173 protein-coding genes, 5 tRNA genes and 2 rRNA genes (2 of these 180 only partly in view) are annotated in these 189,531 nt (G+C 72.4%); 105 read left to right on the top strand and 75 right to left on the bottom strand.

Annotation, left to right across the window (positions count from 1 at the left end; genetic code table 11):
* Nucleotides 1-999 (top strand): 23S ribosomal RNA (locus tag ACVGV0_RS22565) (it extends 2,098 nt beyond the left edge of the window).
* A gap of 106 nt (nt 1,000-1,105) precedes the next feature.
* Nucleotides 1,106-1,222 (top strand): 5S ribosomal RNA (rrf, locus tag ACVGV0_RS22560).
* Between the two features lie 560 nt (nt 1,223-1,782).
* Here the strand turns inward: rrf and ACVGV0_RS22555 are convergent.
* The 3 genes from ACVGV0_RS22555 to ACVGV0_RS22545 all read right to left on the bottom strand — a co-directional run bounded on the left by ACVGV0_RS22555 (nt 1,783) and on the right by ACVGV0_RS22545 (nt 7,459).
* Nucleotides 1,783-3,822, bottom strand: coding sequence for a PhoX family protein (locus ACVGV0_RS22555; protein ID WP_459160107.1), 2,040 nt, complete (start codon nt 3,820-3,822; stop codon nt 1,783-1,785).
* 348 nt (nt 3,823-4,170) lie between these two features.
* Nucleotides 4,171-5,397, bottom strand: a complete 1,227-nt coding sequence (locus ACVGV0_RS22550; RefSeq protein ID WP_459157686.1) for an MFS transporter — start codon at nt 5,395-5,397, stop codon at nt 4,171-4,173.
* Nucleotides 5,398-5,614: 217 nt separating this feature from the next.
* Complete coding sequence (locus tag ACVGV0_RS22545) at nt 5,615-7,459, bottom strand: acyl-CoA dehydrogenase (protein ID WP_459157685.1); 1,845 nt, start codon at nt 7,457-7,459, stop codon at nt 5,615-5,617.
* A 650-nt stretch (nt 7,460-8,109) separates the two neighbouring features.
* Here ACVGV0_RS22545 and ACVGV0_RS22540 point away from each other — a divergent pair.
* Together ACVGV0_RS22540 and ACVGV0_RS22535 are read left to right on the top strand one after the other, a co-directional pair.
* Nucleotides 8,110-9,219: an esterase/lipase family protein gene (locus ACVGV0_RS22540; protein WP_459157684.1), complete on the top strand. Its 1,110-nt coding sequence runs from the start codon at nt 8,110-8,112 to the stop codon at nt 9,217-9,219.
* A 43-nt stretch (nt 9,220-9,262) separates the two neighbouring features.
* Nucleotides 9,263-10,102, top strand: coding sequence for an SAM-dependent methyltransferase (locus tag ACVGV0_RS22535; RefSeq protein WP_459157683.1), 840 nt, complete (start codon nt 9,263-9,265; stop codon nt 10,100-10,102).
* A 179-nt stretch (nt 10,103-10,281) separates the two neighbouring features.
* Here the strand turns inward: ACVGV0_RS22535 and ACVGV0_RS22530 are convergent, their stop codons facing one another.
* Nucleotides 10,282-10,770 carry a hypothetical protein gene (locus tag ACVGV0_RS22530; protein WP_459157682.1) on the bottom strand — a complete coding sequence of 163 codons (489 nt, stop codon included), beginning with the start codon at nt 10,768-10,770 and terminating at the stop codon, nt 10,282-10,284.
* 169 nt (nt 10,771-10,939) lie between these two features.
* Nucleotides 10,940-11,167 (bottom strand): hypothetical protein, encoded by a 228-nt coding sequence (locus ACVGV0_RS22525; protein WP_459157681.1) that lies wholly within the window; start codon nt 11,165-11,167, stop codon nt 10,940-10,942.
* Nucleotides 11,168-11,229: 62 nt separating this feature from the next.
* Here ACVGV0_RS22525 and ACVGV0_RS22520 point away from each other — a divergent pair, with 62 nt between their 5' ends.
* Complete coding sequence (locus tag ACVGV0_RS22520; protein ID WP_459157680.1) at nt 11,230-11,511, top strand: type II toxin-antitoxin system YoeB family toxin; 282 nt, start codon at nt 11,230-11,232, stop codon at nt 11,509-11,511.
* Between the two features lie 165 nt (nt 11,512-11,676).
* Here ACVGV0_RS22520 and ACVGV0_RS22515 read toward each other — a convergent pair.
* A tRNA-Gly gene (locus tag ACVGV0_RS22515) sits at nt 11,677-11,751 on the bottom strand.
* A gap of 76 nt (nt 11,752-11,827) precedes the next feature.
* On the opposite strand from ACVGV0_RS22515, the gene dcd reads away from it, so the two are divergent.
* The 3 genes from dcd to ACVGV0_RS22500 all read left to right on the top strand — a co-directional run bounded on the left by dcd (nt 11,828) and on the right by ACVGV0_RS22500 (nt 14,618).
* Complete coding sequence (dcd, locus tag ACVGV0_RS22510; RefSeq protein ID WP_459157679.1) at nt 11,828-12,409, top strand: dCTP deaminase; 582 nt, start codon at nt 11,828-11,830, stop codon at nt 12,407-12,409.
* A 251-nt stretch (nt 12,410-12,660) separates the two neighbouring features.
* Nucleotides 12,661-14,070, top strand: a complete 1,410-nt coding sequence (locus ACVGV0_RS22505) for a sugar porter family MFS transporter (protein ID WP_459157678.1) — start codon at nt 12,661-12,663, stop codon at nt 14,068-14,070.
* Between the two features lie 233 nt (nt 14,071-14,303).
* Nucleotides 14,304-14,618 carry a hypothetical protein gene (locus ACVGV0_RS22500; protein WP_459157677.1) on the top strand — a complete coding sequence of 105 codons (315 nt, stop codon included), beginning with the start codon at nt 14,304-14,306 and terminating at the stop codon, nt 14,616-14,618.
* A 243-nt stretch (nt 14,619-14,861) separates the two neighbouring features.
* On the opposite strand, the gene ACVGV0_RS22495 is transcribed toward ACVGV0_RS22500, so the two are convergent.
* On the bottom strand, nt 14,862-17,108 hold the full coding sequence (locus ACVGV0_RS22495; protein ID WP_459157676.1) for a (Fe-S)-binding protein: 2,247 nt from the start codon (nt 17,106-17,108) through the stop codon (nt 14,862-14,864).
* A 490-nt stretch (nt 17,109-17,598) separates the two neighbouring features.
* Here ACVGV0_RS22495 and ACVGV0_RS22490 point away from each other — a divergent pair, with 490 nt between their 5' ends.
* The 8 genes from ACVGV0_RS22490 (at nt 17,599) to ACVGV0_RS22455 (ending at nt 24,717) form a co-directional block, all read left to right on the top strand.
* Nucleotides 17,599-17,922 carry a DMT family transporter gene (locus ACVGV0_RS22490; RefSeq protein WP_459157675.1) on the top strand — a complete coding sequence of 108 codons (324 nt, stop codon included), beginning with the start codon at nt 17,599-17,601 and terminating at the stop codon, nt 17,920-17,922.
* Nucleotides 17,919-18,515 carry a TetR/AcrR family transcriptional regulator gene (locus ACVGV0_RS22485; RefSeq protein ID WP_459157674.1) on the top strand — a complete coding sequence of 199 codons (597 nt, stop codon included), beginning with the start codon at nt 17,919-17,921 and terminating at the stop codon, nt 18,513-18,515. The genes ACVGV0_RS22490 and ACVGV0_RS22485 overlap by 4 nt, the downstream gene beginning before the upstream one ends.
* Before the next feature lie 91 nt (nt 18,516-18,606).
* On the top strand, nt 18,607-19,122 hold the full coding sequence (locus tag ACVGV0_RS22480; RefSeq protein WP_459157673.1) for an O-acetyl-ADP-ribose deacetylase: 516 nt from the start codon (nt 18,607-18,609) through the stop codon (nt 19,120-19,122).
* A gap of 149 nt (nt 19,123-19,271) precedes the next feature.
* On the top strand, nt 19,272-20,177 hold the full coding sequence (locus ACVGV0_RS22475) for a DUF4097 family beta strand repeat-containing protein (RefSeq protein ID WP_459157672.1): 906 nt from the start codon (nt 19,272-19,274) through the stop codon (nt 20,175-20,177).
* Between the two features lie 216 nt (nt 20,178-20,393).
* Complete coding sequence (gene dnaK, locus ACVGV0_RS22470) at nt 20,394-22,268, top strand: molecular chaperone DnaK (protein ID WP_459157671.1); 1,875 nt, start codon at nt 20,394-20,396, stop codon at nt 22,266-22,268.
* Entirely contained in the window at nt 22,265-22,969 is a 705-nt protein-coding gene (grpE, locus tag ACVGV0_RS22465) for a nucleotide exchange factor GrpE (protein WP_459157670.1), read from the top strand. Before dnaK ends, grpE begins: the two co-directional genes overlap by 4 nt.
* A gap of 27 nt (nt 22,970-22,996) precedes the next feature.
* Nucleotides 22,997-24,199, top strand: coding sequence for a molecular chaperone DnaJ (gene dnaJ / locus ACVGV0_RS22460; protein ID WP_459157669.1), 1,203 nt, complete (start codon nt 22,997-22,999; stop codon nt 24,197-24,199).
* A 2-nt stretch (nt 24,200-24,201) separates the two neighbouring features.
* Nucleotides 24,202-24,717: a heat shock protein transcriptional repressor HspR gene (locus ACVGV0_RS22455; protein WP_459157668.1), complete on the top strand. Its 516-nt coding sequence runs from the start codon at nt 24,202-24,204 to the stop codon at nt 24,715-24,717.
* Between the two features lie 61 nt (nt 24,718-24,778).
* Here ACVGV0_RS22455 and ACVGV0_RS22450 read toward each other — a convergent pair whose 3' ends face one another.
* Nucleotides 24,779-25,882, bottom strand: a complete 1,104-nt coding sequence (locus ACVGV0_RS22450; RefSeq protein ID WP_459160106.1) for an FAD-binding oxidoreductase — start codon at nt 25,880-25,882, stop codon at nt 24,779-24,781.
* A 463-nt stretch (nt 25,883-26,345) separates the two neighbouring features.
* Here ACVGV0_RS22450 and ACVGV0_RS22445 point away from each other — a divergent pair, with 463 nt between their 5' ends.
* From ACVGV0_RS22445 to ACVGV0_RS22430, 4 genes are all read left to right on the top strand, one after another.
* Nucleotides 26,346-26,948, top strand: a complete 603-nt coding sequence (locus tag ACVGV0_RS22445) for a MarR family winged helix-turn-helix transcriptional regulator (RefSeq protein WP_459157667.1) — start codon at nt 26,346-26,348, stop codon at nt 26,946-26,948.
* 529 nt (nt 26,949-27,477) lie between these two features.
* Nucleotides 27,478-28,305: a MarR family winged helix-turn-helix transcriptional regulator gene (locus tag ACVGV0_RS22440; protein WP_459157666.1), complete on the top strand. Its 828-nt coding sequence runs from the start codon at nt 27,478-27,480 to the stop codon at nt 28,303-28,305.
* 50 nt (nt 28,306-28,355) lie between these two features.
* A complete protein-coding gene (locus ACVGV0_RS22435) occupies nt 28,356-31,019 on the top strand; it encodes an MFS transporter (protein ID WP_459157665.1) in 2,664 nt (887 codons plus the stop codon).
* A 354-nt stretch (nt 31,020-31,373) separates the two neighbouring features.
* A complete protein-coding gene (locus ACVGV0_RS22430; protein ID WP_459157664.1) occupies nt 31,374-32,231 on the top strand; it encodes a YceI family protein in 858 nt (285 codons plus the stop codon).
* 232 nt (nt 32,232-32,463) lie between these two features.
* Here the strand turns inward: ACVGV0_RS22430 and ACVGV0_RS22425 are convergent, their stop codons facing one another.
* Entirely contained in the window at nt 32,464-34,062 is a 1,599-nt protein-coding gene (locus ACVGV0_RS22425; protein WP_459157663.1) for an alanine/glycine:cation symporter family protein, read from the bottom strand.
* Between the two features lie 244 nt (nt 34,063-34,306).
* Between ACVGV0_RS22425 and clpB the strand changes: the two genes are divergently transcribed.
* From clpB to ACVGV0_RS22395, 6 genes are all read left to right on the top strand, one after another.
* Nucleotides 34,307-36,907 carry an ATP-dependent chaperone ClpB gene (gene clpB / locus ACVGV0_RS22420; protein ID WP_459157662.1) on the top strand — a complete coding sequence of 867 codons (2,601 nt, stop codon included), beginning with the start codon at nt 34,307-34,309 and terminating at the stop codon, nt 36,905-36,907.
* 347 nt (nt 36,908-37,254) lie between these two features.
* Nucleotides 37,255-37,944: a type III secretion system chaperone family protein gene (locus ACVGV0_RS22415; protein ID WP_459157661.1), complete on the top strand. Its 690-nt coding sequence runs from the start codon at nt 37,255-37,257 to the stop codon at nt 37,942-37,944.
* 92 nt (nt 37,945-38,036) lie between these two features.
* Nucleotides 38,037-38,810: an SDR family NAD(P)-dependent oxidoreductase gene (locus ACVGV0_RS22410; protein WP_459157660.1), complete on the top strand. Its 774-nt coding sequence runs from the start codon at nt 38,037-38,039 to the stop codon at nt 38,808-38,810.
* A gap of 54 nt (nt 38,811-38,864) precedes the next feature.
* Nucleotides 38,865-39,413, top strand: coding sequence for an orotate phosphoribosyltransferase (gene pyrE, locus ACVGV0_RS22405; protein ID WP_459157659.1), 549 nt, complete (start codon nt 38,865-38,867; stop codon nt 39,411-39,413).
* A complete protein-coding gene (locus tag ACVGV0_RS22400; RefSeq protein ID WP_459157658.1) occupies nt 39,410-40,072 on the top strand; it encodes a TrmH family RNA methyltransferase in 663 nt (220 codons plus the stop codon). Before pyrE ends, ACVGV0_RS22400 begins: the two co-directional genes overlap by 4 nt.
* Nucleotides 40,073-40,175: 103 nt before the next feature.
* Nucleotides 40,176-40,880: a TetR/AcrR family transcriptional regulator gene (locus tag ACVGV0_RS22395; protein WP_459157657.1), complete on the top strand. Its 705-nt coding sequence runs from the start codon at nt 40,176-40,178 to the stop codon at nt 40,878-40,880.
* A gap of 117 nt (nt 40,881-40,997) precedes the next feature.
* Here ACVGV0_RS22395 and ACVGV0_RS22390 read toward each other — a convergent pair whose 3' ends face one another.
* On the bottom strand, nt 40,998-41,909 hold the full coding sequence (locus tag ACVGV0_RS22390) for a class I SAM-dependent methyltransferase (RefSeq protein ID WP_459157656.1): 912 nt from the start codon (nt 41,907-41,909) through the stop codon (nt 40,998-41,000).
* A gap of 239 nt (nt 41,910-42,148) precedes the next feature.
* Here ACVGV0_RS22390 and ACVGV0_RS22385 point away from each other — a divergent pair, with 239 nt between their 5' ends.
* The gene (locus ACVGV0_RS22385; protein ID WP_459157655.1) at nt 42,149-42,316 is read left to right on the top strand and encodes a hypothetical protein; all 168 of its coding nucleotides are present in this window, start codon (nt 42,149-42,151) and stop codon (nt 42,314-42,316) included.
* A 217-nt stretch (nt 42,317-42,533) separates the two neighbouring features.
* On the top strand, nt 42,534-45,602 hold the full coding sequence (locus tag ACVGV0_RS22380; protein ID WP_459157654.1) for an MMPL family transporter: 3,069 nt from the start codon (nt 42,534-42,536) through the stop codon (nt 45,600-45,602).
* Between the two features lie 334 nt (nt 45,603-45,936).
* Here ACVGV0_RS22380 and ACVGV0_RS22375 read toward each other — a convergent pair whose 3' ends face one another.
* The 4 genes from ACVGV0_RS22375 to ACVGV0_RS22360 all read right to left on the bottom strand — a co-directional run bounded on the left by ACVGV0_RS22375 (nt 45,937) and on the right by ACVGV0_RS22360 (nt 49,304).
* Nucleotides 45,937-47,004, bottom strand: coding sequence for a DUF418 domain-containing protein (locus ACVGV0_RS22375; RefSeq protein ID WP_459157653.1), 1,068 nt, complete (start codon nt 47,002-47,004; stop codon nt 45,937-45,939).
* A 218-nt stretch (nt 47,005-47,222) separates the two neighbouring features.
* Nucleotides 47,223-47,459 (bottom strand): hypothetical protein, encoded by a 237-nt coding sequence (locus tag ACVGV0_RS22370; RefSeq protein WP_459157652.1) that lies wholly within the window; start codon nt 47,457-47,459, stop codon nt 47,223-47,225.
* Nucleotides 47,460-47,464: 5 nt separating this feature from the next.
* Nucleotides 47,465-48,607, bottom strand: a complete 1,143-nt coding sequence (nagA, locus tag ACVGV0_RS22365; RefSeq protein WP_459157651.1) for an N-acetylglucosamine-6-phosphate deacetylase — start codon at nt 48,605-48,607, stop codon at nt 47,465-47,467.
* Nucleotides 48,608-48,731: 124 nt separating this feature from the next.
* A complete protein-coding gene (locus ACVGV0_RS22360) occupies nt 48,732-49,304 on the bottom strand; it encodes a SigE family RNA polymerase sigma factor (RefSeq protein WP_459157650.1) in 573 nt (190 codons plus the stop codon).
* Between the two features lie 85 nt (nt 49,305-49,389).
* Between ACVGV0_RS22360 and ACVGV0_RS22355 the strand changes: the two genes are divergently transcribed.
* The 4 genes from ACVGV0_RS22355 (at nt 49,390) to ACVGV0_RS22340 (ending at nt 52,926) form a co-directional block, all read left to right on the top strand.
* Nucleotides 49,390-49,671, top strand: a complete 282-nt coding sequence (locus tag ACVGV0_RS22355; protein WP_459157649.1) for a YciI family protein — start codon at nt 49,390-49,392, stop codon at nt 49,669-49,671.
* A 270-nt stretch (nt 49,672-49,941) separates the two neighbouring features.
* A complete protein-coding gene (gene fbaA / locus ACVGV0_RS22350; RefSeq protein WP_459157648.1) occupies nt 49,942-50,976 on the top strand; it encodes a class II fructose-bisphosphate aldolase in 1,035 nt (344 codons plus the stop codon).
* 78 nt (nt 50,977-51,054) lie between these two features.
* Nucleotides 51,055-51,468, top strand: coding sequence for a DUF3151 domain-containing protein (locus tag ACVGV0_RS22345; RefSeq protein WP_459157647.1), 414 nt, complete (start codon nt 51,055-51,057; stop codon nt 51,466-51,468).
* A gap of 285 nt (nt 51,469-51,753) precedes the next feature.
* Nucleotides 51,754-52,926, top strand: coding sequence for an FUSC family protein (locus ACVGV0_RS22340; RefSeq protein ID WP_459157646.1), 1,173 nt, complete (start codon nt 51,754-51,756; stop codon nt 52,924-52,926).
* Between the two features lie 175 nt (nt 52,927-53,101).
* Here ACVGV0_RS22340 and ACVGV0_RS22335 read toward each other — a convergent pair whose 3' ends face one another.
* On the bottom strand, nt 53,102-53,734 hold the full coding sequence (locus ACVGV0_RS22335) for an HNH endonuclease family protein (protein ID WP_459157645.1): 633 nt from the start codon (nt 53,732-53,734) through the stop codon (nt 53,102-53,104).
* Between the two features lie 544 nt (nt 53,735-54,278).
* Nucleotides 54,279-54,980, bottom strand: coding sequence for a hypothetical protein (locus tag ACVGV0_RS22330; RefSeq protein WP_459157644.1), 702 nt, complete (start codon nt 54,978-54,980; stop codon nt 54,279-54,281).
* A 99-nt stretch (nt 54,981-55,079) separates the two neighbouring features.
* On the opposite strand from ACVGV0_RS22330, the gene ACVGV0_RS22325 reads away from it, so the two are divergent.
* Entirely contained in the window at nt 55,080-56,366 is a 1,287-nt protein-coding gene (locus ACVGV0_RS22325; RefSeq protein ID WP_459157643.1) for an adenylosuccinate synthase, read from the top strand.
* Nucleotides 56,367-56,394: 28 nt separating this feature from the next.
* On the opposite strand, the gene ACVGV0_RS22320 is transcribed toward ACVGV0_RS22325, so the two are convergent.
* Nucleotides 56,395-58,005, bottom strand: coding sequence for a Na+/H+ antiporter (locus ACVGV0_RS22320; protein ID WP_459157642.1), 1,611 nt, complete (start codon nt 58,003-58,005; stop codon nt 56,395-56,397).
* Between the two features lie 188 nt (nt 58,006-58,193).
* Between ACVGV0_RS22320 and purD the strand changes: the two genes are divergently transcribed.
* Together purD and ACVGV0_RS22310 are read left to right on the top strand one after the other, a co-directional pair.
* On the top strand, nt 58,194-59,459 hold the full coding sequence (gene purD, locus ACVGV0_RS22315) for a phosphoribosylamine--glycine ligase (RefSeq protein ID WP_459157641.1): 1,266 nt from the start codon (nt 58,194-58,196) through the stop codon (nt 59,457-59,459).
* Nucleotides 59,460-59,596: 137 nt separating this feature from the next.
* On the top strand, nt 59,597-59,764 hold the full coding sequence (locus ACVGV0_RS22310; protein WP_459157640.1) for a hypothetical protein: 168 nt from the start codon (nt 59,597-59,599) through the stop codon (nt 59,762-59,764).
* Nucleotides 59,765-60,199: 435 nt separating this feature from the next.
* Here ACVGV0_RS22310 and ACVGV0_RS22305 read toward each other — a convergent pair whose 3' ends face one another.
* On the bottom strand, nt 60,200-60,802 hold the full coding sequence (locus ACVGV0_RS22305) for an HAD family hydrolase (RefSeq protein ID WP_459157639.1): 603 nt from the start codon (nt 60,800-60,802) through the stop codon (nt 60,200-60,202).
* A gap of 21 nt (nt 60,803-60,823) precedes the next feature.
* Nucleotides 60,824-61,843, bottom strand: coding sequence for a threonine aldolase family protein (locus ACVGV0_RS22300; RefSeq protein WP_459157638.1), 1,020 nt, complete (start codon nt 61,841-61,843; stop codon nt 60,824-60,826).
* 186 nt (nt 61,844-62,029) lie between these two features.
* Here ACVGV0_RS22300 and ACVGV0_RS22295 point away from each other — a divergent pair, with 186 nt between their 5' ends.
* The 4 genes from ACVGV0_RS22295 to ACVGV0_RS22280 all read left to right on the top strand — a co-directional run bounded on the left by ACVGV0_RS22295 (nt 62,030) and on the right by ACVGV0_RS22280 (nt 64,298).
* Nucleotides 62,030-62,545 (top strand): SigE family RNA polymerase sigma factor, encoded by a 516-nt coding sequence (locus ACVGV0_RS22295; protein WP_459157637.1) that lies wholly within the window; start codon nt 62,030-62,032, stop codon nt 62,543-62,545.
* Between the two features lie 13 nt (nt 62,546-62,558).
* Entirely contained in the window at nt 62,559-63,230 is a 672-nt protein-coding gene (locus tag ACVGV0_RS22290) for a hypothetical protein (protein WP_459157636.1), read from the top strand.
* 156 nt (nt 63,231-63,386) lie between these two features.
* Nucleotides 63,387-63,710, top strand: coding sequence for a DMT family transporter (locus ACVGV0_RS22285; RefSeq protein WP_459157635.1), 324 nt, complete (start codon nt 63,387-63,389; stop codon nt 63,708-63,710).
* 9 nt (nt 63,711-63,719) lie between these two features.
* Nucleotides 63,720-64,298, top strand: a complete 579-nt coding sequence (locus tag ACVGV0_RS22280) for a TetR/AcrR family transcriptional regulator (protein ID WP_459157634.1) — start codon at nt 63,720-63,722, stop codon at nt 64,296-64,298.
* 122 nt (nt 64,299-64,420) lie between these two features.
* On the opposite strand, the gene ACVGV0_RS22275 is transcribed toward ACVGV0_RS22280, so the two are convergent.
* Complete coding sequence (locus ACVGV0_RS22275) at nt 64,421-64,684, bottom strand: hypothetical protein (protein ID WP_459157633.1); 264 nt, start codon at nt 64,682-64,684, stop codon at nt 64,421-64,423.
* A gap of 545 nt (nt 64,685-65,229) precedes the next feature.
* Here ACVGV0_RS22275 and purB point away from each other — a divergent pair.
* The gene (gene purB, locus ACVGV0_RS22270; RefSeq protein WP_459157632.1) at nt 65,230-66,663 is read left to right on the top strand and encodes an adenylosuccinate lyase; all 1,434 of its coding nucleotides are present in this window, start codon (nt 65,230-65,232) and stop codon (nt 66,661-66,663) included.
* 129 nt (nt 66,664-66,792) lie between these two features.
* Here the strand turns inward: purB and ACVGV0_RS22265 are convergent, their stop codons facing one another.
* Complete coding sequence (locus ACVGV0_RS22265) at nt 66,793-67,443, bottom strand: TenA family protein (RefSeq protein WP_459157631.1); 651 nt, start codon at nt 67,441-67,443, stop codon at nt 66,793-66,795.
* Nucleotides 67,444-67,580: 137 nt separating this feature from the next.
* Here ACVGV0_RS22265 and ACVGV0_RS22260 point away from each other — a divergent pair, with 137 nt between their 5' ends.
* Complete coding sequence (locus tag ACVGV0_RS22260) at nt 67,581-68,471, top strand: phosphoribosylaminoimidazolesuccinocarboxamide synthase (protein ID WP_459157630.1); 891 nt, start codon at nt 67,581-67,583, stop codon at nt 68,469-68,471.
* A 20-nt stretch (nt 68,472-68,491) separates the two neighbouring features.
* On the opposite strand, the gene ACVGV0_RS22255 is transcribed toward ACVGV0_RS22260, so the two are convergent.
* Nucleotides 68,492-69,145 (bottom strand): MBL fold metallo-hydrolase, encoded by a 654-nt coding sequence (locus ACVGV0_RS22255; protein WP_459157629.1) that lies wholly within the window; start codon nt 69,143-69,145, stop codon nt 68,492-68,494.
* A gap of 555 nt (nt 69,146-69,700) precedes the next feature.
* Here ACVGV0_RS22255 and purS point away from each other — a divergent pair.
* The 3 genes from purS to purL are packed head-to-tail and all read left to right on the top strand — an operon-like array spanning nt 69,701 to nt 72,899.
* Nucleotides 69,701-69,940 (top strand): phosphoribosylformylglycinamidine synthase subunit PurS, encoded by a 240-nt coding sequence (gene purS / locus ACVGV0_RS22250; protein ID WP_459157628.1) that lies wholly within the window; start codon nt 69,701-69,703, stop codon nt 69,938-69,940.
* A complete protein-coding gene (purQ, locus tag ACVGV0_RS22245) occupies nt 69,934-70,611 on the top strand; it encodes a phosphoribosylformylglycinamidine synthase subunit PurQ (protein ID WP_459160105.1) in 678 nt (225 codons plus the stop codon). The genes purS and purQ overlap by 7 nt, the downstream gene beginning before the upstream one ends.
* Entirely contained in the window at nt 70,608-72,899 is a 2,292-nt protein-coding gene (gene purL, locus ACVGV0_RS22240; RefSeq protein WP_459157627.1) for a phosphoribosylformylglycinamidine synthase subunit PurL, read from the top strand. Before purQ ends, purL begins: the two co-directional genes overlap by 4 nt.
* Before the next feature lie 271 nt (nt 72,900-73,170).
* Here purL and ACVGV0_RS22235 read toward each other — a convergent pair whose 3' ends face one another.
* Nucleotides 73,171-74,031, bottom strand: coding sequence for a lysozyme (locus ACVGV0_RS22235; protein ID WP_459157626.1), 861 nt, complete (start codon nt 74,029-74,031; stop codon nt 73,171-73,173).
* Between the two features lie 400 nt (nt 74,032-74,431).
* Between ACVGV0_RS22235 and ACVGV0_RS22230 the strand changes: the two genes are divergently transcribed.
* Nucleotides 74,432-76,720, top strand: a complete 2,289-nt coding sequence (locus ACVGV0_RS22230; protein WP_459157625.1) for a putative bifunctional diguanylate cyclase/phosphodiesterase — start codon at nt 74,432-74,434, stop codon at nt 76,718-76,720.
* On the opposite strand, the gene ACVGV0_RS22225 is transcribed toward ACVGV0_RS22230, so the two are convergent.
* A complete protein-coding gene (locus ACVGV0_RS22225; protein WP_459157624.1) occupies nt 76,717-78,624 on the bottom strand; it encodes a glycoside hydrolase family 15 protein in 1,908 nt (635 codons plus the stop codon). The genes ACVGV0_RS22230 and ACVGV0_RS22225 overlap by 4 nt on opposite strands.
* Before the next feature lie 62 nt (nt 78,625-78,686).
* Nucleotides 78,687-79,250, bottom strand: a complete 564-nt coding sequence (locus ACVGV0_RS22220; RefSeq protein WP_459157623.1) for a type VII secretion system-associated protein — start codon at nt 79,248-79,250, stop codon at nt 78,687-78,689.
* Between the two features lie 205 nt (nt 79,251-79,455).
* Here ACVGV0_RS22220 and ACVGV0_RS22215 point away from each other — a divergent pair, with 205 nt between their 5' ends.
* The 6 genes from ACVGV0_RS22215 (at nt 79,456) to purM (ending at nt 86,080) form a co-directional block, all read left to right on the top strand.
* Nucleotides 79,456-79,893, top strand: a complete 438-nt coding sequence (locus tag ACVGV0_RS22215; protein ID WP_459157622.1) for a PRC-barrel domain-containing protein — start codon at nt 79,456-79,458, stop codon at nt 79,891-79,893.
* Nucleotides 79,894-80,291: 398 nt separating this feature from the next.
* Entirely contained in the window at nt 80,292-81,464 is a 1,173-nt protein-coding gene (locus ACVGV0_RS22210) for a S8 family peptidase (RefSeq protein ID WP_459157621.1), read from the top strand.
* Between the two features lie 270 nt (nt 81,465-81,734).
* On the top strand, nt 81,735-82,589 hold the full coding sequence (locus ACVGV0_RS22205) for a DNA-binding response regulator (protein WP_459157620.1): 855 nt from the start codon (nt 81,735-81,737) through the stop codon (nt 82,587-82,589).
* Between the two features lie 101 nt (nt 82,590-82,690).
* Nucleotides 82,691-83,098, top strand: coding sequence for a sterol carrier family protein (locus ACVGV0_RS22200; protein ID WP_459157619.1), 408 nt, complete (start codon nt 82,691-82,693; stop codon nt 83,096-83,098).
* 176 nt (nt 83,099-83,274) lie between these two features.
* A complete protein-coding gene (purF, locus tag ACVGV0_RS22195) occupies nt 83,275-84,861 on the top strand; it encodes an amidophosphoribosyltransferase (RefSeq protein ID WP_459157618.1) in 1,587 nt (528 codons plus the stop codon).
* 106 nt (nt 84,862-84,967) lie between these two features.
* On the top strand, nt 84,968-86,080 hold the full coding sequence (gene purM, locus ACVGV0_RS22190) for a phosphoribosylformylglycinamidine cyclo-ligase (RefSeq protein WP_459157617.1): 1,113 nt from the start codon (nt 84,968-84,970) through the stop codon (nt 86,078-86,080).
* Between the two features lie 125 nt (nt 86,081-86,205).
* On the opposite strand, the gene ACVGV0_RS22185 is transcribed toward purM, so the two are convergent.
* From ACVGV0_RS22185 to ACVGV0_RS22175, 3 genes are all read right to left on the bottom strand, one after another.
* Entirely contained in the window at nt 86,206-86,838 is a 633-nt protein-coding gene (locus tag ACVGV0_RS22185) for a DUF305 domain-containing protein (protein ID WP_459157616.1), read from the bottom strand.
* Nucleotides 86,839-86,895: 57 nt separating this feature from the next.
* Nucleotides 86,896-87,498: a hypothetical protein gene (locus tag ACVGV0_RS22180; RefSeq protein WP_459157615.1), complete on the bottom strand. Its 603-nt coding sequence runs from the start codon at nt 87,496-87,498 to the stop codon at nt 86,896-86,898.
* Nucleotides 87,499-87,833: 335 nt separating this feature from the next.
* Nucleotides 87,834-88,016, bottom strand: coding sequence for a DUF3073 domain-containing protein (locus tag ACVGV0_RS22175; RefSeq protein WP_459157614.1), 183 nt, complete (start codon nt 88,014-88,016; stop codon nt 87,834-87,836).
* 460 nt (nt 88,017-88,476) lie between these two features.
* Here ACVGV0_RS22175 and ACVGV0_RS22170 point away from each other — a divergent pair, with 460 nt between their 5' ends.
* Nucleotides 88,477-89,346 (top strand): hypothetical protein, encoded by an 870-nt coding sequence (locus tag ACVGV0_RS22170; protein WP_459157613.1) that lies wholly within the window; start codon nt 88,477-88,479, stop codon nt 89,344-89,346.
* A gap of 278 nt (nt 89,347-89,624) precedes the next feature.
* On the opposite strand, the gene ACVGV0_RS22165 is transcribed toward ACVGV0_RS22170, so the two are convergent.
* The 5 genes from ACVGV0_RS22165 to ACVGV0_RS22145 form a co-directional block, all read right to left on the bottom strand.
* Nucleotides 89,625-90,179: an RsiG family protein gene (locus ACVGV0_RS22165; protein WP_459157612.1), complete on the bottom strand. Its 555-nt coding sequence runs from the start codon at nt 90,177-90,179 to the stop codon at nt 89,625-89,627.
* 137 nt (nt 90,180-90,316) lie between these two features.
* The gene (gene ygfZ / locus ACVGV0_RS22160) at nt 90,317-91,459 is read right to left on the bottom strand and encodes a CAF17-like 4Fe-4S cluster assembly/insertion protein YgfZ (protein WP_459157611.1); all 1,143 of its coding nucleotides are present in this window, start codon (nt 91,457-91,459) and stop codon (nt 90,317-90,319) included.
* Nucleotides 91,456-91,872, bottom strand: coding sequence for a Fur family transcriptional regulator (locus ACVGV0_RS22155; protein WP_459160104.1), 417 nt, complete (start codon nt 91,870-91,872; stop codon nt 91,456-91,458). Before ACVGV0_RS22155 ends, ygfZ begins: the two co-directional genes overlap by 4 nt.
* Before the next feature lie 298 nt (nt 91,873-92,170).
* The gene (locus ACVGV0_RS22150) at nt 92,171-92,572 is read right to left on the bottom strand and encodes a hypothetical protein (protein ID WP_459157610.1); all 402 of its coding nucleotides are present in this window, start codon (nt 92,570-92,572) and stop codon (nt 92,171-92,173) included.
* Entirely contained in the window at nt 92,569-92,901 is a 333-nt protein-coding gene (locus ACVGV0_RS22145; protein ID WP_459157609.1) for a zinc finger protein, read from the bottom strand. Before ACVGV0_RS22145 ends, ACVGV0_RS22150 begins: the two co-directional genes overlap by 4 nt.
* A gap of 259 nt (nt 92,902-93,160) precedes the next feature.
* Between ACVGV0_RS22145 and ACVGV0_RS22140 the strand changes: the two genes are divergently transcribed.
* Together ACVGV0_RS22140 and ACVGV0_RS22135 are read left to right on the top strand one after the other, a co-directional pair.
* Nucleotides 93,161-94,024 (top strand): helix-turn-helix domain-containing protein, encoded by an 864-nt coding sequence (locus tag ACVGV0_RS22140; protein WP_459157608.1) that lies wholly within the window; start codon nt 93,161-93,163, stop codon nt 94,022-94,024.
* A 50-nt stretch (nt 94,025-94,074) separates the two neighbouring features.
* Nucleotides 94,075-94,266: a DUF397 domain-containing protein gene (locus ACVGV0_RS22135; RefSeq protein WP_459157607.1), complete on the top strand. Its 192-nt coding sequence runs from the start codon at nt 94,075-94,077 to the stop codon at nt 94,264-94,266.
* Between the two features lie 98 nt (nt 94,267-94,364).
* Here ACVGV0_RS22135 and ACVGV0_RS22130 read toward each other — a convergent pair whose 3' ends face one another.
* Nucleotides 94,365-94,895 carry a DUF3558 family protein gene (locus ACVGV0_RS22130; protein WP_459157606.1) on the bottom strand — a complete coding sequence of 177 codons (531 nt, stop codon included), beginning with the start codon at nt 94,893-94,895 and terminating at the stop codon, nt 94,365-94,367.
* On the bottom strand, nt 94,892-95,302 hold the full coding sequence (locus ACVGV0_RS22125) for a hypothetical protein (protein WP_459157605.1): 411 nt from the start codon (nt 95,300-95,302) through the stop codon (nt 94,892-94,894). Before ACVGV0_RS22125 ends, ACVGV0_RS22130 begins: the two co-directional genes overlap by 4 nt.
* A gap of 162 nt (nt 95,303-95,464) precedes the next feature.
* On the opposite strand from ACVGV0_RS22125, the gene ACVGV0_RS22120 reads away from it, so the two are divergent.
* Both ACVGV0_RS22120 and ACVGV0_RS22115 read left to right on the top strand, forming a co-directional pair.
* Nucleotides 95,465-96,316 (top strand): aminodeoxychorismate lyase, encoded by an 852-nt coding sequence (locus tag ACVGV0_RS22120; protein ID WP_459157604.1) that lies wholly within the window; start codon nt 95,465-95,467, stop codon nt 96,314-96,316.
* A 71-nt stretch (nt 96,317-96,387) separates the two neighbouring features.
* Nucleotides 96,388-97,164 (top strand): hypothetical protein, encoded by a 777-nt coding sequence (locus ACVGV0_RS22115; RefSeq protein WP_459157603.1) that lies wholly within the window; start codon nt 96,388-96,390, stop codon nt 97,162-97,164.
* Between the two features lie 16 nt (nt 97,165-97,180).
* Here ACVGV0_RS22115 and ACVGV0_RS22110 read toward each other — a convergent pair whose 3' ends face one another.
* From ACVGV0_RS22110 to ACVGV0_RS22085, 6 genes are all read right to left on the bottom strand, one after another.
* Nucleotides 97,181-97,822 (bottom strand): heme-binding beta-barrel domain-containing protein, encoded by a 642-nt coding sequence (locus tag ACVGV0_RS22110; RefSeq protein ID WP_459157602.1) that lies wholly within the window; start codon nt 97,820-97,822, stop codon nt 97,181-97,183.
* 420 nt (nt 97,823-98,242) lie between these two features.
* Entirely contained in the window at nt 98,243-98,539 is a 297-nt protein-coding gene (locus ACVGV0_RS22105) for a DUF1416 domain-containing protein (protein WP_459157601.1), read from the bottom strand.
* Between the two features lie 2 nt (nt 98,540-98,541).
* Nucleotides 98,542-99,387 carry a sulfurtransferase gene (locus ACVGV0_RS22100; RefSeq protein WP_459157600.1) on the bottom strand — a complete coding sequence of 282 codons (846 nt, stop codon included), beginning with the start codon at nt 99,385-99,387 and terminating at the stop codon, nt 98,542-98,544.
* Nucleotides 99,388-99,441: 54 nt separating this feature from the next.
* Entirely contained in the window at nt 99,442-99,888 is a 447-nt protein-coding gene (locus ACVGV0_RS22095; protein WP_459157599.1) for a DUF4395 domain-containing protein, read from the bottom strand.
* A gap of 432 nt (nt 99,889-100,320) precedes the next feature.
* Nucleotides 100,321-100,782 carry a TlpA family protein disulfide reductase gene (locus ACVGV0_RS22090; RefSeq protein ID WP_459157598.1) on the bottom strand — a complete coding sequence of 154 codons (462 nt, stop codon included), beginning with the start codon at nt 100,780-100,782 and terminating at the stop codon, nt 100,321-100,323.
* A 4-nt stretch (nt 100,783-100,786) separates the two neighbouring features.
* Entirely contained in the window at nt 100,787-101,593 is an 807-nt protein-coding gene (locus ACVGV0_RS22085; protein ID WP_459157597.1) for an LmeA family phospholipid-binding protein, read from the bottom strand.
* A gap of 424 nt (nt 101,594-102,017) precedes the next feature.
* On the opposite strand from ACVGV0_RS22085, the gene ACVGV0_RS22080 reads away from it, so the two are divergent.
* The 6 genes from ACVGV0_RS22080 (at nt 102,018) to pstB (ending at nt 108,209) form a co-directional block, all read left to right on the top strand.
* A complete protein-coding gene (locus ACVGV0_RS22080; protein WP_459157596.1) occupies nt 102,018-102,872 on the top strand; it encodes a winged helix-turn-helix transcriptional regulator in 855 nt (284 codons plus the stop codon).
* 159 nt (nt 102,873-103,031) lie between these two features.
* Entirely contained in the window at nt 103,032-103,991 is a 960-nt protein-coding gene (gene mshD, locus ACVGV0_RS22075; RefSeq protein WP_459157595.1) for a mycothiol synthase, read from the top strand.
* A 277-nt stretch (nt 103,992-104,268) separates the two neighbouring features.
* Nucleotides 104,269-105,381, top strand: a complete 1,113-nt coding sequence (gene pstS / locus ACVGV0_RS22070; RefSeq protein WP_459157594.1) for a phosphate ABC transporter substrate-binding protein PstS — start codon at nt 104,269-104,271, stop codon at nt 105,379-105,381.
* A gap of 162 nt (nt 105,382-105,543) precedes the next feature.
* Nucleotides 105,544-106,506: a phosphate ABC transporter permease subunit PstC gene (gene pstC, locus ACVGV0_RS22065; protein ID WP_459160103.1), complete on the top strand. Its 963-nt coding sequence runs from the start codon at nt 105,544-105,546 to the stop codon at nt 106,504-106,506.
* Nucleotides 106,503-107,417, top strand: coding sequence for a phosphate ABC transporter permease PstA (gene pstA, locus ACVGV0_RS22060; protein ID WP_459157593.1), 915 nt, complete (start codon nt 106,503-106,505; stop codon nt 107,415-107,417). The genes pstC and pstA overlap by 4 nt, the downstream gene beginning before the upstream one ends.
* Before the next feature lie 15 nt (nt 107,418-107,432).
* On the top strand, nt 107,433-108,209 hold the full coding sequence (gene pstB / locus ACVGV0_RS22055) for a phosphate ABC transporter ATP-binding protein PstB (RefSeq protein WP_459157592.1): 777 nt from the start codon (nt 107,433-107,435) through the stop codon (nt 108,207-108,209).
* Between the two features lie 75 nt (nt 108,210-108,284).
* On the opposite strand, the gene ACVGV0_RS22050 is transcribed toward pstB, so the two are convergent.
* The 7 genes from ACVGV0_RS22050 to ACVGV0_RS22020 all read right to left on the bottom strand — a co-directional run bounded on the left by ACVGV0_RS22050 (nt 108,285) and on the right by ACVGV0_RS22020 (nt 116,029).
* Complete coding sequence (locus ACVGV0_RS22050; protein ID WP_459157591.1) at nt 108,285-109,130, bottom strand: helix-turn-helix domain-containing protein; 846 nt, start codon at nt 109,128-109,130, stop codon at nt 108,285-108,287.
* 274 nt (nt 109,131-109,404) lie between these two features.
* The gene (phoU, locus tag ACVGV0_RS22045; protein WP_459157590.1) at nt 109,405-110,052 is read right to left on the bottom strand and encodes a phosphate signaling complex protein PhoU; all 648 of its coding nucleotides are present in this window, start codon (nt 110,050-110,052) and stop codon (nt 109,405-109,407) included.
* 213 nt (nt 110,053-110,265) lie between these two features.
* A complete protein-coding gene (locus ACVGV0_RS22040; protein WP_459157589.1) occupies nt 110,266-112,071 on the bottom strand; it encodes a hypothetical protein in 1,806 nt (601 codons plus the stop codon).
* A gap of 271 nt (nt 112,072-112,342) precedes the next feature.
* On the bottom strand, nt 112,343-113,215 hold the full coding sequence (locus tag ACVGV0_RS22035; protein WP_459157588.1) for a GGDEF domain-containing protein: 873 nt from the start codon (nt 113,213-113,215) through the stop codon (nt 112,343-112,345).
* Nucleotides 113,216-113,674: 459 nt separating this feature from the next.
* Nucleotides 113,675-114,049 (bottom strand): hypothetical protein, encoded by a 375-nt coding sequence (locus ACVGV0_RS22030; RefSeq protein ID WP_459160102.1) that lies wholly within the window; start codon nt 114,047-114,049, stop codon nt 113,675-113,677.
* 80 nt (nt 114,050-114,129) lie between these two features.
* Nucleotides 114,130-115,296: a tRNA dihydrouridine synthase DusB gene (gene dusB, locus ACVGV0_RS22025; RefSeq protein ID WP_459157587.1), complete on the bottom strand. Its 1,167-nt coding sequence runs from the start codon at nt 115,294-115,296 to the stop codon at nt 114,130-114,132.
* A gap of 109 nt (nt 115,297-115,405) precedes the next feature.
* The gene (locus ACVGV0_RS22020; RefSeq protein WP_459157586.1) at nt 115,406-116,029 is read right to left on the bottom strand and encodes a phosphatase PAP2 family protein; all 624 of its coding nucleotides are present in this window, start codon (nt 116,027-116,029) and stop codon (nt 115,406-115,408) included.
* A gap of 230 nt (nt 116,030-116,259) precedes the next feature.
* On the opposite strand from ACVGV0_RS22020, the gene ACVGV0_RS22015 reads away from it, so the two are divergent.
* Complete coding sequence (locus ACVGV0_RS22015) at nt 116,260-117,411, top strand: M20/M25/M40 family metallo-hydrolase (protein WP_459160101.1); 1,152 nt, start codon at nt 116,260-116,262, stop codon at nt 117,409-117,411.
* Nucleotides 117,412-117,494: 83 nt separating this feature from the next.
* Here the strand turns inward: ACVGV0_RS22015 and ACVGV0_RS22010 are convergent, their stop codons facing one another.
* Entirely contained in the window at nt 117,495-118,823 is a 1,329-nt protein-coding gene (locus tag ACVGV0_RS22010) for a heparan-alpha-glucosaminide N-acetyltransferase domain-containing protein (protein ID WP_459157585.1), read from the bottom strand.
* Nucleotides 118,824-119,491: 668 nt separating this feature from the next.
* Complete coding sequence (locus tag ACVGV0_RS22005) at nt 119,492-119,692, bottom strand: cold-shock protein (protein WP_459157584.1); 201 nt, start codon at nt 119,690-119,692, stop codon at nt 119,492-119,494.
* Between the two features lie 405 nt (nt 119,693-120,097).
* Between ACVGV0_RS22005 and ykgO the strand changes: the two genes are divergently transcribed.
* The 3 genes from ykgO to ACVGV0_RS21990 all read left to right on the top strand — a co-directional run bounded on the left by ykgO (nt 120,098) and on the right by ACVGV0_RS21990 (nt 122,057).
* Entirely contained in the window at nt 120,098-120,220 is a 123-nt protein-coding gene (gene ykgO / locus ACVGV0_RS22000) for a type B 50S ribosomal protein L36 (protein WP_459157583.1), read from the top strand.
* Between the two features lie 686 nt (nt 120,221-120,906).
* Complete coding sequence (locus tag ACVGV0_RS21995) at nt 120,907-121,482, top strand: DUF4232 domain-containing protein (protein ID WP_459157582.1); 576 nt, start codon at nt 120,907-120,909, stop codon at nt 121,480-121,482.
* 56 nt (nt 121,483-121,538) lie between these two features.
* Entirely contained in the window at nt 121,539-122,057 is a 519-nt protein-coding gene (locus ACVGV0_RS21990) for a hypothetical protein (RefSeq protein ID WP_459157581.1), read from the top strand.
* Here ACVGV0_RS21990 and ACVGV0_RS21985 read toward each other — a convergent pair.
* Nucleotides 122,046-123,176 (bottom strand): ROK family transcriptional regulator, encoded by a 1,131-nt coding sequence (locus ACVGV0_RS21985; RefSeq protein ID WP_459157580.1) that lies wholly within the window; start codon nt 123,174-123,176, stop codon nt 122,046-122,048. The two genes, ACVGV0_RS21990 and ACVGV0_RS21985, sit on opposite strands and share 12 nt — an antisense overlap.
* Nucleotides 123,177-123,264: 88 nt before the next feature.
* On the opposite strand from ACVGV0_RS21985, the gene ACVGV0_RS21980 reads away from it, so the two are divergent.
* Nucleotides 123,265-124,560, top strand: a complete 1,296-nt coding sequence (locus ACVGV0_RS21980) for a DUF1479 domain-containing protein (protein WP_459157579.1) — start codon at nt 123,265-123,267, stop codon at nt 124,558-124,560.
* A 302-nt stretch (nt 124,561-124,862) separates the two neighbouring features.
* On the opposite strand, the gene ACVGV0_RS21975 is transcribed toward ACVGV0_RS21980, so the two are convergent.
* Together ACVGV0_RS21975 and ACVGV0_RS21970 are read right to left on the bottom strand one after the other, a co-directional pair.
* Nucleotides 124,863-125,252, bottom strand: coding sequence for a VOC family protein (locus ACVGV0_RS21975; RefSeq protein WP_459157578.1), 390 nt, complete (start codon nt 125,250-125,252; stop codon nt 124,863-124,865).
* Nucleotides 125,253-125,631: 379 nt separating this feature from the next.
* The gene (locus ACVGV0_RS21970) at nt 125,632-125,910 is read right to left on the bottom strand and encodes a hypothetical protein (protein WP_459157577.1); all 279 of its coding nucleotides are present in this window, start codon (nt 125,908-125,910) and stop codon (nt 125,632-125,634) included.
* Between ACVGV0_RS21970 and ACVGV0_RS21965 the strand changes: the two genes are divergently transcribed.
* Nucleotides 125,909-126,604 carry a site-specific integrase gene (locus ACVGV0_RS21965; RefSeq protein WP_459157576.1) on the top strand — a complete coding sequence of 232 codons (696 nt, stop codon included), beginning with the start codon at nt 125,909-125,911 and terminating at the stop codon, nt 126,602-126,604. The two genes, ACVGV0_RS21970 and ACVGV0_RS21965, sit on opposite strands and share 2 nt — an antisense overlap.
* Nucleotides 126,605-126,671: 67 nt before the next feature.
* Here ACVGV0_RS21965 and ACVGV0_RS21960 read toward each other — a convergent pair.
* Both ACVGV0_RS21960 and ACVGV0_RS21955 read right to left on the bottom strand, forming a co-directional pair.
* Nucleotides 126,672-126,747, bottom strand: a tRNA-Lys gene (locus ACVGV0_RS21960).
* 127 nt (nt 126,748-126,874) lie between these two features.
* Nucleotides 126,875-127,810: a DMT family transporter gene (locus ACVGV0_RS21955; RefSeq protein WP_459157575.1), complete on the bottom strand. Its 936-nt coding sequence runs from the start codon at nt 127,808-127,810 to the stop codon at nt 126,875-126,877.
* Nucleotides 127,811-128,062: 252 nt separating this feature from the next.
* On the opposite strand from ACVGV0_RS21955, the gene ACVGV0_RS21950 reads away from it, so the two are divergent.
* Nucleotides 128,063-128,518, top strand: a complete 456-nt coding sequence (locus ACVGV0_RS21950) for a superoxide dismutase family protein (protein ID WP_459157574.1) — start codon at nt 128,063-128,065, stop codon at nt 128,516-128,518.
* Between the two features lie 60 nt (nt 128,519-128,578).
* Here the strand turns inward: ACVGV0_RS21950 and ACVGV0_RS21945 are convergent, their stop codons facing one another.
* Both ACVGV0_RS21945 and ACVGV0_RS21940 read right to left on the bottom strand, forming a co-directional pair.
* Entirely contained in the window at nt 128,579-129,193 is a 615-nt protein-coding gene (locus tag ACVGV0_RS21945) for a YigZ family protein (RefSeq protein ID WP_459157573.1), read from the bottom strand.
* 474 nt (nt 129,194-129,667) lie between these two features.
* Nucleotides 129,668-130,789 (bottom strand): 5-methyltetrahydropteroyltriglutamate--homocysteine S-methyltransferase, encoded by a 1,122-nt coding sequence (locus ACVGV0_RS21940; RefSeq protein ID WP_459157572.1) that lies wholly within the window; start codon nt 130,787-130,789, stop codon nt 129,668-129,670.
* Between the two features lie 161 nt (nt 130,790-130,950).
* Between ACVGV0_RS21940 and ACVGV0_RS21935 the strand changes: the two genes are divergently transcribed.
* Nucleotides 130,951-132,105, top strand: a complete 1,155-nt coding sequence (locus tag ACVGV0_RS21935; protein ID WP_459157571.1) for an FAD-dependent monooxygenase — start codon at nt 130,951-130,953, stop codon at nt 132,103-132,105.
* Between the two features lie 77 nt (nt 132,106-132,182).
* Here ACVGV0_RS21935 and ACVGV0_RS21930 read toward each other — a convergent pair whose 3' ends face one another.
* From ACVGV0_RS21930 to ACVGV0_RS21915, 4 genes are all read right to left on the bottom strand, one after another.
* Nucleotides 132,183-133,013: an aldo/keto reductase gene (locus tag ACVGV0_RS21930; protein ID WP_459157570.1), complete on the bottom strand. Its 831-nt coding sequence runs from the start codon at nt 133,011-133,013 to the stop codon at nt 132,183-132,185.
* A 180-nt stretch (nt 133,014-133,193) separates the two neighbouring features.
* Nucleotides 133,194-134,432 carry an MFS transporter gene (locus ACVGV0_RS21925; protein ID WP_459157569.1) on the bottom strand — a complete coding sequence of 413 codons (1,239 nt, stop codon included), beginning with the start codon at nt 134,430-134,432 and terminating at the stop codon, nt 133,194-133,196.
* A 440-nt stretch (nt 134,433-134,872) separates the two neighbouring features.
* On the bottom strand, nt 134,873-136,576 hold the full coding sequence (gene ctaD / locus ACVGV0_RS21920; RefSeq protein ID WP_459160100.1) for an aa3-type cytochrome oxidase subunit I: 1,704 nt from the start codon (nt 136,574-136,576) through the stop codon (nt 134,873-134,875).
* Nucleotides 136,577-137,377: 801 nt separating this feature from the next.
* Complete coding sequence (locus ACVGV0_RS21915; protein ID WP_459157568.1) at nt 137,378-137,974, bottom strand: SACE_7040 family transcriptional regulator; 597 nt, start codon at nt 137,972-137,974, stop codon at nt 137,378-137,380.
* Nucleotides 137,975-138,057: 83 nt separating this feature from the next.
* Between ACVGV0_RS21915 and ACVGV0_RS21910 the strand changes: the two genes are divergently transcribed.
* The 3 genes from ACVGV0_RS21910 to ACVGV0_RS21900 all read left to right on the top strand — a co-directional run bounded on the left by ACVGV0_RS21910 (nt 138,058) and on the right by ACVGV0_RS21900 (nt 142,971).
* Complete coding sequence (locus tag ACVGV0_RS21910) at nt 138,058-139,671, top strand: carboxyl transferase domain-containing protein (protein ID WP_459157567.1); 1,614 nt, start codon at nt 138,058-138,060, stop codon at nt 139,669-139,671.
* A gap of 87 nt (nt 139,672-139,758) precedes the next feature.
* A complete protein-coding gene (locus ACVGV0_RS21905; protein WP_459160099.1) occupies nt 139,759-141,813 on the top strand; it encodes an acetyl/propionyl/methylcrotonyl-CoA carboxylase subunit alpha in 2,055 nt (684 codons plus the stop codon).
* The gene (locus ACVGV0_RS21900; RefSeq protein WP_459157566.1) at nt 141,814-142,971 is read left to right on the top strand and encodes an acyl-CoA dehydrogenase family protein; all 1,158 of its coding nucleotides are present in this window, start codon (nt 141,814-141,816) and stop codon (nt 142,969-142,971) included.
* Nucleotides 142,972-143,125: 154 nt separating this feature from the next.
* Here the strand turns inward: ACVGV0_RS21900 and ACVGV0_RS21895 are convergent, their stop codons facing one another.
* Nucleotides 143,126-143,689 carry a ribbon-helix-helix domain-containing protein gene (locus ACVGV0_RS21895; protein WP_459157565.1) on the bottom strand — a complete coding sequence of 188 codons (564 nt, stop codon included), beginning with the start codon at nt 143,687-143,689 and terminating at the stop codon, nt 143,126-143,128.
* Nucleotides 143,690-144,169: 480 nt separating this feature from the next.
* On the opposite strand from ACVGV0_RS21895, the gene ACVGV0_RS21890 reads away from it, so the two are divergent.
* The 6 genes from ACVGV0_RS21890 to ACVGV0_RS21865 all read left to right on the top strand — a co-directional run bounded on the left by ACVGV0_RS21890 (nt 144,170) and on the right by ACVGV0_RS21865 (nt 147,184).
* Nucleotides 144,170-144,406: a hypothetical protein gene (locus ACVGV0_RS21890; protein WP_459157564.1), complete on the top strand. Its 237-nt coding sequence runs from the start codon at nt 144,170-144,172 to the stop codon at nt 144,404-144,406.
* Between the two features lie 229 nt (nt 144,407-144,635).
* A complete protein-coding gene (locus tag ACVGV0_RS21885; RefSeq protein ID WP_459157563.1) occupies nt 144,636-145,241 on the top strand; it encodes a TetR family transcriptional regulator in 606 nt (201 codons plus the stop codon).
* 352 nt (nt 145,242-145,593) lie between these two features.
* A tRNA-Glu gene (locus ACVGV0_RS21880) sits at nt 145,594-145,666 on the top strand.
* Nucleotides 145,667-145,694: 28 nt separating this feature from the next.
* Nucleotides 145,695-145,771: transfer RNA gene (locus tag ACVGV0_RS21875), tRNA-Asp, on the top strand.
* Nucleotides 145,772-145,798: 27 nt separating this feature from the next.
* Nucleotides 145,799-145,872: transfer RNA gene (locus tag ACVGV0_RS21870), tRNA-Phe, on the top strand.
* Nucleotides 145,873-146,269: 397 nt separating this feature from the next.
* Complete coding sequence (locus ACVGV0_RS21865; protein WP_459157562.1) at nt 146,270-147,184, top strand: NAD-dependent epimerase/dehydratase family protein; 915 nt, start codon at nt 146,270-146,272, stop codon at nt 147,182-147,184.
* 106 nt (nt 147,185-147,290) lie between these two features.
* On the opposite strand, the gene ACVGV0_RS21860 is transcribed toward ACVGV0_RS21865, so the two are convergent.
* The 4 genes from ACVGV0_RS21860 to ACVGV0_RS21845 are packed head-to-tail and all read right to left on the bottom strand — an operon-like array spanning nt 147,291 to nt 152,960.
* Nucleotides 147,291-149,237 carry a PIG-L family deacetylase gene (locus ACVGV0_RS21860; protein WP_459157561.1) on the bottom strand — a complete coding sequence of 649 codons (1,947 nt, stop codon included), beginning with the start codon at nt 149,235-149,237 and terminating at the stop codon, nt 147,291-147,293.
* Nucleotides 149,234-151,495, bottom strand: a complete 2,262-nt coding sequence (locus tag ACVGV0_RS21855) for a hypothetical protein (RefSeq protein ID WP_459157560.1) — start codon at nt 151,493-151,495, stop codon at nt 149,234-149,236. Before ACVGV0_RS21855 ends, ACVGV0_RS21860 begins: the two co-directional genes overlap by 4 nt.
* The gene (locus ACVGV0_RS21850; RefSeq protein ID WP_459157559.1) at nt 151,489-151,911 is read right to left on the bottom strand and encodes a GtrA family protein; all 423 of its coding nucleotides are present in this window, start codon (nt 151,909-151,911) and stop codon (nt 151,489-151,491) included. The genes ACVGV0_RS21855 and ACVGV0_RS21850 overlap by 7 nt, the downstream gene beginning before the upstream one ends.
* Nucleotides 151,908-152,960, bottom strand: a complete 1,053-nt coding sequence (locus ACVGV0_RS21845) for a glycosyltransferase family 2 protein (protein WP_459157558.1) — start codon at nt 152,958-152,960, stop codon at nt 151,908-151,910. The genes ACVGV0_RS21850 and ACVGV0_RS21845 overlap by 4 nt, the downstream gene beginning before the upstream one ends.
* A gap of 1,630 nt (nt 152,961-154,590) precedes the next feature.
* Here ACVGV0_RS21845 and ACVGV0_RS21840 point away from each other — a divergent pair.
* Genes ACVGV0_RS21840 through ACVGV0_RS21830 form a run of 3 tightly spaced genes read left to right on the top strand, consistent with a single transcriptional unit; the run spans nt 154,591 to nt 158,284 of the window.
* Complete coding sequence (locus ACVGV0_RS21840) at nt 154,591-155,121, top strand: RNA polymerase sigma factor (RefSeq protein ID WP_459160098.1); 531 nt, start codon at nt 154,591-154,593, stop codon at nt 155,119-155,121.
* A complete protein-coding gene (locus tag ACVGV0_RS21835; protein WP_459157557.1) occupies nt 155,118-155,639 on the top strand; it encodes a hypothetical protein in 522 nt (173 codons plus the stop codon). Before ACVGV0_RS21840 ends, ACVGV0_RS21835 begins: the two co-directional genes overlap by 4 nt.
* A gap of 17 nt (nt 155,640-155,656) precedes the next feature.
* On the top strand, nt 155,657-158,284 hold the full coding sequence (locus ACVGV0_RS21830; protein ID WP_459157556.1) for a CHAT domain-containing protein: 2,628 nt from the start codon (nt 155,657-155,659) through the stop codon (nt 158,282-158,284).
* 76 nt (nt 158,285-158,360) lie between these two features.
* Here ACVGV0_RS21830 and ACVGV0_RS21825 read toward each other — a convergent pair whose 3' ends face one another.
* Nucleotides 158,361-159,530, bottom strand: a complete 1,170-nt coding sequence (locus ACVGV0_RS21825; protein WP_459157555.1) for a pyridoxal phosphate-dependent aminotransferase — start codon at nt 159,528-159,530, stop codon at nt 158,361-158,363.
* 194 nt (nt 159,531-159,724) lie between these two features.
* Between ACVGV0_RS21825 and ACVGV0_RS21820 the strand changes: the two genes are divergently transcribed.
* Nucleotides 159,725-160,936 (top strand): DUF445 domain-containing protein, encoded by a 1,212-nt coding sequence (locus ACVGV0_RS21820; protein WP_459160097.1) that lies wholly within the window; start codon nt 159,725-159,727, stop codon nt 160,934-160,936.
* A gap of 314 nt (nt 160,937-161,250) precedes the next feature.
* Here the strand turns inward: ACVGV0_RS21820 and ACVGV0_RS21815 are convergent, their stop codons facing one another.
* The gene (locus ACVGV0_RS21815) at nt 161,251-161,811 is read right to left on the bottom strand and encodes a CGNR zinc finger domain-containing protein (RefSeq protein ID WP_459157554.1); all 561 of its coding nucleotides are present in this window, start codon (nt 161,809-161,811) and stop codon (nt 161,251-161,253) included.
* A gap of 249 nt (nt 161,812-162,060) precedes the next feature.
* On the opposite strand from ACVGV0_RS21815, the gene ACVGV0_RS21810 reads away from it, so the two are divergent.
* The 6 genes from ACVGV0_RS21810 (at nt 162,061) to ACVGV0_RS21785 (ending at nt 165,467) form a co-directional block, all read left to right on the top strand.
* Nucleotides 162,061-162,495: a VOC family protein gene (locus tag ACVGV0_RS21810; RefSeq protein WP_459157553.1), complete on the top strand. Its 435-nt coding sequence runs from the start codon at nt 162,061-162,063 to the stop codon at nt 162,493-162,495.
* 98 nt (nt 162,496-162,593) lie between these two features.
* Nucleotides 162,594-162,995, top strand: a complete 402-nt coding sequence (locus ACVGV0_RS21805; protein ID WP_459157552.1) for a helix-turn-helix domain-containing protein — start codon at nt 162,594-162,596, stop codon at nt 162,993-162,995.
* 4 nt (nt 162,996-162,999) lie between these two features.
* A complete protein-coding gene (locus tag ACVGV0_RS21800; protein WP_459157551.1) occupies nt 163,000-163,647 on the top strand; it encodes a hypothetical protein in 648 nt (215 codons plus the stop codon).
* A 96-nt stretch (nt 163,648-163,743) separates the two neighbouring features.
* Nucleotides 163,744-164,037, top strand: coding sequence for a DUF2516 family protein (locus tag ACVGV0_RS21795; RefSeq protein ID WP_459157550.1), 294 nt, complete (start codon nt 163,744-163,746; stop codon nt 164,035-164,037).
* Nucleotides 164,034-164,780 (top strand): alpha/beta fold hydrolase, encoded by a 747-nt coding sequence (locus ACVGV0_RS21790; protein WP_459157549.1) that lies wholly within the window; start codon nt 164,034-164,036, stop codon nt 164,778-164,780. The genes ACVGV0_RS21795 and ACVGV0_RS21790 overlap by 4 nt, the downstream gene beginning before the upstream one ends.
* Before the next feature lie 132 nt (nt 164,781-164,912).
* Nucleotides 164,913-165,467, top strand: a complete 555-nt coding sequence (locus ACVGV0_RS21785) for a YbaK/EbsC family protein (RefSeq protein WP_459160096.1) — start codon at nt 164,913-164,915, stop codon at nt 165,465-165,467.
* A 15-nt stretch (nt 165,468-165,482) separates the two neighbouring features.
* On the opposite strand, the gene ACVGV0_RS21780 is transcribed toward ACVGV0_RS21785, so the two are convergent.
* The gene (locus tag ACVGV0_RS21780) at nt 165,483-166,346 is read right to left on the bottom strand and encodes a class I SAM-dependent methyltransferase (protein WP_459157548.1); all 864 of its coding nucleotides are present in this window, start codon (nt 166,344-166,346) and stop codon (nt 165,483-165,485) included.
* Between the two features lie 23 nt (nt 166,347-166,369).
* Complete coding sequence (locus tag ACVGV0_RS21775; protein ID WP_459157547.1) at nt 166,370-166,891, bottom strand: DUF2505 domain-containing protein; 522 nt, start codon at nt 166,889-166,891, stop codon at nt 166,370-166,372.
* Between ACVGV0_RS21775 and ACVGV0_RS21770 the strand changes: the two genes are divergently transcribed.
* Both ACVGV0_RS21770 and ACVGV0_RS21765 read left to right on the top strand, forming a co-directional pair.
* Entirely contained in the window at nt 166,878-168,050 is a 1,173-nt protein-coding gene (locus ACVGV0_RS21770) for a UDP-N-acetylmuramate dehydrogenase (protein ID WP_459157546.1), read from the top strand. The genes ACVGV0_RS21775 and ACVGV0_RS21770 overlap by 14 nt on opposite strands.
* A 157-nt stretch (nt 168,051-168,207) precedes the next feature.
* Entirely contained in the window at nt 168,208-169,236 is a 1,029-nt protein-coding gene (locus tag ACVGV0_RS21765) for a chymotrypsin family serine protease (protein WP_459157545.1), read from the top strand.
* A gap of 9 nt (nt 169,237-169,245) precedes the next feature.
* On the opposite strand, the gene ACVGV0_RS21760 is transcribed toward ACVGV0_RS21765, so the two are convergent.
* A complete protein-coding gene (locus ACVGV0_RS21760) occupies nt 169,246-169,977 on the bottom strand; it encodes an SDR family NAD(P)-dependent oxidoreductase (protein WP_459160095.1) in 732 nt (243 codons plus the stop codon).
* Between the two features lie 269 nt (nt 169,978-170,246).
* Between ACVGV0_RS21760 and ACVGV0_RS21755 the strand changes: the two genes are divergently transcribed.
* Nucleotides 170,247-171,368: a L,D-transpeptidase gene (locus ACVGV0_RS21755; protein WP_459157544.1), complete on the top strand. Its 1,122-nt coding sequence runs from the start codon at nt 170,247-170,249 to the stop codon at nt 171,366-171,368.
* 150 nt (nt 171,369-171,518) lie between these two features.
* On the opposite strand, the gene ACVGV0_RS21750 is transcribed toward ACVGV0_RS21755, so the two are convergent.
* Nucleotides 171,519-171,833 (bottom strand): ArsR/SmtB family transcription factor, encoded by a 315-nt coding sequence (locus tag ACVGV0_RS21750; RefSeq protein WP_459157543.1) that lies wholly within the window; start codon nt 171,831-171,833, stop codon nt 171,519-171,521.
* Between the two features lie 364 nt (nt 171,834-172,197).
* Here ACVGV0_RS21750 and mshA point away from each other — a divergent pair, with 364 nt between their 5' ends.
* The 9 genes from mshA (at nt 172,198) to ACVGV0_RS21705 (ending at nt 182,175) form a co-directional block, all read left to right on the top strand.
* Entirely contained in the window at nt 172,198-173,490 is a 1,293-nt protein-coding gene (mshA, locus tag ACVGV0_RS21745; protein WP_459157542.1) for a D-inositol-3-phosphate glycosyltransferase, read from the top strand.
* A gap of 71 nt (nt 173,491-173,561) precedes the next feature.
* Nucleotides 173,562-174,056 carry a type III secretion system chaperone family protein gene (locus tag ACVGV0_RS21740; RefSeq protein WP_459160094.1) on the top strand — a complete coding sequence of 165 codons (495 nt, stop codon included), beginning with the start codon at nt 173,562-173,564 and terminating at the stop codon, nt 174,054-174,056.
* Nucleotides 174,057-174,680: 624 nt separating this feature from the next.
* Entirely contained in the window at nt 174,681-175,115 is a 435-nt protein-coding gene (locus tag ACVGV0_RS21735; RefSeq protein WP_459157541.1) for an OsmC family peroxiredoxin, read from the top strand.
* A 226-nt stretch (nt 175,116-175,341) separates the two neighbouring features.
* Nucleotides 175,342-176,085, top strand: a complete 744-nt coding sequence (locus ACVGV0_RS21730; RefSeq protein WP_459157540.1) for a phosphoglyceromutase — start codon at nt 175,342-175,344, stop codon at nt 176,083-176,085.
* Nucleotides 176,086-176,336: 251 nt separating this feature from the next.
* Nucleotides 176,337-177,608 carry a sensor histidine kinase gene (locus ACVGV0_RS21725; RefSeq protein ID WP_459157539.1) on the top strand — a complete coding sequence of 424 codons (1,272 nt, stop codon included), beginning with the start codon at nt 176,337-176,339 and terminating at the stop codon, nt 177,606-177,608.
* The gene (locus tag ACVGV0_RS21720; RefSeq protein WP_459157538.1) at nt 177,605-178,285 is read left to right on the top strand and encodes a winged helix-turn-helix domain-containing protein; all 681 of its coding nucleotides are present in this window, start codon (nt 177,605-177,607) and stop codon (nt 178,283-178,285) included. Before ACVGV0_RS21725 ends, ACVGV0_RS21720 begins: the two co-directional genes overlap by 4 nt.
* Nucleotides 178,286-178,662: 377 nt before the next feature.
* Complete coding sequence (locus ACVGV0_RS21715; RefSeq protein WP_459157537.1) at nt 178,663-180,210, top strand: DNA polymerase III subunit gamma/tau domain-containing protein; 1,548 nt, start codon at nt 178,663-178,665, stop codon at nt 180,208-180,210.
* Nucleotides 180,211-180,295: 85 nt separating this feature from the next.
* The gene (locus ACVGV0_RS21710) at nt 180,296-181,153 is read left to right on the top strand and encodes a sugar phosphate isomerase/epimerase family protein (protein ID WP_459157536.1); all 858 of its coding nucleotides are present in this window, start codon (nt 180,296-180,298) and stop codon (nt 181,151-181,153) included.
* 209 nt (nt 181,154-181,362) lie between these two features.
* Complete coding sequence (locus tag ACVGV0_RS21705) at nt 181,363-182,175, top strand: thioesterase family protein (protein ID WP_459157535.1); 813 nt, start codon at nt 181,363-181,365, stop codon at nt 182,173-182,175.
* 22 nt (nt 182,176-182,197) lie between these two features.
* Here the strand turns inward: ACVGV0_RS21705 and ACVGV0_RS21700 are convergent, their stop codons facing one another.
* Nucleotides 182,198-183,826 carry a fatty acid--CoA ligase gene (locus ACVGV0_RS21700; protein WP_459157534.1) on the bottom strand — a complete coding sequence of 543 codons (1,629 nt, stop codon included), beginning with the start codon at nt 183,824-183,826 and terminating at the stop codon, nt 182,198-182,200.
* Nucleotides 183,827-184,098: 272 nt separating this feature from the next.
* On the opposite strand from ACVGV0_RS21700, the gene proC reads away from it, so the two are divergent.
* From proC to ACVGV0_RS21680, 4 genes are all read left to right on the top strand, one after another.
* Nucleotides 184,099-184,920, top strand: coding sequence for a pyrroline-5-carboxylate reductase (gene proC / locus ACVGV0_RS21695; RefSeq protein ID WP_459157533.1), 822 nt, complete (start codon nt 184,099-184,101; stop codon nt 184,918-184,920).
* Nucleotides 184,921-185,041: 121 nt separating this feature from the next.
* A complete protein-coding gene (locus ACVGV0_RS21690; RefSeq protein ID WP_459157532.1) occupies nt 185,042-185,257 on the top strand; it encodes a helix-turn-helix domain-containing protein in 216 nt (71 codons plus the stop codon).
* A 165-nt stretch (nt 185,258-185,422) separates the two neighbouring features.
* Nucleotides 185,423-186,529 (top strand): NAD-dependent epimerase/dehydratase family protein, encoded by a 1,107-nt coding sequence (locus tag ACVGV0_RS21685; RefSeq protein ID WP_459157531.1) that lies wholly within the window; start codon nt 185,423-185,425, stop codon nt 186,527-186,529.
* A 5-nt stretch (nt 186,530-186,534) separates the two neighbouring features.
* On the top strand, nt 186,535-187,518 hold the full coding sequence (locus ACVGV0_RS21680; protein ID WP_459157530.1) for a lysophospholipid acyltransferase family protein: 984 nt from the start codon (nt 186,535-186,537) through the stop codon (nt 187,516-187,518).
* On the opposite strand, the gene ACVGV0_RS21675 is transcribed toward ACVGV0_RS21680, so the two are convergent.
* On the bottom strand, nt 187,515-188,372 hold the full coding sequence (locus ACVGV0_RS21675) for an HAD family hydrolase (RefSeq protein WP_459160093.1): 858 nt from the start codon (nt 188,370-188,372) through the stop codon (nt 187,515-187,517). The genes ACVGV0_RS21680 and ACVGV0_RS21675 overlap by 4 nt on opposite strands.
* A gap of 577 nt (nt 188,373-188,949) precedes the next feature.
* Nucleotides 188,950-189,531, bottom strand: partial view of a sigma-70 family RNA polymerase sigma factor gene (locus ACVGV0_RS21670; protein ID WP_459157529.1) — the 3' portion only. 129 nt of this gene lie beyond the right edge of the window; 582 of the gene's 711 nt are visible here — the last part of the coding sequence; the start codon falls outside the window, past its right edge; the stop codon is at nt 188,950-188,952.

Raw genomic sequence — 189,531 nt, 5'->3', positions numbered from 1 at the left:
GGCGGTGGTAACTATAACCATCCTAAGGTAGCGAAATTCCTTGTCGGGTAAGTTCCGACCTGCACGAATGGCGTAACGACTTCTCCGCTGTCTCGACCACAGGCCCGGTGAAATTGCATGACGAGTTAAGATGCTCGTTTCGCGCGGCAGGACGGAAAGACCCCGGGACCTTTACTACAGCTTGGTATTGGTGTTTGGTGCGGCTTGTGTAGGATAGGTGGGAGACTGTGATGCGGGCACGCCAGTGTTCGTGGAGTTGTTGGTGAAATACCACTCTGGTCGTTCTGGGCATCTAACCTTGGTCCGTGATCCGGATTGGGGACAGTGCTTGGTGGGTAGTTTAACTGGGGCGGTTGCCTCCTAAAGGGTAACGGAGGCGTCCAAAGGTCCCCTCAGCTTGGTTGGGAATCAGGCGGTGCGTGTAAGTGCAGAAGGGGGCTTGACTGTGAGACTGACGGGTCGAGCAGGTGCGAAAGCAGGGACTAGTGATCCGGCACTTCTGTGTGGGTGGGGTGTCGCTCAACGGATAAAAGGTACCCCGGGGATAACAGGCTGATCTTGCCCGAGAGTCCGTATCGACGGCAGGGTTTGGCACCTCGATGTCGGCTCGTCGCGTCCTGGGGCTGGAGTTGGTCCCAAGGGTTGGGCTGTTCGCCCATTAAAGCGGCACGCGAGCTGGGTTTAGAACGTCGTGAGACAGTTCGGTCCCTATCCGCCGCGCGCGGAGGAGACTTGCGGAAGGCTGTCCCTAGTACGAGAGGACCGGGACGGACGGACCTCTGGTGTGCCAGTTGTCCCGCCAGGGGCAGGGCTGGTTGGCTATGTTCGGAAGGGATAACCGCTGAAAGCATCTAAGCGGGAAGCCTGTTTCAAGATGAGGTCTCCCTCCCCATGTGGGTTAAGGCTCCCAGGAGATGACTGGGTGGATAGGCTTGGCATGGAAGCGCAGTAATGTGTTTGTGAGTGGACGAGTACTAATCAGCCGAGTGACTTACCAACTCCCCTGTTTGTGGGCTGTTGGGTGGGGTGATGCGTGGGGTGTTCACACCTGCTGATCGGCTTCTCAAGCATCGTCCCCACCACGGTGGTGGTGGGGTGTGGGGTTGTCGGTGGCTATGGCGGGAGGGGTAGGCCCGGTCCCATTCCGAACCCGGTAGCGAAGTCTCCCTGCGCTGATGGTACTGCACTCGGTGGGGTGTGGGAGAGTAAGGCGCCGCCGACACAACACGAAAAGAAAAAGAGGGGTGGGGTTGTTGAGCCCGTCCACGCTGGGAGGACCAGGGGGTTTTCCCGGGCGGGGGTGGGGGTTCCGACTCCACCCCTTTTTTTCGTTGTGTGTGGGCCTGTGTTGGGCCGTGTGGGGTGTGGGTGTGACTCCTGGGTGGGGGTCTCGCCCGCGCCCCTTTCTTTGTGTGTTTTCCCCCTTTTTTTGCCTTTGTTTCCGCGTCGTGTGGCCCCCGGGGGGTGGGGGTCTGGTGGGTGTTTCGGTCGTTGGTTGTCCTGTCCGGGCCCGGTTTCATGTGTCCGGACTTGGCGTGTGTCGGGGGTGCCCTGCGAGGCGTCGGGTGCTCTGCGGGGCGGGGGTGCTCTGCCGGTCCTGTCCGCCCCTCGACCGACATGCCGGTGCGAGCCGGGGGTGGCCCCGTCGGTTCGGTGAGTAGCTGGCTGCGGCGGGCCCGGGCCGGTGCCGCAGCACTCGCTGCGGCACCGGCCAACGGTGAACACCGATCGACGGTGGGCCTCGCCAGGTCAGGACCAGGTCAGGACCAGGTCAGCACCGGGTCAGGCGCCGATCCTGCCGCCGTCGGCGCGCGTGACGGTCACGACCGCGGGCCGCGCTCGGGAGGTACCACCATCGGGCCAGTGCGACGAGGGCTCGTCCTCGTCGTTCTCACCGGGGTGCTGCACGCAGACGAGGACGAACTCCTCCCGCACCACCGGTCCGCAGGTCTCCGCCCCGACGGGCACCGTGAGGAACTGCTTGGTCAGCCCGCGATAAGGACCCTCCAGGGCGACGCCGAACAGCCCGTCGTTCGAGCCGAGCTCGTTGCCGTCGGTGGAGACCCACAGGTTGCCGTACGGGTCGAAGGCCACGTTGTCCGGGCATGAGATCGGGCTGACGCGGGACTTGTCGAACCCGCCGAAGTACGTGTTCGGGTCCTCGGGGTCGCCGCAGACGAGCAGCAGCCGCCACGCGAACCGCGTCCCGGTCGGGTCCCCGTCGATCTCCAGGACGTGCCCGTGCTTGTTGCCGGTGCGCGGGTTCGGCTCGTCCGGTCCGGCGTGCCCCTCGGCCCCGCGGTTGCCGTTGTTCGTCAGCGCGCAGTAGACGCGCCCGTTGTGCGGGTTCGGTTCGATGTCCTCGGGGCGGTCCATCTTCGTCGCACCCACCGCGTCCGCGGCCATGCGGGTGAAGACGTAGACCTCCTCGGCGGTGAACCCGGGCACGTGCGACTCGTCGCCGGTGGCCAGCGGGATCCAGGTGCCGCTGCCGTCGAACTCCCCGTCGGAGGGCAATTTTCCGGAACCGTCGATCTCGGAGTCGGGGCTGTCGCCGGTGAACGTGCCGACGTAGAGCGTGCCCTCGTCGAGCAGCCCCATGTTGTGCCGCCGGGCGTGCCGGCTGGTGCCGGGCTTCACGCGTCCACTGGAGACGAACTTGTAGATGTACTCGAACCGCTCGTCGTCGCCGGAGTACGCGACGACGCGCCGGTCCTGGCTGATCCGGATGGTGGCGCTCTCGTGCTTGAAGCGGCCGAGCGCGGTGTGCTTGACCGGGGTGGAGTGCGGGTCGTGCGGGTCGATTTCGACGATCCAGCCGAAGCGGTTGGGCTCGTTCGGTTCCGCGCGCACGTCCCAGCGCTGGTCGAAGCGCTCCCACTTGCGGTCGCTCTCGCCGGTGCCGATGCCGTAGCGCTCGAGGCGCTCCCGCCGCTCGGGGTCGTTGACCGCGTCCGCGTGGCCGAAGTATTGGTGGAAGTTCTCCTCACCGGAGAGGACCGTGCCCCACGGGGTCTTGCCGCCGGCGCAGTTGTTCTGCGTGCCGCGGACCTTCGTGCCGGTGGGGTCGGCGTTGGTGCGCAGGAGTTCGCTGCCGGCGGCGGGGCCGCGCACCTCGAACTCGGTGTTGAGCGTGATCCGGCGGTTGCGGCTGCTTTCCACCGGCCGCAGCCCGCCGCTGCCGTCGTCCTCGACGGCGACGACGGACAGCCCGTGCGCGGCCCAGGAGATCCGCACCTGCTGCTCGGTGGGGTTCTCCTCGTCGTAGGACGGGAACATGTGCGGTTCGGTGGTGTACTCGTGGTTGACCACGAGCAGCTGCTGGCCGTCGACCTCGACGATTTCGGCGAAGTCGTTGTTGTAGCCGAACTGCTTCTCCTGGGCTTCGGGGCTCTGGTCGTGGAAGTCGAACTCGGGCGCGCCGGGCAGGACCGGGTCGCCCCAGCGGATCACGACGTTCTGCCGGTGCTCGTCGGGGATGGTGACCGCGTCGCGCTGGTTGCCGGCGACCGGTTCGAAGCGCAGCCCCATCGGTTCGGGGCCGGTGGTCGGGGCTGCGGCTGCGGGGGCGGCCTGCGCGGTGCTGCCGAGCACGGCCATCCCGCCGGCGCCGAGGGCGACCACGCCGGCGCCCCTCAGCGCGCCGCGGCGGCTGACGATGCCGTCGACGACGTCACCGAAGTAGCTGTTCTCAGAGGTGTTGGGGGGTTCGTGGGCGCACTGGTCGCCGCAGCGGTACCGGCACGTCGTGGCGGAACGCTTGGCGGAGAAGTGCGTCAGCAGGGGGAGGGGAATGCCGCGGCCCGTGGTGGCGGGGTGCATTTCGGGAGACAACGGACCTCCACGCGTTTCGTCGGGAACCGGCGGGAAGGGTAGGAGCGCGGGCCGAGTTGCGGAGGACGCCGAGGTGAACGGCGCGCGAACGCGGTCGGCCGATTCGGTGCCGGGGGTGTGTATCGGCGCACATGCTCGCACGCGCTCGGGGGTGAATCGATGCTTTCGTCGGATTCGCCCGCGCGTTGCGGCCGGTCGGTGCAGCCCGCTGGTCCGGTCGCCGTCCGCCGGGTCCCACCGGCTGGCGGGGTTCCGCCGCGCGTCGAACGACGAGGGCCGGGACCGCACCGGTCCCGGCCCTCGTCCGTGCTGGGGTTCTCGTCGTTGGGGTTCTCGTCAGAACTCCTCGCCGACGAGCGCGGCCTCGGCGGGCACCTGCCGCTTGTTGGCCTGCTGGCTGCGCAGCTCGAAGGCGAGCAGCACCGCGGAGATGACGCACAGGGCGGCACCGACGGTGTAGGGCGCCCGCTGCGAGCCGAACCAGGTGGCGATGTGGCCGACGAGGGTGGCGGCCGCGGCGCCGCCGAGCCAGCGGCAGAAGTTGTACCCGGCGCTGGCCACGGGCCGGGGTGCGTCGCTGATGCTCATGGCCGATCCGGTGAACAGGGTGTTCAGCAGTCCGGAGGCGATGCCGCTGAGGATGATGGCGAGCACGACCACGGGGCGCGGTCCGAGGGCCATGATGCCGAGCAGCACGGCGTAGAGGACCACGGCGAACAGCGTGGCGCCGACTTCCCCGAGGCGGGCGGCCAGGCGCGGTGCCAGGGCGACACCGGCGACGGCGACGCACAGGCCCCAGCCGAAGAAGACGAGTCCGACGGCGATCGCGCCGTACTGCAGGACGAACGGGGACCAGGCGAGCACGATGAAGAACGAGGCGGTGTAGAACACCGAGCCGAGCGAGGTGCGCAGCAGCCCGGGGTGCTTCAGGGCGCGCAGCGGGTCGAGCACGCCCACGGGGGTGCGCTGGCTGCGCGGGCCGTCCTTCGGCAGGAATGCGGCGGAGAGGATCAGCGCGGCTGCCATGAGCACGCACGTTCCGGCGAAGGGGCCGCGCCAGGAGAGGTGGCCGAGCAGCGCGCCGAGCAGCGGACCGGCGGACATGCCGATGCCGAGCGCTGCTTCGTAGAGCAGGACGGCCGCCTGCTGCCCACCGCTGGCCGCGCCGACGATCACGGACAGCGCGGTGGCGATGAAGAAGGCGTTGCCCAGGCCCCAGACGGCGCGCAGGGCGATGAGCTGGCCGATCGTGCCGGCGAGCGCGCACAGCAGGGTGGCGGCGACGATGAGGGTGAGTCCGGTGACGACGGTGCGCTTCGGCCCGTACCTGGCGCTGAACGCGCCGGTGACGAGCATCGCCACGACCTGCACGCCCAGGTAGGAGGCGAACAGCAGGGGGACCTGCTCCTGGCCCGCGTCCAGCGCGTCGGCGATGGACAGCATGATCGGGTCGACGAGCCCGATCCCCGCGAACGCGATCACGGCTGCGAACGCGGTGACCCAGACGGCCTTGGGCTGGCCTGTGAACATGTCGAGCAATCGCGTGCTGTGCCCGCCGCTCATGGACGTCGCTCCTCGTGCTGTGCGGAGGTCGAAACGAACACCTATTTCGCTAGGCTAACTTTTGACGAGAGCAAGGACAAACCGGAGTGACTCGGCTCTCAACGCGTTCTTCCGGCATCGATGCAGGCCAGGGCCTCGAGGGACGCGAAAAGGGTGCCGCCCCGGGGCAGGGGGCGGCACCCTTCGGCGCGCGGTGCGAGCGGAGCGGGCGGACCGATCAGAACGCCGCTTCGTCCAGCTCCATCAGCGAGTTGTCGGCGGCCTCCACGACCTTGCGGCGCGCGGTGAGCTCGGGCAGCACGTTCTTGGCGAAGAACCGCGCCGAGGCGATCTTGCCCTCGTAGAACGGGGCGTCCTTCGCCGCGGCGCCGGCCTGCAGCGCGCGCTGGGCCACCTCGGCGTGGCGCAGCAGCAGCCAGCCGAGCACCACGTCGCCCATGGACATGAGCAGGGTGACCGCGTGCTGGCCCACCTTGTAGACCTCGCCGGTGTCCTCCTGCGCGGAGGTCAGGTAGCCGATCATCGCGCCGAGCATGCCCTGGGCGTCCTCGAGCGCGGTGCCGAGCAGGCGCCGCTCCGCGGCGAACGGGTCGTCCTCGCCGCCGGGCTGCAGCGACTGCTGGATCTGCTCGGCGACCTTGCCGACCGCCGCGCCGTTGTCCTTGACGATCTTGCGGAAGAAGAAGTCCTGCGCCTGGATCGCCGTGGTGCCCTCGTAGAGGCTGTCGATCTTCGCGTCGCGGATGTACTGCTCGATCGGGTAGTCCTGCAGGTACCCGGAACCGCCGAGGGTCTGCAGCGACAGCGTGAGCATCTCGTAGGCGCGCTCGGAGCCGACGCCCTTGACGATCGGCAGCAGCAGGTCGTTGACCGCGTCCGCCTCACCGGGGTCCGCGCCGGCGTGCTTGGCCTGGGCGACCTCGTCCTGGTACGTGGCGGTGTACAGGTACAGCGCCCGCAGCGCCTCCGCGTAGGACTTCTGCAGCATGAGGATGCGCCGCACGTCGGGGTGCTGCGTCGTGGTCACGCGCGGGGCGGTCTTGTCGGCGGCGCGGGTCAGGTCCGGGCCCTGCACGCGCTCCTTGGCGTACTCGAGGGCGTTGAGGTAGCCGGTGGACAGCGTGCCGATGGCCTTGGTGCCGACCATCATCCGCGCGTACTCGATGACCTGGAACATCTGCGCGATGCCCTGGTGCACCTCGCCGAGCAGCCAACCCTTGGCGGGCACGTCGTGCTGGCCGAAGGTGAGCTCGCACGTCGCGGAGACGTTCAGCCCCATCTTGTGCTCGACGTTGGTGACGTAGGCGCCGTTGCGCGCGCCGGGCTCGCCGGTGTCCGAGTCGAACAGGTGCTTCGGCACGAGGAACAGGCTCAGGCCCTTCGTGCCCGGCTTCGACTCGACGCCGGGGCCTTCGGGGCGGGCCAGCACCAGGTGCATGATGTTCTCGGTCATGTCCTGGTCGGCGGAGGTGATGAACCGCTTGACGCCCTCGAGGTGCCAGCTGCCGTCCTCCTGCTGGACCGCCTTGGTGCGGCCGGCGCCGACGTCCGAGCCGGCGTCCGGCTCGGTGAGCACCATGGTCGCGCCCCAGCCGCGGTCGATCATGAGCTGGGCCCAGTGCCGCTGCTCCTCGGTGCCGTTGCGGTGGAGGATCGTCGCGAAGCTCGGACCGGCCATGTACATGAAGATGGCCGGGTTGGACCCGAGGAGGAGCTCGGCCGCGGCCCACTGCACCGACGGCGGGATGCCGTAGCCGCCGAGTTCGTCCGGCAGGCTCAGCCGCCACCACTCGCCCTCGTTGATCTGCTGGTAGCTCTTCTTGAACGCCTCCGGCAGCGTCACCGAGCCGGTGCTCGGGTCGAACGCGGCGCCCGTCCGGTCGCCCTCCTCGAAGGACTCGGCGAGCGGTCCGGTGGCGAGCGTGTTCAGCTCCTCCAGCACGCCCCGCACCGTGTCCTCGTCGGACTGCTCGAAGGCGCCCTCGCCGAGCCGTTCGTGCACCTGGAGTACCTCGAACAGATTGAACTCGAGGTCGCGGATGTTGCTCTTGTAGTGCCCCATGGAAGGCTCCCTCTCGCACGTGCGTGGGCGGGCCAGCTCGCCCCAGCTTCTTACTCGTGGGTAACAAGAAGGGTATTACTTGGCAGTAACCGTTGCCAAGGTGGTGGCGGCGAACTTCGGTGCACGCGCGTGCCCAGCGGGGACGGCCGTTCCACGGCCGTCCGCCTCGGCGGCGGTTGTCCTCCTCCGGCGCCCGTTCGCGTCCGCCCGACGCCCGTTCGCCCCCGGCGACGGCTGCCCTCCTCGGCGGCGGCCGTCCGCGCCGCAGAGCCCGCCCGGTGCCCGCGTCGCGGCGGCCGAGCGGCCTCCCCGCCTGAACACCCACCCCGCCTGTCGAGCACCACACCCCATGAACCCGCCCGAGAAACGGGATCACCCCTGGTGAGCCCGTTGCCGGTCGCGGACGCGTTCGGTCCGCAGGGGCGGCGGAGGACGCGGGTGCCGGGAAAGCGGGGCGTGGTGAGGGGGAGCGCGGGAATGGCGCGGTGCTTCGCGCGCTGATCGTCCAGTCGCCACGCCGGTGAATCCGTCACCCGGTCGAAGTGCATCCGAGGCTTCGCGCCGCGCGCGCCGCTGTGAGCTGTGCTGTCGTTTTGCTCGTGCCCACCGCGCGCAGCTGCTGCGGGAGAAGCGAGGGAAAGGCGGGACCGATGGCCGGACCCGGTCGACCGGGACGGGGCGTGCTGCTGGCGATCACTGCGGTTCTGATCGTGACGGCCGGCGTCGTGGTGCAGCACACCGCGGAGGACCGCCCCGAGCGGATCTCCAGCGCCGAACCGGGTGGGCAGGATGCCGGGCTGCCGGGCGCCGAACCGGAGGGCGCCGAACCGGAGCGGGGGAACACCGGGAACCCCGTCTACTTCGTCCACGGCTACGCACCGGACGGCGCCGTGGACTGCGAGGCCTACTGGGGCCGGGCGCAGCGGGAGTTCCGCGAGCGCGGGTGGCGCGGACCGCTGCGCACCGTCGGCTTCTACGCCGGTGACACGGACTGCGACGTCACCGTCGGCGAAGACATGCAGGTCTCCACGGACACCAGCATCACGCGCATCGCGGCCACGTTCGCGCAGTTCCTCCACCGCACGCACACCCGTGCGGGCGAGCCGGTCGACCTCGTGGCCCACTCGATGGGCGGGATCATCACGCGCGCGGCCCTGCTCGGCTCGGCCCGGGGGTGGGCCGGGTATCCGAACGGCAAGCTGCGGGTGGGCGCGGTGACCACCCTCGGTACGCCCCACGGCGGGCTGTCCTGCGACCTGCGCCCGGAGTTCTGCGTGCACGACCAGCTCCGCCAGCAGGCCCCCGGCTCCGAACTCGTCGACGTGCTGCACTCCAGCCCCAACCGCCTCGACCGCGCGTGGGCGGGGGACACGGAGTGGCACGTCATCGGTTCCGAAGAGGACGCGCTCATCGACACCGGCTCCGCGGTGCACGAGGGGTTCCCCGTCGACGCCAGGTACCGGTACCTGCGCGGCGGGGACGTCGCTCTCACGCACACCGCGGTGCACGCGGCCCGCGCGGGCGCGTACCGCGTGCTCGTCGAACGCCCCGGGCGCGGTGCGCAGCTGCACGAGGCCGCGCCCCCGCCGTTGGCGATGGCCTTCCGCGCGGCCGCGAGCACGCGGGCGCCGCCGGACGCGTGGTCGGCGCACGTGGCGCTGCGCGATCCGCTGGGCGCGCGCGAGGGCGCCGCGACCCCGGATCCGGTCTCGGCCGCACCACCCGGTGCGCCCCGCGGGAGAATGCGCACACCCCCGTAGGTCGTTCCTGGTGAGCCCTGTACGCGGAGGTGCGGCGGAGGGCATGATCAGCCGCATGGTGGAACTCGCCGACGACCCGCGGTCGGAGGACGCGCGGCTGCACCTGCCGAGCCTGGCGCGCATGAACGACTACATGCTCGGCGGGTCGGCGAACTTCGCGATCGACCGGGAGGCCGTCGACGGGTTGAGCGAGGTCGTTCCGGACGGGCCGTTCTTCATCCAGGCGACCCGTTCGTTCCTCACCCGGGCGGTGCAGCACCTGGTGCGCGAGGAGGGCGTCGACCAGTTCCTCGACCTCGGCTCCGGCATCCCCACCGTGGGCAACGTGCACGAGACCGCGCAGCGGCACGCCCCGCACGCGCGCGTCGCCTACGTCGACGTCGAACCGCTCGCCGTGCACCACGCCCGGCGCCTGCTCGGGGGCAGCGCGGAACGGGTGAGCGTCACCTGCGCGGACCTGTGCGACCCGGACGCGGTGCTCGGCGCGCCCGGCGTGCGCGAGCTGATCGACTTCACCCGGCCGGTGGCAGTGCTCGCGGTCGAGGCGCTCTCGTTCGTGGCCGAGGACGAGCGGGTGCGCGAGGTGCTCGCCGCCTACCACCGGGCGACGGTCCCCGGCAGCTTCCTGGCGATCAGCCACGCCTCCCGCATCGGCTGGAGCGAGGAGCAGCTCGCCGCGATGGTCGCGGCCTCCGAGCGGGCCGCCACGCCGGGACGGGCGCGCACGCCCGCCGAAATCCGCGCGCTGCTGCCGGGGTGCTCCTTGGTGGAACCGGGGCTCGTGCCGGCACCGCGCTGGCGACCCGAGCGCGAGCCGAGCGAGGCGGAGGTCCGCAGCAGCAACTGCTACGTCGCCCTCGGTCGCCGCGAGGCGGCTGGATGAGGTCCGCGGGGCGGTGCGAGGCAGCGGCGGGCAGGGATGTCGCGGGTCCTCCGGTGCAGCGCGCCCGATCCGCGTGGCGGGCTCCTGCGCGTGGTGGCGCTCGCCAACCGCCGCCATCGGGCCGGGACTCCGCGTCGCGGGCCGTCCGGTTCCGCGCCCGCCCGTCCGCGGGGGGCAGGTCAGTCGGTGGCGCGTTCCCTCCTGCGCACCCACTCACGCGTGCCCGGCGAGAGGACGAGCCCGAGCGTGAGGATCGGGCCGGGCAGCGCGAAGCACAGGAACGCCACCCCCATGCGCTGGAATGCCTTGGTGTCGGCGTCCTCGCCGTGCGCGATCTGAATCAGCAGGTGCACGATCTCGCCGAGGACCATCGCGATCGCCCCCGCCGCACCCGCGGCCACCAGCCGGCGCCCGACCCTCCTGCGCAGCAGCAGCGCGACGGATCCCCAGCCCAGCGCCACCACGACCAGGAGGTTGCCCGTGCCCCCGAGCACGTCCATCAGATCCGTCCTGCGCAGCCACTCCCCGAAGGACCCGCTGTAGTGCAACGACTCGACGCTGGCGCCGACCCAGGCCCCGTGCGGCACGAGCCCCAGGATCGCGAGCAGGGCCGCGGCAACGGCCTGGGAGGTGTTGTCGTGCCTGCTGGGGTCCGGTTCTTGCGCCATGGATGCGCGTTCTCCTCGGAGTCGGCTTTCGGTGACGGCGCGGGTGCGTGGCACGTGCGCGCGGCGCGCAGCGGTGCCCGAGTGCACATCACGGTCGGGATGCGCAGCAATCAGATGCACGAATTGTGCTGCGCGTCATGTTCCGCGCTGATTCTCGCCCGGCAGGTGTTCACCGCTGCGCGGTCGGCTGCTCCCGACGCAGGCGGCGATCGGAGGCGACGACGAGGGCGACGTGCGCGGCACCGCCGGCGAGGAGCACGGCGAGCTCCCCGGCGAGCGGGCCGTCCCAGATCAGGCTCGTGAAGGTCAGCGCCGCGAAGAACGCCAGGAATCCGGCGATGCGCCACCGCCACCACCAGCGGGGGCGGTGCACGAAGGGCCAGACCGTGCGCTGCATCGCCGCCAGGCTATGTCGAAGCGGGTGGTGGGCAGCGGCGGGGCACGTCGCGCGCAGCTGGGTTGGTCCGGGGTGAGAACGCCTGGGAAGACTACGTGCGGTGGCAAACCCGGGGCCGCGGGGTGCTCGAGCGGATCAACGCGCTCATCGAGCGCAACGGCAACGAGGGCTTCGGCGAACCTGAGCCGCTGGAGCACGGTTTCCAGGGGTATTGGTACCGCCGGAGCGACGAGGCAGGCCCGAGCCGCGGGCCGGGGGTGGCGGACCGGGGTGGCGACGTGGTCACCGGCTACGGCGAAGGGCGCTCGATCTGCGCGGGGACCGGTCAACGGGGGGAGCGGTGAAGGGGGCGCGGCGATGATGCCGGCCCCGCCGGGGGCCTCGACCTCCGTCGGTCGGCAGCGCGTGCGTCGGCTCGTTGCACCCTCGTTGCACGCGGGGCCCGCTGGACAGCGAAAAGGCCTCCCCGCCGGAGCGGGAAGGCCCTCGCTGCGCTGCGGTAGCGCTGTTGGAGCGGATGACGGGAATCGAACCCGCATTCTCAGCTTGGGAAGCTGATGTTCTGACCATTGAACTACATCCGCACCGCCTCCGCGGCACATACACGTTAGCACGGCGGGCGCCGAAGATCCACTGGGGGGATCCGGATACGCTGCTCGTGTGTTGTTGAGCGACCGAGACCTGCGTGAAGAGATCGATGCGCAACGCCTGGAGCTGGACCCGTTCGAGGCCGCGCTGATCCAGCCGTCCAGCATCGACGTCCGCCTGGACCGGTTCTTCCGCGTCTTCGACAACACGAAGTACACGCACATCGACCCGTCGCGCCAGCAGGACGAGCTCACCTCGCTGGTGGAGAACACCGACGAGGACCCGTTCGTGCTGCACCCGGGCGAGTTCGTGCTCGGCTCCACGTTCGAGACGGTGCGGCTGCCCACGGACCTCGCCGGGCGCCTGGAGGGCAAGTCCTCGCTCGGCCGGCTGGGGCTGCTGACGCACTCCACCGCGGGCTTCATCGATCCCGGTTTCAGCGGGCACATCACGCTGGAGCTGTCGAACGTGGCGAACCTGCCCATCTCGCTGTGGCCGGGGATGAAGATCGGCCAGCTGTGCCTGTTCCGCCTGTCCAGCCCCGCGGCGGCGCCGTACGGCTCGCGCGAGGCCGGTTCGCGCTACCAGGGGCAGCGCGGGCCGACGCCGTCGCGGGCGTACCTGAACTTCCAGCAGGTCGACACGCGCCGCTGAGCGTTCGCGCGTCGCACGCACGCAGCGTTGCCACGATGCTTCGCCCTCCTCGACTGTCACGATTCGGTATCGACGCAGCGTGACGAGAGGGCGTGTCGATCTCCGCTCGCCTGCTCCAAAGGAGTGAGTGATGAGTCTCACTGACTACAGGGGAAGTTCAGATGTGCTTCAGACATTAAATTGTGCGGGCCCGCCGCACTGAAACGATCCCGCAACGGGGCGGATCGGCGAACGGGTTGGAGGAGGGCTCGATGTCCATCACGAAATCGGGTGCCTCAGGCGCCGGGACCGAGCACCTGGGGCACGTGTTCACGATCGCCGGGGTGGCGGCCCTCGGCGGTTTCCTGTTCGGTTACGACACGTCGGTCATCAACGGCGGCGTCGACGCGATCCAGGCCCACTTCGGGGTCAGCGCCGCCGTCACCGGTTTCACCGTCGCCGCGGCCCTCATCGGGTCGGCCGTCGGTGCCGGCATCGCCGGAGGGCTGGCCGATCGCATCGGCCGCATCCGGGTGATGCAGCTGGCCGCCGCACTGTTCATGATCAGCGGCATCGGCTCCGCCCTGCCGTTCACCGTGTGGGATCTCGCCACCTGGCGGGTGGTCGGCGGCATCGCCGTCGGCATCGCCTCCGTGATCGGTCCCGCCTACATCTCCGAGGTGGCCCCGCCGAGCTACCGGGGGCGTCTCACTTCGCTGCAGCAGCTGGCGATCGTGCTCGGCATCGCCATCTCGCAGCTGGTGAACTACGGGATCGCCTCGCTGGCCGGCGGCAGCGCCTCCGGTGCGCTCGGTCCGCTCGACGCCTGGCAGTGGATGCTCGGCATCGAGGTCGTGCCCGCGCTGATCTACCTGGTACTGGGGTCGATGATCCCCGAATCGCCGCGCTACCTCGTGCGCGCCGGCAAGCGGGAGAAGGCCCGCGAGGTGCTGAGCACGGTCGAGGGCGGCGATCCGGACGCCAAGATCGACGAGATCGCCGGCGCGCTCGGCAGCGAGCGCAAGCCGCGGCTGAGCGACCTGCGCGGTCGGGCCGGGCTGCTGCCGATCGTGTGGATCGGCATGGCGATCGCCGCGCTGCAGCAGTTCGTCGGCATCAACGTCATCTTCTACTACTCCTCGTCGCTGTGGCAGTCCGTCGGCATCGACGAGAGCAACTCGCTGCTGCTGGCCCTGATGCAGTCGATCGTGAACATCATCGGCACGCTCGTGGCGATCGCCTTCATCGACCGGATCGGCCGCAAGCCGCTGCTGGTGATCGGCTCGCTCGGCATGACCGTGGCGCTCGCGATCACCGGGTTCGCGTTCACCCACGCCCAGGTCGCCGGTGAGGACGCGACCATGCCCGCCGCGTGGGGCGCGACGGCGCTCGTCGCGAGCAGCGCGTTCGTGTTCTTCTTCGCCAGCTCGTGGGGCGTGGTGATGTGGGTGCTGCTCGGCGAGATGTTCCCCGTGCGCATCCGCGCGGCCGCGCTGGCGCTCGCGACGGCGACGAACTGGATCGCGAACTGGCTGGTCACCGTGTCCTTCCCGAGCATGCGGGACTGGAACCTGCCGATGACGTACTACCTGTACGCGGTCTTCGCGCTCGTGTCGACCTTCCTGGTCGTGCGCTACCTGAAGGAGACCAAGGGGCGCACCCTGGAGGAGATGAGCGGTTGAGCGGGTCCGCGGATCGGCCCGAGCGACGTGCGGGGCGCCCGGTTCCGGGCGCCCCGCACGCGTGCGCACCCCCACCGGCACCCGCCTCCGGCGGACCGCCGGACGAGGGCCTCCGGTAACCGGGCGGGGTGAGCGTGGGCCGCTGCGCATGCGGCCCGACCGCGGCGGTTCTAGGACTGGGGGCGGCGGAACGCCCGCCACCGCAGCAACCGACCGTGGTCGAAGGGAAATCGATGAACCGTTCGCACATCGGCAGGACCGCCGCCGTGGCCGCGCTCGCGCTGGGTCTCGGGGCCGTTGCCGGACCGGCCGCCTTCGCCGAGCCGCAGCCGAGCAGTGATCCGACCTCCGGGCAGACGACGACCGTCGAACTCACCCCGGAGCAGACGGCCGCGCTGTTCGAGCAGATGGAGCAGGTGGCGCCGTTGAGCGCCGTTCCCGCTGCGCAGCAGGTCCCCGCCGGGCAGCAGGAGCCCGCTCAGCAGCAGGAGCCGGCCCAGCAGCAGGCGGAGGCCGACACCCAGCAGCTCGCTCCGCTGCCGCAGTGATGCCGTGAGGCCGACCGCGCCCGGCCGCCCTGCCCGGGGTCGGCTCCGGCTTCCGGACCGCTGGGCAGCGGGGCCGCGAGGCAGCAGGGGTGCGCAGACGCAGGGCTGTGCGGGGACAGCGCCCGGGAGCACGCGGGGTCCGGGCGCACGCGGGGCCCGAAGGACAGCGGGGACCGCGAAGAAGACGCGGGGTGCCCGGCCCGGCCGGGCACCCCGCGTCGTTTGCTGCGCGGGCGCGAGTCCTCAGCTCTCCGTGCTGTTGCCGGCGACCGCCCCGTCGGCCGGAGCGGCGTCCCCGCCCTGTTCGTCGCCGCGGCGGACGGCTTGCAGCAGCAGTTGGGCCACGTCGGTGACCTGCGTGTCCTCGGAGGCGACCTGCTCGTTCTGCCGGGTGGTCACCCCGTCGCTGAGCATCACCTTGCAGAACGGGCAGCCGGTGGCGATCTTCGTCGAGCCGGTGCCCAGGGCCTCGTCCACGCGCTCCTCGTTGATGCGCTTGCCGACGCGCTCCTCCATCCACATCCGCGCGCCGCCGGCGCCGCAGCACATGGCCCGGTCGGCGTGCCGCGGCATCTCCTGGAAGTTGGCGCCGGTGGCGGTGACCAGCTCCCGCGGCGGGGTGTAGACCTTGTTGTGCCGGCCGATGTAGCAGGGGTCGTGGTAGGTGACGTCCTCGGCGACCGGCGCCACCGGGGTCAGCCGCTTCTCCCGCACGAGCCGGTTGAGCAATTGCGTGTGGTGCACGACCTCGTAGTCACCACCGAGCTGGCCGTACTCGTTGGCGAGGCTGTTGAAGCAGTGCGCGCAGGTCACCACGATCTTGCGCTTGCTCGGCTCGCGGCCGTCGAACACCGAGTTGAGCACCTCGACGTTCTGCTGGGCCAGCATCTGGAAGACGAACTCGTTGCCGGAGCGCCGCGCCGGATCGCCGGTGCAGTTCTCCTCCGACCCGAGCACGGCGTAGCCCACCCCGGCGCGGTGCAGCAGCTCGGCCACCGCCTGGGTCGTCTTCTTCGCGCGGTCCTCGAACGCGCCGGCGCAGCCCACCCAGAACAGGTACTCAGCCTCGGCGGGCAGCTCGCCGTCGACCACCGGCACCTCGAAGTCCAACTCCTGCGCCCAGCCCATCCGGTCGGAGTTGTTCTGACCCCACGGGTTGCCCTTGTTCTCCAGGTTCTTGAACATCCCGCCGAGCTCGGAGGGGAAGTTCGACTCGATCATCACCTGGTAGCGGCGCATGTCGACGATGTGGTCGACGTGCTCGATGTCGACCGGGCACTGCTCCACGCAGGCACCGCAGCCGGTGCAGGCCCACAACACCTCGGGATCGATCACGCCCATCTCCTCGGCACCGCCGACCAGCGGGCGCTCGGCCTCGGCCAGCGCCAACGCGTCGATGGAACCCATCTTCTGCTCGGCGCCCTCGCCGGTGATGCCGACCTCGTCGCCGGCCATGTCCTTCTTGCCACCGGCCTGCAGGTACGGCGCCTTGGCGTAGGCGTGCTCGCGCAGCGACGTGATCAGCAGCTTCGGCGACAGCGGCTTGCCCGTGTTCCACGCCGGGCACTGGTCCTGGCACCGGCCGCACTCGGTGCAGGTGGTGAAGTCCAGCCAGCCCTTCCAGGAGAAGTCCTCGACCTGGCCGGCGCCGAACACGTCCTCGTCCGGATCGGCCTCTTCGAAGTCCAGCTCCTTGCCACCGGACATCATCGGCTTCAGCGCACCCAGGGCCACGTCCCCGTCGTCCTCGCGCTTGAAGTAGATGTTGAAGAACGCGGTCAACCGGTGCCAGGCCACGCCCATGGTGATGTTGGCCGCGATGACGATGACCCAGATCATCGCCGAGAGGACCTTGAACGCGGCGAAGACCGTGATCGCCGCCGTGCTCGCCGGCAGCACCGCCCCCAGCAGCGTGGTCACCGGCGCCGACCACACCGGCGCGTGCAGCAGCTCCGAGGAGTCCTTGAACGCGCGCAGCCCCATGATGCCCACGCCCTCGAGCACCACCACGGCCTCGACGAAGTAGGCCTGCCAGAAGTTCGACCCGGCGAACCGGGAGACCCGCCCCGCCCGACGCGGGTGGTTGAGCTGGCGCACCCCGATCAGCCACAGCCCGCCGAGCACCGTGGTCACACCGAGGATCTCCACCACCAGGTTCCACGGCCCGAACGAGCCCAACCACGGGAACTCGAAGGTCGGGTCGAACACCTCGAAGTAGGCCTCGAGCACGGTCAGGCTCAAGCCCAGGAAGCCGAGCATGACGAACCAGTGCGCCACCCCGACGTGCCCGCGCTTGAGCATGCGGGTGTGACCCAGGAACTCGGTGATAAGGGTCCTGAGCCGTGCGCCGACCGGGCCCTTGCGCGTCGGATCCGGCTGGCCCAGCCGGATGGAGGCGACCATCCGCATCACCGTCCTGACGATCATGACCGCCGCGACCGCGGTCACGGCAAGACAGACCAGGCCCAGGACGAGCTGAAGCACACCCATGCTCGCGGCCTCCTGTTCAACGGTTGTTGTCGCTTCGGGATCAGTCGCGGAGTCGGGAACTCGCGTGTTCGAGGAGCGTACGTGTTGTTACTAGGTGGTAACCAGAGGGGCGCGCGGGTGAGCGCGCACCGGACGGGAATTGTGCGCGACGGCGGTTCCCGTGGCCAGGCGCCGCGGCGGGTGTGCCGACCACCCGGTCGATCCCGGACCGGCAGCGACACCCCGCGGGAACCCGGACGCCTGCCGGGTCGGCCCTGCGGTGAGCGGCTCTCGTGCGCACCTCCGTCCGGGAGCGGACGCCCGGAACGTCCTCTCGTGCGATATTCGCCACTCTCAGTGTGGATCCCGCTGTGACGGGGCGAACACGCGGGGTCGGCAACGCGGGCGCGACCACCGCCGCCGGGAGGATTCCACCGCCGCGGGCGGTCCCGTAGGCTGAAAAAGTAGTGCAGTCGTTCAACTTGTTGCTCGTGGGAGCCCGGGAGGCGTCGTGGCGTATCTGCTGCTCGTCGGAGCGATCCTGTCCGAAGTCCTCGGCACGGTCTCGCTGAAGCTCTCCGAGGGCTTCAGCAGGCTCGTCCCCTCGGTGCTGGTGATCGTCGGTTACCTGGCCGCGTTCACGATCCTCGGCCAGGTCCTCAAGCTCGGGCTCCCCGTGGGTGTCGTCTACGCGATCTGGGCCGGTGCGGGCGTGGCGCTGGTCGCCGTCATCGGCGCGGTCTTCCTCGGGGAGAACTTCACGGGCGTGCAGCTGCTCGGCGTGCTGCTGGTCATCAGCGGTGTCATCGCGCTCGAGCTCGGGGGATCGCGATGAGCACCGGCCCCGCCGAGCGGTCCGACCAGGCAGGTGCGGCCACCGACGGGCGCCTGGCCAAGGGGCAGCGCCGCCGCCGCGGGATCATCGACGCCACCCGCCGGCTCCTCGCGCGCGAGGGCGTCGCCGCGGTGAGCCACCGCAACGCCGCGCGCGAAGCGGGCGTGCCGCCCGCGTCGGTGGCCTACTACTTCAACGGCATCGACGAGCTGCTCGTGGCCGCGCTGCTGGACTGCGTCGACGACCTGCTCGCCGAGATCGAGCGGCTCTCCCGCGCCCGGTCCCGCGAGGACTGGCCGCGCGTGGTCGCCGAACTGCTCGTCGCGATGGTGCGCGACAACCGGGAGCAGACCATCGCCGAGTACGAGCTGTACCTGCTCGCCGCGCGCCGCCCCGCGCTGCGCCCGGCCGCGCGGCGGTGGATCGAGGCGACCGCCGGGTACCTCGCCGGGGACGTCGACGAGGCCGGTGAGCGGGCGCTGCTGTGGGCCGTCGACGGCCTGCTCATCCAGGCCCTGCTCGCCGACGAGCCGCCGGCGGTGGCCGAGGTCGAGCCCGCGCTGCGCCGGCTGATGCGGCCGGGTGCGAGCTGAGCTGAGCACCGCGCGCCCCGGTGGAGCACCGCGCTGCCGCGACGCGCCGGGCGCCCGCGCGGCGGTGCTCCGGCGGCGGCACACTGTGCGCATGCGCATCACGATCCTCCAGGGCGACATCACCGAACAGCAGGTGGACGCGGTCGTCAACGCCGCCAACAGCTCCCTGCTCGGCGGCGGGGGCGTCGACGGGGCGATCCACCGCCGCGGTGGTCCGGAGATCCTGCGCGAGTGCGAGCAGCTGCGGGCCGAGCGCCTGCCGGACGGCCTGCCGGTCGGGCAGGCCGTGGGGACCACCGCGGGGAACCTGCCCGCCCGCTGGGTGATCCACACCGTCGGCCCCACCTACGCGGCCTCGGTGGACCGCTCCGAGCTGCTGGCCTCGTGCTTCCGCGAATCGCTGCGCGTGGCCGACGAGCTCGGCGCGCGCAGCATCGCCTTCCCGGCCGTCTCCACCGGCATCTACCGCTACCCGCTCGGCGAAGCCGCCGGGATCGCGCTGCGCACCGTGCGGGAAACCCCGAGCGAGGTGGAGCAGGTCCGCTTCGTGCTCTTCGACGAGCAGGCGCTCGCCGCCTTCCGGGACGCCGCGGAACCGCTCGGGTAGCACTCCTCGGCCTGCCGGGGATCCGGCCACGGGCCCGGCCCCGACCCCGGGGACCGGCTCTCCGGGAACACCCCGGGATGTCCCGGAGGTTCGCGGGGTGCCCGCGGCCCTAGGCTCGCCGGTGACGGCGCAGGACGGAGGAGTGCGAGATGCGAACGGGACTCGCGATCGCCGGTGTGGTGCTCGTGCTGCTGGGCCTGGGGGTGCTGGGCTACGACCTGCTGTCCCGGGGCGAGCGCACGCAGCGGTACCCGCTGCGGGGCATCGAGGCCGTGCGCCTCGCCGGTGGCAGCGGCTCGGTCGCGATCACGCGCTCGGCGCAGGCCGAGGCCTCCGTCGAGCAGTCCGAGCGCGGTTGGTACTGGCCGTTCGCGGACCCGTCCGGGCACCCGCGGTTCCGCGTCGAGGGCAGCACGCTCGTGCTCGACGCGGACTGCGGCACGTGGTGCGGGGTCGACTACCGGGTCGTCCTGCCGGAGCGCGCTGCCGTGCGCGGCGAACTCGGCTCCGGCGACCTCCACCTGCGCGGCGTGCGCGACGTCGACGCCCGCGTGGGCTCCGGTTCGATCGACGCCTCCGACGTCGCCGGCGGCGTCACCGCCAGCAGCGGTTCCGGGGAGGTCCGGCTGACCGACGTGGCCGGACCGGTGGAGGCCGAGACCAGCAGCGGCGGCATCGACGCCAACGACCTGCGCGGCGAGCGGGTCACCGCGCGCAGCGGCTCCGGGGACGTCCGCCTCGCCGACGCGCGCGGCCGGGTGCACCTGGAGACGAGCAGCGGCGACGTCGAAGGGCGGCGGCTGGCCGGTGCGGAGGTCACCGCGCGCAGCGGCTCCGGCGCGGCCCGGCTCGACCTGCTCGACCCGCGGCGCGTGCGGGTGGACGTGAGCAGCGGCGCCATCGACCTCGCGGTGCCGCACCGGGGCTACGACGTGCGGGCCGAGACCGGCAGCGGCCGAACCTCCGTGACCGTGCCGCAGGACCCGCGCTCCTCCCGGCTGCTGGAGCTGAGCACCGGGTCCGGGGCGATCACCGTCCGCCCCTCCGCGCAGTAGCGGCATCCCGGCCCCGCCGGAGCACCGCGCCTTTCCCCTGCTTGCCCGCGGGAACAACCCTCCCTGGTCAGACGTTGCTCGATCAGGAAGATTGAGCCCCGGTCGCTCAAAGTCGATTTGACGGCGGACGCGGTGCGCCGGTACGACTTGAGTAGGCAAGGCTCAAGGGTTTGTGGGCCCCTGGGCGCACAGGTATGAAGCAGGAGGAACGCAGACATGGGGCGAGCGGTCGGTATCGACCTCGGAACGACCAACTCCGTCGTTTCCGTCCTGGAGGGCGGCGAGTCGACGGTCATCGCCAACTCCGAGGGCTCGCGGACCACGCCTTCGATCGTGGCGTTCGCGAAGAACGGTGAGCTCCTCACCGGCCAGCCGGCGAAGAACCAGGCGGTCACCAACGTCGACCGCACCATCCGCTCGGTGAAGCGCCACATGGGCACCGACTGGTCCGTGGACATCGACGACAAGGCGTACACCCCGCAGGAGATCAGCGCGCGCGTGCTGCAGAAGCTCAAGCGCGACGCCGAGTCCTACCTGGGCGAGGACGTCACCGAAGCGGTCATCACCGTTCCGGCCTACTTCTCCGACTCCCAGCGGCAGGCCACCAAGGAGGCCGGGCAGATCGCCGGCCTCGAGGTGCTGCGCATCGTCAACGAGCCGACCTCGGCCGCGCTGGCCTACGGGCTGGACAAGAACGAGAAGGAGGAGACCATCCTGGTCTTCGACCTCGGCGGCGGCACGTTCGACGTGTCCCTGCTCGAGGTCGGCGAGGGCGTCGTCGAGGTCCGCGCCACCAGCGGTGACAACCGCCTGGGCGGTGACGACTGGGACGAGCGCATCGTCGAGTGGCTGGTGGACAAGTTCAAGAAGTCCAACGGCATCGACCTGACCAACGACCGGATGGCGATGCAGCGCATCCGGGAGGCCGCGGAGAAGGCCAAGATCGAGCTGACCAGCTCCGCGCAGGCCAGCATCAACCTGCCCTACATCACCGTGGACGCGGACAAGAACCCGCTGTTCATGGACGAGACCCTCTCCCGGGCCGAGTTCCAGCGGATCAGCGAGGACCTGCTGGACCGGTGCCGCAAGCCGTTCGAGGCCGTCATCCGCGACGCCGGCATCAACGTCAGCGAGATCGACCACGTCGTGCTCGTCGGCGGCTCCACCCGGATGCCCGCCGTGGCCGACCTGGTCAAGGACATGGCCGGCGGCAAGGACCCGCACAAGGGCGTCAACCCGGACGAGGTCGTCTCCGTGGGCGCGGCCCTGCAGGCCGGCGTGCTGCGCGGTGACGTCAAGGACGTGCTGCTGCTGGACGTGACGCCGCTGTCCCTGGGCATCGAGACCAAGGGCGGCATCATGACCAAGCTGATCGAGCGGAACACCACGATCCCGACGAAGCGCTCGGAGACCTTCACCACCGCCGACGACAACCAGCCGTCGGTGCAGATCCAGGTCTTCCAGGGCGAGCGCGAGATGACCGCGCACAACAAGAAGCTCGGCACCTTCGAGCTGACCGGCCTGCCGCCGGCGCCGCGCGGTGTGCCGCAGATCGAGGTCACCTTCGACATCGACGCCAACGGCATCGTCCACGTCTCGGCGAAGGACCAGGGCACCGGCAAGGAGCAGTCGATGACCATCAGCGGCGGCTCGGCGCTGCCGAAGGACGACATCGACCAGATGGTCAAGGACGCCGAGGCCCACGCCGAGGAGGACCGCAAGCGCCGCGAGGAGGCCGAGACCCGCAACCAGGCGGAGTCGCTGGTCCACCAGACCGAGAAGGTCATCTCCGACAACGACGAGAAGCTGCCGGAGGAGTCCAAGGAGAAGGTCCGCACCGCGATCAACGAGGTGAACGAGGCCCTCAAGGGCGAGGACGTCTCCGAGATCAAGTCCGCCGTCGAGAAGCTGGCCACCGAGTCCCAGTCGCTGGGCCAGGCGCTGTACGCCGACGCGGGCAGCGGCGAGACCGGTGACGGCTCTGGTGCGACGGGTGCTTCGACTGGTAGTACCGGTTCCGAGCAGACCGGCTCCTCGGACGAGGAAGTGGTGGACGCCGAGGTCGTCGACGACGAGGACCAGAAGAAGTGACGGACAAGCCGGAGATGGCGCGCAACGACGAAGAGCAGGAACCGGTGGTCGTCCGGGACAAGCGGCGTTTCGACCCGGACACGGGCGAGCGCCGCGCCCCGGACGGCGCCGGAGAGGAGCCGCAGGTGGCGGAGAGCATTTCCGGAACGCTGGAGGGCGACCTCCCGGCGGAACCGGCCTCGGACGCGTCCGAGGCCGCGGACGGGGAGCAGGGCGACCTGCGCAAGCAGGTCGACGACCTGACCGCCGACATCCAGCGGGTCACGGCCGAGTACGCGAACTACCGCAAGCGGGTGGAACGCGATCGCGAGGCGGTGATCCAGTCGGCCAAGGCCGCGGTGGCCGAGGACCTGCTCACGGTTCTGGACGACATCGAACGCGCCGATGCCCACGGTGACCTCACCGGGGCGTTCAAGGCAGTCGCGGACAAGCTGGTCGATTCGCTGCGGTCGGCGGGCCTGGAGGACTTCGGCACGGAGGGCGAGGAGTTCGACCCGAACATGCACGAGGCGGTGCAGCACGCCACCTCCTCCGAGGTCTCCGGTCCGACCGTGAGCACCGTCCTGCGGCGCGGCTACCGGTTCGGCGAGCGCGTGCTGCGGCCCGCGATGGTCGCGGTGACCGACTACGAGCCGGGTTCGGACGAGCAGGCGGAGCCGGCCGAGGAGACCGCCGGCGGTGAGTCGGCCCAGCAGGACTGATGACGTCGCGGAAGGGAGGGGCGCCCGGTGAGCGCTAGGGAGTGGCTCGACAAGGACTTCTACGCCGAGCTGGGCGTCTCCTCGGACGCCTCCACCGACGAGATCAAGAAGTCCTACCGGAAGCTCGCCCGGGAGAACCACCCGGACGCCAACCCGAACGACCCGAAGGCGGAGGCGAAGTTCAAGGCCGTCTCCGAGGCCTACGGGGTGCTGTCGGACCCGGAGAAGCGCAAGCAGTACGACGAGGCGCGCCGGCTGTTCGCCGGGGGCGGCGGCGGGTTCGGCGCTCCCGGCGGGTTCGGCGGGTCCGGTGCTCCCGGTGGTTTCGGCGGGCCGTCCGGCGCGGGCGGCGCCGGGTTCGACATCGGCGACCTGTTCGGCGGTGGTTCCGGCGGTTCCGGCGGACTCGGTGACCTGTTCGGCGGGTTGTTCGGCAACCGCCGCGAGGGCGGTGCGACCACGGCGAACCAGCCGCGGCGCGGCACCGACGTGGAGACCGAGGTGCGCATCGACTTCGCCGAGTCGGTGCGGGGCGCCGAGGTGCCGCTGCGGCTGTCCAGCCCCGCTACCTGCAGCACGTGCCGCGGCCGCGGTGCCAAACCCGGCACCCGGATCCGCACCTGCACCACGTGCCAGGGGGCCGGCCTGGTCACGCGCAGCCAGGGCGCGTTCGCGTTCAGCGAGCCGTGCCCCGACTGCCGCGGTCGCGGGCAGCACATCGACGACCCGTGCACCGAGTGCCGGGGCGAGGGCGTCAGCACCCGCAGCCGCACGCTGACGGTGCGGATCCCGACCGGGGTGACCGACGGGCAGCGCATCCGGCTGTCCGGCCAGGGCGAACCGGGCAGGAACGGTGCCGCCGCCGGTGACCTGTTCGTCGTGGTGCACGTGAACCCGGACAAGGTCTTCGGGCGCTCCGGGGACGACCTGACGCTGACCGCACCGGTCACCTTCCCGGAGCTGGTGATGGGCGCGAAGCTGACGGTGCCGACGCTGGACGGGAAGGTCTCGGTGAAGGTTCCGGCGGGCACGAACAGCGGCCGCGTGCTGCGGGTGCGCGGCAAAGGGGTGCAACGCAAGAACGGCAGCACCGGTGATCTGCTGGTGACCGTGCAGGTGGCCGTTCCGTCCAAGTTGGACAAGAAGGCGACCGAGGCGCTGGAGGCGTACGCGGAGGCGACGTCCGACCACGAACCGCGTCGGGAGCTGGACGAGCTGCTCGGGAGGTAGCCATGGTCGGGGGAAGCGAACCAGGCATGCCGGCGGGCTTTCCCGCGGGAGCCACCGAGGACACGCCGATGTTCGTGATCTCGGTGGCAGCCGAGCTGTGCGGGATGCACGCGCAGACCCTGCGCAGCTACGACCGGCTCGGCCTGGTTTCCCCCGGCCGGACCCCCGCCGGCGGGCGCCGGTACTCGCCGCGCGACATCGCGCTGCTGCGCGAGGTGCAGCGCCTCTCCCAGGAGGAGGGCGTCAACCTCGCGGGCATCAAGCGCATCATCGAGCTGGAGAACGAGGCCGATGCGCTGCGCGAGCAGGTCCGCGAGCTGACCGAGGAGGTCGCCGCCGCCTACGCCGCCGCCGAGCAGGCGGCGGCGGCGGTGCACGCCTCCTACCGCCGGGACCTCGTGCCGGTGCGGCAGGAGACCGCGCTGGTGGTGTGGAAGCCCCAGCGCGAGCGCGCGCAGGGCGACGGCGGGGACCGGCCGAAGCGCGACCGCCGCAAGGGCGACCGCACCGGCGGCTGACCCGGGCTCCGCCTGCCGCCGAGCCTCCGCTGGTCGGCCGCGAAAGGCGAGCGCGGGGCCCTCAGTCCATGGTGAACGGGTCGTAGTGGATGTTCTCCAGCGGCGTGCCCGCGACGAGCAGGCGCGAGATGGTCGCGCGGATCATCGCCGGTGAACCGCTGGTGAGGACTTTCCAACCGCCCCAGTCGCCGTGCTGGCCGACCACGTCGGCGAGCGTGCCGTGCTCGGCGCCGGGCAGCGCCGAACCGTCCTCCACGACCGGGGTGATCGTCAGCCACGGGTTGCTCGCCGCGATCTTCCAGAGGTTGTCCAGGTCGTAGAGGTCCTCGCGGGTGCGCCCGCCGTAGAACAGGTGCACGCGCGGGTTCGTGCCGTACTGGGCCAGCTCGTCGATGATCGCGCGCATCGGCGCCAGGCCGGTGCCGCCGGCGATCATCAGGACCTTCTCGTCGGTCTCGCGGTCGACGGACAGCTGCCCCATCGGCGAACCGATGCGCCACCGGTCGCCCGGGTTCGCGTGCCACACCAGCGCGCGCGAGGTCCAGCCGCCGTCCACGGCGCGCACGTGGAACTCCATCGAGCCGTCGTCCTGCGGCGCGTTCGCGGGCGTGAGGTAGCGCCACAGCCGCGGCCGCTGCGGGGCTTCGACGCTGACGTACTGCCCCGGCAGGTAGGGCACGGGGTAGTCGGGGCGCACGCGCAGGATCGCCAGGTCGTGCGTGAGGCGTTCGTGGTGGATGACCTCGCCGTCGTACCAGGCGGGGCCGGTGTCGGCCGCCGCGGCTTCGGACATCGCCGTGGCCATGACCGTGTACGCCTCGGCCCAGGCCCGCTCGACCTGGTCGTCCCAGGCGTCGCCGGCGTAGCGCTTGACCGCGGCGAGCAGGGCGGTGCCGAGCGCCTCGTAGTGGGAGGTGACCACGCCGAACTTGCGGTGGTCGCGGCCGAGCTGGTGCAGGAACGGCAGCAGCTCGTCCGGCTTGTCGACCATCTGGATGACGTGCACCAGGGCGCGCAGCAGTCGGCTGCGCTGGACCTCCATGTTGACGGGGAACAGCTCCCGCGTGCCGGGGGAGAGGCTGAACAGCATGCCGTAGAAGAACCGGGCGACTTCGTCGGACCGCGGTTCGACGGCGGCCCAGCTCTCCCGGATGAGGCGGACCATGCGCTCCGCGCCCGAGGACGGTTCGGGGTCCGGCGAGGGATCGGGGTTCAGTACGGCGTTCGCTGACATGGTTGAGGCGCGATCGTCTCCAGGTTGGCGGTCTGCACGCGTGAACTGGGCACACCGCTGCGGGCAACGTGATCCCCGACAGCGGGGGACTTTAGCCGGTGAACCCGGACCTGTGTGCCATGGTGCCACCTTCGGGTGAGCTGTCGGCCGGGTTCACCGGGGATGGCGGGCAGCAGTGACCGTCCCCACGTGCGCTGCTCACGCAGCGCGTTGACCATCGGGCGTGCCGTGGTCGCGCGGATCGGCCGGGGAACGGGTGCCGCCGTTCGGGTGAGCCTGGGCGGCGATTACGTTGGTGTTCGCGGAGGGCGCCGCACCGCCGCTCAGGTGCGAGCGGTGCGCGGCCCGTGAGGAGTCGCCGGTCGACTGCCGGCGCGCGGCAGGTGAGGTGAGCGTGATCGAGCAGGACGAGACCGGACCGGTCGCCGCGGCGTCGGAGCACCACGGCTCCTCGGGCCCGGGTGCGGCCCCGGGGCCGGACGCGGGTTCGGGCTCGGATGTGGGGTCGGAGCCGGACGCGGGCTCGGACTCAGGAGCGGGCTCGGGCTCGGACGTGGAGCCGGCGGAGGAGCGCACCGAGGCCGCCGAGGCGGTGGAGCGCGAGCTCGCGCTGCTGTTCCGCCGCGCGCGGTCGATGGCGGCGAGCGTGGCCGCGCAGGTGCACCCGCGGCTGGATGCCGAGTCCTACGTGCTGCTGCTGATGGTCGCCGACGCGGGGCGTCTGCGCGGCATGGACGTGGCCGGGCGCGCCGGGCTGGACAAGTCGACGGTGAGCCGGCAGATCGCCGCGCTGGTGGATCTCGACCTGCTGGAGCGCGTTCCCGATCCCGACGACGGCCGCGCCCGGTTGATCCAGCTCTCCGCGCAGGGGCGGCAGCGTCTGACCCGGGTGCAGGAGCAGGGCAGCGAGCGGCTGCGCGCGGTGTTCGCCAGCTGGTCCACGCACGACCTGCAGGAGTTCGCACGGCTGCTCGGGTGGCTCAACAGCGCCACCTGAGCCCCCTCACCGACCGCGCCCCTCACCGACCGCGCCCCTCACCGACCGCGCCCCTCACCGGCCGCGCCCCTCACCGACCGCGCCCCTCACCGGCCGCGCCCCTCACCGGCCGCACCCCACCCGCCGCGCAGCCTCACCGGCCGCGGCCAGTCCCTCTCCGGCCGTCCCCTCCCGCCGCGCAGCCTCACCGGCCACGCCCCTCACCGGCCGCGGCCAGTCCCGCTCCGGCCGTCCCCTCCCGCCGCGCAGGCCGCCCCTCTCACCCCATCGTGACCCCGCCGACACGCCGGGGCCCTGGGGACAACCCGCGCCCCTGTGGACAACTTGTGCTCCACCCGTGTGGGGATGGGTTCCAATTTTCATGAAAATTGCGCTCTCTGGAACGAGTCCAGAGTGCGCGGTGCTCGTGCGGCGACCCGGTGGGCGGGGCTGCCGAGCGGGGGCGGGTGTTGCGCGTCACGCTCAAGTCAGTTGCTTGATGCAACCAGTTTTCCTTATAGTTGACTACAGCAACTAAAGGAATGATGGCATGGGACCGAAGATCGAAACCTGCGGCGAGCTGCTGGACTCCCTGCGGATGCTGCTGGCGACGAAGCAGTTCGCCATGCAGAACCAGTTCACCGACCGCATTCCCTATGCCGCGAGCGGCCTGCTCACCGAACTCGTGGCCCGGGGCGAGTGCCGCGCCTCCGATCTCGCGCACCACCGCATCGTCGATGCCTCCGTCATCAGCAGGCAGGTCGCGCAACTCGAGCAGGCCGGGCTGCTGACCCGGCGTCCGGACCCGGACGACCGGCGCGTCTCGCTGCTGCGCGCCACCGCCGAGGGGGAGGGCGTGGTGCGCGATCTGGAGCGCAGCAAGGCGCAGTGGATCAGGGACGCCCTCGTGCACTGGGACGACGAGTCCGTGGAGGAGCTCGCCGGACTGATGGACGCGGCGATGCGCGATCTGCGCCGCCACTCCTTCCCCGAGGCCGAGGAGCTGCCCGAGCGCCGCTCCGCCCTCTACCGGGCGGGAACCGCCGATGCGGCGGACGCGGACACCGCTGCCGGCGCGGAGGCTGCCGAGGCTGCGGCCCCCGAGGCGGACGGCACGGACACCGCGACGGAACTCGGTGCGGAGGCCGACGCGGACGCCACGGCGGAACCCGGCTCGGAGATCGACGCGGCCACCGCGGCGGAACCCGGCTCGGAGGCCGACGCGGCCACCGCGGCGGAACCCGGTGCGGAGATCGACGCGGCCACCGCGGCGGAACCCGGCTCGGAGATCGACGCGGCCACCGCGGCGGAACCCGGCTCGACCACCGCAGCGGACACCCGGAGCAGCGGTTCGGCGCGCACCGCGAACGCGCGGTAGACGGCCGCCACCGATCGGACCACGCGGCGCTCCGGGGCAGCGCCGCGCACATGACCAAGGGAAGGGACGCGATGACGAGCACGACGCTCCGGGAGGAGAGCCCGCCGGGCGCGGCCGCGGAGGCGGACGTCGGGGGCGCGACCGGTGCCGGCGGCGGCGAGGCCGACCGGCCGATGACGCACCGGCAGGTCATGCAAGGGCTCGTCGGCCTGCTGCTGGCCCTGCTGGTGGCGATGCTGAGCAGCACGATCGTGTCGAACGCGCTGCCGCGGATCACCGCCGACCTCGACGGCAGCCAGGGGCAGTACGCCTGGGTGGTCAGCGCGATGCTGCTGACCTCCACCGCCACCACGCCGCTGTGGGGCAAGCTCTCCGACCTGGTGAGCAAGAAGCTGCTGTACCAGCTGGCCATCGTGATCTTCACGCTCGGCTCGGTGCTCGGCGGCTTCTCGCAGAGCATGGGCATGCTCATCGGCTTCCGCGCGGTGCAGGGCATCGGCATGGGCGGCCTGCAGGCGCTCGCCCAGGTCGTGCTCGCGGCGATGGTCCCGCCGTCCGAACGCGGCCGCTACACCGGCTACATCGGCGCCACCTTCGCCCTGGCGACCGTGACGGGGCCGTTGCTCGGCGGCGTCATCGTGGACTCGCCGCTCGGCTGGCGCTGGTGCTTCTGGGTCACCGTCCCCATCGCGGTGATCGCGTTCGTCGTGCTGGGCAAGGTGCTCAAGCTGCCGGTGATCAAGCGCGACGTGAAGGTCGACTGGTTCGGCGCCCTGTTCCTGGTCGGCGGTGTGAGCGCGCTGCTGATCTGGGTGTCGCTGGCGGGGGACCAGTTCGCGTGGTGGTCGCCGGAGACGGCCTGGCTCGTCGCGGGCGGTCTCGTCGCGATCGCGATCGCCCTGGTCATCGAGACCCAGGTGCGCGAGCCGATCGTGCCGCTGGGGATGTTCCGCAACCGCACCGTCTCCGCGGCCACCGTCGGCATGGTCGCCGTCGGCACGGCCATGTTCGGCGGCACCGTCTTCCTGAGCCAGTACTTCCAGCTCTCCCGCGGGTTCAGCCCGACCGGCGCCGGGTTGATGACCCTGCCGATGGTGTTCGGGATGTTCTTGTCCACCACGGCGTCCGGGCAGATCATCGCCCGCGTCACCGGCAAGATCAAACCGTTCCTCGTCAGCGGGGCCGCGGTGATGATCGTCGCCATGTACCTGCTCAGCACCATGGACCACGAGACGGACCTGGTGCTGGTGGGCTGCTACCTCGCGCTGATGGGCATCGGCGTCGGCATGCTCATGCAGAACCTGGTGCTGGCGGTGCAGAACGCCACGTCCAGCCGCGACATGGGCTCGGTGACCTCCGTGGTCACGTTCTTCCGCACGCTGGGCGGTTCGGCCGGTGTCTCCGTGCTCGGCGCGGTGCTGGCCAGCCGGCTCGCCGGCTACATCCAGGACCGGATGGCCGCGCTGGGCGTTCCGGCGGGAGCGGCCTCCGGCGGAGGCGGCGGCAGCAGCACGCTGGACGTGGGCTCGCTGCCCGAGCCCGTCAGGACGGTCGTGCAGGCGTCCTACGGCGACGCGATCGGTGATCTGTTCTTCATCTCCGCGTGCATCGCGCTGGTCACGTTCATCGCGGTGCTGTTCATCAAGGAAGTACCGCTGCGCACGACGATCCACACCGAGGACGAGATCCACACCGAGGACGAAGGGGAGGCGACGCCCGTGGCGGCGCAGGAAACAGCAGGAGCGCACGCGGACGCGACCGCCCGCGGGGCGGGGCACGCCGCGTCCGCACCGGCCGCTGAGCGGCCCACCGCGGTGATGTCCGCGGTGGAGGGGACCACCGGATCCGACGGGCTCGGCCCCCGCCGCTACGTCGACCCGGTGCACACCGCGGCGGGCACCAACGGGTCCGGGGCGGGCCTCGCCGCCGCGGGCGGTGCGCACGAGGACGCCGGCGGGCTCTTCGTGCACGGCACCGTGCGCGACGCGGCCGGCGGTGCGGTGGCCGGAGTGGTGCTCACGCTCACCGACGCCAACGGGCGGCAGGCCGAGCGGGGCCGCAGCGACGACCACGGGCAGTTCCGGCTGCAGGTCACCCACGGCGGGACCTACGTGCTCATCGCCTCCGGTGGCAACTACCAGCCCAGCGCCTCGATGGTCGTGGTCAGCGACCGGCCGGTGCGACACGACGTGCAGCTCAGCGGGGCCGCCGAGCTCGCCGGAACCGTCCACAACGGATACCGCGGTGTCGCCGGCGCGATGGTGGTGCTCACCGACGTGCGCGGCGAGGTCGTGGCCAGCGGCGCCACCGGACAGGACGGGCGCTACGCGATCGGCGAACTCGTCGGCGGCACCTACGCGCTGACCGCGACCGCGCCCGGGTGCCGGCCGGTGGCGGCGCAGGTGGAGCTCACCGACGGGGAGCGCGCCGAGCGCGACGTGGCGCTGCAGTCGGGCTCGCAGATGTCCGGCGTGGTGCGGTCGGCCGCGCTGGGGGTGGCCGTCCCCGACGCGCGGGTGACGCTGCTCGACGGCACCGGCGCCGTCGTCGCCGCGGCGACCACGGACGCGGAGGGCCGCTACAGCTTCACCGACCTGTCGGAAGGCGAGTACACGGTGATCACCACCGGGTTCCCGCCCGCGGCCAGCTCGCTGCAACTGCACGGGGAGCAGGTGGATCACGACGTGGACCTCGGCTACCCCGAGGGTCAGTAAGGGAGTCCGCGGATCGGCTGTTGAGGGCGGGGGACGGGGGTAGCTGGGAGGAACCTCCGGCGAGACCTCGCTGCGGGATCCCCGACATCGGGTAGCCACCTGCTCCCAGCGCCCCCGACCTCCCAGCTGCCCCCGACCTCCCAGCTGCCCCCGACCACCCGCCCCGGACAGGAGCGGCATCTTCGGGGCCGTCCTCGCGAGGCGACGCCGGAGAACCCCCGTCGGGTCGGTCTGCGCGCGTGGGGAGGAAGCGGCTGCGCCGCTTGCCTGACGGGCCGGTGCGGTCGAGCGCACGATCACCGATCCGCGCGACCACCCAAGTCCCACACCCGGTTTCGAGAAAGGGAGTTCGTCATGGACAACGGCCAACACCGGGCCGCGGAACCCGGTGCGCACCGCACCGACGCGGGCGGAGCGGTGAGCGCGACCGTGTGCGCGGCGGATGGTTGGCCGGTACCCGAAGCGGTACTGACCGTGATCGACGGCGGCGGCGCGCAGACGGCGCGGGTCCAGGGCGACGCGGAGGGTTCCGTGGTCGCCCCCGGGCTGCGCCCCGGCGCCTACACGGCGATCGTGACCGCCGTGGGCTACGAGCCCGTCGCCCGCACCACGCTCGTGCAGGAGGGCAGTTCCGCGGCGCTGGGGCAGATCGAGCTGCGCCGCGCGGGCGGGCTGGAGCTGCCCACCGCCGGGCTGTGGCGGATCGATCCGGTGCACTCCTCGGTGCAGGCCACCGCGCGGCACCTGGGGATCAGCAGCGTGCACGGCCGGTTCACCGACTTCAGCGGCCAGGTCCGGATCGCCGAGCAGATCGAGCAGTCCGAGGTGGAGGCCGTCATCGACGCCTCCAGCGTGGACACGGCCAACCGGATGCGGGACGACCACCTGCGCGCGCCCGACTTCCTGGACGTCGAGCGCTACCCGCGGATCACGTTCCGCTCGGTCGGCCTGCACCCGCGCGGCGAGGGCCGCTGGGACCTGGAGGGGGACCTGACGCTGTGCGGCCAGACCAGGCGGGTGTCCCTGGACACCCGGTTCGGCGGCGTGGGGCCGGACCCGTGGGGCGGTACGCGCGCCTCGGCCACGGCCACGACCACGTTGCGCCGCGACGAGTTCGACCTGAACTACAACCAGGCGCTGCGCACCGGCATCGCCGCGATCGGGACGACGCTGAAGGTGGAGATCGACATCCAGGCGGTCCTCGCCGAGTGAGCAGCGCCGGCGCTCGCAGGGGGTTCCGCGCGACCGGGGGCTGATCCGGCCGCCGGGAACCGTCGCGGCGGCCGCCCGCGGGCCGCGCGACGTGGTCGAGTGCACCGGGTCGGGGGGTGCGCTCGGCCATCGGGGGATGGAGGAAACGAGCGGGGCGGCGGTTCGCGCGAACCACCGCCCCGCTCGTGCTCGTCCGGGCGCGGAGGAGCCGTCGCCCGGCGCGAGCGCCCGCTCAGCTCTTGGTGTCGACGCGGCTGACCTCTCCGCTGCGCACCTTCTCGCGGTACTTGTTCAGCTCCTCCTTGACCACCGGGATCATGATGTACAGGCCGAGGATGTTGAACAGCGCCAGCGCGAACAGCACGGCGTCGGCGAAGTCCAGCACGGCGGTCAGCGTCATCGCCGAGCCGATCACCACGAACACGCAGTAGATGGCGTTGAACACCTGCTTGCTGGCCGCGCCGCGGCCGAACAGGTACATCCACGCCCGCTGCCCGTAGTAGCCCCACGTGATCATCGTGGAGATGGCGAACAGCGCCACGGCGACGGCGAGCACGACGGGGAACCAGGGCAGCACCGTGGCGAACGAGTGCGAGGTCACGATGACGCCGTCCGGGTCCTCGCCGGTGGCGATGGCGGTGGCCTGCGCGTCCTTCCAGAACTGGGTCTGCGCGATGACGATGGTCAGCGCGGTCATGGTGCACACGACGACCGTGTCGATGAACGGCTCGAGCAGCGCCACCAGGCCCTCGGTGGCGGGGTACTTCGTGCGCACCGCCGAGTGCGCGATCGGTGCCGAGCCCAGTCCCGCCTCGTTGGAGAAGGCGCTGCGCTGGAACCCGACGATGAGCACGCCGATCGCCCCGCCGAAGCCGGCCTGCGGGTTGAACGCGCCGGTGACGATTTCCGCGACGGCCCCGGGAACGAGGTTGAAGTTGATGACGATGACGGTCAGGCAGGCGAGGATGTAGATCAGCGCCATCGCGGGCACGAGCCGGCTGGTCACCGCGCCGACGGACTTGATGCCGCCGATGATGACGACGCCGATGATGATGGCCAGGACGATGCCGAAGCCGACGGCGGCGCCCTCCGAGCCGAGGACGCCGTCCTCGCCGCCGGTGACGTTCTGGATCTGCGCGAAGGTCTGGTTGGCCTGGAACATGTTGCCGCCGGCCAGCGCGAAGAACAGGATCATGATCGCGGAGAGCACGGACAGCACGCGGCCGAGGCCCCTGCCGAAGCTGTTCGGGATGCGCTCGGCGATCCCGAGCTTCAGGTAGTGCATCGGCCCGCCGGAGATGCTTCCGTCGGGGGCGGTTTCGCGGTACCGCACACCGACGGTGCACTCGACGAACTTGGTGGCCATGGCGAGCAGGCCGGCCAGGATCATCCAGAAGGTGGCCCCGGCCCCGCCGATGGTGACCGCCACACCGACACCGGCGATGTTGCCCAGGCCCACGGTCCCGGACAGGGCGGAGGCCAGCGCCTGGAAGTGGTGGATCTCGCCGGGCTCTTCCTTGCTGGTGTACTTGCCGCGCACGAGGTCGATGGCGAACTTGAACGCGCGGAACTGGATGAACCCGAAGCTGATCGTGAACACGGTCGCACCGAGGATCAACCACGCCACGATCCACGGGAAGGTGATCCCGAAGACCGTGACCTCGCCCATCACGAAGTTGTAGAAGGCATCGGAGATGGGGTTGAACGCGTTGTTGATGAGGTTCTCGATGTGGCCGAGAACCCCGGTCGGTTCTGCCGCGAGCGCGAGGTCGCGCGCGGCGCTGCTCTGCGGGGTTTCCGCGAGGGTCTGCGCGGCGGACACTTCCGTCATGTTGAGGAAGTGCACCATTCGGGTGTGACGACGGCAACCGGCGAAACCGCATCGAGAGCAAATGAGCGCTGTTCGTTTCCCGCTGTTATCCGCACTTCCACGGTGCGTGACCGGAACGCTGCGCGCGGTGCTAATCTGGGTTGAGCGGAACGGGCTCAACCCTCCTCGCGCCGCCGGGGTGGCGGCCCCGCGCGCAGCGCCGCTCCGCGCGGGGGCCGGCGCGAGGACGTGATGAGGTGGTGGAATGGACGCGTTCAACCCGACCACGAAGACCCAGCAGGCGATCTCCTCGGCGGGGCAGGCGGCCACGATGGCCGGCAACCCGGACGTGGATCCCGCGCACCTCCTGGGTGCGCTGCTGGCGCAGACCGACGGGCTGACCGCGCCGCTGCTCTCCGCCGTCGGCGCCGACCCGGCCACCGTCCGGCAGGAACTCGACCAGATCACCGGATCGCTGCCCGCGGCGAGCGGGTCCACCGTCTCCGCACCGCAGCTGTCCCGCGACGCGGTCAGGTCGCTCACGCACGCCCAGCGGCTGGCCACCGAGCTCGGTGACGAGTACGTCTCCACCGAGCACCTGCTCGTCGGGCTCGCCGCCGACGGCGGACGCATCGCCGACCTGCTGAAGCGGCACGGAGCCACCCCGGAGGCGCTGCGCGACGCCTTCGGCGAGGTCCGCGGCTCCGCCCGCGTCACCAGCCCCGACCCGGAGGGCACCTACCAGGCCCTCGGCAAGTACGGCCAGGACGTGACCGAACGCGCGCGCAACGGCGAGCTCGACCCGGTCATCGGCCGCGACTCCGAAATCCGCCGCGTGGTCCAGGTGCTGTCCCGGCGCACCAAGAACAACCCGGTGCTCATCGGCGAACCCGGGGTGGGCAAGACCGCCATCGTCGACGGGCTGGCGCAGCGCATCGTCGCCGGCGACGTGCCCGAATCGCTGCGCGGCAAGCGGGTCGTCGCGCTGGACGTGGCCGCGATGGTCGCCGGGGCCAAGTACCGCGGGGAGTTCGAGGAACGCCTCAAGGCCGTGCTCAAGGAGATCGCCGAATCGGCCGGCGAGGTCATCACCTTCATCGACGAGCTGCACACCATCGTCGGCGCCGGCGCGGGCGGCGAGGGCGCGATGGACGCCGGCAACATGATCAAACCGATGCTGGCGCGCGGCGAGCTGCGGATGGTCGGCGCGACCACGCTCGACGAGTACCGCGAGCGCGTCGAGACCGACCCGGCGCTGGAACGCCGCTTCCAGCAGGTGCTCGTCGGCGAACCCGGGCCCGAGGACGCCGTGGCCATCCTGCGCGGCCTCAAGGAGCGCTACGAGGTGCACCACGGCGTGCGGATCACCGACAGCGCCCTGGTCTCCGCCGCCGAGCTGTCCGACCGCTACATCACCGCGCGGTTCCTGCCGGACAAGGCCATCGACCTCGTCGACGAAGCGGCCTCCCGGCTGCGCATGGAGATCGACTCGCGCCCGGTGGAGATCGACGAGGTGGAGCGCTCCGTGCGCCGCCTCGAGATCGAGGAGATGGCGCTGGCCGAGGAGGAGGACGCGGCTTCGCGGGAGCGCCTCGACGCGCTGCGCGCCGAGCTGGCCGACAAGCGGGAGGAGCTCTCCGCGCTGACCGCGCGGTGGCAGGGCGAGAAGGAGTCCATCGACACCGTGCGCGACCTGAAGACGCGGCTGGAGCAGCTGCGCGGCGAGTCCGAGCGCGCCGAGCGCGACGGCGACCTGGCCAAGGCCGCGGAGTTGCGCTACGGGCGCATCCCCGGCCTGGAGAAGGAACTGGAAACGGCCACGGCGCAGCAGAACGAGCGCCGCGCGATGCTGCAGGAGGAGGTCACGCCGGACGACGTCGCCGATGTGGTCGCCTCGTGGACCGGCATCCCCGCGGGCCGCCTGCTCGAGGGGGAGACGGCGAAGCTGCTGCGCATGGAGGACGCGCTCGGCGCACGCGTCGTCGGGCAGGCCGAGGCCGTGCGCGCCGTCTCCGACGCGGTGCGGCGCTCCCGCGCCGGAGTGTCCGATCCGGACCGCCCCACGGGGTCGTTCCTGTTCCTCGGCCCGACCGGCGTCGGCAAGACCGAGCTGGCCAAGGCGCTGGCGCAGTTCCTGTTCGACGACGAGCGCGCCATGGTGCGCATCGACATGAGCGAGTACTCCGAGAAGCACTCGGTCGCGCGGCTCGTCGGCGCACCTCCGGGATACGTCGGTCACGAGCAGGGCGGCCAGCTCACCGAGACGGTGCGGCGGCGGCCCTACTCGGTGGTGCTGCTCGACGAGGTGGAGAAGGCGCACGCCGACGTGTTCGACACGCTGCTGCAGGTGCTCGACGACGGCCGGCTCACCGACGGGCAGGGGCGCACGGTGGACTTCCGCAACACGATCCTCGTGCTCACGTCGAACCTCGGCTCGCAGTCCATCGCCGATCCGAACCTGAGCGAGCAGGAGCGGGACTCGGCGGTGCGGTCGATCGTGTCCCAGCACTTCAAGCCCGAGTTCCTCAACCGGCTCGACGAGGTCGTCGTGTTCCACTCGCTGTCCACCGAGGAGCTCACCTCCATCGTGGACGTCCAGGTGCGCATGCTCGGCGACCGGCTGGCGAAGCGGCGGCTGACCCTGGACGTGCAGCCGGTGGCGCGCGACTGGTTGGCGCTCAACGGCTTCGACCCGGTCTACGGCGCGCGGCCGCTGCGGCGCCTGGTGCAGTCGGCGATCGGGGACTCCCTGGCGAAGAAGCTGCTCTCCGGCGAGATCCGCGAAGGCGACACCGTCCGGGTGGACACCGATGACGAGGGCGTCGGTCTGACCGTCCAGCGCGCGTCCGAGCAGCAGGCGGCCTGAGCCCTTCCCGCCGCTGGTGCCCCGGTCCCGGCCAGGTCACCCGCGACACCATCACCGGTGGTGCCCCGCGCGCTGGTGCCCCGCGCGGCAGCGGTCCTCGTCCTGCGGTGCCCGCTCGCCCGGTGCCGCATCCGCCCGGGCGCGTCGGACGGGGTGGCTGTTCCCGCGACACGCCCACCCCGGGTGCGGCGCCCCGGGCTCCGGCCCGGCGGGTGCCTGTCCGCCGGAGGAGGGACAGCGGGCGGGCCGGCCGCGCCCGACACGCCCCGGGCGCGCAGCCCGGGGGCGATCGCGCGCAACGCCCAGGTGATCGACAGCTCCGGTGCGGCCCCGGCTACCCTGCGCGTGTGGGCATACCAGCTTGGCTGTGGTTCGTCATCGCCGCCGTCGCCGTCGCGGCAGGCGGCACGTTGCTGCTCGTCGACCGCAAGCGGCGCGGCGCGAACAACAGGGAACGCCGCCGGTGGGCGACGTTGCGCGGCTGGCAGTTCGCGGAAGCGGACCAGGTGCTGCCGACCCGCTGGGAGCGCGGCATGCTCGCGCAGCACTCCTCGCCGTACGCCACCGACATCGTCGCCGGCACCACGTTCACCTCGGACGGCCGGCGCCAGGTCTACGTCCTCGACCTGGAGGAGGGCGGCCGCGGTGTCGCCACCCTCGTCGCGCTGCGGTGCCGGCGCCCCGTCTCGGCCGTGCTGGAGCTGTGGCTACCGGACGTCCCGGTGCCGCAGGAGTCCGGACTGGACCTGCTGGGGCCGGTGGGGCAGCGCTACGCGTTCGTCACCGACGTGGCCACCGCGCGCCCGCTGCTCACCTCCGAGCTGACCGGCGCCGTGGACGGCGCCGGCGAGGACGTCACCGTGGTGTGGCTGGAGAACGACTGGGTCGTGGCGGCGCTGGACATCGACGAGGCCGTGCCGGAGCGGCTGGAGCAGCTGCTGCAGTCCCTCGGTGACGTCGCGGACCTGGTGGACCCGTTCGACACCGACGGCGAGGAGCCGGTCGAGTCCGTCCCGGGCGAGGGGGCCGGCAACTGAGGGGCTCCGCGGGTCGGCGGCGCGTCCGCACCACCGCCCCGGCGTTCGCACGAGGCGTCGGTGCGGCGGCCGGCGTTCGGTAGGTTGTGGGCATGCCGACCGCACTCGTCACCGGAGCCACCGCTGGCATCGGCCGGGCCTACGCCCGCCGGCTGGCCGCCGAAGGCCACGACGTGGTCCTCGTCGCCCGCGACGCCGAACGGCTGGAGCAGTTCGCCGCCTCGCTGCGGGAGCGGCACCGCGTCGCCGTCGAGGTGCTGCCCGCCGACCTCGCCGAGGAGGAGCACCTCGCCGCGGTGGAGGAGCGGCTGGACGACCGGGCGCGCCCCGTGGACGTGCTGGTGAACAACGCCGGATTCGGAACCTCCGGGGCCTTCTGGGACCTCGATCCGACCGAGCTGAGCACGCAGGTCGACGTCAACGTCACCGCCGTGCTGCGCCTGACCCGCGCCGCCGTGCCCGGGATGCGGGAGCGCGGCCGCGGCGACGTGCTCAACGTGTCCAGCGTCGCCGCGTTCTTCGCCGCCTCCGGCTCCACCTACGCGGCCACGAAGGCGTACGTGCTGATGTTCTCCAAGGGGCTGGCCATGTCCCTGGCCCGTTCGGGCGTGCGGGTCGCGGCCGTGTGCCCCGGGTTCACGCGCACCGAGTTCCACCAGCGCGCCGGGCTGGACATGAAGGGCCTGCCGAGGCCGATGTGGCTGTCGGCCGACCGGGTGGTGCACGAGTCCCTGGCGGACCTGCGCCGCGGCAGGGCCGTCTCCGTGCCCGGTTGGCAGTACAAGGCGCTCGTGGGAGCGGGCAGGCTCGTGCCGTTCCCGCTGCAGCGGCGGATCGTGGAGCGGGCGGCGCCGGACCGCACGTGAGCGTCCGGGGAGCGGGCACGAGGGCGCTGCTGCCCGGCGTTACCCTGGAAACTCGTGGTCGCAGTCGATGAGCAGCAGCGAGCCGAGCTCGCGCGCCTGGTAACCGAACTGGCCGTCGTGCACGGCCGGGTCACCCTGTCCTCCGGCAAGGAGGCGGACTACTACGTGGACCTGCGGCGGGCGACGCTGCACCACCGCGCCTCCCACCTGATCGGCGGTCTGCTGCGGCAGCTCACCGCCGACTGGTCGTTCACCCGGGTCGGCGGGCTCACGCTCGGGGCGGACCCGGTGGCCTCGGCGATGATGCACGCCGACGGGGAGCCGCTGGACGCGTTCGTGGTCCGCAAGGACGCCAAGACCCACGGCCTGCAGCGGCGCATCGAGGGGCCGGACGTCACCGGGGCGCACGTGCTCGCCGTCGAGGACACCTCCACCACCGGCGGGAGCGTGCTCACCGCGGTGGGAGCGCTGCGCGAGGCCGGTGCGCACATCGCCGGTGTGGCCACCGTGGTGGACCGCGACACGGGCGCGCGCGAGGTCATCGAGGACGCCGGGTTGCCCTACCGCTCCCTGCTCGGGCTCGCCGATCTCGGGCTGGCATGAGCGAGGACGCGCTGGGCGCCGGTGAGGTCGGTCCCACCGAGTGGGGCACGGCGGTCGGCGTGGGGCCGTGGCAGGGGCGGTGGCCGGAGGACGAGCGTTACGACCCGGAGCTGCTGGAGCACGGCGACCGCCGCAACGTGGTCGACGCGTACCGGTACTGGCGGCGGGAAGCGATCGTCGCCGACCTCGACCGGCGGCGGCACCCGTTCCACGTGGCCATCGAGAACTTCCAGCACGACCACAACATCGGCACGGTGGTGCGCACGGCGAACGCGTTCCTGGCCGAGGCGGTGCACATCGTCGGGCGCCGCCGGTGGAACCGGCGCGGGGCGATGGTCACCGACAGGTACCAGCACGTGCACCACCACCCGGACGTGGCCGAGCTGCGGCGGTTCGCCGAGGAGCGCGGTTTGGCCGTCGTGGCCGTGGACAACTCGGCCGGGGCGCAGCCGATCGAGCGCACCGCGCTGCCGCGGGAGTGCGTGCTGCTGTTCGGCCAGGAAGGCCCGGGGCTGCGTTCGGACGCGCGGGAGGCGGCCGACCTGGTCGTGTCGATCGCGCAGTTCGGCTCGACGCGGTCGATCAACGCGGGCGTGGCCGCGGGAGTCGTCATGCACACCTGGGTGGCCCAGCACGCCGACCCGGGCGCGGCGTGGTGAGCGCCCGGCGCTGCCGTCCGCGGGCGCCGGTGGACGGGGACCCCCTCCTTCTGGTATAACAAAGTTTTAGCGCAAGGCGGCGAGTCGCGTGGTGGGCAGGGTGATGACGGAGTCGAAGGCCGACAGGGTGCGCCGCAGTCTGGTCGAGGCGGCCGTCGGCCTGCTCGCCGCGGAGGGGCCGTCGGCGGTGCAGGCTCGGCGCTTGGCGCGCGAGATCGGCGCGTCCACGATGGCCGTGTACCACTACTTCGGCGGCATGCCGCAGCTGCTGCGCGCCGTGGCCGACGAGGGTTTTCGCGAGCTGTCCGCCCGGCTGGCTGACGTCGCGGTCACCGACGACCCGATCGCGGACATCACCAGCCTCGCGTTCGCCTACCGGGGCTTCGCGCACGCCAACCCGCACCTGTACGACCTGATGTTCGGCCTCGCCGCCCCCGGCGGCTACCGGCCCGCGCCGAGCCCACCCGGTGAGGGGCCGAGTGCTCCCGGCGAGGGCGGTCCTGCCGAGGAGGGCGGCTCCACCGCGGAACGGCAGGACGTGCCGCGGGCCTACCTCCACCTCGTCGGGGCGGCCGAGCGCGCCGTGGACGCGGGGCGGATCCGCCCCGCGGACCCGGATCGCGTCGCCGCGCAGTTGTGGAGCATCCTGCACGGCTACGTGACGCTCGAACTGTCCGGGCACTTCCACCAGTTCGGCGATGCGGCGAACCAGGTGCTGCTGGCGATGGGGGAGAACCTGCTCCGCGGGCTGGGGGACGACCCGGAGCGGATCGCCGCCTCGGCCGCTGCGCATCGCCCGCGCGCCTGATCCCGCCCTTTCCGGTGTCGTCCACGGCCCGTGGCCCCGCCGTCGGCGGGCTGCAGCCGGTCGCGGACGTGCCGGAGACCTCCGCCGCGGAAGCGGACGGCGGTGACCACGAGGGGATCATCCCGCGCCGCCGGTGCGCCGAAGCGTGAGCACACCCATGAAATCCGCCGTCGTGAGCCAGAAATCGTTGGTATCGCCGTAGATCTCCAGCAATCCGGGAACGCTGTGGTGCTGGTCCACAGCGAAGCCTCCGGTGGTGAAGAAGGGATCGACGTCGGCTCGGTCGAGGCCGAAGGTGAACGGTTCGCCGCCGCTGGCGACGAGTTCCTTGCCCCGCTGCGCACCGTCGTGCGCGTGTGATCCGTCGACGACGGAGCGGTCGATGTAGTCGAGCACGAGGGTGCTCCCGGGAGCGGAGACGCGGCCCAGCTTGGCCAGTGTGGACAGAACTCCCTCGCGGGAGAGGTAGTAGGTGACGCCCATCCACAGCACCACGCACGGACCGTCCGGGTCGAATCCCGAACTGAGCAGGCGTTCGGCGAGGTCGTCGCCCGCGTCGAAGTCGCAGCTGACGTAGCGCACCGACTGCTTCGGCCGCAGGCCGTTCCGGCGCAGGATCCCGATCTTCTCCGCCTGCGTGTCCGGCTTGTCGACCTCGTGGACCACCGTGCCGCAGGCGAAGTCGTTGCGCAGCGCCGTCGTGTCGTAGCCGGCTCCGAGGACGACGACCTGGCGGCACCCGCCGGCGAGCTCGGCGGCGATGACCTCGTCGCAGTGCCGGTGCCGCAGCACGATCTCGGCCAGCAGCCCGGTGTAGCGCTTGTCGGCGCGACTGACGCCGAAGCCGAGCGCGCCGAACGCGTGCGCGAACCGGAAGCGCCAGTTGTGCAGGAAGTATCGGGCGTGCGGATCGTTGAGCAGTCTGCTGCCGCGCGGACGCCGGGTCTCTGCCGCGCGGACCACGGCGCACAGTTCCGCCGTGGGACTGGTCCTCCCCTTGAAGGCCCTGATCCTGCCGGCGATGGTCACGGCGACCTCCTCGTTGCTGGGTCGGACGCGCTGATGCGGGCGAGAGCTGCGAGACGCAATGAATATAACGACGTTTTACACGCTTGGCAAGGGAGGCCAGCGCGCCTCCGGTGGAGTCGAGGCGTCCGCGCGGAAATGTGCGACCGGATGTGCCCGCGCGCCGTCGGAGCGCCCTGTGCGGGCGATGACGCATCGCACCGATCGAGGCGGGAGGGGGCGATTCGGGCGCGCGAGTGGCTGTGAGCGGAGGTGGCATCGCGGGGCTTCCGGCGGCGTGCGCGCTGTCCCGCGACGTCGGAACGGCCTCGCGGCTGCTGCTCGACCGCGCGGAGGGGCTGCGGCGGCTTCCGGCGAAGTGCGGACGCGTCGTCGTCGAGCGGGCGGTGGCGTTGTGCTCCGCGGGCTGATCGCTGTTCGCCGTGCCGCCGCCGCTGGCGAATCCGCCGAGCGGGAATGCGGCTGGCGCGTTGGTGGGTCCGCTTGACAGCTCCTTATAACTGCGTTGTATAACAGTGTTCTGATTGTGCGGTGGTGGACGCGGCACGGCCGCCGAGCCGCTCCGGCGGCGAAGCCGGCCGCTCGACCGCGACGAGGAACGGGGATCACGACGGTGGTATCGGCGCGATGACGACGAACGGCGGGCGAGGGTTCTTCGGTCTGATCGGCCGGGCGACGGTCCGCAGGCGCGGGATCGTGGTGCTGCTGTGGCTGCTCGCGGCCGGCGCGCTCAACGCGGCCGTGCCGCAGATCGAGCAGGTCACGGCGCGGGACTCGAGCCCGATGATTCCGGCGGACTCGCCGTCGGTGCGCGCGCTGCCGCAGATGGACGAGCAGTTCGGCGGCGGTGGCGCGAACACCACCGTGTTCCTCGCGCTCGTCGACGAAGGTGGCATCACCCGCGCCGACCGGCAGTACTGCGCCGACCTCGTGCAGGACCTGCGCCGCGACCCCGCTGTGGTCTCCGTGCAGGACCAGGCCTCCCAGCCCCGGTTGTCCTCGGCGCTGTCCAGCGAGGACGGCAAGGCCGCGTACGTGCCGGTGGGGTTGCGGGGAGCCAACGGGTCGCCGCGGGCCACCGAGCAGATCGAGCGCATCCGCCAGCGCGCCGAGCAGGGACGCCCGGACGACCTGCGCGTCCACGTGACCGGCCCCGCCGCCTCCGCGGCCGACATGCAGGCCGAGATGAACAGCAGCATGGTCGCGATCACCGGTGTGGCCGTCGTGCTGATCACGACCATCCTGCTGCTGATCTACCGCTCAGCGGTCGTCACCGGCATCGCGCTGTCCATGGTGGGCATCTCGTTGGCCACCGCGCGGGCGGTGACCGCGCTGTGCGGGCTGCACCTGTTCCCCGTGTCCACGTTCACCACGGCCTTCCTGACCGCGGTGGTGCTCGGGGCGGGCACCGACTACAACGTGTTCGTGATCAACCGGTACCTCGAACTGAAACGGGACGGAGCGGGTCCCGTCGAGGCCGTCACCGGGGCGGTGAGTCGCATCGGGCACGTGATCACCGCCTCGGCCTTCACCGTGATCGTCGCCTGTTCCGGGATGGCGCTGGCCGACGTCAGCTTCTTCCGCACCACCGGCCCCGCCCTGGCCGTCTCGCTCGCGGTCACGCTGATCGCTGCGCTGACCCTGACGCCGGCGCTGCTCGGCTTCGTCGCCGCGCGCGGCTTCGAACGCGCCCGCGACCGCACCGACAGCCGGTGGTGGCGCGGGACGGCGCGCCACGTGATGCGGCGCCCCGCCGTCGTCCTGCTCGCCGGGCTGCTCCTGCTCGGGGCGCTCGCACCGTTCTACGCCGACCTGCGCGAAGGATTCGACACCCGCGCCGTGCAGCCGGCCTCGACCGACAGCAACCGGGCATTCGACGCCCTGTCCGGCCACTTCCCGGACGAGGAGTTCTTCCCGGAGTACGTGCTGATCCACTCCGACCACGACCTGCGCAACGCGCAGGACCTGGCAGCGCTGGAAACCGCCGCGGCCAACGTGGCCAAGACGGGCGGTGTCGCCTCGGTCCGCGGTGTCACCCGCCCCTCCGGCGCACCGATCGCCGCGGCCTCCACCGGCGAGCAGACCGGACGCATCGGCGACCGGCTCGAACGGGCCGGGGCGAACGTCGACCGGCTGACCAGCGGAGTCGACGGCCTCGCCGGCAGCGCTGACAACCTCGCCGGTGGTGCCGCCGAGCTCGCCGACGGCATCGACCGGGCCCGGCAGCAGTCCGACGAGCTGCTGACGGGGCTCGAGGACGTCTCCGGCGGCATCGACGACGGTACGAGCGGGGCGCAGCGCAACGCCGACGGCGCTGCCCAGCTGGCCCGGGGTGCACGGCTGCTGGCCACCACCCTGGACATGACGCACGACCAGGTGAAGGTCGCCGTCGGCGGGCTCGAGCAGTCGGTCGCCGCGCTCGAGCAGGACCCGCTCTGCGACGTCGACCCCGCCTGCTCCGAGGCCCGGGACGGTGTTCGGGAGGTGCTCACCGCGCAGCGCGACGAACTCCTGCCCGGGCTCGCCCGCGCCCGCGACGCGGCGCAGCGCCTCGCCGGCGGAGGGGAGAACCTGCAGCAGGGGGCACGGCAACTGCACGCGGGACTCCTCGCCGCCAGCGAGGGGATGCACCGGCTCGCCGCGGGCCAGCAGCAGTTCCAGCAGCAGCTCGGCCAGGCCGGGACCGGAGCCGACGAGCTCGCCCGGGGCGCGGACCGGCTGGCGGGCGGCGCCGCCGCCGTCATCGGCTCGGAGCAGTCGCCGGGGGCCCCGCAACCGGGGAACACCGGGCAGTCCGGGGAAACCGGGCGGTCGGGCAACGCCCCGCGTCCCGCCGGCTCCATCGAGGAGCTCGCGCGGGGACTGGGCGACGCGGCCGAGCACCTGAAGAAGATGGGCGCGCACCCCGCGGATCCGGCGTTGAACGGCTTCTACCTGCCGGAGCGGACCGCGCGCGGCTCCGAGATGGCCACGGCCGGCGAGATGTTCCTGTCCGAGGACGGCAGGACCGCGCGCCTGATGGTGCTCTACGACGAGAACCCGATGGGCCGGGCGGCGATGCGCACCAGCGGCGAGATCAACGACAGCGCCGAGCGGGCCCTGCGCGGGACCTCCCTGGACGGTGCGCGGATCTCGCAAACGGGCATCGGCTCCAACAACCGGGACCTGCACCGCGCCGTTGACCACGACTTCGCCCTGTTCGCCGCCTTCGCGCTGGTCACCGTGCTGGTGATCCTCGTGCTGCTGCTGCGCAGCGTTCTCGCCCCGATCTACCTGATGTTGTCGATCGTGCTCACCTACGCCGCGGCCACGGGGATTTCCGTGCTGGTGTGGCAGCACTGGATCGGCACCGACCTGAGCTGGAGCGTCGCCCCGGTGACGTTCGTGATCCTGGTGGCGGTCGGTGCCGACTACAACCTGCTGCTCATCTCCCGCATCCGCGAGGAGAACGCGCACGACCCGGAGAACGGGACGGCGCGCGCCGTGGTCGCCACCGGAAGCGTGATCACCACTGCCGGAGTGATCTTCGCCGCGAGCATGTTCGCGATGATCTTCGGCAGCGTGGACATCCTCGCGCAGATCGGATTCACCATCGGAACCGGACTGCTGCTGGACACCTTCGTGGTGCGCACGCTGTTGATCCCGGCCATGGTGCGGCTGCTCGGGAAGGGGAACTGGTGGCCCTCCCGAGCCTGACGCCCCCGGCCGAACGCGCTGACGCGCACCGGACACCGCGCGCGGCGCGGCACCGCGCAGGCCCGGAACCGCCGAGGGGCCAGACGCGGCCGGCAGCTGACCGGTACGACCGGATGAAACGGAGGCGGCAAGCCTGCCCAGGACCGTGCCGTGGCGGACCGCGGGTGGTGGACCCGCGTCGTGCTGAAATCGGCAGTCACTGGCCACCATCGCGGTGTTCGTCTCCCTCTCCTGGCACGTGTGGCCGGTGCGGATCTTCGCCCTGGTCGACGAGCTCCCCGCCGTGCGGCGTGCGGATCCGCACCGGTCGGGGAGGTCCTCTCGCAGGCCGAGATCACGTCCCGGCTGTCGCCCGTTCGCGACCTCCCGGGGCAGTCGTCGAGGACACCTCCGCGCACCTGCCGGTCCGCAGCGGAATGACCTGCCACCAGGTGAGGCACCGCCACACCCACTCCAGCGGGCCGTAGCGGAAGTGGCGCAGCCACAGGTGGCTCCACCCGAACTGGACGCAGAGGATCCCCGCGGCCAGCGCCGCCATGAGCCCCCACCGCTCAGCGCCGTGCAGCCCCAACAGGTGGCCGAGCGGGACGAACAGCAGCGTCGCCGTGACGTAGTTGGTCAACGCCATCCGCCCCGCGGGCGCGCACGCGCGAGTGACAGCTCCCCCTGCGGGTGTGCGCAGCACCAGCAGCGTCCCGGTGACGTAGACCGCCGCCGTGCACAGGCCCGCCACCCCCGAGGAGGTGGTGAAACCGGCCGACAGCGGGGCCTGCTCCTGCCAGAGGTTCGTGCCGACCGCCAGCGCGACCGCTGCCGCGGCCACCGCGCCCAGAGCCCGGACATCGCAGCGCAGCACCCGCGCGATGTCTCCGCCGCCGAGCGCGGCACCGATGAGGAACAGTCCCGGGATCAGCGCGATCCCGCCGCCGAAGACGACCGCGAGGCCGAGCAGCACCGCCCCGCCCAGCAGGTTCACCCACCGCGGCGCGAAGCTCAGCGGAAGCAGCACCACCAGGCCGACGATCGCGTACGGCAGCAGCGCCTCACCCGGCTGCAGGAGCTGGTGCAGGGCGCCGAGGACGCCGAGGACGAGCAGGCGCCGCAGCAGCAGCACCCGCGGACGCGCCGCCCGCGCCGCGGAGCGGCTCAGGAAGATGCCGAAGCCCACCCCGAACAGCAGCGAGAAGATCGGGAAGAACCGCTGCTGCACGAGCAGGTCCAGCACGTGCCGCGCCGGCAGCACTTCGCTGGCCACCACCCCGGTCATCCGCATGACCGGGGGGATGTTGACGAACAGGATCCCGGCGAGGGCGACCGCGCGCAGGACGTCCAGCTCGGTCAGCCGCTCCGCGGCCGCGGCGGAGCGGTCACCGGTCCCGGCGCTCGTGAGCGGCTGCGTCACCCCGCCGGAACAGCGGTGGGGTGACGCGGCGGAAGACCAGCGGGGATCGGGGTGCTGCGAGGACTCGGTACGCCGGTGTGGCTGCGGAACGGGCATGATCCCCATCATCCGCGTGGGCGGAGCGCGGAACCCCGGCCGTGCGGGCGGTATTGCCTCGGCTGAAAGGCCGGTATCGCGGAGGTTCTCCTCGGCTCTTCGGCCGAAGTGGACGCGACCGACTACAGCAGCGTCACCGCCGCGCAGCAGGCCCCGGCGGCCAGCCCCAGCAGCAGCGCGTACAGCAGCAGCCCCGCGGCCGGGGGCCGCGACCGCCCGCGGCCGGGCGCGGGCGCCGCCCCGGCGGACTCCGCCGCCCCGCCGGGTCCCGCGGACCCCCCGGCGTAGCCGCGCAGCGCGGCGGCGATGTGATCGTCCGACAGCCCGTTGCGCTCCGAACTCCTCGGTCCCGGCTCCATCGGTCTCAGTCTAGCCACGTCCCCGCCCGCATCACGTGCCGCAGCAGCAGCTCCTCGGTGAGCACGACGAGGTCGGCCCGCTTGCCCGGGGCGATCGACCCGACCCGCGCGTCGAGACCGAGCACCTCCGCCGGCTTCGACGCGGTGGCCGCCGCGGCATCGGCCGCGCTCAGCCCGCAGTGCTGCACGAGGTTGCGGAACGCGCGGTCCATGGTGAGCGTGCTGCCTGCCAGGGAGCCGTCGTCCAGTCGGGGTTGCCCGCCGTCGACCGTGACCGCCAGCCCGCCCAGGTCGAACGTGCCGTCGCCGGCCTCGGCGGCGCTGATCGCGTCGGTGACGGCCAGGGTGCGCGCCGGGCCCGCGGCGCGCGCCGCCAACCGGGCGACCGCCGGGTGCAGGTGCACGAGATCGCAGATCAGCTCGACGGCGACCCGCTCGTCGGCCAGCAGCTCGCCGACCGGGCCCGGCTCGCGGTGGTGCAGCGGCGGCATCGCGTTGAACAAGTGCGTCGCGATGCGGGCACCGGCCTCCACCGCGGGCAGGACGTGCTCACCGCGCGCGTCGGTGTGGCCGACCGCGGCGCGCACCCCGCGGTCGGTGATGCGGCGGATCGCCTCGACGGCCCCGGGCAGCTCGGGCGCGAGGGTGATCGTGCGCAGGGCGTCGCCGCCGGCCGCCAGGAGCTCCTCGACGGATTCCGGTGCCGGTTCGGTCAGCACCGCCGGTGCGTGGGCGCCGCACCGGGCCGCGGCGAGGAACGGGCCCTCCAGGTGCGCCCCGGCGAGCTCGCCGTCGGAGACGAACTCGCGCAGGGCGGCGAGCTGCTCGCGCAGCCGCGGCATCGGGGCGGAGACGAGGCTGGCCAGCATCGTGGTCGTCCCGCGGCGCCGGTGCGCGTCGATGGCGGTGCGGATCTGCCCGGCGTCGGCGGTGGTGAACGATCCCCCTCCGCCGCCGTGGCAGTGCGCGTCGACGAAACCGGGTACGAGCCATCCGCCGGAGAGCTCCACCCGCGCGGCCGGGGCGGGCGGCGCTCCGGTGCCGACGTCGCGGATCTCCTCACCCGCCACGCGCACCCACGCGTTCGGGCGCACGCCGTCCGGGGTGACGACGCGGGCGCCGGTGAGGACCAGGTCGCGCGAGTGCACCGTGCTGTGCCTCCTCCGGGGTGGGGCGCGTGGAACCGCAGCGAGGAACCCTCGCGAGTACTGGTCTACACCACGCGGCCGGCACGCCGCACCCCCGGTGCGCCCGCCGGGTACCAGCGACCGGTCAGCTCTCCATCGCCTTCTGCAGCGCGGTCAGCGCGCGGCTCGCCGTCGACTTCACCGCACCGCGGGACAGGCCGGTGGCCTCCGCGATCTCCGCTTCGGAGAGGTTGTCGTAGTAGCGCAGGACGAGCACTTCGCGCTGCCGCCGCGCCAGTTTGCCCAGCGCGGTCACCACGGACTGGTGCTCGGTGGTGAGCATGGCCAGCGACTCGGCCGAACGCGCGTGCGCCTGGTGCGGCGGCTGGTACTCGCGCGCGGTCTTGCGCTTGCGCAGCACCGAGCGGCTCGCGTTGATCACGGCGGTGCGCAGGTACCCCACGGCCGCCTTGGAATCGCGGAGACCGGACCAGTTGCGGTACAGGCCGGTGAACGCCTCCTGCACCACGTCCTCGGCCGTGGTGGGTTCGTCGACCAGCAGGATGGCCAGCCGCACCATGCGCATGCGCTGCTGGTGGTACAGGTCCTCGAGGGTCAGCGGCCGGTCCGTCTCCGGTTCGGCGGGCGCGTCCAGCGCGCGCAGCTTGCTCAGCGTCCGCTCCACGGTTCGTTCGGCCGCGTGCTCGTCGTCCCGCACACGGCCACGTTACCCGGTGATCGCGGGGGGATCACTCCGCCGGGTAGCGTGCACCCGACGGCACAGGCGGAACCGGGAGGCGGAGATGGCCACGTACGTCGTCGAGCTGGAGTACGGCGCGGACCGCGAGGAGCGGCTGCGCGTGCGTCCCGAGCACCGGGAGTACTGCCGGGACCTGGCCGAGCGCGGCGTGGTGCTCGCCGGCGGGCCGTTCGCCGACGAAACCGGGGCGATGCTCATCTACGAGGTCGCGGACGAGGCGGAACTGCGCGCCGTCCTCGAGGCCGACCCCTACGCCGCGGCGGGGGTTCTCGCGAGCACGACGATCCGGGAGTGGAACGTCGTCACGGGCTCCTGGGCGCGGTGACGCGCTCGGAGCGCGAGCTCCGGCCCCGCCAGCGGGGCGTGTGAACATGTCCACAGGACTTGCGCGGCTCTGAATCGCATCACCGGCTTTCCACCTCTCCCCCGGTTGGGGCAGTGTTAACCGCGCCTCGGCCGGACCGGTGCGCCGGGTCTGCGGCGGGGTGCGTCAGCCGAAAGCGCTGTGCCGAGTTCCGACCGCTCCGGGCGAACGGCCCGCGCAGGATGCGGTGCGGCTCGCGCCGCTCGATCATCTCAGCGAGGAGGACCACCGATGCCCATCGCGACCCCCGAGGTCTACGCGGAGATGCTGGACCGGGCGAAGTCGGGCGAGTTCGCCTACCCGGCCATCAACGTGACCTCCTCGGAGACGCTCAACGCGGCGCTGCGCGGGTTCGCCGAAGCGGAGAGCGACGGCATCATCCAGTTCTCCACCGGCGGTGCCGAGTTCGCGTCCGGCAGCAAGGTCAAGGACATGGTCACCGGTGCCACCGCGCTGGCGGAGTACGCGCACGTCGTGGCCGACGAGTACCCGGTGAACATCGCGCTGCACACCGACCACTGCCCGAAGGACAAGCTGGACGACTACGTCCGGCCGCTGCTGCGGACCAGCCAGCAGCGGGTCCAGCGTGGACAGAACCCGCTGTTCCAGTCCCACATGTGGGACGGCTCCGCGGTCGAGCTGCACGAGAACCTGAGCATCGCCGAGGAACTGCTCGCCGAGTCCGCCAAGGCCAGGATCATCCTGGAGATCGAGGTCGGCGTCGTCGGCGGCGAGGAGGACGGCGTCAGCCACGACATCAACGAGAAGCTCTACACCGCGCCCGGCGACTTCGAGCACACCGTCGACGCGCTCGGCGCGGGCGAGAAGGGCCGCTACCTGCTGGCGGCGACGTTCGGCAACGTGCACGGCGTGTACAAGCCGGGCAACGTCAAGCTCCGCCCGGAGATCCTCAAGGAGGGGCAGGAAGTGGCCGCCCGCAAGCTCGGCCGGTCCGGCGACGACAAGCCCTTCGACCTCGTCTTCCACGGCGGCTCCGGTTCCGAGCTGGAGGAGATCCACGCGGCGCTGTCCTACGGCGTGGTGAAGATGAACGTGGACACCGACACCCAGTACGCCTTCACCCGGCCGATCGCGGACCACATGTTCACCAACTACGAGGGCGTGCTCAAGGTGGACGGCGAGGTCGGCGACAAGAAGAAGTACGACCCGCGCAGCTACCTCAAGGCCGCCGAGCGGTCCATGGCCTCCCGCGTGGCCGACGCGTGCGGGATGCTCAAGTCCACCGGGCGGAGGATCACCGGCTGACACCGGTGCGCGCGAGGCTCCCCCGGGACGCGGCCCCGCGGGCCACGCCCCGGGGGGACCGGCTGGCAGGATGGGCGCATGACACAGGGCAGGAACTTGCTGGAACCGCCGGAGACCCTGCTGGAGGAGAACACGGACGCGCGCGCCGAGCTGGACGCCGGCACGGACCCGGCGATCGTCGCGGCGCACCACCCGACCTTCAGCGCGGCCTGGGCCGCCCTGGCCGAGGCGGCGTTGGCGAACGGCGAGCACATCCAGGCGTACGCGTACGCGCGGACCGGCTACCACCGCGGGCTCGACTCGCTGCGCAAGGCCGGCTGGAAGGGTTTCGGCCCGGTGCCGTGGCGGCACGAGCCGAACCAGGGCGTGCTGCGCGCGATCGCGGCGTTGGCCCGCGCGGCCCGGGCGATCGGTGAGGACGACGAGTTCGAGCGGTGCTACCAGCTGCTCTCCGACAGCGACCCCGAAGCGGTGAGCGCGACGGGCGTCTGAGGACGTCGGCCCGCGGTGCCGCGCTGCTTCCCCGCGGGGGCCGCCACGGCGGGTGACCGCGGCATCCGCCGGGCGTCCGGCGCTGCTGCGGTGGAGCAGCGCGCAGTCCTCGTGCGGTGGCCGAACTCGCGGGGGACGGCGCTGCCGCTCCCCCCGCGGGGGCCGCCACGGCGGTCCGGGGAGCAGCGCGGCGTCCGGTGCCCTCCGCCACCGCGGGAGCGGTGGGGATCACTGCGGGCCGGTGGTCCCGCCGCGGAGCTGACCACGTCATCGAGAATGGGGTCCGTGACCGGAAACTTCCAGGCCGGCCACGACCGGCTCCGCGAGGATTTCGGCCGGCGCGTGCGCCGCCTGCTGCGCACCGGCCTGCCCATCGTGCAGGCCGGCATCGCCGCCGGTCTGGCGTGGTTCATCGCGAAGCAGCTCGTCGGCCACCCGCAACCGTTCTTCGCGCCCATCGCGGCGGTGATCTCCCTCGGCGTCTCCCTCGGCCAGCGCATGCGTCGCTCCGTGGAGCTCGTCGTCGGGGTGAGCATCGGCGTCGGCGTCGGGGACCTGCTCATCTCGCTGATCGGCACGGGACCGTGGCAGATCGCGCTCGTGGTGATGCTGGCGATGAGCGCGGCCGTCCTGCTGGACAGCGGCAGCGTGATCGTGCTGCAGGCGGCCTCGTCCTCGGTGCTCGTGGCCACGCTGCTCCCGCCGGCGACCGCCGGCGGGTGGACCCGGATGGTCGATGCCGCGGTGGGCGGTGTCGTCGGCCTCGTCGTCGCGTTGCTGCTGCCGGCGAACCCGCTGAACGTGGCGCACCGCAACGGGCGTGTCGTGCTCGGTGCGCTGGCGGACGCGCTGCGCGGGGTCGGCGGGGCGGTCGCGCGGCAGGACGTGGCGATGGCTTCCGACGTGCTGGCCCAGGCGCGCAGGAGCCAGCAGGACGTCGACGCGATGCGCTCGGCGTTGCAGGCGGGCGGTGAGATCGCCCGGTACGCGCCGATCCGCTGGCGCCGCCGCGGCGAGCTGGAGCGCTACGACGTGGCAGCGACACCGATCGACCGGGCGCTGCGGAACACGCGCGTGCTGGCGCGGCGGGCGCTGGCGGCGCTGCGCGACGAGGAACCGGTGCCGCGTCCGCTGCCCGCCATGCTGGAGGAGCTCGCGGGGGCGGTCGCGCTGCTGCGCGACGAGCTGGCCAGCGGGAGCGATCCGCTGCAGGCGCGGGAAGCGGCCCGTTCGGTGGCTCGGAAGTCCACTGTGGAGCTCTTGGGGGAGGGCGACTACTCGATGCAGGTGGTCGTTCTCCAGGTCCGCTCGATCGTGGTGGATCTGCTCCAGGCCACCGGTCTCGGCCGGGCCGAGGCCCTGGCCGCGCTGCCTCCGCTGCACCCGGACGAAGACACCGCGGAACCCCAGGGCACGGACCCGGAGGACGTGGACCCCGAGGACGTCGAGCCCCGCTGACTATCTGGACTCGTTCCAGAGAACGCAATTTTCATGAAAATTGGAAGCTGTCCCCACTCGGGTGGGCGACGAATGATCACCACGCCTCCGGGGGAATGATGTCGGCCCTCGCCGGGTGGAGGGCCCTCGGCGAGTGGAGGGGACTCGATGAGGAGGACCCAGCAGGTGGCGGTCCTCAGCAGGTGGTGAGGGCGTCCTCCAGCGCGCTCTTCTCGCCGTCGGTGACGGTGAGCTGCCACTTGTGCTTCGAGGCGATCCACATCGAGGCGTAGGTGCAGTGGTAGCCGTTCTCCGGCGGCATCCACTCGTCCGGCGTGTCGTCGCCCTTCTCCTGGTTGACCGAGTCGGTCACCGCCACCAACTGCGGGCTGTCCAGGTCGTTGGCGAACTCGGAGCGCCGCTCGTTGGTCCACTCGGCAGCACCCGAGCGCCAGGCCGCGGCCAGCGGCACCACGTGGTCGATGTCGACGTCGGAGGGCTCGCTCCAGGTCCGGCCGTCGTACGGGCTCGTCCACGTGCCGGACGTGGGATAGCAGTCGTCCCCGGTCTCCACGCCGTCTCCGTCCCGGCGCAGCACCTGCTCGCGGGTGTCGCAGTTGTCCGGACCGGAGCTCCAGTGCGGGAACTTGTCCCGGTCGTAGCCGTCCATGGGGCCTTCCGGGGCGACCCGCAGCTCGGAGAGCATGCCCCGGGCCTCGTCCGGTGCGGGAATGCCGGGGGGTTCGGACACGGCCGGCTGCGTCGTGCTCAGGCCCAGTGCTGCGGCGATGGGGAGGGCTGTCGCTGCGGCCACGGCGCGCTTCCTCATGGCTGCCTCCGTCGGATCGGTCGGTGGGCGCATCGACCATGACCGATCCGGTTGATCAGGGCAATGCCGAAGTGTGATCGGGCGGTGACATGACGTGAAAACGCCAGTGGCGGCCACCGCTGCGCCGGAGTGCCGACCTCGTCGCGGTGTCCCCGCCCGGAGGGGCGGGGACAGGAGCGGTTCCGGATTCCCCGCCTCGCCCGATCAGGTTGTTCGCGCATTTCTCGCGAGATGCGCGAAACGCAGCGCACGGCATCCACTGGAGCCGCGCCGGTCGAAGTTGATCACCGGGGAGCGGGTCCTCCTGCCACGTGGTTTCGCGAACGGCCGGGGAAGTGCGCCTCCGGGCGGGGCCACCGGGGCCGACAAGCCGGGGGCGGGCGGAAGCGAGGTCGCGCACCGCCCCTCGGCCGCGCGTCTTCGCCGCGGCGTTCGGGAGGGGTGGTGCGGCCCGGCCGGTGGTCGCGCGGGGCCTCCGCGGCGGCGTTCGGGAGGGGTCGTCCGGTCGGCCGGTCTTGCCGGGCCTCCGCCGCGGGCGGGCCGCTCACCGCGCCAGCAGCAGGTCCTCGGTGTGCCGGTGCCACACCCACTTGCTGATCGGACGCGGGTGGTCCACACCGTCGTGCCGGACGGTGGTCTCCTCGAACGCCAGCTGCACGGCGCGTCCGCGCGCGGAGGAGGTGCGGCGGCGCAGCAGACCGCGCCGCGCCGCGAACACCCGCACCCCGTCCATGATGGGGGCGATGTTCTCGCCGATCGGGTCCTCGGTCGGTTCGGGCAGCGCCGCGGCCTCCGGATCCGGGGTGACGACCAACCGCAGCGCGGTGCCGTGCAGCACCCGCGCGTCGTCGCAGTAGACCTGCCCGGTGATCGGTGCGACGACGCCCTCGCCGACGAGCACGCCTCCGGTGTCGTCCTTCAGCAGCGGGGTGGGCGCGCCGGGTGCGTGCAGCGCCCGGTCGAGGTCCTCGACGCGCAGGCCCCACAGCCGCGCGGCGGGCGAGTCGGCCACGGGCACGTAGCCGACCGCGAGCTCCCGGAGCAGGCCCTTGCGCAGCATCCGCACCACCACCGCGGCGAGGTCCGCATCGGTGCCGCGGACGACGATGCGATCGCCCGCCCGCGCGAGCAGCGGGTCGACCTCCGCGCGCCCCGGGGTGGCGGGCAGGTCGTGCCACTGCACGGCGTCACTGCTCGGGCGCATAGTGGAGTTGAAGTTTCCGCAGGACAGTGCGGTGGTGGTCACGATTCGCTCCTGGTTTACCCTGACCGGTCGGCATCACCCGTGGTGGACGCGGGCGCGCGGTCACGTTGGCGGCCACCGGAATCCAGGTTGGAGTGTCACATGCCGGCGATCGTGCTGATCGGAGCCCAGTGGGGCGACGAAGGCAAGGGTAAGGCGACGGACCTGCTCGGTGAGAAGGCCCGCTGGGTCGTCCGCTACCAGGGCGGCAACAACGCGGGGCACACCGTCGTGCTGCCGGACGGGCAGGACTTCGCCCTGCACCTCATCCCCTCCGGGATCCTCACGCCCGGAGTGACCAATGTGATCGGCAACGGTGTCGTGGTCGACCCGGGGGTGCTGCTGGAGGAGCTGTCCGGGCTGGAGCAGCGCGGGGTGGACACCTCGAACCTGCTGGTCTCCGCCGACGCGCACCTGATCATGCCGTACCACGTGGCGATCGACCGGGTCACCGAGCGCTACCTCGGCAAGAAGCAGATCGGTACCACCGGCCGCGGCATCGGCCCCTGCTACCAGGACAAGGTCGCCCGCGTCGGGGTGCGCGTGCAGGACCTGCTCGACGAGAAGATCCTGCGCCAGAAGGTCGAGGCCGCGCTCGAGTTCAAGAACCAGGTGCTGGTCAAGGTCTACAACCGGCGCGCGCTCGACCCGGAGGAGGTCGTCGACACCGTGCTCGGCCAGGCCGAGAAGTTCGCGGGCCGCATCGCCGACACGAAACTCCTGGTCAACCAGGCCCTCGAGCGGGACGAGACGGTGCTGCTGGAGGGCTCGCAGGGCACCCTGCTGGACGTCGACCACGGCACCTACCCGTTCGTGACCTCGTCGAACCCGACGGCCGGCGGCGCGTGCGCGGGCGCGGGCATCGGCCCCACCCGCATCGACTCCGTGATCGGCATCCTCAAGGCCTACACCACGCGCGTCGGCGCCGGGCCGTTCCCGACGGAGCTGTCCGACGAGTCGGGCGAGACCCTGCGGCGGCAGGGCGGCGAGTTCGGCGTCACCACCGGGCGCTCGCGGCGGACCGGCTGGTTCGACGCGGTGCTGGCCCGCTACGCGACCCGGATGAACGGGATCACCGACTACTTCCTCACCAAGCTCGACGTGCTCACCGGCCTGGACACGATCCCGATGTGCGTGGCCTACGACATCGACGGCGAGCGGGTCGAGGAGATGCCGATGACCCAGACCGGCGTGCACCACGCGGTGCCGGTGTACGAGGAGATGCCGGGCTGGCACGAGGACATCAGCGCCGCGCGCACGTTCGAGGACCTGCCGGCGAACGCGCAGGCCTACGTGCGGCGCATCGAGGAGCTGTCCCGCTGCCGCGTGTCCGCGATCGGCGTCGGCGCCGGCCGCGCGGAGACCATCGTCCGGCACGAGCTCGGCTGATCGTCCCGGCTTCGCCCCAGCGAGCCGGTCATCTCGTGCGCCACGAGGCGTCGAGGGCGGCTTCCTCCATGTCCAGCTCGTGCAGCACGCGGCGCAGCACCTCGTCGTCGAGCTGCCCGGCGTCGCGCTCGTCGGCGAGCGCGGAGCGCTCCACCTCGATGAGCGCGCGGCGCAGCGTGGCCATCGTGCGCTGGTGCGATGCGTCCCGTTCCTGCGCGGTGCGGCCGATCTGCTCGCTCGCGGCCAGGTCCCGGTACTCGACGAGCGCCTTGACCCGGTCGACGATCCCGCGGTGCTCCTCCGGCGAGACCCCGAGGTGCTCCGGCGTGTACGTCTCGAGGCGGTGCAGCGCGGCGTCGGCGGCGTGGCGCCGGGCCCGGATCTCCGCCTCGTCGTCGCGCTGCTCCTCGTCCGGGTCGCTGACCCGCAGCCGCCGGATCAGCCACGGCAGCGTCGTGCCCTGCGCGAGGATCGTGCCGACGGTGACGACGAACGCGATCAGCTGGATCAGCTCCCGGTCGGGGAACGGTTCGCCGGCCGCGGTCTCGTACGGGATCGCCCCCGCGGCGGCGAGCGTGACCACGCCGCGCATGCCGGTCCAGGACAGCACGGCCGTGCGCCGCCACGTCCCGGAGCTACCGGGAGCGCGGGTGAGCCGGGACAGCCCGGGCAGGTAGCTGGACGTGAACATCCACACGACGCGGACGGCGACGGCGGCGGCGAGCAGCGCGAACGCGACGGCGAGCACGCGGCCCGGGTCGCGCCCGGAGGTGAGCACCTCGGTGATGACCGAGTCGAGCTGCAACCCGATGTAGGCGAACACGAAGCTCTCCAGCAGCAGGTTGATCGAGGACCACACCGCGCTCTCCTGCAGCCGCCCGGCGGCGCGCGCCCGCGGGCGGTAGTGCCCCACGTACAGCCCGGCGGAGACGACGGCGAGCACGCCGGAACCGCCGAGCTCCTCGGCCAGCAGGTAGGCCACGAACGGCACGAGCACCCCGAGCAGGGTGGCCACGTGCACGTCGGGCACGCGGGTGCGGGCGAGGTGGGTCAGCGCACCGAGCAGCAGGCCCACGCCGACGCCGACGCCGGCGGCGAGCGCGAACGCGCCCAGCCCCTGCGCCAGCGTGGGCGTGTTGCCGGCGACCGCGGCGATGGCCATCCGGTAGGTCGTCAGCGCCGCGGCGTCGTTGATGAGGCTCTCGCCGCCGAGCACGGTGAGGACCGGGCGGGGCAGCTTGAGCCGCCGTCCGATGGCCGCGGCGGTGACCGCGTCCGGCGGGGCGAGCACCGCGCCGAGCACCACCGCCGAGCTCAGCGGCAGCTCGGGGACGAGCAGGTAGGCGGCGTAGCCGAGGACGAACGCCGTGGCCACGACCTGCAGCAGGCCGTGGTGCACGATCGGTGCGATGCGGCTGCGGAAGTCGAGGTAGGAGCTCTCCAGCGCGGCGCTGTACAGCAGCGGCGGCAGGACGACGGTGAGCAGCAGCTCGGGGTCCACGTGGAAGTCCCCGCCACCGGGGAGGTAGGACACCGCCAGTCCCACGAGCACCAGCAGCAGCGGCGCGGCGATGTCCCTGCTCCGCGCGAAAGCCGTGACGAGCAGCGCGCCGACGAGGACGAACAGCAGTTGGGCCACCGGCTCACCTCCGTCGGCCCGACAGGTTAGCCCCGGGCCGCGGTGGTCGCCGGACAAGCGGGGATCACCGGACGACCCGTGCCGCCGGCCGGGCGTCCGGCTCGCCCGCGCCCGCGCGAGGTGGGGTTCTCCCCGCATCGCCGGGGGTGCTCGGTTCCCGCGCACGGGGACCGCTTACGCTGCGATTCGTGCGAATTCTTGTGCTCGGTGCCGGTGGCCGGGAACACGCGATCGCCGCGGCCCTGTCGCGCGACCCCGCGGTGACCGCGCTCGCCTGCGCCCCCGGCAACGTCGGAACCGCCACGCTCGCCGAGAACCACGACGTCGACGTGCAGGACCCGCGCGGGGTCGCTGCGCTCGCCGCCGACTGGGGAGCCGATCTCGTCGTGATCGGCCCGGAGGCGCCGCTGGTCGTCGGTGCGGCGGACGCGGTGCGCGCGGCCGGCATCCCGTGCTTCGGGCCGTCGAAGGACGCGGCGCGGATCGAGGGGTCGAAGGCCTTCGCGAAGGAGCTCATGCAGGCCGCCGACGTGCCCACCGCGCGGTCGGAGCTGGTGGACAACCCGGCACACCTGGACGCCGCGCTCGCCCGGTTCGGCCCCACGTGGGTGGTCAAGGACGACGGGCTCGCCGGCGGCAAGGGCGTGCTGGTCACGCCCGACTTCGACGCGGCGCGCGCGCACGCGATGACGCTGCTCGACGACGGCCACCCGGTGGTGCTCGAGAGCTTCCTGGACGGTCCGGAGGCCTCGCTGTTCTGCTTCGTCGACGGCTCCACCGTGGTGCCGCTGCGGTTCGCGCAGGACTTCAAGCGCGCCGGTGACGGGGACGCGGGGCCGAACACGGGCGGCATGGGTGCGTACTCGCCGCTGCCGTGGGCCGCGGAGGACCTGGCGGGCACGGTGGTCTCCCGGATCGTGCAGCCGACGGTGGACGAGCTGGCGCGGCGCGGCACCCCGTTCTCCGGGCTGCTGTACACGGGGCTGGCGCTGACCTCCGAGGGCCCGAAGGTGGTCGAGTTCAACTGCCGGTTCGGCGACCCGGAGACGCAGTCGGTGCTGTCGCTGCTGCGCACGCCGCTGGCTTCGCTGATGCACGCGGCGGCCTCGGGGACGCTGGCCGAGCACCCGCCGCTGGAGTGGCACGAGGGCTTCGCGGTGACCGTGGTGCTCGCCGCCGAGGGCTACCCGGGACGGCCCCGGCTCGACGACGTCATCCACGGCAGCACGGCCCCGGGCGTGCTGCACTCCGGCACGCGGCGGGGTGAGGACGGTTCGGTGCTCTCCGCCGGGGGGCGCGTGCTGTCGGTCGTGGGCACGGGCACCGACCTGGCCGCGGCGCGCGACGACGCCTACCGGCGCGTGGACGCCGTGCACCTGCCCGGGGCGCACTACCGCACCGACATCGCCCTGCGCGCCGCGCAGGGCGAGGTGGCCGTGCCCGGCCGCTCCTGACTTCCCGGGGAGTCCGCGGGCCGGCGCCCCGAGTTCCGGGGGACCCGGATTTCTCCCGGATTTTCCGCGCGGAGCGGGATCTTCCGGGCGCGACCTCTGGCAGGCTGGGGGTGACGCCGAGGGATCGGAGGGAACCCGTGCTGTGGAAGGTCATCGGAGGCCTGCTGCTGCTCTGGCTGGTCGTGTCGGTCGCCGGGGTGCTGCTCAAGGGCCTGTTCTGGTTGGCCGTGATCGGCGGGATCGCGTTCGTCGTCACCGCCGCGGTCGGCTGGGCCAAGGACGGCAAGAAGAAGATCAGGTCTTAGGGAGTCCGCGGATTGGCTGTTGAGGGCGGGTGGATGGGGTAGCTGGGAGGAACCTCCTGCGCCCCCTCGCTCCGGGATCCCCGACATCGGGTAGCCACCTGCTCCCAGCTGCCCCCGACCTCCCAGCTGCCCCCGACCACCCTCCCCGGACGGGAGCAGCATCGCCGGGGCTGTCCTCGCGAGGCGGCACCGGAGAACCCGCGGCGGGGCGCTCTGCGTACGTGGTGATGAAGCGGCGGCGCCGGAGAACCCGCGGTAGGGGCTGTTGCGATGTGGGGATGCCGGGTGCAGTCGGGAGCTGACGTGCCACAGGCGGGAGAGCTCGCAGCCACCCTGGGAACGAGGGCCGACAGCAAGTTGACAAGGCCCTTTGCGTGAGCCGGCAGCTTCGCCGCTCGGCCACCGGTGCGAGCGGGCGGACATCCACCGACCCGCTCAGCGCAGCAGGCCGCGCTCGCGCAGCGCGGCGCGGCCGGTGGCCGCGCCGCGCCACACCTCTGCCTGGATGCCGAGTTCCCGCGCGGCGTCGACGTTGTCCTGCCGGTCGTCGAGGAACAGGCACCGCTCCGGCGCGGTGCCCAGGTGCGCGAGCAGCTCGCGGTAGATCCGCGGGTCCGGTTTGGCCAGGGCGAGGTCACCGGAGAACAGCAGGTGCTCGAACCGCGCGGCCCAGGGGCGCGCGGCCAGCAGGCGTCCCATCCGCGAGGGCGCGTTGGACAGCACCGCCAGCCGCCGCCCCGCCGCGTGCAGCTCGTCGACCAGGTGCAGCGCGGCGGGGTCGGTGTGCGACCAGCCGTCGACGTCGATGCGGGTGAGTCGTTCGGACAGGTCCGCGTCGACCGGTACGCCCAGCCGTTCGCCCACCGCCTGCCAGTACGCCAGGGCGTCGTCGGTGCGGTCCCAGACTGGTCGCTCGGCCATGTAGGGGGCTTTCAGCGCCTCCTCGGTCACCCCGAGGTGCTCCGCCAGCGCGGGCAACGCGCGGGTGGGGGTGCTGAGCACCTTCCCGTAGTCGAACACGATCCAGCTCGGCGGCACGTGCGTCTCCTCCCCGGGTGGTCAACCCTGCTCGCGCTTGATGCGCAGCAGCGCCTCGTCGATGTCGGCGGTGCTGACGTCGCGGTGGGTGATGAAGCAGAGGTCGCGCCCCGCCGGCGCCGCGAGCACCCCGGCCCGGGTGAGGCGCTGCAGCGTGCGCGGCGGATCGGGCACGGCGGCGAGCACGATGTTCGTCTGCGGCGGGGTCACCTCCCACCCGAGTTCGCGCAGGCCGGCGGCGAGGCGGTCGGCGTTGTCGTGGTCGGTGGCCAGATCGCCGCGGCGCTCGAGCGCGACCAGCCCGGCCGCGGCGAGCACCCCGCTCTGCCGCAGGCCGCCGCCGAGCATCGTGCGCATCCTGCGGGCCTCGGCGGTGAACTCCGCGCTGCCCGCGAGGACCGCTCCGGCCGGGGCGCCGAGCCCCTTGTTCAGCCCCACCTGCACCGTGTCCACCCCGACGGCGAGCGCGGCCGGCGGCAGGCCGAGCGCCACGGCGGCGTGCCACAGGCGCGACCCGTCCAGGTGCACCCGCAGACCGCTGTTCCGCGCGGTGGCGGTGAGGCGCGCGTGCTCGTGCGGGGGCACGAGCGCACCGCCCGCCCCGGCGTGCGTGTCCTCCAGGCACAGCAGCCGGGTGCGCAGCGTGTCGTCCGCGGTTGCGGTGAGGTGGGAGCGCACCGCCTGCGCGCTCGGGCGGCCGGGTCCCGCGTCCCAGTCGAGGGGTTCGGGCATGCCGCCGGCGAGCCAGGCGGCGGTGCCGCGCTCGTGGCTGAGCACGTGCGCCGCGCGCGGCGCGAGGAACCGGTCGCCGCGGCTGAGCTGCAGCGACAGCGCGATCAGGTTGCCCATGGTGCCGCTGGGCACCCACAGCGCCGCGGCGGTGCCGAGCAGCTGCGCGACGCGTTCTTCGAGCACGCGCATCGTCGGGTCGTGATCAAGCACGTCGTCGCCGACCTCGGCGCGCGCCATCGCCGCGGACAACCGTTCGTCGGGGCGCGTGACCGCGTCGGAGCGCAGGTCGATCGGTATCGGCTTGGTCACGAAGTGATCACATCACATCACGGGTGGGGCGGGGCAACGGGAGGGGCGGAGTTTCCCCCCGGGTTCACGCGGATGTCGCCGCGGCCGCCGCGAGTCGGGTTGGATCGGCTCGCGGAGTCCGTGCAACCGTGGAGCCCGCACGTTCCGTCCGGTGGACGGCAGGTACTCACGAGCGGAGAGGCCCGCGTGAACCAGCGCGATGAGCAGGAGTTCGCGGAGTACTTCGCGGCTCGGCTGGAGGCGGTGCGTCGGATGGCGTACATGATGTGCGGTGACTGGCACCGCGCGGACGATCTCGCCCAGACGGCGTTCATCGCGTTGCACCGGCACTGGCGCAAGGTCCGGGACAGGGGCGCGCTGGACGCGTACGTGCGGCGCACGCTCACCCGCGCGCTCATCGACGAGAAGCGCCGCCCGTGGCGGCGGGAGCGGTCCGCGGAGTCGCTGCCGGACCGGGAGAGCGGCGCGTCGAACGTGGCCGAGTCGGTGGCGGACCGGCAGCTGCTGCTGCGCGGGTTGCAGGAGGTGCCGCCGCGTCAGCGGGCCGTGCTGGTGCTGCGCTTCCTGGAGGGCCTGGACGTCGCCGAGGTCGCGGCGGCGCTCGGGTGCAGCGAGGGCACGGTGAAGAGCCAGTGCGCCCGCGGGTTGCGCACGCTCCGCGACGTGCTCGGGGATCAACTACCGGACCTGCGGTCGGTGTGAGGAGTGCGTCCCAGTGGATGAGCGCAGACTCGAGGAGCTGTTCCGGAGCGCGGTGCCGCCCGCCCCGGAGGCGTCGTTCGACCGGGACGACGTGCTGCGCGGTTCCCGCCGCATCACCGCGCGTCGCCGCGTCGCCGCCGGCGGGGCCGCGGTGGCGGTGGCGGTGGCGGTGCTCGGCGGTGCCGGCGCGGCCTGGTTCGCCCCGCAGCCGTCCGGGCCGACGATCGCCGGGGACTCCCGACCACCGGCCGAGCGGGACGCTCCGCCTCCGCCGCAGGAGCCGTCCGAACCGGGGGTGCTGGCCGAACCGCGGACCGGTGGCGCGGAGTGCGGTGCTCCGGACGCGGGTCTGGCCGCCGCTGTGCGGGCGCGGCTGCCGCAGGCGGGCGAGGCGCGTCCGGTGCCCCGGCAGTCCTGCCCGGACGGGGCGGTGACGGCGGCTCTGCCGGTGCACCGGGGCGAGCAGGCGGGCACGGTCGCGGTCGTCGTGGCCGCAGCGGACGCGCTGCCGGGGGAGCAGTCGGAACCCGGGGACTCCCGTCTTCCCGGAGGGGGGGTCCAGTCCGTGCGGCAGGCCGGCGAGGGGCGCGTCGTGGTCGTGACGAGCACCGCGGACAGCGGTGGGCCCGCGCCGTACGCGGCGCGGGTGCCCGGGATCGCCGGGGAGCTGGCCGGGGAGTACTGAGAGCCCGTTTCGACCTCGCGGAGGTCCTCCCTCCCGTCGTCGGTGGTGGAACGCGTCACCAAGAATGGTACGTCCGTACCAGAATGCGCTAGCGTCCACGGTGTGGACGCGGTGCACCGCCGGTGCGCTGCGCGGGAACGACCGAGGGAGGACGGAATGCTCGCGTGGATCGTGTTGATGGTCTCCGGGGTCTTCGAAGCCGGCTGGGCGGTGTCGCTGAAGCTGTCCCACGGGTTCAGCCGCCTGCTGCCCACCGCCTCGTTCCTCGTGCTCGCCGCGATCAGCTTCGCCGGGCTCGCCTACGCCATGCGGTACCTCCCCGCCGGACCGGCCTACGCGGTGTGGACGGGGATCGGTGCCGCGCTCACGGCCCTGATCGGCATGCTGTTCCTGGGCGACGGTTTCTCCGTGCTGAAGACCGTGTCGATCGCGCTGATCGTCGCCGGGGTGATCGGGCTGAACCTGACGGGAGCGCACTGAGGAGTACCGATGTCGAACACGTCGAAGGGCCAGCGGCGGCGGCAGCAGCTCGTCACCGCGGCCGCGGAACTGCTCGCCGAGGGCGGGTTCGAGGCCGTGCGGCACCGCGCGGTCGCGGAGCGCTCCGGACTGCCGCTGGCCTCCACCACCTACTACTTCTCCTCGCTGGACGACCTCGTCGCGGCGGCCGTGGAGCACGAGATGCGGGGGGAGCTCGACGCCGGGCGCGCGCGGCTCGACGAACTCGCCCGCGGGCGGCTCGGCACCGACGAGGTGGTCGAGCTGGTCCTCGACCTGCTGCTCGGGGCCCGCTCGCGCGAGGGCGGTGCGCAGCCCGTGCTGCTGCGCTACGAGCGGTTCGTCGGAACACCGCGGCGCCCGCACCTCGCACCGCTGATGCGCAGGCTCAACGCCGAAACGCACGAGCTGCTCGGCGAGGTCCTCGCGCGCAGCGGCTGCGCCGTGCCCGCCGCGGAGCGCTCGGAGCTCATCGCCCTCGTCGACGGCACGGTCGTCAACGCGTTCATCGACAGCGATCCCGACCCGCGGGCGGCCGCGGCCCGCGTGCTGCGCGCCCGCCTCGGGTAGGGACTGCTTTCACAGCGGTGTGCCGAGGTGGCCGCTCGGCGGGACCTCCTGCACGCCCAGCTGCCCCGACCGCCCGCCGGACAGCGGACATCGAGCAGCCACGCGGGGGCGCAGCCGCAGCTTCAGAAGTCCCAGGTGACGTGGCGGTGCGCCGCGCCGTCGGCCCGCTCGGTGCAGTCGGTGCACCACTCGGTGACGTGCGCGCTGCGCGGCACGCGCCCGCTCGGCGTCGGCTGGGGGATCTTCACCGCCGTTCCGCACATCGCGGTGACCGTCTGACCCGCGTACACGGCTCCCGGGCGCGTCGTCACGGCGTGGCGGCGGTCCGCCCCCACCCCGACGATCCAGAAGACGTCCTCCTGCTCGGCGAACACGTCGGTGATCATCCGCCCCTCGGTTTCCAGCAGCGCCGCTCGACGCGGCGACGTCGTTGTCCGGACCTGCGAAAACACTATTTCCCGTGATCCCGTTCGTCCATGCTCGGGACGAAAACGGCGGGGGAATTGATCCCTTTCAGCGATCTTCGGCGCCGGATGTGCGGATGCACGCAGCAGGTGCACGTGCCGGATGCACGTGCGCTGGGCAGGGGCCCCTCGCGGTGGCCTCCGCGCCCGGCGGGGTGCTCGGGTCCGAGCGGGCCCGCTGCCGCGCTGGGTCCCGGGGGAGCGCTGCCGTGCCGGGTCCCGGGGGAGCGCTGCCGCGCCGGGTCCCGGGGGAGCGCTGCCGCCTCGGGGAGAGGCGTCGCGGGCGCCCGCGGCGTGCGCGAGCCCCGCGGCGAGGCCCGTCGGGTGCGCCCGACCGGGCCGCGGTCCCGCCGGGCGCGGGTACCGTGCGCGGGCGCGCCCCGGCACCCGCGCCTGCCGGGGCGCGCCCGCGCACGGCGGCCGGGGCGCGCCCGCGCACGGCGGCCGGGGCAGTATCCTGCCGGAACGTGACGGTCAAGCCGAACATCCCGAACGTCCTCGCCCACCGGTACGCCTCGCCGGAGCAGGCGGAGCTGTGGTCCCCGCGCACCAAGATCGTGCTGGAGCGCAAGCTGTGGCTCGCCGTGCTCCGCGCCCAGGCCGACCTCGGCGTGGACGTGCCGGAGGACGCCCTGGCCGACTACGAGCGGGTGATCGACGACGTCGACGAGGAGTCGATCGCCGAGCGCGAGCGGCGCACGCGCCACGACGTCAAGGCCCGCATCGAGGAGTTCAACGCGCTCGCCGGGCACGAGCAGATCCACAAGGGCATGACCTCGCGGGATCTCACCGAGAACGTCGAGCAGCTGCAGGTGCGCCGCGGCCTCGAGATCATCCGCGACCGGGTGGTGGCCGTGCTCGCCCGCCTCGGCCGCCTGGCCGCCGAGCACGGCGAGCTCGTCATGGCCGGCCGCTCGCACAACGTCGCCGCGCAGGCCACCACCCTGGGCAAGCGCTTCGCCACCGCCGCCGACGAGCTGCTGGTGTCGTTCCGGCGGTTGGAGGACCTGCTCGCGCACTACCCGCTGCGGGGCATCAAGGGGCCGGTCGGCACGGGCCAGGACGAGCTGGACCTGCTGGGCGGCGACACCGGCAGCCTCACCGAGCTGGAACGGCGCGTGGCCGGGCACCTCGGGTTCGGGCGCACGCTGACCAGCGTCGGCCAGGTCTACCCGCGCTCGCTGGACTTCGAGGTGCTCAGCGCGCTGGTGCAGCTGGCCGCCGCCCCGTCGAACGTGGCCACCACGATCCGGCTGATGGCGGGCAACGAGCTGGTCACCGAGGGCTTCCAGCCCGGTCAGGTCGGCTCCAGCGCCATGCCGCACAAGATGAACACGCGCTCCTGCGAACGCGTCAACGGCCTGGCCGTGGTGCTGCGCGGGTACCTGTCCATGTCCGGCGAGCTGGCCGGCGACCAGTGGAACGAGGGCGACGTGTCCTGTTCGGTGGTCCGCCGCGTCGCCCTGCCGGACGCGTTCTTCGCGCTCGACGGGCTGCTGGAGACGTTCCTGACGGTGCTCGACGAGTTCGGCGTGTTCCCGGCCGTGGTCAACCGCGAGCTCGACCGCTACCTGCCGTTCCTGGCGACGACGAAGGTGCTCATGGCCGCCGTGCGGGCCGGCGTGGGCCGCGAGACCGCGCACGAGGCGATCAAGGAGAACGCGGTCCAGGTGGCGCTGGACATGCGGGAGCAGGGCATCGAGCGCAACGACCTGCTCGACCGGTTCGCCGCCGACGAGCGGCTCCCGCTGGGCAAGGAGCAGCTCGACGAGCTGCTGTCGAACCCGCTCGAGTTCACCGGGGCGGCGGTGGAGCAGGTGCGCACCGTCGTCGGCGAGATCGAGCAGGTCACCGCGCGGTACCCCGAGGCGGCCGCCTACAACCCCGCAGAGATCCTGTGAACGGAGTTGCTGGTCGGTGGATTGCGCGGCCGCAGAGGGCGGGGGCAGCACCTTCGGGGACCGTCCTCGCCCGGAAAGCGCTGAGAACCCGCGGCCGGACCACCAGCTCATCCGGGGTCGCACCACGGTTCATTCCCAGTGGGCGTCGAAGAAGTCCTTCTCGCACCGGGTCGCCCGCTGGAACAACCGCAGGCAGTGGGCCCGGTCCCGTTCGTCCAGCTCCGCTGCGACCCGGTCGAGCTCGGCGCGCAGCCACTCGACCCACTGGCGGAACTCCGGGTTGTTGTGCAGCGCGATCCACTCGGCGGAGACGAAGTCCTCCGGCAGCTCCTCCGGGGCGCGCCGGGCCCACTCCAGGTAGCTCCACTCGGCCACGGTGAGCACGGTCAGCACCTCGGCGTAGCTGCCGCGCTCGTTCGTGTCGGCCATGAGCTCGCGGAACGCGGTGGTCGCCGCGTCGAGCTCCGGGCGGGTGCGGTCGCCGGCGGGGACGTCGAGCGCGTCGAAGGCCCGTTCGAAGTAGGTGTTCTCCGTGCTGGTCACGGTGGCGATGGCGCGGGCGATCACCAGCCGCGAGGAGTAGCCGTCGGCCCTGGCCAGCGCCGCGCCGAGCAGGGCGACGAAGTCGTCGACGAACTGGTAGTCCTGCACGAGGTAGCTCCGCATCGCCGCGGGCGGGACCTCCCCGGCGAAGAGGGCCTCGGTGAACGGGTGGTGGGTCACCGCGCTCCAGTCGGGTTCGCTGCGCTCGGCCATCCAGGTGCTGAGGGACTCCGTCACGCGTGCCTCCCTGCTCTCGTGCGCCGCCTGCTCTCGTGTGCCGCCCGGGTGCTCCCCGCCGGGGTCTTCCCACACTGCCACGGCAGCGGCGCCGCCCACCGCACTCGCCCGTTCGGAGGTGGGGGAAAATCCGCGGTGTGGTTGCACTCGCCGATTATCCCCAGATCGCGGCCGGCAAGGTCCGCCAGCTGCACGCCGTGGACGACGACCACCTGCTGCTGGTGGCCTCCGACCGGATTTCCGCCTACGACCACGTGCTGGACACGCCGATCCCGGACAAGGGGCGCGTGCTCACGGCGATGAGCGTGTTCTGGTTCAACCTGCTCGCGGACCTGGTGCCGACGCACTTCGCCGCGGCCGACGACGAACGGATCCCGGACGAGGTGCGCGGGCGGGCGCTGCTGGTGCGGCGGTTGGACATGCTGCCGGTGGAGTGCATCGCGCGCGGCTACATCACCGGTTCCGGCATGGCCGAGTACCGCAGCAGCGGGCAGGTGTGCGGGATCGTCCTGCCGGACGGGCTGCGGGAGTCGGAGGAGCTGCCGGAGCCGATCTTCACGCCCACGACGAAGGCCGAGCTGGGCGGGCACGACGAGCACATGGGCATGGAGCAGGTCGCGGCCCGCCTCGGCGAGGACGTGGCCGAGCGGTTGCGCGCCACCACGCTGGACGTGTACCGGCGGGCTGCGGAGCACGCGGCCAGCCGGGGCGTGCTGCTGGCCGACACGAAGCTGGAGTTCGGTCTGGACGCGGCGGGACGGCTCGTGCTCGGCGACGAGGTGTGCACCCCGGACTCCTCGCGGTACTGGCCCGCCGCGGACTACGAACCGGGCCGCACGCAGCCGTCGTTCGACAAGCAGTACGTGCGCGACTGGCTGACCTCGCCGGCCTCCGGGTGGGACCGCCACTCGGGCGCGGCCCCGCCGCCGCTGCCGGAGGACGTGGTGGCGGCGACGCGGCAGCGCTACGTCGAGGCCTACGAGCGGATCACCGGGCGGAGCTTCGCCGACTGGCTCGAGCCGGCGTGAGCCGGACCTCGCCGGCGTGATCAGAACTCGCTGGGCACCCCGCTCTCCAGCGGTGCGACGCGGGTGTCCTCGGGGGCGAGGCGCTCGAACATGGAGTAGTGCATCCGCGGCACGGACAGCACGGCCTCGTGGATGGGCACGGCGGTGCGCGGGTGCACCGCGCGGAGGAAGTCGACCGCTTCGGACAGCTTCAGCCACGGGGCGCCGGTGGGCAGGCCGAGCACGTCGACGGGCTGGTCGGGCACGTGGAACGCGTCGCCCGGGTGGTAGAAGGCGCCGTCGTCGAAGAGGTAGCCGATGTTGGCGATCCGCGGGATGTCCGGGTGGATCACCGCGTGGTCGCCGCCCACGACGCGCACCGCCGCGCCCGCGATGTCGAGGGAGGCGCCGGGGCCGGTGGGCTCCGGTTCCGGACCGCCTTCGGGCAGGGCTCCTTCGGCGGCGAGCTGTTCGGCCGTCTGCACGTCGGTGACGAAGCGGGCGCCGCGGTTGGCCTCGAGCAGCGCGGGCAGGCGGTCGCGGTCCACGTGGTCGGGGTGCTGGTGCGTGATCAGCACCGCGTCGAGCTCGTCCAGCCGCTCGAACCCGCGGGAGAACGTGCCCGGGTCGACCAGGACGCGCGCGGCGTCGGTCTCCACCAGCACGCACGAGTGACCGAAGTGGGTGATGCGCACTGCGCCTCCTCTGCGCTCGGGAATCGGGTGCGGGCGGCGGCCGCGGGGCGACCGTCGCCGCGGGTGGAGCCGCCGGGCGCGGCTCCTCGTCCGCCTTCGCCGCGGCCGGCGGTGCTTCCCGCGCCAGCTTCGCACGGCCACCCGCGGCGGGACAGCACTCGCCGCGGGCACGCACCACCCCGCTGCGCACCGCCCCTCCCGCCCAGCCGCAGGCGGAGCGGGAGGTCGCGGGCATCCGGGAGGGACCTCAGGGGCGCTGTCCAGCACCCCCGTCCAACGCCTCCCCGTCCAGCACCACCCCGGAAAGGAGCAATGGAGCACGAACCCCTGGTGGGCGCGGTGCTCGGCCGAACCGCGCCAGCACGGAGCGTGACAGCGCGGGCGGAGCGCGGACGGCGCGTGCGGTGGGCGCACCGGTTAGACCTGTTCAAAAGGGGTGATGCAGACCGCACTCGCGCCCCCGCGGGTCCTGCCGACCCCTCCGCTCGGTTACTCTTTGCGGGTAATGCTGACCATCCGCTGACGGCGGATCGCACAGATACCGGAGCTGCGCCCGTGGCCCGAGTCGTTGTCGACGTCATGCCGAAGCAGGAGATCCTCGACCCGCAGGGCCAGGCGGTGGCCAACGCGCTGCCGCGGCTGGGGTACGAGGGCGTGTCCGAAGTCCGGCAGGGCAAGCGTTTCGAGTTGGAGGTCGACGATTCCGTCGACGACGCCGCTCTCGAGAAGATCGCGGAGACCCTGCTGGCGAACCCGGTGATCGAGGACTGGGCCGTGCGCCGGGTGGAATCATGAGCAGCATCGGCGTCATCACCTTCCCCGGCACCCTCGACGACGGGGACGCCCGGCGCGCCGTGCGCCGGGCGGGCGCCGACCCGGTGCCGCTGTGGCACGCCGACGCCGATCTGCGCGGCGTGGACGCCGTGGTCGTTCCCGGCGGTTTCTCCTACGGCGACTACCTGCGCTGCGGCGCGATCGCCAAGTTCGCCCCGGTGATGGGCGAGGTCGCCGAGGCCGCGCGCAAGGGGATGCCGGTGCTCGGCGTCTGCAACGGCTTCCAGGTGCTCTGCGAGGCGGGGCTGCTGCCCGGCGTGCTCACCCGCAACGAGGGGTTGCACTACGTCTGCCGGGACCAGTGGCTGCGCGTGGACAACAACACCAGCACCTTCACGACCCGCTTCGAGGCGGGGGCCGAGCTGCTCGTGCCGATCAAGCACGGCGAGGGCAACTACGTGGCCGACGACGCCACCCTCGACGAGCTCGAGGGCGATGGTCGGGTGCTGTTCCGCTACGTCGGGGACAACCCGAACGGATCGCGCCGGGACATCGCGGGCATCTGCGACGCGCGGGGCCGCGTCGCCGGGATGATGCCGCACCCGGAGCACGCGATCGACCCGCTGACCGGGCCGACCGATGACGGCCTCGGTCTGTTCCTGTCCGTTCTCGACGCACTGGTGGCAGCGTGAGCAACAGCGTGACGACCGTGGACAGCGTGCGGCACGCGGAGTCCACTCCGGACGTGTCCCAGCCGTACCGCGAGCTGGGGCTCCAGGACGACGAGTACCAGCGGATCCGGGAGATCCTGGGGCGCCGGCCCACCGAGGCCGAACTGGCCATGTACTCGGTGATGTGGAGCGAGCACTGCTCCTACAAGTCCTCGAAGGTGCACCTGAAGTACTTCGGCGAGACCACGACCGAGCAGATGCGCAGCCGCATGCTGGCGGGCATCGGCGAGAACGCCGGCGTGCTCGACATCGGCGACGGCTGGGCGGTCACGTTCAAGCTGGAGAGCCACAACCACCCGTCCTACGTGGAGCCGTACCAGGGCGCGGCGACCGGTGTCGGCGGCATCGTCCGCGACATCATGGCGATGGGCGCGCGTCCCGTGGCCGTGGCCGACCCGCTGCGGTTCGGCCCGGCCGAGGCCGAGGACACCAAGCGGGTGCTGCCCGGGGTGGTGGAAGGCGTCGGCGGCTACGGCAACTGCCTCGGGTTGCCGAACATCGGCGGCGAGGTCGTCTTCGACGAGTCCTACGCGCGCAACCCGCTGGTCAACGCCATGTGCATCGGCGTGATGCAGGCCGAGGACCTGCACCTGGCGCAGGCCACGGGGGCGGGCAACAAGGTCGTCCTGTTCGGCGCGCGCACCGGCCTGGACGGCATCGGCGGCGTGTCGGTGCTGGCCTCGGAGTCCTTCGAGGGCGACGAGACCTCCGGGGGGCGCAAGAAGCTGCCGAGCGTGCAGGTCGGCGACCCGTTCACCGAGAAGGTGCTCATCGAGTGCTGCCGCGAGCTGTACCACTCGGGGCTCGTCGTGGGCATCCAGGACCTCGGCGGTGGTGGCCTGGCCTGCGCGACCTCCGAGCTCGCCTCGGCCGGGGACGGCGGGATGCGCGTCGACCTCGACGCGGTTCCGCTGCGCGCCGCGGGCATGAACGCCGCCGAGATCCTCTCCAGCGAGTCGCAGGAGCGCATGTGCGCGATCGTGGAGCCCTCCCGGGTGGAGGAGCTCCTCGAGGTCTGCCGCAAGTGGGACGTGCCGGCGACGATCATCGGCGAGGTCACCGAGGGGGAGAACCTCGAGATCCACTCCGAGGGCGAGTGCGTCGTCGACGTGCTGCCGAGCACGGTGGCCCACCAGGGCCCGGTGTACGAGCGGCCGCTGAGCCGCCCGGCTGAGCAGGACCTGATCACCGCGGACAACCCGAACACGCTGCCGCGCCCGTCCACGGGCGAGGAGCTGCGGGAGACGATCCTGCGGATGGCCGCTTCGGAGAACCTGTGCTCGCGGGAGTGGGTCACCTCGCAGTACGACCGCTACGTGCGCGGCAACACGGTGCTGGCCCAGCCCGCGGACGGCGGGATGCTGCGCGTGGACGAGGAGACCGCCCGCGGCATCACCGCGGCCACCGACTGCAACGCCCGCTACACGCGGCTCGACCCGTACGAGGGAGCCCGGCTGGCGCTGGCGGAGGCGCACCGCAACGTGGCCGTCACGGGGGCCACGCCGGTGGCGGTGACGAACTGCCTGAACTTCGGCTCCGCGGAGGACCCGGCGGTGATGTGGCAGTTCCAGCAGGCCGTGCGCGGTCTGGCGGACGGCTGCCAGGAGCTGGGCATCCCGGTGACGGGCGGCAACGTCAGCTTCTACAACCAGACCGGGTCGACGCCGATCCTGCCGACCCCGGTGGTCGGCGTGCTCGGCACGATCGACGACGTCACGCGGCGCATCCCCACCGGCATCGGTGGCGAGGGCGGCGAGACGCTGATCCTGCTCGGCGAGACCGCGGAGGAGTTCGGCGGTTCCGAGTGGGCCCGCGTGGTGCACGGCCACCTCGGCGGCACGCCGCCCGCGGTGGACCTGGCGCGGGAGCGGGAGCTGGCGGAGGTGCTCGCGGCCGGCTCGCGCGACGGCATGATCGCCGCCGCGCACGACCTGTCCGAGGGCGGCCTGGCGCAGGCGCTGGTGGAGACGGCGCTCATCGGCGAGTGCGGAGCTCGGGTGCTGCTCCCGGAGGACGCCGATCCGTTCGTGTGGCTGTTCTCCGAGTCGGCCGGTCGGGTGCTGGTGTCCGTGCCGCGCAGCGAGGAGCCCCGGTTCACCGACATGTGCACCGCGCGCGGGATGCCGTGGCAGCGGATCGGCGTCGCCGATGCCGGCTCGTCCAGCCTGGCCATCCAGGACGTGGCCGAGATTCCGCTGGAGGAGCTGCGCACCGCGTGGGAGGGCACGCTGCCGGCGCTGTTCGGCTGAGCACCGCGCCCACCAGGGGTTCGTGCTCCATTGCTCCTTCCCGGGGAGGTGCTGGGCAGGGAGGCGTTGGGCGGGGAGGTGCTGGACAGCGCGTCCCTGGCGCCCCTCCCGGATGCCCGCGACCTCCCGCTCCCGCTGCGGTGGGCGGTCGCTGAGCCCGGGGATTTCCCGCGCGGTCCCCGGCCGACCGCCCGCCGGCCGGGGCCCCGCACGCGTCTGCGCGGGCGGGGCTCCCCGGTGCTGGGTTCTCCCGGTGCCGCGCGGGCGGGGGTCACCCTCCGCCGGCCAGCCGGACCAGTTGGTCGTGGGTCCCGTTGAACTTGTTCTGGTCCAGCGGGCTGGAGGTGTACTGCCAGAACGTCCAGTACGACCACGTCCCCGGCAGTTCCCCCGGCTGGTCGTTGTAGCGCGCCACCCACAGCGGGTTGGTGTCCGAGAAGTCGCCGGACACGCAGCGGTTCCACCAGCTGGTGCTGGTGTAGATGACCGGGTGCCTGCCGGTGCGCGCGTGGTAGACGCGGTTGAAGTCGGCCACCCAGGCGCCGAGCTGCTCCGGTGTCATGCCGTAGCAGGTCTCGCCGTAGGGGTTGTACTCCAGGTCGATCACGCCGGGCAGCGTGCGCCCGTCGGCGGACCAGCCTCCCCCGTTGTCCACGAAGAACTCCGCCTGCCGGGCGCCGGTGGACACGTTCGGCAGGGCGAAGTGGTAGGCGCCGCGGATCATGCCGACGTCGGCCGCGCCGGTGTACTGCTGGGCGAAGTGGTCGCTGCGGAATCCGGTTCCTTCGGTGGCCTTGACGTAGGCGAACCGCTTCCCCTTGTCCCACCAGGACTGCCAGGACACGGATTCCTGGTGCCCGCTGACGTCCATTCCCTCCACTGTGGTCCGCGCCAGGCGCGGGGTGCTGCCTCCGGACGGGGGACCGCCCTCGTGCCGGCGGATCTGCGAACCGAGGGCGTGGCCGCGCCCCTCCGGTTCCGGTTGCCGCGGTGCGCCGGCGGCGGGGTCCGCCCCGGAGGAGGAGTTCCCCTGGGGCGAGGCCGAGGCGGCGGGGGCGAGGGTCAGGGCGAGCGCGCTGAGGACGGTGCCGAGAGTGGACACGGTGGAACGCGGGCGGCGAATGGTGTGCATGCGGTCCTCGAAGTCAGTGAACGATCGTGAATCTGCCTCAAAAGTGTGGGCAAAGAAGCGGGCATCGGGCAGTGCGCGTGCTAACTTTTGACCACATTGGTCTAATCGGAGCGGCGTTCCGGAGGATTGGCCGTCCGCGGAGCGCGCGGGGCGGGGGGTGCGCCGGAGATCGTCCCCGTGCAGCGCAACGCGCGGCGAGCGCGCGGCGCGGGCGGTGTTCCCCGGTCGGGCGAGTTGACGCGCAGCGTGATGAACAACTGCGATGGCCGGGCGACAGCTGTGTTGTCCGGGGTTGCGTCGATTACAGCGAGTGCTGTCCGTGCTCGACGCTTGGGCTGAACGGTCGTATGCTCCACACGAAGACGGCCCTGGTGACGACGAGTGGAGGGGCGCGCCACGCATGACCCGGAGAACGGCGCCCGCGGTCCACGCTTGGGAGGTGGCGACGCACGTGAGCCGGGCCGAGCGCGAGCGGTTCGCCACGAAGTGGGCTCAGGAGGTGCTCAGCACCAGCTACGTGCCCATGACCGGGTCCGAGGTCACCGAGCGGCTGCAGGCCTTCACCGACCGCCTCGTGGACGCGGTGCTCGCCGACCCGGTCGACACGCGCGCCGCCCAGGAGGTGGGTTCCGACCTCGTCGGCGCGCACTTCACCAACTCCCACTCGCTGGTCTGCACCGTGCAGCTGCTGGCCACCGAGTTCCCCGCGCTGATCGGCGCCGCGGCGGGTGGGAGCGGGGCGGACGACGCGGCCGCCGGGCCGCGGCGGGCGGTGGCCGAGCGCATCGCCGAACTGCAGGGCGCCGTCTGCTCGGGATTCCTGCAGGCCTCCCGCAAACGCACCCTCGACGAGCAGGAAGCCATCCGGCAGGCCGTGCTCGACGCGCGCGATGCCGTGGAGCAGGCGCTGCGCACCAGCGAGGCCCGCTTCCGGGCCATCTTCAGCGAGGCCGCGCTCGGCATCGGCATCGCCGACATGCGCGGCCAGCTGCTCGAGGTCAACGCTTCGCTGCGACGCATCCTCGACCGCTCCGACGACCAGCTGCGCGCGATGTCCGTGTCCGACCTGGTCCACCCGGCGGACACGCCGGACCTGTGGCACTGGTACGAGGAGCTCGTCCGGGGCGAGCGCGACCAGTACCGGGTGGAGAAGCAGTTCAACCGGCCCGACGGCGGGACCGTGTGGACCGAGATGATCGTCTCGCTCGTGCGCAGCGAGCAGGGCTACCCGCTGTACCAGGTGGTCATGATCGAGGACATCACCGAGCAGCGGGAACTGCAGGAGCGCCTGCGGCACCAGGCGATGCACGACCCGCTGACCGCGCTGCCGAACCGGGCGCTGTTCCTCGACCGGATCAACGCGGTGCTCACCGATCACGACCCCGGTGAGCGGATCGCGCTGTGCTACATGGACCTCGACGGGTTCAAGGTCATCAACGACAGCCTCGGCCACCACGTCGGCGACGAGCTGCTCATCACCGTCGGCGAACGCATCCGCGCGGCGGTGCACGGCAACAGCCCGGGGGAGGCCGACCGGGAGGGGGCCGGCGTCGAGGGGAGCGCTCCCGGGGAGGGCGGTGCTGCGGACGGCTGCTTGGTGGCGCGGATGGGCGGCGACGAGTTCGTGCTGCTCGTGCAGCGCTCCGCCGGCACCGAGCAGGCCGTCGAGTACGCCGACGCGGTGCTGGAGGCCCTGGAGGACCCCATCCGCATCGGCGGGCACGAGCTGTCGATCTCCGCGAGCATCGGCATCGTGGAGCGCCCGCTCGGCGGCCAGTCGGCCTCCGAGCTCATGCGGGACGCCGACGTGACGCTGTACTGGGCGAAGAACGACGGCAAGCGCCGCTGGGCCCTGTTCGACCCGGAGCGCAACGCCACCGAGGTGGCGCAGTTCCACCTGTCCGCGACGATGCCCGCGGCCCTGGAGAACGGCGAGTTCCGGGTGGAGTACCAACCGCTGATGGGCCTGCGGGAGACCGACGTGGTCGGGGCCGAGGCGCTCGTGCGCTGGCAGCACCCCGAACTGGGCCGGCTCGGGCCGGGCGAGTTCATCGGGCTGGCCGAGGAGACCGGGCTGATCGTCTCCCTCGGGCGCTGGGTGCTGCGGCAGGCGTGCCTGGAAGCGCAGCAGTGGTACCGCGCCTTCGGCGCCTCCGCGCCGTTCGTGAGCGTCAACCTCGCCGTGCGGCAGACGCGCGACCCCGGGCTGCTCGACGACGTGATCAGCATCCTCGAGGAGACCGGGCTCGCCCCCGCCCGGCTGCAGCTGGAGGTGACCGAGAGCGCGGTCATGAGCACCGCGGACAAGCCGCTGGAGGCGCTGCGGGCCCTGTCCGAGATGGGGGTGCGCATCGCGATCGACGACTTCGGCACCGGCTACTCGAACCTGGCCTACCTGCGGCACCTGCCGGTGCACGAGCTCAAGATCGCCGGCTCGTTCATGGAGGGCCTGCGCGATGCGGAGCGCGCCGACCCGGTGGACGCGCGGCTGGTGGGCACCCTCGTGGACCTCGCGCACACGCTCGGGCTGACCGTCACCGCCGAGGGGGTGGAGACGCACGCGCAGGCGCGCCGCGTGACCAGCATCGGCTGCGAGACGGGGCAGGGCTACTTCTTCGCCCGCCCGTGCGGTGCGCAGGACCTGCGCGAGTTCATCGCCGAGCACCGCAAGCCCGGCACCCGGCACTAGGTCCGGCCGGCGGACTCCGCTGCGCGCGTGCGGCGGTCGGACTGGCCGCGGGCGATGCCCCCGTAGAGCACCGCCGCCGAGTTCACCAGCGCCAGGTGCGTGAACGCCTGCGGGTAGTTGCCGGTGAACCGGCCGGCCTGCTCGTCGTACTCCTCGGCGTACAGGCCGAGGTCGTTGGACAGGCCGACGAGCCGGTCGAACAGCTCGGTCGCCTCCGCGCGCTCACCGATGGCGGCCAGGGCGTCGACGAGCCAGAACGAGCAGGCGAGGAACGACCCCTCCTCGGCGGCGAGCCCGTCGACCTCGTGCGAGCGGGGACCGCTCGTGTCGTAGCGGTCGACGAGCCCGTTGGACCGCTGCAGCCGCCGCTGCACGGCGCGGACGGTGCTGCGCACCCGCTCGTCCTCGCCGGGCAGGAATCCCACCGCGGGCAGGAGCAGGGTCGCCGCGTCGAGCTCGGTTCCGCCGTAGTACTGGGTGAACGCGCCGACGTCCGGGTTCCAGCCGTGTTCGAGCACCTCGGCGTGCAGCTGGTCGCGCAGCTCGCGCCAGCGCTGCACCGGACCGCTCAGCCCGTCCTCCTCGACGGCGCGCACGGCCCGGTCGAAGGCGACCCACAGCAGCACCCGCGAGTGCGTGAAGTGGCGGGCGGGGCCGCGCACCTCCCACAGGCCGCGGTCGGGCTCGCGCCAGACCTGCTCGACGTGCCGCAGGATGCCGCGCTGCAGCGCCCAGGCGGGTTCGCTCTCCTCGAGGCCGCGCTCCCGCGCGAAGTGCAGCGCGTCGAGGATCTCGCCGTAGACGTCGAGCTGGCGCTGCCGGTAGGCGTCGTTGCCGACGCGCACCGGCCCGCGCCCCTGGTAGCCGCGCAGCCAGTCGACCTGCCACTCGAGCAGGTGCCGCTCGCCGCCCACCCCGTAGGCGACCTGCAGGTCGGCGGGGTCGCCGGCGACGCTGCGCAGCAGCCACTGCCGCCACTGCCGCGCCTCCTGCTGGCAGCCGAAGTTCTCCAGCGCGAGCAGCACGAACGTGGCGTCGCGCAGCCAGCAGTAGCGGTAGTCCCAGTTGCGGTCGCCCTCGAAGGACTCGGGCAGCGAGGTGGTGGGGGCGGCGACGATGCCGCCGGTGGGGGCGTAGGTGAGCGCCTTGAGGGTGAGCAGGGAGCGGCGGACGGCCTGCCGGTGCGGACCGGTGTAGACGATGCGCTCGCTCCAGTCGCGCCAGAAGCGCACGGTGTCGCCGACGGCGGCGCGCGGCGCGGGCGGGGCGGGCAGCTGGTCCGGGTCGTCGGACCACTGCATGGTCCACGTGTACTGCTCGCCCTCGCGCACGGTGAGCGCGAGCTCGTGCGCGCGCTGCCCGGGGCGGGCGCGGGGCAGCACGTCGCCGCGGAGCACGACCGAGTGCGGACCGGCGACGGCGAGGACGTACTCGTCCGGCACGGGCTCGGTCGCGTGCACGCGGCGCACCCACGGCGTCGCGTCGGCGTAGGCGAACCGCAGCACCCACTCCATGCCGATCCCGACGGTGCCGCGCAGCCCGGTGACCGTGCGGATCACGCAGGGCGGCCCGTCCTCGCGCCCCTGCCGCGGCGGCATGCAGTCGGTGATCCTGATCGTGCCGCCGGCGGTGCGCATGTCGGTGTCGAGCACGAGCGTGTCCGCCCGGTAGGCGCGCTCGACGGCGGTGACCTCGGCGGTCGGGGCGATCCGCCAGTGCCCGTCGTCCGGGGTGCCGAGCAGGCGGCTGAAGCACGACGGGGAGTCGAACCGCGGCAGGCACAGCCAGTCGATCGACCCGTCGCGGCTGACCAGCGCCGCTGTCCGCAGGTCGCCGAGCAGGGCGTAGTGCTCGATGGGGGCCGGATCGATCGGGGCCGGGTCGCTGGGCTGATCGGATGCCATCCCCACGAGAGTAGGCGCACCCGGCAACCCGCGGCCCGCCCGTCGCCCGCGCGGCACCCGCGTCACCTGCCGGGCCCGGCCGCCTCGCGCAGCAGGCGGTGCGGGATCACCGCTTGGATCGGGTCGTCGAGGTTGAGCCCGAGGTCGCGGCCGTCGAGCAGGTCCGGCAGGGCGCGCCCGGGCACGGTGCGGGAGGCGGGCCAGGACGCCGGCACGCGGGCGGGTGAGGTGCACGCGGGCACCAGGTGCGTGCCGTCGGACATCTCCGCGGTGTAGACGGTGGTGTCGGCGGGCGAGGCCGCGTACAGCAGCACCCGGTCGCGCAGCACGGCGGCGGGCAGCGCGTCCTCGGCGGCCTGGCCGTCGGAGATGCTCAGCAGGACGCGCTCCAGTTCGGTGCTCGGCTCCAGCCGCGCCGAGGCCAGCTCCGAGGGGCGGTAGGCGTCGTTGGCGTGGAACCGCTCGTCGAGCGCGCCGTCGGGGCGGATGCGGTAGGCGCCGATCACGGCGTGCGCCGGCGGGTCGGGATCGTCCTGGTGGGCCGGGTCGACCAGGTACAGCCAGCTGTCGGGGTGCTCGCGCGCGTAGGTGCGCATGGCGTCGGTGATCGGTGGGATGTGCGGCATGCTCGCTCCGGTGGGTAACGGTTCGTGAGTCGCCCGAGCGGTGACTCGGTCGTTCGAGTGTGCCCGCGTGCCGGTCCGGTTCACCAACTGTGGTGAGTGGACGGTGCGGGGGCACCGCGCGACGAGCGGAACACACCATCTGCGGCATGCCGCGGTGCGGTGCGGCGGGCAGACTGGGGGCAGCGCGGGGCGAGGGGGAGGCAGCATGATCGGGCAGAGCGAGGCGCTGCGGCTGTACGGCTGCGAGGTGTTCGACCCCGCGGGTCACCGGATCGGCATCGTCGGTCAGCTGTTCCTGGACGACAGGACCGAGCAGCCGACCTGGATCACTGTCCAAACAGGCCTGTTCGGGACGAACGAGAGCTTCGTCCCGCTGGACGGGGCGGCCTTCGACGGGGACACGCTCACCGTCGCGGTGAGCAAGGCGGCGGTGCGGCGCGCGCCGCGGATGGACCTGTCCGCGGGTGATCTCACCCTCGCCCAGGAACGGGCGCTGTACTTGTACTACGGCCGGGCGCACGGGCTGGTGCCGCGGCAGCGCGACACCGAGCCGACGCTGGACGCGCACGTCGACAGCGATTCCGCGCGGGAGCACGTCGCGCAGGTGCGGGCGCGGTTACGCCGGCTGTCCGATGTGACCTGATCACCGCTGCGCACCGGTGATCGCGCGCCCGGGAGGGCCGGCTCGGCCCGCGCCGCCGGGTGAGGCCGTCCGTCCGCGGACCCGCCGGTGCCCCGACCCCCGGTGCCGCGGACCAGCCCGGTGCCGCGGAACGCCGGCGGGCGCGGGAATGCGCGGTGGGAACCGACGAACGGCGGAGGGGAAATCCGGCGCGGTGCGCGCATTCGGCGGTTTCATCCGATTTGGCTGCTTTTTTCCGAACGGGGATGCCTCCACTCGCCGGAAAGGGTGCTGACGATCACCGGAACGAGTGGCACAAACACGCCAATCCCGCCCGTGACCGCGATTCCCCTGGTTACGTTCCGCCTGCCAACGCAGTCGAGAACCGCCTCGCCAGGGGTGGTGCTCAAGGAGGGGACATGAGAAGGCTGCTCACGGGAGCCGGGGCCGGCGTGGCCACCGCTGCGCTCGCGCTCGCCGGCGCTCCGGCCAACGCAGCTCCTGACGGGGATCCCGCCCCGCTCAAGTTGCACCCGCAGGCGCAGAGCCAGTCCGGCGCCTCCAACGTGTTCATCGTCAACCTCAACGACGGCGTCTCCCCGCAGGGCGTGGCCGAGGAGCTCGGGGTCGACGCGCGGCACACCTACGACGAGGCGGTCAACGGCTTCTCCGCGCAGCTGAGCTCCGCGGAGCTCAACCGGGTGCGCCACAGCGACAAGGTGCAGGACGTCTCGCAGAGCTACCAGATCGAGGTGGAAGCGCCCACGGGCCAGCAGGTCGGCTCCTGGGGGCTGGACCGGATCGACCAGCCGGAGCTGCCGCTGGACGGCACCTACGCCCCCAACGGTGACGGGCAGGGCGTGACCTCCTACATCATCGACACCGGCATCGACCCCGAGCACCCCGACTTCGGCGGGCGCGCGCAGATCGGCTACGACGCGACCGGCGGCGACGGCGTGGACCGCCAGGGCCACGGCACGCACGTGGCCGGCACGATCGGCAGCGACACCTACGGCGTGGCCCAGGGCACCGAGCTCGTCGGCGTGAAGGTGCTCAACGACCAGGGCCAGGGCACCACCGAGGACATCGTCGAGGGCATGGACTGGGTGGCGCAGAACGCCAGCGGCCCGTCCGTGGCGAACATGTCGCTCGGCGGTCCCGCGGACCCGGCCCTCGACGAGGCGGCGACCTCGCTGGTGGACTCCGGCGTGTTCCTGTCCGTCGCGGCCGGCAACGAGAGCCAGGACGCCAACAACGTCTCCCCGGCCCGCGCCGAGGGCGTGTACACCACGGCGGCCTCCGACGACCAGGACAACCACGCCCAGTTCAGCAACTTCGGCTCCCCGGTGAACGGGTACGCCCCGGGTGTGGACATCGTCTCCACCGTCCCCGGCGGCGGCACCGACACGCTGAGCGGCACGTCCATGGCCAGCCCGCACGTCGCCGGCGTGGGCGCGCTGTACCTGCAGGCGAACCCGGGCGCCGCGCCCGCGGACGTGATCTCCGGCCTGGAGGGCCAGGCGGCCAGCGGCGTCATCCAGGGCGCGCCGCAGGGCACGGTCGCCGACCTGCTGCAGATCGGCGATCTGTGAGAGCACCGGAATAGAATGCGGACCCCTTTTCCGGAAGGGGTCCGCATTTTCTTGCCCGTATTCCGCCATCGCTCGTTCAGCCGAAGCGATTGATCCGTCGGGTGGCTTTCACCGAACAGCCGGGTTTCTTCCGGAGGAACCCGGTTCCGGTGGGCGGACGTGCGGATTACGTTGTTCCCGCGGTGTCCGCCGCTGGGGGGTGGCGTGGCCGCGGGGTGATCGTGCAACCGCGCTCGACGCGGTCACCGCGTCGACGAGGGGGTATGCGGGATGTCCGGAACTGAAGGACTCTCTCCCGCCGAGGGGCCGCCCCGACCCGGCGGCGCGGCGCCTCCGGCCCGGGCGGAGGCACCGGCGGTCACCGCCGGCGGGCGCGCCGGGGCTGCGGCGCTGCGGGCCGAGCCCGGTCCCGGTGCGGGGCTCGCCGAGGAGAGCGGCGACCCGCCCGCCTCGCGGGAGCCGGTGCGCAAGGCGCCCGGCAACGGTGTGATCCAGGTGGTGCAGGGGGCGAAGCGCATCGGGTGCGTGGCCTACGAGCTGCAGCTGCACGCCGCCCACCGGGTGCGGGGCGTGGCCAAACCGCCGTACTCGGCGACGGGCACGCTCGACACCCTCGAATCGCGCAAGCTCGCCGAGGGAGTGCGGTACCAGGTCCTCTACGACCGCGCGGCGCTGGCCCGGCCGCCGCAGCTGGACATCACCACGAAGCTCGTCTCCCAGGGCGAGGAGGCGCGGGTGCTGCACATGGCGCCGACGAAGCTCCTCGTCATCGACGACGAGGTCGCGCTGATGCCGCTGATGCTCAGCGAATCCACCGTGGAGAGCTCCATCGTCGTCCGCGGCTCGGCGATGCTCGCCGCGCTCGGCCGGATCTTCGACGACCTGTGGCGGTTCGCCGCGCCGTTCACCGGTGAGCAGGACCTGGGCGGTGAGATGGATCCCACCGACGAGGAGCGGTGGATCCTGTCACTGCTGGCCTCGGGGGCCACGGACGAGACGATCGGCAGGCTCATGGGTTACAGCCCGCGCACGGCGCACCGGCGGGTGCGGGACCTGATCGCCCGGCTCGGCGTGGAGACCCGGTTCCAGGCGGGCGTGCAGGCGGTCAAGCTCGGCTGGCTGTGAGGGCAGCGGGGCATGTCCACGTCTCGAGACGTGCACACACCCCCGGTGCAGGAGGGCAGGGCTCGGACGCGCCCGCGGCGCCACCTCGGTACGCTCGGGCCGTGCCCGCACGTCGCGTCGACCCCGAGGAACTCCGCGCCGCCGCCGAGTCGGTCGCGCCGTGGCTGGTGGACCCGGAGGCCGAGGTGCCGCGCTCGACCGCGGCATCGGCCGTGCGCCTGAGCCTGCGCGCGCTCGCGCAGATCGCCCCCGGCAACACCGTCGAGGTACGCGTACCCCCGTACTCCGCCGTACAGTGCATGGCAGGACCCCGGCACACGCGCGGGACCCCGCCGAACGTCGTGGAGACCGACCCCCGCACCTGGCTGCGGCTCGCCACAGGCCTGTTGAGCTGGGACGAAGCCCGCAGCCAGGGGGTGCTCACCGCGTCCGGGACGCGAGCCGACGTGTCCGGGTTCCTCCCGCTGGTGCGGGTGGAGGCCGACCGGGCGCACCCGCGCGAACGCTGAACCGAGGCGCCCGGCGAACCGGGGCGCACAACGGCACAACCGAGCACGTCCGAACCCGCACCGGTGCCGCCGGCACGAGATGAGACACCCACCACGTCTCGCCGGGGCGCACGGGCCCTGCAGGGGCTGATTACACTTCGGATGTAACTCGGGCTCCGTCCGCAAGGAGTTTTTCGGTGGTCACCGACCAGTCTGCTACGTCAGCATCGCCCGAGCCGAACCCCCAGAGCCGACACGAGCAGCCCGACGTTCCCCGCGAGGAGTGCGGCGTGTTCGGCGTGTGGGCACCCGGCGAAGAAGTAGCGAAGCTCTCTTTCTACGGTCTCTACGCCCTGCAGCACCGCGGCCAGGAAGCTGCGGGCATCGCCGTGGGCGACGACTCCCAGGTGCTCGTGTACAAGGACCTCGGCCTGGTCAGCCAGGTGTTCAACGAGCAGACGCTGTCCTCGCTCAACGGGCACGTCGGCGTGGGTCACGCGCGCTACTCCACCACCGGGGGCGCCAGCTGGGAGAACGCCCAGCCCACCTTCCGCACCACCGCAGCGGGCACCGGCCTGGCGCTGGGGCACAACGGCAACCTGGTCAACACGAGCGAGCTGCTCGACCGCGTGCGCGGCACCGACACCGAAGTCGGCAACGCCTCGGCGCCGCAGACCAGCGGCAACCGCGCCACCAGCGACACCGACCTCGTGTGCGCGCTGCTCGCGCGCAACGCCGCGGACCGGGGCCTGGAACAGGCCGCCGTGGAGCTGTTCCCCACCCTGCGCGGCGCCTTCTCCATGGTGTTCTGCGACGAGTCCACCCTCTACGCCGCGCGGGACGCGCACGGGGTGCGCCCGCTGGTGCTCGGCCGGCTGGAGCGCGGCTGGGTCGTCGCCAGCGAAACCGCCGCTCTGGACATCGTCGGCGCGTCCTTCGTCCGCGAGGTCGAGCCGGGCGAGCTGCTGGCCATCGACTCGGCCGGACTGCGCTCGCAGCGCTTCGCCAACCCCCGGCCCAAGGGCTGCGTGTTCGAGTACGTCTACCTCGCCCGCCCGGACACGAGCATCGCCGGCCGCTCGGTGCACGCGACCCGCGAGGAGATCGGGCGCCGCCTCGCCGAGGAGCACCCGGCCGAGGCCGACCTGGTCATCCCCGTGCCCGAGTCGGGGACCCCGGCCGCCGTCGGCTACGCCCGCGGATCCGGCCTGCCGTTCGGCAACGGGCTGGTGAAGAACTCCTACGTCGGCCGGACGTTCATCGAGCCCTCGCAGACGATCCGCCAGCTGGGCATCCGCCTGAAGCTCAACCCGCTGCGGGACGTGATCCGCGGCAAGCGCCTCGTCGTCGTCGACGACTCGATCGTGCGGGGCAACACCCAGCGCTCGCTGGTGCGCATGCTGCGCGAAGCCGGGGCGCTGGAAGTGCACGTGCGGATCGCCTCACCGCCGGTGAAGTGGCCCTGCTTCTACGGGATCGACTTCGCCTCCCGCGCGGAGCTCATCGCCAACGGGACGGACATGGAAGGGGTGCGCCGCTCGCTCGGGGCGGACAGCCTCGGCCACATCTCCACCGACGGGCTGGTCGCCGCCACCGAGCAGCCGGCGAACCGGCTGTGCATGGCCTGCTTCGACGGGCAGTACCCGATCCCGCTGCCGGAGGAGGCGCAGCTCGGCAAGCACCTGCTGGAGTCGATGGACGGCGCCGAGCGCGGCGTCTCCGGCGAGGCCGAGCCGACGCGGTCGAGCGGGTACGGAGCGCACGAGGCCGTTCGCCGGCCCTGACCCCGACCGGGCGGCCGTGCGCGGCGCAGCGCGGGTGTTCCCGCGGCGCCACCCGTGCTACCCGTCCGGTGAACTGCACAACACGCACCAGGATGTGGAGCTAGTCGTGTCCGAAGACCTGCTCGCTGGGTCTGCCCGATCCGAAGACTCGAACGCCACGTACGCGGCGGCCGGGGTGAACATCGAGGCCGGTGATGAAGCCGTCTCCCAGATGCGCCCCTGGGCCGAACGCGCCACGCGCCCGGAGGTGCGCGGCTCGCTCGGCGGGTTCGCCGGGCTCTTCCAGCTCAAACTCGACCGGTGGACCGAGCCCGTCCTCGCCTCGTCCACCGACGGCGTGGGAACGAAGCTCGCCGTGGCCCAGGCCATGGACGTGCACGACACGGTGGGCATCGACCTGGTCGCCATGGTGGTCGACGACCTCGTCGTCTGCGGGGCCGAGCCGCTGTTCCTGCAGGACTACATCGCCACCGGGCAGGTCGACCCGCAGCGCGTCGCGGACCTGGTCAAGGGCATCTCGGAGGGCTGCGTGCAGTCCGGATGCGCCCTGCTCGGCGGGGAGACCGCCGAGCACCCGGGGATGATGGGGCAGGGCGAGTACGACCTCTCCGCCACCGGCGTGGGCGTGGTCGAGGCCGAGGAGCTGCTCGGCCCCGAGCGGGTGCGCCCCGGCGACGTGGTCATCGGCATGGGGGCCTCCGGGCTGCACTCCAACGGCTACTCGCTGGCCCGCCACGTGCTGCTGGACACCGCGCGGATGCCGCTGGAGGGGCACGTCGAGGAGTTCGGCCGCACCCTCGGCGAGGAGCTGCTCGAACCCACCCGCATCTACACCAAGGACTGCCTCGCGCTGGCCGCGGAGGCCAACGTGCGGACCTTCGCGCACGTCACCGGCGGCGGGCTCGCCGCGAACCTCGGGCGGGTCGTGCCGGCCGGCCTCACCGCCGTCCTCGACCGCGGTGCCTGGACGCCCGAGCCGGTGTTCGGGCTCATCTCCCAGCGCGGCCGGATCGAACGCGCCGAGATGGAGGCGACGTTCAACATGGGCATCGGCATGGTCGCGGTCGTCACCGCCGAGGACGTGGACCGCGCGCTGGCGGTGCTCACCGCGCGGCACACCCCGGCCTACGTGCTCGGCGAGGTGACCAAGGAGTCGTCCGCCGAGGAGGCCGGTGCGGAGGACCGCGTGGTCCTGCGGGGTGACCACCCGCGGTTCTAGCCGGACCGCGTTCAGGGGCCCGCGGCACCCCGACCAGTCGTGCCCTCCGGCGCCGGGCCGGGTGCGGGGCGCACGTCCCCGCACCCGGCCCGCTGCGCGTGCCCGCGCGGCGGAGCCGGTGCGCCTCAGCCGGCGTCGAGCATGCCCCGCATCTCGTCGATCTCGGCGCGCTGGCCGTCGATGATGCTCCGCGCCATCTTCCTGGCGCCCGGGTGGGTGCCACCGGCCAGCTCGGCCTCGGCCATGTCCACCGCACCGCGGTGGTGCTCGATCATCATCTCCAGCCACATCCGGTCGAACGCGGTGCCGGAGGCGCGTTCCAGCTCGGCCATGTCGGCCTCGCTCATCATGCCCGCGCCGTGCCCCTCGTCGTGGGCTCCGGCGCTGCCGTCCGAGCCGCGCTCACCGCGCGGGTGCTCCTGCCCGGAGGGGTCCGCGGTGCTCTCCGACTCGCCCCACGCGGCCAGCCAGCTCTCGAGCTGGTCGATCTCCGGCTGCTGGGCCTGCCGGATCCGTTCGGCCAGGTCGGTCATGGCCGGGTCGTCCGAGCGGGCCGGGACGAGATCGGCCATCTCCACGGCCTGCTCGTGGTGCGGCACCATGCCCCGCGCGAAGGTCACGTCGGCGGGGGAGGCCGCGGACTGCTGCGCCGAGCTGCGCTCGGGGGCGGGCGGGGCCTCCGCGTTCGTGCAGGAGGCTCCGAGCAGGGCTGCCGCGGCGAGCGCGGCGATGAGCGGCAATCGGGTCCTGGAATGCATCGTGCTCCTCGATCGTGAAGTTCTCGCTGTTCAGAAGGGGGGTGATCAGCGAAGGCATCACAGTCGGAGCACGCACAGCACGTACGGGTGCGGTGGCGGTCGCGGTCTGCGCGGCACGCGCGGGGACCGCGCCGCGGGCGGTCCGCGGGGCGGCACCACGCGCACGCCGAACCTGCGCAGCGCGAACGCTCCGAGCACCGCGGTGAGCACCGCCAGGCACAGGTGCAGCAACCATCCGCACCCCGCCTGCCGGTGCGCGGTGGTCCCGGCCGGATCGGTGGCCCGGTGCTCGGCTGCCGGGGGCGCGGTGGTCCGGTCCGCTGCCGCTGGATGACCGGTCTTCTGGCCCGCGGTGTCCCGGTGCCCCGTGTCCCGGTGCCCCGTGTCCCGGTGCGCACCCGCCGGGGGTTCGGTACCCGGGTGCGCACCCGCTGGGTGCGCTGCTGGGAGCGCACCCGTCCGGTGGTGCGCACTCCCCCCGACCGCTTCGGCGCGTGGTCCTCCGGCGGGGTGTGGAACCGCGGAGGTGGCGGCACCGGCGTGCTGCGACGCCGCGACCGCGGGGGATCCGAGCAGCGCCGGAAGCGGCACCTGGTGCATGAGCACCACGCCGAGCGGGAGGAGCAGCACCATCACCGCGCGCAGTGCGACCCGCCGCATCCCCGCACCTCCGAGCGTTTCCAGCGCCGGGGACGATGGTACCCCCGAGGGGTAGCGGTTGAGGATGCGGATGGCGGTGCGCGCGTCACAGCGCGGTGGTACGCGCGCTTCCCCGCAGGCATGGCGAACGGCCGCTGCGCGGCGACCGCGTGACGCACAGATGTGAGTGACGTCGCCGCGGGGACGGCAACGTCACTCACACCGAACGTGCTGGAGACCCACGAGCTGTGCCGGCCCGCCGAGTTCACGCCGGGCCGGGTGCACGCCCGGTTGACACACGCCCCACCCGTCGCACGACGCACCGGCGCCGCGCGTTCGGCGTGGTCGGGGGTGCGTCAGCGCCGGTCGTAGTCGTCGTACCCGTCGTCGTACGGGTCGTCGCGGTCCTCGTCGGACCACTCGCCAGACCGTTGTGCGGACAGCTCCCGCTGCAGCGCATCCATGTCGACGGCGGGGGAGTTGTACTTAAGCTCGCGGGCCACTTTCGTCTGCTTGGCCTTAGCCCGGCCGCGCCCCATGGCTCGACCCCCTCGCGCAGGGTGTGCGGGGCGGACAGGGGAACGTCGGCCCCGCTTGATCTCGACAACTTTTCCTGTAACTACCGTACCGTGCCGAGCCGGTTCTACGCGACGTGGTGTCCGCCAGCGAGCGGCCGTGTCGTGAGTGACACCTCACTCCGACCGGTCGCGCAACCGTGAACTCGGCCGATGTTCCACAACGACCATAAGAGCTCGGCGTGTCGGCGGGCCACCACCGGCGCGTCGCCTCACACGCGCCCCCGCGCGGGGCGCGAACCGGCCTCGCGGGCGGAGCCGCACGCGCGCTCGCGCGAGCCCCGCGCGTCGGCTGCTGGCGAGGCTGACCGAGCAACCGCGCACGCGCACCCGCGCGGGGCGTGAACCGCCTCGCGGGCGGGGCGTGAACCGCCTCGCACGGGCGCGGAGGCCGGTCGGCGCGGCCGCGGCGGATCGTGACACCATGCTCGCTGTGCCAGAGCCGTTCGTCGCCTACCTGAGGGTGTACGAACCCGTGTCCGCTCTCGACGAGTCACAGCGGGAACGGGCGGTGACCGCCCTCGAGCGAGGCGCTGTGGATCCCGCCGACGCGGGCACGGTCGAGCAGCGCCTGTGGCTGCGCACTCAGCTGACGATGCCGCCGCAGCTGCTGCCCGGCGCCGGCGCCCGTGAACCCGTGCTCGCGCTGGACGCGGCGGAGGTGCCCAGCGGGCCGAGCGCCACCGTGGGGCCGGGACCGCTGGTGTGCCCGCTCGACCTGCGCGGCCGCGCGGCCGCTGCGCTGGTGGGTTTCCTCGGTTCGGCGGAGCAGCCGCTGCGCGCGGCGGCGCTGCCCGTCTCGCCGGAGCAGGCCAAGGCGCGCGCGAGCGCCGTGGTCAACGAGCTGTCCGACTCGGTGGTGCACATCCTGTCGTCCACGTGGAGCATCCCGCTGCCCTGGTTCGCGCTCGTCGACCCGGACGAGCGGCGCGTCGCTCCCCGCGAGGGGCGCAGGCGGGTCTACTGGCACACGGCCATGGCCGACGCGCGGCGGCGTGTCGCGCGGGCGCACTCGGTGTGCGAGCAGTCCCTCGGCGAGGAGGGGCCCACCCGGGTGCTCAAGGAGACGGGCAAGTGGCTGGAGCACTTCCACCCGCACTCGGCGGTGGAGCTGGACTACGGCGGTCTGGTGCGGATGATGCCCGACGAAGTCGTCGAGGCGGACTCCTCGGCCGAGGACGTGCACGCCATCCTCGACGCGATGGAGGCCGGCGACAGCGACGAGGTCAGCGAGCGCTACGAGCAGCTGCGGGACTTCTGGGCCGAGTACGCCGCGCGCGAGCGCCGCAACTGATCACCAGCTGATCACTCCGCGGCCGCCGCTCCGGAACCTCCGATCAACCACGCCTCACTCGATGGCGTGGTGATCATTTGTGCTCCGTTCGTGTGGGGACAGTTTCCAATTTTCATGAAAATTGCGCTCACTGGAAGAGTTCCAGAAAACGGGGCGCAGAGCACGCTTGCGCGCCCGAGTCCGGGTCGACCGGGACAGGACCAGCCAGGGGAGGACCAGCCGGGACGGCCGCCCGGGAGAGGGGACCGGTCGGGAGAGGAGGACCCCGGGAGGCGGGGTCAGTTCTCGTGCTCGGAGAGCAGCGCGTCCACCGACGCGGCGCCCTCCCGGTAGCGCCGGGCGATCTCCTCGTTGATCCGGTCCACCACGTCCTGCACCTCGCGGCGGCGCTGCGAGACCGAGTTCTCCTCGGACCGGTACGCGCGCAGGGCGTCGCCCAGCGTCGCGTCCGGTAACGAGGTCACGTCGGACAGGTCCACATCGGACAGCAGTGCTTCGACGTGCCGCCGGTGCGCCTCGACGCGCGAGGGCTCGACCGACTGGTAGCGCCCGGATCCGGAGGCGGGCCCCACGGCGTTGTCGGACAGGATCGCGGTGAGCTGCTCGACCACCGAGGTGCTGCCGCCTTCGGCGCGCCGCCGCTGCTCGGCGAGCACGATGTCGATGCGCGCGTGCAGCATGCGCCGCAGGTAGGACAGGTCCGTCTCCTCCTGCGCCGCCTCGTCGCGGAGTTCGCGCACGGCGGCGAGGTCGCGCTGCTCCACCCCGTCGGTGTAGTCCGGGGAGAGAACCCGGTCGATGCGGCGTCGTCCACCCGGCCGGACTTCGATCACCTGGTCATCCTCCGGTGGCTCGTGGCGGTTGGAGTGCTGCTGAGCATGGTGGCACAACGACGCGATCCCGAGTGCGGTTCGCCCGCGCGGACGTTGTCACCCGAGCAGTGGACGGAAACCCCGCGAGCCCCGCGCGCTCACCGCCCTTTGACGCTCTGCGCGGCGATCCGGCCCGGCGGCTCACCCGTGTCCGGCGGCACCGAGTCCGGGTCGACGGCGGCGGCCACGGCCCGCTCCTCCTCGGCGTCGCCCGCGGTGAGCTCCGCGTCGGCGGTGACGCTGCGCTTGATCAGCGCCAGGGCGATCGGGCCGAGCTCGTGGTGCTGCACCACGCTGCCGACGCGGCCCACGCGACGGTCCCCCTGGTGGACGGGGTCGCCGGTGGCCGGTCGGATCTCCACCGAACCGTCGAGGTGCAGCAGCACCGTCTGGCGCGGCGGCTTGCCGACGTTGTGCACCTTGGCCACGGTCTCCTGTCCGCGGTAGCAGCCCTTGGCGACGTGCGCGGCGACGTGGATCCAGTTGAGCTCGTGCGGGATGGACCGCTCGTCGGTGTCGAAGCCGACCCGCGGGCGCAGCGCTTCGACCCGCAGGGCCTCGTACGCCATCGTCCCGGACGGCCGCACCCCGGCGTCGGTGAGCGCGGTGAACCAGGACTCGTGCTGGTCGCGCGGAACGAGGAGGTCCACCACGCACAGCCCGCGGAAGGGCACGCGCCGGGCGAAGCCGCCGCCGGGCAGGCCGGCGACCTCGTAGTTGCCGGCGGGCACGGTGGCGAACGCGCCGAGCCGCTCGGGCACGTCCGGCCCCATGAGCGTGAGCACGGCGAACTCGTCGGTGGCGTCGCGCGGCTCGACCTGCGACCAGAACCGCATCGCTTCCAGGTAGTCCAGCAGCGGCTGGGTGGTCGCGCCGTCGACGGAGGGCAGCGCGCTGGTGGCGCGGGCGTCGCGCTCGGTGTCCAGGTACACGGCGCCGTCGTGGTGGGCGACCATCGCGTGGCAGTCGATCCGTCCCTGCGTGTCGAGGACGAGCGCCTCGGTGCCCTGGCCCTCCGGCAGGTCGGTGAGGTGCTGGGACAGCACGAGGTGCAGCCAGCTGAGCCGTTCCTCCCCGGGCACGGCCAGCACCTCGCGGTGGGAGCGGTCGATGACGACGGCGCCGCGCGTGGCGGTGCGCTGCTCGGCGAACGGGTCGCCGAAGTGCCAGGGCACCCCCGCGTCCGAGGAGTCGTCGGGTGCCGGGATCGCACCCGGTTGCTGCAGCAGCGGAGAGTTCATGCGTGCTCCTCGCCGGGGTCGTTTCCGTTCTCGGGTCGGCCGTGCGCGCGGCAGTGCCGGCAGGTCCCGGACAGCGCCACGTGCGTGGCGTCCAAGGCGAATCCGCGGTCGTCGTCCAGCGTCCTGGCCAGGGCGTCCATGATCTCGGACGGCACCTCGTCGACCTCACCGCAGCGGTGGCAGACCAGGTGGACGTGCTCGTGGTCCTCGGCGGAGTAGGTCGGGGCGCCGTGGCCGAGGTGCGTGTGCCGCACCAGGCCGATCTCCTCGAGCAGGTCCAGGGCGCGGTAGACCGTGGTGATGTTGATCGTGGCGGCCTTGCCCTGCACGCGCCGGCAGACCTGCTCCGGGGTGGCGTGGCCGAGGTCCCGCACCGCGTCCAGCACGAGCTGCCGCTGCGGGGTCATGCGCATGCCGCGTTCGTGCAGCGTGTTCCGGAGCGCGCCCTGATCGCCCGCCGGGTGCTCCGCGGCCGGTTGTGAATCCCGCACTGCCTGCTCCTGCTGCTCCTGCGCTCGCCGGCTTCACCTGCCTCGATCCTACCTGGGGCGGGGGAGGCGCGAGCGCGACGCGGGTGGGGGTGGCAGGCGTTCTCGGTGGTCGCGGGCGTGCCGGTGGTGGTGACCCGACGCGCCCGGGCGCGTCGGTCCCGGGCGCGGGGGACCTGCGCCCGGGACGGGGCAGGACGGGACGGGGCGGGCGGCGACCGCCTCACCGCAGCGCGGGAGGCCGGTGCGCGGAGTCCCCGTGGACGAATCCCCGGTGCGCGAAGCGCACGTCGACGGGCGGCCGGTGCGGCGTGATGTCCACCGGTGCCGGGCGCTCGTCCTCGGCGAGGCGGTGCTTGCCGACGTACGGACGGGGTTCGGCGGCGAGGATGCGGTCGCGCCGCTGGGCGAGGTAGCGCGCGCAGACGGTTTGCCGGTGGGCCTGCTCCGCGCGGAGCCGTCGTTCCATCTCGGCCGGGTCGAACACCGGCGGGCGCGGTCGCACCGGGCGCTCGGCGACGTCGGGTTCGCAGCGCATCGGCACGAGCACGACGACGAGGAAGAACACCGCGCTCACGCCCGCCGTGAGCAGCAGCAGCGCGAGATCCGGGCAGAGGGGGCTCATCGCGCGCCTCCCCGCTGCCCGGAGGCCCCCGCGCGGGCGGAGCGCTGCGCCCCGCCACCGGCTGCACGGGCCCCGCCACCGGCTGCACGGGCCCCGCCACCGGCTGCACGGGCGTCCCGGCGTTGTCGGGCGCGGTCCCAGCAGGCGGGGCAGGTCGGGGCGAGCCATTCGGTGGCACCGGCGTCGCGCACCTCCACCGGGGCGCCGCACAGGCCGGTGCGCTGCTGGCCGGGTTGCGGCGGTTCGGACGGGTCGAGGGCGTGCCGCAGGCCCTGCCAGGGACGCCAGTAGACGACCGGGCCCTGCCGGTCCAGTCGCGGGACGCGCATCGGCTCACCTCCAGCGCGGCGGCACCCACCCACCGCGGATCGTGGTTCTGACCGGGGATGACGGCGAGGCCGCGGTGCGGAATCGGGGAGCGGGGCCGCCCTCGCCGTCATCAAGATCAAAGATTAATGGAGAGATATAGCTTTATCGATAGCTCAATTGGGTGGTGGAGAAGGGATGCCTCCCCATCGGTGCGCATCTCGAGCTGCGCGCGCTGTGCTAAACAGGCAGACCGCGTGCGTTCGTCAGAAGGGAGGCGCGGTGCCCGGGACATCGCCGACGCTCGCCGCGTGGGAACTCGGCATCCGCCTGCGCCAGGCGCGCGAGGCCACGGGCATGACCGGGACCGAAGTCGCGGAGAACATCGGCATCAGCCAGAACCACGTGAGCAACACCGAGAACGGGCGCCGCCTGCTCGCCGAGGACAAGCTGCACCGCATCGCGGAGATCTACGGCATCGGCGAGGAGGAACGCGCCCACCTGGACGAGCTGCGCCGGGCCTCCGAAGTCCAGGGTTGGTGGCAGCAGTACCGGCGCATCCTCGCTCCCGATTTCCTGCGCTTCCTCGGATACGAGCACGGTGCTGCCGAGGTGCGGACCTACGAGAGCGCCCTCGTCTCGGGACTGCTGCAGAGCGAGGACTACGCACGCGCCGTGCACCAGGGCGACACCGCCAACCTCAGGCAGTCCGAAGTGGACCGTCGGGTCGAGGTCCGTCGCCGCAGAAAGCAGCGACTCCTCGACGGAGATCCGCTCTACGCGCAGGTCGTGATGGCGGAAGCCACTCTGCACCAGCAGGTCGGCGGAGCGGAGGTGCTCGCTGGGCAGCTGCGGCACCTGCTCGAACTCGTCGAGTCGTGCGCGGAGAACCTGGACCTGCGGATCCTGCCGTTCACGGCTCCGTGCTGCGCCGCCATGGGCGGGGCCACGTTCCACCTGCTCGCTTTCCCCAGCACCGAGCTGCCGCTCGTGGCATGGGACGAAACCTCCGTGTCGATGGGGCTCATCCACGATCAGGCGCGTGTGCAGCAGTACAGGACCGTGTTCGTCGAAGCGCAGGCACGGGCTCTCGACCGGGACAGCTCCGCCGAACTGATCAGGGGACGCCTCGCGGCGCTCGGCTGACGTCCGTCCGCGCTGCGGACTTCCGTGCTGCTCCTCCCTAGGATGAGCCTGTGCCGACGAACAGCTATGGGTTAACGGGGTGCTGGCGCACCTCGAGCTACAGCACCAATTCGCAGGCCTGCGTCGAGGTGGCGATGCGCCCGGATGCGGTGGGGGTGCGCGACAGCAAGGACCCGCGCGGCGGAACGCTGGTGCTCAACAGGTCCCAGTGGCGCGCGTTCCTGGAGTTCCTCACGCGGTGATGTCGCGCCAGCCCGCAGGGGATGGGGGTTGGCGCGGGCGAACTGGTGCGAATGGCCCGGTACGTCACGGGGGCAGCGCGCACCGGACCAGGTCCCGGTCACTGCGGCAGGCGGCCGGCGGTGGCTTCGGCGATGGGTTTCAGCTCCGAGCACGCGTCGTCGACGTCCGAGGTGATCTGGTAGATCACGACGCCGCCGCCGGCGTCGACGAGGACGTTGCAGCCACCCCCGCCGGAAGCGCCGCTCGTGACAGCGACCGCGCCGGAGCGGCCGCCGATGGGCTGCTTCTCGTACGTGGCCCAGTTTTCGTTCTGCGCGTACGAGTCGACCGTCTCCTCGACGTTCTTGCTCAAGCCCACAACGCTTTCATCGCCGGACCATGCGCACGTCGGTTCCCACGAAACCTGCGTTCTGTCTTCTCCCTCGGTGGGAGGCAGACCCCACGACTTCAGCTCTTGGGGCTGAAAGAAGGTGCACGGGTCGAACTGCTCCAGTGCCTTGCTCTGCTGGGGTTGCGAGGTCTCGGGCTGGTCCGAGTCGCCGCCACCGGCGGGCGTGGCACACGCCGATGCGCCCATCAGAAGGGCGCCCGCGGATACGGTCAGCACGGAACGGGCAAACTTCGTCACTGTCGCAACCCTCGCTCAAAGTCCTCGGCGGCCTGCTCGTCGGTCGTACGGTAGTCCTTCGCCGCGCCCTCGAAGGCCTGCGCCATCTTTTCCAGCTCTTCACGCATCTGCTTGATGAGGGCGAAGGCCCCCGCCTCCGGGTCGTTGGCCTTCTGCCGGAACCTCTCTGCCAGGGCTTTGCCGTCGGGGTAGTTGCCGAGGCCCTCCACACGCTCGATTGCTTGAGCGTCGAAGGTCATCTCCCGCAGCGCGTCCGCCTCGTCCCGGCACCGCTTGGCTGCCTTCTCGGCAGCCTCCGGATCCAACCGCAGCTTGCCCGCGCCGACCTGCTCGTTGATCCACGTGGTTTGCTTGCTGACCTCCCCGAGGGCTTGCTTCGAACCCTCGAAGCCGCCGCCTCCGGTCATGCCGACCCCCTTTCCCGGTTCCGCGGAGATCGACTCTAACGGGTGATCCCGGCGGCAGGGGACGTTTCCGCCGATTCCCTCCGACACGTGGCGGCCCCCGACACGCGGAAGCACCTGCGGGGAGTACCGCTGCTGCGCCAGCAGCGGTACTAGGCTGCACGCATGCGCCTCGTTGCCCTGCTGGACGGCAGCCTCGTCGACCCGGAGACCCCGTTGCTGCGCGCGGACGACCTCGCCGCGACCCGCGGCGACGGCGTCTTCGAGACGGTCCTCGTGGTCGACGGCGCGGCCCGCGAGCTCCAGCCGCACCTGGAGCGCATGGAACGCTCCGCGCGGATGCTCGACATGCCCTCGCCCGACCGCGCGGCGTGGCAGCGGGCCGTCGACGCGGTCGTGGACGCGTGGCCGTGGCAGCAGCACCCGGAGGTGGCGCTGAAGCTCATCTGCGGCCGCGGCGTCGACGGCGGCGACGGCACCCCCACCGCCTACGCGATGGCGAGCGAGGTGACCGCCGACACCGAGCGCAAGCGCCGCGAGGGCGTGTCCGCGGTGACCCTGGAGCGCGGGCACTCGCCGGACCTCATGCAGCGCGCCCCGTGGCTGCTGCTGTCGGCGAAGACGCTGTCGTACGCGGTGAACATGGCCGCGCTGCGCGAGGCCGAGGCCCGCGGTGCCGACGAGGTCATCTTCACCGCCACCGACGGTTCCGTGCTGGAGGGCCCCACGTCGAACGTGGTGCTCGCGCACGGCGGCGCCCTGCGCACACCACCGCCCAGCACGGGCATCCTGCGCGGCACGACGCAGGGCGCGCTGTTCCGCGCGGCCGAGAGCGCGGGCTGGACCACGCGCGTGGAGCAGTTCGGCGTCGAGGACCTGGGCACCGCGGACGGCGTGTGGCTGGCCTCCAGCGTCCGCCGGATCACCCAGGTGCACACGGTCGACGGCACGCGGGTGAAGGCCGACCCCGACCTGCACGCCGCGATCACGCGGCTGTACGAATCCAACTACGGGTGACGCGACCACGCGCCCCGGGAGCTCGGGTGGCGCTGATGCGGCCGCGGGCCGCGCGGACACGGGAGGTGGGGATGGTGACGCGGCGGCGTCCGCAGCGGCAGTGGATCACCGGCGGGTTCGCGCTCGTCGCGCTCGGCTGGCTCACCGCGATCTGGCTCTACCAGGTCGGCCGGGTGTGGACCGGCTGCGACGCGGCCTTCGGCAACCCCGACCTGCACGGGAACTACGCCTCCGGCAGGTGCGTGATCACCGGCGACACCGCCGCGCTGAGCGTGCCGTGGGACCGCGCGCTGAACGTCGGCGGGCTGTGCGCGCTGGCGCTGGTCGGCGTGCTCGCCGCGCTGCTCGTGCCGCGGCGCTCCCAGTGGTCCCCGCTGCTGGCCACGGGCGGCGTGGTGGCGCTGCTGTGGGCGGCTCCGCTCGGCGTGCAGCGCGTGCTCGGTACGCGCGGCGGCGACGTGCTCCACCACCTGCGGGGCAGGGCCGCGGAGCTCGCGACCGTGGAGCAGGCCCCCGGCGGCTGGTGGGTCGTCACGGCAGGACCGGAGGCGTTCGGGTTCCCCGATTTTCCCGGCAACGAGCCGCTCGTCGCGGGTGCGATCGCCATCGTCCTCGCGGTGCTGCTGGCCGTGCTGCTGTGGAGCGATCAGCTCCGCGGCCCCGCCGCCGACCGCGGACCGGGGCCGGACGGCGACGCGCCCGGCGGGCAGGAGGGCACCGCCGGCGGACCGGACGGGACGTCCGAACCGGCCGAGCGGGCGGAACCGACGGAGCAGGCGGAGCAGTCCGCGGACGAATCCGCCCGGGGAACCGGCCCCGGCGAGCGGAGCCGGCGCACCGGGGCGTGAGTCCGGCGCCGGTCGCTCAGCCGACGACGCGGTCCAGCTTCGCCGACAGGCGCGGTTGCAGCTCGTGCTGCGAGGTCGAGCGCTCCTCGACGTAGGCCAGCGCGCCCTCGACGATGCCGTACAAGCGGCTCGACGCGTTCGCGTCCTCACCGGTGGGGCTGCGCAGCACCGCGTCCGTGCCGAACTCCCACGAGGTCTGGCTGCGCGGCTTGCCGAAGAACAGCTCGGACACGCCGGTGGACTGCATCAGCATGAACTCGATCGTCTCGTCCTGCTGCGGGCGGAGGAAGCCGAACTCGCGCAGGTCCGGCTCGCCGACCTCGCCGCCCGGGCGGTCCAACCGCCAGGCGACCGACTCGTAGGTGAGGAACGGACGACCGTCGTGGGCGATCGTGATCTGCTGGTAGAAGCGGTAGGACGACTCCAGCGAAGGGTGGTTCGCCTCACCTTCGCCGCGCCACACGCCCACCAGCGGCAGCAGCGACAGGCACGCGTCGTTCAGCGACGGGCCCATCCGCAGATTGGCCGTCTCCCCGACGCCGGGGAGGTCGTCGAACTGCGGCAGGTTGCGCTGCCGCGTCTGCTCGGCGCGTTCGGCTGCGGCGCGGACGGCCTCGTTCCCGTCGACGCGTTCCGGCTGGTCAGGCGTCTCACTCATCGGCACGAGAGTACCGGGCGGCGCGCGCCCCGGGCAGCGGGGCCGCCCCGGCGAGGCGGGTCCGCTGCGCGCGGTTCGCTCAGTCCTGGTGCAGCCGGTACAGCACGTAGTACGCGAACCACAGCGTCGCCACCGCGGCGATGCCGACGAGCGTCACGAGTCCGTAGTGGAGGAAGTCCAAGAGGGTCACGGGCAGAGGATAACCACCGGAGCGCCGCCGTGGGGTGTGGCGTCAGACATGATCCCCCGCGGCAGACACCTCGGACATGCGGCCACCCCGGACATGCGGCGGGGCCGCCGAGTTCGGTGAACCCGGCGGCCCCGCCGACTGCGATCAGGCCGGTGGATCAGGCCGGTGGGTCAGATCACGCCCGGCCGCGGTCGGGCCGCGTGCACCGAGCGGGCGCTGATCGGACTGCCTCAGGCGACCGCGATGTCCACCTGGTGCTCCCCGGCGGCCTCGGCCGAGAGCTCGGCCTCACCGCTGCCGCTGCGGTGCAGCGCGCGCACCGTCCACCGCCCCGGCGCGGCGTAGAAGCGGAAGTCGCCCTCCTCGGAGGAGACGACCTCGGCGGTGAACTCGCCGGAGGAGTCGAGCAGCCGGACGAACGCGCCGCTGACGACCTCCTCGCCGGAACGGACCTTCCCGGCCAGCACGACCTGGTCGGTGTCGACGACCTGCGCGCCGCCCTGCTGCGGTGCTCCGCATCCACTCATGTTCAGGCTCCCTGCTCGCTGGGGTTCTCGACCGGCACGCCGACGAGCGAGCCGTACTCGGTCCACGAACCGTCGTAGTTCTTCACGTTGCTCAGGCCCAGCAGCTCGTGCAGCACGAACCACGTGTGCGAGGACCGCTCGCCGATGCGGCAGTAGGCGATCGTGTCCTTCGAGGTGTCCAGGCCGGCCTCGGTGTAGAGCTTCTGCAGCTCCTCGTCGGACTTGAAGGTGCCGTCCTCGTTGGCCGCCTTGCTCCACGGCACGTTGATGGCCGAGGGGATGTGGCCGGCGCGCTGGGCCGACTCCTGCGGCAGGTGGGCCGGCGCGACGAGCTTGCCGGCGAACTCGTCGGGCGAGCGCACGTCCACCAGGTTCTTGTCGCCGATCGCGTCGACGACCTCGTCGCGGAACGCGCGGATGGAGGTGTCCGGATCCTCGGCCTGGTAGTTCGTGGCCGCGCGGTCCGGCTCCTCCTTGGTCAGCTGGCGGCCGTCCAGCTCCCACTTCTTGCGGCCGCCGTCGAGCAGCTTGACGTCGTCGTGGCCGTAGAGCTTGAAGTACCAGTACGCGTAGGCGGCGAACCAGTTGTTGTTGCCGCCGTAGAGGACGACCGTGTCGTCGTTGCCGATGCCCTTGGCCGACAGCAGCTTGCTGAAGTCCTCGCGGTTGACGAAGTCGCGCCGCACGTGGTCCTGGAGCTCGTTCTTCCAGTCCAGCTTGACGGCGCCCGGGATGTGGCCGCCGTCGTAGGCGGTGGTGTCCTCGTCGACCTCGGCGAACACGACACCGGGCGTGTTCAGGTTCTGTTCGGCCCAGTCCGCGGAGACCAGGACCTCTGCACGGCTCATCGGGTGACTCCTCTTTCGTTCGGATCGGTGAGTGTTGTCAGGGAACGTTTCTGCTCAGGGAACGTTTCTGATCGGCAGGAACCTGCGCGACAGCAGGTACGCGTGGCAGCCGAGGCAGTAGCCGAAGACCGCGTTGAGCAGTGCGGCGATGAGCGCGAACACGTTCGCGACCACGCCGAAGGCGACCCACCCCGCCGCGTACCCGGCCGCGGCCGCCAGGGCGAACGCGAACCCGACCCCCTGGGCGAACCGGACCGGCCCCGGCGCCTCCCGCTCGTCGCCGTCCAGGTCCCCCAGGCGCGGCCGCACCGCTGAGCGGTAGACCTGCCCCCACGGGTTCGCCCGCAGCCCGATGACCGCGCACATCGCGAACAGCACCGTCTGCGCGGCGAGGACGCGCCAGCTCGTGGTCACCAGCCCGAACGCCAGGATCGCGCTCGTGACCCCTGCGCTGAACCGCACACCTCGGGGATCGAGCATCTCCTGGGACGAAGCGGGCATGGGGCCTCCTGGGCGGCAACCGGAGTTCGGCCTGTCAGAACAGAGCTGCGCCGGGCGATCGGGCTGCGCCGGGTGATCGGGCTGCACCGGGCAACCGGGGGCCGCGCCGGAGAACCGGGCACCCGGTCGGGCCGCGCATCGGCTGCACCGGGTTCAGCCTCCGCCACCGCGAGGAACGACCGCGGGCGCCGCGGCGCGGAGCGAACGCGGACGGCGCGCCCCGGACGGGCGTTCCGCCGAGCCGCGACACAGACTGCTGGCCGTGCGGCAGTGGTCCACCGCGCGTCGGCGGGTCAGCAGTACTCGCATGGTTCGCAGGCTACCGACCGAGTCGATCGCTCGGAAGGTTGTTCACCTGGTGGGACGGCGCGCCCGCCGGTGGGCGCGCCCTCGGGGAGCGAACCGCGGCGGAGCAGCGCACGGCGGCGCCGCTCACGGCAGGTGCGGGCGCAGCGCCTCGGCCAGATCGGCGCGCCGGGGAACTCCCGGAACGCGGAACAGCTCCGCCCCGGCGCCGTCGAGCACGAGCGTCATCGGCGTGGTGTGCACCCGCAGCGGTGTCGCCCAGTCCGGGTGGTGGGTCAGGTCGACCTCCACGTGCCGCACGCCCGGGGTGCTGCCGGCGAACCGCTCCAGCAGCACGCGCGCGTGCCGGCACGGCGCGCAGAACGCGGTGGACAGCTGCAGCAGCGTCACCGGGGCGTCGGCGTCGGAGCGTTCGGTCAGCACGCGCCGCAGATCGGCGGGCAGCGCCTCCAGCAAGGTCTCCTCCCCGTTCGAGCGGGTGCGGGCGGGCCGCACGCGACCGCTGCGCAGCCGCCACGTCAACCCGCAGGCACCCGTGATCACAAGTGCGGCCAGCAGCGCGCCGACCGCGAGGACCCACGTGGCCACCCGCTCACCCCGCGGCACTGCCCTGCATGTCGACGGTCACGTCCCGGGCCTTGCCCTCCATCACCAGGGCGCCGTGCTCGACCCGCAGCCCGGTCGGGGTGACGTCGAACGGCATCTGGCGTCCCGGGTCGATGGTGGTGGTGAACTGCTGCCGCAGCAGGTTCTTGAACACGCCCGGCAGCTGCAGGTCCGGCACGACGTCGTTCTTCAGGCCCAGGTCACGGGGTTCGACGCGGATCTTGCCGTTCTCCAGCGAGAGCGCGGCGATCACGTGCACCTGCGTCTTCTGGCCCGCGATGTCGATCGTGCCGTCCAGGCGGACACCTGTCACGTCCTGGTCGGATCCGCCCTGGGCGGACTCGCCCCGGTCGCCGTTCTCCCCGCTGGCTTCGGCGAGCTTGTCGTCGGAGACCGGGTTGATCGCCAGGTCCGGGACGTCGATCAGCCGGCCGACGTCGCCGGCCAGCAGGCGCACCCGCCCGTCCACGTCGTCGACGGTCAGCTGCTCGGCGTTGCCGTTGACCAGCTTCCGCGTGTCCACCCGCGCGTGGTGCAGGTTGGCGGAGATGCCCAGCTGCTGCAGCGGCTCGGCCCGCACGCCCTCCGCGGAGACCTCGACGTTGCGGTAGTCCCCGGCGACGACCTGCGCGAGGAACGGGAACCCGTGGATGCGCACCTCCGGGTTGTGCTGCAGCTCCAACTGGCCGCGCAGCTGCTGCGAGACCTTGCGCTCGGCGAAGGCCGCGGCGCCGAAGTCGGCGGCCACGAGCACCGCGAGCAGTACCACGAGGGAGATCGCGAGCTTCTTCACGCGTATCGGTCCGTTCCGTCGGGTCGGGCTGTGCGAACGCGGTCGGCGGTGCAGCCGCACCCGCTCCGAGCCGAAGGAGAGGAATGTCCCCTCCCTGGTCAGGGCGGCCGCGCTGGGGTCGTCCCACTGTAGGACCTGCCGCGGTGGCACCGGGCCCAACCGGTCCCCAGCGGGGCGGTGACGCTCTTCACCCGGGGAGAATCCGCTGGTCGCGGCCCCCGCACCGGGGCGTGCTCCACATCGCAGCGGGTGCGCTCGCGCAATCCCGGTGTTCACCGCGAGCCCGCGACTGTGACTCCTGCTGCGAGACGTGGGTCCGCCCGGGCCGCGTCCGCTATTCTTCGAGCAACCCGCCGGCAACGGGGCCGGGACCGAGGCCGCTGGTCCAGGTGGCGGCCGTCCAGCCCGCGGCAGGGAGGTTCCCATGAGCCCGGAATTGTTGTGTCTCACCCGCGAAGCGAGCGCGGCCGACGTGCTGCCCGGCCTGGGCCTGCTCCCGCACCGGTCGCGGGTGTCCCCGCCGGACCCGCAGGCCGTGCTCTCGCCGGGAGCGCACGACGTGGTCGTCGTCGACGCGCGCAAGGACATGGCCGGGGCACGCGAGCTGTGCCGCCTGCTGTCGGCCGGCAGCGCCCCGGTGCTCGCCGTCGTCTCCGAGGGCGGTCTCGTCGCCGTGAACGGCGAGTGGGGCGTCGACGACATCCTGCTGCCGGCGGCCGGCCCGGCGGAGGTCGACGCCCGGCTGCGGCTGCTCGCCGCGCGCCGCGAGACGGCCGCCCGCGAGGACGACGCGCTCGCGGTCGGCGACCTCGTCATCGAGGAGGCCACCTACACCGCCCGGCTGAAGGGCCGTGCGCTGGAGCTCACCTACAAGGAGTTCGAGCTGCTGAAGTTCTTCGCGCAGCACCCCGGGCGGGTGTTCAGCCGGGCGCAGCTGCTGCAGGAGGTGTGGGGCTACGACTTCTTCGGCGGCACCCGCACGGTCGACGTGCACGTGCGGCGCCTGCGCGCGAAGCTCGGCCCCGAGCACGACAGCATGATCGGCACGGTTCGCAGCGTCGGCTACAAGTTCGTCACCCCGCAGCGCGGCAGGGGAACTGAGCGCGGCAGGGGAGCTGAGCGCGGCAGGCGCGCGGACGGGGTCATCGGCGCCGAGGAGGCCGGTGCGGCCGCGTCGCCGGAGCGCGCCCCCGCCGCGGAGCTGCCGGACCGGCAGGCGGTCGCGCCCGCCGGGGTGCTCGACGAGGGCACCGGGTCGCGGGCGGCCGGCACCCGGTAGCGGCGCTGGGTCCGGCGAAACGGGAATCCCGGTGAAACAGGAATAACGGTGAAACAGGAACCCCGGCCGAAACGGGAATCCCGGCCGCACCACCCGACACGCGCACGGGCCGCCGCGGGTCCGCGCCGCGGTCGGACGGCTCTGGGTACTGTCAGAGGCGTGCAGCTGACGTGGCGGAATGGACTGGACAGCAACGAGGCGACCGCGGTCATGCGGTTGCTCGAGGAGACCGAGGAGCACGACGGCGTCGCCCCCGCCGGGGAGCACGTCCTGCTGCGGCTGAAGGCGCACCGGGACGTGACCAGCCAGGTGGAACCGGTGCAGGGCGACGTGCGGTCGGAGCACTTCCTGGTGCACCAGGACGGGGTGCTCGCGGGGTACGCCCACCTGGACACCGAGCACGAGTCCGACGCGGGCGAGCTGGTCGCGGAGCTCGCGACGCATCCCCGGCACCGGCGTGCCGGGGTGGGGACGCGCCTGGTCGAGGCGCTGCTGAGCCGGGCGGAGCTGCTCGTCGAGCCGGACGAGTCGGAGGGCGACTCCGGTCGGCTGCGGGTGTGGTCGCACGGCCAGCTCCCGGGTGCGCTGCGACTCGCCGAGCACTACGGCTTCAGCCGCGTGCGCGAGCTGTGGCGGATGGGCCGGGACCTCGACGACGGCGCGCTGCCCGAGGCGCCGCTGCCGGCGGGGGTGACCGTGCGCGGGTTCCGCATCGGTTCGGACGAGTCCGAGCTGCTGCGGGTGAACCACCGCGCGTTCCGCTGGCACCCTGAGCAGGGTGGGATGGACGCCGAGGAGCTGCGCGCCAAGCAGCAGGAGTCCTGGTTCGACCCGGCCGGCCTCCTGCTCGCCGAGGACTCCGCGGGCACGCTGCTCGGATTCCACTGGACGAAGGTGCACCCGGACGGCACCGGTGAGGTCTACGTGCTCGGCGTCGACCCGCAGGGGCAGGGCAGCGGTCTGGGCAAGGCGCTGACCATCGCCGGGTTGCGCCACCTGCGCGACACCGGGTGCCGGCAGGTCATGCTGTACGTCGAGGGGGACAACGCCGCTGCCGTGCGGGTGTACGAGCGGCTCGGCTTCGAGCGCTGGGACACGGACGTGCAGTTCGGGCGCTGACGGGCGGTGACCGCGTCGGGTGGGCTCCGGTGCCGATCGGGCACCTACGGTACGTACGCACACGGGCCCGTTTTGGGTAGGAAAATCGGAACTGGGTGGTTCGGATGGCCCGGTGGTGGTGTGGCACTGCTTACTGAGCGTGCCTGTTCACTCATCGTTCACCTGGATGGCGGGAAGGCGCTACTCCGGCTGCCTATTCTTCCGGTGACCGCACCCGGAAGATGCGTCGAAGTCGTGCACGCGGCGCGCTGCCGAAGTGTCCGAGTGGAGGAAATACGTGAAGACCAAGCGGTTCGTCCCGGCGTTCGCATTCGCCGCCGCCGGCGCCCTGGCCCTCTCATCCTGCGGCACCGACCAGAACACCTCGCAGGGGGGAACGAACCCGGCCCTGCAGAACATCCAGGTCGAGTGCGGTGAGCAGACCGTTTCGGCGGAGGGCTCCTCGGCGCAGAAGAACGCCATGGACATCGTCGCCCGCGACTACAGCGCCAAGTGCGAGGGCGAGCAGCTCAACTACACCAGTTCCGGGTCCGGCAAGGGGATCTCCGCCTTCATCGGCGGGCAGGTCGACTTCGGCGGCTCCGACTCGCCGCTGACCCCCGAGGAGTCCCAGCAGGCCGCCCAGCGCTGCAACGGCAACCAGCCGCTGAACATCCCGATGGTCTTCGGGCCGGTCGCGGTCACCTACAACGTTCCCGGCGTGCAGGACCTGACCCTCAACGCCGACGTCATCGCCAAGATCTACCAGGGCGAGATCACCAACTGGAACGACCCGGCGATCAAGCAGCTCAACCCGAACGCGCAGCTTCCGGACCTGGAGATCAAGCCCTTCTTCCGCTCGGACGAGTCGGGCACCTCGCAGAACTTCCAGAAGTACCTCAAGACGGCGACCGGCGGCGCGTGGCAGGCTACCGACAAGCAGTTCCGCCCCGGACCGGGCGTGGGCCAGGGCCGCGACGGCAGCGACCAGGTCACCCAGGCCGTGAAGAGCACGAAGGGCGCGCTGACCTACTCCGAGTGGTCCTACCCGAAGAACCTCGGCCTGGACATCGCCAAGATCGACAGCGGCGCCGGGCCGGTCGAGCTCACCCCGGAGACGGTCGGCAAGGCCATCGACGAGGCCGAGCTGGAGGGCCAGGGCAAGGACCTGCGGGTCAACCTCGAGTCCCTCTACGGCAACTCCGATCCGGGCGTGTACCCGCTGACGCTGACCACCTACGAGATCGTCTGCTCGAAGGGCTACGACCCGCAGACGGCCAAGGCGGTCAAGGCCGCGCTGACGGTGGGGGCGAACTCCGACCCGCAGCAGCTCAGGGACGCCGGCTACGTCGCGCTGCCGGAGCAGTTCAAGAAGAAGGTCATGGACTCGATCAACTCGATCAACGCCTGACGCCGCGGACGCACCGAGTCCAGGGTGGACACAGCGTCGAACGCACGAGATGAGAGGCTCGCGACAGCAGTGACCGACTCGACGACAGCCGAGAGGCGCCCCCAGCCGCCGGATTCCGGCGCCGGGGGCGCCTCGGCGCGCAGTTCCGGACCGGAGGATCCCATTCCCTCTCCTGGCGCATCCGCGGACAGAGCGGTCGTCAAGCCCGGCGACCGCATCTTCTCCGCGCTGGCACGCACTTCCGGTGCGTTCGTGGTGGCCCTCATCGCCGCGATCGCGCTCTTCCTGCTCATCCGGGCGATCCCGTCGCTGCAGGCGAACGAGGTCAACTTTCTGTTCAGCCGGGAGTGGGACACCTCGGACCCGAGCAACCTGCGCTTCGGCATCATCGACCTGCTGTGGGTCACCGTGGCGAGCTCGCTGCTCGCCCTGGTGATCGCGATGCCGCTGGCCTTCTGCATCGCCCTGTTCCTGACGATGTACGCCCCGCGCAGCCTGGCGCGCCCGTTCGCGTACATCGTGGACCTGCTGGCCGCCGTGCCCTCGGTGATCTACGGGCTGTGGGGCGTCATGGTGCTCGCACCGGTGATCAGCCCCGCGGCCGCGTGGTTGAACAACAACCTCGGCTGGATCCCGATCTTCGCCGACGGCAACATCCCCGCGGGCAGCGGCAAGAACGTGTTCACCGCCGGGATCGTGCTCGCGGTGATGATCCTGCCGATCATCACCGGCGTGACCCGCGAGGTGTTCCAGCGCACCCCCTCGCAGCAGATCGAGGGGGCGCTGGCGCTGGGCGCCACCAAGTGGGAAGTCGTGCGCACCACGGTGTGGCCGTTCGGCAAGAACGGCTTCATCGGCGGTTCGATGCTCGGCCTCGGCCGCGCGCTCGGTGAAACCGTCGCCCTGACCATCATCCTCAGCTTCACGTTCGAACCGCCGGGCTACAGCGTCTTCGACGGCGGTGCCACCTTCGCCTCGAAGATCGCGCTCGGATCGGCCGAGTTCCTCAACGACCTCCAGGTCGGCGCCTACATCTCGGCAGGACTGGTGCTGTTCGTGATCACGTTCGTGGTCAACGCGCTCGCCCGCTGGATCGAGGGCGGCAACTCAGGGGGGAACGAATGAGGACCGACACCGCGGACGTCGAACAGCCCGCCGCGCCGCCGGCGTTCCAGCGGATCAGCGTGGCGCGGAAGCTGAAGAACCACACGGCCACGGCGGTGTTCGTCGCGGCCTTCGCCGTCGCCGTCGTCCCGCTGCTGTGGGTGCTGTACACCCTGCTGGAGCGCGGGCTGCAGCCGATGCTCAGCCCCACCTGGTGGAACCACTCCTTCAACGGGCTGCTGCCCACCGACTTCGGCGGCGGCATCTACCACGCCCTGATGGGCACGCTCCTGCAGGGCGCGGTGACCGCGGTCGTCACCATCCCGCTGGGGATCATGGTGGCGGTCTACCTCGTCGAGTACGGGGGCAACGCGCGGCTGGCCCGGGCCACCACGTTCATGGTGGACGTGCTCAGCGGGCTGCCGTCCATCGTGGCCGGCCTGTTCATCTACGCGCTGTGGATCACGACGCTGGGCTTCGAGCGCAGCGGCATCGCCGTGGCGATGTCGCTGATGCTGCTGATGCTCCCCCTCGTCGTGCGCACCACCGAGAGCATGCTGCGCATCGTCCCCGACGAGCTGCGCGAGGCCGCCTACGCGCTCGGCGTGCCCAAGTGGAAGACGATCCTGCGGATCGTGCTGCCGACCGCGATGTCCGGGATCCTCACCGGCGTGATGCTCGGCCTGGCGCGCGTGCTGGGCGAGACCGCGCCGCTGCTCATCCTCGTCGGCTACTCCAGGGCGATCAACTTCAACCTGTTCAGCGGGGAGATGGCCTCGCTGCCGCTGACCATCTACATGGAACGCACCACCGCCACCGCCGCCGGTGACTCCCGGATGTGGGGTGCTGCGCTGACCCTGGTGCTGGTCATCATGCTGATCAACCTCGTCGCGACGCTGCTGTCGAAGCTGCTCGCGGTGCGCACCAAATAGGACGGTTCTACAGCCATGGCCAAACGTATCGACATCAAAGACCTGAACCTGCACTACGGGAAGTTCCACGCGGTGCAGGACGTGACCCTCCAGGTCCCGGCGCACAGCGTCACCGCCTTCATCGGGCCCTCGGGGTGCGGCAAGTCGACCGTGCTGCGTGCGCTCAACCGGATGCACGAAGTGGTGCCCGCCGGGCGCGTCGAGGGCAAGGTGGAGCTCGACGGCGAGGACATCTACGGCCCGAGCATCGACCCGGTGCAGGTGCGCCGCACGATCGGCATGGTGTTCCAGCGGGCGAACCCGTTCCCCACCATGTCCATCCGGGACAACGTGGTCGCCGGGCTGAAGCTCGTCGGCGACAAGAACAAGCGCAAGCTCGACGAGATCGCCGAGCGCGCGCTGCGCGGCGCGAACCTGTGGGAGGAGGTCAAGGATCGGCTGAACAAGCCGGGCGGGAGCCTCTCCGGCGGGCAGCAGCAGCGGCTGTGCATCGCGCGGGCGATCGCCGTGCAGCCCGACGTGCTGCTCATGGACGAGCCGTGCTCCGCGCTCGACCCGATCTCCACGCTGGCGATCGAGGACCTGATCGCGCGGCTGAAGCAGGACTACACGATCGTCATCGTCACGCACAACATGCAGCAGGCGGCGCGCGTCAGCGACCAGACCGCGTTCTTCAACCTGCCCGCCGTGGGTGAGCCGGGCCAGCTCGTGGAGATGGACGAGACCGGCACGATCTTCTCGAACCCCTCGCAGAAGGCCACCGAGGACTACATCTCCGGCCGCTTCGGCTGACCGCACCCGCAGGGCGCCGGCAGCACCGCCGGGCGGACCGGGCCGCCCCACCGGCCCGGTCCGCCGGCCCGGTGCCTACATCCGGTCGGCGAGTGCGGAGATGTGGGAGCTGGAGTCCTTCGGCGACAGCGCCGCCGCGCACACCCGCTCGAACGCGCGCAGGTACTCCCCGGTTCCCTGGTCCAGGAACCGTGCGTTGACCGAGTCGCCGAGGTGCACCACCTGCGCGTCGTCCGGGTCGGGGAAGGAGAACACCGAGATCCGGTCGGCCAGCAGCGGGTGCGCTCCCGCGCGGAACGGCAGCACCTGGATCGTCACGTTCCGGCGGTAGCCGAGCAGCACGAGGTGCTCCAGCTGCTGGCGCATCACCGAGCCGCCGCCAATGGTGCGGTGCAGCGCCGACTCGTCGAGCACCGCCCACAGCTCGAGGGGGTTCTCGCCGACGAGCCGCTGCTGCCGCTTCGCCGCGACCTCCAGGCGTTCGGCGACGGCCTGCTCGTCGAGCCGTTCCCGGTCGGCGGCCAGCAGCGCGCGGCTGTACTCGGTGGTGCGCAGCAGCTCCGGCAGCGGGGCGCTGCCGAAGCAGCTCACCGCGCTGGCCGCCGTCTCGAGGCCGAGGTAGGTCTGCATCCCCGGCCGCAGCGCGGTGCTGGGGTAGTCCTGCCACCAGCCGCGCTCCTTCGAGCCCTGGGCGAGCTCGGTGAGCGCGTCCAGCTGCTCGCCCGCCACGCCGTAGAACTCGGCCATGAGGCGCACGTCGGAGGTGCGCACGGGCACGCGGCCGAGCTCGATCTGGCTGATCTTGCCCTGCGAGCAGTCCAGCTGGCCGGCGACTTCCCGGTGGGTGCGGCCCGCCGCTTCCCGGAGGCGTCGCAGCTCGTTGCCGAGGCGGCGGCGCTGGACGGTCGGACTGCTACCCACGTGACGATCCTCCGCACCGGGTGGCTGCTTGGCGGGTGTTCACGGGACGGCAGGATCGCACAGTTCGAACCCGGGTGCGAGCGATGTGACTGAGTATTATCGCCGAGCCCGCGGCTCGACCGGCCTCGCGGAGCGGCCGTGCAGGCGGTCACCGGTCCGCGCGGTCGCTCAACGCGAACCTCCCCGGTGGGCACCGCCGGGCTCGCCGGTCGGGAGGCCGCGCCGCGGCCGAGGAGCCCGGCGAGCTCTGACCGGCGAGCCCGGCCGGAGGTGATCAGCCCGTGGGCATCTTCCCGGTGACGATGAACACGACGCGCCGCGCCACGGACACGGCGTGGTCGGCGAAGCGCTCGTAGAACCGCCCCAGCAGCGTCACGTCCACCGCGGCGGCGACGCCGTGCGACCACTCGGAGCCCATCATCATGGTGAACAGGTGCCGGTGGAGATCGTCCATCTCGTCGTCATCGGTTTCCATGCCCTGGGCGGCGTCCACGTCCCGGGTCTGCAGCACGCTGTTCACGCGTTCGGCGAGCTTCACCGCGATGCGCCCCATGTCGGAGAAGTACGGGCGCACGTCCTCCGGAAGCACCTCGTTCGGGTGGCGGCGGCGCGCGGCCTTGGCCACGTGGAGCGCGAGATCCCCCATGCGTTCCAGGTCCTCCGCGACGTGGATCGTGGAGATCACGGTGCGCAGGTCGCTGGCCACCGGTGCCTGGAGGGCGAGCAGCCCGAAGGCGTGCTCCTCGGCGCGGGCCCGGGCCTCGTCGACCTTCGCGTCGTCCTCGATGACCTGCTCGGCCAGGCTGAGATCCGTCTCCAGGAGCGCTCTCGTGGCGCGTTCCATCGCGGTGCCGACCATGCCCGACATGGTGGCGAGTTCGTCGGCGAGCTTGTCGAGTTGTTCCTGGTAGGCCTCACGCATATGTCCAGCTTACTGTGCCGTGGAATCGGACGGGTGCACCGCAGTGAACCGCGAGTGAACGGTCCCTGCTCGTGAAGTGTCCCAAACCGGTCGTCCCGGATCCACATGATTCGAACGGCGGTTACCCGACCGGGTGTGGTTGATCACCGTCCGTCGCGAGGTGCTGCGGGGTCCCCCGAGGGCGGCGCGACCGGTTCCCCCGTTCATCCACGTCTAGGCGCTCAACGCCATGCCCACCGTGAGGAACACGATGATCGAGGCGGCCACGGCGACCGCCGCGAAGAGCACGTGGGTGCGGCGCTTGCGGCGCTGCTTCTTGCGCTCCACGCGGGAGGTGCCGTCCTGGTCCTGGACGAAGTCGAACGGCATGTCCTTGCCGAGCTCGGGTTCGGAACCCTTGCGGCGCAGCCACTTGAACTTGTTGCGCCGGGCCTCCTCCTCCCGGGCGATCTCGTCGTGCACCGCGGAGAAGCGGGCCAGCGTCGCGTCGATCTCCTCGACCTCGCGCTCGTCGTCCTCCTCTGCGGAGTCGTCCTCCTCGTCGTCGAAAGCGTCGAAGTCCGGGACGTACTCGACCGAGTCCTCCAGCAGGGACTCGTCCTGCTCGGGCTCGTCGTAGGGGTCGACGGCACCGGTGAGCGCCGTCTCCGCGCCGCCCAGCGCACCGTGCTGCGCCGTCGCCTCGGGGTCGGCCGCGGCCGGCCGCGGTGCCGCGGGGGCCGACGGGCGGGGAGGCGCGGCCGGTGCGGACCGGGCGTCCTCCGCCGCGGAGACCGGGGCGTGCTGCGTCGTCGGCGCGTCCGCGCCCGGAGCAGAGACCGCGCCCGCACCGCTGCTCAGCGCCTGCGTGATCCGCGTGGCCGGTTCGGACCCGGCGGCGGGACCGGCCGGGGGGCGGTTGCCGTTCTGCGGGGAACCTCCCGCCGGGGCGGCCGGCGGTGCGGCCGTCGTGCTCGGCCCCGCCTGCGGAGCGGAGCCCGCGGGGGTTTGGGGGGCGGACTGCGGCGGGTGCCACCCGCGGTTGCCACCGGGACGACCGGGCGGCTGCCCTTGGGGCTGTCCCGGGGGCTGCCCCTGGGACGGCCCCTGCGGCGGCCGCGGAGGTGCTGCGGGCGCGCCCTGCGGCGGTTGCCCGGCGGCGGGGCCGGCCGGCGGTTGCGGATGCCCGTTGCTCTGGGGGGAGGACGCGGGCGGAGCCGGTGGTCGCTGCGGGAAGGCGCCCTCCGGCGCGGCGCCGTTGGACGCCGGGCCCTGCCCGGTGCTCCGGGGCGGCTGCGGGGCGTTCGGCGCGGCGCCCCCCTGCCCACCACTCGTCTGCGGGGCGCCGTTCTGCGCGGTGCCGGCACCCGTTTGCGGGGCGCCGTTCTGCGCGGCGCCGGGGGTGCTGGTGCCGGCCTGCGGGGCGCTGCCGCTCCGGGGCCCGCCGTTCGGCTGGGGGTTGTTGGGGGAGGGCGTGCCGCCGGCAGGTGGCGCCCCGTTCGCGCCCGGGGGCCTGCCGTTGGGTTCCGGGCGGGGGTGCGCCGGCGCTGCGGACCCGTTCGGCCCGGATCCGTTCGGCGTCGAGCCGTTCGGGCCCGAGCCCTTCGGCGTCGAGCCGTTCGGGCCGGACCCGTTGCGCCCGGCCTCGGGTCGTGCCGGCCAGGCAGCGGAGGGATCGGCGGGAGCGGCGCCGTTCGGTCGGGCCGGGGGGTTCGCGCGCGACGGGGGCGGCGGCTCGCCGGGCGCGGCCTGCGGCGGTCGTGCGGGCTCCCGGCCGGCGGCCTCGGACCCGTTCGGGGCGGGCTGCTCCGGTTCGGCGCGGCGCCGGTGCGCGCTCGTCTCCTGCGGGGCCTTGCCGTGCTTGGACAGCAGGTCGATGACGTGGGTTCCGCTGGTTCCCTCCTCGCCCGCGGCGCGGCGGCGCCTGCGGCCGCCGTTCGCGTCGGCCTCGGAGCCGTTCTGGGCCTGAGGAGGGCCGTCATCACCGGTCGGGCGGGAGTCCCGGTGCCCGAGCTCGCCATGCCGGGGGTCGTGCGGCACCAGATGTCCCTCCCAATGCGTACGTCTCGACTGCCATGTGACGTGCGTGCAACCGCAACGTTATCCGAACGCGGCCGCTATCCCCCGACAGATATCGACCGGCGCCATCGAAATAGTACGGCGGGTCGCCCAAACTGACGATACCGACGACAACTTATTCACAGCCAGTGCACGAGATGGCTGCCTCGCTCGTCCAATTTGGTGTATCGCTTTCGGTTGAAAGCGGGTGAACAGCCGCCCGCCGTGGCGCGCTGCGATGTGTTGATCGCGCTCAGTAGTCGGCGGTGGGGCGCGGTGGAGCCGAGCGGCGTCCCGCGGCCATGCCCGCCAATCGCACCTCCTTGCCGCAGCGGTACGCCACCGCGTTCCGTCCGGCCTGCTTCGCCGCGTACAGCAAGGCATCGGCACTGATCAGCTGTTGCTCCGCGGACGGCGGCGCGGACTGGCCCGCGGTGCGCTCATGGGCCAATCCAACGCTGATCGTGACACGCAACCCCGCGGCCAACCGCGTCCAGGGGTGCTTCTCCACTCGCGCGCGGGCCTGCTCGCAGACCGACACGGCCGTCGTCGGTTCGATCTCCGGCAGGACCAGGACGAACTCCTCGCCGCCGTAGCGCGCGCAGAACCCCTCGGTGGGCAGGGCCTGGTGGAGCAGCTCGACGAGGTCCTGCAGCACGCGGTCGCCGAGCAGGTGCCCGTGCGTGTCGTTGACCTGCTTGAACCAGTCCAGGTCGACCAGGGCCAGGGCGAGCCCGGATCCGGACCCGCCGGTGTGCGCCGAGAGCATGTCGGCGAGCCGCTCGTGGAGGTAGCGGCGGTTGTAGCTCGCGGTGAGGCTGTCGCGCCTGCTCAGCTCGCGGGCTTCGGCGCGCTCCCTGCGCAGCCGGTTCACCTCGTGCCGGAGCTGCTCCGGCACCTGCACCGTCTCCGTCGTGGACATGAGGTCGAGCGCGGAGCGCAGGTGGTGGTAGGCCTGCCGCCACTGGCCCCGCGCCGCGAGTAACCGCGCTATCGACTCGTGCAGCTCGGCCATGCCGGTGCTCCCCGCGCCCTCGCGGCCGGAGCGGCTTCCGGGAGGTGGCGTCGCGGACGCGCCCTCGCGGACCGGTTCCGAACCGGCGAACCCGTTGCGCAGTCCGGCCATCGCGCTCACCTCCCGTCCGTGATGTCGTCGCCTGGGACGGATCGCTTGAGCCAGCAGATCCGAGTACGGCTCGAATTCGCTCGTCCGGCTGAGCGAGTGTGCGCGCACGAGTGCGCATCCGTCCAACTTCCCGGATGTGTACCGGCGTCGTGGCGTGCGCAAAACCGCTGTGCGCAAGCCCCACCCGCACGGGGGAGCGGTTCCGCTGTGTTGTTCGTCACTCGTCCCGGTTTCCGCGGTCGGACGCCGCGGGAGCCCGCGACGTGCGGCCGGCGTCCGGGGCGCCCCGCCGAAAGGGCTGGCACACCCGGTGATCCGTTGCCCCAGCAAGGAAACCGGTGCCTCGTCGGCCCGGGCGGTCGGTACCCGGCTCGTGCCCGCGGGGGTGGGTAGCGCTCGCCGGAGGGGCCCGCCGCCGAGCGGCGCGCCCGCGAGCTCCCCCGCCGCGAGCCCGGCTCCTCACCGGGCGCACGGCGCGAACCCGTACAGCGAGCCGTTCAGCATCACCAGGTGCTGCGAACCGATCTGCCGGGACTGGACGACGCCGTCGCGGCGCGTGGTGACCTCGACCCCCACCACCCACACCGCGCCGCGCGGCTCGATCCCGTCCGAGGTGAACTGCGGGTCGCGGCGCAGCGTCGACCACGCCGGGTCGAACTCCACGGTGGAGCCGCCGAGATCGCACCCCTGAGCGGGGAAGTCCGGGTGCTGGGTGCGGCGGAAGAAATCGCGCTGCGCGTCGGGGCCCTCGCGCGCCGCCGTGTTGTTCGCGGCGAAGTACCGCTGGGACAGCCGCAGCGGTTCGGCCTCGCGATCCGCCGCACACCCCGCCATCACGAGCACGAGCGGAACCAGACCACAGAGGACACCGCGGAATCCGCGGTGTCGCAGGCCGGTTCCGTCGAGCACCGCGATCAACCGCCGTTGTGGTCCATCTCGGCGCCCGCCGGAACGCTGGGGTCCTCGGGATCGTCCAGCCAGCCCTCCGGCAGCACGACGGTGCTCGCCGAGCCCTGGCGCCCCCGCGGACCCTCCGCCTCCGGCGGGAAGGGGGTGCTCGGGTCCAACCGGGCCAGCAGGCCGTCGAGCTCCGGCAGCCGCGACACCAGGCCGAACTGCCGGCGCAGCTCCGAACCCACCGGGAACCCGCGCAGGTACTGCGACACGTGCTTGCGGAGGTCGCGCAGACCGGCGTCCTCGCCCATCTCCGCTGCCAGCAGCTCCGCGTGCCTGCGGATGACCCGGGTGATCTCCCCGAGCGCGGGCGGTTCCGGGACCGGCTCGCCGGCGAACGCCGCCTGCAGGTCGCGGAACAGCCAGGGGCGCCCCATGCAGCCGCGTCCGACGACCACCCCGGCGCAGCCCGTTTCCGACATCATCCGCAGCGCGTCGGAGGCGCGGAAGATGTCGCCGTTGCCCAGCACCGGGATGTCCGGCACGTGCTCGACCAGGCGGGCGATCGCCCGCCAGTCCGCGGTCCCCGAGTACCGCTGCGCCGCGGTCCGCCCGTGCAGGGTGACCGCAGCGGCACCGCTGTCAGCGGCGATCCGGCCCGCGTCGAGGTGCGTGACGTGCTCGTCGTCGATGCCGACCCGGAACTTCACCGTCACCGGGATGCCCGCGGGCTCGGCCGCGCGCACCGCCGCGCCCACGATGTCGCCGAACAGCCGGCGCTTGTACGGCAGCGCCGAGCCGCCGCCCCGGCGGGTGACCTTCGGCACCGGGCAGCCGAAGTTCATGTCCACGTGGTCGGCCAGGTCCTCCTCGGCCACCATCCGCACCGCCTCGTGCATCGTGGCGGGGTCGACGCCGTAGAGCTGCAGCGACCGCGGGTGCTCCCGCTCGTCGAACCGGATCATCCGCATCGTCTTGGGGTGGCGCTCGACCAGCGCCCGCGAGGTGATCATCTCGCAGACGTACAGCCCTGCCCCGTACTCCCGGCACAACTGGCGGAACGGCGCGTTCGTGATCCCGGCCATCGGTGCGAGCACGACCGGCGTTTCGACGGTGTGCGCGCCGATGCGCAGCGGCGGGGCGACTCCCGGGGTCGCCGCTCGAAGGGTCGGATCGAGCACGGTCATCACCGGTCATTGTCCCCGACGCGGCCGCCGATCTCTCCCAGGCCCGCCTTCCCGGGCTCTCCTTTCCGGGGACGCCCCCCGGGAGGCGTCTTCCCCGGGGCCGGCAGCACTACCCGGCGGGCGTCCGGACCGGGCTGGCGGACCGGTCCGCCGCGAGCTTCGCCACCAGCAGCGCGCCCAGCGCGGCGACCACCCCGCCGAGCAGGAACCCGGCGAGCACGTCGTGGGGGTAGTGCACCCCGAGGGAGACGCGCGTGAAGCCCTCGAGCACGGCGAGCAGGAGGGCGGGAACGGCTGCGGACCGCCAGGCGATGGCCAGCGCGACCGCGGCAGCGGCGGCGATCGTGGAGTGGTTGCTGGGAAGCGACCAGTCGCCGACGGCGGGGCAGTCGACGAGGCTCGGTAACGCGTTCGGCACGGCGCGGCACGGGCGCCCCTGCTCGAGGACGCTCTTCAGCGCCTCGCTGATCCCGTAGGCCAGCGCGGTCACCGCGGGTGCGGCCACGCCCAGGGCGAGGGCCCGGCGGCCGCTGCCCCGCACGCGCCACAGGTTCACCACCATCAGCAGTCCGAGCAGGAGGACCACCGCCGAGGTCGCCACCTCGAGCGAGGCCTGCAGCCAGCCCGGCGCGCTGTGCGCGAACCCGGTGATCGCGCGGTAACCGTCGACGCTGATGTCCGGAACGCCGTCCACCTCGCCCGCGGCCTCGGCGCTGCCCGCCCCGTGATCCATCCATTCCTCCTGCTGATGTTCACCGCCCTGTTGTTGACACTACGCATTGTCTGTGCAGTGCGGGGATGTCGATCATGCGGGTGGGTGGGCGCGCCCGGCGAGGGTGTTCGCGTGTGCGCGCACCGTGCTGGGCGGTAGTGTCGCCGCCGGTCCCACCGACTGCCCCAGCTCCACCCGACGGACACGCCGAACGAGCCGACGGATTCCTCCGAGGAGGCCCAGTGCACGGGATGCGGGACGTGGCCCGAGCCGCCGAGGACGCCCTGCCGGAGGTCCTCGCCGACGTGCGGCGCCTGGTCGAGCGGGAAACCCCCAGTCACGACCGGGACGCGTTGGAGCGGGGGCTGGCCGAGCACGAAGCCCTGCTGGTCGAGCGCCTCGGGCGGCCGGAGGCCCGCACCCTGTACGACGGGGGCCGGCGCGGCGACGTCCTCGACGTGACCTTCCCCGGAACCGCGCCGGGCCGGGTGCTGCTGCTGTGCCACTACGACACGGTGTGGCCGGTCGGCACGCTCGCGGAGTGGCCGTTCCGGGTGGACGGCGACCGGGCCACCGGCCCCGGCTGCCTGGACATGAAGATCGGCACCGTCCACGGGGTCCGCGCGCTGGTGCTGCTGCGCGAGCTGGGCATCCCGCACCCGTCCGTGCGGTTCCTGCTCACCGGGGACGAGGAGATCGGCAGCGACGCCTCGCGGGAGCACATCGAACGCGCCTGCGCGGCCGCGGACGGCACGCTCGTGCTCGAACCGGGGCGCGCCGGCACGGTGAAGACCCACCGCAAGGGGCTCGGCATGTTCGAGGTGACCACCCGCGGCGTCGAGGCGCACGCCGGACTGGACCCCACGGCCGGGGCCAGCGCGGTGCACGCCCTGGCCGAACTCGTCCCGCGGATCGCCGCCCTGGCCGCACCGGAGGCGGGCACGACCGTCAACATCGGCCGCATCGAGGGCGGAACCGGCCGCAACGTCGTGGCCGGGCGGGCGACCTGCGAGATCGACGTCCGCATCCAGGACCCGGACGAGCGGGCGCGCATCGACGCCGGACTGGCGGCCCTGCACGCGGCCGACCCGCGGGTGGAGGTGCGGGTCACCGGAGGCTGGAACCGTCCGCCGATGAACCCCAACCCGCCCTCGCAGGAGCTGTTCGCCACGGCCGGGGAGGTGGCCGCGGAACTCGGCCAGCCGCTGGAGGGCGTGGCGGTCGGCGGCGTCAGCGACGCCAACTTCGTCTCCGCGCTCGGCCGCCCCGTGCTGGACGGCCTCGGCGGTGCCGGGGCAGGGCCGCACTCGCGCGACGAGCACTTCGACCCCGGGCGGTCCCCGGGGCGGATCGCCCTGCTGGCCGGGATCCTCGCGCGGCTCGGCGCGACGAGCGGGCGCTGAGCCCCGGGCGCCGCGTCCCCGGCCCGCGCAGAAGAACCGGCGCCGGTGCGGGACCGGCGCCGGTTCTCGTGCAGCGGGGTGGTTCAGGGCACCGAGCGGGTGGCCCTGGAGGAGATCTTCGCGACGAACTTCTCCAGCGGGCCCTGCCCGTACCAGCGCTGCCAGAGCACCGCGAACAGCACGCTGCCTGCGAGGAACAGCAGGGCGTTCGTCGAGGTCGAGTTCGGCTCACCGCCCCAGAGCAGCTGCATCACGACGAGGTGGCCGACGTAGCACGTCAGCGAGATCGCCCCGACCGCGGCGAACGGTTTCATGAAGCGGGCCGTGTAGGGCTGCAGCCACATGCACCCCCCGATCACGAGCAGCGAGAGCCCGACGCCGGCGGCACCGTTGAACGGGGTGCCCACGTGCGCGTAGGGCAGCAGCAGCCAGGCCGGCGTGTCGGTCGGTGGGGTGCCCTGGATCCGGAACAGGTTCAGGTGCAGGAAATCGTTGACCGCGACCCCGTCGGCATCGGCGTAGGACTGGATCGTCGCGTAGATGCGGTTGATCCCGCCGAACGCGTACAGCGTCAACCAGGAGGAGGCGTAGGCGACGGCGGCGAGGGCGGCACCGCCGAAGGTGAGCCGGCGCGCGACCGCGAGCGACGTGAGGTCGAGCCGGCCCAGGGCCATGCCGGCGAGGACGTAGCCGATCCAGATGAAGGTGGGGAACACGCCCGTCAGCATCAGCGTCACGGCGAACTCCCCGATCCCGCTCAGGGACGTGAGCATGGCGAAGTCGAGGTCGTTGAGCGGCGTGTCCATCAGCGTCTTCGGGAAGTAGGCGCTGCGGATCCACCACGAGACGACGGGCGCGAACGCGATCATGAACGCCGCCAGCAGCCCCAGGCTCCCCGCGCGCATGCGCAGGAACGGCAGCGAGAGCAGGAAGAACCCGCCGTAGTAGGCGAGGATGATCCACACCGGCACGATGAAGACCTGGTTCATGACCAGGCCGAGCGCGAGCATCAGCACGGCGCGGGTGCCGATGCGGACGAGCGCCTTGCGCCAGCTGCGGCCGACCGCCGGTTCCCTGCTGCCGGACATGATGGCGATCGAGATCCCCGCGAGCACGGCGAAGAGGATCGCCGCCCGCCCGTGGAACGGCAGGAACGCCCACGAGTGCGGGTGGTCGTAGTCGGTGGGACCGACGTGCGAGGCGAACATGCCGAGGATGGCGATCGCGCGCGCGAAGTCGATGCCGACCAGTCGGGCGGCCGATCCCGCCGCCGACTTGGCCTTCCCGCCGGTTCCGGACGATTCGCCCGAGCCGCTGCCGTTCGCCGGCGGCGGGTCCTGCGGCGGGGTGCGGGACCCGTCCGAGGCCGGGGACGAGCCGTCCCGCGCCGCGGCTTCCTGCGGAGCGCTCACTGGTTCAGTCGAACTCATATTCCCGTCTCATCCTGGCTGTGCGTTGCTGCTCGGCACATTCTCACCGATCGGCCTACATGCCCGTTGTCACGGTGGCTGTGCTGTCGACTCGGTGCTACTAAGGGTCGTCGAAGACACAGCTCATCTAATCCGGACGAGTGAGACGTCTGCGGGTTGTGCTGCGTTCCCGACACGCTGAGCGAATCAGATGCAGGAGACGTTCCGCTGTGCGGGGCGGTCGCGCGTGCGGTCCGCCGATGCCCTCCCCCGCCGCCGACCGGCCCGGCCGCTGGTCGGTGCGGCCGCCGGTCGGCCCGGGACGGCGCACGACCGCACCGCCGATGGTGCGGCGGTGCGGTCGTGCGTGCCACTCATCTCACCGTGATCAAGAGTACGCAGTGCGCGGCTCCGGCGCACTCCTCCGGACGGCAGGATCGGCTCGGCGCGTGCGGATGAGCGCGCGGGCGGCCACCGCGCCACCCCTGCGGCCGGCGCCGCCGTGCGGTTGGCCCTGCTGTGCAGCCGGTCCCGCACGCGGCCGGCGACGTGAAACGACCCCGGCCGTCCGGCCGGGGTCGTAGCCGCGTGGTCCGCGGCGAGTCACATCACGCGGGCGCACGGGTGGTGCCGGGCACCGGCCCGTGCAGGCGCCGCGTTCCGCGAATCGTTCAGAGGGCGACGACGTTGACCGCCTGGGGCCCCTTCGGGGTCTGGCTGATCTCGAACTCGACCTGCTGGTTCTCCTCCAGGGTGCGGAAGCCCGTGCCCTGGATCTCCGAGTAGTGGACGAACACGTCCGGCTCGCCCTCGCGGGCGATGAAGCCGAAGCCCTTCTCCGAGCTGAACCACTTCACGGTGCCGGTAGTCATGATGCTTCCTCGATCTTTCGACAGCGGCTTGCTGTCCCGGCCGCACTGCACGACCGGGGGTTGGTCCATGCGACGACGAGGTCTCCGGCTTGCCCAGCAAGAAGAAACGCAACGGCGCCCGCAACGACGTTCTTTGCGAGCGTGGTGATACACGAACACAAAAACTTCAGACCTGGGGTCACTGTACGCCACGGAGCTCCACGAGGCGACCACCTCTGCCCCGATCGTGGTGATCAGCCGGTCCCGGCGCGTCGCGAGCGCGCCCCCGGGCCGCGCGGGGGGCCGGTGGCCTGCTGGTTCGGCGCGTTCGGGCGGTCCTCCGCTGCTGCGCGCGGGATCTGTAGGCTGGCTCCCGAAAACGATTTTCATTGCAGATTAGCTGCCGGATCCCCCGGAGGTGTGCCGATGAAGGTGCGCAGCTCGCTGCGCTCGTTGAAGAGCAAGCCCGGAGCCCAGGTCGTGCGCCGGCACGGCAAGGTCTTCGTGATCAACAAGAGCGACCCGCGGTACAAGGCCCGGCAGGGCTGAGGGCTCGTTCCGCCCCGGAGGTCGCTCACCGCGCGGCGCGCAGCAGGTCGCTGCACGAGCGCGCCGCGAGCTGGGCGGTTCGACGCCCGGCGACCGCGTGCGCCCTCGCGCTGCTGCTGCGGGCGCCCGCGGTCGCCGTCGTGCTCGATCGCTCCGACCCCGACGAAGGTGCCGAGGCCGTCGACTTCGTCCAGTCGTCGGCCGATTTCGTCCGGATCGGCGCAGCGCGCCTCGATCTCGACGTCGAGGTGCTCCGCGTCCGCGTGATCGCAGCTTCGCTCGGCGCGGTACGTCCCGTTTCCTGCGGAAAGCGCGGACGGGGAGGAATACCTGTTTGGTCCGATTCCCGCGCGAAAGCGCGCTCCATGCCCCAACCTACCGAATTGCGGTGGATCGCTGCGCAGGAACGGGCGAATCGGCGCCGCTCGGTGAGCGACTTCTCGTGCCGGGCTTGCTCCGGACGGGTGAAAATCGTGGGGATCGAAGGAATCAGTGGACACGGTCGGGTGGTCCTGCGATCTTCGTGCGCGCTGTGTTGGCAGAACGCGATCGGAAACGTGGGGGAAACGCGTGCTTCTTTCTGGGGGCGATCGTTGGGTCGCTTGCTCGGAGCGGTGCTGATGACCGCGGCCGTGGCCTCGGGGTGCGGATGGCAGCAGCCCGGATCCGGGTCATCGCCCGAGACCGTGACCGTGACCGAGCCCGCTCCGCGGAGCGGGGGGACCACATCGGACGAACCGGAGAGCGGGGAGGGCTCCGCTGCGGAGACGGCGACCGGATCCGAGTCGGGCGAGACCGCGGCGGAGTCCACACAGGACGAAACGGGGTCGGCGGCTGACGCGGGTGGCGCGCCGCCGTGCCGGACCGAGCAGCTGCGGGCGCGGTTCTACCCGAGCAAGGGGGCGCACGTCTCGACGGGACCGGACGGGAAGACGCACACCGCGCTTCGGCTCGCCAACGTCGGTGCGGAGCCCTGCGTGGTGCAGGGGCGTGCGCGCGTGGTGTTCACCGATGGTCAGGGCGTCGAGCTGGGCGGGGACACGCTCGGCACCCCGGCCGGCCCCGGTCCTGAGCTGACGCTGCCCACGCGCGGCGGCGCCCTGCAGGACATGTCGTGGGACATCCACAACGGGGGCTGCACGGATGCGCTGGGGGCGCTCATCTATCCGCCGGGGCAGGACGAACCGATCAGGCTGCCGTGGAACCTCGGAGCGATCTGCGACGACATGCGCGTCGAGCACAGCCAGCTGTACGCGGGCTGACCCCGGCCGCCGCAGAACTGTTGGGCGGAGAGCGCACGGAAGAACGGGGGTTGAGCATGAACTGGCGACTGGCGCGAAGTCTCGAGGTGCTCAAGGAGCAGATCGACCGGGCCTTCCCGAACCGCAACGAGGCCAGCGACGGAACCATCGGCGACCGGAGCCACCAGAACAGCCGGAGCGATCACAACCCGCACTACGGGCCGGGAATCGTGACCGCGATGGACATCACGCACGATCCGCGGAACGGGGTCGACATCGACCGGCTCACCGATGAGCTCGCCGCCAGCAAGGACCCGCGGATCAAGTACCTCATCGCGAACGGCCTCATCCTGGACGCGCGGCCGCAGTTCAACCCGTGGCAGTGGGTGCGGTACGACGGCAGCAACCCGCACACCAAGCACTTCCACATCTCCGCGGTGGCCTCTCCGGAGTGCGACGACCCGCGGCCGTGGAACCTGCCGAGCCTCGGCGGGCAGGGGAACCAGCACCCGCCGAAGCCGCCGCCGAACCAGCCCCTGCCCAACCGGCCGCCGCAGCGGCCGGAGCCGCACGGGACGACGGGTTCAGCGGGGTGACGAGGAGATGATGAGCTCCCGCAGCCGTTCCACGGCGCGGGCGCGGGCACCCGCCATTTCCGGCTCGGCCACCTGAGCCGGGGTGACCGGCACGGGACGCGGGGATCCGGCGCACTCCTCGGTGATCGCCCGGACCACCGCCGGCTCGGTTCCCCACGACCCCCCGAGGACGACGAGCTGGGGATCGGCGAAGGCCACGGCCGCCGACAACACCCCGCACATGGCGCGTGCGAGCGCCGTGCACGAGCGCTCCGCCGCCGCGTCGCCCGCGCGGATCGCGCGCCGCAGCGCCTCGACGTCGATGGCGGTCGCCCCCTCGTGGCGGAGTCCGAGAGCACCGAACACCTCGGTCAGCGGCAGCGCCGCGCCGTCCGGCCCCCCGGTGCAGACGTGGGCGATCTCGCCGACCAGGCCGCGGTGCCCGCGGCGCACTTCTCCGTCGTTGACCACTGCGCAGCCGAGGCCCTCGCCGAGGTGCACGTACACGAAGTCGTCGACGCCTTCCGCGCACCCGCCGCTGCGCTCGGCGGAGGCCGCCCAGTTCACGTCGTTGTCGACCAGCACCGCCCCGTCGACGCGCGGGGCCAGGGCGGCGACCGGGTCCAGATCACCGACGAGGAACGGCACGTCCGGCAACTGCTCCAGGCGCCCGGTCGCGCGGTCGACCGGGTCCGCCGCGCTCACCACGGCGCAGCGCAGACCGCCGGGTGCCTCGCCGCGCAGCTCGCCTGCCACCTCCGCGAGCGCCTCGGCGGCCAGCTCCGGGCCGGCCGCTCTGCCCAGTTCCGCCCGGCTGCGGGCGACGACCCGGCCGAAGGCGTCCACCGCTTCGGCGGTCACGCCGGACGGGGCGATACCGGCGACCAGCGCGGTCCCGCAGTCCGCGGTCAACGAGTAGTAGGAACCGGCCCGCCCGCGGCCGGTCGTCCGCTCGCCCGTGTCCACCAGCACGCCCGCCTCGCTCAGCCGCCGCACGCTCTCGGAGATCGTCGGCTTGGAGATCCCCGTGGACGTCGCGATCTCCGCGCGGGTCGACCGCCCCCGCTCCATGACCACCCGCAGCACGTGCTCGTCGGTCAGCGAGCGCAGCAGCCCCAGCGATGGCTTGGCGGAAGACATGACACCAGTTTAGTCAGGAGTCTTGCCCAAAGTGCGCGGGAGAGTTAGCTTGCCCACAAGTTAGGAGACCTGACCAAAGGAGTTCGACATGAGCACCACCTCCGGTCCCGCGCGAGTCCTGCCGCCGCTGCCCCACTGGGAGACCGAACCCGAGGACCTGTCCGCAGCGATCCGGGAGATCAAGCCCGCGCTGCGGGCGCGCATCGAGGCCTCCGGGCGCACCGCCGAGGAGGTCTTCGCCGTCGTGGAGCGGCGCATCGCCGCCCGGGTGGCCGAGATCGAGGCGGAGAAGGAACGCGGGGAGGACGTCTGGCCGATCATCGACTACGACGACATCGCCGGCGGCACCGCGACCGCGGAGCAGCGCGACAAGGTCGCCCGGCGCGGCTGCCTCGTCGTGCGCGGGCACTTCGACCGCGACCAGGCCCAGGCGTGGGACGACGACATCGTCGACTACGTCGAGCGGAACAACTTCTTCGAGAACTACCGCGGGCCCGGCGACGACTTCTTCGGCAGCGTCGGCTCCACCCCCGAGATCTACCCGATCTACTGGTCGCCGGCCCAGATGCAGGCCCGCCAGAGCGACCGGATGGCGCGCGTGCAGGCCTTCCTCAACTCCTTCTGGAAGCACGAGTCCGGAGGAGTGCAGTGGTTCGACCCGAACCGCGACGCGATGTACCCCGACCGCATCCGCCGCCGCCCGGAAGGGGCCGACTCGGCGGGTCTGGGCACCCACTCCGACCCCGGCACCCTCGACCTGTGGATGACGCAGGCCTACCAGCGGGCCTTCCGCCACCTCTTCGACGGCACCGTCGAGCAGTACGACCCCTGGGACGCCGCGCACCGCACCGCCGGTCCCCAGTACCCCGGAACCACCATGTGCTCGGCGTTCCGCACCTTCCAGGGCTGGACGGCGCTGTCGGACATGGCGCACGACCAGGGCGTGCTGCACGCCGTGCCCATCCCGGAGGCCATGGCCTACCTCATGCTGCGCCCGCTGCTGCCGGACGTGCCCGAGGACGACATGTGCGGGGTGACCACCAACCAGGTCTTCCCCGCCAGCAACAAGTGGCACACCGACGTGCTGGAAGCACTCACCGGCATCCCCGATATCCGGGCCGGCGACTCCGTCTGGTGGCACTGCGACGTGATCCACAGCGTCGCGCCGGTCACCGACCAGAAGGGGTGGGGCAACGTCATGTACATCCCCGCCGCCCCGTGGTGCCCCCGCAACGAGGAGTACGCGGCCAGCGTCCGCGAAGCCTTCCGCACCGGTTCCAGCCCCGACGACTTCCCGGCGGAGCACTACGAGCGCGACTGGACCGGCCGCTTCACCTACGACCAGCTCAACGAGATCGGGCGGCGCGGCCTCGGATTCGAGTGACCGGATCCGGCTGACCGGCAGCGCTCGGGCAGTTCCTCGCGCGCGGGCGCTCCGACGTCGGCGGCGCTGGCCGAAGAGGTCATCGCGATGGGGGCGCCGCGCTGCCGGCACTCGCGCTACCGCGATGTGCTCCGAACTCGCACCAGCGGTCCGGTCGCTCGAAGCCCCGGTCGTGCTGCAGAAGTGGATCGAGGCCTGGGACGACCTTGATGTGGCACGCGGGGATGTGACGGATGCGCAGTGGGCGAGGCTGGAGCCGTTGCTGCCGGTGGGAAGAGTGCCGCACCGGGGACGCAGAGCCGTCAGAGTGGGTTGAGGCGGGCCTTGAGCAGGCAGAACGCGTTGCCTTCGGGGTCGGCGAGGACGTTCCACTGCTCCTCGCCGGTCTGGCCGATGTCGGCCGGGCGCGCCCCGAGCTTCAGGAGGCGTTCGAGTTCGGCGTCCTGATCGCGGTCGGTGGGGTTGACGTCGATGTGCAGCCGGGACTTCCCCTGCTCCGGCTCGTCCCCGCTTCTGAGGATGATCGTCGGCTGTGGCCCGCCGAACCCTTCGCGCGGCCCGATCTCGATGGCGTAACCCCCTTGGCCCTCTTCGCGCCCGAGCTCCACGAAGTCCAGGACCTCGCACCAGAACCGTGCCAGCACCTCGGGATCGCGGCAATCAAGCACGAGCTCACCGATACGACATGCCATCAACGAAACCTGCTTTCATCCTGGGAACGGCCAGGGCGGCCGCGCGCGGAGCCCTCGGGCTCTCCGAAGTGCGAACGGCTCGAAACCGTACCGGGCGCGGCGAGCAGGCGCGACGGATTTTCGGGTCCTCGCCCGGCCGGACCGCCCACGTGGTCGTAGCGCTCGAGAAGCTCCTGCTGTCTGGGGTGAGCTCCCACCTCATCGTGGGTTGGTGGTCCCGGGGCCGCTCCTGCTCGCGGTCGGCGGCTTCGCCATGGTCTTCCTCCTCCCCTGCTGAGACTGCTTGAGCAGTCATGGGGTTCCGGCGCGTGGGAGGCGATCGTGCCGTGCACGTGCGGGTTGACGACCATCTCGTCGTCCAGTCGGTAGGCAGCCCGTTTCAGCTGAGCTGCAGCGTGGCGATCGCCTTGTCGTCGTGGCGTTTCGATCGGGGGAGCTGCTTCCCGTCGGGGTCGTTGTGGGCTTCCCAGTCATCCGCGATCGGCGAGCTCTTCGGGCCGCACACGACGATCACATCGCCTGCCGGGAGCTCGGCCGTGTCCGGCGAGGTGTGGGACCGGTCGACGGTGAAGGCCAGGGAACCGAGGGGACGTTCCAGCCCGTCCCCGGTCTCGGAGTCTTCGGACGCGATGAGGGGTCGGCTGCGCTTGGGGGTCATGGGCTGCGCGGCTCGGCACGGGGCGGTGGAGCAGAACCCCGTGCGGGAGACCTCGCGGCTCGACGGTTCTGGAAGCAAGCAGCCCCGCGCGTTGACCCAGGAGGAGCGGGTGCGGTGGCTGGATCAGCTCGAAGCGGATGAGAAGGCCGTGCGCTGGGATCTTCCGGATCTCTCCCGGTTCATGCTGGCGACCGGCGTGCGGATCGGTGAGGCCCTGGCGGTGTACTGGTCGGAGGTCGACCTGTCAGCTGGCGTTGTGGCGGTGGATCACAACGTGGTGCGGGTCAAGGGCCAGGGCCTGATTCGCAAGTCGACCAAGACCGAGCACGGCGAGCGGACCTTGCCGCTGCCGAGGTGGGCGGTCGCGATGCTCGAGCGGCGCTGGGAGGAAGCCGCGACGGCTGATGAACCGGTCTTCCCGGACAGCGTGGGTGGGCTGCGCGACCCCTCGAACACGCGTCGCGTGTTGCGCGAGACGCGGGGCAGCGAGGGTTTCGCCTGGGTAACCTCGCACGTGTTCCGCAAGACGACGGCCACGATCTTGGACGAGGCGGGGTTGACGCCGCGGAAGATCGCGGACCAGTTGGGGCATTCGCGGCCGTCGATGACGCAGGACGTGTACATGGGTCGCCGGGCGTTCGAGCGGGACATGGCCGAAGCTCTGGAAGACGTCTTCGACGAGGGGGCTGAGTAGTTTTGTGTGGGTAAAGTGTGGGCGCGATCGTGCTCGCACGAAACCCCAGGCCTGTGACCTGGGGATTTGGTGGGCCGCCGGGGGATCGAACCCCGAACCCGCGGATTAAAAGTCCGCTGCTCTGCCAGTTGAGCTAACGGCCCGCACCGGTAGTGGACAACTTTAACCGCTCACTCAGCACAATCCGCACAGGGTCCCGGACGGGGCGGCGCGTCGGGAAGCCCCGCGCCACCGCGTTCCGCGCCGGCCCGCCGAGCGGAGGTGCGGTCCTCAGCGCGGCTGCACCTCCGGTTCGGTCCGGATGCTCGTGCGCTCGCTGGCCCGCTCGTGCCAGCCGAGCCCGGTGACCATGGCGACGACGAGTGCGAACCCGAGCCACTGGCTGGCCGTCATCGGTTCGCCGAGCAGGACGACTCCGATGAGCGCCGCCGTGGCGGGGAAGGCCAGCTCGGCCAGGGTGGCGCGCGCCGCCGGCGTCGTGCTCATGCCGAAGTAGTACAGCAGCAGCGCGATCAGACCGGGGATGAGCGCGAGCAGCAGCAGTCCCCAGGCGTTGCCCCAGCCCACGGCCACCGGCGAACCGGTGGCGAGCGCGATGACCGCAGCTGCGGGCAGTCCGGTGGAGAAGCGCAGCGCGGTCACGTCGCGGTAGGACAGCTTCGCCGACACGGCACGTCCCAGCACCGTTCCCGAAGCCCACAGCGCCGCGGCGCCCAGGGCCAGCAGGGCGGGCAGCAGCTGGTCCACGCGCACGTGCCACGGGTCGGGGAACGCCAGCAGCCACGCGCCGAGCAGCGCGGGCGCGGCGAAGAGGAAGTACCGCGGCTGCGGTCGTTCGCGCAGCACGAGGAACGCCGCGACCGCGGCGAAGATGGGCTGCATCTTCTGCAGGACCAGCGGGGTCACCGGATCACCCGCCTGGAAGGCCATCGTGAACAGCGAGGTGGCCAGGGCCGAGGCGCCGACCCCGAGCGCGAGCACGGCGATGCGGTCGCGCCACGCGCACGCCGCCCAGGCGCGCCACGCGCGGGGGAGGAACGGCGACAGCAGGGCGACGATGATGACGTGCTCGGCCAGCACGACCGAGGGGGACGGCAGGCTCGTGGCCAGCGGCATCCGCCAGAGCGCGTCGGTTCCCCACATCGCCGTCGCCAGGGCGACCACCCACGTGCGATCAGGCCCTGCACTCACCCGTTCGGAGGTCATCCGGGCACTTTAGAACGGGATCCGGCGGTGTTCTCGCGCGGGACGTTCCGGTCGAGCCCGGCGCGACGCGCCGGGGCCCTCCGTTGGCGTGATTCCTTGGACGAGTCGATCACGGTGCGGGAGGCTTCGGGCATGACACGCGCAATCACGACAATCGCGGCGGCGTCCGCCCTGTGCGCCCTGGGCGCGGCAGCCCCCGCCGCCGCTGCTCACACCCATCCCGGAGATCTGACCCCCCGGTTTTCCCACGGCGTGTACCAGCCGTACGCGGAGGGGGCGAACGCCATCACCTACGACGACCGCGTTCCGGAAGGCGCCACGAGCCACCTCGGTTCGCAGCCCCTGCCCGACGGTTCGACCAAGATCGTCGTGACGCTCACCGGGCTCGAACCCAACCGCGAGTACGGCGCGCACGTGCACACGAAACCCTGCGGCCCGTCCGGCTCGGACGCGGGCCCGCACTTCCAGGACGTCCCCGACCCGGAGCAACCCTCGACGAACCCCGAGTACGCCAACCCGGACAACGAGGTGTGGCTCGACTTCACCACGGACGCCGCGGGCAACGCGACGGTCGTCGAGCACGGCGACTGGCAGCTCCGCGGCCGGATGGCCAACTCGTTCGTGATCCACGAGCACCACACGCTCACCGCCCCCGGCGAAGCAGGTGAAGCCGGTGACCGGTTGGCCTGCATGAACGCCGACTTCTGAGGCGGCGCCGCGCCTGCCCGCCCCGCCGTCCGGGCGCGCCCGGCGGCGGGCGCTCGCGGCTCACACCTCCGCGAACAGCACCTCGCCGAGCTCGACCTCGGCCGCGCCCGCCGTCACCTCGCCGAGCCACGAGCGCAGCTCGTCCACCGATTCCTCCGGCACGTGGACGTGGAACCGCGCCCGGTCGCCGTACTCGACCCCGGCGACGTGGTGGCCCGCGGAGTGCAGCTCGTTGTCCAGCTTGCCCGCGGTGGCGTAGTCGGCGGTGACGAACACCACCCGGACCGGGCGGCGCTGCACCGTCCCCACGACCTCCAGGGCCTCCGAGACCGCCCCGCCGTAGGCGCGGATGAGCCCGCCGGCGCCGAGCAGGACGCCGCCGAAGTACCGGGTGACCACGGCGACCGCGTTGGTGATCTCGTTGCGCCGCAGCACCTCCAGCATCGGCACGCCGGCCGTGCCGGCCGGTTCCCCGTCGTCGCTGGACTTCTGGACCTCGCCGCGGTCGCCCAGCACGAACGCCGAGCAGTTGTGCCGCGCCTCGTGGTGCGCGCGCTTGCGCTGCGCGATCACCTCGCGGGCCTCCTGCTCGGTGGTGACCGGGGTGAGGGAGCAGAGGAACCGGGACTTCTTGATCTCGGTCTCGTGCTCTCCGGTCTGCCTGAGCGTGCGCATGCGGCTCCCTGTCGGCGGCGACGTCGACCGCGATCCTCTCACCGGCGGTTTCGCGGCAGGGCAGCGCGTTCGCAGGTCACCGTGGTGCAGTCAACATCTCGTGGACGCGGCTACCACCCCTCCCGCGGAGGCACGTACGGTCGATTCCCATGGAGCAGGCAGCGAGTCCGTTCGAGCCCGGTGCGCGGGTACGTGCCACGTTCGGTCGCTTTCGGGACCAGGTGGGCACGGTGACGGAAGCGGCCACGGGGCTTCCGGAGGTCTTCGACGACCCCGTTCTGTGGGTGCGGTTCGACGGGGACTCCGAGCCGGGTCTGGTGGCCAGCCAGTTCCTGGAAACGGCGGCCTGAGCGGCGGTGGCCGCGCCCGCCGGCGCTCGCGCCGGGCGGCCCTGCCGGTGACGAACGCCCGCCCGGTCCGCGCGGCCCCGCTCGTGCCCGGTCCGCACCCGTGCTCGACCCCCAGGCCCCGCGTTCAGCCCCACACCTCGGCGGCCGTTTCGACGACGAGCCGGAGCTTGGCGGCCTGCTGCTCGCGGGTCAGCTCGTTGCCTTCGGAGGTGGAGGAGAAGCCGCACTGCGGCGACAGGCACAGCTGGTCCAGGTCGATGTAGCGGGCGGCCTCCTCGATCCGGCGCTTGAGCCGGTCCTTCGACTCCAGCTCACCGGTCTTGGTGGTGACCAGGCCGAGCACGACGACCTTGTCCCGCGGGACGAAGCGCAGCGGTGCGAACCCGCCGGAGCGCTCGTCGTCGAACTCGAGGAAGAACCCGTCGACGTCCAGCTCGTTGAACAGCTGCTCGGCGACGAAGTCGTAGCCGCCCGCGGCGGCCCACGAGGAGCGGTAGTTGCCGCGGCACATGTGGGTCGTCACCGCCATCGTCCGCGGCCTCTCGCGCAGCGCCTCGTTGATGAGCTCGATCGTGCGCTCGTGCTCGTGCTCGGCCTCGCCGCCGCGGGCGACGAGCTGTTCGCGCTGCCGCGGGTCGTTGAGGTAGGCCAGGCTCGTGTCGTCGAGCTGGAGGTAGTGGCAGCCCAGGTCCGCCAGCGCGCGGACCTGGCGCCGGTAGGCCGCGGCGAGGTCCGCGCGGAACTGCGCGGGGTCGGGGTAGACGTCCTCGTCCAGGGCGGTCTTGCCGGCGCGGAAGGTCAACATCCCGGGTGAGGGGATCGTCAGCTTCGGCGTCGCCGTCGTCGCCTGCTCGCGCAGGTAGGTGAAGGCCTCCCCGAAGATCGTGCGCTCCAGTCCGACCTCGCCGTCCACCCGCAGGTCCGGCGTGCTGAACTCGACGTCCCCCTCGGCGTTGTGGAAGCGGACCTGCAGCTCCGAGTCCGCCGCCTTCGACACACCGGAGAGCTGGTAGAGGAAGTCCATGTGCCACGAGGTGCGGCGGAACTCGCCGTCGGTGGCGCTGAACAGCCCCACGTCCTCCTGCGCGGCGACGGCTTCGGCGATCGCCTCGTCCTCGATCTCGGCCAGGCGCGCGTCGGACAGCCGGCCTGCCGCGTGCTCGGAGCGCGCGTCGAGCAGGCGCTGCGGCCGGAGCAGGCTGCCGACGTGATCGGCCCGGAACGGAGGTGTGATGCGTGGACTCATGTCCGGCAACCTAATGGCCGCGTGCGCACCTGACCAGGGTGCTGATCAACGGAGCGGAAAGGTGACTTGCAGCACGCTTCGTGGTGGAGCAGCCGGGGAGGAACCTCGAAAGGTGGATAACATGACAGCAACGACGTGCTACTGACCCACGGATGGAGACGATGCGTGTTCTCGTAATCGGGGGCGGAATCGGAGGACTCGCCATCGCGAACGGGCTGCTCGCCCGGGGGCACGAGGTCGAGGTCTTCGAACACGCCGAGAGCTACCGCACCGGCGGGGCCGGCATCACGATGTGGAGCAACGGTACCGCTGCGCTGCGGGAGCTGGGCGTCGACATCGAACGGGCCGGTCGCCGCCTGCACAGCCTCCGTTCGCTCACCGACTCCGGCCGCCTGCTGTGGGAGGCCGACCTCGACGCCGTCACCGAGCAGCTCGGCGCTCCCACCGTGCAGATCCCGCGCCGGGTGCTGATGCGCAAGCTCGGCGAGCAGCTGCCCGCGGGCGCGGTGCACTTCGGGCGCCGCTGCGTGGGCATCGCGGAGCACCCCGACCGGGTGGTCGCGACGTTCGCCAACGGCAGCCAGGCCACCGGCGACGTGCTCATCGGTGCGGACGGCCAGCGCTCCGCGGTGCGCCGCTCGGTCGTCGGCGGCCGCCTCGCCCGCCCCACCGGCTGGGCCAGCTGGCAGGGGCTCACCGCCACCGACCTGCCCGTCACCCGCGGGAACCGCACCCTGAACATCGCGGGGCGCGCCGCGCACGCCGGGCTCATCCCCAGCGGCTCCGGCCTGCTGCACTGGTGGTTCGACATGCCCTGGAAGGACGGCGACCCGGTCGCCTCGGTCACCGACCTGCGGCGCGTGTTCCGCGGCTGGCCGGAACCCGTCGAGGAGTTGCTCGCCAGCGTCACCGACGAGGACCTGAGCTTCTTCCCGCACATCCGCCACGACGTGCCCCGGGTGTGGGGCGGTGAGCGCACCACGCTGCTCGGCGATGCCGTGCACGCCATGCCGCCGGCCGTGGCGCAGGCCGCCAACCAGACCATCGAGGACGCGTGGGTGCTCGCCGAGTGCCTCACCCGCGGCGAGGGCGAGCCCGCGCCGCTGCTGCGGGCCTACGAGCAGCAGCGCCTGCCGCTGGTGCGCAAGGTCTCCCGCACGGCGGCGCTCACCGCGGCGCAGCGCAACACGCCGCTGCAGCGCCTCGGCAAGCTCCCCCGCTGGATCGCCACCCGCAGCCAGGTCGTGTCGCTGCGCGCGGGCAGCAGCGTGCTGCGCGGTCTCACGCCGCCGCGCCCCCGGTTCCACCCGGCCTGAACGCGCAGCGCACCACGCGGAAGGAGCGGGGGCACCAGGTGCGTCCCCCGCTCCTCGCGTGCGCCGGTGCGCTCCGGTCAGCCGTTGAGCTCCTCCGGGTTCGGGCCGACGCGCTCACCGGTCTCCAGGCCGGTGATGGCCTGCATGTCGTCCTCGGCCAGTTCGAAGTCGAACACGTCGATGTTGGCCTCGATGCGCGCGGGCGTCACCGACTTCGGGATGGTGACGTTGCCCAGCTGGATGTGCCACCGCAGGACGATCTGCCCCGGGGTCTTGTCGTACTTCTCGGCCAGCGCGGTGACCGTCGAGCTGTCCAGCAGGCCGTTGTTCCGGCCGAGCGGGCTCCACGCCTCGGTGGCGATGCCGTGCTCGGCGTGGAACGCGCGCAGCTCCGGCTGCGGCAGGTTCGGGTGCAGCTCGATCTGGTTCAACGCCGGCACGACGTCGGTTTCCTCGAACAGCCGGCGCAGGTGCGGCACGTGGAAGTTGGACACGCCGATGGCCTTCGCGCGGCCCTCGTCGTGCAGCCGCTCGAACGCCTTCCAGGTGTCGACGAACCGGTCCTTGGCGGGCAGCGGCCAGTGGATCAGGTACAGGTCGACGTAGTCGAGCCCGAGCTTGTTGAGGCTCTCGTCGAACGCCTGCAGCGTGCTGTCGTAGCCCTGCCGGTCGTTCCACAGCTTGGTGGTGACGAACAGGTCCTCCCGCGACAGGCCCGAGTCGGCGATCGCCTTGCCGACGCCCTCCTCGTTGCCGTACACGGCGGCGGTGTCGATCTTGCGGTACCCCGCGCGCAGCGCGGTCAGGATGGGCTCGACGACCTCGTCGTCCGGAACCTGGAACACGCCGTACCCCAGCTGCGGCATGGACGCACCCGTGTTCAGCGTGATGTTCGGAACCTGAGCCATGTGTTGTCTCTCCTCAGCCAAAGTTGCGTCGTGCGGCCCGAGATGGTCGCGATGCGGCATGCACGTCTCACCGTACCGGTGGACGGCGGGGGAGCGTTCCGTCCTCGGCCGCCCGCGCCGCGCGGCAGCGGCCCGCCCAGGTGCCGCGCGGCGGGGGCGCGGTACCCGAGCGCCGGCGGGTCAGCCGCGCGCGTCGGCGAGCTCCGCCGCGTCCGCGGCAGCCTGCTCGCCACCGCCCTCCGTGCGGTGCGAGGCCACGACCTCCGGGGCGTGCTGCGGACGGCGGTCGGACCAGACGGAGACGACGGCGAACCCGAGCCCGGCCAGCGCGAGCACCGCACCGATCCAACTCGGCGACAGCAGGCCGAACCCGGCGCCGAGCACGACACCGCCGGCGGAGGCGCCCAGCGAGTTGGCGATGTTGAAGGTGGACTGGATGCTGGCCGAGCCCAGGGCGGGGGCGTCCTTGGCGAGGTCCAGGATGCGCCCCTGGATGCTCGGCATGGCGGTGAACGCGGTGGCGCCGATGAGGAACACGTTGACGGTGGCCAGCACCGCGTTGTGCGCGGTGACGGTGAACAGCGCCAGGCTCGCGGCCAGTCCGCCCAGCCCCGCGCACAGCGTCCACATCGGAGCGATGTCGCCGAGCCGGCCGCCGAGCGCGGTGCCGGCGGTCATGCCCACGCCGAACACCGCCAGCAGCACGGTCACCGCGGTCGGGGTGAAGCCGGTGATGCCGGTGAGGACCGGCTTGATGTAGCTGTAGAAGGAGAACGTCGCGGCGAAGCCGAAGACGACCACGCCGAACGCGAGCCACATCCGGCCGCGCAGGAACGTGCGCAGTTCCCCGCTGAGGCTGACGTTCTGCGGTTTGGGCTGCTGCGGGACGAGGGCGGCCACCGCGATCAGCGCGGCCAGGCCGATGGCCGCGACGAGCCCGAAGGTCCAGCGCCAGCCGAGCTGCTGGCCGAGCAGCGTGCCGACCGGGACGCCGACGATGTTGGCCACGGTCAGGCCGATGAACATCATCGAGATCGCCTGCGTGCGCTTGTGGCTCGCCACCAGGCTGGCCGCGACCACCGCGCCGATGCCGAAGAACGTGCCGTGCGGCAGCCCGGAGACGAAGCGGGTGACCAGCAGCATGCCGTGGTTGGTCGCGAACGCCGAGCCGAGGTTGCCGATGGTGAACAGCACCAGCATGTTCAGCAGCATGGTCTTGCGGTGGGCGCGCATGCCGGCGATCGTCAACAGCGGTGCGCCGATCACCACGCCGAGCGCGTACAACGAGATGTAGCTGCCGGCGACCGGTTCGGACACGTGCATGGCCGAGGCCACTTCCGGCAGCAGCCCCATCATGACGAACTCGGTCGTGCCGATTCCGAATGCGGCGATGGCCAGTGCTAGCAGTGCAACGGGCACAGAAGTCTCCCCTGAACGAGTGCCGTACTGGTGCGTTCAGCTCCGCCCGGTGCGGTTCTCGCTGCGGCGGAGGCGGTGAAGAATCAGGAAGACGACGAACGGTGGCGCTCCCCGGACGTCCTCAACGATAGATCGTCCACGCCGTGTTCCCCCAGCGAATATGAACCGCGCCACGTCGCTGACCTGCGCGAAAACGGGAAAGATCCGCGCCCGGCGTGATCAGTGCCCATTGTGGACGAAATGTGGGACGGGCCTCGCGGCACCGTGCACAAACGCGTTCGGGGAGCATTGTGCGCATCGCCAAAACGGCGCGTCCGCGCTCTCGTTCCTGCGGAAGAACGGCTGAATTTTTGCCCGTTGCTCATTCCGGGCGAGTGCACCGCATCCGGGGCGCGGGTCCGGGGCGTTCGGGGCGTTCGGGACCCGCGCGATCGGTGGGGCTACTCGCGCTCGGGGTTACGCCCGGAATCGGGCTTTTCGCCCGATTCCTCCGCCGCTCCCCGCTCCCGCGGGCCGAGCCCGGCGTGCGCCTCGCTCTCGAGGCGCTCGACCATGTGCGGGTAGTGCAGCTCGAACGCGGGTCGGATCGAGCGCACGCGCGGCAGCTCGGTGAAGTTGTGCCGCGGTGGCGGGCAGGAGGTGGCCCACTCCAGCGAGTTGCCGTGCCCCCACGGGTCGTCGACGTTCGCGATGGTGCCGTAGCGGTAGCTCTTGAACACGTTGTACAGGAACGGGAGCATCGAGGCGCCCAGGATGAACGCGCCGACCGTCGAGATCGCGTTCAGCGTGGTGAACCCGTCCGAGGGCAGGTAGTCGGCGTAGCGGCGCGGCATGCCCTCGTTGCCCAGCCAGTGCTGGATCAGGAACGTGGTGTGGAAGCCGATGAAGGTCAGCCAGAAGTGCAGCTTGGCCAGCCGCTCGTCCACCATCCGGCCGGTCATCTTCGGGAACCAGAAGTACATGCCCGCGAACACGGCGAACACGATCGTGCCGAACAGCACGTAGTGGAAGTGCGCCACGACGAAGTACGTGTCCGTGACGTGGAAGTCCAGCGGGGGCGAGGCCAGCAGGATGCCGGTCAGCCCCCCGAGCAGGAACGTGATGAGGAAGCCGACGGAGAACAGCATCGGCGACTCGAACGTCAGCTGCCCGCGCCACATCGTGCCGATCCAGTTGAAGAACTTGATGCCGGTCGGCACGGCGATGAGGAACGTGGTGAACGCGAAGAACGGCAGCAGCACCGCGCCGGTGGCGAACATGTGGTGCGCCCACACCACGGCCGAGAGCACGCCGATGAGCAGGGTCGCGAAGACGAGGCCGGTGTAGCCGAACAGCGGCTTGCGGCTGAACACCGGCAGGATCTCGGTGACGATGCCGAAGAACGGCAGCGCGACGATGTAGACCTCGGGGTGGCCGAAGAACCAGAACAGGTGCTGCCACAGGATCGCCCCGCCGTTGGCCGGGTCGAACACGTGCGCACCCAGGTGCCGGTCCGCGAGCAGCCCCATCAGCGCCGCGGTGAGGATGGGGAAGGCGAGCAGGATCAGGAAGCTCGTCACCAGGATGTTCCAGCAGAAGATCGGCAGCCGCCACATGGTCACCCCGGGGGCGCGCAGGCACACCAGCGTGGTGATCATGTTGACCGCGCCGAGGATGGTTCCGAGGCCGGAGACGAGCAGCCCCGCGATCCACACGTTGCCGCCCATCCCGGGACTCGCCTCCGGGCGGGACAGCGGTGCGTAGGCGGTCCAGCCGAAGTCGGCTGCGCCCCCGGGCATGAGCAGGCCGGACAGCACGATGAGACCGCCGAGCAGGAACAGCCAGTAGGAGAAGGCGTTCAGCCGCGGGAACGCCACGTCCGGCGAGCCGATCTGCAGCGGCAGGATCACGTTCGCGAAGCCGAACACGATGGGGGTCGCGAACAGCAGCAGCATGATCGTGCCGTGCATGGTGAACAGCTGGTTGTACTGCTCCTGCGACAGGAACTGCAGGCGCGGGTAGGCCAGTTCGCCGCGCATCAGCAGCGCCATGAAGCCGCCGATGAGGAAGAACCCGAACGAGGTCGCCAGGTAGAGCATCCCGATGCGCTTCGGGTCCGTCGTGTAGATCCACGACAGGAACGCGCCCTTGTTCCCGCGCGGCATCGCGTGCGGCCGGGTCGGGGCCGGTGTCGTCGTAGGAGTGGTGGTCAACACGCACCTCCGGGACCTGGGACGCGGGGCCGACGCCGGACGGGGATCGGCGGAACCGATCCGGGTGCGGTCGACACCGCGCGTGCTCGCCCGGTAGCGGTCGGCGTCCACCCAGTCTCCTCGGGCAGCGATCGCACGCAACCGAGCGCGCCGGGCTGATGCAAGTCGAACTGGAGTTCGCACGATGGTGGGCAACGCGGTCGACGTGCTGGCGAACTGCTGTTCGCTCCGCACATCCTGGGGCCATGACGAGCGGAGGAGCGCACGTGATCACAGGTGCTGCGGTGGTCGCAGGTGCAGCAGGTGCTGTGGAGGTCGCTGCGGCCGGAGGGGTTGCTGCGGGCGGGGCAGCGGGGCGCGCGCCGGCGGCGGTGCGCCCGGTGGCGGTGCTGCGCAGGTCCGGCACCGCGGCCCGGGCGCCACCAGGCGCGTGCTGCGCCGCCCGTTCGTCGGGCGGAGTGGCTGGCCGCACCGCCCGGTGGTCGCCCGGTGCTGTGATCACCCGGCGCTGTGCTCGGCCGTCCGGTGCGGTGGCCGCCGTGCGGTGACGTGCTCTCGCACGGGTGTTGTGAAACGTGTTCGGCGGACCTTGACAACTCCACAGTGGAGGCGCAGCTCGCGGGCCCGTGGCGGGCCGGGCGTCCCGCTCGTCCGGGGAAGGCCTGCTCGTGCTGCGCAGCGACGTCCCGTCCCGGTGCGGCGGATGGCGGGCGGTCTCGCGGGGCGCGGTGCTCGGGCGGCCGGGGCGCCTCCTCAGGCGCTCTCCGCGGCGGGAGGCGCCTGGCCGGCCCGCTCGAGGGCGGCCCACGCCATGCCGTGCAGCAGTCCCGTCATGGCCTCGGTGCCGAGCTGGGCGCTGTGCGGCGTGGAGTTGATCAGCCCGAACACCGCGTGCGCCGTCGCGCGCGCGGTGTCGGCCGGCATCCCGGGGTAGCGCGCGCGCATCGCGTCGGCCCACACCTCGACGTACTCGCGCTGGAGCTCGCGGACCTGCCGCCGGCTCGGTTCCGCGAGGCTGTCGAGGTCGCGGAACTGCACGGTGATCAGCGCCCGGTCGGTGAGGGCGAACTCCACGTGCCAGCGCAGCAGCCGGTCCAGCGCCTCGCCGCTGTCCGCGGCGAGGCCGACGCGTTCGCGCGCCCCGTGCAGCAGCCGTTCGCTGATGCCGGTGAGCATTTCGGCCAGCACCGCTTCCTTGCTGCGGAAGTGGCGGTACAGCGCGGGCCCGCTGATGCCGACGGCGGCTCCGATGTCGTCGATGCCGACGCCGTGGAAACCGTACTGCGCGAAGCGCTCCGCGGCCGCGGCGAGGATCTGCGTGCGGCGGGATTCCTGCGCGGATGGGTCCATGGCTGCGATGCTAGACGAGTGAGTTAGTGCACGTTAACATAGCCGCGTTAACGCTTACTAACGCGCTTTGCGGAGGTAGCCGTATGGAGGCGCCCGTCCTGGGCACCGCGGTGGACGTCCACGCGGAGGACTTCCAGCGCAACGCCGAGCACCACGCGCGGCTCGCCGCGGATCTGCGCGCGCGGCTCGACGCCGTGCGCGCGGGAGGTTCGCAGAAGGCGCGGGCGCGCCACGTCGAGCGCGGCAAACTGCTGCCGCGCGACCGGGTGGACGGGCTGCTCGACCGCGGAGCTCCCTTCCTGGAGCTCTCGCCGATGGCCGCGCACGGCATGTACGACGACGAAGCGCCCGGCGCCGGCATCATCACCGGCATCGGGCGGGTCGCCGGACGGGAGTGCGTCATCGTCGCCAACGACCCCACCGTCAAGGGCGGCACGTACTACCCCGTGACGGTCAAGAAGCACCTCCGCGCGCAGGAGGTCGCGCTGCAGAACGCCCTGCCCTGCCTGTACCTGGTGGACTCCGGCGGGGCGTTCCTGCCGCGGCAGGACGAGGTGTTCCCGGACGCGGAGCACTTCGGCCGCATCTTCTACAACCAGGCGACGATGTCGGCCCGCGGGATTCCGCAGCTCGCGGCGGTCCTCGGGTCGTGCACCGCGGGTGGGGCCTACGTGCCGGCGATGAGCGACCAGGCCGTCATCGTGCGCGACCAGGGCACGATCTTCCTCGGCGGGCCGCCGCTGGTGAAGGCGGCCACGGGCGAGGAGGTCAGCGCGGAGGAGCTCGGCGGCGGACGGCTGCACACGCACACCTCCGGCGTGGCCGACCAGCTCGCCGCCGACGACGCCGACGCCCTGCGCCAGCTGCGCACGATCGTGAGCACCCTCGGGCCGCCCGCCGAGGCGCCGTGGCAGGTGCACGCGGCCGAGGAGCCCGCGGTCGACCCCGGGGACCTGTACGGCGTGGTGCCACCGGACACGCGCACTCCCTACGAGGTCCGCGAGATCATCGCGCGGCTGGTGGACGGCAGCCGCTTCGCCGAGTTCAAACCGGACTACGGCACGACGTTGGTGACCGGTTTCGCGCGCCTGCACGGGCACCCCGTGGGCGTCATCGCGAACAACGGGATCCTGTTCGGGGAGTCCGCGCAGAAGGGGGCGCACTTCATCGAGCTGTGCGACCAGCGCAGGACTCCGCTGGTGTTCCTGCAGAACATCTCCGGGTTCATGGTCGGCAAGGAGTACGAGGCCGGCGGTATCGCCAAGCACGGCGCGAAGATGGTCACCGCGGTGTCGTGCGCCCGCGTCCCCAAGTTCACGGTCGTGATCGGCGGGTCGTTCGGCGCGGGCAACTACTCGATGTGCGGGCGGGCCTACGAGCCGCGGATGCTCTGGATGTGGCCGAACGCGCGCATCTCGGTGATGGGCGGTGAGCAGGCGGCTTCGGTGCTGGCCACGGTGCGGCGCGAGCAGATGGAGCAGCGCGGCGAGGACTGGCCGGCCGCGGACGAGGAGGAGTTCAAGCAGCCCATCCGGGAGCAGTACGAGCACCAGGGGCACCCGTACTACTCGACCGCCCGCCTCTGGGACGACGGGGTGATCGACCCCCGCCAGACCCGGGACGTGCTCGGGCTGTCCCTGTCGGTGGCGGCGAACGCGCCGCTGGACCCCGCCTCGTACGGGGTCTTCCGGATGTGACGCCCTCGCACGTGATGCGAGCGCAGGTGTGACGTGAGGGCATCGGCAGTACCGGAACGCAGTGCCGGGAGGAGTGGACCAGTGGGCTTGTTCGACACCGTCCTCGTCGCCAACCGCGGGGAGATCGCCGTGCGCGTGATGCGCACGCTGCGCCGGCTCGGCATCCGCTCGGTGGGCGTGTACAGCGATGCCGATCGCGACGCGGCCCACGTGCGGGAGGCCGATGTCGCCGTGCACCTCGGGCCGAGCGTTGCCGAGAAGAGCTACTTGGACATCGCACGGCTCGTGGACGCGGCGCAGCGCACCGGTGCGGCGGCGGTGCACCCGGGGTACGGGTTCCTCTCGGAGAACGCGGAGTTCGCACGTGCGTGCGAGGCGGCGGGCCTGGTGTTCATCGGGCCGCCGGCCGAGGCGATCGACGCGATGGGGAACAAGATCCGGGCGAGGGAGACCGTTTCCGCGGCGGGTGTGCCCGTGGTGCCCGGGTACTCCGGCGCGGCTCAGGACGATGACCGCCTCCTCGCCGCCGCCCGCGACATCGGTTTCCCCGTGCTGTTGAAACCCGCGGCGGGCGGTGGTGGCAAGGGCATGCGCGTGGTCACCGGGGAGGGCGAGTGGCCCGAGCTCATCGCCGCTGCACGCCGCGAGTCCGAAGCCGCGTTCGGGGACGCGACGATGCTGCTCGAGCGCTACGTCGCCCGGCCGCGGCACATCGAGGTCCAGGTGCTCGCCGATGCGCACGGCACGGTGCTGCACCTGGGCGAGCGCGAGTGCAGCCTGCAGCGGCGCCACCAGAAGATCGTCGAGGAGAGCCCCTCGGTGCTGCTGGGGCCGGAGGAGCGTGAGCGCATCGGGCGATCAGCCGCGGAGGTGGCCCGTGCGGTCGACTACGTCGGTGCGGGCACGGTCGAGTTCGTCGTCTCCGCGCAGCGGCCGGAGGAGTTCTTCTTCCTGGAGATGAACACTCGCCTGCAGGTCGAGCACCCGGTAACGGAGATGGTGGCCCGCTTCGGCGGGGACGGGGGCATTGACCTCGTGGAGCAGCAGGTCCGCATCGCCGCGGGTGAGCAGCTGCCCTGGTGGCAGGAGCAGCTGCACCTGGACGGGCACGCCGTGGAGGCCCGGGTGTACGCCGAAGTCCCCGAACAGGACTTCGTGCCCGCGAGCGGGCGGGTGCACGCGCTGCACGAGCCGCACGGCCCGGGGGTCCGCGTGGACTCGGGGATCCGGGAGGGCAGCGTCGTCGGCACCGACTACGACCCGATGGTGGCCAAGATCGCCGGGTGGGGCGCGGACCGCGGTGAAGCCCTGCTGCGGCTCGACTCCGCGTTGGCCGAGACCGCCCTCCTGGGGGTGCGCACCAACATCGCGTTCCTGCGGACGCTGCTCGCCGACGCGGACGTGCGCTCCGGCGACATCGACACCGGCCTGGTCGAACGGGTGCGGGAGCGGTCCTCGCCTCCGGAGGCGCCCGAAGCGGTCTACGTCGCCGCTGCACTGGAACGGCGCCACGCGGCGGAACCGGCGGGGAGCGTGACCGACCCCTGGTCCGTCCCGAGCGGATGGCGTCTCGGCGAGCCCGCGTGGAGCCTGTGGCGCCTCTCCGCAGGTGAGGGCGAGCGCCGCGTGTACGTGCGCGGACGGGCGCACGACGCGCAGGTCGCCGTGGAGACGGCCGAGTACCGCGAGGCGGGGGCGGATGCGTCCGCGAACGCGCCCGCGACGGGCAGCGAGGTCGTTCCCGCCAGCCTCGCGGTGCGTGGTTCCGAGCTCCTGCTGTCGCTGCGCGGCCGCACCTGGCGGTACCGCTGGGCCCGGACCGAGGACGCGACGTGGCTCGCCGCCGACGGCCGGCAGTGGGAGATCGCCGAGCGGGACCTGCTCACCGATGCGAGCGCGGAGGTGGGCGCGTCCGAGGGCTCGGTGGTCAGCCCCATGCCGGGAACCGTGCTGACCGTGGACGTGTCCCCGGGGGAGCAGGTGCGCGCCGGCCAGCGGCTGTGCGTCGTCGAGGCGATGAAGATGGAGCACACGATCTCCGCGCCGTTCGACGGACTCGTCGCCGACGTCAGCGTCCGCGCCGGGGACTCGGTGCGGCTCGAGCAGGTTCTGGGGACCGTGAAACCCGTCGAGGAGGCTTGAATGGTGGATCACCGGCTCGATGCGGAGCACCGGCAGCTGTGCGAAACCGTGCGGGAGTTCGCGCGCAGCGAGGTCGCGCCCGTGATCGGGGACTACTACGAGCGCTGCGCGTTCCCCTACCCTCTGGTGCGTTCGATGGGGGAGATGGGGCTGTTCGGCCTGCCGCTGCCCGAGGAGTACGGCGGCATGGGCGGCGACTACTTCGCGCTGTGCCTGGCGCTCGAGGAGATCGCGCGTGTGGACTCCTCACTGGCGGTGACGCTGGAGGCGGGGGTGTCGCTCGGGGCGATGCCGGTGTACCGCTTCGGCGATGAGGAGCAGAAGGCCACCTGGCTGCCCCGGTTGAGCACGGGCGCCATCCTCGGCGCGTTCGGGCTGACCGAGCCGGACGGGGGGTCCGACGCGGGGGCAACGCGGACGACCGCGAAACTCGACGGCGCTGAGTGGGTGCTCAACGGGTCCAAGGAGTTCATCACGAACTCGGGAACCGAGATCACCGGGCTGATCACGGTGACGGCGGTGACCGGGCAGAAGGAGGACGGAGGCAAGGAGATCTCCACGATCATCGTGCCTGCGGGAACACCGGGGCTGACGGTGGCGGAGAAGTACTCCAAGGTCGGGTGGAACGCTTCCGACACGCACGCGCTGTCGTTCTCGGACTGCCGCGTTCCGTCGGAGAACCTCCTGGGAACGCGTGGGAAGGGGTACGCCCAGTTCCTGTCGATCCTGGAGGAGGGGCGTGTTGCGATCGCGGCGCTGGGGGTTGGTCTGGCGCAGGGCTGCGTCGACGAGTGCCGCCGCTACGCCGGCGAGCGCACTGCTTTCGGACGACCGATCGGGAAGAACCAGGCGATCCAGTTCAAGATCGCGGACATGGAGGCGCGGGCGCACACGGCTCGCCTGGCCTACTACGACGCCGCCTCCCGCATGGTCGGCGGTGACCCCTTCGGGCGGCAGGCGGCGATCGCCAAGCTCACCTCGTCGAACGCGGCGATGGACAACGCGCGGGACGCGACCCAGATCTTCGGCGGGTACGGGTTCATGAACGAAAGCCCGGTGGGGCGGTTCTACAGGGACGCGAAGATCCTCGAAATCGGTGAGGGCACCAGCGAGGTGCAGCGGATGCTCATCGCGCGGGATCTCGGCGTCGAGGGGTGACCGGGCCGCCGCGGCCGCTCCACCACCGCGGGAGGTCCGCCGGGTGCGGGTGGAGGGCGGTGTCGCGCGGCAGGTTGCCGCCGCTCGGGTGAGCTGCAGCAGGTGCGCGTCCTGCGCCGATGCAGCCACCGCAGCAGCCGGGCGGACCGGTGCCTCAGCGGCCGAGCTGGCCGTGCGGGATCGTGATTTCCTCGGTCTGCTCGGGATCGGGCAGGCGGTTCCCGCTCCACGTCCTGGTGTGGGCGCCGTCGGGATTCACCGGCGGTTGGGCGGGTCTCGTTTCCACGCCGAAGTCCTGCTCCGGCCAGGCGTGCTCTTCGGGCATCCCCCCGGGGGCGTCGGTGGTGCGCACCGTGGCAGTCGTCGTGGGTTGCCCCGAATGCGCCGAGCGGGGCGGCGCTGCTTCGTTCGTGGGTTCCTGGAGTGAGCCGTCGGGTTCGGCGAGGTGCTGCAGCACCCAGTCCCGCGCGAGCGCGGCTGGGGAAGTGCCCTGCTTGGCGGCGAGCTCCTTGAGGCGCTCGTTCGCGAGCAGCGGCAGGCGCAGCTGGTAGACCTGGGAGTTTCCGAACCTGCGCCCGGAGCCGGTGCTCTCCACGTCTTCTTCGGGAGTCAGCGCCGCGAGGTACGAGTCCAGCTCATGGTCGGCTTCAGCCACCTGTTCGTCCTGCCAGTCCGTGTCCTTCTGGCGGCGGTTGCTCTTCGCGCGTCCGAGTGCCACGCGCACACGATAACGGTTCGATTGCGGGACACGAGTCCGTGTGCGGCGAGTCACCCCGTCGTGGTGCAGGAAGACCCCCGCGCCGGGGGGAGGAGCGCGGGGGTGTGGAGGACATCTTCACTGAGGCTGACCGCGTCAGCAGGATGGAGTCTCCCACGCGTGGGCGCGTTCGCACGGGGTGCGCGGGTGCGGCCCGACGTCCGCGCCGGGCGGAGAGCTTCCGACGTGTCGTGCATCACCGGGACTCACGCGGCGAGCTCGGCGCTGCTCTGCTTCGATGGGGCGTATCGCGGTGCTGGCAGCGGGGCTGCCGAGGAGGTCCAGTGTGGACTCCCCGCCCGGGAAGGTCCAGCAAGATCCATTCCGGGTGCGTGGAACCGTTTGATTACTTTCCGTTTATAGTAAATCACTCTCTGGGGGGCTGCGGGGCTTCGTAACCTGTGGATAGCCTGCGGCCGACACCCGAGCCGGGGAGGCATCATGTACGGGTCGCTCGACGTGCGGAAATTCTTGTTGCAGCAGGGCGAGAGCCTCTCGCGGTCGTCCGCGGTGCCCGGTCCGCGCGAGGGGGATTCCCCGCGGATTTCGCAGGAGAAGATCCACCGCGCGCGCATTGCCGTGGCGCGGGGCGCGCACGACGCCGAAGACTGCCGGATGCTGTTGGACATGCTCGGCCTCACCCCGGACGAGGACGGCACTCCGCCGGCTGCGCGCTGAGTCGGTGGAGCTGCGATTTCCCGGGTGGTGCGCGGCGCCAGCGTGATCAGTGCTGCACACGGACGCCACGCGCCCGCGTGCGCGTGGCGTCCGTGTGCACCGGTTGTGCGGGCACGATGCTGACGCGGTAACTTCACGTGACGTAGTTGATCACTCTTTCGTGGGTTATGTCGTCCACGAACGGGAACTCGCACGGGAGCCGCGCATGCCCCAGCAGCACCGTGCTCGGGTGACGCGAGGTGCCATCCTCCTGGCTGCTGCCGAGGAGTTCGAGCGGATCGGCTACCCGGGGGCCACGCTCGGGGCGATCCTGCGGCGCAGCGGGGTGACCAAAGGTGCCTTCTACTTCCACTTCGATTCGAAGGAAGCCGTGGCCGGTGCGCTGGTCGGTGAGTACGAGGAAGTCTGCGCGCGGCTGTGGCGGTACTGGGCCGCGCGGCGTGTCGACCCCCTGTCGACGGCCGTGGGGCTGACCCGGGACGCCGCGGAAGCGCTCGAACGTGATGTGCGGGTCTGCGCAGGGCTGTACCTGGCCTGCGTGTGCGATGTCCCCCCTGCCGAGTCCGCTGCCCCCGAAGGGGTGGTCCGGCTGCCCCTCGTGTCGGCTGCGGAGAGCAGCGTGGTCTCCCGATTGCTGCGTCGGTCCGCGGAGCGGGGGCAGTTGCGCGCGGAGGTGGATCCGCTCGTGGTGGCGCGCCTCGTCCACGATGTGCTGCTCGGTCTCTGGTTCGACGGAGCGCCGCGAGAGGGGGGCGTCGCGCGCGTGACGGAGACGTGGCGTGCTCTCCTGCGCGGAGTGGCCGCCCCCGGTGTGCGCGCCGAGCTCTGCGGCTAGACGTGCTTGTTCGCGAGGGGGCGGCCCGCAGTGCTCCGCGGTGGGCACTCCGCGGCGCGGGGTGGTCGCCGAGCAGCGGGCATGCCGCAGCGACGACCGGGATGAGTTGCGGATCACAGTGTCGCCAACGAGCCCGACACGTCGCGACGAAGGGCCCGCGAGGCGGCTCGGTGATCCCCAGCGGGTTCCGCGCGAGCGGAAAAGTGCAGGTCATCATGCTTTCTCGGGGTATCTCGCGGGAAAGGGGGACCCCCTGTGCGAGTCCGCCTTCGCGGTGTCGTAAGCTTTTACTGCTCCCAACGGAAGGCAGCCCGAGCGGGAAGCCGGTTGGAGGCAAGGTCGAGACGGCCAAGCCCCCATCGTCTAGTGGCCTAGGACGCCGCCCTTTCAAGGCGGTAACGCGGGTTCGAATCCCGTTGGGGGTACGATATAACTGAAGAGTTCGATGAACATGGCCCAGTGGCGCAGTCGGTTAGCGCGCCGCCCTGTCACGGCGGAGGTCGCGGGTTCGAGTCCCGTCTGGGTCGCCATAGCGGGCGGTGCGTCCGCCCCCGCACGGCCAGGTAGCTCAGTTGGTACGAGCGTCCGCCTGAAAAGCGGAAGGTCGGCGGTTCGACCCCGCCCCTGGCCACCGCGATGAGCTGCGAAAACGGCCTCCACGGAACCCCGTGGGGGCCGTTTCTCGCTCGTTGGTCTCAGTTCGAGGGCCAGAACTCCTGGTTCACAACCGCTACGGCCCGGTCGGCCTTCCAGGAGCGTGCGCGCAGCGCAGTCATGCGCGCGGAGCGCTGCTCCGCGGTCCCCGAGTGGCCGGTGATCTCCCGCGCGTCCCGTTCAGGACCTGCGGGAATCACCAGGGCGGGGTCGTCGGGGCGACGTGGCGGTGAGACCGCGCACCCTCCGCCGCAGGTGCGCTCTTCCCCGCTCGGTTCGGTGCTGCAACGGCCTCCGGTTCGTTTCCCGTCACAAGCCGCAGCGCTGTCTCGTCTCGGTGTCGAGGGCCGTACCGGGGAGAGGAGCGTGGCACGATGCGGGTGTTCGTGGCAGGCGGTGCCGGGGTCATCGGGCGGAGCCTGGTGCCGCAGCTGGTGGCCCGAGGGCACCAGGTGACGGCGACGACGACGAGCGCGGGCAAACTGGGGCAGCTGGAGCAACTGGGCGCCGAGGGCGTCGTGATGGACGGGCTGGACGGCGGTGCTGTCGGTGAGGCCGTGGCCGCGGCCCGGCCGGACGTGATCGTGAACCAGATGACGGGACTGTCCACCGAGCACGCCGGCAAGCCGAACCTCAGCAGGCCCGAGCGCTTCTTCGCCGCCACCAACCGGCTGCGCGCGGAGGGGACCGATCACCTGCTGGCAGCTGCCGATGCGGCCGGCGTCTCCCACGTCGTCGCGCAGGGGCACGCGAGCATGAACGGTCTCCGCCAGGGCGGGCGGATCAAGACCGAGGAGGAGCCCCTGGAGGTGATCGAGGGGACGAAGGCGATCCGCCACCTCGAGGACGCGGTCGTCGGGGCCGGCGGCGCGGTGCTGCGTTACGGCGGGTTCTACGGCGCGGGTGCCAACGACGACCAGGTCAAGTTCGTGCGCAAGCGGATGTTCCCCCTGGTCGGGGCAGGAACGGGTTACTTCTCGTGGGTGCACGTCGACGACGCCGCCAGCGCGACCGTCCTGGCCGTGGAGCAGAAGGCGGCAGGTCTGTTCAACATCGTCGATGACGAGCCGGCGCCGGTCAGCGAGTGGCTCCCCCACCTGGCGCGGTGCGCCGGCGCCAAGTCGCCGCGGCGGCTCCCGGTGTGGCTGGCCCGCCTGCTGGTCGGCGAGATGGTGGTGGGCATGATGACCGAGGGACGCGGTTTCTCCAACGCCAAGGCCAGGCGGGAGCTCGGCTGGGAGCCGAAGTACCCGTCGTGGCGGCGGGGTTTCGAGGCAGAACTGGCATGACCCGGGCGAGGAGTTCGCGCAGTTGCGACCGCTCCCGCCTGGAGGGCCTCCGGCCGCGTCCCCCGGCCACCGGTCGGAGCGGCGGGCCTCCGGGGCTCGCGTCCGCTCAGTCGGCCTGCTCCGCGGAGCGGGGAGGCGCGGTCACCGCGGGGTGCCACCCCGTGAAGGTGAGATCGGCGGGTCCCCACTCGCCGGTGTTGGACACGAGTCTGCCGTTGGCGCCGAGCCCGATGAGCGTGATGTCGCCGTTGGGCTCGGTGACCGCTGCGGGGTGATCGGTGACCACGCCACCCAGGTCGGTCCAGTTTCCCCGCGGTCCGGGCCGCTCGGCCACGTGCACCGCGCCCGCGGCGTCCCGGGCGACCCGGATCAGGTCCGAGCGCCCCGGTCCCGCCTCGGCCAGTACCGGTTCGCCGATCCCGCCGGGACTGGGCAGCGCGCCCTGCTCGTCCCACCGGCCCTGCGGGGTGAGTGCGCGCTCGACCAGCTCACCACCGCGGTTCGTGCGCACCAGCAGCCGGATCCGACCGTCGCGGCCCCGCTCGGCCGCCGGTGCTCCCGCGGGGCTGACGGGGCCGATCGGCACCGCCTCGCTGCGTGCGGCCCCGTCCCGCGGAACCTCCCAGTGCAGCACCTGTTCCCGGGTAGCGGCGAACACGTGCACCGCACCTCCCCGGCCGGGGACCACCGAGAGGCCGTCCTGGACGTCGGCTCCGCCGAGGTCGGTCCACGGCTGCCACCGCAGGCTCCCGGGGGCGGTCTCCCGGCGGATGCTGACCCCGCCCGCGGCGTTCTTCAGCGCCAGCACGACCCGGCCTTCCGAGTCCACGGTGCCGGCGGGCTGTCCGTTCTGGGAGGGATCGGTCCCGCCGGGGGTGTCCAGGACCTGCCAGCGCCGGGGCCAGGTTCCCTTCCGGTCCTGCCGCTTGACCAGGAGGCGCGCCCCGTCCTCGCGCTGCGCGACCAGCGTCAGCCGTCCCCGCCCCTCGCCCAGCACCGAGATCTGCGGGCGGAGGGGCCCGGGCAGCGGCCGCAGCTGCGGACCTCGCCAGGTGCCTCCCGCGGTGCGCGTCCAGTGCGCGAGGCCGCGCGCCTGCACGGAGAACGCCTGCACCCTGCCGTGCACGCCCCGCCCCGCCCACGTGCCGCGGCGCGGCCACCGGTAGGCGCTGCGGTCGCTCCACGTCTCGTAGATGCCTCCTTCGGTGAGCACGTCGTGCGCGGAGTACGCGGCGAACGCCTCCCGCGTCGTGCGCTTGTCCTGCTCGGACAGACCGCCCGGTGCGTCGGCGACGTTGTAGTCGCGGTAGGTCAGCACCGTCGGCGGGAAGGAGTCGGACCGATGCGCGGCGAGGGCCTCTTCGGCCAGCACCGCCCCCGCGACGTGGTCCGGGTGGTTGTGGAACCCGTCCCAGCTGGGCTGGTAGCGCTCGTCCGGCTGGTCGTCCTGCAGGCGCACCACGGTGGGCCGGAACGTGTCGAACAGGGTGGTGAGCGCGGTGACCACCGCCCTCCGGTCGTACGCCTGGGGGCGCTGCGCTGCGGCACCGGCCGGAACCGTCGTGTTGACGGTGACCGAGCCCTCCCGGTCGTGCATCAGCCGGGTCAGCGCGTGCTCACCGCGCTGCGTGTTCGCGTCCTCGGGCAGGTTCAGGAACACCAGCTTGACGTCGGGGGCTGCGCGCAGCGTGTTGAGCTCGGCGACACGTCCCTGCCCCACCGGGATCGTGCTGCGCTTCCAGTCGTTCGGCTTCCGGGCCATTTGCGCGTAGCTGGCCCGGGTGCCCTCCTGGCGCTCGGCGCTGTAGCGGGCCGGTTCGGCCACGTCGCTCTCGCCGGCGGTGAGGTAGATCCCGGTGGTGGGACGTCCGGCGCGCAGCCCTTCGGCCAGGTCGGGGTTCATGAACAGGACGTCGTCGTCGGGATGGGCCACGACCTGCACGTAGCGGGCCTGCGGGGGCGGGTGCGGTGTGGTGTCGCGCTGCGGGGGCGCCTGGCACGAGGCCAGGAGCGCGAGCACGGCCGCGATGGCGAGTCCGGCGGTCCTGCTCATCGGGCCACCCCGGCAGCCGCGGCACCGTCCCGGCGACGCGCATGGATCTGGTGGAGGCCGGCGCCGGCGGCCAGCAACGCCCCACCCGCGGCCGCCGTCAGCCCCAGGCGCATGTTCGGCGGGGTCCAGGTCAGCTCGAGGTGTCCCGGCCCGTGCTGCCCGGCGGGCAGCACGACTTCCAGCAAACCGGCCGGCCCGGCGCGCGCGGGGACCTCGACCCCGTTCCAGGTCGCGGTGTAGCCGGGCCAGGCGATCTTGGCGAAGACCAGCCGTCCGGTCCCGTCCCCGGTGCGGTCGACATCGGCGACTTCGCGGGTCGCGGTCTCGGAGACGTCCGAGCCCACGCGCAGGTTCGGTGAGCTCCAGCTGAGGTAACCCGTGCCGGCGGAGGCGACTTCGTCGCGCCGCAGCACGCTGACCCGTTCGTTGCGCTCGGCGAGGTGCCATCCCTCCGGCACGGCGGGCTGCGGGATGAGCTTGTGCTGGACGACGACCGTGTCGAGCAGCAGCAGGTCCGCGAGCTGGGCGTGCGCTCCCTCCGGTGGGCGCCACAGCGCGTCGTAGGCTTCCGGGCACGACGAGCCCTCGTAGCGCATGCACAGGAGGTCGGCGAACTCCTTGAAACCGATCCCGGTGTACGAGCCGAGGTTGTTCACCCCGGACGGGAGGTAGGAGTTGCCGACGGCCATGTCGCGCCACATCTCCCGCGGCCCGTCCGGTGGTTCCTCCTCGTTCAGCGCGGTGTCGGCGATCTGCAGCACGCGGCCCTCGTAGCGGCCCGCGTAGTTCTCCCGCATCTGCTGCGGGGAGCTCGGGAAGAAGTGGTGCAGGTCGGTGCTGCCACCGACGAACCAGAAGACCTGCGCGGAAAAGGTGAGCACCGTGCCGATCTGCAGCACCGCGCCCAGCCGCCGGGTCCCGCGCGTCCGGGAGGCCAGCACCGCAGCGGCGACCAGGATGCCGATCAGGAGCGCGAGGAAGACGGCGCGGCGCAGTGCTACGGGGTCGGGACTGCGCGCGGTGGTGAAGTACGTGGTCAGCAGCAGCACGATCGCCGTGCCGGCGGCACGGTAGCGCCAGCGGTCCAGCCGCAGCCCGGCGGTGAGCACCACGGCCAGCAGGACGGCCGCGGCGAGGTATCCGTAGTGCACCACCCGCAGCGGCCAGCGGAACATCCACACCTCGGAGGGCCCGAGGATCGCCAGCAGGTACCCGGCCGCGATCACGAACACCCCGGACAGCTCGCGCCAGCGCCTGCGCAGCACGGTCCAGTCGCACCAGAACGCCAGCGGGACGGCGAACCAGCAGAAGTACACCGCGGGTACGCCCACGTCGGGGACGTCCGGGACGTAGGTCGGCATGCTGAGGTTGAGCAGGTCGCCGAGGTGCGGCGCCAGCTCGCCCGTGTTGCTCACCCCCGCGGAGGTACGCCAGGTCATGTGGCTGGTGCGCACCAGCGGCAGGTAGACGAGGGGCACGACCGCCCCGATCGCCGCGGACACCAGCAACAGCCGCCGGACCCCGGCCCAGCTCCGCTGCAGCCCGGCCTCGAGCAGCGCAGCGCCGAGCACCGCGCAGACGCCGAGCAGGCCGTAGGGGTTGCCGGCGGTCACGGCGAGCGCACCGAGCAGGAACACCCAGAAGGCGTTGGTGCGGCCGCGCATCGTGCGGCGAGCGGCCAGCCAGACGAACGGCACCCACACGAACGCCAGCAGCGCCGCGGGCCACTTCGCCACGTCGTAGTAGAGCAGGGAACCGGCGAACGGCAGCGCTGTGGCGAGCGCGCTCGCCGGCCAGCGGGCCGCCCCGTACTCGCGGCACACCAGGTAGCAGCCCAGTCCCAGCGCTGCGAGAGCGATGGTCCGCACGACGATGCCGGCGACCCCCAGGTCCGAGGCGAACGAAACCCCCACCCACACCAGGGCGTGGACCGGGTTCCAGATGCCGAACAGCGTTTCGGCGGCGAGGTTTCCGCCCATCAGCAGGTCCGGTTCCAGCAGCGGCGGCCAGACACCGTCCCGGACCTGGTGGCCCAGGTGGTACCACATGGGCAGGATCTGGTTGGCCGCGTCGTCGGCGAAGTAGAACCAGCCCGGGCGCAGGACGGGCAGCTGCGCGAGGGCGGCGATGAGCAGGCAGGTGATCACCGGTGCTGCCAGGCGCCCGCGGTCGCGGGGGCGACCGCGGCTGCGGTCAACGGCGGGCGGCCGGGTGGTGGCCTTCTCAGCGGGGTCGACTGCGACGCTGCGCGTCACCATGATTTCCCAATCGTCAGCGAATCTTCGGGGGCTGCGCTGGGCGCGCGGTTCGGGGAGGTCAGGATCAACCGGCTCACCAGGTAGGTGGCCGGGGTGGCGAGCAGTCCGCCCAGCACGGTCGAGAGCAGGGGGTGGATGCCGGCCACTTCGACCAGCAGCCACATCGCGGTGGCGCTGACGGCGAGGTTGGTGGCGTTCGACGCCGGGTACAGCAGGAAGGTGCGCAGTCGTGGCCGGACGTGGAAGGTGAAGCGGCAGTTGAGCAGGTAGGACGCCGACATCGCCACGGTCGTGGCGAGCACGTGCGCGAGCAGGTACGGGACCAGCAGCCAGGCCGCCAGGTAGACCAGGTAGTGCACGGCCGTGTTCACGGCTCCCACCACGACGAAGCGTCCGAACTTGCCGGTTTCGCTCACTCCGCGCACGAGCGTCCCCCGGTTCCCGTGGCGGGATCGGCGACCAGCGGGTCCTCCTCGGTGGGTCGGCGCGGCGCGATCAGGCGGGGGAAGGAGCTGACGCCCTTCGGCAAGGCCGGTTGCTGGCTCATCGAGCCGCCGGACTCCTCGACGAAGTAGTGCGGCCGGTTCTTCGTCTCGAAGTAGATGCGCCCCACGTACTCGCCGATCACGCCCAGGAACAGCAGCTGCATCCCGCCGAACCCGGCGATGCCGACCATCAGGGTGGCGTATCCCGGGACTCCCGGCTCGCCGGTCAGCCCGGAGATGACCACGTACACGGCGTAGACGAAGGCCAGCAGCGTGACCGCGCTGCCGAGGTATATCGCGGCGCGGAGCGGTTTGTTGTTGAACGAGATCACGCCGTCGATCCCGTAGTTGACGAGCTTGCCGAAGCTGAAACCGGATTCGTCGTACTTCCGGGTAACGTTGCGGTAGGGCAGGGTTGTGGTGCGAAAGCCCGCCCACGCGAACAGGCCCTTGGAGAACCGGTTGCTCTCGGGCATGGACAGCACGGCATCGGCGGCCCGGCGGGAGAGCACGCGGAAGTCGCCCGCACCGTCCTCGAGCGGGACGTCGGCGAGCTTGTTGACCCCGAGGTAGTACATCTTGGACAGCAGTGATCTGATCCGCGGTTCCCCGTGCCGGTCTCGGCGCGCGACGACCTGGTCGTAACCGGACTCCAGCAGCACGAGCATGTCGTTGATCAGCCGCGGCGGGTGCTGCAGGTCCGCGTCCATGAGCAGCACCCGGTCGCCGGTGGCTTCGCGGATTCCGGCGAGCAGCGCGGCCTCCTTGCCGAAGTTGCGGCTCAGCGACAGGTACCTGTAGTGCCGGTCCAGAGAGCTCAGCCGCCGGACTTCCTCGAGCGTGCCGTCGGAACTGCCGTCGTCGACGAGCACGACCTCGTACTGCCCCACGAGCTCAGGCAGCACGGTGTTGAGCTCGTCGCGGAGCTCCTTCAGGCCGCGTTCTTCGTTGAAGCACGGAACCACAACAGAAAGATCCATGATCGCTCTCGCGCAAGATCGGTAAATCCGGAAATCAACTCTGCTGAAATCGATCACTCGGCAGGCCCTGCTAAACCCCCGACGGGCGGTTCGGCGGAGCCGGGTCGAGTTGCGCGCGAAAGTGATCTGCCGCAGCTTTCTCGGTGCGCGCGCCCCGTTTTCCGGAAATTGATCTCCACGTCCGCTCCGGTGTGCGTGTTTTCCGCGGGCCCGTTGCTGCGGTGGTGTTTCCGCGTGTCGAGGCGTAGCATTCGCCACCTCCGAGATCGTCGCGGCCGGACCGGGTGATGGCAGGGCGGAACGGTTCGTGCATCTGCCGGGCGCGCCGGTCACCGAATTCCCGTTCGCCTATCGATCAGGTCCCGATTGACGGTAATCGAGGCGCATTCCGGCCGCACACCGACATCATTCCGGCCACTCCATAGCGTGATCTGTGCACGCGGGACGAGCCGGACGCGTTCGGGGGCTCGGCGGGTGTTGCCGCCGACGACTCGGCGCGCTGTGCCGCAGGCGGGCCCTTTTCGCCCGCGCCAGCACGTTTCGCGCCCGCTGCGAGGGGCGCGGAGGCGGGGTTCGCGAGGAGGGGCTCGCGAAGAAGGCGCCCCCGCGCTCAACCGGCCTGGGGGGCACCGGGAGTGCGGGGGCGCCGAAGGTCCACCTCTGGGGGTCAGGTGGACTGATCACAACCCTACGCGGAAGTAGGGTGCCTGTCGTCTTCCGCGCGACTTTTTGAAGGTTGGACATCTCACGCTGCAGAGGGTTGCGGCTCCCGAGTGGCGCGGTTCACTCCAGCGCACGCTGTGATCAGCAGTTCCGCCACCGGCGAGGGCGACGCGCGGTGAGCGGTCCCAGCGGTGGTTTGGGGCGGTCCTGCCCGCCGGCGCGGCCCCTCGTCGCGTCGGCAGGCGCCCCTCGTGCCCGGTGGCGCGGGGCGAGCGGCACCGGGTCGGATGCCGGACCGGGAGCACCCGGTCCCGGGTGGGCCGGCGCGGTGGCCCGTCCGGGACTCGTCGGGGCGCTTCGATGGTGCCGCGATTCGCAGCAGATCACCGGATGGGACCTCCGCCCGCGCGGCCGGAGGGCACTCCTCCGCCGCGCGGGCGGCACCGGGTGGCGGGAGAGCTCCGGTCGGGTCGCGGAGAGCGGTGCGCGGGACGGGTCGGGCGCGGGACCGGTTGCGCACGGGGTGGTTGCGCGCCTTCCCGGGCCCGGAGCCGTCCGCTCGTGCGGTTTCGGTGCAGCGCGTGCGGCGTCCGAGGCGTCGGGGTGGTGGTGAGCACGCCGACGCGCCGCGCAGCAACAGGATCCGAGCGATATGACCCGTTCGGAGGGAAATGCTTCATGATCGAATCCAATCGCCTCCTCCGTCCCTCTAAGAAGAAGACGAACGTTGACTGGGGAGTGGAGGTGTCCCATGGCCGAGACGGCTCGGTCGACGAGGAGCACGTGCACGGGGAGCTACACGAGCACTGGGGTTCAGACGAGCACTGGGGTCGAGGAGCGTGCTGGGGCAGGCGCGGAGACCGGAGGAGGTAGCGGTGCCGCCGGTGGGGAGTGCGCCGGATCCGCGGGGCCGAAGCGGCTCGACGGGGAGAGCGTTGAGGACAGCGGTGCTCTCGTCCGGCGCGCCGTGCGCGGCGATGAGGAGGCGTGGCGTCGGCTGGTGAATCGGCACGGCCCCGCCGTGTGGAACCTGGTCAGGACGCGGACCGACAGCCGCGCCGATGCCGAGGACGTGTACCAGGCGACGTGGTTGCTGCTCGCGGAGAACCTGGAGCGTCTGCGGGACCCGGATGCCGTGCTGGCGTGGCTGGTCACCACGGCCCGCAGGGAGTCCGGGCGAGCGCGGCGCAGCCGGCGGCACGAATCGCCGGTCGGTCATTTCGGGGTGGACTTCGACCGGGCGCAGTCCGAGGACCCGCAGCAGGCGCTGCTGAGCAAGATCGCGAATTCGCGGTTGGGCGCGGCCTTCGCGCGCCTGCAGCCGGGGTGCCAACGCCTGCTCCGCGTGCTCGCGGTGACGCCGGAGGCGAGCTACGCGCAGATCAGCGATTCCCTCGGGATTCCACACGGGACGATCGGCCCGAAGAAGTCGCGGTGCCTGACCTACTTGCGGCAGCAGCTCGCGCTCGTGGAGGAGCAGACCGAGGAGGCGGCATGAGGGACACGACTTTCCACCGCGCCACCGACCGCAGGGGCGAGACCGCGCCACCCGGGCAGGTGCGCAAACCGCCGGAACTGCGCGAACTGGGGGAGCTGCTCGACTCCTGCGATCCGGTCCCACCGGAAGTGCTGCACACCGCCTACGCCGCGGTCCGGCGGCGGTGGAGCGGCCGGACCCGCGCGCTCTCGCTCGTCGGTGACGCCGTGCGGACCTCATCGGTGCGCTCGGGCGGCAGCGCTCGTGTGCTGACGTTCCGGATGGAGGCGCACGTGCTCGAGATGGACGTGTGCGAGACGTGCCCGGGCTGGTGCGCCGTCCGCGGCAGCGTCCTGCCCGCGGACGGTGCGGATGCCCCGGGTGGTGATGTGGTGCTGCGGCACGCCGCGGGCGACAGCGCTGCCGAGTTGGACGAGTTCGGGGGATTCCACCTCTCGTGGGTGGCGCGAGGGCCGTTGAGCGTGGTGTTCCGGGCGGGCGGGGAGTTGCCCGCGGTCGCGGATTGGTTGGTCTGTTGAGCGCGCCGGCGGTGGTGGTGAGCGGAGAGCCCCCGCAGCGCGGCGTCCGGGGCCGGGGGGAGCACGTCATCGCCCTTCCTCGCCGCGCCGTCGAGCAGGTGCGCCCGGCGCCGGCGGGTCCCGCCGCTGACGCCGTCTCGCTGCTGCGCGCGCACCACGCCGCGGCGCTGTCCTGCGCGGAGCTCGGGGATCACCGTGCGGCCCGGTGGCACGTGCGGACCGGGTTGAGCCTGGCCAGCCAGGCCTGCTCGCCCGCGGGCGAGGCGCGGTTGCGGTTGGTGCTGGCCTGGATCGACACCGAAGCGGGGTGTCCGGAGCGGGCGCGGGCGGAACTGAGGCGGGCGGAGCCCGCGCTCGAGGGCGGCGATGCCGGGAGGGCTGCGTGCGTGCGCGGGCTGCTGTGGTCGCGCGAAGGGCGGCACCGCAGGGCTGCGGAGGCGTTCTCGGCGGCGCTGGCTCTGCTGGGGCAGGAGGATCGGCGCTGGGTGGCGCGGGCGTTGTCGCAACGCGGGGTGGAACTGCTCCACATCGGACGTTCCCGGGAGGCCGAGGCGGATTTCTCCGCGGCGGAGCGGTTGTTCGCGGCCGACGGGCAGCCCGGGAACGCGGCGGTCTGCCGGCACCGGCGGGGTTGTGCGGCCTACCGCGCGGGCGAGCTGCCGCGGGCGCTGCGCTTGTTCGACGAAGCCGTGGACGCGGGGCTCGACGCGGAATCCGCACCGGAATTCCACGTGGACCGGGCGCGGGCGCAGGCGGCCGCGGGCTTGCGCGCGGACGCGCACCGTTCGGTGGCCGAGGTGGTGGACCGGCTGGCTCGCTCGGCGTGCGGGACGCGCCTGGCGCGGACGCGGCTGAAGCTGGCCGAACTCGCCTTCCTCGACGGTGATGCGGCGTGCGCGGAACGGGAGGCGCTGCGTGCCCGGCGGCTCTTCCGGTCCGAGCGGCAGCACGCGTGGGCGCGGTTGGCCGCGGCGGTGGCGTGGGACGCGCGCCTGCGCACGGGCCGTTGTTCGTGGGGAGCGATCGTGCTCGCGCAGCGGGCTGCGCGCGCTTGTGCCCGTGCGGGCTGGGAGCGCGCGGCCGCCCGCGTCCGGCTCAGCGCCGGCCGCGCGGCACTGCGCTCCGGCTGGTGCGGGCGGGCGCGCGTTCTGCTGGGGCAGGCGGGGGTGCTGCGTGCGCTTCGGGAGGTGCCGGCCCGGGAGCGGGCGCAGGGGTGGTTGGCCCTGGCGCTGGTGGCGGAGTTGGACGGGGACGTGCGCGCGGTGCTGCGCGCCTGTCGCGCAGGTCTGCGGGAGGTGGAGCGGCACCTCGCCGGGATCGCCGCGCTCGAGATGCGCGTGCACGAGTGGTCGGCGGGGGCCGAACTCGCCGATGTCGCGATGCGCGCGGCGCTGTCCACCGGTGACCCGTGTGCGATGCTGCGCTGGACCGAGCGGCTGCGAGTCGGCGCCCTGCCCCGGCAGTGCGCCTCCGCTGCGCTGGACCGCGGCCTGGGCGAGGCGTTGGAGCGGCTGCGCGCGGCTTCCTCGGCGGTGGAACGCGCCGGTGGGCGGCGTGCGGTGGTGGCGGGGCGGCCGACGCCGGCGATCGCGGAGCTGGAGCAGCGCGTGCAGCACCGGGCGGTGCGCACCTCCGGTCGCACGCGGCCCTGGCCGGAGGTGCCGGGGCTCGCCGACGTGGGTTCCCACCTCGGTCGAACCGTGCTGCTGGCCCTGTTCGAGCACGGCGACACCCTGTTCGCCGTGTCCGGTGTGGACGGGAGGTTCTCCGCGCACGTGCTGGGGCCCCGAGCCGAGGTGGAAAAGCTCGTCGGCCGGTTGCGGCACGCGTTGGCGCGGCGCGCCTACGGGGCGAGCGCGGCGGTGGACGCCGCGCACGCCGCGCAGGCGCGGCACTGCGCGCAGCGGTTGCACGAGCTCCTGCTCGGGCCGGTGGAGGCCGAGCTGGGCGGCGAGCGTCCGCTGCTGGTGATGCCGTCGGGGAGCTTGCACGTGTTGCCGTGGGCCGCGCTGCCCGGCTGCCGGGGGCGTCGCGTCACCGTCACACCTTCGTTGCGGTGCTGGTTGCGGGGAGCGGACCGGGAGGCGCCCGCCGCCCGGACCGGAGGTTCCGGGCAGCCCGAACAGGTGTGGATCGCGGGTCCCGGGTTGGAGCACGCCGAGGACGAGGTGCGGGCGCTGCACGCCGCCGGCGGCGGGCGGTTGCTCACCGGGGAGCGAGCGACGGCGGAGGCGGCGCTGCGCGAGCTCGACGGTGCCGGGGTGGCGCACATCGCCGCGCACGGGACGTTCCGCGAGGACCGGCCGATGCTGTCCCAGTTGCGGCTGGCGGACGGCCCGCTGTACGCCTACGACTTGGAGCGGCTCTCCCGCGGGCCGCGCACCGCGGTGCTCGCGGCGTGCGAGGTGGGCGGCGCCGCGGTCGGTCCTGGCGAGCAGGTCAGCGGCGTCACCGCGACGCTGCTCGGCAAGGGCACGCGCACCGTGGTGGCCAGCGTGCTGCCGGTGCCCGACGGGCGGGCCGCGCGGGTGATGGCCTCGTTGCACGAGGGGATGCGGCGCGGGCTCGCCGCGGAGTCGGCCCTGGCCGAAGCGCAGCAGCGGTGGCGGGAGCCGGGCTTCGTCTGCTTCGGACACGGCGGGTGACGTGGTGAGGGGCCGGTTCCGCTCCCACGGCGGCGCCGGTCCCTCGCGGCACGGCGGAGCGGGGCCGGCCGCCGCCTCACGCCAGTTTGCGCAGGCGGCGGAGGCCTTCGTCGAGCACGTCGTCCTGCTTGCAGAAGGCGAACCGGACCAGGTGCCGGGTGGCATCGGGGTCGTCGCAGAAGACCTGCACCGGGATCGCCGCGACACCGACCCGTTCGGGCAGGCTGCGGCAGAACTCGGCGCCGTCGGTGAAGCCGAGCGGACGCACGTCGGTGCAGATGAAGTACGTGCCTTCGCTGCGCAGCACGTCGAATCCGGCCTCGGCGAGCCCCGCGGCCAGCCGGTCGCGCTTGCCCTGCAAGTTCTCGCGCAACTGCCGCACCCATTCCTGCTCGGCGCGCAGCGCGTGCGCGACGGCCGGCTGGAACGGGGCGCCGCCGACGAAGGTGAGGAACTGCTTGGCGGCGCGGACGGCCGCGATGAGTTCGGCGGGGCCGCAGGCCCAGCCGATCTTCCACCCGGTGGCGTTGAACGTCTTGCCGGCGCTGGACAGCGACACCGTCCGCTCGGCCATGCCGGGCAGCGTGGCCAGGGGGGTGTGCTGGCGCTCGTCGTAGACGAGGTGTTCGTAAACCTCGTCGGTGATCGCGATGAGGTCGTTGTCCCGGCAGACCTCGGCGATCACGGCGAGCTCCTCGCCGGTGAACACGGTGCCGGTCGGGTTGTGCGGCGAGTTGAGGACCAGCGCGCGCGTGCGCGGTCCCACGGCGGCGCGCAGCGCGTCGGTGTCGAGGGCGAAGCGGCCGTCCGCCGCGGGGCGCAGCGGGACGGTGCGCCGCTGCCCGCCGGCGAGCGCGACCGCGGCCGGGTACGAGTCGTAGTACGGCTCGAGGAGGACGACCTCTTCGCCCGGTTCGACGAGCGCCTGCACGGTGGCGGTGAGCGCTTCGGTCGCGCCGACCGTGACCAGCACTTCCGTGTCCGGGTCGTGCTCGAGGCCGTAGCGCTGGCGGCGGTGCTCGGCCACGGCGGCGCGCAGCTCGGGTTCCCCGGCCCCGGGTGGGTACTGGTTCACGCCGTTGGCGATGGCGTCGCGCGCCGCCTCGAGCATGCCCGCGGGGCCGTCGGTGTCGGGGAATCCCTGACCGAGGTTGACCGCTTCGGTGCGCCGGGCCAGTTCGGTGATCTCCGCGAAGATCGTGGAGGTGAACGGGCGCAGCCGGGAGGTGAGAGCTGGTGTACGCACGTCGCGCGAGCCTAGTGCACGGCGGGGCGGTGCAGTAGGTCCCGGCCCGCCGGTCCGCGTGGTGGGAAGCGGGCGCGTCGGAGCGGGCGGCCCGACCGTGGTGCTCGGGCCTCCTCGCGCGGTGCGGCTGGAAGAATCGAACCGTGCAGGCTTTGACGCGAGCGGAGCAGGACAAGCGGCGCGCCCTGTGGCGGATGAAGGGCATGGCCACCGGCCTGTTGGTGCTGGCCGCGGTGATCTACCTCTTCGCGCGGTGGCAGGAGCACGCGGGCGCGGGGGCGTGGGCGGGCTACGTCCGCGCGGCGGCGGAGGCGGGCATGGTCGGTGCGCTCGCGGACTGGTTCGCGGTGACCGCCCTGTTCCGGCATCCGCTGGGATTGCCGATCCCGCACACCGCGATCATCCCGACGCGCAAGGACGCGCTGGGGCGCAGCCTCGGCGACTTCGTGGGCACGAACTTCCTGTCCGAGGACGTCGTGCGGGACAAGCTGGGGCGCGCCGAGCTCGGCAGGCGGACCGGGCGGTGGTTGCAGTCCGCGGAGCACGCGGAGCGGGTGACCTCGGAACTGGCCGCTGCGCTGCGGGGTGCGGTGCGGGTGCTGCGCGACGAGGAGGTGCAGTCCTTCCTCGAGCACAACGTTCTCCGCCGGGTCGTGGACCAGCCGTGGTCGCCGACCCTGGGGCGGATCCTCGGGCAGGTGTTCGCCGACGGTGCGCACCACAAGCTCGTCGACCTCGTCTGCGACCGGGCCTACGACTGGGTGCGGGACCACCACGACACGGTGCTGCGTGTGGTCAGCGAGCGGTCCCCGTCCTGGTCGCCGCGGTTCTTCGATTCGATGGTCGCGGACAAGGTCTACGCGGAGGTGCTCTCGTTCGCCTGGGCGGTCAAAACGGATCCGGACCACCGCATGCGGCACGCGGTGGATGATTTCCTGGTGGAGTTCGCGGAGGACCTGCAGCACGATCCGCGCACGATGGCCAAGGCCGAGCAGATCAAGCACCAGATCGTCGAGCACCCGGAGGTGCGCGACATGGTCGGCGCTGTGTGGGCCACGGCGAAGCGGATGCTGCTGGAGGCGGCGGAGAACCCGGACAGCGAACTGCGCATGAGGGTTCGCGAGGAGCTGCGCGCCTGGGGGCGCCGGTTGGACGAGGACCCCGCGGTGCGGGGGAAAGTGGACGGCTGGGTGGAGAGCGCAGCGGTGTACGTGGTGCGCAACTACCGCGCGGAGCTGACCACGTTGATCACCGACACGGTGGACCGGTGGAACGGCCAGGAGACCGCGCGCAAGGTGGAGCTGCAGGTGGGGCGCGATCTGCAGTTCATCCGCATCAACGGCACGGTCGTGGGGGCTCTGGCCGGGCTGGCCATCCACACCGTCGCGGGGCTGCTGCTGGAGTGATCCCCGCCCCCGGAGGAACCGCCCCCGGAGGAACCGCCCCCGGAGGTACCACCCCTGGCCGGAGGCCCGTGCGCGGGAGGAGCTGGCACCGGGAGCACCGGCACCGGCGCGCTCGCAGCGGAGCGCCCTGGGAAGCCGGGTCTGAAGGCGTCCTTCGGGGGCTCGGAGCGGTTGTCTGCGGCGTTCGGGGGCTTCCCGGGACGCGCCCCTCGGCGCCGGGGCGCAGGACGCGCGCGGGCGTGCGCCGCGCGGTGTCCGGCCCCGGCGTGCCGCGGTGCGCTGCGGGCGGCACCGCGATCGGTGGACGGTCGTTGTCAGTCGCGGGTCTTGTCGCGGGCGAGGTCTCCCGTGTGCCGTTCGCGCCACAGGCGGGCTTTCTCCCGGTTTCCGCAGACCCGCATGGAGCACCAGGTGCGCGATCTGTTGCGCGATCGGTCGTAGAAGGCCGAGAGGCAGTCCTCCGCCGGGCAGATCTTGATGCGGTTCCAGTGGCCGGTGTGCACGAGACGGATCGCGGCGACGAGCACCGTCCCGAGCGCATCGGTGCCGCTGAGCACGGGCAGGCCCTGCCGCAGCTCCACCCGCACCGGCCACGCGTGGGGCACGGCCGTGTCCGGCAGCGAACCGAGGGTGACGGCGGTGCGCATCGCCTCGCGGGCTTGCAGGGTCGGTTCGGTGCTGCTGGGGATGCCGAGTCCGCGTTCGAGGCACCAGTGTCGCCAGCGCACGTGGTCGCGGAGGAGTTCGGTCCCGGTTTCAGCGTCGTAGGTGTTCAGGAACGCCAGGACGAGTTCGAGGTCGTGTTCGACTGTGGGCCCTGCCGAGTCCACGACCGGGGGATTGTCCATCACTGGAGCGACAGCTCTGCTGTTCACATCCCTATCGTAAGTCACGGAACGGCGTGTACCGAGCCCCTGTAACCTGCGTTCACGCAGTGGTGGTTGCGATGTCGCCGCTGGGTTCCGGCTCGCCGCCGCTGGTGGGCGGCTGCTGCGGGGCGGCCGCGGTGCCGGTGCGGGCACCGGCTGCCCTCGGGGCGTCGCCCGCGTTCCGGGCTGAGCGGGGTGTCCGCGGGGCGGGTTCGGTGGTAACGGGAACGCGCGGAAGCGGAGCGAGGTGTGCGGATGGTCACCGCGGATTCGAGTGCGGTGCGGGTGGAAGCCGCGGAGCCGGAAGGTCCGCTGCGGTTGCTCGCGTTCGTGCTGGACTGTCCGAACCCCCGGGCGCTGGCCCAGTTCTACGGGCGCTTGCTCGGCTGGGAGATCGACGAGGGCGAGTCGGACCCGGAGTGGGTGGAGCTCGCGGACCCGTTCGGCGGGGCGCGGCTGGCCTTCCAGCAGGACCCGGAGTTCCGGCGACCCACGTGGCCGGACGCGGAGCTGCCGCAGATGGCGCACCTCGACGTCCGGGTGAGCAGTCTCGACGCCGCGCACGAGCGCGCGCTCGCGGCCGGGGCGCGGCAGTTGCCGCAGCCGCCCGATCGCCGCGAGGCGTCCTTCCGGGTGTACGCCGATCCGGTGGGGCACCCGTTCTGCCTGTGCGCCGGTGCCGGTTCCTGAGCCGCGGGCGCCGCCGCGGCCGAACCGGGTGCAAGCAGTTTGCTTGCAAAAGTTAGCACCTGTGGGTAGGCTGCGGGCGCAGTCGGAGGTGGCAGCACATGGGTCGCGTGAACAAGTCCGTTTCCAGCGTCAACGACGCCGTGAACCAAGCTGTCACCGATCTCGGCGGCTACATCCGCGCCCAGCGCACCAACGCGCAGATCTCGGTGCGCCAGTTGGCCGAGCGCGCGGGCGTGTCCAACCCGTACCTGAGTCAGGTGGAGCGCGGGCTGCGCAAGCCCAGCGCGGAGATCCTCCAGCAGATCGCGAAAGCGCTGCGGATCTCCGCGGAAGCGCTCTACGTCCAAGCGGGCATCCTGCAACCGCGCGCAGGCGGCCCGGTGGTGGACGCGATTCTGGCCGACTCGGAGCTCACCGAGCGGCAGAAGCAAGTGTTGCTGGACATCTACGGCTCGTTCCGCAACGAGAACGACGGGACGACGTCCGACAGCGAGGAGTGATCGCATGCCCGCCGAAACGAAGACCACGACCGACGCGACCAGCGGCCCAGCCGGGGCGGCGAAGCCCCTGGGCAGCGTGGCGCAGCAGGCGCGCACCCCGCTGCTCGCCGCCCTCGGGGCGGGCGACCTCGCCGCGCAGACCCTGCTGGAGCGGCTGGAGAAGGTCCGCGCGCAGCTGAGCGAGCGGGCCGAATCCGCCCGCCAGGACCTGCCGAACGACCTGGACGAGCTGCGCGGGAAGCTGGAGCCGGCGGAACTGCGCAAGCTCGTCGACCAGTACGCGCAGTCGGCGCGGCAGCTGTACGGTTACCTCGCCGACCGGGGCGAGGAGGCCCTGGACCGGCTGCAGACCGAGCCCCGCGTGCAGCAGGTCCGCGAGCGCGTGGAAACCGCGCAGGGCAAGATCGACGACGCGGTCGGCGAGGTGCGCGAGCTCGCCGACGACGTGCTCGGCACGGTGACCCCCTCCCCCGCCGACTCCGGCGAGCAGGCGGACCAGGCCGCCGAGGAGGACTCCTCCGCGACGGGCGCCGCCGGTTCGAGCGGTGGGACCTCCAGCGGCGGATCCTCCAATGGCGGGTCCTCGTCGAAGAACGCCTCCGCCGCGCAGGGCGGCCAGAAGGGCGCGTCCCGGGGCGGCTCGGACAGCTGAGCTCCTCCGCGCCCGCACCGGTGCGCCCGCGCCCCGCGCTCCTCGCGGGGCGCAGGCGGGTGTGCCCTGGAACTTCGACCACGTAGGGTGGGCGCCGTGCTGTTGGCAAGTGTGATTCTGCTGGTCCTGTGGATCGCCAGTCTGCCCGTGGGCGTGTACGCGTTCATCCACGCGGCCATGCAGCGGGCCGATGCCTTCACGGCGGCGGACAAGCTGAGCAAGCCCGCCTGGCTCGGGATCACCGGTGGCGCGGTGCTGGTGCTCGCGCTGTCCCGGGGGCCCGGCGGTGGCGGCATGATCTTCTGGATCGCCGGTCTCGTGGCCGCGCTGGTGTACGTCGTGGACGTCGGGCCGAAGCTCAAGGAGGTCCAGGGGGGCAGCTACTGGTGACCCGCTGGGACGCGCACGGACGCGGTGAGCCGGTCACGCTGGTGGTGCACGGCCTGGGCGCCACACCGGGCGAGGCGCGCATCCCCGCCTCGGGCCTGCGCGGCACCCGGATCGTGGTCACGCTGCCGGGCCACGGTGCCGCGCCGGACCCCGCCCCGGACTACTGGAACTACGAGAACGTGGCGCACGACGTGCTCCGCGCGGCCGACGAAGTGGGGGCCGACCGCGCCGTCGGCGTGTCCCTCGGAGCGGGAGCGCTGACGCGGATCGCCGCGGACAAGCCGGAGCGCTTCACCCGCCTGGCGCTGATCCAACCGGCGGCGTTGGACAGCCCGCACCACCCGGAGCGCTCCCGGGTGTTCGGCGAGCTCACCGCCGCCGTCGAGCGCGCGGGCGAGGACGACGGCGCCGCGCTCCGCGAGGACATCCGCGCTTCGCTGCCGGAGGGCGTCGACGCCGGGGAGTACGTCGAGCAGCGCGCCGCAGCGCTGCGCCGGCTGGAACCAGCGCTGCGGGTGCTGCCCGAGCAGGCACCCCTGAGCGACGCGGGCGCGCTGGCCGCGGTCGCGAGCGAGGTGCTGGTGGTCGCCGCGGCGGGCGATCCGATGCACCCCGAGTCGGTGGCCCGCGACGTGGCGCGCGCGTTCCCGCGGGGCACGTGCGCGCAGCTGCCGTCGCGAGCGCCGATGACGACGCACCGGGCGCAGCTGCGCGGGCTCCTCAGGGACTTCTTGGCCCCGTAGGGCTTCGTTGCGTCGTCTGCTCGCCGAGGGACGGTCGGGAGGGGCCTCCGGCACGTGCCGGCTGTCCGGCCGCCCGCCCCGAACAGCGGACGTCGAGTCACCACCGGTGGCCGCGATTGGTGAACGGAGAGGATTGTGGACTGGAACTCCGCAGCTGGGCACCTGCACCCCGAGCCGGCCCCGGCCCGCGGTGACGCGCTCGCCGAGCCCGCGGCGGCGGCGGTGCGGGCGCTGCCGGCCGAGGAGGCCGAGCGCATCGGCGTGGCCGACATCGACCCGGAGCTGGCCGACACCGCCGCCTTCTGCGAGCAGTACGCCTCGCCGCTGGAGCTCTCGGCGAACTGCGTGGTCGTCTCCGGCAAGCGCGCCGGCGAGGTCCGCCACGCCGGGTGCGTCGTGCTGGCCACGACCCGGTTGGACGTGAACGCGACCGTGTGCCGGCGGTTGGACGTGCGCAAGGCCTCCTTCACACCGATGGACGAGGCCGTCGAGCTGACCGGGATGGCCTACGGCGGCATCACCCCGTTGGGCCTGCCGCGGGAGTGGCCGCTGCTGGTGGACAAGCAGGTGGTGGACCAGCCGGTCGTGGTGATCGGCAGCGGCGCGCGGGCGAGCAAGCTGTTCGTGCCCGGTGAGTTGCTCGGGCGGCTGCCGAACGCCGAGGTGCTGGGCGGTCTGGCCAGCTGATCCCCGAGCGCCGGTTCAGGGCGCCTCCGCGGGGGCGACGGCTGACCAGTCCACCGTGACCTCCCCGAGGCGCCACCGGCGGCGCCGGTCCCGCACGGGCCAGCCGCGGGCGGCGAACAGCTCGATCGCGCGGGTCCAGCGCGCACGCGGCCCGAACGGCACCATCGGCGCGGCCCGCTGCCAGCACCGGTCCAGCTCGGTGAACATGGCGTGCACCCGGTGGCCTCCGGTGTTGCGGTGGATGAGCGTTTTGGGCAGCCGCTCGGCGAGGTCCGAGGGCCGCTCCAGGTCCCCGGGCAGGCACGCGAGCGTCAGCGTGCGCGGCCCGGAGCGGTCGAGGGTGGCCCAGCAGCACCGGCGCCCGATCTCGTTGCAGGTGCCCTCGATGAGCAGGCCGTCCGGGGCGAGCCGCGCGCGCAGCGCGTCCCACGTGCGCCAGGCCTCCTGCTCGGTGTACTGCCGCAGCACGTTCAGCGCCCGCACCACGGTGGGTCCGCGGAACCCGCGGGCGCCTGCGGCGAGCCCGGCGAGCTCGAACCCCCCGCGGCGGAACTCCAGGTGCGGCGGTTCGGCGGCGCGCTCGCCCGCCGCCGCGCGGTCCTCGTCGATCTCCAGGCCGACGACGCGCGCCCGCGGGTGCTGCCGGTGCAGCCGGCGCGTCAGCTCGACCGTGGTGACCGGGTTCGCCCCGTAGCCGAGGTCGACGACGAGGGGTTCCCGGTCGCCGCGCAGGTGGCGGCTCGGCCACGGGTGGTCGAGCATCCACCGGTCCACGCGGCGGAGCCGGTTGGGGTTGGTGGTCCCGCGGGTGGGCGCGCCGAGCGGCCGGGCGCGTCCCGCGGCCAGGCGGGGGTTGCGCTTCTTCGGTGCGGTCGTCATCGAGCGGGCGGTGGGGACGGCGGTCACCCGCGGCGGGCCAGCCAGCGGGTGGTGAACTGCTCCTCCTCGGTGAGGAGCTTCTGGACCTGCTCGGCCGCGAGGTCTTCGAGCTTGCCGCCCACGAGCGGCACGCCGACGCGGACGGTTCCGGACACGACCAGCTCGGACGCCGGGGCGGCCCCTGGTCCGGGCAGGTCGTGCAGCCACATCGAGCCCGTGATCGAGCAGGGCACCCCGCGCACCTCCGCGGCGAGCTCGCCCGCGTACCCCTCACCGGTGGGGCGCCAGGACTCGCTGCGGTCGAGGGTGAGGTCGTCGTGGATCACGCTGCGCGCGGCCGACGGCAGCGCGTTCAGCGCGATGCTGTGCCGCACCTGGTAGCGCGCGCCCTCCTCGTCGGGGGTCGGTTCGTGCGCCACGAGCGCGGCGCGTTGGCCGCTGAGCGCGTCGAGGCGTTCCCGCAGGCACTCCACGTCGATCAGCGCTGCGAAGACGCGAGCCGCAGGCCAGTCGTTGGTGCTGCGGTGCTCGATGCGGCGGGTCATGGGGAGGAGGTTACCGTTGGCGAACGTGCCCCCTTCGACCTCCGGTGCCGAGAACTTGTCCCGTACCACAGCCCCGCCCGACGCGGCGGCCGAGAAGCGGCCGCTGGCGGAGTTCACCACGCTGCGCCTGGGGGGTCCGGCGCGCTCGCTGCTGTCCGCGGACTCGGCCGAGGCGCTGGTCGAGGCGGTGCGCGCCGCCGACGCGGCGGGTTCGCCGCTGCTGGTGCTCGGCGGCGGATCCAACGTGGTGGTCGCCGACGCCGGCTTCGACGGCCGCGTGGTGCGCATCGCCACCCGCGGGCGCGAGTGCACCGAGCTGGGCGATGGCCGGGTGCTGCTGACCGTCGAGGCGGGTGAGGACTGGGACGACGTGGTCGCCGACGCGGTCCGGCGCGGGCTGGGCGGTGTCGAGTGCCTGTCGGGGATCCCGGGCCTGACCGGGGCGACACCGGTGCAGAACGTCGGTGCCTACGGGGTGGAGATCGCCGACGTGCTGGAGTCGGTGGACCTGTTCGACCGCACCACCGGCCAGGTGCGCACGGTGCCGGCCGGCGAGCTGGGGCTGGCCTACCGGTCGAGCTCGTTGAAGCCGGGCGCGGGTGAGCGCGGCGGCAGGGCCGTGGTGCTGCGGGTGCGTCTCGTGCTCACCGCCGACGGGCTGTCCGCGCCGATCCGGTATCCGGAGCTGGCGCGCGCGGTGGCGGCGGAGCCGGGGCAGCGGGTCCCGGTGGCCGAGGTGCGGGAGGCGGTGCTGGCTCTGCGCCGCGGCAAGGGGATGGTGCTGGACCCGGGCGATCACGACACCTGGAGCGCGGGCTCGTTCTTCACCAACCCGATCGTGGCGGAGGCGGAGCTGCCCGCGGTCCTCGCCCGGATCGAGCGGACGGTGGACGGCCAGCGGGTGCCGCAGTTCCCGGCGGGCGCGGCGACGAAGCTCTCGGCCGCATGGCTGATCGAGCACGCCGGGTTCGGCAAGGGCCACGCGGGGCCGGGTGAGCGCGTTCGGCTGTCGACGAAGCACACGTTGGCGTTGACCAACCGGGGGGCGGCGACGACGGACGATCTACTGCGGCTGGCCCGCGAGGTCCGGGACGGCGTGACCGCGGCCTTCGGCGTGTCCTTGGCGCCGGAGCCGGTGCTCGTGGGGTGCTCGTTGTGACGCCCGTTCAGAACGGCCAGCTGTGTGACTCTTCGTGACTGATCGATAACCGTCAGTGTTTAATGGGGGGATCGGTTTCGGAAACCGGCTCACCGCCCCGCGGAGCCTCCCGCGGCGGTCCCGGTGCCGAACCGGCGGCGTGCGTGGAGGGGGTGCCATGCTGACGATCAGCGAACTGCGCGATCGGGCCGTCATCCGCCCGATCAAGCGGGCCGCCGAGGACGACCTGCTGGACCTTCCCGGGGTGACCGCGGTGGACATCGGCGAGAAGCGCAGGGCCGGGCGCGGCACGGGCGCGCAGGCGGTCGTCGTCTCGGTCGCGCGCAAGCGGGACCTGTCCGACGTTCCGGTCGGCGAGCGCGTTCCCGCCGAGATCTCCGGTGTCGTCACCGACGTGATCGAGGAGGAACCGGTGCTGTGGCACATCCACTGCACCCGCGACCAGGCCCTGACCTGGCCACCGGCGCAGCGGCCCGACTCGCTCGGCGCGCTGTCCGGGCGCGGCGTCACCCCCGCGCGCACGGCGCGGCTGTTCATGCCGCAGGTTCCGGTGGCCGACGAGTACCACCGCATCGGCACGCTCGGGCCGCTCGTGCTCTCCGAGGGGAGTGCGCTGGGGCTGACCACGTTCGACGTGGCCTGCCTCGACGACGCCTGGAGCGTCGGCGACGCCATGGTCGACCCGCTGCACGGGCGCACCTGCGGTGAGCTGGACCGCGCCGCCCTGTCCGGGCGGGTGGACGCCGCCGCGGTCGGCCTGGCCGGGGCGGAGGCCGACGCGCTCCTGCCCGACCCCGGCGCGGCCGACGGCGGGCAGGCGGGGCCCGCTCGCGCGGAGCGCGGTGCGACGACCGCGTTCCCCGGGGGGCGGGTGTGCAAGGTGGGGTTCGGAACCGGGCTCACCCGCGGCGTCGTGACCTCGGTGGACGCGAGCGTGCGCGTGGACCACGGGGATGCCCTGGGGGTGCGCGTGCTGCGGGAGCAGCTGCGCATCACCGGCACCGGCCGGTTGTACTGCGGCGCAGGTGACGCGGGTGCCGCGGTGCTCGACCCGCTCGGCCGCGTCGCCGGCCTGCACGTGGCCGGCAGCTGCACCGGCCGGGTGGGGTTCGCCAGCCCGATCTCCGAGGTGCTCGCGGAGCTCGACGTGCGGTTGTGCCTGGCCGGAGCGCGCGTCGGCGCGTGAGCCGGGGGCTCACTCCCGCCGGTGCGCCCGGGCCGCCGAGTGCTGATCGCGCGGCTTGAGCTCGATGAAGTCGAGGTTGACGTGCTCCGGGCGGGTGACGGCGAATCCGATGACGTCGGCGACGTCCTCGGCCGCCAGCGGGGTCAGTCCGCGGTAGACGGCGGCGGCCCGTTCGGTGTCCCCGCCGAAGCGAGCCTCGGAGAACTCGGTTTCCACCAGGCCCGGCGCGATCTCGGTGAACCGCACCGGCTCGCCGAGGTGCTCACCGCGCAGGGTGCGGTGCAGCGCCGATTCCGCGTGCTTGGCGGAGGTGTAACCGCCGCCGTTGTCGTAGACCTCGCGCGCGGCCACCGACGTCACCGTGACCACGTGCCCCGAACCGGAGGCGATCACCTTCGGCAGCAGGGACCTGGTGACCCGCAGCGTGCCGAGCACGTTCGTCTCCCACATCCAGCGCCATTCCTCCTCGTCAGCGGAGGCGATCGAGGCGGTTCCCCGGGCCCCGCCGGCGTTGTTCACCAGAACGTGGCACGCGGAGATCCGGTCGACGAAGGCCTGCACCGATTCGGCATCGGTCACGTCGAGCGGAACCGCGGTGCCGCCGATCTCCGCGGCGAGGTCCTCGATGCGCTCTTTTCGCCGCGCACCGACGGTCACCTGATATCCCTCCGAGGCCAGGCGCCGTGCCGTGGCAGCCCCGATCCCGGAGCTCGCGCCTGTCACGACCGCGTGATGTTTCAACTCGTTCACGTTCACGTCCTCCCCCGTCGTGTCGATCTTCGCGCACCCGTGCGGACACCGGTGCCGATGGGGCTCGAGCAGCGGTTCGCGCCGCCTCCGAGATCGTGTCCTAGCAGCGCAACCGGTGCCCGCCGAGGGTGACGATACGCACGACATCCACATGCGAAACCCCAGATCTTGCGGCGTCATGTGGGATGCGGGGTTCGATTCGAGCAGTGGGTAGGGCGGTAGTCGTGTGGCGGAAACAGTTTCCACGAGCGGTCACCGCGATGCTGGGGCTCATCGCGGTCGCGGCCGTCGCCGCCGGGTGCGGCGAGTCCGGTGACGAGGTCTCCCAGCCCGCCGCGCAGGTGTCCGTCAATCCCGGAGACGGTGCGCAGGCGGTCAATCCGCGCGCGCCGATCAGCGCGGAGGTGCAGCACGGCCGGCTCGACCACGTCACGCTGACCGGTTCGGACGGCTCGGTGATCCCGGGGAAGCTCTCCCCGGACCAGAGCACGTGGCGCCCCTCGCAGCAGTTGCACTACGACGTGCGCTACACCTGGGCGGGCAAGGCCCTCAACTCCGAGGGCGAGCTCGCCCCCGTGGGCGGGCAGTTCCACACCCTGGCCCCGGAGAGCACCATCGGTGCGACGATCAGCCCCACCGACGGCCAGGAGGTCGGCGTGGGGATGCCGATCAGCATCCGCTTCGACGAGGCCGTGCAGGACAAGGCCGCCGTCGAGCGCGCGCTGGAGGTGCAGCCGTCCCGGCCGGTGGAGGGCTCGTGGGCGTGGCTCACCGACGAGAAGGTGCACTGGCGCCCGAAGGAGTACTGGCCCGCGCACACGCACGTGCAGGTGGAGGCGAACCTGCGCGGCGTCGCGTTCGGCGGCGGGGCGTTCGGCGAGGACAACACGGGAGTCGAGTTCGACGTCGGGCGGCAGCAGATCGTCAAGGCCGACGTGCAGAGCCACCAGATCGTCGTGGAGCGCGACGGGGAGCCGGTGGCGACCTATCCCGCTGCCTTCGGCGCCGAGTTCGACCCGGGCCGGCGCACCATGAACGGGACCTACATCGTGATGGCGCGCGTGCGGGTGCAGTACATGACCAATCCGGAGTACGGCTACTTCAACGAGCCGTACCCGTGGGCCGTGCGGTTCTCCAACCACGGCGAGTTCATCCACGGGCACGACGGGAACGCGGCCGCGATCGGCAACACGAACAACTCGCACGGATGCGTCAACCTGACCTCCGGAAACGCCCAGGAGTACTACCAGTCGGCGATGATCGGGGACCCGGTGGAGGTGACGGGTTCGGCCAGCGACATGCCCCCCGGCTACGACGTCTACGACTGGCTCATCCCCTGGGAGGAGTGGCAGGCGAAGTCCGCGCTGCACAAGCAGAGCTGATCCGGCCGGATGCCCGCCGCTGACCTGCGGCGGGCGTGCTCCTCCGCAGCTCAGTCGCGCTCAGCCCGGCCCCGGCCCAGCTCAGCCCAGCCCGGCGCAGCCGAGCTCAGCGCAGCGCTGGGCGGGCGCGCCGACCGCGGGCGCGGCGCGTCACGCGGGGGAGGCCGCGGCGTCGGTGCGCAGCACCGCCCCGAGCAGGCCGGGGAAGCGGGCCTCGAGGTCCGCGCGGCGCAGGGTCGAGACGATCTCGCGGCCCTCGTGGCGCTGGTGGATCACGCCGGCCTCGCGCAGCACCCGCCAGTGGTATGTCATGGTCGACTTGGAGACGGGAGCGGTCAGAGCGCCGCAGGGCATCTCCGCGCCTTCCGCCAGGACCCGCACGATGTGCAGGCGCACCGGGTGTCCCAGCGCGTGCAGGACCTCGGTGATCTCGATGCGGTCGCGGTTCGGGTGGGGCAGCGACACGCGCCCGATCGTACGGGTGGCGACTGCTGCGGCAAGGCCGAGCCGGGCGGGCCGCGCGGGAGCGTTCCCGGACCCCGGCAGCGGGTTCCCCGCGGCGGGCGGACTCCGGCGGTGCGCGAGCACCCGGTGGACAGCTCCGGTTCACCGCCCGGTGTGGGGGCGGTCACGTGCCCGCCGCTGGCCGTGCGGTGATGCCCCGCTCGAGCGGTAGCGTCTGCCCCGCTCACCTCGGCACGTGCGCGTGGAGCCCGGGTGGAATGCGCGAGGCAGCACCGCCGCGGGGAATGTTTCGGCCGCTGCTGGTGTCGGGGTGTACGGCGCCCGAAGATCTCGGGCTGCCGAACGCGCTGACGATGGGCAGCAGATGACCACGAACACAGTACGTTTCCGGCCGCGCCGTGTCGCTGTTCTCTCCCTGCACACGTCGCCGCTGGAGCAGCCCGGCACGGGCGATGCGGGCGGGATGAACGTCTACGTCGCGCAGACGGCCAAGCGCATGGCCGCGCAGGGCACCGAGGTCGAGATCTTCACCCGCGCCACCTCCTCGGAGGTGCCTCCCGTCGTGGAACTGGCCGACGGGGTGCTGGTGCGCAACGTGGTGGCCGGTCCGTTCGAGGGGTTGGGCAAGGAGGACCTGCCCTCGCAGCTGTGCGCGTTCGCCGCGGGCGCGCTGCGCGTGGAGGCCCGCAACGATCCCGGCTACTTCGATCTCGTGCACTCGCACTACTGGCTGTCCGGCCAGGTCGGCTGGCTCGCGCGGGAGCGGTGGGGTGTGCCGCTGGTGCACACGGCGCACACGTTGGCGAAGGTGAAGAACGCGGCCCTGGCCGAGGGGGACGCGCCCGAACCGCGCATCCGCGTGCTCGGCGAGGAGCAGGTGGTGCGCGAGTCCGACCTGCTCGTGGCGAACACGGACGCCGAGGCCGGTGAGCTCGTCGAGCGCTACGAGGCCGAACCGGACCGGGTGCGCACCATCCAGCCGGGGGTGGACCTGGACCGCTTCACCCCGGGTGACCAGGCAGCGGCCCGCGAGGAGCTGGGGTTGCCCCAGGACGCCGTGATCCTCGGGTTCGTGGGTCGGATCCAGCCGCTGAAGGCCCCGGACGTGCTGCTGCGGGCCACGGCGGAGCTGCTGCGGCAGCACCCCGAGTTGCGCAGCCGCCTGGTCGTGCTCGTCGTGGGGGGCCCCTCGGGCAGCGGCCTGGAGCGCCCGGAGGCGTTGCAGCAGCTCGCCGCGGAGCTGGACATCACCGACGTGGTGCGGTTCCTCCCGCCGCAGCAGGAGGCCTTACCGCAGGTGTACCGGGCGGCGGACGTGATCACCGTGCCGAGCTACAACGAGTCCTTCGGGCTCGTGGCCCTGGAGGCCCAGGCGTGCGGGACGCCGGTCGTGGCCGCCGCGGTGGGCGGGCTGCCGGTGGCCGTCCCGCACGGGGAGTCGGGGCTGCTCGTGGACGGCCACGACACCCGGCGCTGGGCCGCGGCCCTGGCCGAGGTGACCACGGCGCCCGAGTACCGGCGGCGGTTGGCCTCGGCGACGACCGCGCACGCGGAGAGGTTCTCCTGGGAGCGCACCACGGACGCGTTGGTGGACACTTACGCCCGGGCCAAGTGGGCGTTCCACGCGCGACTGCGTGTTCAGGAGGTGACGGCGTGAGTTCTGCGACGGGCTCCGGTGGCGAGGAGGACGCCGCCGGAGCGGCGGTTCCGGGCGATGCGGCTGCGGTCGTGGAGTCCGCGCTGGTCGACAGCGAATTGGACTACCGCGTGCACGGGCGGGGGCGGTTCTTCGTCACGTTGCCGGGCACGAAGAAGCTGCAGACGAACTGCTGGGTGGTGCTCGACGGGCACGCCCTGGTGATCGAGGCCTTCGTGTGCCGCCGGCCGGACGAGGCCCACGAGGAGGTCTACCGGTTCCTGCTGCGGCGCAACGCCCGGTTGTACGGGGTGCACTACACGATCGACGGCGACGGCGACGTCTACCTCGTGGGGCGGCTCGGCCGGCGGTCCGTGGAGCCGGAGGAGCTGGACCGGCTGCTCGGTCAGGTCCTGGAGGCCGCCGACGGCGATTTCAACACGCTGCTGGAGCTGGGGTTCCGCACGGCGATCCGGCGCGAGTGGGGTTGGCGCGAGGCGCGGGGCGAGTCGCTGGCGAACCTGCGCCCGTTCCAGCACCTGGTGGAGCGCGAGGGGGCGCTGCCGCCTGCGGAGGACTCCGGCTGAGGTGCTGCGCCGGCACCCGGCGCAGCGGGCGCGGGACGGGGTGCGCGGGGCGGGCGCCCCGTCGGTGCCGGTCCCGCCGAGCGGGCGGTGACCGCGGGGCGGCTCGGGAGAGAGGGGGGAGTCGCGAGCTCGAACCGCCCCGCGAACATGTCCCGCCGTGCCGACTCGCACGCGGTCCGCGCTCAAGCCGGGCGGGGCGCGGTCCGTTGGGGGAGAACGAACCGCACTGAACTCTCGCAAGACCGGGGAGTGCGTGGGAGCCGATCAAGGAGAGCTCTGCCAACTTCGCAGAGTCCGAAGCCAGCCACAAGGCCGGCATATTACTCCGTTCGTGTGATGTTTGACTGGAAATGTAACACAGAGCAATCGCGTGACCGGCTTTTTGTCAGCAGAAGTGATGTCGGGCACACCGCTGTCACGAACGCACAGTGATCGGGTAACCGTCCGATGACGTGCGCAACCCCGCGCGTTCTTCGGCGCACGCGCGCAGCGGCTGGCATGGTGAAGCCGTCCGAGCACCGGCGTGCCCGTCCGGGCGCGTGCCGTCCGGACGGGCACGCCCCCGGAGGTGCACGTCCGCAGGCAGGCACCTCCGAGGCGCGTCCGCAGACAAGGAGGAGCGTGATGGCCACGACCCGCACCGCCAGGACCGAATGGCGCGGCGCCCTCGCCGACGGTTCCGGCAGCGTCAGCCTCGTCTCGTCCGGCACCGGTGATTTCCCCGTCACCTGGGCATCGCGAAGCGAGGAGCCGAACGGTCGCACCAGCCCGGAGGAGCTCATCGCCGCGGCGCACTCCTCGTGCTTCTCCATGCAGCTGTCGGGGCTGCTCACCTCCGCGGGCACCCCGCCCGAGCGGCTCGACACCAGCGCGGAGGTCGGTTTCGGGCCGAGCGGCGACGGGTTCGCCATCACCGGCATCACCCTCCGCGTGCGCGCCTCCGTTCCCGGCGTCGACGAGTCCGGGTTCCAGCGGACCGCGCAGCAGGCGAAGGAGATCTGCCCCGTCTCGGGGGCCCTCAAGGGCGTGGAGATCGACCTCGACGCCGCGCTGCAGTAGCGGGACGCAGCCGCCGGGCGCTCGTCCGGGGGCACCCGTGCGGCGGTTCCTCCCGCCGGGCCTTCGGCGCTGCCGGACCGCGTTCGCGAGCAGGGCGCGCCCGCGCATGCGGGCGCCGCGGCGCGCAACCCCCGACCGGCACCTCCCGGCCGGGGGCGCGGCCCGGCGCGCGCGGACGTGACCGCGCGGGGCCGAGCGGTCACCGCTCAACCATTAGCCTGGTTGTATGACTGGGACTGTGGTGCTGCTCAGGCACGGCGAAAGCACGTGGAACGCGGAGAACCTGTTCACCGGGTGGGTCGACGTTCCGCTGTCGGAGAAGGGGGAGAGCGAGGTCCGCCGCGGCGGCGAGCTGCTGGCCGAGACCGGCGTCCTGCCGGACGTGGTGCACACGTCGCTGCTGCGGCGCGCGATCTCGACGGCGAACATCGCGCTGGACGCGGCCGACCGGCACTGGATCCCGGTGCGCCGGGACTGGCGGCTCAACGAGCGCCACTACGGCGCGCTGCAGGGCAAGAACAAGAAGCAGGTCGCCGAGACCCACGGTGAGGAGCAGTTCATGCTCTGGCGCCGTTCCTACGACACGCCGCCGCCGGAGATCGACCCCGGCGACGAGTACAGCCAGGAGGGCGACCCGCGTTACGCCGACCTCGGATCGGACATGCCGCGGACCGAGTGCCTCAAGGACGTCGTGGCCCGGCTGGTGCCGTACTGGGAGCAGGCGATCGTGCCCGACCTGCGCGCCGGGCGCACCGTGCTGCTCGCCGCGCACGGCAATTCGCTGCGGGCGCTGGTCAAGCACCTCGACGGCATCTCGGACGAGGAGATCTCCGGGTTGAACATCCCCACGGGGATCCCGCTGCGCTACGACCTGGACGAGCAGCTGGCACCCACCAACCCGGGCGGGACCTACCTCGACCCGGAGGCGGCGCAGGAGGCCGCCGCCGCGGTGGCGAAGCAGGGCCGCTGATCCCGCGGCCGGACACGCTGCGTTCATCGGCGGGGCGTCCTCGGTTCGCGAGGGCGCCCCGCGGCCGTCCCGCGGTGAACACTTGATTGCTCGTTCGGGTGATGGCGGTGCTCCTGCGTCGAAATCCACCCGATCAGCAGTTGATCGACTGGTAACGAACGGGTGAAATCCGCCCGTTCACGTGTCACGGGTGTCACGGATGGGCCTCGCGGGGTGGCCTTGCCCGGTGGCCCCTTGCTTACGATGCGGACGTGACCGCATTGGGCTCGACCGCCCTGATCGTGGCCGCGTTGGTGCTCGGCGCGGTCGGCGGAATAGTTGCTACCAGCCTCGTGCACCGCCACCGGCGGCGCGCATCGGACGGACCGACCGTCGCGGAGCTCCTCCAACGCCTCGTGCACACGAGCGACGACGGGATCGTGATCCTCAACCGGTTCGGCGACGTGGTGCTGCACAACCCCCGTGCTGACGAACTCGGGCTGCTGCGCAGCCAGCAGGCCGACCCGCGGGCGCAGCGAGCCGCCGAGCAGGCGCGGGAAACCGGCGAACGCGTGTCCGCGGACCTGACCCCGCCGCGCCGCGGAGTGGTCTCCTCCGGGCGGGATCCGGCCTCCGTGCTCGGTGAGGTGCGCAGCATCGGCGACGAGTTCACCGTCATCGACGCGGCGGACGAGTCGGAGGCCGTGCGCCTGGAGGCCACGCGCCGCGACTTCGTCGCCAACGTCAGCCACGAGCTCAAGACCCCGGTCGGGGGGATGAGCGTGCTGGCCGACGCGGTGCTCGACGCCTCCGACGACCCGGAGGCCGTCCAGCACTTCGCGGAGAAGATCCGCCACGAGTCCAACCGCCTGGGCACGCTCGTGTCCGAGCTCATCTCGCTGTCCCGGCTGCAGGGCGCCGAGGCGCTGCCCGAGCTCACCACCGTGGACGTGGACGCGGTGGTGGACGAGGCGCTCGAGCGCAGCGGGATCGCCGCCGGGTCCGCCGGCGTCGAGGTCCACGCGGACCAGCCCAGCGGGTACCTGCTCGACGGGGACCGCACCCTGCTGGTCACCGCGCTGAGCAACCTCATCGACAACGCGATCTCCTACTCCCCGGAAGCCACCCCGGTCTCCGTCAGCCGTCGCCTGACCGAGGGCTACGTGGAGATCGCGGTGACCGACCGCGGCATCGGCATCTCGCCGGAGAACCAGGGGCGCGTGTTCGAGCGCTTCTTCCGCGTCGACCCGGCCCGGTCGCGCGCGACCGGCGGAACGGGTCTGGGGCTGGCGATCGTCAAGCACGTCGCGGCCAACCACGGCGGCGAGGTCCGGTTGTGGAGCCAGCCCGGAACGGGCTCCACGTTCACCCTGCGCGTGCCGCAGCACGGCGCGGGGGCGCCGCGTTCCGGTTCGGGCGGCGGCGTGTCGTGGGAGACCGGTGCCCAGTCGGCGGCCGCGGCGCAGCCGACCGCCGCGCAGCCGGCGGACGAGTCCGACAGGACCGATCAGGTCACGACGGCGAATACAGGAGGAGTTCGGTGACCAGGGTGTTGATCGTGGAGGACGAGGAGTCCTTCAGCGACCCACTGGCCTACATGCTCCGCAAGGAGGGGTTCACCGCGGCGGTCGCCACGGATGGTTCCGAGGCGCTCGAGGAGTTCGACCGCAGCGGCGCGGACATCGTGCTGCTGGACCTGATGCTGCCGGGGATGAGCGGCACGGACGTGTGCAAGCAGCTGCGGCAGCGCTCCGCCGTTCCGGTGATCATGGTGACCGCGCGGGACGCGGAGATCGACAAGGTGCTCGGTCTCGAGCTCGGCGCGGACGACTACGTGACCAAGCCGTACTCCTCCCGGGAGCTCATCGCCCGGGTGCGCGCCGTGCTGCGCAGGCGCGGCGAGGTGGAGGACCCCGAGCAGCAGGTCCTGGTCGGCGGTCCGGTCCGGATGGACGTGGAGCGGCACGTGGTGACGGTCTCCGGCGAGGAGGTCACGCTGCCGCTGAAGGAGTTCGACCTGCTGGAGTACCTGCTGCGCAACACCGGCCGCGTGCTCACCCGGGCGCAGCTGATCGACCGCGTGTGGGGCGCTGACTACGTCGGTGACACGAAGACGCTCGACGTCCACGTGAAGCGCCTGCGCGCCAAGCTCGAGGAGAACCCGGCGGAACCGCGCTACTTGATCACCGTGCGTGGCTTGGGGTACAAGTTCGAGACGTGAGATTGCCCGCGTAACACGGAGCGCGAACACCGCCCGGCAGGGGTGGCCGGTTCCGCTGAGCTGCGTCGATTCCCCGCTGCGGGGGTGTGCTCAGCAGGGGCGGTCGGGGTGCGGCCCCGCCCCGGCGTGTCGGAATGTGACCACCTGCCCCGAATCCCCGGTCGCGGGCGGTAACTTGTCCAGGTGCACTCCCGCCAGCGGCAGCACCGGCGGTGCAGCGGTGGGCCGGGGGCGCGTGCGGGTGGACCGCGAGCGCTCCTCCGGTCGTCCTGCCGCGGGCTCGGGGTGCGCATCCCGCGTCGGGACGTGTCGCGGCACTGGCGCGGCACGTGGTCGACCGGTGGACGGAAGGCTCAGCACGGGGCACGGTGAATGCGATGAACCGGGACAGCGGGGCGGAACAACCTACCCAGCGCACCGTTGCGGAGCTGTTGGCGGAGTACGGCAACAGCCCGGACGGCGGAGGCGGTGGGGAACGCGGTAGCTCCCGACGGCGCCGGCGCCGTGCCGAGGACCCGACCGAGACCGCGCCGCAGGCGATCATCGACCGCGTCCTCTCGGACAGCGGCAAGATGCGCCCGATCGACCCGGAGCAGGACGAGCCGCAGCGCCGCGGCCACCGGGCGCGGTCGGACGAGGAACCGGACGCGGATGCGGGTGAGGCCTCCGCGCAGGCCGAGGCGGGCGCTCCCGCCCCGGACACCCCCGCTCCGGACGCCCCCGCTCCGGACGCCCCCGCCCAGGAGGGGGCTGCCCAGGAGGGAGGCGCTCCGGAAGCCCCCGCGGACGGCGGACCGGCAGCGCAGGCGCATCCGCCCGCCGGTCAGGCTCCGTCCGGTGCCCAGGAGCAGTCCGGTCGCGCCGGCAAGCAGTCGGGCAAGTCCGGCAAGGCCAACTACTGGGCCCGCCGGTTGTCCGGCAAGAAGTCGCAGGCGCGGCAGGAGCAGGCACCCGCTGAGGCCCAGGCCCCCGCGGAGTTCCCGTCCAACGAGGACACCAACCGGATGATCGCGCCGGTGGGGCAGCCGGAGGCGGCGCCACCGGAGGGGCAGCAGCCCGCTGCGGACGCCCGTGCCGAGCAGGGCGGTGCCCGCCCCCAGCAGGTCGGCCAGGTCGGGTCGCCGAGCGGCGACCCGGAGGCGACGCAGCAGCAGGGCGTGCCGCCCGCCGCTCCCCCTCTCGCGCAGGCGTCCGCTCCGCAACCCCCCGCTCCGCAACCCCCCGCTCCGCAGCCCCCCGCGGGAGCTGCCGGGTCCGCGGCTCCGGAGGCGGAGCCGCGCGTGGTCGAGGGCGCGACGGAGCAGTTCCCGCCGGTGACGGGGGTCCAGCCGCCCGAGGGCGGCACGGCGGTGCTGCCGCCCGCCGCGAGCGGTGCGGCCCTGCCCGCCGGTCAGGGCGCGGCCCGCGGGGCCGAGCAGGACGACTACGCCGACGAGGCGACCTACCTGGGCGAGGCGGCCCACGCCGACGAGGCGGGCCGCCCGGACGCCGGGAGCGACCCGCGCGGCGCGGGCTACGACTACTCCGACTACGACGACTACGCGGCGCTCGACGAGGAGTACTCCGGCTACGACGACCTCGACGACGAGTACGATCCCGAACTGCCCGCGGGCATGGCCGCGCAGGACTACGCCGAGGACGAGGACGGGGCCGAGCCCGCTTCCGGCCGCCGCGAGTGGCTCGCGTTCGCCGGGCAGGCCGTGGTCGGGCTGCTGCTCGGCGGCCTGGTGTGGGTCGGGTTCCGGTGGCTGTGGCTGGCCTTCGCGCCCGCGGCCCTGGTCGCGGCGCTGGTGGTCACCGGTTGCCTCGTGCTGGTGGCGCGGAAGGTCCTGCGCACCGACGACCTGCAGTCCGTCCTGCTGGCGGTGCTGGTGGGGCTGGTCTGCACGGTCTCACCGGCAGCCCTGCTCCTGATCAGCCTGTAGGGCTGCTGCCAGGACCAGTCCAACGGGGTGCGAGCGGACACCGCCGTGCGACCGCGCGGCGGGCTTGCGGCATGCTTGGCAGGACATGACAGCGCACCAGTCGGATTCTTCGCGCCTACCGGTGACCGATCACATCCCGGTCGGGCTGTCCACCGCGTCCGTGTGGCCGCAGCCCGCGCGCGCCGCGTTCGAGTTCGCCGCGGACCTCGGGTTCGACGGGGTCGAGGTGATGGTGTGGGCGGACGCCGTGAGCCAGGACGTGGAGGCGCTGCGGCGGCTCTCCGAGCAGTACGGGGTCCCGATCCTCGCGGTGCACGCCCCGTGCCTGCTCATCACGCAGCGCGTGTGGTCGGCTGATCCGGAGGAGCGGCTGCGCCGCGCGGTGGTCGCGGCCAGTGAACTCGGTGCGGGCACGGTGATCGTCCACCCGCCGTTCCGGTGGCAGCGGCGCTACGCGGAGCGCTTCGACGACCTCGTGGCGGAACTGGAGGAGACCAGCGGGATCGCGCTCGCAGTGGAGAACATGTTCCCGCTGCGCCCGCCGCAGGGGCTGCGCCGCCGCGGGAACCGCTCGAACGGGTTGTCGGCGTTCGCCCCCTCGCCGGACCCCACCGAGGTGGGCTACCGCAACTACACGCTGGACCTCTCGCACGCGGCCGCGGCGGAGGCGGACACGTTCGGGCTGCTCGACCGGATGCGGGGGCGGCTGGCGCACGTGCACCTCGCGGACGGCACCGGCGTGGCCCGGGACGAGCACCTCGTCCCGGGGAAGGGGACGCAGCCGTGCGCGGAGGTGTGCGCGAAGCTGGCCGCTGACGGGTTCGGCGGTTCCGTGGTGCTCGAGGTGAACACGCGCAAGGCGAAGACGGCGCAGCAGCGGGCCGCGTTGCTGTCCGAGTCCTTGCTGTTCGCCCGGTTGCACCTGAAGCCGGTGCAGGACTGAACGCGAATCGGTCTCGTTCAAGAGACGAGCGCCACGCCCCTCAAGATCAACTCCTCGGGTGTCGGCGCATAGAATGCGGTGTGGATCAGCCCCGAGCCGGCTTCGCGGTCCAGCGCGGTGCGGCGGATCGCCCCGCTCGCGCGGGCGGCTCTCCGGTCCGGGGCAGCGTCGACGGCGCCACGTTTCCGTGGCGGGGAGGTGGCAACCCCGTGAACGACTCCGCACCGCCCGAACCCGAAGGGCTCTCCGCGGCGTTCTCCGCCGCCACCGCCATCCGCGAGCTCGGCGGCGGTGACTTCACCACCCACCTGCACCCGGACTGGGTGGTCGGCGGCAAACCGCACGGCGGCTACCTCCTCGCCCTGCTCGCCCGCGCGGGATGCTCCGGCACCGACCTGCCGCCCGTGGCGATCAGCGCCAACTACCTGCGGGTGGCGCAGATCGGCCCCGTGCTGCTGCGCACCGAGACCCTCAAGGAGGGCCGCACGATCACCACGCGGCGCGTCGTGCTGGAGCAGAGCGGGCGCACCTGCGTGGACGCCACCGTCACCCTCGGCGAGCTCCCCGAGGAGGAACCGGCCTGGACGGACATCCCCGACATGCCCGCGGACCCGCCGGAGACGGCCCTCGACGCGGCCACCGCGCCGAAGAGCGCCTTCGCCGGCCTCTCCCGGGGCTGCGACCTGCGGCTCGACCCGGTCGGCGCGGGTTTCCTGCGGGGTGAGTCCGCGCCGCCGCGCCTGCGGCTGTGGGTCCGCCCCCGGCACGAGGTCCCGGACCTGTTCTTCGCGCTCTGCGCCGGGGACATGACGATCCCGGTGACCTACAACCTCGGCCACGTGGGCTGGTCGCCCACGGTGCAGCTGACCGCGCTGCTGCGGCACCGCCCGGCGAGCGGGTGGCTGCGGCTGGCGGTGGAGAGCAGAGCCGTGCACGGCGGTTGGTTCGACGAGGACGTGCTCGTCGTCGACTCCGCCGGACGCGTCGTGTGCCAGGCGCGGCAGCTCGCCATCGCCGCCTGACCGCAGCCCCGGTCGTGGGCGGCTACTTCCCGAGGTGCGCCACGTCGAGCAGCCCGTCCGCGTGCTGCTGCCGCAGGCGCTTCTTGTCGAACTTGCCCACGCTCGTCTTCGGCGCCTCGGCGACGAAAGTCCAGCGCTCCGGCACCTGCCAGCGCGGCAGGCGTTCGGCCAGGAGCTCCTGCAGCTCCTCGGCACCGGTCCGCTCGCCTTCGCGCAGGACCACGGCCACCAGCGGGCGCTCGCTCCACCGCGCGTCCGGCACCCCGATGACCACGGCCTCGGCCACCGCGGGGTGGTCCATGACCGCGTTCTCCAGCTCCACCGAGGAGATCCACTCGCCACCGGACTTGATGACGTCCTTGGCCCGGTCGGTCAGCCGCAGGTACCCGTCCGGGGAGATGTGCCCGACGTCGCCGGTGCGCAGCCAGCCGTCGTCGAAGGTCCCGGAGCGCTCCGCGCCGTAGTAGCTACCGGTGATCCACGGCCCGCTCACCTCGAGCTCGCCGACGCTGCGCCCGTCCCGCGGCAGCTCGTCGCCCGCGGCGTCGACCACGCGCGCGTGCACGCTCGCCGGGAAGCGGCCCTGCGAGGTGCGGTAGGCCCAGTACTGCTCGCCCGTGGTGCCCGCCGGCGCCCGCGCGACGCTGCCCAGCGGCGAGGTCTCGGTCATGCCCCAGCCCTGCAGCACGCGCACGCCGTGGCGCTCCTCGAAGGCGCGCATGAGCGATTCGGGGCAGGCGGCGCCGCCGACGAGGACCTCGCGCAGCGAGGAGATGTCGCGGTCGCCCCCGTCCAGCTGCTGCAGCACGCCGGTCCAGATCGTCGGCACCGCCGCGGCCAGCGTCGGACGCTCGGTCTCGATCATGTTCAGCAGCGCGTCCGGCTGCAGGAACCGGTCCGGCATGACCAGCGAGGCGCCGACGAGCAGCGCGGCGTACGGCAGCCCCCAGCACATGGCGTGGAACATGGGCACGATCGCCAGTGAGCGATCGCCCGGGCCGATCGCCGTGGCGTCGGACATGCACGCCTGCATCGAGTGCAGGTAGATCGAGCGGTGCGAGTAGACCACGCCCTTGGGCTCGCCCGTCGTGCCGGACGTGTAGCACATCGCCGCGGCGGAGCGCTCGTCCAGCTCGGGCCAGGCGTAGGTCTCCGGCCGCCCGTTGAGCACCGCCTCGTAGTCGTGCACCTGCACGCCCCGCGGGGCCTCGAGCGAGTCCGCGCCGCCGCCGGTGACGACGACGTGGCGCACGGTCTTCAGCTCCGGCAGCACCGGTTGCAGCAGCGGGACCAGGGTGCCGTCGGCGATGACGACGTGGTCCTCGGCGTGGTTGGCGATGTGCGCGATCTCCTCCGGGTGCAGGCGGATGTTCAGCGTGTGCAGCACCGCGCCGATGCTCGGCACGGCGAAGTAGGCCTCCAGGTGCTCGGCGTTGTTCCACTGGAACGTGGCCACGCGCGTGTCCCGCTCGACGCCGAGCTCGCGCAGCGCGTGGGCCAGCTGGGCCGCCCGGCGGCCCGCGTTCGCGTAGTCGGTGCGCCGCGGTCCGTCCGCGGTCCAGGTCACGAGCTCCGCGGCCCCGTGCGGGCCGGTGCCGTGGCGCAGGATGTGCGGGATCGTCAGCGGGCTGTCCTGCATCGTGCTGAGCATCGAGCGGCACTCCTTCGTGATCGGGTGCTCGGATGGCGGGAGCTCGGACCTCGGGCAGGTGGTCGGTCGGTTCGTCCGGAGCGGCGGAACCGACCGCCTGGTTTGTGCCGGGGGTCACAATAAGCTCCTGCGCCCGGTCGGCGGAACGGGCAGCAGCGCGGCGGGTGCGCGTTCCCCGCCAGCGCCGCGCGCCCCCTTCCTCCCTGCGCAGACGGTCCGGGCGGTGCTCGGGTGGTTCGGGGGCGCGCGGGAGGGTCTGGCACCCTGAGCGCATGACGACGATCGCCGTGCTGGGAGCCGGGAAGATCGGTGAGTCGCTGCTGTCCGGCCTGCTCGCCGCGGGCCACGGGACCGGCGCGCTGATGTTCACCGAGCGCTACCCCGACCGGGCCGCCGAGCTCACCGAGCGCTACGGCATCGCGCCGGTGGAGGTCGCCGATGCGGTGCGCGCGGCCGACGTCCTGGTGATCGCGGTCAAGCCGCAGGACGTGGAACCGGTGCTGGCCGAGCTCGGCTCCGTGCCGGAGGGCACGCTCGTCGTCTCCATGTGCGCCGGCCTGCCGCTCTCGCTGTTCGAGGGGCGCCTGCCGGCGGGCACGCCGGTCGTGCGGGTCATGCCGAACACCCCGATGCTGGTGAGCACGGCGATGAGCGCCGTGGCCGCGGGTGCGCACGTGGACAAGACCCACCTGGACCTCGTCGACGAACTGCTCGGCAGCGTGGGGCGGGTGGTGCACGTCCCGGAGGAGCAGCTCGACGCGGTGACCGCCGTCTCCGGCTCCGGTCCGGCCTACTTCTTCTACGTCGTCGAGGCGCTCATCGAGGGCGGCGTGGCCATGGGGCTCCCGCGGTCCACCGCGGCCGAGCTCGTGGTGCAGACCGCAGCGGGCTCGGCGGAGATGCTGCGCGCGGAGGGGGCGCACCCGGCCTCGCTGCGCGAGGGGGTGAGCTCGCCGGCCGGCACGACGATCGCGGGACTGCGCGAGCTGGACCGCAACGGCGTGCGGGCCGCGTTGGTGGACGCGGTCGAAGCGGCCCGGGACCGCTCGGTCGCGCTGGGGCGGGCCCACCGGGCGGAGGACGACTCGGCCTGAGCGGCCCGCTCGCACATCGCAGGCATCCCACCTGTCCCGCTACTCTCGGAAGAGCACGTGCGTGAGGTTCCGCCGGAGGGGAAGCCGGCGGCGCGGCACGTGCCGAAGGGCACGGTGAACCATGTCTGCCAACTCCGATCCGAGCCCACCACCGATCGGCGAGGTCCGGTTCCTGACCGTGGCCGAGGTCGCCAAGGTGATGCGGGTGTCCAAGATGACCGTGTACCGCCTGGTGCACGCCGGTGAGCTGCCCGCCGCTCGGGTGGGGCGGTCCTTCCGGGTGGCGGAGCAGGACGTGCACGCGTACTTGGAGAACGCGTACTACAACGCCGGCTGAGACGGTCGCCCCGGCGCCGGATCCGCTCGGCGCCGGAGCGCCGGGCAGCGCGGGGTCGACGCGCCGCGCAGGTGCGTTCCGGCCGCGCGGCCGAGGCCGTAGGCTCGGTGGCACGGCCGCGTCGCTGGCGGCCGGTCCCTTGCCGCCGAGCACCGCGGGGGAGGCATGGCGCCGAACGTGGTACTGGTCACCGGTGTGAGCCGGTTCCTGGGCGGGCACGTCGCCGCCCGGCTGGCGGCCGAACCCGCTGTCGACCGCGTCGTCGGTGTCGACAGCGAACGGCCGAGCCGGGACATGGCCCGCCGCATGGGGCGCACCGAGTTCGTCCGCGCCGACATCCGCAATCCGGCGATCGCGCAGGTCATCGAGCGCCACGACGTGGACACGGTGGTGCACACGGCGCTGAACACCCAGCACGCGGGCAGCGCGCGGTCCGCGTCCAAGGAGATGAACGTGCTCGGCACGATGCAGCTGCTGGCCGCCTGCCAGCAGGCACCGCGGCTGCGCAAGCTCGTGCTGCGCTCCACGGCCGCGGTCTACGGCATCAGCCCGCGCGACCCGGCCGTGTTCACCGAGGACATGGAGCCGAAGGACGTCCCCTCGTCCGGCTACGCCAAGGACGCGGTGGAGATCGAGGGCTACGTGCGGGGCTTCGCTCGCCGCCGCCCCGACGTGGCGATCAGCACGCTGCGGTTCACCGACGTGATCGGGCCGCGCGTGGACGCGACGCTGCCCCGGTACTTCGCCCAGCCCGTGGTGCCCGTGGTGTGCGGCTACGACGCGCGGCTGCAGCTGCTGCACTCCGACGACGCCGTGGCGGTGCTGCAGCGCGCCGCGCTGGCCGACCTGCCGGGCGTGTTCAACGTCGCGGGGCGGGGCGTGCTCATGCTCTCCCAGGCGATCCAGCGCGCGGGGCGGGTGGCCGTCCCGGTGCCGCGCACGGCCGTGCCCGCGCTGCACACGCTGCTGCGCGGGGCCAACCCCGGCTTCGACTCCGAGCAGCTGCGCTACCTGGCCTTCGGCCGCGTGGTGGACACGACCCGGCTGCGCGAGCACTTCGGGTACACCCCGCGGTGGGGCACCGGGGAGGCCTTCGACGACTACGTCCGCGGCCGCGAACTGCGGCGGCTGGTCGACGACGACCAGGTGCGCTGGGTCGAGCGCGCCCTCGGCGCCGCGCTGTCCCGGGTGGCCGGGGGCCGGGCGGGCGGCGACCGGTCGGCCAGCCCCCGCACGACCGGCATCCGGGCGACCGACACGAGGGAAGGGTGACCGCGATGGGCGATGCACGCGTCATCCCGCTGCACGGGCGCGGCGAGCGCTCCGGGAGCGGAGCGGCGGACGGGCGGTCCGCCCCGCCCGCGGAGGCCGCGCGGCGGCCCGGTGGCGACTCCGGCGCGGAGGACGGCGGTGCGCCGAGCGGGTGGGAGGACGCGGTCGCCGACGCGCTGGCCTTCGCGCGGCGGCGCCTGCTCGGCGACTACGAGGTCGACGAGTTCGGCTTCGACCGCGAACTCGCCGACCGGGTGCTGTACCCGGCGCTGCGGCCGCTGTACGAGAAGTGGTTCCGGGTGGAGACCTCCGGCGTGGACAACGTCCCGCACGACGGGGCGGGACTGGTGGTCGCGAACCACTCGGGCACGCTGCCCTGGGACGCGCTGATGACCTCGGTGGCGCTGCACGACGACCACCCGGCGCGGCGCGACGTGCGCATGCTCGGCGCCGACCTCGTGTTCCGCCTGCCGGTGGTGGGGGCGGCGGCCCGGCGCGTCGGGCACACCCTGGCGTGCCAGCCCGACGCGGAGCGGCTGCTCACCGGCGGGGAGGTCGTCGCCGTGTGGCCGGAGGGGTTCAAGGGCATCGGCAAGCCGTTCAAGGACCGCTACAAGCTGCAGCGGTTCGGCCGGGGCGGGTTCGTGGCCGCGGCGCTGCGCACCGGCGCTCCGATCATCCCGTGCGCGATCGTCGGCGCCGAGGAGACCTACCCCAAGCTGGCCGACGTCCGGCCGCTGGCGCGGCTGCTGGGATTGCCGTACTTCCCGGTCACCCCGCAGTTCCCGCTGCTCGGCCCGCTGGGGGCGGTGCCGCTGCCGACGAAGTGGTCGATCGAGTTCGCCGAGCCGGTGCAGACGGCCTCGTACCCGGAGGGCGCGGCGGACGACCCGATGCTCGTGTTCAACCTGGCGGACCAGGTCCGCGAGTCCATCCAGCAGACGCTGTACCGCCTGCTCTCCCGGCGGGAGAACGTCTTCCTCGGTTAGAGCCCGATGTCGCGGCGCTTGTAGCGGAGCCCGGCCGCGACCGCACCGGCCACCGCGCCGGCGCCGAGCGCGGAGTGCACGCCGATGCGCGCGGCCTTGCGCCCGGTGCGGAAGTCCCGCACGCTCCACCCGCGGGCCCGGGCGATCTCGCGGAGCCGCTGGTCGGGGTTGACGGCCACGGCGTTGCCGACGACGGAGAGCATGGGCACGTCGTTGCTGGAGTCCGAGTAGGCGGTGCAGCGGCGCAGGTCGAGCCCGTCGCTGGCGGCCAGCGCGCGCACCGCGTGCGCCTTCGCGCGGCCGTGCAGCATCTCGCCGACGAGCCGGCCGGTGTAGACGCCGTTGGCGTTCTCGGCGACGGTGCCGAGCGCGCCGGTGAGCCCGAGCCGGCGGGCGATGATCTGCGCCAGCTCGACCGGGGTCGCGGTGACCAGCCAGACGCGCTGCCCGGCGTCGATGTGCCGCTGCGCCAGGGCGCGGGTGCCGGCCCAGATGCGGTCGGCCATGAGCTCGTCGTAGATCTCCTCGCTGAGCGCGATGAGCTCGGCCACCTCGCGGCCGGCGACGAAGGACAGCGCCTGCTCCTGGCTGCTCTGCATGGTCTCGGCGCTCTCGCGGCCGCCGACGCGGAACTTGAGCTGCTTCCAGGCGAACCCGGCCAGGTCGGAGGCGGTGAAGAACTTGCGGGCGGCGAGCCCGCGGGCGAAGTGGAACAGCGAGGCGCCCATCATCATCGTGTTGTCCACGTCGAAGAACGCCCCGGCGGTGAGGTCGGGCGGGGTGGTGTCGGCCCGGTCGGTGGCGGTCTCGGCGGCTTCGGCCGAGGCCCGGCCGGCCAGCTTGGCCGTGTCCACGGTGTCGTCCTGACCCGCCCCGACCTGCCGGGCGCTGTGCTGCCGGGTGCCGTTCGCCGCGGTTCCGCCGGGGCCGGCGAGGGTGCGCACGTGGTGCTCCGGTGCGTCGAGCACCGCGGCCGCGTCGAGCACCGCGGCCGGTTCGGCGTGCGCCTCGTCCGCGACGTCGGGAGCCGCCTCGTCGACCTCCGGCGCTGCGTGGGTGCCGGGGCCGGACATGCGTTCGTCGCCGTGGTCCGCGTCGCCGGCTCCGCCGTGACGTGTGGGCACCGCCGCGCCTCCCCGGGGTGATGCGTGCGGCACCGGTCGCGCCCGCGCGGCCCGTTCCCGCGGCCTGCGCGCCGATACCTGCCTGCTGAGGTTGTTCCGGATGGGCCGCGGACATCACCTTGGCCCGATTCGGCGGACCCCTAGCCTAAGACCTGTCCTCAAACCGCGGTGGGCTGCCGGGTGAACTGGGTGGGACAGCTCTCCGCAACGGGCGGTGACCGGCGGTAACGCCTGCGCCGGTGCGGGTGCTCGCGCGGCGGGGTTCGCCCAGCAGGGCTCGCAGCAGGGGCGCTCCCCGCAGCGGCGCTCACGGGTGTTCCGCGGAGAGCAGCTGGGCCAGCCTGCGCACCGCCCGGTGCTGGAGGGCTTTGATCGCGCCCTCGTTGCGGTGCATGGCCAGCGCGGTCTCGGTGACCGACAGGCCCGTGATGAAGCGCAGCCGGATGCACTCGCGCTGGTCGGAGTTGAGCCGCCGCACGCAGTGCCACAGCTCGCGGTGGGTGACCTCGGCGAGCACCTGGTGCTCGGGGTCGAGCTGCTGGTGTCCCCGCGCGGCCGCGGGCGAGTCGGCGGGATCCGAGGTGGGCACCTCCAGCCGCGCCCGGCTGGACTTGGCGTGGTCGAGGATGAGGTTCTTGGCGATCGTGATGAACCACGCGGCGACGTCCCGCCCCTGGTAGCTGATGGAGGCGATGCGGCGCAGCGCGCGCAGGAAGGTCTCGCTGGTGATGTCCTCGGCGAGGCAGTGGTCGCTGACCCGGAACAGCACGTAGCGGTACACCAGCTGGGCGTACTCGTCGTACAGGCGGCCGAACGCGTCGTTGTCCCCGTTCTGCGCGGCGTCGACGTACGCCCAGGAGTCGCCGGTCCCGCCGGGGCCGGGGGCGGC

It is taken from the genome of Salinifilum ghardaiensis (assembly GCF_054491345.1).
This window is presented reverse-complemented; position numbering and strand designations above follow the sequence as displayed.

What these genes read in the sequence shown, in the direction of transcription:
- ACVGV0_RS22555 (WP_459160107.1), bottom strand. Translation starts at nt 3,822, where the DNA reads ATGCACCCCGCCACCACGGGCCGCGGCATTCCCCTCCCCCTGCTGACG.
- ACVGV0_RS22550 (WP_459157686.1), bottom strand. Translation starts at nt 5,397, where the DNA reads ATGAGCGGCGGGCACAGCACGCGATTGCTCGACATGTTCACAGGCCAG.
- ACVGV0_RS22545 (WP_459157685.1), bottom strand. Translation starts at nt 7,459, where the DNA reads ATGGGGCACTACAAGAGCAACATCCGCGACCTCGAGTTCAATCTGTTC.
- ACVGV0_RS22540 (WP_459157684.1), top strand. Translation starts at nt 8,110, where the DNA reads ATGGCCGGACCCGGTCGACCGGGACGGGGCGTGCTGCTGGCGATCACT.
- ACVGV0_RS22535 (WP_459157683.1), top strand. Translation starts at nt 9,263, where the DNA reads ATGATCAGCCGCATGGTGGAACTCGCCGACGACCCGCGGTCGGAGGAC.
- ACVGV0_RS22530 (WP_459157682.1), bottom strand. Translation starts at nt 10,770, where the DNA reads ATGGCGCAAGAACCGGACCCCAGCAGGCACGACAACACCTCCCAGGCC.
- ACVGV0_RS22525 (WP_459157681.1), bottom strand. Translation starts at nt 11,167, where the DNA reads ATGCAGCGCACGGTCTGGCCCTTCGTGCACCGCCCCCGCTGGTGGTGG.
- ACVGV0_RS22505 (WP_459157678.1), top strand. Translation starts at nt 12,661, where the DNA reads ATGTCCATCACGAAATCGGGTGCCTCAGGCGCCGGGACCGAGCACCTG.
- ACVGV0_RS22500 (WP_459157677.1), top strand. Translation starts at nt 14,304, where the DNA reads ATGAACCGTTCGCACATCGGCAGGACCGCCGCCGTGGCCGCGCTCGCG.
- ACVGV0_RS22495 (WP_459157676.1), bottom strand. Translation starts at nt 17,108, where the DNA reads ATGGGTGTGCTTCAGCTCGTCCTGGGCCTGGTCTGTCTTGCCGTGACC.
- ACVGV0_RS22485 (WP_459157674.1), top strand. Translation starts at nt 17,919, where the DNA reads ATGAGCACCGGCCCCGCCGAGCGGTCCGACCAGGCAGGTGCGGCCACC.
- ACVGV0_RS22480 (WP_459157673.1), top strand. Translation starts at nt 18,607, where the DNA reads ATGCGCATCACGATCCTCCAGGGCGACATCACCGAACAGCAGGTGGAC.
- ACVGV0_RS22475 (WP_459157672.1), top strand. Translation starts at nt 19,272, where the DNA reads ATGCGAACGGGACTCGCGATCGCCGGTGTGGTGCTCGTGCTGCTGGGC.
- dnaK (WP_459157671.1), top strand. Translation starts at nt 20,394, where the DNA reads ATGGGGCGAGCGGTCGGTATCGACCTCGGAACGACCAACTCCGTCGTT.
- ACVGV0_RS22455 (WP_459157668.1), top strand. Translation starts at nt 24,202, where the DNA reads ATGGTCGGGGGAAGCGAACCAGGCATGCCGGCGGGCTTTCCCGCGGGA.
- ACVGV0_RS22450 (WP_459160106.1), bottom strand. Translation starts at nt 25,882, where the DNA reads ATGGTCCGCCTCATCCGGGAGAGCTGGGCCGCCGTCGAACCGCGGTCC.
- ACVGV0_RS22440 (WP_459157666.1), top strand. Translation starts at nt 27,478, where the DNA reads ATGGGACCGAAGATCGAAACCTGCGGCGAGCTGCTGGACTCCCTGCGG.
- ACVGV0_RS22435 (WP_459157665.1), top strand. Translation starts at nt 28,356, where the DNA reads ATGACCAAGGGAAGGGACGCGATGACGAGCACGACGCTCCGGGAGGAG.
- ACVGV0_RS22430 (WP_459157664.1), top strand. Translation starts at nt 31,374, where the DNA reads ATGGACAACGGCCAACACCGGGCCGCGGAACCCGGTGCGCACCGCACC.
- ACVGV0_RS22425 (WP_459157663.1), bottom strand. Translation starts at nt 34,062, where the DNA reads ATGACGGAAGTGTCCGCCGCGCAGACCCTCGCGGAAACCCCGCAGAGC.
- clpB (WP_459157662.1), top strand. Translation starts at nt 34,307, where the DNA reads ATGGACGCGTTCAACCCGACCACGAAGACCCAGCAGGCGATCTCCTCG.
- ACVGV0_RS22410 (WP_459157660.1), top strand. Translation starts at nt 38,037, where the DNA reads ATGCCGACCGCACTCGTCACCGGAGCCACCGCTGGCATCGGCCGGGCC.
- ACVGV0_RS22400 (WP_459157658.1), top strand. Translation starts at nt 39,410, where the DNA reads ATGAGCGAGGACGCGCTGGGCGCCGGTGAGGTCGGTCCCACCGAGTGG.
- ACVGV0_RS22395 (WP_459157657.1), top strand. Translation starts at nt 40,176, where the DNA reads ATGACGGAGTCGAAGGCCGACAGGGTGCGCCGCAGTCTGGTCGAGGCG.
- ACVGV0_RS22380 (WP_459157654.1), top strand. Translation starts at nt 42,534, where the DNA reads ATGACGACGAACGGCGGGCGAGGGTTCTTCGGTCTGATCGGCCGGGCG.
- ACVGV0_RS22370 (WP_459157652.1), bottom strand. Translation starts at nt 47,459, where the DNA reads ATGGAGCCGGGACCGAGGAGTTCGGAGCGCAACGGGCTGTCGGACGAT.
- ACVGV0_RS22355 (WP_459157649.1), top strand. Translation starts at nt 49,390, where the DNA reads ATGGCCACGTACGTCGTCGAGCTGGAGTACGGCGCGGACCGCGAGGAG.
- fbaA (WP_459157648.1), top strand. Translation starts at nt 49,942, where the DNA reads ATGCCCATCGCGACCCCCGAGGTCTACGCGGAGATGCTGGACCGGGCG.
- ACVGV0_RS22345 (WP_459157647.1), top strand. Translation starts at nt 51,055, where the DNA reads ATGACACAGGGCAGGAACTTGCTGGAACCGCCGGAGACCCTGCTGGAG.
- ACVGV0_RS22335 (WP_459157645.1), bottom strand. Translation starts at nt 53,734, where the DNA reads ATGAGGAAGCGCGCCGTGGCCGCAGCGACAGCCCTCCCCATCGCCGCA.
- ACVGV0_RS22325 (WP_459157643.1), top strand. Translation starts at nt 55,080, where the DNA reads ATGCCGGCGATCGTGCTGATCGGAGCCCAGTGGGGCGACGAAGGCAAG.
- ACVGV0_RS22285 (WP_459157635.1), top strand. Translation starts at nt 63,387, where the DNA reads ATGCTCGCGTGGATCGTGTTGATGGTCTCCGGGGTCTTCGAAGCCGGC.
- ACVGV0_RS22280 (WP_459157634.1), top strand. Translation starts at nt 63,720, where the DNA reads ATGTCGAACACGTCGAAGGGCCAGCGGCGGCGGCAGCAGCTCGTCACC.
- ACVGV0_RS22275 (WP_459157633.1), bottom strand. Translation starts at nt 64,684, where the DNA reads ATGATCACCGACGTGTTCGCCGAGCAGGAGGACGTCTTCTGGATCGTC.
- ACVGV0_RS22235 (WP_459157626.1), bottom strand. Translation starts at nt 74,031, where the DNA reads ATGCACACCATTCGCCGCCCGCGTTCCACCGTGTCCACTCTCGGCACC.
- ACVGV0_RS22230 (WP_459157625.1), top strand. Translation starts at nt 74,432, where the DNA reads ATGACCCGGAGAACGGCGCCCGCGGTCCACGCTTGGGAGGTGGCGACG.
- ACVGV0_RS22225 (WP_459157624.1), bottom strand. Translation starts at nt 78,624, where the DNA reads ATGGCATCCGATCAGCCCAGCGACCCGGCCCCGATCGATCCGGCCCCC.
- ACVGV0_RS22220 (WP_459157623.1), bottom strand. Translation starts at nt 79,250, where the DNA reads ATGCCGCACATCCCACCGATCACCGACGCCATGCGCACCTACGCGCGC.
- ACVGV0_RS22215 (WP_459157622.1), top strand. Translation starts at nt 79,456, where the DNA reads ATGATCGGGCAGAGCGAGGCGCTGCGGCTGTACGGCTGCGAGGTGTTC.
- ACVGV0_RS22210 (WP_459157621.1), top strand. Translation starts at nt 80,292, where the DNA reads ATGAGAAGGCTGCTCACGGGAGCCGGGGCCGGCGTGGCCACCGCTGCG.
- ACVGV0_RS22205 (WP_459157620.1), top strand. Translation starts at nt 81,735, where the DNA reads ATGTCCGGAACTGAAGGACTCTCTCCCGCCGAGGGGCCGCCCCGACCC.
- ACVGV0_RS22185 (WP_459157616.1), bottom strand. Translation starts at nt 86,838, where the DNA reads ATGCATTCCAGGACCCGATTGCCGCTCATCGCCGCGCTCGCCGCGGCA.
- ACVGV0_RS22180 (WP_459157615.1), bottom strand. Translation starts at nt 87,498, where the DNA reads ATGCGGCGGGTCGCACTGCGCGCGGTGATGGTGCTGCTCCTCCCGCTC.
- ACVGV0_RS22175 (WP_459157614.1), bottom strand. Translation starts at nt 88,016, where the DNA reads ATGGGGCGCGGCCGGGCTAAGGCCAAGCAGACGAAAGTGGCCCGCGAG.
- ACVGV0_RS22170 (WP_459157613.1), top strand. Translation starts at nt 88,477, where the DNA reads ATGCTCGCTGTGCCAGAGCCGTTCGTCGCCTACCTGAGGGTGTACGAA.
- ygfZ (WP_459157611.1), bottom strand. Translation starts at nt 91,459, where the DNA reads ATGAACTCTCCGCTGCTGCAGCAACCGGGTGCGATCCCGGCACCCGAC.
- ACVGV0_RS22155 (WP_459160104.1), bottom strand. Translation starts at nt 91,872, where the DNA reads ATGCGCATGACCCCGCAGCGGCAGCTCGTGCTGGACGCGGTGCGGGAC.
- ACVGV0_RS22150 (WP_459157610.1), bottom strand. Translation starts at nt 92,572, where the DNA reads ATGAGCCCCCTCTGCCCGGATCTCGCGCTGCTGCTGCTCACGGCGGGC.
- ACVGV0_RS22145 (WP_459157609.1), bottom strand. Translation starts at nt 92,901, where the DNA reads ATGCGCGTCCCGCGACTGGACCGGCAGGGCCCGGTCGTCTACTGGCGT.
- ACVGV0_RS22125 (WP_459157605.1), bottom strand. Translation starts at nt 95,302, where the DNA reads ATGACCGGAGGCGGCGGCTTCGAGGGTTCGAAGCAAGCCCTCGGGGAG.
- ACVGV0_RS22120 (WP_459157604.1), top strand. Translation starts at nt 95,465, where the DNA reads ATGCGCCTCGTTGCCCTGCTGGACGGCAGCCTCGTCGACCCGGAGACC.
- ACVGV0_RS22115 (WP_459157603.1), top strand. Translation starts at nt 96,388, where the DNA reads ATGGTGACGCGGCGGCGTCCGCAGCGGCAGTGGATCACCGGCGGGTTC.
- ACVGV0_RS22110 (WP_459157602.1), bottom strand. Translation starts at nt 97,822, where the DNA reads ATGAGTGAGACGCCTGACCAGCCGGAACGCGTCGACGGGAACGAGGCC.
- ACVGV0_RS22105 (WP_459157601.1), bottom strand. Translation starts at nt 98,539, where the DNA reads ATGAGTGGATGCGGAGCACCGCAGCAGGGCGGCGCGCAGGTCGTCGAC.
- ACVGV0_RS22100 (WP_459157600.1), bottom strand. Translation starts at nt 99,387, where the DNA reads ATGAGCCGTGCAGAGGTCCTGGTCTCCGCGGACTGGGCCGAACAGAAC.
- ACVGV0_RS22095 (WP_459157599.1), bottom strand. Translation starts at nt 99,888, where the DNA reads ATGCCCGCTTCGTCCCAGGAGATGCTCGATCCCCGAGGTGTGCGGTTC.
- ACVGV0_RS22080 (WP_459157596.1), top strand. Translation starts at nt 102,018, where the DNA reads ATGAGCCCGGAATTGTTGTGTCTCACCCGCGAAGCGAGCGCGGCCGAC.
- pstA (WP_459157593.1), top strand. Translation starts at nt 106,503, where the DNA reads ATGAGGACCGACACCGCGGACGTCGAACAGCCCGCCGCGCCGCCGGCG.
- pstB (WP_459157592.1), top strand. Translation starts at nt 107,433, where the DNA reads ATGGCCAAACGTATCGACATCAAAGACCTGAACCTGCACTACGGGAAG.
- phoU (WP_459157590.1), bottom strand. Translation starts at nt 110,052, where the DNA reads ATGCGTGAGGCCTACCAGGAACAACTCGACAAGCTCGCCGACGAACTC.
- ACVGV0_RS22035 (WP_459157588.1), bottom strand. Translation starts at nt 113,215, where the DNA reads ATGGCCGGACTGCGCAACGGGTTCGCCGGTTCGGAACCGGTCCGCGAG.
- ACVGV0_RS22030 (WP_459160102.1), bottom strand. Translation starts at nt 114,049, where the DNA reads ATGGCGGGGTGTGCGGCGGATCGCGAGGCCGAACCGCTGCGGCTGTCC.
- dusB (WP_459157587.1), bottom strand. Translation starts at nt 115,296, where the DNA reads ATGACCGTGCTCGATCCGACCCTTCGAGCGGCGACCCCGGGAGTCGCC.
- ACVGV0_RS22020 (WP_459157586.1), bottom strand. Translation starts at nt 116,029, where the DNA reads ATGGATCACGGGGCGGGCAGCGCCGAGGCCGCGGGCGAGGTGGACGGC.
- ACVGV0_RS22015 (WP_459160101.1), top strand. Translation starts at nt 116,260, where the DNA reads ATGCGGGACGTGGCCCGAGCCGCCGAGGACGCCCTGCCGGAGGTCCTC.
- ACVGV0_RS22005 (WP_459157584.1), bottom strand. Translation starts at nt 119,692, where the DNA reads ATGACTACCGGCACCGTGAAGTGGTTCAGCTCGGAGAAGGGCTTCGGC.
- ykgO (WP_459157583.1), top strand. Translation starts at nt 120,098, where the DNA reads ATGAAGGTGCGCAGCTCGCTGCGCTCGTTGAAGAGCAAGCCCGGAGCC.
- ACVGV0_RS21990 (WP_459157581.1), top strand. Translation starts at nt 121,539, where the DNA reads ATGAACTGGCGACTGGCGCGAAGTCTCGAGGTGCTCAAGGAGCAGATC.
- ACVGV0_RS21985 (WP_459157580.1), bottom strand. Translation starts at nt 123,176, where the DNA reads ATGTCTTCCGCCAAGCCATCGCTGGGGCTGCTGCGCTCGCTGACCGAC.
- ACVGV0_RS21980 (WP_459157579.1), top strand. Translation starts at nt 123,265, where the DNA reads ATGAGCACCACCTCCGGTCCCGCGCGAGTCCTGCCGCCGCTGCCCCAC.
- ACVGV0_RS21975 (WP_459157578.1), bottom strand. Translation starts at nt 125,252, where the DNA reads ATGGCATGTCGTATCGGTGAGCTCGTGCTTGATTGCCGCGATCCCGAG.
- ACVGV0_RS21965 (WP_459157576.1), top strand. Translation starts at nt 125,909, where the DNA reads ATGGGCTGCGCGGCTCGGCACGGGGCGGTGGAGCAGAACCCCGTGCGG.
- ACVGV0_RS21970 (WP_459157577.1), bottom strand. Translation starts at nt 125,910, where the DNA reads ATGACCCCCAAGCGCAGCCGACCCCTCATCGCGTCCGAAGACTCCGAG.
- ACVGV0_RS21955 (WP_459157575.1), bottom strand. Translation starts at nt 127,810, where the DNA reads ATGACCTCCGAACGGGTGAGTGCAGGGCCTGATCGCACGTGGGTGGTC.
- ACVGV0_RS21945 (WP_459157573.1), bottom strand. Translation starts at nt 129,193, where the DNA reads ATGCGCACGCTCAGGCAGACCGGAGAGCACGAGACCGAGATCAAGAAG.
- ACVGV0_RS21940 (WP_459157572.1), bottom strand. Translation starts at nt 130,789, where the DNA reads ATGAGTCCACGCATCACACCTCCGTTCCGGGCCGATCACGTCGGCAGC.
- ACVGV0_RS21935 (WP_459157571.1), top strand. Translation starts at nt 130,951, where the DNA reads ATGCGTGTTCTCGTAATCGGGGGCGGAATCGGAGGACTCGCCATCGCG.
- ACVGV0_RS21930 (WP_459157570.1), bottom strand. Translation starts at nt 133,013, where the DNA reads ATGGCTCAGGTTCCGAACATCACGCTGAACACGGGTGCGTCCATGCCG.
- ctaD (WP_459160100.1), bottom strand. Translation starts at nt 136,576, where the DNA reads ATGCCGCGCGGGAACAAGGGCGCGTTCCTGTCGTGGATCTACACGACG.
- ACVGV0_RS21915 (WP_459157568.1), bottom strand. Translation starts at nt 137,974, where the DNA reads ATGGACCCATCCGCGCAGGAATCCCGCCGCACGCAGATCCTCGCCGCG.
- ACVGV0_RS21910 (WP_459157567.1), top strand. Translation starts at nt 138,058, where the DNA reads ATGGAGGCGCCCGTCCTGGGCACCGCGGTGGACGTCCACGCGGAGGAC.
- ACVGV0_RS21900 (WP_459157566.1), top strand. Translation starts at nt 141,814, where the DNA reads ATGGTGGATCACCGGCTCGATGCGGAGCACCGGCAGCTGTGCGAAACC.
- ACVGV0_RS21890 (WP_459157564.1), top strand. Translation starts at nt 144,170, where the DNA reads ATGTACGGGTCGCTCGACGTGCGGAAATTCTTGTTGCAGCAGGGCGAG.
- ACVGV0_RS21865 (WP_459157562.1), top strand. Translation starts at nt 146,270, where the DNA reads ATGCGGGTGTTCGTGGCAGGCGGTGCCGGGGTCATCGGGCGGAGCCTG.
- ACVGV0_RS21860 (WP_459157561.1), bottom strand. Translation starts at nt 149,237, where the DNA reads ATGAGCAGGACCGCCGGACTCGCCATCGCGGCCGTGCTCGCGCTCCTG.
- ACVGV0_RS21855 (WP_459157560.1), bottom strand. Translation starts at nt 151,495, where the DNA reads ATGGTGACGCGCAGCGTCGCAGTCGACCCCGCTGAGAAGGCCACCACC.
- ACVGV0_RS21845 (WP_459157558.1), bottom strand. Translation starts at nt 152,960, where the DNA reads ATGGATCTTTCTGTTGTGGTTCCGTGCTTCAACGAAGAACGCGGCCTG.
- ACVGV0_RS21835 (WP_459157557.1), top strand. Translation starts at nt 155,118, where the DNA reads ATGAGGGACACGACTTTCCACCGCGCCACCGACCGCAGGGGCGAGACC.
- ACVGV0_RS21820 (WP_459160097.1), top strand. Translation starts at nt 159,725, where the DNA reads ATGAAGGGCATGGCCACCGGCCTGTTGGTGCTGGCCGCGGTGATCTAC.
- ACVGV0_RS21810 (WP_459157553.1), top strand. Translation starts at nt 162,061, where the DNA reads ATGGTCACCGCGGATTCGAGTGCGGTGCGGGTGGAAGCCGCGGAGCCG.
- ACVGV0_RS21805 (WP_459157552.1), top strand. Translation starts at nt 162,594, where the DNA reads ATGGGTCGCGTGAACAAGTCCGTTTCCAGCGTCAACGACGCCGTGAAC.
- ACVGV0_RS21800 (WP_459157551.1), top strand. Translation starts at nt 163,000, where the DNA reads ATGCCCGCCGAAACGAAGACCACGACCGACGCGACCAGCGGCCCAGCC.
- ACVGV0_RS21780 (WP_459157548.1), bottom strand. Translation starts at nt 166,346, where the DNA reads ATGACGACCGCACCGAAGAAGCGCAACCCCCGCCTGGCCGCGGGACGC.
- ACVGV0_RS21770 (WP_459157546.1), top strand. Translation starts at nt 166,878, where the DNA reads ATGCGGCGGGTCATGGGGAGGAGGTTACCGTTGGCGAACGTGCCCCCT.
- ACVGV0_RS21775 (WP_459157547.1), bottom strand. Translation starts at nt 166,891, where the DNA reads ATGACCCGCCGCATCGAGCACCGCAGCACCAACGACTGGCCTGCGGCT.
- ACVGV0_RS21765 (WP_459157545.1), top strand. Translation starts at nt 168,208, where the DNA reads ATGCTGACGATCAGCGAACTGCGCGATCGGGCCGTCATCCGCCCGATC.
- ACVGV0_RS21755 (WP_459157544.1), top strand. Translation starts at nt 170,247, where the DNA reads ATGCTGGGGCTCATCGCGGTCGCGGCCGTCGCCGCCGGGTGCGGCGAG.
- mshA (WP_459157542.1), top strand. Translation starts at nt 172,198, where the DNA reads ATGACCACGAACACAGTACGTTTCCGGCCGCGCCGTGTCGCTGTTCTC.
- ACVGV0_RS21735 (WP_459157541.1), top strand. Translation starts at nt 174,681, where the DNA reads ATGGCCACGACCCGCACCGCCAGGACCGAATGGCGCGGCGCCCTCGCC.
- ACVGV0_RS21730 (WP_459157540.1), top strand. Translation starts at nt 175,342, where the DNA reads ATGACTGGGACTGTGGTGCTGCTCAGGCACGGCGAAAGCACGTGGAAC.
- ACVGV0_RS21715 (WP_459157537.1), top strand. Translation starts at nt 178,663, where the DNA reads ATGAACCGGGACAGCGGGGCGGAACAACCTACCCAGCGCACCGTTGCG.
- ACVGV0_RS21710 (WP_459157536.1), top strand. Translation starts at nt 180,296, where the DNA reads ATGACAGCGCACCAGTCGGATTCTTCGCGCCTACCGGTGACCGATCAC.
- ACVGV0_RS21700 (WP_459157534.1), bottom strand. Translation starts at nt 183,826, where the DNA reads ATGCTCAGCACGATGCAGGACAGCCCGCTGACGATCCCGCACATCCTG.
- proC (WP_459157533.1), top strand. Translation starts at nt 184,099, where the DNA reads ATGACGACGATCGCCGTGCTGGGAGCCGGGAAGATCGGTGAGTCGCTG.
- ACVGV0_RS21690 (WP_459157532.1), top strand. Translation starts at nt 185,042, where the DNA reads ATGTCTGCCAACTCCGATCCGAGCCCACCACCGATCGGCGAGGTCCGG.
- ACVGV0_RS21685 (WP_459157531.1), top strand. Translation starts at nt 185,423, where the DNA reads ATGGCGCCGAACGTGGTACTGGTCACCGGTGTGAGCCGGTTCCTGGGC.
- ACVGV0_RS21680 (WP_459157530.1), top strand. Translation starts at nt 186,535, where the DNA reads ATGGGCGATGCACGCGTCATCCCGCTGCACGGGCGCGGCGAGCGCTCC.